General features: G+C 63.0%; 217 protein-coding genes and 1 riboswitch (1 of these 218 running past the window's edge). Of the genes, 99 read left to right on the top strand and 118 right to left on the bottom strand.

Annotated elements, in window-relative coordinates:
- The 4 genes from DC522_RS01070 to DC522_RS01055 all read left to right on the top strand — a co-directional run.
- Window positions 1-468, top strand: the 3' portion of a protein-coding gene (locus DC522_RS01070; protein WP_116526837.1) for a VOC family protein. The gene continues 81 nt to the left of window position 1, outside the view; the window shows 468 of its 549 coding nt (coding positions 82-549); its start codon lies beyond the left edge, outside the window; it ends in the stop codon at window positions 466-468.
- A gap of 82 nt (window positions 469-550) precedes the next feature.
- The gene (locus DC522_RS01065; protein ID WP_116526836.1) at window positions 551-937 is read left to right on the top strand and encodes a hypothetical protein; all 387 of its coding nucleotides are present in this window, start codon (window positions 551-553) and stop codon (window positions 935-937) included.
- Between the two features lie 60 nt (window positions 938-997).
- Window positions 998-1,507, top strand: a complete 510-nt coding sequence (locus tag DC522_RS01060) for an RNA polymerase sigma factor (protein WP_116526835.1) — start codon at window positions 998-1,000, stop codon at window positions 1,505-1,507.
- A complete protein-coding gene (locus DC522_RS01055; RefSeq protein WP_116526834.1) occupies window positions 1,504-2,313 on the top strand; it encodes an anti-sigma factor in 810 nt (269 codons plus the stop codon). Before DC522_RS01060 ends, DC522_RS01055 begins: the two co-directional genes overlap by 4 nt.
- An 8-nt stretch (window positions 2,314-2,321) precedes the next feature.
- On the opposite strand, the gene DC522_RS01050 is transcribed toward DC522_RS01055, so the two are convergent.
- Window positions 2,322-3,149 (bottom strand): aldo/keto reductase, encoded by an 828-nt coding sequence (locus tag DC522_RS01050; RefSeq protein ID WP_116526833.1) that lies wholly within the window; start codon window positions 3,147-3,149, stop codon window positions 2,322-2,324.
- A gap of 160 nt (window positions 3,150-3,309) precedes the next feature.
- On the opposite strand from DC522_RS01050, the gene DC522_RS01045 reads away from it, so the two are divergent.
- Window positions 3,310-4,389 carry a flavodoxin family protein gene (locus DC522_RS01045; RefSeq protein WP_116526832.1) on the top strand — a complete coding sequence of 360 codons (1,080 nt, stop codon included), beginning with the start codon at window positions 3,310-3,312 and terminating at the stop codon, window positions 4,387-4,389.
- A gap of 167 nt (window positions 4,390-4,556) precedes the next feature.
- Window positions 4,557-5,606, top strand: a complete 1,050-nt coding sequence (locus DC522_RS01040) for a sensor histidine kinase (RefSeq protein ID WP_116526831.1) — start codon at window positions 4,557-4,559, stop codon at window positions 5,604-5,606.
- 204 nt (window positions 5,607-5,810) lie between these two features.
- On the opposite strand, the gene DC522_RS01035 is transcribed toward DC522_RS01040, so the two are convergent.
- From DC522_RS01035 to DC522_RS01025, 3 genes are all read right to left on the bottom strand, one after another.
- Window positions 5,811-6,596, bottom strand: coding sequence for a MetQ/NlpA family ABC transporter substrate-binding protein (locus DC522_RS01035; RefSeq protein WP_116526830.1), 786 nt, complete (start codon window positions 6,594-6,596; stop codon window positions 5,811-5,813).
- Window positions 6,597-6,741: 145 nt separating this feature from the next.
- Window positions 6,742-7,407 (bottom strand): methionine ABC transporter permease, encoded by a 666-nt coding sequence (locus DC522_RS01030; RefSeq protein WP_116526829.1) that lies wholly within the window; start codon window positions 7,405-7,407, stop codon window positions 6,742-6,744.
- The gene (locus DC522_RS01025; RefSeq protein WP_116526828.1) at window positions 7,397-8,491 is read right to left on the bottom strand and encodes a methionine ABC transporter ATP-binding protein; all 1,095 of its coding nucleotides are present in this window, start codon (window positions 8,489-8,491) and stop codon (window positions 7,397-7,399) included. Before DC522_RS01025 ends, DC522_RS01030 begins: the two co-directional genes overlap by 11 nt.
- Before the next feature lie 273 nt (window positions 8,492-8,764).
- Between DC522_RS01025 and DC522_RS01020 the strand changes: the two genes are divergently transcribed.
- Window positions 8,765-10,861 carry an ABC transporter ATP-binding protein/permease gene (locus tag DC522_RS01020; RefSeq protein WP_116526827.1) on the top strand — a complete coding sequence of 699 codons (2,097 nt, stop codon included), beginning with the start codon at window positions 8,765-8,767 and terminating at the stop codon, window positions 10,859-10,861.
- Between the two features lie 319 nt (window positions 10,862-11,180).
- On the opposite strand, the gene DC522_RS01015 is transcribed toward DC522_RS01020, so the two are convergent.
- The 7 genes from DC522_RS01015 to DC522_RS00985 form a co-directional block, all read right to left on the bottom strand.
- Window positions 11,181-11,672 (bottom strand): META domain-containing protein, encoded by a 492-nt coding sequence (locus DC522_RS01015; protein WP_116526826.1) that lies wholly within the window; start codon window positions 11,670-11,672, stop codon window positions 11,181-11,183.
- A 277-nt stretch (window positions 11,673-11,949) separates the two neighbouring features.
- Window positions 11,950-12,924 carry an ATP phosphoribosyltransferase gene (gene hisG, locus DC522_RS01010; RefSeq protein WP_116526825.1) on the bottom strand — a complete coding sequence of 325 codons (975 nt, stop codon included), beginning with the start codon at window positions 12,922-12,924 and terminating at the stop codon, window positions 11,950-11,952.
- Window positions 12,924-14,018, bottom strand: coding sequence for an ATP phosphoribosyltransferase regulatory subunit (locus DC522_RS01005; RefSeq protein ID WP_116526824.1), 1,095 nt, complete (start codon window positions 14,016-14,018; stop codon window positions 12,924-12,926). The genes hisG and DC522_RS01005 overlap by 1 nt, the downstream gene beginning before the upstream one ends.
- Before the next feature lie 336 nt (window positions 14,019-14,354).
- On the bottom strand, window positions 14,355-14,801 hold the full coding sequence (locus DC522_RS01000; RefSeq protein WP_116526823.1) for a hypothetical protein: 447 nt from the start codon (window positions 14,799-14,801) through the stop codon (window positions 14,355-14,357).
- Window positions 14,802-14,873: 72 nt separating this feature from the next.
- A complete protein-coding gene (gene hisS / locus DC522_RS00995) occupies window positions 14,874-16,358 on the bottom strand; it encodes a histidine--tRNA ligase (protein ID WP_116526822.1) in 1,485 nt (494 codons plus the stop codon).
- A 325-nt stretch (window positions 16,359-16,683) separates the two neighbouring features.
- Window positions 16,684-18,030, bottom strand: a complete 1,347-nt coding sequence (locus tag DC522_RS00990; protein WP_116526821.1) for an aspartate aminotransferase family protein — start codon at window positions 18,028-18,030, stop codon at window positions 16,684-16,686.
- A 103-nt stretch (window positions 18,031-18,133) separates the two neighbouring features.
- Entirely contained in the window at window positions 18,134-18,355 is a 222-nt protein-coding gene (locus tag DC522_RS00985; protein WP_116526820.1) for a heavy-metal-associated domain-containing protein, read from the bottom strand.
- A gap of 162 nt (window positions 18,356-18,517) precedes the next feature.
- On the opposite strand from DC522_RS00985, the gene DC522_RS00980 reads away from it, so the two are divergent.
- From DC522_RS00980 to DC522_RS00970, 3 genes are all read left to right on the top strand, one after another.
- Window positions 18,518-19,882 (top strand): EAL domain-containing protein, encoded by a 1,365-nt coding sequence (locus DC522_RS00980; RefSeq protein ID WP_133239200.1) that lies wholly within the window; start codon window positions 18,518-18,520, stop codon window positions 19,880-19,882.
- A gap of 65 nt (window positions 19,883-19,947) precedes the next feature.
- Window positions 19,948-20,829 (top strand): TIGR01459 family HAD-type hydrolase, encoded by an 882-nt coding sequence (locus DC522_RS00975; protein WP_116526818.1) that lies wholly within the window; start codon window positions 19,948-19,950, stop codon window positions 20,827-20,829.
- A 46-nt stretch (window positions 20,830-20,875) separates the two neighbouring features.
- Entirely contained in the window at window positions 20,876-21,847 is a 972-nt protein-coding gene (locus tag DC522_RS00970; protein ID WP_116526817.1) for a bifunctional riboflavin kinase/FAD synthetase, read from the top strand.
- On the opposite strand, the gene DC522_RS00965 is transcribed toward DC522_RS00970, so the two are convergent.
- The 3 genes from DC522_RS00965 to msrB are packed head-to-tail and all read right to left on the bottom strand — an operon-like array spanning window position 21,844 to window position 23,743.
- Window positions 21,844-22,023, bottom strand: coding sequence for a hypothetical protein (locus tag DC522_RS00965; RefSeq protein ID WP_116526816.1), 180 nt, complete (start codon window positions 22,021-22,023; stop codon window positions 21,844-21,846). The two genes, DC522_RS00970 and DC522_RS00965, sit on opposite strands and share 4 nt — an antisense overlap.
- 41 nt (window positions 22,024-22,064) lie before the next feature.
- A complete protein-coding gene (locus DC522_RS00960) occupies window positions 22,065-23,231 on the bottom strand; it encodes a DUF3095 domain-containing protein (RefSeq protein ID WP_116526815.1) in 1,167 nt (388 codons plus the stop codon).
- A gap of 8 nt (window positions 23,232-23,239) precedes the next feature.
- Entirely contained in the window at window positions 23,240-23,743 is a 504-nt protein-coding gene (msrB, locus tag DC522_RS00955; RefSeq protein WP_116526814.1) for a peptide-methionine (R)-S-oxide reductase MsrB, read from the bottom strand.
- Between the two features lie 274 nt (window positions 23,744-24,017).
- On the opposite strand from msrB, the gene ileS reads away from it, so the two are divergent.
- The 7 genes from ileS to mutL all read left to right on the top strand — a co-directional run bounded on the left by ileS (window position 24,018) and on the right by mutL (window position 34,836).
- Window positions 24,018-26,966 carry an isoleucine--tRNA ligase gene (ileS, locus tag DC522_RS00950; RefSeq protein ID WP_116526813.1) on the top strand — a complete coding sequence of 983 codons (2,949 nt, stop codon included), beginning with the start codon at window positions 24,018-24,020 and terminating at the stop codon, window positions 26,964-26,966.
- 137 nt (window positions 26,967-27,103) lie between these two features.
- Window positions 27,104-27,580 (top strand): signal peptidase II, encoded by a 477-nt coding sequence (gene lspA, locus DC522_RS00945; protein WP_116526944.1) that lies wholly within the window; start codon window positions 27,104-27,106, stop codon window positions 27,578-27,580.
- An 88-nt stretch (window positions 27,581-27,668) separates the two neighbouring features.
- Window positions 27,669-28,307, top strand: coding sequence for a hypothetical protein (locus tag DC522_RS00940; RefSeq protein WP_133239199.1), 639 nt, complete (start codon window positions 27,669-27,671; stop codon window positions 28,305-28,307).
- A gap of 217 nt (window positions 28,308-28,524) precedes the next feature.
- Entirely contained in the window at window positions 28,525-29,856 is a 1,332-nt protein-coding gene (locus tag DC522_RS00935) for a pitrilysin family protein (RefSeq protein ID WP_116526811.1), read from the top strand.
- Between the two features lie 26 nt (window positions 29,857-29,882).
- A complete protein-coding gene (locus DC522_RS00930) occupies window positions 29,883-31,160 on the top strand; it encodes a pitrilysin family protein (RefSeq protein ID WP_116526810.1) in 1,278 nt (425 codons plus the stop codon).
- 290 nt (window positions 31,161-31,450) lie between these two features.
- Entirely contained in the window at window positions 31,451-32,767 is a 1,317-nt protein-coding gene (locus DC522_RS00925) for a glucose-6-phosphate isomerase (RefSeq protein WP_116526809.1), read from the top strand.
- Window positions 32,768-32,985: 218 nt separating this feature from the next.
- Window positions 32,986-34,836: a DNA mismatch repair endonuclease MutL gene (gene mutL, locus DC522_RS00920; protein ID WP_116526943.1), complete on the top strand. Its 1,851-nt coding sequence runs from the start codon at window positions 32,986-32,988 to the stop codon at window positions 34,834-34,836.
- Between the two features lie 454 nt (window positions 34,837-35,290).
- On the opposite strand, the gene DC522_RS37145 is transcribed toward mutL, so the two are convergent.
- Window positions 35,291-35,704 carry a PilZ domain-containing protein gene (locus DC522_RS37145; protein WP_116526808.1) on the bottom strand — a complete coding sequence of 138 codons (414 nt, stop codon included), beginning with the start codon at window positions 35,702-35,704 and terminating at the stop codon, window positions 35,291-35,293.
- Window positions 35,705-35,873: 169 nt separating this feature from the next.
- On the opposite strand from DC522_RS37145, the gene DC522_RS00910 reads away from it, so the two are divergent.
- On the top strand, window positions 35,874-36,284 hold the full coding sequence (locus tag DC522_RS00910) for an OsmC family protein (RefSeq protein WP_116526807.1): 411 nt from the start codon (window positions 35,874-35,876) through the stop codon (window positions 36,282-36,284).
- A 94-nt stretch (window positions 36,285-36,378) separates the two neighbouring features.
- On the opposite strand, the gene mgrA is transcribed toward DC522_RS00910, so the two are convergent.
- Entirely contained in the window at window positions 36,379-37,428 is a 1,050-nt protein-coding gene (mgrA, locus tag DC522_RS00905; protein ID WP_116526806.1) for an L-glyceraldehyde 3-phosphate reductase, read from the bottom strand.
- A gap of 178 nt (window positions 37,429-37,606) precedes the next feature.
- On the opposite strand from mgrA, the gene DC522_RS00900 reads away from it, so the two are divergent.
- Window positions 37,607-38,071 (top strand): hypothetical protein, encoded by a 465-nt coding sequence (locus tag DC522_RS00900; RefSeq protein ID WP_116526805.1) that lies wholly within the window; start codon window positions 37,607-37,609, stop codon window positions 38,069-38,071.
- Window positions 38,072-38,275: 204 nt separating this feature from the next.
- Here DC522_RS00900 and DC522_RS00895 read toward each other — a convergent pair whose 3' ends face one another.
- From DC522_RS00895 to DC522_RS00880, 4 genes are all read right to left on the bottom strand, one after another.
- Window positions 38,276-39,316, bottom strand: coding sequence for a zinc-dependent alcohol dehydrogenase family protein (locus DC522_RS00895; RefSeq protein WP_116526804.1), 1,041 nt, complete (start codon window positions 39,314-39,316; stop codon window positions 38,276-38,278).
- Window positions 39,317-39,466: 150 nt separating this feature from the next.
- Complete coding sequence (locus DC522_RS00890; protein WP_116526803.1) at window positions 39,467-40,282, bottom strand: hypothetical protein; 816 nt, start codon at window positions 40,280-40,282, stop codon at window positions 39,467-39,469.
- 90 nt (window positions 40,283-40,372) lie between these two features.
- Window positions 40,373-40,930 (bottom strand): 16S rRNA (guanine(966)-N(2))-methyltransferase RsmD, encoded by a 558-nt coding sequence (rsmD, locus tag DC522_RS00885; RefSeq protein ID WP_116526802.1) that lies wholly within the window; start codon window positions 40,928-40,930, stop codon window positions 40,373-40,375.
- Window positions 40,931-40,943: 13 nt separating this feature from the next.
- Entirely contained in the window at window positions 40,944-42,932 is a 1,989-nt protein-coding gene (locus tag DC522_RS00880; protein WP_245443877.1) for a pseudouridine synthase, read from the bottom strand.
- 55 nt (window positions 42,933-42,987) lie between these two features.
- Here DC522_RS00880 and DC522_RS00875 point away from each other — a divergent pair, with 55 nt between their 5' ends.
- A complete protein-coding gene (locus DC522_RS00875) occupies window positions 42,988-43,416 on the top strand; it encodes a nucleoside deaminase (protein WP_205769462.1) in 429 nt (142 codons plus the stop codon).
- A gap of 244 nt (window positions 43,417-43,660) precedes the next feature.
- Here DC522_RS00875 and DC522_RS00870 read toward each other — a convergent pair whose 3' ends face one another.
- Window positions 43,661-44,569, bottom strand: coding sequence for an alpha/beta fold hydrolase (locus DC522_RS00870; protein WP_116526800.1), 909 nt, complete (start codon window positions 44,567-44,569; stop codon window positions 43,661-43,663).
- Between the two features lie 64 nt (window positions 44,570-44,633).
- Window positions 44,634-45,911, bottom strand: a complete 1,278-nt coding sequence (purD, locus tag DC522_RS00865) for a phosphoribosylamine--glycine ligase (protein WP_116526799.1) — start codon at window positions 45,909-45,911, stop codon at window positions 44,634-44,636.
- 370 nt (window positions 45,912-46,281) lie between these two features.
- On the opposite strand from purD, the gene xseA reads away from it, so the two are divergent.
- The 3 genes from xseA (at window position 46,282) to DC522_RS00850 (ending at window position 49,888) form a co-directional block, all read left to right on the top strand.
- Window positions 46,282-47,856, top strand: a complete 1,575-nt coding sequence (xseA, locus tag DC522_RS00860) for an exodeoxyribonuclease VII large subunit (protein WP_116526798.1) — start codon at window positions 46,282-46,284, stop codon at window positions 47,854-47,856.
- A 9-nt stretch (window positions 47,857-47,865) separates the two neighbouring features.
- Window positions 47,866-49,524 (top strand): hypothetical protein, encoded by a 1,659-nt coding sequence (locus tag DC522_RS00855; RefSeq protein WP_116526797.1) that lies wholly within the window; start codon window positions 47,866-47,868, stop codon window positions 49,522-49,524.
- Window positions 49,525-49,675: 151 nt separating this feature from the next.
- Window positions 49,676-49,888 (top strand): DUF2093 domain-containing protein, encoded by a 213-nt coding sequence (locus tag DC522_RS00850; RefSeq protein ID WP_116526796.1) that lies wholly within the window; start codon window positions 49,676-49,678, stop codon window positions 49,886-49,888.
- 22 nt (window positions 49,889-49,910) lie between these two features.
- On the opposite strand, the gene lpxK is transcribed toward DC522_RS00850, so the two are convergent.
- From lpxK to DC522_RS00815, 7 genes are all read right to left on the bottom strand, one after another.
- Entirely contained in the window at window positions 49,911-50,924 is a 1,014-nt protein-coding gene (lpxK, locus tag DC522_RS00845) for a tetraacyldisaccharide 4'-kinase (RefSeq protein ID WP_116526795.1), read from the bottom strand.
- Entirely contained in the window at window positions 50,924-52,213 is a 1,290-nt protein-coding gene (locus tag DC522_RS00840; RefSeq protein ID WP_116526794.1) for a 3-deoxy-D-manno-octulosonic acid transferase, read from the bottom strand. Before DC522_RS00840 ends, lpxK begins: the two co-directional genes overlap by 1 nt.
- A complete protein-coding gene (locus tag DC522_RS00835) occupies window positions 52,210-52,950 on the bottom strand; it encodes a lysophospholipid acyltransferase family protein (RefSeq protein ID WP_116526793.1) in 741 nt (246 codons plus the stop codon). The genes DC522_RS00840 and DC522_RS00835 overlap by 4 nt, the downstream gene beginning before the upstream one ends.
- Window positions 52,951-52,966: 16 nt before the next feature.
- Window positions 52,967-53,197: a DUF4170 domain-containing protein gene (locus DC522_RS00830; protein WP_116526792.1), complete on the bottom strand. Its 231-nt coding sequence runs from the start codon at window positions 53,195-53,197 to the stop codon at window positions 52,967-52,969.
- A 60-nt stretch (window positions 53,198-53,257) separates the two neighbouring features.
- Window positions 53,258-54,076, bottom strand: coding sequence for an inositol monophosphatase (locus tag DC522_RS00825; protein ID WP_116526791.1), 819 nt, complete (start codon window positions 54,074-54,076; stop codon window positions 53,258-53,260).
- Between the two features lie 322 nt (window positions 54,077-54,398).
- Window positions 54,399-55,328, bottom strand: coding sequence for a 4-hydroxybenzoate octaprenyltransferase (gene ubiA, locus DC522_RS00820; protein ID WP_116526790.1), 930 nt, complete (start codon window positions 55,326-55,328; stop codon window positions 54,399-54,401).
- Window positions 55,329-55,343: 15 nt separating this feature from the next.
- Window positions 55,344-55,817, bottom strand: coding sequence for a hypothetical protein (locus DC522_RS00815; protein ID WP_116526789.1), 474 nt, complete (start codon window positions 55,815-55,817; stop codon window positions 55,344-55,346).
- Window positions 55,818-56,026: 209 nt separating this feature from the next.
- Between DC522_RS00815 and DC522_RS00810 the strand changes: the two genes are divergently transcribed.
- The 3 genes from DC522_RS00810 to DC522_RS00800 all read left to right on the top strand — a co-directional run bounded on the left by DC522_RS00810 (window position 56,027) and on the right by DC522_RS00800 (window position 59,690).
- Window positions 56,027-56,773, top strand: coding sequence for a 16S rRNA (uracil(1498)-N(3))-methyltransferase (locus tag DC522_RS00810; RefSeq protein ID WP_116526788.1), 747 nt, complete (start codon window positions 56,027-56,029; stop codon window positions 56,771-56,773).
- Between the two features lie 169 nt (window positions 56,774-56,942).
- The gene (locus DC522_RS00805) at window positions 56,943-58,085 is read left to right on the top strand and encodes a carboxylate-amine ligase (RefSeq protein WP_116526787.1); all 1,143 of its coding nucleotides are present in this window, start codon (window positions 56,943-56,945) and stop codon (window positions 58,083-58,085) included.
- 234 nt (window positions 58,086-58,319) lie between these two features.
- Window positions 58,320-59,690: a glutamate--cysteine ligase gene (locus tag DC522_RS00800; protein WP_116526786.1), complete on the top strand. Its 1,371-nt coding sequence runs from the start codon at window positions 58,320-58,322 to the stop codon at window positions 59,688-59,690.
- A 336-nt stretch (window positions 59,691-60,026) separates the two neighbouring features.
- Here the strand turns inward: DC522_RS00800 and sugE are convergent, their stop codons facing one another.
- From sugE to ilvD (DC522_RS00775), 5 genes are all read right to left on the bottom strand, one after another.
- Window positions 60,027-60,344, bottom strand: a complete 318-nt coding sequence (gene sugE, locus DC522_RS00795; RefSeq protein ID WP_116526785.1) for a quaternary ammonium compound efflux SMR transporter SugE — start codon at window positions 60,342-60,344, stop codon at window positions 60,027-60,029.
- A gap of 152 nt (window positions 60,345-60,496) precedes the next feature.
- Window positions 60,497-60,799, bottom strand: coding sequence for a hypothetical protein (locus tag DC522_RS00790; protein ID WP_116526784.1), 303 nt, complete (start codon window positions 60,797-60,799; stop codon window positions 60,497-60,499).
- A gap of 192 nt (window positions 60,800-60,991) precedes the next feature.
- Complete coding sequence (locus tag DC522_RS37060) at window positions 60,992-63,268, bottom strand: cadherin domain-containing protein (RefSeq protein ID WP_305777703.1); 2,277 nt, start codon at window positions 63,266-63,268, stop codon at window positions 60,992-60,994.
- Between the two features lie 220 nt (window positions 63,269-63,488).
- On the bottom strand, window positions 63,489-65,336 hold the full coding sequence (locus DC522_RS00780; RefSeq protein WP_116526782.1) for a hypothetical protein: 1,848 nt from the start codon (window positions 65,334-65,336) through the stop codon (window positions 63,489-63,491).
- A gap of 222 nt (window positions 65,337-65,558) precedes the next feature.
- On the bottom strand, window positions 65,559-67,388 hold the full coding sequence (gene ilvD / locus DC522_RS00775; RefSeq protein WP_116526781.1) for a dihydroxy-acid dehydratase: 1,830 nt from the start codon (window positions 67,386-67,388) through the stop codon (window positions 65,559-65,561).
- Between the two features lie 232 nt (window positions 67,389-67,620).
- On the opposite strand from ilvD (DC522_RS00775), the gene DC522_RS00770 reads away from it, so the two are divergent.
- The gene (locus DC522_RS00770) at window positions 67,621-67,854 is read left to right on the top strand and encodes a hypothetical protein (protein WP_116526780.1); all 234 of its coding nucleotides are present in this window, start codon (window positions 67,621-67,623) and stop codon (window positions 67,852-67,854) included.
- A gap of 45 nt (window positions 67,855-67,899) precedes the next feature.
- On the opposite strand, the gene ilvD (DC522_RS00765) is transcribed toward DC522_RS00770, so the two are convergent.
- Window positions 67,900-69,573: a dihydroxy-acid dehydratase gene (gene ilvD / locus DC522_RS00765; RefSeq protein WP_116526779.1), complete on the bottom strand. Its 1,674-nt coding sequence runs from the start codon at window positions 69,571-69,573 to the stop codon at window positions 67,900-67,902.
- Window positions 69,574-69,783: 210 nt separating this feature from the next.
- Window positions 69,784-70,221 (bottom strand): YqaA family protein, encoded by a 438-nt coding sequence (locus DC522_RS00760; RefSeq protein WP_116526778.1) that lies wholly within the window; start codon window positions 70,219-70,221, stop codon window positions 69,784-69,786.
- Between the two features lie 310 nt (window positions 70,222-70,531).
- On the opposite strand from DC522_RS00760, the gene DC522_RS00755 reads away from it, so the two are divergent.
- Both DC522_RS00755 and DC522_RS00750 read left to right on the top strand, forming a co-directional pair.
- The gene (locus DC522_RS00755; RefSeq protein WP_116526941.1) at window positions 70,532-71,710 is read left to right on the top strand and encodes an NAD(P)/FAD-dependent oxidoreductase; all 1,179 of its coding nucleotides are present in this window, start codon (window positions 70,532-70,534) and stop codon (window positions 71,708-71,710) included.
- 366 nt (window positions 71,711-72,076) lie between these two features.
- Entirely contained in the window at window positions 72,077-73,057 is a 981-nt protein-coding gene (locus DC522_RS00750; RefSeq protein WP_116526777.1) for an aldo/keto reductase, read from the top strand.
- Between the two features lie 8 nt (window positions 73,058-73,065).
- Here DC522_RS00750 and DC522_RS00745 read toward each other — a convergent pair whose 3' ends face one another.
- Both DC522_RS00745 and kynA read right to left on the bottom strand, forming a co-directional pair.
- Entirely contained in the window at window positions 73,066-74,244 is a 1,179-nt protein-coding gene (locus DC522_RS00745) for an aminotransferase class V-fold PLP-dependent enzyme (RefSeq protein WP_116526776.1), read from the bottom strand.
- A gap of 18 nt (window positions 74,245-74,262) precedes the next feature.
- Window positions 74,263-75,087, bottom strand: a complete 825-nt coding sequence (kynA, locus tag DC522_RS00740) for a tryptophan 2,3-dioxygenase (RefSeq protein ID WP_116526775.1) — start codon at window positions 75,085-75,087, stop codon at window positions 74,263-74,265.
- A 175-nt stretch (window positions 75,088-75,262) separates the two neighbouring features.
- Here kynA and DC522_RS00735 point away from each other — a divergent pair, with 175 nt between their 5' ends.
- The 3 genes from DC522_RS00735 to DC522_RS00725 all read left to right on the top strand — a co-directional run bounded on the left by DC522_RS00735 (window position 75,263) and on the right by DC522_RS00725 (window position 76,723).
- A complete protein-coding gene (locus DC522_RS00735; protein ID WP_116526774.1) occupies window positions 75,263-75,505 on the top strand; it encodes a DUF3297 family protein in 243 nt (80 codons plus the stop codon).
- A 235-nt stretch (window positions 75,506-75,740) separates the two neighbouring features.
- A complete protein-coding gene (locus tag DC522_RS00730) occupies window positions 75,741-76,034 on the top strand; it encodes a hypothetical protein (RefSeq protein ID WP_116526773.1) in 294 nt (97 codons plus the stop codon).
- Window positions 76,035-76,129: 95 nt separating this feature from the next.
- Complete coding sequence (locus tag DC522_RS00725; protein WP_245443873.1) at window positions 76,130-76,723, top strand: hypothetical protein; 594 nt, start codon at window positions 76,130-76,132, stop codon at window positions 76,721-76,723.
- Between the two features lie 4 nt (window positions 76,724-76,727).
- Here the strand turns inward: DC522_RS00725 and DC522_RS00720 are convergent, their stop codons facing one another.
- On the bottom strand, window positions 76,728-77,726 hold the full coding sequence (locus DC522_RS00720; RefSeq protein WP_116526940.1) for a threo-3-hydroxy-L-aspartate ammonia-lyase: 999 nt from the start codon (window positions 77,724-77,726) through the stop codon (window positions 76,728-76,730).
- Window positions 77,727-77,895: 169 nt separating this feature from the next.
- Here DC522_RS00720 and DC522_RS00715 point away from each other — a divergent pair, with 169 nt between their 5' ends.
- Both DC522_RS00715 and DC522_RS00710 read left to right on the top strand, forming a co-directional pair.
- Window positions 77,896-78,936: a hemerythrin domain-containing protein gene (locus DC522_RS00715; RefSeq protein WP_116526771.1), complete on the top strand. Its 1,041-nt coding sequence runs from the start codon at window positions 77,896-77,898 to the stop codon at window positions 78,934-78,936.
- Between the two features lie 227 nt (window positions 78,937-79,163).
- Window positions 79,164-80,096, top strand: coding sequence for a DUF5996 family protein (locus tag DC522_RS00710; protein WP_116526770.1), 933 nt, complete (start codon window positions 79,164-79,166; stop codon window positions 80,094-80,096).
- Window positions 80,097-80,099: 3 nt separating this feature from the next.
- Here the strand turns inward: DC522_RS00710 and DC522_RS00705 are convergent, their stop codons facing one another.
- From DC522_RS00705 to DC522_RS00695, 3 genes are read right to left on the bottom strand one after another with little or no spacing between them, the layout of a single operon-like run.
- Window positions 80,100-80,885: an ABC transporter ATP-binding protein gene (locus DC522_RS00705; RefSeq protein ID WP_116526769.1), complete on the bottom strand. Its 786-nt coding sequence runs from the start codon at window positions 80,883-80,885 to the stop codon at window positions 80,100-80,102.
- Complete coding sequence (locus DC522_RS00700) at window positions 80,879-81,943, bottom strand: iron ABC transporter permease (protein ID WP_116526768.1); 1,065 nt, start codon at window positions 81,941-81,943, stop codon at window positions 80,879-80,881. Before DC522_RS00700 ends, DC522_RS00705 begins: the two co-directional genes overlap by 7 nt.
- Window positions 81,944-81,947: 4 nt before the next feature.
- Window positions 81,948-83,054 carry an ABC transporter substrate-binding protein gene (locus DC522_RS00695; RefSeq protein ID WP_205769461.1) on the bottom strand — a complete coding sequence of 369 codons (1,107 nt, stop codon included), beginning with the start codon at window positions 83,052-83,054 and terminating at the stop codon, window positions 81,948-81,950.
- A 241-nt stretch (window positions 83,055-83,295) separates the two neighbouring features.
- Here DC522_RS00695 and DC522_RS00690 point away from each other — a divergent pair, with 241 nt between their 5' ends.
- From DC522_RS00690 to DC522_RS35700, 3 genes are all read left to right on the top strand, one after another.
- Window positions 83,296-84,087, top strand: coding sequence for a class I SAM-dependent methyltransferase (locus tag DC522_RS00690; protein WP_116526767.1), 792 nt, complete (start codon window positions 83,296-83,298; stop codon window positions 84,085-84,087).
- Between the two features lie 315 nt (window positions 84,088-84,402).
- A complete protein-coding gene (locus tag DC522_RS00685; RefSeq protein WP_116526766.1) occupies window positions 84,403-84,960 on the top strand; it encodes a PRC-barrel domain-containing protein in 558 nt (185 codons plus the stop codon).
- Between the two features lie 116 nt (window positions 84,961-85,076).
- Entirely contained in the window at window positions 85,077-85,763 is a 687-nt protein-coding gene (locus tag DC522_RS35700) for a helix-hairpin-helix domain-containing protein (RefSeq protein WP_245443871.1), read from the top strand.
- Between the two features lie 427 nt (window positions 85,764-86,190).
- On the opposite strand, the gene DC522_RS00675 is transcribed toward DC522_RS35700, so the two are convergent.
- The gene (locus DC522_RS00675; protein WP_116526765.1) at window positions 86,191-86,757 is read right to left on the bottom strand and encodes a helix-turn-helix domain-containing protein; all 567 of its coding nucleotides are present in this window, start codon (window positions 86,755-86,757) and stop codon (window positions 86,191-86,193) included.
- 490 nt (window positions 86,758-87,247) lie between these two features.
- Window positions 87,248-87,622 (bottom strand): phasin family protein, encoded by a 375-nt coding sequence (locus DC522_RS00670; protein ID WP_116526764.1) that lies wholly within the window; start codon window positions 87,620-87,622, stop codon window positions 87,248-87,250.
- A gap of 278 nt (window positions 87,623-87,900) precedes the next feature.
- Here DC522_RS00670 and DC522_RS00665 point away from each other — a divergent pair, with 278 nt between their 5' ends.
- Complete coding sequence (locus DC522_RS00665) at window positions 87,901-88,830, top strand: DMT family transporter (protein WP_116526763.1); 930 nt, start codon at window positions 87,901-87,903, stop codon at window positions 88,828-88,830.
- Window positions 88,831-88,849: 19 nt separating this feature from the next.
- On the opposite strand, the gene DC522_RS00660 is transcribed toward DC522_RS00665, so the two are convergent.
- Window positions 88,850-89,740, bottom strand: a complete 891-nt coding sequence (locus DC522_RS00660; protein WP_116526762.1) for a LysR substrate-binding domain-containing protein — start codon at window positions 89,738-89,740, stop codon at window positions 88,850-88,852.
- A 254-nt stretch (window positions 89,741-89,994) separates the two neighbouring features.
- On the opposite strand from DC522_RS00660, the gene DC522_RS00655 reads away from it, so the two are divergent.
- Window positions 89,995-90,306, top strand: coding sequence for a DUF1127 domain-containing protein (locus tag DC522_RS00655; RefSeq protein WP_116526761.1), 312 nt, complete (start codon window positions 89,995-89,997; stop codon window positions 90,304-90,306).
- On the opposite strand, the gene DC522_RS00650 is transcribed toward DC522_RS00655, so the two are convergent.
- Genes DC522_RS00650 through DC522_RS00640 form a run of 3 tightly spaced genes read right to left on the bottom strand, consistent with a single transcriptional unit; the run spans window position 90,303 to window position 94,298 of the window.
- Window positions 90,303-91,043: a DUF937 domain-containing protein gene (locus tag DC522_RS00650; RefSeq protein ID WP_116526760.1), complete on the bottom strand. Its 741-nt coding sequence runs from the start codon at window positions 91,041-91,043 to the stop codon at window positions 90,303-90,305. The genes DC522_RS00655 and DC522_RS00650 overlap by 4 nt on opposite strands.
- A 25-nt stretch (window positions 91,044-91,068) precedes the next feature.
- The gene (locus DC522_RS00645; RefSeq protein WP_116526759.1) at window positions 91,069-92,448 is read right to left on the bottom strand and encodes an MATE family efflux transporter; all 1,380 of its coding nucleotides are present in this window, start codon (window positions 92,446-92,448) and stop codon (window positions 91,069-91,071) included.
- Entirely contained in the window at window positions 92,448-94,298 is a 1,851-nt protein-coding gene (locus DC522_RS00640) for a monovalent cation:proton antiporter-2 (CPA2) family protein (RefSeq protein ID WP_116526758.1), read from the bottom strand. The genes DC522_RS00645 and DC522_RS00640 overlap by 1 nt, the downstream gene beginning before the upstream one ends.
- 143 nt (window positions 94,299-94,441) lie before the next feature.
- Here DC522_RS00640 and ispH point away from each other — a divergent pair, with 143 nt between their 5' ends.
- Genes ispH through rnhA form a run of 3 tightly spaced genes read left to right on the top strand, consistent with a single transcriptional unit; the run spans window position 94,442 to window position 96,822 of the window.
- On the top strand, window positions 94,442-95,401 hold the full coding sequence (ispH, locus tag DC522_RS00635) for a 4-hydroxy-3-methylbut-2-enyl diphosphate reductase (RefSeq protein ID WP_116526757.1): 960 nt from the start codon (window positions 94,442-94,444) through the stop codon (window positions 95,399-95,401).
- Window positions 95,402-95,404: 3 nt separating this feature from the next.
- Window positions 95,405-96,370 carry a homoserine kinase gene (locus DC522_RS00630; RefSeq protein WP_116526756.1) on the top strand — a complete coding sequence of 322 codons (966 nt, stop codon included), beginning with the start codon at window positions 95,405-95,407 and terminating at the stop codon, window positions 96,368-96,370.
- On the top strand, window positions 96,367-96,822 hold the full coding sequence (gene rnhA / locus DC522_RS00625; protein WP_116526755.1) for a ribonuclease HI: 456 nt from the start codon (window positions 96,367-96,369) through the stop codon (window positions 96,820-96,822). Before DC522_RS00630 ends, rnhA begins: the two co-directional genes overlap by 4 nt.
- A gap of 60 nt (window positions 96,823-96,882) precedes the next feature.
- Here the strand turns inward: rnhA and DC522_RS00620 are convergent, their stop codons facing one another.
- Both DC522_RS00620 and DC522_RS00615 read right to left on the bottom strand, forming a co-directional pair.
- Window positions 96,883-97,365 carry a peroxiredoxin gene (locus DC522_RS00620; protein ID WP_116526754.1) on the bottom strand — a complete coding sequence of 161 codons (483 nt, stop codon included), beginning with the start codon at window positions 97,363-97,365 and terminating at the stop codon, window positions 96,883-96,885.
- Between the two features lie 40 nt (window positions 97,366-97,405).
- Window positions 97,406-98,236, bottom strand: coding sequence for a protein-disulfide reductase DsbD domain-containing protein (locus tag DC522_RS00615; RefSeq protein WP_165820002.1), 831 nt, complete (start codon window positions 98,234-98,236; stop codon window positions 97,406-97,408).
- Between the two features lie 106 nt (window positions 98,237-98,342).
- Here DC522_RS00615 and DC522_RS00610 point away from each other — a divergent pair, with 106 nt between their 5' ends.
- Window positions 98,343-98,954, top strand: coding sequence for a YqgE/AlgH family protein (locus DC522_RS00610; RefSeq protein ID WP_116526752.1), 612 nt, complete (start codon window positions 98,343-98,345; stop codon window positions 98,952-98,954).
- A gap of 4 nt (window positions 98,955-98,958) precedes the next feature.
- Here the strand turns inward: DC522_RS00610 and DC522_RS00605 are convergent, their stop codons facing one another.
- The 11 genes from DC522_RS00605 to coxB all read right to left on the bottom strand — a co-directional run bounded on the left by DC522_RS00605 (window position 98,959) and on the right by coxB (window position 111,417).
- Window positions 98,959-101,841, bottom strand: coding sequence for an EAL domain-containing protein (locus tag DC522_RS00605; protein ID WP_116526751.1), 2,883 nt, complete (start codon window positions 101,839-101,841; stop codon window positions 98,959-98,961).
- 197 nt (window positions 101,842-102,038) lie between these two features.
- Window positions 102,039-103,322 carry a pitrilysin family protein gene (locus DC522_RS00600; protein WP_116526750.1) on the bottom strand — a complete coding sequence of 428 codons (1,284 nt, stop codon included), beginning with the start codon at window positions 103,320-103,322 and terminating at the stop codon, window positions 102,039-102,041.
- Window positions 103,319-104,734: a threonine synthase gene (gene thrC, locus DC522_RS00595; RefSeq protein WP_116526749.1), complete on the bottom strand. Its 1,416-nt coding sequence runs from the start codon at window positions 104,732-104,734 to the stop codon at window positions 103,319-103,321. Before thrC ends, DC522_RS00600 begins: the two co-directional genes overlap by 4 nt.
- A 186-nt stretch (window positions 104,735-104,920) precedes the next feature.
- On the bottom strand, window positions 104,921-105,667 hold the full coding sequence (locus tag DC522_RS00590) for an SURF1 family protein (RefSeq protein ID WP_116526748.1): 747 nt from the start codon (window positions 105,665-105,667) through the stop codon (window positions 104,921-104,923).
- Window positions 105,664-106,035, bottom strand: coding sequence for a DUF983 domain-containing protein (locus tag DC522_RS00585; RefSeq protein WP_116526747.1), 372 nt, complete (start codon window positions 106,033-106,035; stop codon window positions 105,664-105,666). The genes DC522_RS00590 and DC522_RS00585 overlap by 4 nt, the downstream gene beginning before the upstream one ends.
- 100 nt (window positions 106,036-106,135) lie before the next feature.
- Entirely contained in the window at window positions 106,136-106,993 is an 858-nt protein-coding gene (locus tag DC522_RS00580; protein ID WP_116526746.1) for a cytochrome c oxidase subunit 3, read from the bottom strand.
- Window positions 106,994-107,060: 67 nt separating this feature from the next.
- Complete coding sequence (locus DC522_RS00575; protein WP_116526745.1) at window positions 107,061-107,651, bottom strand: cytochrome c oxidase assembly protein; 591 nt, start codon at window positions 107,649-107,651, stop codon at window positions 107,061-107,063.
- Window positions 107,652-107,658: 7 nt separating this feature from the next.
- Window positions 107,659-107,820, bottom strand: coding sequence for a hypothetical protein (locus DC522_RS34535; protein ID WP_165820001.1), 162 nt, complete (start codon window positions 107,818-107,820; stop codon window positions 107,659-107,661).
- A gap of 5 nt (window positions 107,821-107,825) precedes the next feature.
- Window positions 107,826-108,782: a heme o synthase gene (locus DC522_RS00570; RefSeq protein WP_116526744.1), complete on the bottom strand. Its 957-nt coding sequence runs from the start codon at window positions 108,780-108,782 to the stop codon at window positions 107,826-107,828.
- 132 nt (window positions 108,783-108,914) lie between these two features.
- A complete protein-coding gene (gene ctaD / locus DC522_RS00565) occupies window positions 108,915-110,531 on the bottom strand; it encodes a cytochrome c oxidase subunit I (protein WP_116526743.1) in 1,617 nt (538 codons plus the stop codon).
- A gap of 31 nt (window positions 110,532-110,562) precedes the next feature.
- A complete protein-coding gene (gene coxB, locus DC522_RS00560) occupies window positions 110,563-111,417 on the bottom strand; it encodes a cytochrome c oxidase subunit II (protein WP_116526742.1) in 855 nt (284 codons plus the stop codon).
- 312 nt (window positions 111,418-111,729) lie between these two features.
- Here coxB and DC522_RS00555 point away from each other — a divergent pair, with 312 nt between their 5' ends.
- Together DC522_RS00555 and DC522_RS00550 are read left to right on the top strand one after the other, a co-directional pair.
- A complete protein-coding gene (locus DC522_RS00555; RefSeq protein ID WP_116526741.1) occupies window positions 111,730-112,242 on the top strand; it encodes an invasion associated locus B family protein in 513 nt (170 codons plus the stop codon).
- A 30-nt stretch (window positions 112,243-112,272) separates the two neighbouring features.
- Window positions 112,273-112,851: a hypothetical protein gene (locus DC522_RS00550; protein ID WP_133239198.1), complete on the top strand. Its 579-nt coding sequence runs from the start codon at window positions 112,273-112,275 to the stop codon at window positions 112,849-112,851.
- A 198-nt stretch (window positions 112,852-113,049) separates the two neighbouring features.
- Here the strand turns inward: DC522_RS00550 and DC522_RS00545 are convergent, their stop codons facing one another.
- Entirely contained in the window at window positions 113,050-114,354 is a 1,305-nt protein-coding gene (locus DC522_RS00545) for a hemolysin family protein (protein WP_116526739.1), read from the bottom strand.
- A gap of 169 nt (window positions 114,355-114,523) precedes the next feature.
- Window positions 114,524-114,612, top strand: a riboswitch (glycine riboswitch).
- A gap of 159 nt (window positions 114,613-114,771) precedes the next feature.
- Between DC522_RS00545 and gcvT the strand changes: the two genes are divergently transcribed.
- From gcvT to gcvPB, 5 genes are read left to right on the top strand one after another with little or no spacing between them, the layout of a single operon-like run.
- Window positions 114,772-115,920, top strand: coding sequence for a glycine cleavage system aminomethyltransferase GcvT (gene gcvT / locus DC522_RS00540; RefSeq protein WP_116526738.1), 1,149 nt, complete (start codon window positions 114,772-114,774; stop codon window positions 115,918-115,920).
- 19 nt (window positions 115,921-115,939) lie between these two features.
- Window positions 115,940-116,314 (top strand): glycine cleavage system protein GcvH, encoded by a 375-nt coding sequence (gcvH, locus tag DC522_RS00535; protein WP_116526737.1) that lies wholly within the window; start codon window positions 115,940-115,942, stop codon window positions 116,312-116,314.
- A 13-nt stretch (window positions 116,315-116,327) separates the two neighbouring features.
- On the top strand, window positions 116,328-116,804 hold the full coding sequence (locus DC522_RS00530) for an OsmC family protein (protein WP_116526736.1): 477 nt from the start codon (window positions 116,328-116,330) through the stop codon (window positions 116,802-116,804).
- Between the two features lie 15 nt (window positions 116,805-116,819).
- Window positions 116,820-118,160 carry an aminomethyl-transferring glycine dehydrogenase subunit GcvPA gene (gene gcvPA / locus DC522_RS00525; protein ID WP_116526735.1) on the top strand — a complete coding sequence of 447 codons (1,341 nt, stop codon included), beginning with the start codon at window positions 116,820-116,822 and terminating at the stop codon, window positions 118,158-118,160.
- Window positions 118,160-119,728 carry an aminomethyl-transferring glycine dehydrogenase subunit GcvPB gene (gene gcvPB, locus DC522_RS00520; protein WP_116526734.1) on the top strand — a complete coding sequence of 523 codons (1,569 nt, stop codon included), beginning with the start codon at window positions 118,160-118,162 and terminating at the stop codon, window positions 119,726-119,728. The genes gcvPA and gcvPB overlap by 1 nt, the downstream gene beginning before the upstream one ends.
- Before the next feature lie 306 nt (window positions 119,729-120,034).
- On the opposite strand, the gene DC522_RS00515 is transcribed toward gcvPB, so the two are convergent.
- The 9 genes from DC522_RS00515 to DC522_RS00475 all read right to left on the bottom strand — a co-directional run bounded on the left by DC522_RS00515 (window position 120,035) and on the right by DC522_RS00475 (window position 128,426).
- Window positions 120,035-120,685, bottom strand: coding sequence for an HAD family phosphatase (locus DC522_RS00515; protein ID WP_116526733.1), 651 nt, complete (start codon window positions 120,683-120,685; stop codon window positions 120,035-120,037).
- A 67-nt stretch (window positions 120,686-120,752) separates the two neighbouring features.
- Window positions 120,753-121,235: an ATP F0F1 synthase subunit B gene (locus DC522_RS00510; protein WP_205769456.1), complete on the bottom strand. Its 483-nt coding sequence runs from the start codon at window positions 121,233-121,235 to the stop codon at window positions 120,753-120,755.
- A gap of 22 nt (window positions 121,236-121,257) precedes the next feature.
- The gene (locus tag DC522_RS00505) at window positions 121,258-121,809 is read right to left on the bottom strand and encodes a F0F1 ATP synthase subunit B' (RefSeq protein ID WP_116526731.1); all 552 of its coding nucleotides are present in this window, start codon (window positions 121,807-121,809) and stop codon (window positions 121,258-121,260) included.
- A gap of 108 nt (window positions 121,810-121,917) precedes the next feature.
- Window positions 121,918-122,142: a F0F1 ATP synthase subunit C gene (locus DC522_RS00500; protein ID WP_116526730.1), complete on the bottom strand. Its 225-nt coding sequence runs from the start codon at window positions 122,140-122,142 to the stop codon at window positions 121,918-121,920.
- Window positions 122,143-122,198: 56 nt separating this feature from the next.
- Window positions 122,199-122,927 (bottom strand): F0F1 ATP synthase subunit A, encoded by a 729-nt coding sequence (locus tag DC522_RS00495; protein WP_116526729.1) that lies wholly within the window; start codon window positions 122,925-122,927, stop codon window positions 122,199-122,201.
- A 60-nt stretch (window positions 122,928-122,987) separates the two neighbouring features.
- Entirely contained in the window at window positions 122,988-123,359 is a 372-nt protein-coding gene (locus tag DC522_RS00490) for an AtpZ/AtpI family protein (RefSeq protein ID WP_116526728.1), read from the bottom strand.
- 206 nt (window positions 123,360-123,565) lie between these two features.
- Window positions 123,566-127,024 (bottom strand): chromosome segregation protein SMC, encoded by a 3,459-nt coding sequence (gene smc, locus DC522_RS00485; RefSeq protein WP_116526727.1) that lies wholly within the window; start codon window positions 127,022-127,024, stop codon window positions 123,566-123,568.
- A gap of 180 nt (window positions 127,025-127,204) precedes the next feature.
- Window positions 127,205-127,843 carry a DsbA family protein gene (locus DC522_RS00480; protein WP_116526937.1) on the bottom strand — a complete coding sequence of 213 codons (639 nt, stop codon included), beginning with the start codon at window positions 127,841-127,843 and terminating at the stop codon, window positions 127,205-127,207.
- A 73-nt stretch (window positions 127,844-127,916) separates the two neighbouring features.
- Entirely contained in the window at window positions 127,917-128,426 is a 510-nt protein-coding gene (locus tag DC522_RS00475; protein WP_116526726.1) for a DUF721 domain-containing protein, read from the bottom strand.
- Window positions 128,427-128,483: 57 nt separating this feature from the next.
- On the opposite strand from DC522_RS00475, the gene mutY reads away from it, so the two are divergent.
- Window positions 128,484-129,611: an A/G-specific adenine glycosylase gene (gene mutY, locus DC522_RS00470; RefSeq protein ID WP_116526725.1), complete on the top strand. Its 1,128-nt coding sequence runs from the start codon at window positions 128,484-128,486 to the stop codon at window positions 129,609-129,611.
- 187 nt (window positions 129,612-129,798) lie between these two features.
- Here the strand turns inward: mutY and DC522_RS00465 are convergent, their stop codons facing one another.
- Entirely contained in the window at window positions 129,799-130,695 is an 897-nt protein-coding gene (locus DC522_RS00465) for a LysR family transcriptional regulator (RefSeq protein WP_116526724.1), read from the bottom strand.
- Window positions 130,696-130,769: 74 nt separating this feature from the next.
- On the opposite strand from DC522_RS00465, the gene DC522_RS34530 reads away from it, so the two are divergent.
- Window positions 130,770-130,934, top strand: coding sequence for a hypothetical protein (locus DC522_RS34530; RefSeq protein WP_165820000.1), 165 nt, complete (start codon window positions 130,770-130,772; stop codon window positions 130,932-130,934).
- Here the strand turns inward: DC522_RS34530 and DC522_RS00460 are convergent.
- Entirely contained in the window at window positions 130,927-132,777 is a 1,851-nt protein-coding gene (locus DC522_RS00460) for an iron ABC transporter permease (RefSeq protein WP_205769452.1), read from the bottom strand. The two genes, DC522_RS34530 and DC522_RS00460, sit on opposite strands and share 8 nt — an antisense overlap.
- Window positions 132,774-133,751, bottom strand: coding sequence for an ABC transporter substrate-binding protein (locus DC522_RS00455; protein ID WP_116526723.1), 978 nt, complete (start codon window positions 133,749-133,751; stop codon window positions 132,774-132,776). The genes DC522_RS00460 and DC522_RS00455 overlap by 4 nt, the downstream gene beginning before the upstream one ends.
- A 62-nt stretch (window positions 133,752-133,813) precedes the next feature.
- Here DC522_RS00455 and DC522_RS34525 point away from each other — a divergent pair, with 62 nt between their 5' ends.
- The gene (locus DC522_RS34525) at window positions 133,814-133,951 is read left to right on the top strand and encodes a hypothetical protein (protein ID WP_165819999.1); all 138 of its coding nucleotides are present in this window, start codon (window positions 133,814-133,816) and stop codon (window positions 133,949-133,951) included.
- Window positions 133,952-133,964: 13 nt separating this feature from the next.
- Here DC522_RS34525 and DC522_RS00450 read toward each other — a convergent pair whose 3' ends face one another.
- The 3 genes from DC522_RS00450 to DC522_RS00440 all read right to left on the bottom strand — a co-directional run bounded on the left by DC522_RS00450 (window position 133,965) and on the right by DC522_RS00440 (window position 137,311).
- Complete coding sequence (locus DC522_RS00450; RefSeq protein ID WP_116526722.1) at window positions 133,965-135,161, bottom strand: site-specific DNA-methyltransferase; 1,197 nt, start codon at window positions 135,159-135,161, stop codon at window positions 133,965-133,967.
- A 159-nt stretch (window positions 135,162-135,320) separates the two neighbouring features.
- Window positions 135,321-135,962, bottom strand: coding sequence for a ribonuclease HII (locus DC522_RS00445; protein WP_116526721.1), 642 nt, complete (start codon window positions 135,960-135,962; stop codon window positions 135,321-135,323).
- A gap of 176 nt (window positions 135,963-136,138) precedes the next feature.
- Window positions 136,139-137,311, bottom strand: a complete 1,173-nt coding sequence (locus DC522_RS00440) for a PA0069 family radical SAM protein (RefSeq protein WP_116526720.1) — start codon at window positions 137,309-137,311, stop codon at window positions 136,139-136,141.
- A 122-nt stretch (window positions 137,312-137,433) separates the two neighbouring features.
- On the opposite strand from DC522_RS00440, the gene DC522_RS00435 reads away from it, so the two are divergent.
- The gene (locus DC522_RS00435) at window positions 137,434-137,925 is read left to right on the top strand and encodes a hypothetical protein (protein WP_116526719.1); all 492 of its coding nucleotides are present in this window, start codon (window positions 137,434-137,436) and stop codon (window positions 137,923-137,925) included.
- Between the two features lie 160 nt (window positions 137,926-138,085).
- On the opposite strand, the gene moaB is transcribed toward DC522_RS00435, so the two are convergent.
- The 3 genes from moaB to DC522_RS00420 all read right to left on the bottom strand — a co-directional run bounded on the left by moaB (window position 138,086) and on the right by DC522_RS00420 (window position 140,624).
- Window positions 138,086-138,640, bottom strand: a complete 555-nt coding sequence (gene moaB, locus DC522_RS00430; protein WP_116526718.1) for a molybdenum cofactor biosynthesis protein B — start codon at window positions 138,638-138,640, stop codon at window positions 138,086-138,088.
- A gap of 177 nt (window positions 138,641-138,817) precedes the next feature.
- Window positions 138,818-139,681 carry a neutral zinc metallopeptidase gene (locus tag DC522_RS00425; RefSeq protein WP_116526717.1) on the bottom strand — a complete coding sequence of 288 codons (864 nt, stop codon included), beginning with the start codon at window positions 139,679-139,681 and terminating at the stop codon, window positions 138,818-138,820.
- 100 nt (window positions 139,682-139,781) lie between these two features.
- Window positions 139,782-140,624, bottom strand: coding sequence for a uracil-DNA glycosylase family protein (locus tag DC522_RS00420; protein ID WP_116526716.1), 843 nt, complete (start codon window positions 140,622-140,624; stop codon window positions 139,782-139,784).
- 280 nt (window positions 140,625-140,904) lie between these two features.
- On the opposite strand from DC522_RS00420, the gene DC522_RS00415 reads away from it, so the two are divergent.
- The 3 genes from DC522_RS00415 (at window position 140,905) to DC522_RS00405 (ending at window position 145,659) form a co-directional block, all read left to right on the top strand.
- Window positions 140,905-142,569, top strand: coding sequence for an electron transfer flavoprotein-ubiquinone oxidoreductase (locus DC522_RS00415; RefSeq protein WP_116526715.1), 1,665 nt, complete (start codon window positions 140,905-140,907; stop codon window positions 142,567-142,569).
- 283 nt (window positions 142,570-142,852) lie between these two features.
- The gene (locus DC522_RS00410) at window positions 142,853-144,649 is read left to right on the top strand and encodes a tetratricopeptide repeat protein (protein ID WP_245443869.1); all 1,797 of its coding nucleotides are present in this window, start codon (window positions 142,853-142,855) and stop codon (window positions 144,647-144,649) included.
- Window positions 144,650-144,786: 137 nt separating this feature from the next.
- Entirely contained in the window at window positions 144,787-145,659 is an 873-nt protein-coding gene (locus DC522_RS00405) for a 4-(cytidine 5'-diphospho)-2-C-methyl-D-erythritol kinase (RefSeq protein WP_116526714.1), read from the top strand.
- Window positions 145,660-145,808: 149 nt separating this feature from the next.
- Here the strand turns inward: DC522_RS00405 and DC522_RS00400 are convergent, their stop codons facing one another.
- Together DC522_RS00400 and DC522_RS00395 are read right to left on the bottom strand one after the other, a co-directional pair.
- Entirely contained in the window at window positions 145,809-146,618 is an 810-nt protein-coding gene (locus DC522_RS00400; protein ID WP_116526713.1) for a MetQ/NlpA family ABC transporter substrate-binding protein, read from the bottom strand.
- 354 nt (window positions 146,619-146,972) lie between these two features.
- Window positions 146,973-147,992 (bottom strand): polyprenyl synthetase family protein, encoded by a 1,020-nt coding sequence (locus tag DC522_RS00395; RefSeq protein WP_116526712.1) that lies wholly within the window; start codon window positions 147,990-147,992, stop codon window positions 146,973-146,975.
- A gap of 112 nt (window positions 147,993-148,104) precedes the next feature.
- Here DC522_RS00395 and DC522_RS00390 point away from each other — a divergent pair, with 112 nt between their 5' ends.
- Together DC522_RS00390 and DC522_RS00385 are read left to right on the top strand one after the other, a co-directional pair.
- Window positions 148,105-148,329: a DUF2007 domain-containing protein gene (locus tag DC522_RS00390; RefSeq protein WP_116526711.1), complete on the top strand. Its 225-nt coding sequence runs from the start codon at window positions 148,105-148,107 to the stop codon at window positions 148,327-148,329.
- Window positions 148,322-149,062 (top strand): tRNA1(Val) (adenine(37)-N6)-methyltransferase, encoded by a 741-nt coding sequence (locus DC522_RS00385; RefSeq protein WP_116526710.1) that lies wholly within the window; start codon window positions 148,322-148,324, stop codon window positions 149,060-149,062. The genes DC522_RS00390 and DC522_RS00385 overlap by 8 nt, the downstream gene beginning before the upstream one ends.
- Before the next feature lie 32 nt (window positions 149,063-149,094).
- On the opposite strand, the gene DC522_RS00380 is transcribed toward DC522_RS00385, so the two are convergent.
- A complete protein-coding gene (locus DC522_RS00380; RefSeq protein ID WP_116526709.1) occupies window positions 149,095-149,430 on the bottom strand; it encodes a hypothetical protein in 336 nt (111 codons plus the stop codon).
- Window positions 149,431-149,594: 164 nt separating this feature from the next.
- Between DC522_RS00380 and DC522_RS00375 the strand changes: the two genes are divergently transcribed.
- From DC522_RS00375 to DC522_RS00340, 8 genes are all read left to right on the top strand, one after another.
- Complete coding sequence (locus tag DC522_RS00375; protein WP_165819998.1) at window positions 149,595-150,479, top strand: S49 family peptidase; 885 nt, start codon at window positions 149,595-149,597, stop codon at window positions 150,477-150,479.
- 208 nt (window positions 150,480-150,687) lie between these two features.
- Complete coding sequence (locus DC522_RS00370) at window positions 150,688-151,629, top strand: glycine--tRNA ligase subunit alpha (protein ID WP_116526708.1); 942 nt, start codon at window positions 150,688-150,690, stop codon at window positions 151,627-151,629.
- Between the two features lie 146 nt (window positions 151,630-151,775).
- Window positions 151,776-152,237, top strand: a complete 462-nt coding sequence (locus tag DC522_RS00365) for an endonuclease domain-containing protein (protein ID WP_245443867.1) — start codon at window positions 151,776-151,778, stop codon at window positions 152,235-152,237.
- Window positions 152,238-152,250: 13 nt separating this feature from the next.
- Window positions 152,251-154,506: a glycine--tRNA ligase subunit beta gene (glyS, locus tag DC522_RS00360; protein WP_116526707.1), complete on the top strand. Its 2,256-nt coding sequence runs from the start codon at window positions 152,251-152,253 to the stop codon at window positions 154,504-154,506.
- A gap of 98 nt (window positions 154,507-154,604) precedes the next feature.
- Window positions 154,605-155,252: a L,D-transpeptidase gene (locus DC522_RS00355; protein ID WP_116526706.1), complete on the top strand. Its 648-nt coding sequence runs from the start codon at window positions 154,605-154,607 to the stop codon at window positions 155,250-155,252.
- A gap of 205 nt (window positions 155,253-155,457) precedes the next feature.
- The gene (gene ppdK / locus DC522_RS00350; RefSeq protein ID WP_116526705.1) at window positions 155,458-158,136 is read left to right on the top strand and encodes a pyruvate, phosphate dikinase; all 2,679 of its coding nucleotides are present in this window, start codon (window positions 155,458-155,460) and stop codon (window positions 158,134-158,136) included.
- The gene (locus tag DC522_RS00345) at window positions 158,137-158,400 is read left to right on the top strand and encodes a hypothetical protein (protein WP_116526704.1); all 264 of its coding nucleotides are present in this window, start codon (window positions 158,137-158,139) and stop codon (window positions 158,398-158,400) included. It abuts the gene before it with no gap.
- Window positions 158,401-158,418: 18 nt separating this feature from the next.
- Window positions 158,419-158,769 (top strand): GFA family protein, encoded by a 351-nt coding sequence (locus DC522_RS00340; RefSeq protein ID WP_116526703.1) that lies wholly within the window; start codon window positions 158,419-158,421, stop codon window positions 158,767-158,769.
- Window positions 158,770-158,917: 148 nt separating this feature from the next.
- Here the strand turns inward: DC522_RS00340 and DC522_RS00335 are convergent, their stop codons facing one another.
- On the bottom strand, window positions 158,918-159,319 hold the full coding sequence (locus tag DC522_RS00335) for a hypothetical protein (RefSeq protein ID WP_116526702.1): 402 nt from the start codon (window positions 159,317-159,319) through the stop codon (window positions 158,918-158,920).
- Window positions 159,320-159,442: 123 nt separating this feature from the next.
- On the opposite strand from DC522_RS00335, the gene DC522_RS00330 reads away from it, so the two are divergent.
- The 5 genes from DC522_RS00330 to DC522_RS00310 all read left to right on the top strand — a co-directional run bounded on the left by DC522_RS00330 (window position 159,443) and on the right by DC522_RS00310 (window position 165,966).
- Entirely contained in the window at window positions 159,443-160,282 is an 840-nt protein-coding gene (locus tag DC522_RS00330; protein ID WP_205769451.1) for a helix-turn-helix domain-containing protein, read from the top strand.
- Between the two features lie 198 nt (window positions 160,283-160,480).
- On the top strand, window positions 160,481-161,710 hold the full coding sequence (locus tag DC522_RS00325) for a cell wall hydrolase (protein WP_245443865.1): 1,230 nt from the start codon (window positions 160,481-160,483) through the stop codon (window positions 161,708-161,710).
- A 158-nt stretch (window positions 161,711-161,868) separates the two neighbouring features.
- On the top strand, window positions 161,869-163,335 hold the full coding sequence (locus DC522_RS37055; RefSeq protein ID WP_116526699.1) for a M10 family metallopeptidase C-terminal domain-containing protein: 1,467 nt from the start codon (window positions 161,869-161,871) through the stop codon (window positions 163,333-163,335).
- A gap of 164 nt (window positions 163,336-163,499) precedes the next feature.
- The gene (locus DC522_RS00315) at window positions 163,500-164,741 is read left to right on the top strand and encodes an MFS transporter (RefSeq protein WP_116526698.1); all 1,242 of its coding nucleotides are present in this window, start codon (window positions 163,500-163,502) and stop codon (window positions 164,739-164,741) included.
- 238 nt (window positions 164,742-164,979) lie between these two features.
- On the top strand, window positions 164,980-165,966 hold the full coding sequence (locus DC522_RS00310) for an MDR family oxidoreductase (RefSeq protein ID WP_116526933.1): 987 nt from the start codon (window positions 164,980-164,982) through the stop codon (window positions 165,964-165,966).
- Here DC522_RS00310 and DC522_RS00305 read toward each other — a convergent pair.
- On the bottom strand, window positions 165,930-166,895 hold the full coding sequence (locus DC522_RS00305) for a LysR family transcriptional regulator (protein ID WP_116526697.1): 966 nt from the start codon (window positions 166,893-166,895) through the stop codon (window positions 165,930-165,932). The genes DC522_RS00310 and DC522_RS00305 overlap by 37 nt on opposite strands.
- Before the next feature lie 171 nt (window positions 166,896-167,066).
- On the opposite strand from DC522_RS00305, the gene wrbA reads away from it, so the two are divergent.
- A complete protein-coding gene (gene wrbA, locus DC522_RS00300) occupies window positions 167,067-167,669 on the top strand; it encodes an NAD(P)H:quinone oxidoreductase (protein WP_116526696.1) in 603 nt (200 codons plus the stop codon).
- A gap of 132 nt (window positions 167,670-167,801) precedes the next feature.
- Here wrbA and DC522_RS00295 read toward each other — a convergent pair whose 3' ends face one another.
- Window positions 167,802-168,791, bottom strand: coding sequence for an L-threonylcarbamoyladenylate synthase (locus tag DC522_RS00295; protein WP_116526695.1), 990 nt, complete (start codon window positions 168,789-168,791; stop codon window positions 167,802-167,804).
- Between the two features lie 104 nt (window positions 168,792-168,895).
- On the opposite strand from DC522_RS00295, the gene DC522_RS00290 reads away from it, so the two are divergent.
- The 4 genes from DC522_RS00290 (at window position 168,896) to DC522_RS00275 (ending at window position 173,648) form a co-directional block, all read left to right on the top strand.
- Complete coding sequence (locus DC522_RS00290) at window positions 168,896-170,674, top strand: acyl-CoA dehydrogenase (protein ID WP_116526694.1); 1,779 nt, start codon at window positions 168,896-168,898, stop codon at window positions 170,672-170,674.
- 4 nt (window positions 170,675-170,678) lie between these two features.
- Window positions 170,679-171,527 carry an NAD(P)-dependent oxidoreductase gene (locus DC522_RS00285; protein ID WP_116526932.1) on the top strand — a complete coding sequence of 283 codons (849 nt, stop codon included), beginning with the start codon at window positions 170,679-170,681 and terminating at the stop codon, window positions 171,525-171,527.
- A 211-nt stretch (window positions 171,528-171,738) separates the two neighbouring features.
- The gene (locus DC522_RS00280; RefSeq protein WP_116526693.1) at window positions 171,739-172,734 is read left to right on the top strand and encodes a magnesium transporter CorA family protein; all 996 of its coding nucleotides are present in this window, start codon (window positions 171,739-171,741) and stop codon (window positions 172,732-172,734) included.
- A 164-nt stretch (window positions 172,735-172,898) separates the two neighbouring features.
- The gene (locus DC522_RS00275) at window positions 172,899-173,648 is read left to right on the top strand and encodes an SOS response-associated peptidase (protein WP_116526692.1); all 750 of its coding nucleotides are present in this window, start codon (window positions 172,899-172,901) and stop codon (window positions 173,646-173,648) included.
- Between the two features lie 152 nt (window positions 173,649-173,800).
- Here DC522_RS00275 and DC522_RS00270 read toward each other — a convergent pair whose 3' ends face one another.
- Window positions 173,801-175,051: a class I SAM-dependent RNA methyltransferase gene (locus tag DC522_RS00270; RefSeq protein ID WP_245443863.1), complete on the bottom strand. Its 1,251-nt coding sequence runs from the start codon at window positions 175,049-175,051 to the stop codon at window positions 173,801-173,803.
- Window positions 175,044-175,772: a TlyA family RNA methyltransferase gene (locus DC522_RS00265; protein ID WP_116526691.1), complete on the bottom strand. Its 729-nt coding sequence runs from the start codon at window positions 175,770-175,772 to the stop codon at window positions 175,044-175,046. The genes DC522_RS00270 and DC522_RS00265 overlap by 8 nt, the downstream gene beginning before the upstream one ends.
- Window positions 175,773-175,876: 104 nt before the next feature.
- Between DC522_RS00265 and DC522_RS00260 the strand changes: the two genes are divergently transcribed.
- Window positions 175,877-176,590, top strand: coding sequence for a superoxide dismutase (locus tag DC522_RS00260; protein ID WP_116526690.1), 714 nt, complete (start codon window positions 175,877-175,879; stop codon window positions 176,588-176,590).
- Window positions 176,591-176,803: 213 nt separating this feature from the next.
- On the opposite strand, the gene dxs is transcribed toward DC522_RS00260, so the two are convergent.
- The 10 genes from dxs to DC522_RS00210 all read right to left on the bottom strand — a co-directional run bounded on the left by dxs (window position 176,804) and on the right by DC522_RS00210 (window position 187,785).
- Entirely contained in the window at window positions 176,804-178,711 is a 1,908-nt protein-coding gene (gene dxs / locus DC522_RS00255; RefSeq protein ID WP_205769449.1) for a 1-deoxy-D-xylulose-5-phosphate synthase, read from the bottom strand.
- A gap of 106 nt (window positions 178,712-178,817) precedes the next feature.
- The gene (locus DC522_RS00250; protein WP_116526688.1) at window positions 178,818-179,066 is read right to left on the bottom strand and encodes an exodeoxyribonuclease VII small subunit; all 249 of its coding nucleotides are present in this window, start codon (window positions 179,064-179,066) and stop codon (window positions 178,818-178,820) included.
- Between the two features lie 38 nt (window positions 179,067-179,104).
- Window positions 179,105-181,810, bottom strand: a complete 2,706-nt coding sequence (locus tag DC522_RS00245; RefSeq protein ID WP_116526687.1) for a DUF2339 domain-containing protein — start codon at window positions 181,808-181,810, stop codon at window positions 179,105-179,107.
- A gap of 55 nt (window positions 181,811-181,865) precedes the next feature.
- On the bottom strand, window positions 181,866-182,384 hold the full coding sequence (locus DC522_RS00240; RefSeq protein WP_116526686.1) for a tyrosine phosphatase family protein: 519 nt from the start codon (window positions 182,382-182,384) through the stop codon (window positions 181,866-181,868).
- An 8-nt stretch (window positions 182,385-182,392) separates the two neighbouring features.
- The gene (locus tag DC522_RS00235) at window positions 182,393-182,983 is read right to left on the bottom strand and encodes an HD domain-containing protein (RefSeq protein ID WP_116526685.1); all 591 of its coding nucleotides are present in this window, start codon (window positions 182,981-182,983) and stop codon (window positions 182,393-182,395) included.
- Window positions 182,984-183,592, bottom strand: a complete 609-nt coding sequence (locus DC522_RS00230) for a DNA-3-methyladenine glycosylase I (RefSeq protein WP_116526684.1) — start codon at window positions 183,590-183,592, stop codon at window positions 182,984-182,986. It lies immediately after the preceding gene.
- 56 nt (window positions 183,593-183,648) lie between these two features.
- A complete protein-coding gene (aac(6'), locus tag DC522_RS00225) occupies window positions 183,649-184,101 on the bottom strand; it encodes an aminoglycoside 6'-N-acetyltransferase (RefSeq protein WP_116526683.1) in 453 nt (150 codons plus the stop codon).
- The gene (locus DC522_RS00220) at window positions 184,101-184,736 is read right to left on the bottom strand and encodes an FMN-binding negative transcriptional regulator (RefSeq protein ID WP_116526682.1); all 636 of its coding nucleotides are present in this window, start codon (window positions 184,734-184,736) and stop codon (window positions 184,101-184,103) included. The genes aac(6') and DC522_RS00220 overlap by 1 nt, the downstream gene beginning before the upstream one ends.
- Before the next feature lie 100 nt (window positions 184,737-184,836).
- Complete coding sequence (locus DC522_RS00215) at window positions 184,837-186,786, bottom strand: PAS domain-containing sensor histidine kinase (RefSeq protein ID WP_116526930.1); 1,950 nt, start codon at window positions 186,784-186,786, stop codon at window positions 184,837-184,839.
- A gap of 105 nt (window positions 186,787-186,891) precedes the next feature.
- On the bottom strand, window positions 186,892-187,785 hold the full coding sequence (locus DC522_RS00210; RefSeq protein ID WP_245443861.1) for a folate-binding protein YgfZ: 894 nt from the start codon (window positions 187,783-187,785) through the stop codon (window positions 186,892-186,894).
- A 189-nt stretch (window positions 187,786-187,974) separates the two neighbouring features.
- On the opposite strand from DC522_RS00210, the gene DC522_RS00205 reads away from it, so the two are divergent.
- Window positions 187,975-189,309 (top strand): dihydroorotase, encoded by a 1,335-nt coding sequence (locus DC522_RS00205; RefSeq protein WP_116526680.1) that lies wholly within the window; start codon window positions 187,975-187,977, stop codon window positions 189,307-189,309.
- Window positions 189,310-189,536: 227 nt separating this feature from the next.
- Here DC522_RS00205 and DC522_RS00200 read toward each other — a convergent pair whose 3' ends face one another.
- The 6 genes from DC522_RS00200 to pdxH form a co-directional block, all read right to left on the bottom strand.
- Entirely contained in the window at window positions 189,537-189,776 is a 240-nt protein-coding gene (locus DC522_RS00200; RefSeq protein ID WP_371678511.1) for a GIY-YIG nuclease family protein, read from the bottom strand.
- A gap of 148 nt (window positions 189,777-189,924) precedes the next feature.
- Window positions 189,925-190,188 (bottom strand): hypothetical protein, encoded by a 264-nt coding sequence (locus DC522_RS00195; RefSeq protein ID WP_116526679.1) that lies wholly within the window; start codon window positions 190,186-190,188, stop codon window positions 189,925-189,927.
- A gap of 172 nt (window positions 190,189-190,360) precedes the next feature.
- Entirely contained in the window at window positions 190,361-190,972 is a 612-nt protein-coding gene (locus tag DC522_RS00190; protein WP_245443859.1) for a TIGR02301 family protein, read from the bottom strand.
- A complete protein-coding gene (locus DC522_RS00185; protein ID WP_116526678.1) occupies window positions 190,969-191,418 on the bottom strand; it encodes an NUDIX hydrolase in 450 nt (149 codons plus the stop codon). Before DC522_RS00185 ends, DC522_RS00190 begins: the two co-directional genes overlap by 4 nt.
- 30 nt (window positions 191,419-191,448) lie before the next feature.
- Window positions 191,449-192,171 carry an SDR family NAD(P)-dependent oxidoreductase gene (locus DC522_RS00180; protein WP_116526928.1) on the bottom strand — a complete coding sequence of 241 codons (723 nt, stop codon included), beginning with the start codon at window positions 192,169-192,171 and terminating at the stop codon, window positions 191,449-191,451.
- Window positions 192,172-192,258: 87 nt separating this feature from the next.
- Window positions 192,259-192,873, bottom strand: coding sequence for a pyridoxamine 5'-phosphate oxidase (gene pdxH, locus DC522_RS00175; protein WP_116526927.1), 615 nt, complete (start codon window positions 192,871-192,873; stop codon window positions 192,259-192,261).
- A 40-nt stretch (window positions 192,874-192,913) separates the two neighbouring features.
- Between pdxH and DC522_RS00170 the strand changes: the two genes are divergently transcribed.
- From DC522_RS00170 to DC522_RS00155, 4 genes are all read left to right on the top strand, one after another.
- Window positions 192,914-193,447, top strand: a complete 534-nt coding sequence (locus DC522_RS00170) for an RT0821/Lpp0805 family surface protein (RefSeq protein WP_245443855.1) — start codon at window positions 192,914-192,916, stop codon at window positions 193,445-193,447.
- A 104-nt stretch (window positions 193,448-193,551) separates the two neighbouring features.
- Window positions 193,552-194,499, top strand: a complete 948-nt coding sequence (locus DC522_RS00165) for a DnaJ C-terminal domain-containing protein (protein WP_116526677.1) — start codon at window positions 193,552-193,554, stop codon at window positions 194,497-194,499.
- Window positions 194,500-194,671: 172 nt separating this feature from the next.
- The gene (fabI, locus tag DC522_RS00160; RefSeq protein ID WP_116526676.1) at window positions 194,672-195,496 is read left to right on the top strand and encodes an enoyl-ACP reductase FabI; all 825 of its coding nucleotides are present in this window, start codon (window positions 194,672-194,674) and stop codon (window positions 195,494-195,496) included.
- Between the two features lie 11 nt (window positions 195,497-195,507).
- Window positions 195,508-196,101 (top strand): histidine phosphatase family protein, encoded by a 594-nt coding sequence (locus DC522_RS00155; protein ID WP_116526675.1) that lies wholly within the window; start codon window positions 195,508-195,510, stop codon window positions 196,099-196,101.
- A 23-nt stretch (window positions 196,102-196,124) separates the two neighbouring features.
- Here DC522_RS00155 and DC522_RS00150 read toward each other — a convergent pair whose 3' ends face one another.
- Window positions 196,125-196,427, bottom strand: coding sequence for an antibiotic biosynthesis monooxygenase (locus DC522_RS00150; protein ID WP_116526674.1), 303 nt, complete (start codon window positions 196,425-196,427; stop codon window positions 196,125-196,127).
- A gap of 95 nt (window positions 196,428-196,522) precedes the next feature.
- On the opposite strand from DC522_RS00150, the gene DC522_RS00145 reads away from it, so the two are divergent.
- From DC522_RS00145 to ribB, 3 genes are all read left to right on the top strand, one after another.
- Entirely contained in the window at window positions 196,523-197,404 is an 882-nt protein-coding gene (locus tag DC522_RS00145) for a LysR family transcriptional regulator (RefSeq protein ID WP_205769447.1), read from the top strand.
- Between the two features lie 48 nt (window positions 197,405-197,452).
- Window positions 197,453-198,568: a chorismate synthase gene (gene aroC, locus DC522_RS00140; protein ID WP_116526673.1), complete on the top strand. Its 1,116-nt coding sequence runs from the start codon at window positions 197,453-197,455 to the stop codon at window positions 198,566-198,568.
- A 203-nt stretch (window positions 198,569-198,771) separates the two neighbouring features.
- On the top strand, window positions 198,772-200,061 hold the full coding sequence (ribB, locus tag DC522_RS00135; RefSeq protein WP_116526672.1) for a 3,4-dihydroxy-2-butanone-4-phosphate synthase: 1,290 nt from the start codon (window positions 198,772-198,774) through the stop codon (window positions 200,059-200,061).
- Window positions 200,062-200,178: 117 nt separating this feature from the next.
- On the opposite strand, the gene DC522_RS00130 is transcribed toward ribB, so the two are convergent.
- Entirely contained in the window at window positions 200,179-201,120 is a 942-nt protein-coding gene (locus DC522_RS00130) for a histone deacetylase family protein (RefSeq protein WP_116526671.1), read from the bottom strand.
- A gap of 204 nt (window positions 201,121-201,324) precedes the next feature.
- On the opposite strand from DC522_RS00130, the gene DC522_RS00125 reads away from it, so the two are divergent.
- Window positions 201,325-201,912 (top strand): L,D-transpeptidase, encoded by a 588-nt coding sequence (locus tag DC522_RS00125; RefSeq protein ID WP_116526670.1) that lies wholly within the window; start codon window positions 201,325-201,327, stop codon window positions 201,910-201,912.
- Window positions 201,913-201,960: 48 nt separating this feature from the next.
- Here DC522_RS00125 and DC522_RS00120 read toward each other — a convergent pair whose 3' ends face one another.
- The 3 genes from DC522_RS00120 to DC522_RS00110 form a co-directional block, all read right to left on the bottom strand.
- On the bottom strand, window positions 201,961-202,149 hold the full coding sequence (locus tag DC522_RS00120) for a hypothetical protein (protein WP_116526669.1): 189 nt from the start codon (window positions 202,147-202,149) through the stop codon (window positions 201,961-201,963).
- A 145-nt stretch (window positions 202,150-202,294) separates the two neighbouring features.
- On the bottom strand, window positions 202,295-203,140 hold the full coding sequence (locus DC522_RS00115; RefSeq protein ID WP_116526668.1) for a patatin-like phospholipase family protein: 846 nt from the start codon (window positions 203,138-203,140) through the stop codon (window positions 202,295-202,297).
- Window positions 203,141-203,146: 6 nt separating this feature from the next.
- Window positions 203,147-203,635 (bottom strand): MarR family winged helix-turn-helix transcriptional regulator, encoded by a 489-nt coding sequence (locus tag DC522_RS00110; RefSeq protein WP_116526667.1) that lies wholly within the window; start codon window positions 203,633-203,635, stop codon window positions 203,147-203,149.
- 200 nt (window positions 203,636-203,835) lie between these two features.
- Here DC522_RS00110 and DC522_RS00105 point away from each other — a divergent pair, with 200 nt between their 5' ends.
- Genes DC522_RS00105 through DC522_RS00095 form a run of 3 tightly spaced genes read left to right on the top strand, consistent with a single transcriptional unit; the run spans window position 203,836 to window position 206,944 of the window.
- Window positions 203,836-205,062, top strand: coding sequence for a DUF898 family protein (locus DC522_RS00105; RefSeq protein ID WP_165819997.1), 1,227 nt, complete (start codon window positions 203,836-203,838; stop codon window positions 205,060-205,062).
- 8 nt (window positions 205,063-205,070) lie between these two features.
- Window positions 205,071-206,165, top strand: coding sequence for a M48 family metallopeptidase (locus tag DC522_RS00100; RefSeq protein WP_116526665.1), 1,095 nt, complete (start codon window positions 205,071-205,073; stop codon window positions 206,163-206,165).
- Window positions 206,165-206,944, top strand: coding sequence for a DUF1499 domain-containing protein (locus DC522_RS00095; protein ID WP_116526664.1), 780 nt, complete (start codon window positions 206,165-206,167; stop codon window positions 206,942-206,944). The genes DC522_RS00100 and DC522_RS00095 overlap by 1 nt, the downstream gene beginning before the upstream one ends.
- A gap of 211 nt (window positions 206,945-207,155) precedes the next feature.
- Here the strand turns inward: DC522_RS00095 and DC522_RS00090 are convergent, their stop codons facing one another.
- Window positions 207,156-208,103: an MBL fold metallo-hydrolase gene (locus tag DC522_RS00090; RefSeq protein WP_371678501.1), complete on the bottom strand. Its 948-nt coding sequence runs from the start codon at window positions 208,101-208,103 to the stop codon at window positions 207,156-207,158.
- Between the two features lie 94 nt (window positions 208,104-208,197).
- Here DC522_RS00090 and DC522_RS00085 point away from each other — a divergent pair, with 94 nt between their 5' ends.
- Window positions 208,198-208,809 carry a biotin transporter BioY gene (locus DC522_RS00085; RefSeq protein WP_116526662.1) on the top strand — a complete coding sequence of 204 codons (612 nt, stop codon included), beginning with the start codon at window positions 208,198-208,200 and terminating at the stop codon, window positions 208,807-208,809.
- Window positions 208,810-209,015: 206 nt separating this feature from the next.
- Here the strand turns inward: DC522_RS00085 and DC522_RS00080 are convergent, their stop codons facing one another.
- On the bottom strand, window positions 209,016-209,306 hold the full coding sequence (locus DC522_RS00080) for a hypothetical protein (RefSeq protein WP_116526924.1): 291 nt from the start codon (window positions 209,304-209,306) through the stop codon (window positions 209,016-209,018).
- Window positions 209,307-209,496: 190 nt separating this feature from the next.
- Between DC522_RS00080 and DC522_RS00075 the strand changes: the two genes are divergently transcribed.
- A complete protein-coding gene (locus DC522_RS00075) occupies window positions 209,497-210,189 on the top strand; it encodes a hypothetical protein (RefSeq protein WP_116526661.1) in 693 nt (230 codons plus the stop codon).
- Window positions 210,190-210,248: 59 nt separating this feature from the next.
- Here DC522_RS00075 and DC522_RS00070 read toward each other — a convergent pair whose 3' ends face one another.
- Window positions 210,249-210,644 (bottom strand): DoxX family protein, encoded by a 396-nt coding sequence (locus DC522_RS00070; RefSeq protein ID WP_116526660.1) that lies wholly within the window; start codon window positions 210,642-210,644, stop codon window positions 210,249-210,251.
- Between the two features lie 578 nt (window positions 210,645-211,222).
- Between DC522_RS00070 and DC522_RS00065 the strand changes: the two genes are divergently transcribed.
- The 3 genes from DC522_RS00065 (at window position 211,223) to DC522_RS00050 (ending at window position 214,526) form a co-directional block, all read left to right on the top strand.
- Window positions 211,223-211,546 (top strand): hypothetical protein, encoded by a 324-nt coding sequence (locus DC522_RS00065; RefSeq protein ID WP_116526659.1) that lies wholly within the window; start codon window positions 211,223-211,225, stop codon window positions 211,544-211,546.
- A gap of 884 nt (window positions 211,547-212,430) precedes the next feature.
- Complete coding sequence (locus DC522_RS00055; protein WP_116526657.1) at window positions 212,431-213,738, top strand: nucleotide sugar dehydrogenase; 1,308 nt, start codon at window positions 212,431-212,433, stop codon at window positions 213,736-213,738.
- 179 nt (window positions 213,739-213,917) lie between these two features.
- Window positions 213,918-214,526 (top strand): peptidoglycan-binding protein, encoded by a 609-nt coding sequence (locus DC522_RS00050; protein WP_116526656.1) that lies wholly within the window; start codon window positions 213,918-213,920, stop codon window positions 214,524-214,526.
- Window positions 214,527-215,172: 646 nt separating this feature from the next.
- Here DC522_RS00050 and DC522_RS34520 read toward each other — a convergent pair.
- A complete protein-coding gene (locus tag DC522_RS34520) occupies window positions 215,173-215,319 on the bottom strand; it encodes a hypothetical protein (protein WP_165819996.1) in 147 nt (48 codons plus the stop codon).
- Between the two features lie 888 nt (window positions 215,320-216,207).
- Here DC522_RS34520 and DC522_RS00045 point away from each other — a divergent pair.
- Window positions 216,208-216,486, top strand: coding sequence for a hypothetical protein (locus DC522_RS00045; protein WP_116526655.1), 279 nt, complete (start codon window positions 216,208-216,210; stop codon window positions 216,484-216,486).
- A gap of 204 nt (window positions 216,487-216,690) precedes the next feature.
- Here the strand turns inward: DC522_RS00045 and DC522_RS00040 are convergent, their stop codons facing one another.
- The 5 genes from DC522_RS00040 to DC522_RS00020 form a co-directional block, all read right to left on the bottom strand.
- Window positions 216,691-217,080, bottom strand: coding sequence for a hypothetical protein (locus tag DC522_RS00040; protein ID WP_116526654.1), 390 nt, complete (start codon window positions 217,078-217,080; stop codon window positions 216,691-216,693).
- Between the two features lie 956 nt (window positions 217,081-218,036).
- Window positions 218,037-218,258, bottom strand: coding sequence for a hypothetical protein (locus tag DC522_RS00030; protein WP_116526652.1), 222 nt, complete (start codon window positions 218,256-218,258; stop codon window positions 218,037-218,039).
- A gap of 146 nt (window positions 218,259-218,404) precedes the next feature.
- Window positions 218,405-218,668 carry a M10 family metallopeptidase C-terminal domain-containing protein gene (locus tag DC522_RS37140; protein WP_116526651.1) on the bottom strand — a complete coding sequence of 88 codons (264 nt, stop codon included), beginning with the start codon at window positions 218,666-218,668 and terminating at the stop codon, window positions 218,405-218,407.
- A complete protein-coding gene (locus tag DC522_RS34515; protein ID WP_165819995.1) occupies window positions 218,665-218,838 on the bottom strand; it encodes a hypothetical protein in 174 nt (57 codons plus the stop codon). The genes DC522_RS37140 and DC522_RS34515 overlap by 4 nt, the downstream gene beginning before the upstream one ends.
- A 997-nt stretch (window positions 218,839-219,835) precedes the next feature.
- Window positions 219,836-220,945 carry an acyltransferase gene (locus tag DC522_RS00020; protein WP_116526650.1) on the bottom strand — a complete coding sequence of 370 codons (1,110 nt, stop codon included), beginning with the start codon at window positions 220,943-220,945 and terminating at the stop codon, window positions 219,836-219,838.
- Between the two features lie 465 nt (window positions 220,946-221,410).
- Here DC522_RS00020 and DC522_RS00010 point away from each other — a divergent pair, with 465 nt between their 5' ends.
- The 3 genes from DC522_RS00010 to DC522_RS00005 all read left to right on the top strand — a co-directional run bounded on the left by DC522_RS00010 (window position 221,411) and on the right by DC522_RS00005 (window position 222,415).
- Window positions 221,411-221,884 (top strand): glycoside hydrolase family 108 protein, encoded by a 474-nt coding sequence (locus DC522_RS00010; RefSeq protein WP_116526648.1) that lies wholly within the window; start codon window positions 221,411-221,413, stop codon window positions 221,882-221,884.
- The gene (locus DC522_RS36775; RefSeq protein WP_256369824.1) at window positions 221,881-222,012 is read left to right on the top strand and encodes a hypothetical protein; all 132 of its coding nucleotides are present in this window, start codon (window positions 221,881-221,883) and stop codon (window positions 222,010-222,012) included. The genes DC522_RS00010 and DC522_RS36775 overlap by 4 nt, the downstream gene beginning before the upstream one ends.
- A gap of 118 nt (window positions 222,013-222,130) precedes the next feature.
- Entirely contained in the window at window positions 222,131-222,415 is a 285-nt protein-coding gene (locus tag DC522_RS00005; protein WP_116526647.1) for a hypothetical protein, read from the top strand.
- Window positions 222,416-222,818 lie beyond the last annotated feature (403 nt).

Raw genomic sequence — 222,818 nt, 5'->3', positions numbered from 1 at the left:
ATCCTTGCCGAATTGCCTTTTGCCTGGGCGCAGTCGGCTTCGACCTCGCGTTCCAGCTCCACCTCCATCCGGACGCCAGACTTTGAAGAGAGCCTACGCTGGTATGAGAACATGCTCGGCTTCCGGTTGATCACAAGCCAGAACTTCGTACAGGGGCGAACGGCCGTTCTGGAGCGAAGCGGCTTTCTGTTGGAAGTCACTGAGGTCGATCACCTGCTGCCGCAGGGTCAGGATCCTCATGCCACAGGGGGTGTCGAGGTGACGCGCGTGCCCGTCGTCTCTTTCCTCGTGCCTGATGTCGACGAGGAGATCGAACGGTTGCGAAAGGCGGGCGTGGAGGTGCTCCAGGACCCGGCGGATGAGCTCGATGGCCGCTATCGCACGGCGCAGATCCGCGACAACGGCCGCCACAGGATCGAGCTGCGGGAGCCCGTCGACGAGAATGGCTTCAACGCGGTGGGACGTTGAAGAAAATTCTGTCGTACCTGGAATATTGCCTGGTGAGGCGTGTCTTTAAGGCGTGGTCATCACGACCGTCAGGAGGACACCCATGAAGCTGCTTTTCAGTTCTGCCCTTTTCGCCGGCGTTCTCATCGCCGCCACAGGTGTGCTTGCTCAAGCGGCTGCTCCCGCGAAAGTGGCTGATACGAGCAAGGGCAAGGCCCTTGTCGATGCCAAGGGCATGACGCTCTACACATTCGACCGCGACGCGGCCGGCAAGTCCAACTGCAATGGCCAATGCGCCCAGAACTGGCCGCCGCTCATGGCTGCGGCAGGTGCCTCCGCCTCCGGCGACTGGAGCGTGGTCACCCGCGACGACGGCTCCAAGCAATGGGCCTACAAGGGCAAGCCGCTTTACCTTTGGGTGAAGGACACCAAGCCCGGCGAGGTCACGGGCGATGGCGTCAACAATGTCTGGCATGTGGCGCAACCATAGACCTTGCCGGAAAGAGCAGGCATCCTCTTTGATGATGCAGGGCCTTACGAGAGTTTGACCGTGGACGAGATCGCCTCTCTTCTCGAGCCGCAGATCCCAGGCTTGCGCCGCTATGCCTGGGCGCTTCTGCGCGACGATGAAGCAGCTGACGATCTCGTTCAGGACACGCTGGAGCGGGCGATCCGCCACTGGAGCCAGCGCCGCCGCGACGGGGATCTGAAGGCGTGGCTCTTCGCGATCGAACGCAACCTGTTTCTCAACTCTGTACGCCAGCGCAAGAGCCATGGCGTTCAAGTTGGCGTCGAGGCGCTTGAGCATGCACCGGCGTCGACGGAATCGCCGGAGAGCCACGTGGGCTTTCGCGATGTTCTGGCGGGTCTTGACGCTTTGCCGGAGGAACAGCGGTCGGTGCTTCTGCTCGTGGGTGTCGAGGATCTTTCCTACGAGCAGGCCGCACAGGCTCTGGGCGTTCCACTTGGCACAGTGATGTCGCGCCTGAGCCGGGCGCGCGGACGCTTGAGGGAGTTCATGGAAAACGGACGCAATGCCGTTTTGAGGAGAGTGAAGTGACGGGTGAGCGACCCATCGGTGAGGACGACCTGCAGGCTTTCGTCGATGGAAGGCTCGAGCCTTCACGGTATGAGACGGTCAAAGCCTATCTGGCATCCGACCCGGCAAGGGCCGAACAGGTTCAGCGTGAGATCGAGCAGCGCGATGTTTTGCGCGCGCGCCTTGCCTTCAAGGTGCAGGAGCCGATCCCTGCGCGGTTGCGCGTCGCCAATATTATCGCCGCGCAACGTCAGCCGAAAATCGCCCGCTTTCAGAGAATAGCTGCAGCTCTTGTCTGGCTTGCGCTCGGCGGAGTGCTTGGCGCAGCCGGTGGAGTGTGGTGGACAGAGCGCTCCTCGCAACCTGCCGCGCAGATGGCTGTAGCCCATAGCGCCATCGCCGCTCACAGCCTTTATGTGACCGAGCGGCTTCATCCCGTCGAAGTCGCGGGCGATCAGGAAGCGCACCTCGTGCAATGGCTGTCGCGTCGTGTCGGGAAGCCATTGAAAGCACCGGATCTCAATACCCAAGGCTATCGCCTCATCGGCGGCAGGCTTTTGCCGTCAGGCAACGAGGCCGCGGCGCTCTTCATGTACGAGAACGGAAGCGGCAATCGCCTCACGCTTTATGTGCGCTCCAGTGTCGGAGAGGGGGAGACTGCATTCCGCTTCGAGACGCGGGATGGCGTCTCGGCGTTCTTGTGGATCGATGACGGCCTCTCCTATGTGGTCTCTGCGAAAGCCGATCGAGCACAGCTTTTGCCGATTGCAGAGGCGATCTATCATCAGTTCGAAGCAACAGGCGACCCCGCGAGGGGCCGCCTGTAATGGCCTGATCAGCCGAAGACCGCGGGGTCCGGGCCGACGCGGCCGTTTCTGTCGTCCATGGCTTCGATGATGCGCATATCCTCTGCGTCGAGACTGAAGTCGAACACATCGATGTTCTCGCGAATGCGCGACGGCGTGACCGATTTCGGGATCACGATGAAACCGTTTTCGAGATGCCAGCGCAGGATCACCTGGGCGGGCGTCTTGCCGTATTTGCGTCCGATGGCAGCGAGCTTTTCGTCGGTCACGAGGCTGCCCTGTCCGAGAGGGCCCCAGGACTCGGTGGCGATGTCGTGTTGCGTATGGAAGGCGCGCAGCTCCTTCTGCTGGAAGCGCGGATGCAGCTCGATCTGGTTCACGGTAGGAGCGATGCCGGTCTCATCGATCAGCTTTTGCAGGTGCTTTGCCTGGAAATTCGACACGCCGATCGATTTCACACGTCCTTCCTCCTTCAACCGGATCAGGGCGCGCCAGGCATCGAGAAAGCCTTCTCCGCTGACGCCCGGCCAGTGGATGAGATAGAGATCGAGAAAATCGAGCTTGAGGCGCTTGAGGCTCTCGTCGAAAGCGGTCAGCGCCGCATCGTAGTTGCGCTTGTCGTTCCACAGCTTGGTGGTGATGAAGAGCTCGTCGCGCGATACATCGGAGGCGGCAATCGCCTGGCCGACACCTTCCTCGTTCTCGTAGATAGCGGCGGTGTCGATGGAGCGGTAGCCGGCCTTGATGGCATCGGTCACGCAGGCGACGGCATCCTCGTTCGAGACGCGCCAGACTCCATAGCCGAGCTGAGGCATCGCGTTTCCGTCGTTCAGGCGAAGGGGTGGGGTGGTCGGCATCGACTGCTCCTGGAAGGGGATGAAAGGGTGCGAGACAAAGGTAGGGTCTCACGTTCGATAAACAAACCGTGACCGGCCATTCAGCGCCAAGAGGAACCAGCGCAGGTGAGCCTGCGTTCCGAAGCTTAGCGCTGATCCGATCTAAAAATGGGAGTGCCCTTTGTCCATCCCAGAAGCAAGAACCGGCACACCCGACCCCACGCTCGATGAAGGCGAGTTCCGCAGGCGTTTCCTTCAGACCTTCCAGGACCCTGCATTCGAGCCCTTGACCCAAGAACTGCAGCGCATCGCCGATGCAGCCTGGGATGCCTACAGCCATCATCGCAAGAGCCCGAGGACGCGCAAGGCCGGCCCTGGCTTTACCGATCCCGATTATGATCTTGCGGTCGATTGGATCGCAGCAAAGGAGGCGATTGATCGTGCGCAGCAGCGACATGAGGCTCCCAACGGTCCGGCGCGCTTTCTCCTGATCTCCTCGGCCTCGCGCAGCGAGCACACCTGTCCGGGTGAAATGTCGAAGACCTACCGGCTCGTCGAGATCGCGCGGCAGGTGATCGCAAGCGCGGAGAAAGTGGAGGTCGACATCCTCGATCTCAGCCGCCTGGCCTCCGAATACGGCCGCCACATCCACCCTTGCAAAACCTGCTTCTCGACATCAGCCGCGCTCTGCCACTGGCCGTGCTCCTGCTATCCCAATTATTCCCTCGGGCAGACGCAGGATTGGATGAACGAGATCTACCCGAAATGGGTGGAGGCGCACGGGATCATGATCGTCACGCCTGTGAACTGGTATCAGGTCTCCTCTCCACTGAAGCTGATGATGGATCGACTTGTCTGCGCCGATGGCGGCAATCCTGACCCGACGTCGACACACGGCAAGAAGGTGAAGGAGGCGAAGGAGCTGGAGCTGAAAGGCTGGGATTATCCCAGGCACCTCTCCGACCGCTTGTTCTCCGTGATCGTGCATGGAGACGCGGAAGGAACCGAAGGCGTGCGCCGCAGCCTGTCGGATTGGCTGCGCGCGATGAATCTTGAACCTGCCGGCAACCTTGCCGAACTCGATCGCTATATCGGTTATTGGAAGCCTTATGCCACCAGCCATGAGGAGCTGGATCGCGATCTCGATGTGCAGGCGGAAATACGCAACGCTGCGTGGACTCTTCTCGATGCCGTCAGATCGAAGAGAGCAGGGCACTGGGCAGAGGCCGGCAAGCGTTTGCAAGAGCCACGCCAGAAGTAGGCGGATATCGAGCAGGGTTCAGAAGTAAACTGTTCTCTTCTGAAGAAGCTCTACCTCGAAATAATTCTGGCAGGATATCGATGTTAGGATAATCTATTTCCCGCGTGCTGTGGCGAAGCGTTCAACTTGCGCAGCATCAAAGAGACCGTGATCTGGGGGAGCGGCTCATGCAGAATGCTTTCGAGCGGGGCCACCAGAAGCCCGGTACTATTCTTGCACATCCGAGCGATCGGAATTATCGCGCGCTGATCGAGCTCTGCCCCGATGCTCTTATGGTGCATGACGGCGAGGTCGTCATCGTCGCCAATCGTGCCATGGCTGATCTTGTTGGCCTGTCGTCCCCTGAACAGATCGTAGGTTCCCTCGTCCGGGATTTCGTGGCCGGCTCATCCCGGGCATTCGTGCAGGAGCGCATGCGCCATGTGGACGAAGTATCCTCGACGCCTTTAGTCGATCAGATCTGGAGGCGGATGGACGGTTCGGAGATCAAGGTGGAGGTTGCGGCAAGGCGCGTTCCCTGGGTGGCGCCGCAAGCCGCCATGGTGATCGCGCGGGATGTCACCGAGCGGCGTCGTCTGGAGGACCAACGCGAGAGGCTCCTCGCTGAGAAAGAGCTGCTGATACGCGAAGCTCATCATCGGGTCGCCAACAGCCTGCAGCTCGTTCAAGGCCTGTTGAAGCTCCAGGCGCGCACAGCGGAGAATGACGCTGCGCGCCACCAGTTGCGGGAAGCCTCCGCCCGGATCGGGACGATCAGCACGCTTCACTCCCGCCTGCAAATGGAAAGCTCCGCGGTCGAGGGCGATGCGCGGGCCTATATGGAAGGTGTGATTGCCGACTTACGCATAGCCTTGGGAGAGGCGTCGGATCGTCAAATCGTGCTCAATGCCTGCGATCTTGGTTCAATGATCTTGAAGGCAGACCTTCTCGTTGCACTTGGTCTTATTGCTGCCGAAGCCGTTACCAACTCCATCAAGCATGGAGCCGGGCATATCAGGGTTCATCTCGCGAAAGACGATGCAGGTTTGGAAATTGCCATCGACGACGATGGTGACGGATTCCCGAACGGCTTCGATCCCATGCGAGATGGCACGGGCCTCGGCATGCGCATGATCGCATCCCTCATCCAGGCTCGCGGCGGCAAGATCGTGATTGGCGAAAGCAGTGCAGGAGTGAGCGTTGCACCAAGCCGGATTGCTGCAATGCTCCCGCTCTAGCGCATCGTGCGGAACAGTGGACCCGGTTTTCCGCGCCCAACGATACGCTACTCTAGAGAATGAGCATCGGATGAGTCCCAAAAGTGCAAATCCACTTTTCACGTCCGATGCTGTAGAGCATTGTCCGGCGACGAGAGCCTGTTGCGCAAACATGAAAAAGGCCGGGCAATAGCCCGGCCTGATCATTCAGGACAAGGAATCGGCTTACCAGCTCGTGAGAACGGCGCCCTTGAACTTCTCTTCGACGAACTTCTTCACCTCGGGCGAACGATAGGCTTCGACGAGAGTCTTCACCCAGGGCTTGTCCTTGTCCTCAGCGCGCACGGCGATGATGTTCACGTAAGGACCCTTCGGATTCTCGCGGGTCAGCGCGTCCTTCACCGGATCGAGACCAGCCTGCGTGGCGTAGTTGGTGTTGATGACGGCGGCATCCACATCATCGAGCACGCGCGGAGCCTGCGCGGCGTCGATCTCGGTGAACTTCAGGTTCTTCTTGTTCTCGGTGATATCGAGGATCGTCGGCTTGAAGCCGACACCTTCCTTCAGCTTGAGCAGTCCCTTGTCCTGCAGCAGCAGGAGGGCGCGGCCGCCATTGGTCGGATCGTTCGGGATCGCAATGCTCGCGCCGCTCGGCAGCGCGTCGAAGGCCTTGTGCTTCCTGGAGTAGATGCCGATCGGGAAGTTCACGGTCTGCGCGACGGTCTCGATCTTGTAGCCGCGGGTTTCCTTCTGGTTATCCAGGTAGGGCTGGTGCTGGAAGGAGTTGGCCTCCAGCTCACCCGAGGAGAGAGCCTCGTTCGGCACCACGTAATCGGAGAACTCGACGATCTTGATGTCGAGGCCCTTCTGCGCCGCAATCGGCTTCACGGCTTCGAGGATCTGCGCATGTGGGCCGGGCGTGGCGCCGATGCGCAGCGTCTGCGTCTGTGCTGCTGCCGGAAGAGCTGCGAGGGAGAGGAGGGCGACGAGGCCCAGTTTCTTCAGGGACATGAGGGTACTCCTTGTGCGTGTCCTGAGAGCATCGGACCCAAAAGTGGATTTGCACTGTTGGGGCCCATCCGATGCTTCCTTCTTTGATGAGCGCATCGTTGAGAGCGGAAAACCGGGTCCACTTTTCCGCACGATGCGCTAAAGATCAGCTGTGGCGGATGCGCTTGTTGAGGCGTCGGGCGAGGCGGTCACCGATGCTCTGCACGGCCTGCACGAGCACGATGAGAACCACGACGACGGCGAGCATCATTTCCGGCATGAAGCGTTGATAGCCGTAGCGGATGCCGAGATCGCCAAGACCACCGCCGCCGACGGCACCCACCATCGCCGAGAAGCCCAAGAGCGAGACGATGGCGAGCGTGAGTCCCAGCACGATGCCGGGCAGGGCTTCGGGGATCAGAACCTTCAGCACGATCTGCAGCGGCGTTGCGCCGAAGGCGCGCGCGGCTTCCACGAGCCCCTGATCCACCTCGCGGATGGCGCCCTCGATGAGACGCGCGATGAAAGGCGTTGCGGCAATCGTCAGCGGCACGATGGCCGCATTGGTGCCGATGGAAGTACCCGCAATCAGGCGGGTGAAGGGGATGATCGCAACGACGAGAATGATGAAGGGCGTCGAGCGCGTGGCGTTGACGATGACCCCGAGAATACGGTTCACCCAGGGAGCCGCGAACAGCTCACCCTTGCCGCTGGTGGCGAGATACACGCCGAGCGGCAGGCCGAACAGCGTGGCGATCAGCGCCGAGACGCCGACCATGTAGAGGGTTTCGCCGGTGGAATTGGCGATGAGGCGGATCATCTCAGGCGACATGGCCGAGCACCTCCGTATCGAGACCGTGCTGTTTCAGGAAATCGAGCGTCTTTAGCGAAGCGGCTGCCGGCACGCTGACCACGAGAGTGCCGAACGGGCGGCCAGCAATCTCGTCCACAGCACCGGAAAGGATGTTGGCTTCAATGCCCTCCTCGCGTGCGAGACGCGCCAGAACGGGATCGGTCGCATGCGGGCCGCGGAAGCCGATGCGGATGACAGTCTGGCTGTCCGGCGTCGCCTCCTTCTGCAGGCGCTTCTGCACATAAGGCGGCAGTGCGCGGCCGGCTTCGTCGCCGAGGAAGGAGCGCGTGACTTCATGCTGCGGACGCGTGAACACCTCGAACACGTCACCCTGCTCGACGATGCGTCCGCCCTCGATCACCGCCACCTCGCGGGCGATGTTGCGGATCACCGCCATCTCATGGGTGATGAGCAGAATGGTGAGGCCGAGCTCCGCGTTGATGCGCGCGAGCAGATCCAGAATGGAGCGGGTGGTTTCCGGATCGAGCGCGGAGGTGGCCTCGTCCGAGAGCAGAACTTTCGGCTTCGTGGCAAGCGCACGGGCAATACCCACACGCTGCTTCTGGCCGCCTGACAGTTCGGACGGATAACGGTTGCGCTTGTCCGAGAGGCCGACGAGGGCCAGAAGCTCTTCCACCCGCGCCTTGATCTTAGCCTTGTCATAGCCCGCCACCTCGAGAGGCAGCGCGATGTTCTCCGCCGCCGTGCGGGAGGAGAGCAGGTTGAAGTGCTGGAAGATCATGCCGATGGAACGGCGGGCATGGCGAAGCTCGGATTCGGGCAGCGCGGCAATGTTCGCGCCGTCCACGATCACCTTGCCGGAGCTGGGCTTCTCCAGCCCGTTCACCAGGCGGATCAGGGTGGACTTGCCGGCACCGGAGCGGCCGATCACCCCGAGGATCGAACCTTTAGGTACGGCGAGGTCGATCTCGCGCAGGGCCGTGACGGGCTGGCCGTCGCGGCCGGGAAAGGTCTTCGAGATCTTCTCGAGGCGCACGATAGGCTCCGCCGGGATCAGGCGTTGCGACGGCTGGTCGCCGAGATATCCGAGAGGGGCGTTCATAGGGTCGCTTTACGGTCGTCTCATGAGTGGATACGACACATGGGATATGGCGTTCTCTATGTCAACTGAATTGTTCGTTAAACAGGATCATCTGTTCTGAAGAACGTCCTTGGCGGTGCAAAAGCGCCCCTTTATCCTCCAGCCGCGACATCACAAACCGGGGATCGCCGCTTTGAGGCGGACATTTCTCCTTGCTTTCGCCATGAGCGCGGTTGATCGGGCTCCCCTATGTTCCTATGGAGCCGAAGAGCGATTCCCCGTCAGGAGAAAAGAATGATCAAGGCGAGCATTGCGCTGGCACTCGTGGGTTTGGGCGTCTTGGGCGCTTCCGTGTCCGGAGCGGTCCAGGTTCCGTTCTATCTGCCGCTGTCCACCCTGGCCTTGGCCGGGATTCTGATGGTCGGCCGCGACATCCCGAAATTCCTGCGCATCTTCCTGGTGATGATCGCCGCGACGCATCTCGTGCTCGTCCTGCTCATTCTCGGGGCCACGCTCGGAGCGATCACGGGTGATTACACGGGCTATGTCCCGCCGCCTTCCGCCGCTCTGGGCGCCACGGCGTTCGGAGCTCTCATATACGGCTTGTCCTATGTGCGTGTGGTCCAGACCGTCTGCCGCATTGCCGATCGTTATCTCGACTCCCAGGCCGACAGCATCATCCGTATTCCTTTCATCGGTCTCGTGCGGGCCCGCGAGGGAACAATCGGCACGTGGATGATCGCCATTCTCATCGCGATCAATCTCGCCCAGGTCGCACTCAATGTCCGCCTCAGCTTCTTCTCGCGCGACATGTTCAATGCGCTCGAGGCCAAGGATGCCGCAGCCTTCTGGTATCAGCTCTTCATCATCTTCACGCCGCTGGCCGCCGTCTTCGTCGCCATCGCGCTGACAGAAGTGCTGCTGCAGAACGTGCTCACCATCCGCTGGCGCGCGTTCCTCAACACTTACTATGTCGGCGAGTGGCTGGGTGATGGCGCACATTACCGGATGCAAATCATGGGACGCGGCGCGGACAACCCGGACCAGCGCATCTCGGAAGATCTGCGCAAGTTCGTGGAAAGCACCTATTCCTTGTCCGTGGGCCTCATGAACCAGGCGGCGACGCTCGTGTCCTTCGTCGCGATCCTGTGGACGATCTCGGCGGGCTTCACCTTCCCCGGCACCAATGTCGAAGTGCCCGGTCTGCTGGTCTGGGTCTGCGCGGGCTATGCCATTCTCGGCACCTGGGTCACGCATCTCATCGGCCGTCCCCTGATCGCCCTCAACTTCGAGCAGGAGCGGGTGGAGGCGAACTACCGCTTCTCCCTTGCGCGTCTGCGCGAATACACGGAGCAGGTAGCGCTCCTTTCCGGCGAGCCTGCGGAGCAGGAGGGGCTTGGCAGGCGCTTCGGCCAGATCGTCGACAACTACATGCGGATCGTGATCCGCCTCATCAAGCTCAACACCTTCACGTCGGCCTACTTCCAGGCCAACGTGGTGGTGCCCTACATCCTCACCGCGCCTTACTACTTCATCGGCAAGATTTCGCTCGGCCAGATGCAGCAGGTGGTCGGTGCCTTCTCGCGCGTGGAATCGGCGCTCACCTACTTCATCCAGATCTATACCACGCTGGCCGACTACAAGGCGGTGCTCGATCGTCTCACCACCTTCGAAGGGGCCATTGCATCGGCGCAGCGTATCGGCGGCGAGAGCAAGCTTGCGGTCACGCCTGCGGCAAACCGTGAGCTGCGCCTCAAGAATCTCAATGTGCGCCTGCCCGACGGCCGCGCTCTGATGCACGCGGATGGTCTCGCTTTCCGTCCCGGCGAGCGCACGCTGATGACGGGGCCGTCCGGCTCCGGCAAATCGACTCTGTTCCGCGCCATCGCCGGAATCTGGCCCTTCGGCGAGGGCGAGGTGCTGGTGCCGCAGGGCCAGAGCATGATGCTGCTGCCGCAGCGGCCTTACATTCCCATCGGCACCCTGCGCGAAGCGGTGACCTATCCCTCGCACGGGCAGGCCTACCCCGATGCCGCAATCGCCGATGCCCTGCGCGCCGCAAAACTCCCGCAGATCGCGGACAGGCTCGACGAAGAGCGCGCCTGGGGTCAGACCCTCTCGCTCGGCGAGCAGCAGCGTCTCGCGGTCGCCCGCGCCCTTCTCGCCAAGCCCGATTGGCTGCTCCTCGACGAAGCCACGGCGGCGCTCGACGAGCCGACGGAGGCCGAGATCTATCAGGTGATCAAGGAGAAGCTGCCGCAGACGACGGTGGTCTCCATCGGCCACCGCTCGACGCTTGCGGCCTATCACGACAGACGCATCGACCTGAAACGGGCGGAGAATGGTCTCTCGACCCCTGTGGACCTGATGCAGCCTCAGCCGGCTGAGTAGATCTTTCACGTCATGGCCGTCCCTGGACTTGATCCGGGGCTCAGTCCCGGCCATCCCGATCAGAAAGGTACGGCGTCCCGATCAATCGAGATCACCGGTACAAGGCCGGTGATGACATCTGAGGACTACAGCCTCGGACGTGAAAAGTGGATTTGCACTTTTGGGACCCATCCGATGCTTTCTCCTTGAATGAGAGCATCGTTGAGAGCGGAACCGGAGGTCCGCGTCAGCGAAAACCGGGTCCACTTTTCCGCACGATGCTCTAAAAGAAAAAGGCCGGCATCGCTGCCGGCCTTTTGCATGAGAAGTCGTGCTCTTCCTACAGCGCGCGCTCGAAGCGCAGCTCGCCGGTCTGGCTGCGGATGATCAGGGTAGGGCCCTGAATGTCCCACTTGCCGGAGCTGCGCAGCGCCATCAGGAAAGCGTTCTCGATGGCCATGGCTCCCTTGTCGCAGCTCCGCTTCGACAAGGCGAAGGGGGCGACTGCCAGTCCCTGCTCGCGCAGAGGATAGGCGGTGGTCGAGTAGGTGTTGCAGCCGGAAAAGCCCGTCGCGCGAAGCTGGTCGTCGAGCTTGAAGGTCGGACGCTCCCCGGAGAAGGGCTTGTTGTTCAGGCTCACGGCAATCCAGGACGAGTTCAGAGGGAAGGTCTTGCCCTGAGCGCCCGGCTGCGGAACCTTGGGATCCACTTGACGGGTCGGGCCTGCTGGCCGGCCGAGAGTCGCGGCCGTCTGGGCATCGGCGACTGAAACTTGAGCCGCGGAGACAGTGGCGAGAGCCGCCAGAAGTGCTGCCAATCGAAGGGCGTTCATCGGAACCTCTTCATCGTAAAAACGCCGGCACCATAAGAGGCCTTGACCGTAGAGGCAACGCCTTGAGCGATATTGTCCTAGAGCATCGGTTCCAAAAGTGGAATGCACTTTTGGGATTGCCCCGATGCTCTCTTCTTTGATGAGCGCATCGTTTTCAGCGGAAAACCGGGGCCACTTTTCGCTGACGCGGCCCTTCGGGTCCGCACGATGCGCTATAGCGGTTGTTGCCACAGGCAAGCTGAAGCCTCGCTTAAAGAGGTCTCAACTTGAAGAACTGTCAGCCGATCCGCTGCAAAAGCCGCTCGGTGAGAGCATTGGTGGGACGGAACAGGTAGTCGAAGGTGCGGACCGTGATGTCATGCGCCCCGATCCCCTGAAGAGCCGCCACGATATCGAACATCGCCGATGCCGGGCAATGGAGCACCACCTCCCGGCCCAGGGCATTGCCATAAGGCTGCGTAGCGCCGAAATCCCGCGCGAGCGCGGAGAAAGCGTGGGCCTTGGCCGGATCGAGGGCCGCCCGGATCTCGCGGCTTTCCCGTGCCTCTTCCTCGGCCGCGATGCGCGTCAGAACGGCGGTCGCAGCCGCGCGGGCCTTGGTCGTCCAAGGCGCACGAACCGAGGCGACGAGATTGGCCTCGGAACGCAGCATCACGCCGTCGTCGAGGATCTTGAGGGCATTGGCAGCGAGTGTCGCGCCGGTCGTGGTGATGTCCACGATCAGCTCCGCCGAGCCCGCGCCAGGCGCACCCTCCGTCGCGCCCAGGCTCTCGACGATCCGGTAATCGGCGATGCCCTTCTCGGCGAAGAAGCGGCGGGTGAGGTTCACGTATTTCGTGGCCACCCGCATCTTGCGGCCATGGTGGGCGCGAAGGTCCGCTGCGACCTCATCGAGATCGGCCATGGTTCGCACGTCGATCCAGGCCTGCGGCACGGCCACCACCACATTGGCATGGCCGAAGCCGAGCGGAGTAAGCAACTCGACAGCCTGGTCCGCATCCGCGATCTGCTCGCGGATCAGGTCCTCGCCGGTGATGCCGAGATGCACGGAGCCGGTGGCGAGCTGCGTCACGATCTCGGAGGCCGAGAGGAACGCCACCTCCACGTCCGGCACCCCTTTGAGCGTGCCGCGATAATCGCGCGCGCCGCGCGACTGGGAGAAGACGAGGCCGGAACGGGCGAAGAATGCAGCCGCGTTTTCCTGCAGGCGGCCCTTGGAGGGCACCGCTAGAATGAGAGGGGAATCGGTCATCAGGGCCTCCCCACGATACGGTCGAGCCAGAAGGAGCAGCCGACTGCCGGGATCGGGCCCTCAGATCCGAGATGCTCCAGCAGCCGGTCATAGCGACCGCCGCCCACGATGGGCTTGCCGTCACTGCGGCGCGGGTCCTGCACCTCGAAGATGAAGCCCGTGTAGTAGTCGAGATTACGGGCGAAAGTGGCGGTGAACGAGAAGGCGCTCACATCGAGCCCGCGCGCGGCCATGAAGCCGGTGCGCTCCTCGAAGAGGCCAATGGCCGGGTCGAGATCGAGCCCCGCATCCCTGGCGAGGAGCCGGACGGCATCCGCCGCCTGGTCCGGGTCGCCGGAGATGGTGAGGTAGCGCTCCAGAACCTGCCGGGCCTCGTTCGACAGAACGGTGCGGTTGGCCGCGCGGGCCAGGAAGCGCTCGGCGATCTCGCCCGCGCTGCGGCCGCCGACGGTGGCGATGCCGGCAATCGAGAGAATGTCCTCCACAAAGGCCTTGGCCGCCTGAGGCGCTTGGCCTTCGATGGCGGCGAGAAGGCCTGCATGCTCCTGCTGGCCCGGGCCGTCCGTCTCGGAAAGGCTCGCCAGCCCCTGGCCGGACACGATGGCGCGGATCACGCGGCGCTTCGCGGCAGGAGCGATGCCGAGCGCATCGATGAGGGCATGGAGCAGGCCCATGTCGCCGAGCTTCACGATGGGAACAGGGCTGCCGATGAGTCCCAAGCCGTCCAAGGCAAGGCCGAGGATTTCCGCGTCGACCGCGGCGATATCTGTCCGACCAATGGACTCGATGCCGGCCTGCAGGAACTCGCCGCTCTCGTTAGGGCGCATGCGGAAGACGGGGCCGCCGTAGGAATAGCCGGAGGGCTCGGTTCCGCGATGGGAGAGATGCTGGAGGCAGACGGGAATGGTGTATTCGGGCCTGAGGCACAGCTCTGCGCCCGAGGCGTCCTGCGTCACGAACATGCGCCGCCGGATGTCCTCGCCCGAGAGGTCGATGAACACGTCCGCCGGCTGCAGAACCGGCGGCTCGACACGCGCATAGCCCTCGCGCTCGAAAAGCGCGATCAGCGCAACAATGGCATCCGTCTCCGTCACTGGCGTCGCTCAAATCCTTTGATCCGGCATGCTCTCTAGCAATGCCGGGCCAGGAAGGCGACCGTTTTCAGCCGGAAGGGTGAACGGAAGGGCAGGGTGGTGTCATCCCGGGGCCGCGGAGCGGGGCCCGGGACGTGTCCAGAACGGGATACGGGCTTCCCCTGTGCCTGACACCCCTCGTCATGGCCGGGCATGTCCCGGCCATCCCGGTAAAGAAAAGCGCCGTGCCTCAATAATCGGGATCACCGGCACAAGGCCGGTGATGACACGGAGCTTAATTCTGAGAGCAATCCCGGATCTCCGCCGCGCTCCGTCTGGGATGACGTGGGCGAAGGATCACTCCTCGTGGGCGGTGTCGCTCTTGGCTTTCGAGGTCTTGCGCTTGCTGTGATCGCTGGAGCGGTGGACGTACTTGACCTTCTTAGTCTCGCCCGTGCCTGTATCTCCTCCTTCACCCGTGATGCTGGCGGGGAGGAATTGACGGGCTGCTTCCGTCACGACGCTCGCGACCGCGCCTGCCGCGGTCTGGGTCATGTCGGCGGCTTGCGAGCCTGCATCTGCAACCGCCGCCCCTGCCTGCCTTGCCGGGCGGGTTTTGGTCAGGACCGCAGCCGCGGCCCCGGCGGCGGCAATCAGGGCATCGGCCAGGATTTCGCGGCCCAGATCCGAGTTGATCAGATCCGTCAGGCCCGATTTCTTGGCGGTTTTTTGCAGAGACTTGGAGAGCTGCGTACCCGTGCTCTTTGATTTCCCGGATTTCTTTTTGTTCTTGGCCTTCGCCATTGGTGTCTCCTGATAGTCAAGCTTCAGGAGACAACCCGGAGGAAAGGGCGGGGGTTCCAGGCGGCTTCAGGCTTATCCGAAATGCCGCGCCAGAACCTCGCGGACGGCGTCCACGATCTTGTCCTCGGATACCGAGAACTGCGCCGGGCGCGCGGCCTTCCATTCGGCGTTGGAGGCAATGGCCTCGGCCGCCTTGGCGCCCTCGATCAGGTCCTTGATCTCCACCTCGCCGCGCTCGCGCTCGTTGGAGCCCTGGATGATCACGCAGGGGCTCTGCCGGCGGTCGGCATATTTCATCTGCGCCTTCATGCCCGAGGAGCCGAGATAGAGCTCGGAGCGGATGCCGGCCTGGCGAAGGGTCGAGACCATGCGCTGGTAGGCGGCGATCTGGTCCTTGTCCATGACGAGCACCACCACCGGGCCGGGCTTCTCTACACCGGAAACGATGGGGCTCTTGATCATCTGAAGCGCCGAGAGCAGGCGCGACACGCCGATGGAGAAGCCGGTCGCCGGAACGGGCTCGGAGCGGAAGCGGCCCACGAGGCCGTCATAGCGTCCGCCGCCGCCGACGGAGCCGAAGCGCACGGGGCGGCCGTCCTCGTCCTGCACCTGGAAGGTGAGTTCCGCCTCGTAGACGGGGCCGGTGTAGTATTCGAGGCCGCGCACGACGGAAGGATCGATCGTCACGCGGTCTTCGTAATCCGAGGAGGCGACCAGCGTGGCAATCTCCGCCAGTTCGTCGACACCCTCGACGCCACGGGTCGAGGAGCCCACGACCCCGCGAAGGTTCTCGACCGTCGCCGCATTGTCCGCGCCCTTGGCGGCGGTGAAGGCCAGCACGCGCTCGATGGCATCGGGAGAAAGCTCCGCGCCCTTGGTGAAATCGCCGCTCTCGTCCTTGCGGCCTGGGCCGAGCAGCTGACGCACGCCTTCAGGACCCAGGCGGTCGAGCTTGTCGATGGCGCGCAGCACGATCAGGCGCTGGTGGGCATGCTCGTCGCCGCCGAGGCCGATGGCCTCCAGCACGCCGTCGAGAACCTTCCGGTTGTTGACCTTGATCAGGTAGTCGCCGCGCCTGAGGCCGAGCTTCTCCAGCGTGTCGGCGGCCATCATGCAGATTTCCGCATCCGCCGCGACGGAGGCGGCACCCACCGTGTCGGCGTCGAACTGCATGAACTGGCGGAAGCGGCCTGGGCCCGGCTTCTCATTGCGGAACACCCAACCCACGCGATAGCTGCGATAGGGCTTAGGCAAAGCATCGAAGTTCTCGGCCACATAGCGGGCGAGCGGCGCCGTCAGGTCATAGCGAAGCGACAGCCATTGCTCGTCATCGTCCTGGAAGGAGAACACGCCCTCGTTCGGGCGGTCCTGATCGGGAAGGAACTTGCCGAGCGCGTCTGTGTACTCGACGAAGGGCGTCTCGACGCCCTCGAAGCCGTAAAGCTCATAGGACTCGCGGATCGCCGCCAGCATGCGCTCGGTGGCGGAAAGATCGGCGGGAATGCGGTCGGCAAAGCCGCGCGGCGCGCGGGCCTTGATCTTGTCGGCCTTGGACATGGTTCAAACAGCAGCCGTTTAGTTAAGAAAAACGTGCTGCGTCCTAACCCGTGCGCGCCAGAGGGGCAAGGGTTCGGTTTGCTCCTTCGTGTCATCCCCGGCGAGCCAAAGGCGAGGGAAGGGGATCCAAAAGATCGCGCTCGATCATGGATTCCCTTCCCCTCCGCTGATGCTCCGGCCGGGAATGACATCCTCTTCGTCATCACCGGCCCTGTGCCGGTGATCCCGATGATGAGAGGCGCGGTGCCTTTCAAAAGCGAGATGGCCGGGACAAGCCCGGCCATGACGATAAAGTTAAGAGTATGGCGCTGAAGGCCGTTCGGCCTTACGCCACCGCCTTGATCACCTTGGTGAGCTTGTCGACGATCTCGCCGATCTGCTCCTCGGTGATGATGAGTGGCGGCGACAGGGCGATGGTGTCGCCCGTGATGCGCATCATCAGGTTGTATTCGGTGAAGCCGCGGTCCATGGCCTCGAAGGCACGGGCTCCGACGGCGTCCGGGCGCGAGGCGAGGTCGATGGCGCCGACGAGGCCGATGGTGCGGATGTCGAGCACGTTCGGCAGGGCTTTGAGCGAGTGGATCGCATCGGCCCAGACCGGCTCCAGCTGCTTTGCACGCTCGAACAGCTTCTCGTCCCGGTAGATGTCCTGGGTGGCAAGCGCCGCGGCGCAGGCAAGCGGGTGGCCGGAATAGGTATAGCCGTGGAACAGCTCGATCATGTGCTCCGGGCCCTGCATGAAGGTGTTGTAGAGCCCATCACGTACGATCACGCCGCCCATGGGAACGGTGCCGGAATTCACGCCCTTGGCGAAGGTGATCATGTCCGGGATCACGCCGTAGCGCTCGGCCGCGAAGGCGGTGCCGAGGCGGCCGAAGCCCGAGATCACCTCGTCGAAGATCAGCAGGATGCCGTACTTGTCGCAGATCTGGCGCAGGCGCTGCAGATAGCCCTTCGGAGGCGGCAGCACGCCGGTCGAGCCGGCCATCGGCTCCACGATCACGGCAGCGATGGTGGAAGCATCGTGCAGGGCGACGATGCGCTCGAGCTCGTCCGCGAGATGCGCCCCCCATTCGGGCTCGCCGCGGGAGAAGGCCTGCTCGGCGCGGTTGTAGGTGTGGGGCAGGTGGTCGACGCCTGCGAGCAGGGTGCCGAAGAACTGGCGGTTCTTCACGATGCCGCCCACCGAGATGCCGCCGAAGCCGACGCCGTGATAGCCGCGCTCGCGCCCGATCAGGCGCGTCTTGCTGCCCTGGCCGCGCACGTTCCAATAGGCGAGGGCGACCTTGAGAGCGGTGTCCACCGCCTCGGAGCCCGAGTTGCAGAAGAAGACGTGGTTCAGGTCGCCCGGAGCGAGCTGGGCGATGCGGGAAGCGGCGGCAAAGCCCTTCGAATGGCCGAACTGGAAGGCGGGAGAGTAATCGAGCTCCGCAGCCTGAGCCTGGATGGCGGCAGTGATCTCGTCGCGGTTGTGGCCGGCATTGCAGCACCAGAGGCCGGCCGCGCCGTCGATCACCTCACGTCCGTCGGGCGTGTAGTAGTACATGCCCTTGGCACGGGCGATCATGCGGGGCCGCTGCTTGAAAGATCGGTTGGCCGTGAACGGGAGCCACCAGGCGTCCAGATCGTTAGGCGAAGAAACGTCGTTAGCGGCCCGAGACTGAGCGGTCATTGTATTCCCCGAGGATGACTTGGCCGGGGGAGCCTATCAGCCGTTCTCAAAAGCCGCAAAAGGAACTTTGGGAGCGGTCCATGAGCGTGACGCAAGCCACGCATCAGCCCGTCATGGCATGAGCTTCGTAGCCCGCCGCATCGAGCGCGCGGGCCACCTCGACGCTTTGAGCCTTGGTGATCACATGCACGCGGCCATGTTCCAGATCCACATCGACCCTGGCGTCGGGGTCCAGGCGCTGGATCGCCTTGGTGACCGCATTGACGCAGCCCTGGCAGGTCATTCCTTCCACCTGCATCAGCAGATCCTTGCGGGGTTCTTCCATTCGAGTGTCCCATTCAAAGTTGTGCACTTCCGGCAACAGAAGGGCGGTAAAGTTATCGATTTCGGTACAGTAGCGTTTGTGGCGTGAAACTCAGGCTGTACAACAACGTTACATTACCGATTCGCTTCGTTCTGCCGAACCAGGGGAGCGGGGGCACCCGTGGTGACCGATAACGTTCACATCGATAAGGAGCTGAGGGCGAAATTGTTCGCTCTTGCGCTCGCAAGCCTTGCCATGACGGGCGCAGCCGTCGGCTTCCTGCCGGCTGCCGCTGTCGTGCCGTTTGTCGCCTTCTTGGGAATTGCGGCTTCCGCCGGCCTCGTTCTGGTGTGGAAAAAGGCCGAGGAGGCGTCGATGATCGCGCAGCTCGCGAGGGAGGACCTGGCCGTTGTGAACGAGCGGCTGGCCAAGCTCGAGCAGCTCCTGCAGACGAATCCTGCGGCTCCTCCTGAACTTCGCACGACCATGGCGGAGGTCACCGGCACGGTAGGCCTTCTCGGCGGCGTGGTGCGTGAGCTTGCCAAGAACGTCGCCGCCCAGAACCGCGATGTGGCCGAGCTGAAGGGAAGCCTTAAAGGCGCTCCGAAGGCGGAGGAACCGCAGCAGGAGCGGGTTGCGCCCGTTCTTCTGCCCCAGACCGCGATCCCGACGCCTGCCGCCGCGAGCTCGCCCGCCCCGCAGCCTGCGCCCCGCAAGGCGGCAGACGAAGAGCTGCGTCGCATGCGCCTGATCACCCAGGCCTTCGAGACCGACAGCATCGAGCTGCATCTGCAGCCGATCGTGTCTCTGCCTCAGCGCAGGATCCGTTTCTACGAAGCCCTGGCGCGCCTGCGTCTGGCTGACGGCACGCTGCTCGGCCCCTCTGAATTTCTCGGCGCTCTCGAGCGCCTGGGCCGCGCGCCGGAATTCGACCGCCGGGTCCTGAGCCGCGCCATGGCCGTGGCCTACCACCTCATCACCAAAGGCAGCGAGGCCATCGTCAGCGTGAACCTGACGCCGTACTCGGTCCGAGAGCCGGGCTTTCTCTGGTCGCTCACCGGGCTGGTCGATGCGGCGCCCGAGACGCTCGGCAAGGTGGTGCTCGAACTCCCGCAGGAATGCTGGCGCGAACTCGATACCGACCGGAAGGCAGCCTTGGGGATCCTGCGTGACAAAGGCGTGCCGCTCTCCCTCGACGCGGCCACCGATCTCCGCTTCGACGCGCGAGAGCTTGCCGATCTCGGCGTGCGCTTCGTGAAGCTTCCGGCCGAGCTTCTGGTCGCCGCCGAGCAGGACGAGCACCATCGCTTGAGCCCGGAGCTCGGCGTGCGCGACTTCGCCTCGGCCTTGCGCCGCGAGGGCATCCGGCTCGTGGCCGAGCATGTGGAGCGCGAGGAGATGGTGCCGGTGCTTGCCGAGATCGGCGTGCCGCTGGCTCAAGGCTTCGTCTTTGCCGCACCGCGCGCGATCAAGGCCGAGGTGCTGGGCGCAGCCGCTCCGCAGGCATCCTCAGAGAGCACACAACGGCTTTTGCGACGCGCCGGTTGAACCGGGCTGGTTGACTTAAGGGCCGCAAGGGCCTACCCGCCCGGGTTCATCACCAGCGAGATCCTATGACAGCCTCTTCCCGTCCCGCTCTCGTCGAGGGCCTGAAATCTCTTGCCGACGGCTACGACCTCATTCTCTGCGATGTCTGGGGCGTCCTGCACAACGGCGTGAAGGCCTATGAGGCCGCAGGCGATGCCCTGACGCGTTTTCGCCAAAAGGGCGGACGCGTCGTCCTCGTCTCCAACGCGCCGCGGCCCGGTTCTGCGGTGGGCACGCAGCTCGACGGCTTCAAGGTCCCGCGCACGGCTTACGATGCGATCGTGACCTCCGGCGACCTGACGCGGCTTGCCATCGAAGAGCGCCTCGACAAGGTGGTGAATCACATAGGCCCCCCGCGCGACATGCCGCTCTACAACGGCCTCGACGTGCGCTTCGGCTCGATCGAGGAGGCGGATTACGTGGTCTGCTCCGGTTTCGATGACGATGAGCGCGAGACGGTCGAGAACTACCGCGCGCGGCTTGAGGCCATGCATCGCCGTGACCTGTTGATGGTCTGCGCCAATCCCGATCTCATCGTGGAGCGCGGCCACATGATCCTGCCCTGCGCAGGCACTATTGCGCTCGCCTATGAGGAGATGGGCGGCACGGTGTTCTATGCGGGTAAGCCCCACGCGCCGGTCTATGAGAAGGCGCTCGCCATCGCCTCCGGCTTGAGCCATCGCTCCATTCCGAAGGAGCGGGTGCTGGCTGTGGGCGACGCGATCCGCACCGACATCGCGGGGGCTTCCGGGTTCGGCATCGACTCCCTGCTGATCGCGCGCGGCATTCACGCGGAGGAGCTTGGCCTGCATAGGGGCGATCTCGTGTCCGATCACGTGCAGGATTGGGTCGACCGCCAGCCCGTCACGCCGACCGCCATCATGGACGTGCTCGCCTGGGGGGCTTGAAACCCCTCCCTTGACCCAGCTATCGGTTGAGGTAGAGACCCGCTCCATGCCCTCCGACAAGCCTCTTCCTCCGGTCCCGTCCTCCTTCGCGGTCTGCCGCGATGGCGAGCCTGTGCCTGAGAGGCTGAAAGGAGCTGTGGCCGCCATCGGCAATTTCGACGGAGTGCATCGCGGGCATCGCTCTCTGCTGGACATGGCCCTGCGCTCCGGCAAGCCCGCCGCTGCTCTCACCTTCGAGCCGCATCCCCGCAGCTTCTTCCAGCCGGACAAGCCGCTGTTTCGCATCACGCCCGAGGCTGTGAAACTGGAGATCTTCGGGCGCCTTGGTCTTGCTGGCGCCTTCGTGCGGCGCTTCGATCACGCGCTCGCTGCTCTCAGCGCGGAAGAGTTCGTGAGTCTGCTGGCGCGGGACCTCGAACTCTCAGGTGTCGTCATCGGTCACGACTTTCATTTCGGACGCGGGCGCGAGGGCAACCCCGAGCGCATGCGCGAGCTGTGTCGAAAGTTCGGGCTCGATTGCTTCATTGCTCCGGCCGTCGTGGAAGGTTCAGAGCCGGTTTCCTCCAGCGCCGTTCGCACGGCCTTGGAGGCGGGCGATATTGCCAAGGCCAACAAGCTGCTGGGTTATCGCTGGTTCGTTCGCGCCGAGGTGCGGCACGGCGACAAGCGGGGTCGGGAACTCGGTTATCCCACGGCCAATATGCGTCTGCCCGACGATTGCCGGCTGCGGCACGGCATCTATGCGGTGCGCGCCTCGGTGAACGGCAAGCCGGTCGATGGCGTCGCCAGCTTCGGCCGCCGCCCGACCTTCGACAACGGCGCGCCGTTGCTCGAAACGCATCTCTTCGACTTCAAGGGCGATCTCTACGGGAAGGCGCTCGATGTGGAGTTCATCGGCTGGATCCGCGGCGAGGAGCGCTTCGACGGGATCGAGGCGCTGATCGCGCAGATGGACCGGGATTCGGAGGAGGCCAAGCGGATGCTTGCCGGGGATCGAACCCTGTCGATGATCGACTAACCCCAAGCCGTCATCCCGGACAGAGCGCAGCGACGATCCGGGATCGTATGACAGACACTCTCCTCGTCATGGCCGGGCTTGTCCCGGCCATCCCGAACTGAAAAGAGCTGCGCTTCTCCAATCGAGATCACCGGCACAGGGCCGGTGATGACATCGAGCTTTGTTTTGAAAACCACCCCGGGTTCTGCTGCGCAGCCCCGGGATGACTGCAGGAAAGTTACACGACAGGCTTCAGCGCCCGCGCCGCCATGGCATAGCCGCCCATCGCGCCATCGACGAAATGAACGTGATCGCTCCGGGTGGGCGAGGGCACGAAGCAGGTCATGAGCGCGGCCTGTTGCCGGTGCAGGCCATAGCGCGCGATCCCGTTCTCTTGAGCCCGTGCGAGCAGGCTTTCGAGCCGATCCGCAAGGGTGGGCGTGCAATCCAGCGTCATGCGCAGTCCATCGTCGAACTTGCGGAAATCCGTGTTCTCGACGAGCTGGTCCTTATAAAGCACCGGGTCGAAGCCGCCGATGGGCTGCCCGGCCTTGAAGATCAGGAACGCTATCAGGCGCTTGGCCGCCAGTTGCGCCTTGGCGGCGAGGCTGCCCTGCTTCACGGTCTTGGCTTCGATCCCGAAGCCTTTGAACGGTCCGGCAAGCGGCGGACCGCCATCAGGAATGGGTTTGCGGGCTTCGCGCGGGTTATCGGCCAGGGTGAGAATCTCGGTGATGAGCCTCCCAAACGTGGCTTGGTCGCCGCCTGGAGCCGGGATCACGATGAGAGAGAGGATAACGCCGCGCTCGGAGCGCAACTCGTCGAAGCGGCAGGAGAGGCCCGTCAGATCCGGCAATGCGCCAGGCGGGGCGGACGGCACCGCAAAGGCTCCTTCCTTCATCCGCCGCTCGGCATAGGCCAACCCGCCACCGGAGAACATGGCGTAAGTGACATCGGGCGAGGCGGCAAATCGCGCGATCCGCACATCGTAGCCTTCCGCCCTGATGGTCGAGACCGGCACGAGGGCCACGCGCAACTCGAAGCCGAAGGCGTCCCGTGCCCAGGTCGCCACGGCAGCCAGCACCTCGCGGGCGAGGGATGCCTGCTCGGGCGACACGGCAAAGCTCGCGCCATCGCCACCGAACACGAAGGGAAAATCGTGGCCGCCCAACCTGTTGGAGATGGCTGCGATGACGGAGGCCGCCGCCGTGTTGACCTCCTTGTATCGCCCCGCCGCTATGGCGGCGGTGGAGTTCACGATATCGCTGAGGCCCAGGACCCAGCCATCCGGCAGGGGCATGTAGATGGCGGGGTCGGTCAGTTGAGAGAACGTTCTGAAAACGGGCAGACAGGCGTAGAAGCTCGCATCGTCCGGCGTATCGGTATCCCGTCCGCCCGTATCCATGGTGCGCCCTAACCTACGACTTCGCCCTCAGGGGCGCCCCGGCCGAGCTCGTCCGGAAGCGGGTCGCCTTCGGCCACGAAGCGCATGGAGACCGAGTTCATGCAATAGCGCTCGCCGGTCGGGGGAGGGCCGTCCGGGAAGACGTGGCCGAGATGACCCTCGCAGCGGGCGCAGCGGATCTCGGTGCGGATCATGCCATAGCTCGTATCCCGCACGAAGGCGATGTGGGCGCGGTCGATGGGATCGAAGAAGCTCGGCCAGCCGGTGCCGGATTCGAACTTGGTACCCGACTTGAAGAGGGGCAGACCGCAGAGGCGGCAGCAATAGGTGCCCTTTTCCTTGGCCTCGTTGAAGATGCCGCAGAAGGGGCGCTCGGTCCCGTGCTCCAGGAGGACGCTGCGCTCCTCGTCATCGAGATTGTCCACGAGCAGGCGGAACTGCTCGGGAGAGGGGGGCGTCAGGTCGAAGCCGGCGCTGGAGCGCTTGCCTTGCGTGGTGGTCATGTCGGCCATGGGTCGGTCCTAACCTTCTGGGCTGGGGTCGGTTCTGGTCACATACATAGGGAGCGGTTGCTCAAATCACCACGCTTTATTATCCAGCCCGGCACTGCTAAAAGGCTCCCATGCCCATGGTTTTTCAGGCTCACCTCACGGCCCGCATCCAGCCTACGCGAATTATCGGCCCGGCCCTCGCGTAACCCGCGAAGGTCCGGGATTTAGCTGTTCGCCTCAAACAAAGCCTGAATTGAGCCCCAGGATCAGGGGCCGCTTGGATCGATTGACCGTCATGACCGATAAGCCTGAGAGCGCCGCGCGCGACTATTCTGAAACCCTGTTCCTGCCGCAGACCGAGTTCCCCATGCGGGCGGGACTGCCACAGCGCGAGCCGCTCTTCCTGGAACGCTGGAACGAGATGAAGCTCTATGAGCGCCTGCGCGAAGCCCAGAAGGGCCGTCCGCGCTTCGTGCTGCACGACGGCCCTCCCTATGCCAACGGCAACATTCATATCGGCCACGCCCTCAACAAGATCCTCAAGGACCTGATCGTCCGCTCTCAAGGCATGCTGGGCTTCGACTCCAACTATGTGCCGGGCTGGGACTGCCACGGCCTTCCCATCGAGTGGAAGATCGAGGAGGAGTATCGCGCCAAGGGAAAGAACAAGGACGAGGTTCCGATCGTCGAGTTCCGCCGCGAGTGCCGCGCCTTTGCCGAGAAGTGGATCGACGTGCAGCGCGAGGAGTTCAAGCGCCTCGGCGTCGGCGGCGACTGGTCGAACCCGTATCTGACCATGTCCTATGACGCGGAAGCGCAGATCGCCCGCGAGATCATCAAGTTCGCGACGAGCGACCAGCTCTATCGCGGCTCGAAGCCGGTCATGTGGTCCTCCGTCGAGAAGACCGCGCTCGCCGAGGCCGAGGTCGAGTATCACGAGAAGACCTCCACCACGATCTGGGTGAAGTTCAAGATCACCAATACGCTCGACGGCGACCTCGAAGGCGCGTCGGTGGTGATCTGGACGACGACTCCCTGGACGATCCCGGCGAACCGCGCCATCGCTTTCGGCTCCGACATAGCCTACGGCCTCTACAGGGTCACGGAAGCCGCCGACGACAACTGGGCGAAGGCGGGTGATCGTCTGATCCTCGCCGACAAGCTTGCGGCTGATGTGTTCGCCGCTGCGCGCGTCGCCGGTTACGAGCGTGTGAAGGACGTGCTGCCGGTGATGATCGAGCGCTGCGCGCATCCGTTCCGCGGCCTTGAAGGCGCGAACGGCTACTGGGATTATCCGGTGCCGACGCTGCCTGCCGATTACGTCACCGATGATGCCGGTACGGGTTTCGTGCACACGGCTCCCGGCCATGGCGCGGATGACTACAATACTTACGTGAAGCATCGCGACGTATTCGTCGCTTGCGGCACCCGGGAAGTGCCCCACACGGTATCGCCGGATTCATCCTACTTCCCTCATATCCCGTTCTTCGCGGGCGAGCGCATCTATGACGACAAGGGCAAGGATGCGGGCGCGAACGAAGCGGTGATCAAGAAGCTCGTGGAAGCAGGCGCGTTGATCGCACGCGGTCGCCTGAAGCACCAGTATCCCCATTCCTGGCGCTCGAAGGGCCCGCTCATCTTCCGCAACACGCCGCAATGGTTCATCTCGATGGACAAGCCGCTCGACGATAAGGGCGACACGCTCCGTCAGCGTGCGCTGCGCGGCATCGAAAGCGTGCAGTGGGTGCCGGAATCCGGCGAGAACCGCATCAACGGCATGATCGCCAACCGTCCCGACTGGGTGGTCTCGCGCCAGCGCGCCTGGGGCGTGCCGATCGCTGTCTTCGTGAAGAAGGGCACCAACGAGATCCTCAAGGACAGCCAAGTCAACGAGGCCATCGCAGAAGCCTTCGAGAAGGAAGGTGCGGATGCGTGGTATGCGGATGACGGTTCGCGCTTCCTGAAAGCCGGCGGCTACGACCTGAACGAATTCGAGAAGGTGAACGACATTCTCGACGTGTGGTTCGATTCCGGCTGTACGCATGCCTTCGCGCTGGAGAAGCGCCCGGATTTGCACGTTCGCCGCAAGGTCGATGGCGGTCCCGATCAGGTCATGTATCTCGAAGGCTCGGACCAGCATCGCGGCTGGTTCCACTCGTCTCTGCTCGAGAGCTGCGGCACGCGCGGCCGCGCGCCTTACGACATCGTCGTCACGCACGGCTTCACGCTCGACGAGCAGGGCCGCAAGATGTCGAAGTCGCTCGGCAACACGGTCGCGCCGCAGGCCGTCATCAAGGAATACGGCGCGGATATCCTGCGTCTCTGGACGGCCTCGGTCGATTACTGGGACGATCAGCGTATCGGTCCCGAGATCATCAAGACCACCGCCGAGACCTACCGCAAGCTGCGCAACACGATCCGTTGGATGCTGGGCTCGCTCGCGCATTTCCGCGAAGCGGACAGGGTCGAGTTCGGCGCGATGCCGGAGCTGGAACGCTTCGTGCTGCATCGCCTCGTCGAACTCGATGGCGAAATGCGCGATGCCTATGCGGCTTATGACTTCAAGCGCGTGGTCGCGCTCCTGAACTCGTTCATGACCACGGACCTCTCGGCATTCTATTTCGACATCCGCAAGGATACGCTCTACTGCGATCCGATCTCGAGCCTCGCCCGCAAGAGCGCTCTCACCGTGATCGACCACACCTTCCGCTGCGTAGTGACATGGATCGCGCCGATCCTCTCCTTCACGGCGGAGGAGGCGTGGCTCGCGCGCTTCCCGAATGCGGAGTCGGTGCATCTCGAAGCCTTCCCGCAGGTTCCGGCCGAATGGCGCAACGAGGCGCTGGCCGAGCGCTGGACCAAGGTGCGCCGCGTGCGCCGCGTCGTCACCGGCGCGCTGGAGATCGAGCGCGCGCAGAAGCGCATCGGCGCGAGCCTCGAGGCCGCTCCCGTGGTCCACATTGCCGACGAAGGCCTCTTCCAGGCTGTCCAGGGCCTCGACATGGCCGACATCTGCATCACCTCCGCTATCCAGGTGGTGCAGGGCGAAGGCCCTGCGGACGCCTTCCGTCTCGAAGACGTGAAGGGCGTTGCCGTGGTGCCGGAACTGGCCAAGGGCCGTAAATGCGCTCGCTCCTGGAAGGTCACGCCGGATGTGGGCAGCGATCCGGATTATCCGGATGTGACGCCGCGCGATGCGGCGGCCCTGCGCGAGTGGGATCGGCTGAAGGCGGCTGCGGAATGATCAAAGGCGAAGGCTCCCGGGCGCCGACCTCCGGCGCGAGTGCCTCCGAGGCCGCTCCGCAGCGCCCCCGCGCTGCGGCCAGGCCCCGCTCACCCAAGGGCGGGGCTAAGGGCCGCGCCGCTCAAGCCGGGCTCTCGATGGCCGCGATCCTGGGCTTTTCGGCGGCCCTGATCACCCTGATCCTCGATCAGGCCACGAAGCTCTACACCCTCTTCGTCTACGACCTGCCCCTGAAGGAACCGGTGGAATTCGCGCCCTTCATCAACCTGATCGTGGTCTGGAACCGGGGCATCTCCTACGGCCTGTTCCAGCAGGACGGTGACATGGGACGCTGGATCCTGATCGTCGTTTCGATTCTCGCCTCCATCGGCCTGTCCTTCTGGATCCGCCGCACCAAGGCCAGGCTCCTGGCCGTCTCCCTCGGGCTTATCGTGGGCGGAGCTATCGGGAACGTGATCGACCGGCTGGCCTATGGTGCCGTGTTCGATTTCATCCAATTCCAGGTCGGCAACTGGTCCTGGTACGTGTTCAACGTGGCGGATGCGGCCATCGTTGCGGGGGTGATTGGATTGCTTTATGACTCCTTCGTCCTGGAACCGAGGCGCGGGCGATAGCCCCTAAGGGTCTGACAAGCTGCCTTATGTTCGCCCCAAAGAGCGATCAGGCGTTCCAGGCATAAAGAGAAACAATGGTGGGTGTGCCATGAAGGGAATGAAAGTCTTTGGCCTCGTGGGCGCTTTGGCGCTTGCAGTCGCGGCATCCTCGGCCTCGGCGGAGGAAGGCGAGGCTGTGAAGAGCATCCTCGGCAGCATCGGCATCATCCCCAAGGAAAAAGAGCCGATCATCTATAACGAGCGCGCGCCTCTCGTGTTGCCGCCGAAGATGGATCTGCCGGCTCCGGCTCCGTCCAATGGCGCCGAGGCAAACAACGCCAATTGGCCCAAGGACCCCGATGTGGCTGCCCGCCGCAAGGCTGCCAAAGAAGCCAAGACGCCTTACACGGAAACCGAGTTCTACAAGCTCAGCGAGGGCAAGCGGCTTTCCATCGATGAGATCCGCGCGGGCCGCAACCCGAACAACCGCGTCACCAGCCCGCCGCCCCTGGTCGGCGGACAGGCCGAGAATACCCGCATGACGCCGGACGAGTTGCGTGCTTTCTCGCAGGAAAAGAAGGCCGAGCTTCAGGGCGATGGTTTGGAGCGCCGCTACTTGAGCGATCCTCCGCAGAATCTTCTGAAGGCTGCCGGCGGTGCGCCTCTCAAGGCTTCCCGCGATCCAATCCCGTCGGGTGATCCGGATAGCCCTCAGGCCTATCTTCAGCAGCAGCAGAAAAGACAATAACACGCTGCCATTCTTCTTTTTCTTCAGGCGAACGGGGCCCCCCGCTTCGCCTGAAGACGTTCTAGGGGCCTTGCAAAGCCAAGCCTGTTGAAGCCTTCGGGCGCTGACCATGTCGCACCTTGAAGATATCCTGCCTCGCTTGCTTGCTTCCCCGATTGGACTATTCCCGTAGGGATTACCCTACGAAACGATTTGATGCGTTTAAGGTTGAACCGATATGAAGACTGCCTCCAAGCCCATCCTCAGAGCCGACGCCTCGTCCTTCGGGCGCACGGAAGGCAGCGGCCCCAATCTGTCGTCCTTCACGCTCGATAACGGTCTCGATGTCGTGGTGATCCCCGATCATCGTGCTCCCGTCGTCACGCACATGGTGTGGTATCGCAACGGTTCGGCTGACGATCCGCTCGGCCAGTCGGGCATTGCGCATTTCCTCGAACACCTGATGTTCAAGGGCACCGAGAAGCATCCGGCCGGCGAGTTCTCGAAAGTGGTATCGGGCCTCGGCGGTCAGGAGAATGCCTTCACCTCCTTCGACTACACGGCTTATTTCCAGCGCGTGGCGCGCGAGAACCTGAAGGTCATGATGGAGTTCGAGTCTGACCGCATGACCAACCTCCTGCTCGAGGAGTCCGTGATCGGGCCTGAGCGCGACGTGGTGCTGGAAGAGCGCCGCATGCGCGTGGAGACCGATCCTTCCGCTCAGCTCTCGGAAGCTATGGCGGCTGCGCTCTTCGTGCATCATCCTTACGGCATTCCGATTATCGGCTGGATGCACGAGATCGAGACGCTCAACCGTGAGCATGCGCTCGATTACTACAGGCGTTTCTACACGCCTGAGAACGGCATTCTGGTCGTGGCTGGCGATGTGACGGCAGACGAGGTGCGCCGCCTGGCGGACGCCACCTATGGCCGCATTACGCCTCAAGGCAAGCGCCCGGTCCGCATGCGTCCGCGCGAGCCCGAGCCTGTGGCTGCGCGCCACATCACGGTGGCCGATCCGAAGGTCGAGCAGCCGACGATGCAGCGGCTTTACCTCGTGCCGTCCTGCCGCACGGCCGCGCAGCGTGATTGCTATGCGCTCGAGCTGCTCGCCGAGGTGATCGGCGGCGGCCCGACCTCGTATCTCTATCGCAAGCTCGTGCTGGAGCGCGGCATCGCCGTGAATGCCGGCGCCTGGTACATGTCTTCCGCGATGGAAGACACGCGCTTCTGCGTCTATGCGGTTCCGGCCGAGGGCGTTTCGCTTTCTGCGCTCGAAGAGGCGGTGGATCAGGTGCTCAAGACCATTCCCGCCGAGGCTCTCGATTCCGACGCCATCGAGCGCGCCAAGACGCGTCTCGTGGCCGAGACGATCTACTCCACCGACAGCCAGTCGTCGCTTGCGCGCATCTATGGCTCCGCTCTCGCCATCGGCGAGACGATCGAGGACGTGCGCCGCTGGCCGGTGGAGATCGAGACCGTGCTCAAGGAGGATCTTGCATCCGTCGCCGAGCGCTATCTCGTCGCCCGCCGTTCCGTGACGGGCTATCTGCAGAAGTCGGCGTCTTGACCGCCTGCACAAGACTTGAGGTAAAGATGACCGCTTCCGTCGAAACCCTATCCTTGTCACCCACCAATGTGAAGGCGCTGACCTCCGCGGGCGGTGTCGAGGCGTGGCATGTTGAATCCGATGTGGTGCCGCTGATCGCCGTGTCCTTCATCTTCGAAGGCGGATCGGCGCATGATCCTGAGACCAAGCCGGGCGTCGCGCAGATGCTGGCGCGTCTGCTTGATGAAGGTGCGGGCGAGTACGATTCCGACGCCTTCCAGGAGCGCCTGGCCGCGCGCGCTATCGAGCTCTCCTTCAACGCCGGCAACGATGCCATCGGCGGCTCGCTGAAGACGCTCGTGAAGCATGCCGATGAAGCCTTCGAGCTGCTGCGTCTCGCGCTCGTTGAGCCGCGCTTCGATTCTGACGCCATCGAGCGCGTGCGTGCCCAGACCATCGCGGGCCTGCGCTATCAGCAGAACGATCCGGGCGTCATGGCCACGCGCCGCTTCTTCGAGGAAGGCTTTGCAGGCCATCCTTACGGCCGCCCCACCTCCGGCACGCCGGAGAGCGTTGCCGCCATCACCCGCGACGATCTCGTTGCCATGCACCGCGCCATGATCGCGCGCGGTCGCGTGAAGGTTGCCGTTGTTGGTGCCATTTCCTCCGACAATCTGTCGATCCTGCTCGACGAGGTCTTTGGTTCTCTTCCCGAAGCCAAGGCGCTGAGCGTGATCGAGCCTGCACCCCTAAAGAAGATCGGCTCGCGCGTCGTTGTCGATCTCGAGGTCCCGCAATCGGTGATCCGCTTCGGCACGCCCGGCATCGCGTGGCGTGATCCCGGTTTCATTCCGGCCTATGTGCTCAACCACATTTTCGGCGGCGGCTCCTTCACCTCGCGCCTCTTCCAGGAGGTGCGCGAGAAGCGCGGCCTCGCCTACAGCGTCGGCACCTCTCTCGTGAGCTACCGCGCGGCCGCCATGACCTGGGGCTACACCGCCACGAAGAACGAGCGCGTGGTCGAAGCCTTGGAGGTGATCGCCGGCGAAATGGCGCGCCTTAAGGCGGAAGGCCCCTCTGACGAAGAGCTCCAGAAGGCGAAGGATTACCTCATCGGCTCCTATGCGCTGGGCTTCGACACCTCGACGAAGATCGCCCACACTCTGGCGCAGATCGCCTTCGAGGGGCTCGGCATCGACTACATCGGCCGCCGCAACGCGCTGGTCGCCGCCGTGACGCAGGCCGATATCCGCAAGGCCGCGGAACGCATCTTCGGCGATGGCAAGATGCTGACCGTCATCGCAGGGCGGCCGACCGGGCTGTAAGTCTCTTCAGTCCTTAAACTAAAAGGGGAGCCGATCGGCTCCCCTTTTCGTATGAACGCTGAAAGGAGCAGGGTGCGTCTTTCACCGTCCCCTAGAGCATCGGACCCAAAAGTGGGGCGCACCTTCGGGATCCATCCGATGCTCTCTTTTATAAGCAGCGCATCGTCGGATGCGACCCGAAGGGCCGCGCTAGCGAATAACCGAGTCCACTTTTCCGCACGATGCGCTAGCCGCCGTCCCATCTCTGCCCTAAAGTTTCGCTTCCCTAACGAACGAGTCGGAGTATCGGCATGGCCTTGCAGCAATCGATTGATCTTGCCCTGGAAGCCGGTATCGGGGAAGGCGGTCTTTCGCAGGCGGCGTTCGAAGCGGCCCTCGAGGCTGTCGATCAGGCAATGGGCCGGCTTGCCGACGACGATGCGTCAGGCCGCTTGCCGCTGCTGCACATGCCGCGCACGACCGACGATCTCGCCGCCGTGCGCGAGGCGGCTTCCTGGCTGCGCCGGGATGCGACGGATGTGGTGTTCCTCGGCACCGGAGGCTCGAGCCTGGGCGGGCAGGCCCTGGCCCAATTGAAGGATTATGCCGTGCCAGGGGCTGGCCGCTTCACCGAGAGCCCCCGGGTCCACTTCCTCGACAACCTCGACCCGATCACCTTCGATCATGTGCTGCACAAGCTGCCGCTCTCGTCCACGCGCTTCGTGTCGATCTCGAAGTCCGGCGGCACGGGCGAGACCCTGATGCAGACGATTGCGGTGCTCTCCGCCCTCGACAAGGCTGGCCTGAAGGCCCTGCCGAAGGATACGTTCCTCGGCCTCTCGGAGCCGCGCAAGGACGGCGGCAGGAACGCCCTGCGCGACCTCCTGGAGCCCGAGGGCGTGCGCTTCCTGGAACACCATACGGGCATCGGTGGGCGCTATTCCGTGCTGACCAATGTGGGCCTTCTGCCCGCAGCCGTGCTCGGCCTCGATATCGCGGCCATCCGCCAGGGCGCGGCTGAGGCCTATGAGCCGTTCCGCGACGGCAGTGCCGCCGAGGATGCGCCCGCGGCTCTCGGTGCTGCGCTCAACGTGGCGGCAGCGCGCGAGGGCAAGGGAATTGCCGTCACCATGGCCTATGCGGATCGCCTGGAGCGCTTCACGCGTTGGTGGGTGCAGCTCTGGGCCGAGAGCATCGGCAAGGACGGCAACGGCACGCAGCCCGTAGCGGCCATCGGCCCGGTCGACCAGCACAGCCAGCTCCAGCTCTACCTTGCGGGTCCCAACGACAAGCTCTTCACCGTCATGACCACGGGTGTGGCAGGGCAGGGGCCGCTCATGGACGAGAAGCTCGCCAAGCGTGCGGGCGAGCCGGGCTTCGGCGGCAAGCGCATCGGCGATCTCGTGGCGGCTCAGGGCCGGGCAACGGCCGATACGCTCGCCCGGAACAGCCGTCCGACCCGGCGCATCCACATCGAGCAGCTCGATGAACGTGCTGTGGGCGAGCTGCTCATGCACTTCATGCTGGAGACGATCCTCACCGGCTATGCGCTGGGCGTCGATCCGTTCGATCAGCCCGCCGTGGAAGAGGGCAAGATCCTCGCCAAGCAGTATCTGGCGCAGGCCTAAAGGCATCACTGCCGTCATCCCCGGACTTGTTCCGGGGATCCACGCCTTCAACGCACAGCGTTTCCTAAGACGTGGGTGGCCGGGTCAAGCCCGGCCATGACGAAGAGTGCCATGTTTTCATTCTATAAATGGGCAGGGGAATAACGTCGCGGCCGCTGGTCTCCGCGGCGCCCGATCCCTATCTTCTCTCTTCCGAATCCCTCGTGCAGAAGCGCCTCATGCTCGTCCGCCGCCTCGATCCCATTCTCGTCGACCGCATCGCTGCGGGCGAGGTTGTCGAGCGTCCGGCGGCGGCCGTGAAGGAGCTTGTCGAGAACGCCGTCGATGCGGGCGCCAGCTCCATCGAGATCACGGTGGAAGCGGGCGGCCGCCGCCTGATCCGCATCGTCGATGACGGGCAGGGCATGAATCCGGAGGACCTGGAACTCGCCGTCGAGCGCCATGCCACCTCCAAGCTGCCGGACGGCGATCTCTTTTCCATCAATACGCTCGGCTTCCGTGGTGAGGCTCTGCCCTCCATCGGTGCGGTGGCGCGCCTTGCGATTACCACCCGCACGGCGGATGCCGGGACCGGCTCCATGATCGTGGTGGAGGCCGGGGTGAAAGGGCCCGTGCGGCCTGCCTCCGCGCCCAAAGGCACCCGCGTCGAGGTGACGGATCTGTTCGCGGCAACACCCGCGCGCCTGAAGTTCCTGAAGAGCGACCGCTCCGAGGCGCAGGCCGTGGCGGAGATCGTGAAGCGTCTCGCCATCGCGCATCCGACCGTGCGTTTCACGTTGTCGGGTGAACACATCACGTCCTTCACCTATCCGCCGGAGGAACCCGGCGAGCATGGCTTTCTGCGCCGTCTCTCGCGCGTGCTCGGCTCCGACTTCAACGAGAATGCCATGTCGATCGGCGTCGAGCGCGAGGGCGTGCGGCTCACGGGATTCGCGAGCCTGCCGACCTATCATCGCGGCACATCCACCGCGATCCATTTCGTGGTCAATGGACGCCCTGTCCGAGACAAGCTTCTGCTCGGCGCGGTGCGTGGTGCTTACGCCGATGTGATGGCCTCAGACAGGCATCCGGTTCTCGCCCTGATGATCGAACTCGATCCGCGTGCGGTGGACGTGAACGTGCATCCGGCGAAAACCGAAGTGCGTTTCCGTGACCCCGCTTTCGTGCGCGGCTTCGTGGTGGCGGCGATCAAGGAGGCCATCAGTCGCTTCGGTACGCGCGCCTCCTCGACCGTCGGCACGCGCACATTGGAAAGCCTGCGTCCGCAAGGGACGCTGCCTTCACGGCCCGCTTACGCGCATCGTCCTTCGTTGATCCGGCCTTCGAGCGGTTTCGCCAATTGGCAGGCTCCCCTCGATCCCGCTCCGCAGACTTATGCACCGGCATCCGGTTTGGCGGAGGCGCAGGCCACCTTGCCGGATCTCGCTGCGCCGTCTGCCGATGGTCGCGCGACGCTTGCCGAAATCGAACCTGAACTGGAAGCGGCGCCACTGGGTGCCGCACGCGCGCAGCTGCACGGCACCTACATCGTCGCGCAGACGCAGGACGGCATCGTCATCGTCGATCAGCACGCAGCCCATGAGCGTCTCGTCTATGAGCGGCTGAAGCGCGAGCGCGCCTCGTCCGGCATCGCGCGCCAATTGCTGCTGATCCCCGAGGTGGTCGATCTCGATCCTGTCGATGCCGATCGCGTGCTCGCGGAAGCCTCGATGCTGGAGGGCCTCGGTCTCGTGGTCGAGCCTTTCGGCCACGGCGCGCTTCTCGTGCGCGAAGTGCCTTCTGCTCTGGCAGGTGGGCGCATCAAGGCGCTGGTGCAGGATGTGGCGGATGCATTGGCCGAGTGGGGACAGGGTGCCGCCAATCCGCTGGAAGAGCGGCTCGATGCCGTTCTCTCGCGCATGTCCTGCCACGGCTCTATCCGCGCCGGTCGCCGCATGCGGCCGGAGGAGATGAATGCATTGCTGCGTGAGATGGAGGCGACGCCTCTCTCCGGCCAGTGCAATCACGGGCGGCCCACTTACGTAGAATTGAAGCTTACAGATATCGAGCGCCTGTTCGGACGCCGCTGAAAGACTTTGACGGGAAGGATTCGTCGTTACGCCAGGATCTGGCAGGCAAAGACGCCTGCGACGCCTATTCCCATCAAAAAGATGGGAAACCACTTGGGGCAGGCGGTTAGTTCATCGAGATTCATTCTCTGTCGTTCTCCCATTCGCTCACGGTCATGGAGGGGATGGGCTCCAGTGCATCCGTGCAGCCCATCCCCTGTTTGCCCCCACAGGCAGGACCTAGACGCCTTACATGACGCGGCAATGACATTGTGCGATTGGGCGCCCTGACCGAGGGATTTTGTCCCAGGGCCAGGGCGTATGCTGAATGTGAGAGACCACGACAGCAACTCGATGGTATTCCGCCCGAAAGGAGCGTCAACGATGCTGCGGTTCAGGATGCCTCGTCGCTGTTCATTTGGTGAGCAAAGATTGGACATTCTGTCGATCCGCTGCGCAGGAGCCGACAGTTCCGTCATTTCCTAAGATGCGAAGATGCTCGTTCGCGGGCAGGTCTGTCACGCTCCATTTCGACCAACACTCTCTCGGACACGGCCTCCGGTAAGCTGTGCTGCTGCGCAGTGTGGCGCACGAGGAATGACGTGTTCTCCGGTCGCTCCGTGGAGAGAGTGAAGGACACACCGGCGGAGTCGCCGTGGCGCCAGCACAGATGCGCACGATGAACCTGGAGATCATGAGCCGCGATGAAGAGATCGAAGTCTTCAGGCAATGGAATGTCCTGCCTGAGTAATATCCTCGCGCCGTCGGTCGAGATGTCCTCGACCGTACATGAGATCATTGCATCTGGGCCCAGCACGATCTTTGCAAGGTGCTGGGCGCGAAAACGTCTGGCGTGTCTGCGGTTATCGATTTGGCTGCGAGAGCCCATGATCCCGATCCACTCGATGCGACAAGGCTGTGCTTCGAGTTAATCCGATGTCCGTTGGTCTCTCAAACGATCTGGCTGGGTACTCAGAAATAGCCCATGCGCGGCCATAGGGTTCGGCACTGGCGAAGCATGAAGGACCCAGGCACATTCAGGCAGCAGGAGGTGCCCTATGACAGCCATGACAGTCAGGTTGCGCGGTATTCCGGGAACGGAGGCCTCCATCGGGTGGGCTGGCGTCCACTCCGTCGTCGTCGACCGCCCGGAGGGCAAAGCCGGCGGCCAGGGGCTCGGCTTCAATGGCGGTCAATTGCTGGGATTGGCGATCGGCGGATGCTTCTGCAACGATCTCTATTACGTCGCCCACGAGATGGGCATAACGCTGACGGCTGTTGCCGTGGACGTGACCGTGACATTCGACGGTACTCCGCTTCGTGCAACAGCCGCTGCTGTCGACATTGGTGTCGAAGCAGCCGATGAAGACGCTGACTTGGAGGCTCTTATCCAGAAAGCGCAGGAAACCTCCACCGTGAGCAATTCCATCTCGCGCGGCATTCCCGTCAGCGTCTCAGCTCGTTACTAGAGCTGTCTCCATTGGCATGGAATCAGCTCTCTTGTTTGCCGGGCCGCATTTTTTGACGGTGAACCGGAGCCACTTCACCGAAAAAGGCTCTGATCTACTTCCCGCGTGAAGGCCCTTCTCGCTCGGCCGATGCAGCCCAGATATTGAGGCCGCCGTCCATGGCATAGCGGTCGATCTCCGCCAGTTCCTCCGGCGCGAAGGACAGGTTCTTCAGCGCCCCCACGCAGTCCACCACCTGCTCAGGCCGGCTCGCGCCGATGAGCGCAGATGTGACGCGTCCGCCGCGCAGCACCCAGGCGAGCGCCATTTGTGCGAGCGTCTGCCCGCGCCTTTGTGCGATGTCATTGAGGCTGCGGATACGGGAGAGATTGTCTTCGGTGAGGAAGCTCGTTCGCAGCGATTTGCCTGCGGCGGCGCGGCTGCTCTCAGGGATGCCGTTGATATATTTCGTCGTCAGCATGCCCTGTGCCAGCGGCGAGAACACGATGGAGCCCATGCCGAGGTCATCGAGCGTGTCGAGCAACCCATCTTCCTCGATCCAGCGATTGAGCATGGAATAGCTCGGCTGGTGGATGATGCAGGGTGTCTTGAGTTCGCGCAGGATGGCAAGTGCCTCGCGGGTGCGCTTCCTGTTGTAGGAGGAGAGGCCGACATACAGCGCCTTGCCCTGACGCACGGCGGAATCGAGCGCCATCATGGTTTCTTCCAGCGGCGTCTCGGGATCGAAGCGGTGCGAGTAGAAGATGTCGACATAGTCGAGCCCCATGCGCTTGAGGCTCTGGTCGAGGCTGGAGAGCAGATATTTGCGGCTGCCCCATTCGCCGTACGGTCCCGGCCACATGCGATAGCCCGCCTTGGTGGAGATCACCAACTCGTCGCGCAAGCCATGAAATTCGCTGCGCAGGATCTCGCCGAACAGCGTCTCCGCTGAGCCGGGAGGAGGGCCGTAATTGTTGGCGAGATCGAAATGCGTGATGCCCAGATCGAAGGCCGTGCGGCAGATCTCCCTTGCGGTGGCCGCCGACTTGTCCTCACCGAAATTGTGCCAAAGCCCCAGCGAGATCGCGGGAAGCTTCAAGCCGCTCCGCCCGCAGCGATTGTAGATCATCTCGTCATAGCGAGTCGTGGCGGGCTGATAGGCCATGGCTTCCTCCAGGAGTTCTTTGCGCGGCAGGCTGGCACAGGGAGCATAGCTGTGTCGAGAGAGGTGAGAATCCAAGTCCACAGGCAGCTTTGCTTTAGCAAGAAGCCCTTTGCTGCGGCGAACTATTCCTATGGGCCAGAGTTACCGGGTTGCCCGATGCTGCGATCGGAGGACCCTCATGAACAAATTGTCGTGGAGCCCTGTTCTGCTGGGAACAGGCATTCTCACCGCACTGATGGGGTTGGCATTGGGTGGTGGTGGGATCTGGCTGATCCTCCTGGGAGGTTCCTGGTACTATCTCCTCGCAGGCCTCGGCTTTCTCCTGACGGCTTATCTGCTTGTGACGGCGCGGCCTGCTGCTCTGTGGGTCTTTGCCCTTGTTGTGGCCGGCACCCTGATCTGGTCCCTGTGGGAGGTCGGCCTCGACTGGTGGCCGCTCGGCGCGCGAGGAGGCGTGGTCTTTCTCCTCGGTCTCTTCCTGCTGACTCCATGGGTACGGCGCGCCCTGAGAACGGGACCAACCGATGCTGCCGCTCGCGACGTCCCCACACGCGTCTCTGCCTTTCGCGGCGCAGGCTTGCCCCTGAGTGCAATCCTCGGTCTGTCGCTCGTGGTTGCGGTCATCTCGTGGTTCACAGAATGACGCACGACTGAGGGTACCGCGCCTGAAGTGCGCGTGCAGGTTCCGCCTGACGTTGGGCGTTCCCGCTGATGAGTGGCATGTCTAAGCCCGCATCGTTTATGGACGGCAATATCTGCTCGTCGTCGCCGGTGGTCATGGTTCGCTCGGCACGAAGGCAGGCGATTACGTGATTGCCTATGCGCTGCCGAAATTGCGCTTAAGCAATCAGAACTGCGTGATCACGCTGATGCCGAGCCCTTCGAACTTGTCCATGTTCATGAGAGCGGCAGGCGCTTCCTCGAGGCTGATCCTCTTGCCGACGAGTTTTTGCGGCGCGAGCTTGCCCGTCTCGATCATGTTCATCATGGCCTGGTAGCGGAAAGCCTGCATGCCGTGGCTGCCGAGAATTTCGAGCTCCCAGCCGATCACACGATCCATGGGAATCTGCGGCCTTGAGTGGTCTCCCAGCATGAGTCCGACCTGAACGTGGCGTCCCCGACGGCGCAGATTGGCAATCGAGTTGAAGCAGGTCGTCGGGTGCCCCAGCGCATCGATGGACACATGCGCGCCGCCTCTCGTGATCTCTCGCACCGCCTCGACGACATTGCCGACGTCGCGCGCATTGATTGTCGCCACGGCACCCATCTGCCTTGCGAAATCGAGCTTCTCCTGCGTGAGATCGATGGCGACCACGTTCGCGCCCATGGCGCTGGCGATCATGATGGCCGACAATCCGACGCCGCCGCAGCCATGCACAGCCACCCAGTCTCCGGGCCCCACGCGCCCCTGGTCGACGATGGCGCGGAAGGACGTGACAAAGCGGCAGCCGAGGCTCGCAGCCGTCTCGAAATCGAGGTTTTCGGGCAGCGCCACGAGGTTCGTATCGGCGTAATCCACCGCCACGTATTCCGCGAAGGATCCCCAGGCCGTGAAGCCCGGCTGGAACTGATGCTCGCAGACCTGATGGTTGCCGGAATTGCACTCGAAGCAATGACCGCATCCGCCGACGAACGGCACCGTGACGCGATCACCCTTCTTCCAGCGCGTCACTTGGCTCCCGGTGGCGAGAACCGTGCCCGCCAGTTCATGCCCCGGCACATGCGGCAGCACCACATCGGGGTCGTGCCCCATCCATCCGTGCCAGTCGCTCCGGCACAACCCCGTCGCCTCCACCTTGATCACGACGCCTTCGTCCGAGGGGGTCGGATCAGGCACGTTTTGTACGCGGGGCGGCTGACCGAATTGCTCGAAGAGAACGGCTTTCATAGGATGCCTCTCATGCGCGTGGGAATTGATAGGCGCGGTATAGCGGACGGATTCCGCGGGAGCAAATGCAGCAACTGCAACACGGGGGCACCCTGACGAGCAAGGGAAGACCTTCACCTCTGCGAGTTGCCGGTCATTGCGGCAGGCAACCTAAAACTTGATGGCTGGCAGAGAGCTGACAAAGTTTAGCTGAAGTTTGCAGTCCGGTTCGCTCATGCCGATCACGCCGCTTGCGAGATCTTCTTCCGAGATGGGCATAAACTGCGATCTTCGGTAGGACCAGTTGTACCAATCAAAACCACTGTCGCTCTGGATCACAAGAACAGAGTGAAAGCTGAAATGCAGATGGTCTTTAGAAGGAGCCTGCATGGCCAGGCCGCTGAGATCGAACAGGCTGCCAACCTGCCTGTAACCGCCGAAGCGATTGCGGGAAACTTGGAGACAATAAGGTCGCTCAGCAGCGATCTTTTCAGCATTCCAGGCAACGAGACCTATATTCGCGCACGACCAGGTCAGAAGTGCGATAACAAGGCATCCATTAGAGATGAGGATGCTTTTTCTGTAGAACTGAATTGTGCTGAAATCTTCCACTATCCAAGGGCCTAGTCCTACAAGCGTCAAGTCGACAAAAATGCCGATGATAGCGAGTATCAACCAATCAATTTTCTCGAGTCCGGTCGCTATATTAAGCACAAGTACGAGAAGGAAGGTCAAAACAGCATGTAGAAGGATAGCGTGGCGGACCTTGGTATAGATCTCAGTGGGGTTTCTCGATCGAGGGAGCGCCGACCACACGAATGTGCTCACAGGCGCGAAGAACAGGAGACCAATGGCCCCTGACTTATTTGCGGCTCCCCAAGAATCGACTGAATGGATGAACCAAACAAGTTGATACATGGCGAAGGCGCATAAACCGCATCCCAGGAGCATCCGGGCGCGTGCAAGCCAGTTCGAGATCAAGCTCATCGAGAAGATTGGGCAATACCTTCGTTCTGACCCCACCTTGCCATATTGTTATTTTATAGCAAGTAAAATCCTGGATCTTAGTCCTGGATTTCAGCTAACAAACCTACCGAACACCACCTTTGTCTCTCCGTAATCGCGCCGCTCGATTTCCTCGAAGCCTTCGGGCAGCGTGACGTCGACGCCTTGCGCTTCTTCCACGATGACGAGCGCATCGGGCGTGAGCCAACCGCCGTCTGCGCAGGAGCGCAGCGCTTTCGGCGCGAGGTCCTTGCCGTAGGGCGGATCGCAGAACACGACGGAGAAGGGCGCGTTGGGCGCGGCGTCGCCCATGCGCGTGGCATCGCGGCGGAAGAGGCGGGTCGCGCCACCGGCGCCGAGCGCTTCCACATTCTCGCGGATGATGCCGCGCGCCTGCGCGCCGTCGTCCACGAAGAGCGCGAAGGATGCGCCGCGCGAGAGCGCCTCGAGGCCCATGGCGCCGGTGCCCGCGAACAGGTCGAGCACGCGCGCGCCCTCGATGGGGTCGTCGTAGCCATGTTGCAGAATGTTGAAGATCGTCTCGCGCAGGCGATCCGAGGTCGGGCGAATGGAGTCCGAGCTCGGTCCCTTGAGCGAGCGGCCGCGCCAGCGCCCGCCCACAATTCTCATGATCTAGACCTCATCAGCGGCGACCGCGCGGGCCGCCTTTCGAACCGCCCTTCGAGCCACCTTTGAAGCCGCCCTTGGATGCGCCTCGCGGGCCTCCCTTGAAGCCACCGCCGCCACCACGGGGGCCACCACGCGAAGGTCCTTCGCCCCGCGGAGGGCCACGGCGCGGACGCTCGTCGCCTCCCTCACCACGAGCGCGGAACGGACGATCACCTTGGCGCGCGCGCGGACGATCCTCGCCACCCTCGCGAGAGCGGAAGGGACGCTCGCCTCCCGCACGACGCGGACGTTCACCCTCATCACGGCGGGGGCGGCCTGCACCGGCGTCACGGCCACGACGGGCGGGCGCCGCATCGCGGTCGTCGCGACGACGGGGACGGTCCTCGCCGCGGGCTGCGCCACGGCCCTTGCGCGGTGCGGGAGCCTCTTCTTCCTGCGGCTGGCGCACGAGGCGCTCGACGACGACCTTGCGGCCCTCGGGCGAGGCGATGGCACCGACGCGCTCACGCGGACGTTCCGCGCTGGCGGCGCGCGCCTCACGCGGATCGGCGCCACGGCGCGGTGCTTTCTTACGCGGAGCATCCTCGTCGGACTCGCCGGCGCGCCAGACGCTCGTCTTCACATCGAGACGGGAAGGACGCTTCTTCGGCTCTTCCTCCTCGCGCTCGTAACGGTCTGCGCCACGGCTGCGGAAAGGCTTCTCGTCATCGCCCCGGCGGCGCGGGCGCTCGTCCCCGTCACGACCGAAGCGGGCAGGGCGCTCCTCCCGCTCCTCGCGGCCTTGACGTTCTTTCTTCGACGAGCCGAAGGGCGCGATGGGCTCGCGCACAGGGCTTTCGAAATCGACGCCGGCTTCGGCGGCAAGCGCCGCGCCGAGCTGGTCCTTCAGAACCTTCGTCTTCACTTCCTCGACGAGACCCTGCTCGAGATCGCCGAGCTGGAACGGGCCGAAGGACATGCGGATCAGGCGGTTCACCTGCAGGCCGAGATGTTCGAGGATGCGCTTGATCTCGCGGTTCTTGCCTTCGCGCAGGCCCATCGTGATCCACACGTTGTCGCCCTGCACCCGGTCGAGCCGCGCCTCGACGGGACCGTACTCGATGCCGTCTATGGTGATACCGTCGCGGAGCTGATCGAGATCGGCCTGCGTGATGTCGCCGTGGGCACGCACCTTGTAGCGGCGCAGCCAGCCGGTATCGGGATGGGCGATGACGCGGGCGAGACCGCCATCATTGGTGAGCAGCAGCAGGCCTTCGGTGTTGATGTCGAGGCGGCCCACCGCCACCACGCGGGGCAGATCCTCGGGCAGGTTCTCGAACACGGTCGGGCGGCCTTCCGGGTCGCGGGCCGTGGTCACGAGGCCGCGCGGCTTGTGGTAGAGCCACAGGCGCGTGCGCTCCTTGGTGGGCAGGGGCTCCCCATCCACGGTAATCTTGTCGGCAGCCGTCACGTTGACGGCGGGGCTCTCCAGAACCTTGCCGTTGAGGGTCACGCGGCCTTCCGCGATCATGGCCTCCACATCGCGGCGGGAGGCGATGCCCGCACGGGCGATCACCTTGGCGATGCGCTCCTCGGCAGGCTCCTGAAAGGCCTCGGCTTGAACCTCAGGACGCTCCTCGTGCTTGCGGCGAGGGCGATCCTCTGCCGAGCGGTCGAAGCGGCGCGGGCGATCATCGCCGCCACGGCCACGGAAGGGGCGGTCCCCGTCCTCACGGCGGGCGCGGAAGGGCCTGTCGCCCTCAGGCCTGGGACGGCGGGGGCGCTCGTCGTTGTCGCGGCTGCGGAACGGCTTGTCGCCGCCTGTGCGGGGCTTGCGGGGGCGATCGTCCTCGCCCCGGGCGCGGAAGGGGCGCTCGCCGCCCTCGCGGGATTTGCGGAAAGGCCGGTCACCGGAGGTGCGGCCGCGGTCGGAACGTCCCGAGGAACGGCCCTTGCGATTATCGTCGTTGCTGTCGGTCATATGAGCCTGATAGCAGAGGAAGGGAACAGAAGCGAGCGACATGAACAACGCCGATCACAACCCGCCCGATCCCAAGGGAGACCCCAAGGGAGATCCGATGAGCGTGGCCTTTGCAGAGGCCCGCGCCGCCGCCGCGCGCGGGGAGGTGCCGGTGGGGGCCGCCATCGTCAGGGACGGCCGGGTCGTCGCCTCGGCAGGCAACCGCCCCCGTGGGATGCGGGACCCCTCCGCCCACGCGGAAATGCTGGCCATTCGCCTAGCCTGCGAGGCCTTGGACGACGAGCGGCTTTCCGGCTGCGATCTTTATGTCACCCTCGAACCCTGCACCATGTGCGCGGGCGCGATCTCCTTCGCCCGGATCAGGCGGGTCTATTACGCGGCCCACGATCCGAAGGGTGGGGCCGTGGACAACGGCGTGCGCTTCTTCGATCAGCCCACCTGCCATCACGCGCCGGAAGTCTATGGCGGCATCCGCGAAAGCGAGGCGGCAGCTTTGCTGAAGGAGTTCTTCGAGGGGAGGCGATAGAGGTTTTCCTTGTCATAGCCGGGCTTGTCCCGGCTATCTCGGCCTGGAAGAGCGTTGCGCTTTCGCAATCGGGATCACCGGCACTAGCGCATCGTGCGGAACCGAAGGGCCGCGTCAGCGAAAAGTGGACCCGGTTTTCCGCTCCGAACGATGCGCTCCTCAGAGAATGAGCATCGGATGCGTCCCAAAAGTGCAGGTCCACTTTTCACGTCCGATGCTATAGGCCGGTGATGACAGTGGAGGTTCAGGATTGCAGAAAAGCCTGCAGCGCCTCCAGCGTCGCGCTGGGGTTCTCCTCCGCCACGAAATGCCCCGAGGTCACGCCCATCCCGTGCGCGTTCGGTGCGAAGCTCCTTTGCCAGATCTCCAGCGGATGTTGAGCGTGGCCGACGGGGCCGCTGACGAGATAGAAGTCGCTCCAGATCAGATAGGTCGGACACTGGATCCTTTTGCCTGCCGCGAGATCCGCTTCGTCAGCCTCGATGTCGCGTGTCGCGCCGGCCCTGTAATCCTCGCAGAAGGCGTGGATGCGCGTGGGTTCGTTGCAGCTCTGCCAATAGGATTCGATCGCGCGTGGATCGAACGCATCGAGATCGCCGGCTGCCGACCAGGCCTTCATCAATCCCTCGAAGTAGGGAATCGGATCGCGCGTGATTTCCTCTTCCGGCTTCGGATAGGGTTGCGAGAGATAGCCCCAATGCGCTTCGGGAATCTTGCCCGCCTTCATCTGCTCCCACACGTGATAGGTCGGCAGGATATCGAGAAGAGCCAAGCGCTCCACGCGGCCGGGATGATCGAGCGCCAAGCGGTAGCCGACGCGCGCTCCGCGATCATGGCCCGCAACAGCGAAACGCACATGGCCCAAGGCTTCCATGACCCGGATGACATCCTGGCCCATGGCGCGCTTCGAATAGGTTTCGTGCTTCGCATCACCCTTCGGTGCCACGGACCAGCCGTAGCCGCGCAGGTCCATGCACACGACCTTGTGCGTCTCGGCGAGCGCTGGCGCGAGGTGATGCCACATGACATGCGTTTGCGGAAAGCCGTGCAGCAGCACCACCGGAGGGCCGTCGCCCTTCGAGCGCGCGAAAATGCGCCCGATATCCGTGTCGATCCAGTGGCTCTCGAATCCGGGGAAGAGTTCGTTGCTCATGGAAAGGCCGCTCGCGGGTTGTGGAGATGAGGCCTTCCTGAACTTAGGGGAGGCGAGCCGATTGTCAGCCCCGCTCACGCTCCACGGCGCGCCAGCCGATATCGCGTCGGCAGAAACCCTCCGGCCAGTCGATCCTGGAGACGGCCTCGTAGGCCTTCGCCTGCGCATCGGTGATCGTCTCACCGAGAGCGGTCACGTTCAGCACGCGTCCGCCATTGGCGACGATCCTGTCGCCATCCTGCTTGGTGCCGGCGTGAAAGACGATAACGTCGTCCAGCATTTCAGCTGCGTCGATGCCGCGGATCTCGGAGCCTTTTTCCACGGATCCCGGATACCCTTTTGCCGCCATCACGACCGTGAGAGCAGCCTTGTCGGACCATGTCAGGGAAACGCTGTTCAGCGTGCCGTCGCATGCCGCGAGAAACGCCTCGACGAGATCGGAGTTGAGGCGCGGCAGAAGCACCTGAGTCTCGGGATCACCGAGGCGGGCGTTGTATTCGATCAGCTGCGGCCCATCCTTCGTGAGCATGAGGCCGGCATAGAGAATGCCCTTGTAGGGCATGCCGCGCGCCGCCATGCCCTTGAGCGTTGGCTCGATGATCTCGGCGATAACCCGCGCCTGCAGCTCGGGGGTGAGAATGGCGGCAGGCGAATAGGCGCCCATGCCGCCGGTATTCGGCCCCTTGTCGCCATCGAACACGCGCTTGTGGTCCTGCGCCGTGCCGAAGGGGATGGCCGTCGTTCCGTCGCAGAGCGCGAAGAAGCTCGCCTCCTCGCCCTCGAGAAAGGCCTCGATCACCACTTCGGCTCCGGCAGCCCCGAGCCCGCCGCCGATCATCATGTCGATGGCGCTTTCCGCGTCCTCGAAGGACAGGGCGACGACCACGCCCTTGCCGGCCGCAAGTCCATCCGCCTTCACGACGATGGGCACGCCGTAATTGCGCACATAGGTCTTGGCGGTCTCGGCATCGGTGAAGCGCCGGTAGGCGGCGGTGGGAATGTTGAACTCGGCGCAGAGATCCTTGGTGAAGGCCTTCGAGCCCTCGAGCTGGGCGGCGGCCTTGCTGGGGCCGAAGGCCTTGATGCCGGCAGCCGTCAGGTCGTCCACGAGGCCCGCCACCAGGGGCGCTTCAGGCCCCACCACGACGAAGCCGATGGCCATCACGCGGCAGAATTCGATCACGGCCTGGTGGTCGGACACGTCCAGGGAAACATTGGTGCCGTGTTGCGCCGTGCCCGGATTTCCGGGGGCGATAAAGAGCTTGCTGCAATGGGCGCTGACCGACAGGGAGCGCGCCAGGGCATGCTCGCGCCCGCCGGAACCGATGAGAAGAATGTTCATGCCTTCAAGCCCTCCGTGGAGACGCCTGCGCTCTTAGCGCATCGTGCGGAAAAGTGGATCCGGTTTTTCGCTCTAGACGATGCGCTCTTCTAGAAAGGAAGCATCGGATCGATCCCAAAAGTGGATTCCACTTTTGGGTTCGATTCTCTAGCGGCTGAAAGGCCTTTCGCCTACCCCGAAAAGCACAGGCCGGAACCGTCGTTTCGATTTCCCCGCAGCCGTCCTGCGGAGAGGAGGCGGCTCATCCCCGGGGCTGATTTCCGCCTGCGTCGTTCCGGCAGTGGACAAGCAGAGCTTCGCTGCGGATTGAGCCCGTTCATCGGCCCTCCTGGCCTTGGCAGACCCGGGGCGGAGCGATTAGGTTCTCCTCATGTTCGCAGAAAAAGTTCCCTCCAACGCCCACGAATGGTCGGTCTCGGACCTCGCGGGCGCTCTCAAGCGCACCCTTGAGGATGCCTTCGGTTTCGTGCGCCTGCGGGGCGAGGTGTCGGGCTACCGCGGGCCCCATTCCTCGGGCCATGCCTATTTCTGCCTGAAGGACCAGAATGCCCGCATCGATGCGGTGATCTGGAAGGGCTCCTTCGCCAAGCTCAAGATCCGCCCCGAGGAGGGGATGGAGGTCATCGCCACCGGGCGCATCACCACCTTCCCGGGCTCGTCCAAATATCAGATCGTCGTCGACACGCTGGAGCCCGCCGGCATCGGTGCCCTCATGGCACTGCTCGAGGAGCGCCGCCGCAAGCTGACGGCCGAAGGGCTGTTCGCGGCCGAGCGCAAGAGGCGGCTGCCGTTCCTGCCCAAGGTGATCGGCGTCGTCACTTCGCCGACGGGCGCGGTGATCCGCGACATCCTCCACCGGCTGGAGGATCGCTTCCCGCGCCATGTTTTGGTCTGGCCCGTGCGCGTGCAGGGCGACACCTGTGCTGCGGAAGTGGCCGCCGCCATTCGCGGCTTCAACGCCCTTCGGCCCGGCGGCAGGGTTCCGCGTCCCGACGTGCTCATCGTCGCGCGCGGCGGCGGCTCCATCGAAGACCTGTGGGGTTTCAACGAAGAGATCGTGGTGCGCGCGGCTGCCGAGAGCGAGATTCCGCTCGTCTCCGCGGTCGGGCATGAGACCGACACGACGCTCATCGATTATGCCGCCGATATGCGGGCGCCGACGCCGACGGGCGCTGCCGAGATGGTGGTGCCGGTGCGTGTCGAGCTCATGGCCAGTGTCAACGATCTCTCCCGTCGCCATACGGAGACGATGCTGCGTGTGATCGAGCGCCGGCGTTCCGATCTGCGTGCCACGGCACGCGCGCTGCCGACGCCGGAGGCGTTGTTCTCGCCCAAGCGCCAGCGGCTCGATCTCGCGGCGACGAAGCTCTATCCCGCGCTCTCGCGCAATGCGCGCGGACACGAGGAGCGGTTGCTCAAAGTCGCGCGCCAGCTCGCCCATGTGTCACCGGTCGCGAATGTGGCGCGCATGCGCGCCAGGCTCGATGCGGTCGGCTCGCGTCCCTACAACGCGGTCTGCCGTCTGGTGACGTTGCGCGAGGAAACCCTCAGGCAGATCGGGCGCCGTCTCGTCGTCTCGCGCGAGGCGCTGCTGCGGGCGGAGCGTACACGCATCGCGCAATCGACCGAACTCACGCAGCGCGTGGCCGAGCGTCTGGTGCCGGCTCTGAAGGGGCAGATCGCGCGCAAGGCCGACAGACTTGAGGCGGTGTCGAAGCTCTTCGACAGCCTGAACTACAAGTCGGTGCTCAAACGCGGTTTCGCACTCGTACGCGATGCGGAAGGCCAGCCCTTGCGCTCGGCGGATGCGGTGCTCGACGGGCAGGCGCTCGTGCTCGAATTCGCTGACGGCAAGGTCGATGCCACGGGCGGCCGCATCGGATCACGGCCCAAACCTGCCAAGCCGAAGCTCGTTGCGACGGAAGAGCAGGGCGCTCTGTTCTAACGGGCTGCAATGTCTCAGGGCCTGTCACCTTCTCTGAAGAAGTTCGGTCTTCGGACCTCGCAGGCCTTTGTCGCTGGTGTGAGCGCTCTTCTTTTCGTCGTCCTGGTCGGACAGCTCATCATGGCGCTCTCCGGCCCACTGACTTTCGACGACGCCTACATGTTCTACCGCTACGCTCTCAACCTTGGAGAGGGCAGAGGGTTGTCGTGGAACCCTGACGGGGTGCCGACATACGGGCTGACCAGCCGGCCTTGGGCGCTCGTCATTCTTCCGTTCACATGGCTGCCTCTGCAGGCCGGCGCTGCTCTGCAGATCGCCTCCTGGATGACGGGAATGGCTGGTTTGGCGCTTGTTGCATTCACGGCTCTGCGTCACAAAGATCAGCATGAATGGAACAGGAAAGCCGTCGCACTGAGCGTCCTGTTCCTCGCGGTCAATCCTGCTTTTGCCTTCCAGCTCACGACCGGCATGGATACCATGCTGTCTTTCCTGGCCAATGCAGCCTTGATGCTCGCGCTGCTCGGGTATCTCGCACGCCCGCGCCTCCGGCAGGCTTTGGCAGTCGGGCTCGTTGCCTTCACGGCCGTTCTGATCCGCCCGGACAACGCCCTTTGCGCCCTGGGGGCTCCGCTCATGGCCTGGGCGCTCAAGTCCGGAGGCGAGCGCAGGCTCGACTTGCTCGGACTCATTTGTGTGCCGGCTCTCTTGATCGGCTTGGATCTTGTCGTCTCCCGCTGGTACTTTGGCGTGCCTCTGCCGCTTGGCTTCTATGCGAAATCCGCCCGAGGCTATGTTGGGTTCCAGAACCATGAGAACCCGATCCGCTATATGCTCGCGGCTGCCCCTTGCACCGTGCCGTTCCTGGCGCTCGCCATCGCGGGCCTCTCGTCCAGGCAGCGGTATCTGCTCGCGGCTTGTCTCATCCCTCTTGCTGCGACAGTGACGTACCTGTTCACGGTGCGGCAGGTCATGGGGATGGCAGGTCGATACTACATCCCCTTTCTTCCCTATCTCGCCGCGCCTGCCCTCCTTTCAGCCGGCGCTGCCTGGGCTCGAGATGGCAAGACAGCATACCGGACCTTCATGAAAGCGCTGACGGCCGGTCTCCTGCTGTTTGCTGCTTTGATTGCCGCTTCAGGAATGCTCGAGAAAGCGTATCTCAAGAGGACACTGCCGCGTCCCGTTTCTATGCCGGCACTTCCCGTGACGGCGAGCGAGCCTTTGCCATCCGTGCCGTGGTTCGAGGCGATCACCCGGCTTGCAGAGGATGTCGCCGCCGACCTTCCGTCAGATGCAATTCTCGCAGCATCAGAGGTCGGCTATCTCGGCGCCTCTGCCCCACACGTAACCCTGATCGATCTTGTCGGCCTCAACGACACCGTCATTGGCCGCAACGGCTTCTCCTTCGATGATCTTCTCGCTCGCGCACCGGATCTCATCTGGCTTCCCCATTGGGACTACACGGGCTTGCGAGCAGCTATTCTGGCGGATCCGCGCTTCCACGATCGGTATCAGGTCATCGTCGGCGCTTTCAATTATGGTCTCGCCATACGGCGTGACAGCCCCCATCGCGTGCAGATCGAGAGCAATATTGCGCAGGCATGGACGAAGCTCTATCCCGCATACGGGATGAAGGATTTTGTCGTCCATACCCCTTCCGGTTTCTAACCGTCGCGTTTGGTCGCCTCATAGTCCAAGTCCTAAACTTGGCCGTTCTTTGGCCGCCGGACAGCCAGGAAGCGATCTCTGATTGAACGCAGCCCTACGTTTGCCTATCTGGAGAACAAGAAGCGGCTTTCGGAATGGATGGCACCCTGACATGAACAGGCATGAGCGCAGCGGCGGTGAGGCCGTCGTACAATATCTCGACAGCAACCTTCGGGTGATCAAACCTGGGGCTTTCGTCCGCTGCGCCGTGACCGGCGAGGCCATCCCGCTCGATGAGCTGAAGTATTGGAGCGTGGAACTGCAGGAAGCCTATGCCTCGCCGGAAGCGGTGATGATGCGCATCACGGGACAAAAAGCCCCATAACGGCGAAGGCCATTGATCGTTTTCAGGAACGGCGCAGACGTCGGTCGCTGATCTTGCGCAGCACGAAATTGCGCAAGGCCGCTTCGTCTTGAAGCTGAAGGCGCACCGGCAGAACCATCAGGCCTTCCCAGGCGCCCGAGCCGTTCAGGCCTGTGATCCGCACGAAGTCCTTCTCCGTCGTGACCGCCAGAAGGCCTCGCTCTTCAGCCTCTCTGCGAAGGCTGTCGAGATCGCTCCTGTTGTAGGGGTGGTGATCGGGGAAGGCGCGGGGCTCTTCCACAATCGCCCCACAGGCGCGCAAGGTATCAAAGAATTTTTCCGGTCGTCCGATGCCTGCGAAGGCCAGAACCTTCTGGCCATTCAGCTTCTCGGCCAGCTTCCGATCGGGCACGAGACTGCCTTTGAAAACGCGCCTGCTCAGGACAGCCGCCTGACACGCCACGGCTTCGCCGGGCTCACCTTCCCCGATCACGAGAACCGCATCGACCGCAGGCCATTGCGCCTCCATCGGCGCACGCAAGGGGCCTGCAGGCAAGGGCAGTCCGTTGCCGATGCCGGTTGCTCCATCGACGATGGCAATCGCACAGTCTTTCTGGAGAGACGGGTTCTGCAGCCCGTCATCCATGATCAGCACGGTGGCGCCGATCTCATGAGCCAGGCGCGCGCCTGCCGGACGATCCGCGGACACGACAGCGGGGGCCATGGCCGCGAGAAGAATGGGTTCATCGCCGACTTCGAGCGCCTTGTGGTGCAGCTGCACCTGCACAGGACCTTTGAGCCTGCCCCCATAGCCGCGCGACAGGAAGGCAGGGCTCTCGCCAGCCGCGTCCAGAAACTCCGCAATAGCCAGGGCTGTGGGAGTCTTGCCGGCACCACCTGCGGTGAAATTGCCGATGCAGACGACCGGAAGATCCGCACGCTCGCCTTGCCTCTTCATCCGGCTTCCGGCGACTGCGCCGTAAACGAGACTTGCCGGACGTAAGATGTTCGCGAGAAGCGAGGACCTCCTCTGCCACCAGAAGGAGGGGGCGCGCATCAGCGTCGCGCCCCGAGCTTCGCCTGCACGATGAACGGCTCGATGGATTGCATCGTGCGTTCCACTGCGCCACCGAGAGCCTGCACGGACTCTCCGGCGGCGCGGGCCATGTCGCGGGTGAGTGCCGTATTGGTCAGAAGTTCGCTGACGGCTCGCGCAAGCGCGGTGCTGTCCTTCACCATCAAGGCGCCGCGCGCGAGATCAATCGTGTGATAGACGTCCTCGAAGTTGTGAACGTGAGGGCCGTGCAGGATCGCTGCCCCGAGCTTCGCAGGCTCGATGGGATTTTGCCCGCCATGAGCAACCAGCGATCCACCCATCACCACGATGGGAGAGAGGCGATAGAACAATCCCATCTCGCCCACCGTATCCGCCACATAGACATCGGTTGCACGGTCAGGGTGAATGCCCTCCGAGCGGCGGCCGGCACGCAAGCCTGCCTGTGCGGCGATGGCCGCAACCTCCGGTCCACGATGGGGGTGGCGGGGTGCGATGATGGTGAGCAGGTGCGGGTGCCTCTTGGCGAGCGCCCGGTGCACGGCGACGATCACGCCTTCCTCTCCCGCATGGGTGCTGGCGGCAAGCCACACAGGACGGCCTGCAATGAGGCCGGAGAGATGCGCCACGACGCGCGGATCGGCCGGAGGAGGAGCCGCATCGAACTTGAGATTGCCCGTCATGACGACGCGAGGCGCGCCGAGGCGGGCGAGCCGCTCCGCATCGTCCTGGGTCTGGGCCAGGCACAGGGCAAAGCGCTCGAGCAGGCTCCGGATGATGCCCGGAAGTTTCTGCCAGCGCTGGAACGAGCGGTCCGACATGCGTCCGTTGACCATCACGAGAGGAATATGCCGCTCGTCGAGGGCCATGACGGTGTTGGGCCAGATCTCGGATTCCGCAATGAGGGCAAGATCCGGCTGCCAGTGATCGAGGAAGCGCCGGATATAGCGCGGCACGTCGAGGGGCATGAACTGATGCACCGCGCCAGGGGGCAGGCGCCGGGCGATCAGGGAGGCCGAAGTGCGGGTGCCGGAGGTCACGAGGACCGCGAGGCCGCGCTGGGTCAGGCGCTCGACCACGGGCAGCAGGGACAGGGTTTCGCCGATGCTGGCGCCGTGCACCCAGATCAGGTGGCCCTTCGGCCTCTGGCGGCTGGGATAGCCCTGGCGCTCGCCGAGACGCGTACGATCCTCGCGCCCTTTCCGCTGGCGCCACAGAAGAAGCCCGAGAACGGCGGGCTCCATCAGGGCGGTGGCAGTGCGATAGGCCTTGAAGAGGACCGGGGTGCTCATGCGCGCGAGCCTCCTGCAAGGGCCGGAGCCGCTTTCGCGCCAGGATCTTTTGAGCCCACAAGGGCATAGGCCCGCTCATGCACGGCATCAAGCTCCCGCTCCACCTGCTGGCGGAAGGCTTCGAGCGCATCGGCATCCGCATCGCGGGGCACATGCACCGGCTCGCCCAGCACCATGGCGCCGCGCCCGAAGGGCAGGCCGATGCTCGCCTTGTCCCAGCTGTTGAAATCGATGCGGCGGCTCGTGACCACGGCCACCGGCACGATGGGGCGGCCTGACATCTGCGCCAGAGTGACGATGCCCTGGCCGCAGACCCGCGAGATCTTCGGGATGTCGGCCGTCATCACCACCATCTCCCCGCTCGCCAAGGCTTTGAGCATGCCGCGCATGGCCTGGACGCCGCCCTTTTTACGGATGTCGCGCCCCCGCGCGCCCGAACCCCGGATGGCCCGGATGCCGAGATGGCCCAGGGCAATGGCGTTGAACTCTCCGTCGCCGGAGCGGGAGACGAGACTCGCCGCGCGGTCCTGGGGGCGCTTGGCGAAGTGGATCATGAAATGCTGCCCGTGCCACATGGCGGCGATCACGGGCATCCGAGGGCCGATCCGGTCATAGGCATCCGCCGGCTCCATGACGAACCGGTTCGTGCGCTGCACGAGCTTGAGATAGCTCGCGACCAGGAAACCCAAGGTCTCCTGGACCGGCCGCGAGCGCGCGATGCGTTTGACGAGACCCATCGTGGCCTTGAAGGCTTTAAGCCTGCGGCTCCAGCAGGCGGTGCAAGTGCACGATGAAGTAGCGCATCTGCGCATTGTCCACGGTGGCCTGGGCCTTGGCCTTCCAGGCAGCGTGAGCCGCGGCGTAGTTCGGGAAGATTCCGACGATGTCGAGCTTGGAGAGATCCTTGAAATCAACGGATTCAAGGTTGGTGAGCTCGCCGCCGAAAACCAGGTGAAGGAGCTGCTTGCCAGACGTGTCGGTCATAGGTTCAGAACTCTTCTGAAGGAGTGCAGGAATGGGATGTTGCTGTGAGGCAAACTTCGTTCAGGTCCTCATGGCTCCAATAGCACGAGGATGCAACCGTGACGCAACGGCAATCATCTCATCATGATGCGGTCGAGGCTTATTGTAAGTGGGTGAAAGGCCTGCAAAATCCGTCAGCCGGCCACCTGCCTCCCGCAGGATGAGATCGGCGGCGGCAATGTCCCAGTCCTGTGAATTGTGGGAAACAAGCCCGACATCGATGGAGCCATCCGCCACGCGGGCGAGCCGCAGGGCCAGAGAGGGCACCTTGGGCAGGCGCTCTACGGGGCCGGTATTGCGCTCGAACCGGTCCACCAGCGGCTTCGGGCCTGCCACGCGGGCTGGAGCCGGGAGCTCCATCTGGGACAGCTGAAGCCTTTGCCCATTGCGCCAGGACCCACTGCCGAGAAGGGCCTCGTAGGTCTGGTCATGAATGGGGGCGTGGAGAACGCCCAGCACCGGCATGCCATCCTGCACAAGGGCGATGGAGATCGCCCAATCGGGATGGCCTGACGCGAAGGCGCGCGTGCCGTCGATGGGGTCGACTACCCACACATGGCTGCGCCCCAGGCGGACGGGGTCGTCCGCCGTTTCCTCGGACAGCCAGCCGGCCTCGGGGAAAAGGCCGGTCAGGTGCTCCTTCAGAAACGTATCGAGAGCGATGTCCGCTTCCGTCACCGGAGAGCTCTGGCCCAGGGAACTCTGACCTTTGTACCAGAGCCGTGCCGCCGTCTGTTCGCCCGCGCGGAAATAGGGCAGGGCCAAAGCGCCAGCTTGGCGCGCCGCATCGCGTACGGCCTCAGCGAGGTGGACAAGGGAAACGGCGGAAGAAGAAAGCATCGGGTTCAAGATGGGACGGATCGGCGGCGGATGCTAGCGCATCGTGCGGAAAAGTGGATCCGGTTTTCCGCTCAAAACGATGCGCTCCTCTCAAGGCTGAGCATCGGATCGATCCCAAAAGTGCAAGTCCACTTTTCACGTCCGATGCTCTAGGGACGGAGGGAGGAAACCTGACACCTTCCCGTCATAGCCGGGCTCGTCCCGGCTATCTCGATTGGAAGAGCGCCGCGCCTCACCGAAGCGGGATCACCGGCACAAGGCCGGTGATGACGGGGTGGGGTGGGATGGACAAGGCATAGTGCTCTGACCGTCCGACCTCCGTCTAGAGCAGGGCATCGACGATCATGGCGGCGAAGAGGATCAGTCCGGCGTCACGGTTCGAGCGGAAGAGGCGTAAAGCCCCTGCACCGTCGGAGCGGTCGATGCGGGCCACCTGCCAGCCGAGATGCAGGGCGAAGAGGCCAAGGCCGGTATAGGATGGGAGCCCGACATCCGCCGCGACGAAGGCCGCGATCATGAGCGCAATCGTCAGGGCATAGCAGATGCCCACACCCATCCTCACGCGCTCGCCGAAGAAGCGGGCGGAGGACTTGATCCCGGCGATCTCGTCGTCCTCGATATCCTGCAAGGCATAGATCGTGTCGTAGCCGACCACCCAGGCGACGCTGGCGAAGTAGAGCAGGACCGGGGCGAGGCTCAAAGATCCGAAGGCGGCCGCCCAGCCCATCAGCGCGCCCCAGGAGAAGGCCAGGCCCAGCACGATCTGCGGCATCCAGAAGAACCGCTTCATGAAGGGATAGAGCGCCACGACCCCGAGCGAGCCGAAGCCCACCGCGATGGCGAAGCTGTTGAACTGGAGAAGCACGAGAAGCCCGACCAGAGCCTGGAGCCCGAGGAAGGCCAGCGCGCCCTTGAGGCTTACTTGCCCGGAGGGCAGCGGGCGCTGCCGGGTGCGCTCCACCCGGATATCGAGGTCCCGGTCGACGATATCGTTATAGGTGCAGCCTGCGCCGCGCATGGCGACCGCGCCGATCAGGAAGAACAGGCAATGGAGCGGGTCGGGCCAGGGCTGCCCCTTCACGATGGCGGCCAGCCCCGCCGACCACCAGCAGGGGAGCAGCAGCAGCCACCAGCCGATGGGGCGCTCGATCCGTGCCAGACGCAAATAGGGGCGTAAGCCCACCGGAGCCCACCGGTCGGCCCAATGGCCGCGCACGGCATCGGGAAGGGAGGACGCCCCGGGGCGCTCCATGGTGATAAACCTTGTTTAGAGAGCACCCTTCGGCACGCTGAGCGTCCCGGTCAGGCCGCCGCCCATGCGGGGACCACCCTGTTGCTGCTGCTGCTGGGCCTGCTGCTTGGCGCGCTTCTCCATCTCGGCCATCTTCGCGGCGGCTCCGCAAGCCTGGCCCTTGAAGGTCTGGGCGCGCTTGTGGTCCTGCTCGAAGTTCTGGAGCACCTGATCGGGAACCTGGCACCAATCCTTATTGGTGGTCATCCACTTCAGGCCGGCATCGCCGTTGGTCACGAGCTTGCCGAACACCGTGCAGGCGGCACGAGGATCGACCTGCTTCTTCTTGCCCCCGCCGGTGAGCGTGGAGACCTGCTTGATGATCTCCTGGCGTTCGAGGAGAATCTTCTGCCCATCCTGGCATCCACTCGCCTGCGCAAAGGCAGGAGCGGATGCGAAAATGCCAACGGCGGCAAGCGCGGCCATCAAGGTCGAACGGATGTGCGTCATGGCAAAAACCCTTCAAAAAGCCCGCGACGTCTCGCGCGCCTGTGCCCTGTTAACAGGTTCCCGGCCCCAAGGCCAAGGGGCGATTGGTCGCCTGATCCGTCAAGCTGTGCCATGGCGCACCTGAATTCGAGATGAGCACGGTCTCTCTTTCTCTCCCCATATCCTTAGGAAATTGATAAAGCTCGGGAGCTCATACCCCCAAGGTTCCCATGGCCGAGTACGATTTCAACGCGCCCCGCCTCTTCGTCGATTCGCCGCTTCAGAAGGATGCGAGGATCGCCCTCGACCGGGCGCAGGCCAATTACCTGCTGAACGTCTTACGCCTCAAAGCCGGCGAGAGCGTGCTGATTTTCAACGGACAGGATGGGGAATGGCGGGCGGAAGTGTCGGTGGAAGGGCGCAAATCCGCCGACCTGATCTGCATGAAAAGGGTCCGCGAGCAGACGGCGCAGCCCGATCTCATCTATGCCTTTGCGCCCCTCAAGCACGCGCGCCTCGACTACATGGTCCAGAAAGCCGTGGAGATGGGCGCAGGTATCCTTCAACCCGTCATCACCCGCCGCACCCAGAGCACGCGCGTGAACCTCGAGCGCATGCGCGCGAACGCCATCGAGGCGGCGGAGCAATGCGGGATTCTGACGATCCCGGAGGTGCGTGAAGAGGAGAATTTGGAGCGTTTTCTCAAGGGTTTGGATAAAGATCACGTTCTTGTGTTCTGCGATGAGGGCGCAGCCGTCGCCAACCCGGTCGAAGCCCTGGCCAAGCTTGGGAACAATCCATCAGGCGTTGCCGTTATCGTGGGCCCCGAAGGGGGTTTTACCGATCAGGAGAGAGCGCTTGTCGCCGCCCACGAAAGATGTGTTCGCGTATCGTTGGGACCGCGCATCCTGCGAGCCGATACTGCCGCAGTGGCAGCCCTCGCGATCGTTCAATCCGTGCTCGGCGACTGGAACTGACGCGCCCATCCGGCGATGGGCCACGCCAATTCGCCTCTAGCATCAGAAGCTTAGCAGTTTAACGCCGATTCGCCCCACTCACGCCCCATTCGGCCTGAGTTTGGTGCGGTGTCAGGCCTGCCTGCGCGTACAAGGTCATTCCTGAAAAACAAATAGAGGAAACCGGGAAATGAGCTGGGATTTCAAGTTCGGCATCGAAGAAGAGTACTTTGTGAACGATGCCACGAAGCGGGACGTGGCCAAGAGCAGAATCAAGGAGTTCTTCGACTCCTGCAGGGCACAGCTCTCGGATGACATCCAGCCCGAGATGCTCGAGCCTCAGATCGAGATCTCCACCAAGCCGATGATCGATTTCGCTGAGGCCCGCTCGCAGCTTTCCGGCTTGCGCTCGTCCGTGGGTACGATTGCCCGCGACTACAATCTGTCCATCATGGCCTCCGGCACGCATCCGCTCGCCGTCTGGTCGCGCGTGCGCGCCAACAATGCCCAACCTCGCTACGGCAAGGTCATGCACGACCTGCAGATGCTCGGCAGCCGCACGATTCTGTGCGGCATGCATGTGCATGTGGAGGTGCCGGATCTGGCCGCGCGCGTGGATATCATGAACCGCATCCAGCCTTATCTTCCGCTGCTGCTTGCGCTTTCCACTTCGTCGCCCTTCTGGCAGGCGCAGCGTACGGGACTTCTGGGCTATCGATTGGCGGCCTATCGCGAGCTGCCGCGCACCGGCTTGCCGGATCTGTTCGAGGGGGCCGAGGATTACCAGCGCTACATCGACACGCTGGTGGCCGCCCGCGCCATCGAGAATTCGAGCTATGTGTGGTGGGTGATCCGCCCCTCGCTCAAGCATCCGACGCTTGAGCTGCGCGTCGCCGACAGCTGCACGCGCGTGGACGATACCATCGCCATTGCCGCCCTCTATCGCTGCCTCGTGCGCCGCTTGAGCCTCGACCTCAAGCTCAATGCCGGCCAGACTGGCGCCTCTCGTGCCATCAACGACGAGAACAGCTGGCGCGCGATGCGCTATGGCATCCATGGCAGCTTCGTCGACGAGAAGACACGCAGCGCCAAGCCTGTCCGTGAGATGCTCGACGACGTCCTCAACATGATCGCGGACGATGCCAGGGAACTCGGCTGCGAGCGCGAGGTGGACCTCGCCCGCTGGATCGTCGCCCGGGGCACCAGCGCCGACCGTCAGCTGACCCTCTATACGGAAGCCCTCGGTCGTGGCCTGTCGAGCCGGGATGCCTTGGCCGGTGTCGTCGACTGGCTCTCCGCCGAGACCACGGGGGATCTGGTCGTCCGCCATTGAGGCTCTAGGGCCTCGGACCCAGAAGTGGACCTGCACTTTTGGGATCGATCCGATGCTCATTCTTTGAGAGGAGCCATCGTTTATGCGGAAAGCCGGGTCCACTTTTCCGCACGATGCGCTAGATGGCCCTGCACTTTGTGGGGCCGCCCCTCATTGCAGCTTGGCCTTAACCCGCCTATCTAGTCTCGACCTGAGTCGGCGCGCCTTGAACGCGCTTTTTGGATGAGGTGATGTATGGCGCGGGACGTATCCGATACGACCCCCATCGGCGCGCGCTCCGAGCTCGTCGAGTGGATCGCTGAAGGTGAAAAGCCGCGCGAGACGTGGCGGTTGGGCACCGAGCACGAGAAGGTTCCCTTCTACAAGGCCGACGCCTCCCCCGTTCCGTATGACGGCGGCGAAGGCATTCGAGCGCTGCTCGAAGGCCTGCAGGAGCGCACGGGCTGGGGGCCCATCATGGAAGGCGACCATCCCATCGGCCTGTTCGATGAGGTCGGGGGCGCCGCCATCTCGCTGGAGCCGGGCGGACAATTCGAGCTCTCCGGCGCGCCGCTGAAGACGCTTCATGAGACGGCGCAGGAAACCGCAAGACATCTCGATGATGTGAAGGCCATCGGCGACAGGCTCGGTATCGGCTTTCTGACGCTCGGCATGAGCCCACTGTGGACGCGCGCGGAAACGCCCGTGATGCCGAAGAAGCGCTATCGCATCATGACGAATTACATGCCGAAGGTCGGCTCGCTCGGCCTCGACATGATGTACCGCACGTCCACCGTGCAGGTGAACATGGATTATGCGTCGGAAGCCGACATGGTGAAGAAGCTGCGCGTCTCGCTTGCGCTGCAGCCCGTCGCGACGGCAATCTTCGCCAACTCGCCGTTCACCGAGGGTAAGCCCAACGGTTTTCTTTCCATGCGCTCGCAGATCTGGCGCGATACGGACAACGACCGCACGGGCATGTTGGCCTTCGCTTTCGAGGATGGCTTCGGATACGAGCGTTATGTCGATTGGGCGCTCGACGTGCCGATGTATTTCGTCAAGCGCGATGCGACTTACCATGACGTTGCCGGCGCTTCGTTCCGCGATCTGCTCGCGGGCAAGCTCGCGCAATTGCCGGGCGAGCGCGCAACGCGCTCCGATTGGGCGAACCACGTCTCCACGCTGTTTCCGGAGGTGCGCCTGAAGCGCTACATGGAAATGCGTGGCGCTGATGTCGGCAATGCTCAGCACATCGTTGCGCTCTCCGCCTTCTGGGCGGGATTGCTCTATGACGAGACGGCGCTCGATGGAGGCTGGGAACTCGTGAAGAGCTGGAAGCCTGAGCAGCGCGAGCAACTGCGCGCCAACGTGCCGAAGCTCGCGTTGAAAGCGGAGATCGCCGGACGTTCGGTGCAGGACATCGCGCGCGATGCTCTGGCGCTCTCTCGCGAGGGCCTCAGGCGCCGCGCCTGTCTCGACGGGGCCGGGCAGGACGAGACGAAGCATCTCGTTTATGCCGAAGAAATCGTCTCCTCGGGCCGCACACAGGCCGAGCGGCTTCTGGAGCGTTACCATGGTGAATGGGGCGGCTCGGTCCTGCCTGCCTTTAGAGAATGCGTTTTTTGAGCCGCATTTCCATGCCAGATTCCATAAGCGGAGAGGGCTTCGGCTTCCTCTCCGCCTACAGCCTCGGACGTGAAAAGTGGATTTGCACTTTTGGGACCCATCCGATGCTTTCTCCGTCAATGAGAGCATCGTGCGGAAAACCGGATCCACTTTTCGCTGACGCGGCCCTTCGGTTCCGCACGATGCTCTAGAGCACCGGACGAGAAAAGTGAGCTCCACTTTTGGGACTAATCCGATGCTCCCTTCTATAAAAGCGCATCCTGAAAATGGAAAACCGGGTTCGTTTTCAACGATGCGCTAAGCAGCCCGTGCGAGTGCGACGCGACTGAACCGGTCTTACGCCGAAGCGAGTTTGAGGCCGAGGATGCCGGCTACGATCAGCCCGATGCAGGCAAGGCGGAGTGCGGTGGCAGGCTCTCCCAGAAGGACGATACCCAGCAGGGCGGTGCCCACCGTGCCGATGCCGGTCCAGACGGCGTATCCGGTCCCGACCGGCAGCGTCTTAAGGGCCACACCCAGCAGCAGGACGCTTATCACCATGCTGCCCGCGGTCAGGATCGTGGGTATCAGCCGGGAGAAGCCATCCGTGTATTTGAGGCCGATGGCCCAGCCAATCTCGAACAGGCCCGCCAGTGTCAGATAAATCCACGCCATTCCAGACCTCGCGTCACCGGCCGGTGATACCCCACTCTCGGAGATGATAACGCGAGGCCCCCTTTGCGCCCCTTCAGGTATACAGGGCGGGCGCAGCCGGCTCAATAGAGGCCAAGATTGCAAGAAATGCCTACAGGCTTGGCATAGGAGCCTCAGTTTTCCGGATTGTCGGAGGGACGGGCCGAGGGCTTCAAGGAGGCATAAGGATCGAAGGGAGCATAGATCTGATGCTTCCACGAATCCCCGCAATTGATGCAGATCGAGCGGATCATGTGGTTGCTGCTCTGCTCCATGCGCTTGAGCAGCTTTTCCTGCCGCCGCTGAGCCTCGTTCTGCTCCGCCTCATAACCGGAGGGACGCACCGTGAGCTTCATGCCCTGGCCCTCGGATGCTCCTTGAGCAAAGGCCGGTCCTGACAGGCCGGCGAGAATGGCCGCGAGAACATAATGGCGCATCGGACTCCCCCTCGGCCGATCTGAAACATCCCTGACTGGATGTCACGCAATGCTATTCCGTCAAGAGCAAACAGGAAGATTGGGACCATTGGAAGCAGGCTCTGTGGAGGAAAGGCGTAACAAACGTCATTCTTCTCCGTGAGCGGCGGCGCAGGTCTCGTGGCCCACGCCGTCGTTCTCGTCTCGAGTTTCTCAGATCACGGTGAACTCGGAGTAGACGAGAGCGGCCTTGTTGGTGAACTGCCCGATCAGCACCTGCGCGGCTGCCCCCGAGCCGTCCGGGTCGTAGTACAGGTTGCCCATGCCTTTGTCGTAGATCAGGTGGTCGTCGGCATCGAGAGCCTTGGTGCCGAGCACGAACTTCGAGTTGCTCAGGCGGCCCACCCCGCCCAGCTTCGGCATGTACCGGTTGTCGAGATAGACGCTGTCATAAGCCTTGTTGTAGTCGGCGATCTTGTCCACGTTGCCGGTCTTGCTCAGCCGGTCCTTGAACACGAAGGTGTCCCGGCCCGAGCCGCCCGAGAGGATGTCGTTGCCATAGCCGCCATTGAGCGTGTCGTTGCCCAAGCCGCCGGAGAGCCGGTCGGCGCCTGCACCGCCCACGAAGCGGTCGTTCGCAGAGGAACCGCTGGTGACTTCCGTGGCCCAGTCGCCCACGGTGATCGTCAGACTCCGCGTGACGGTGGCGCCTGCCCCGTCCTTAGCCTCAACCACAATGGTGTGGGATGTAGCTTGCTCCCGGTCGAGCGCATATCCGTTGGCCACCACGATAGACTTCCCGTCTGCGCCGAGCGCGAAGCGCCCGTTCGCGTTTCCGATCAGCCGGTAGGTGAAGGTATCGCCTGGGTTTGGATCGTCTGTTGCAAGCATGCCGACGGGCGTGCCGTTGGCAGAGAGCTCCCGCACCGTCGATTGGCTCAGGCCGATCTGTTCCGGCGGAGCATTGGTGTGCGTGCCTGCGCTGTCCTGAATGGTTTTGACGCCTTGACGGAAGAGCTGGGCGGACTCGGGCGCCGTGAACGCAGCTCCCTCAAGAACGACCGTCACGTCCTTGCCCAGCAGAGCGTTCACGAGAAGAGCCGTGGTGCTGTTCGAGAAGGTCAGGGTGCCGTTGTCCAGGATCGTGATCGTCTCGATACCCGCAATGGTCTTGCCGCGCAGGTCGTAATTGCCTCCCATCAGACGCAGCTCGTCCACGCTCGCACCACCCTGAATGCTCGTAAACCCGGAAAGAGACGCAGCATCGGCGAAGATGAGATCCTCATCGCGGGTCGCGCGCAGGATCTGGATGTTGGCGAGACTTCCGAACTTGGTCAGATCGCTGAAGCCATCTTCCGACAGCTGCAGAGTATTCGTGCCGCCGCCGCCGTCGAGGGCATCGCCTGCGGTAATGGTCTCCTCGGGAGCCAGGAACACCTCGTCGGTTCCGTCGCCGGCAAGATTGTCAGTCCCGGAGGTCAGGATGTGTGTATTGGCAGGGCCAACGCCAACCTTAACAGTCGAATAGCTTGACCGGTTCCCCGCGTCTCTAAGTAAAATCTGAACCTCGTACTGAGCTGCGGGACTTTCCGCAGAGAGAGTGTTTTTGAAGGCCAGCGCCCGGATCAGCTTTTCTACAAGTGCCGGAGTCGCTGCGTCGTCAAAATAAACTTTTAAGGACCACGTTTCATCCAATGTGGACGTGGAGATCGATCCGATGTTCACACCGTCGACGGATATGAGGCTTTGATCATGCACCCCGTTGCTGAGCGTCACTCCGGTTCCCTGCGTATGAATATCGAGCGACAGATTGATATTACTGGGGCCGGAGAAGGTTACGTTCATGAACTTGAGGTCGGTGTCCTGGACTCCCAATGCCGCGGCCGTGCCAACATCGAGGCGAAGGCTTGAGCCAAAGGGCACAAAGATCTGATCTCCGTCGAGGTTCTGAAGCTGCGGCGGAGCATCGCTTGTCATTCGACCAGCCGCGTCGGTGATCTTATCGATGCCGCGCGCGAAGAATGCCTGGCGCTGTTCATCGCTCAGCACGTCGCTCGTGATGATGAGATGGTCGTTGTACGAGTAATAAGCCTCGATAAGCTGCGCGGTCGCCAGGTTGTCGACCGTCACCTGCGCTGAACCGTTAAAGAGTTCGATCTTCTCGAAGCCTGTGATCGTCTTGCCCGTCAGGTCGAAATTTCCGCCATCATACAAGACCAGGGAGTCCGTACCAGCGCCGCCATCGATGATCATGACGTCGGTTGTCTGGTAAGCGAACATCCAAAATTTCTGCGACTGCTCCGAGCCGAGAATGATCTCGATGCCAGAAATCCCTGCCGTCCATAAGTTGTACTGGCCGGCGTCAGTCAGTTTGAGCGTATCGACACCCCATTCACCATCGATGAAGTCGCCGCTGTTGATGGTGCCCGAGGCCGCAACGAAGATTTCGTTGGCCCGGGTGCCATCGATAGAGTCGCGTCCCGATGTCAAAGAGATCTCCGTAGCCGAAGCTAGGAGGATGGGTGATAGGGCTGCCGACAGTTTCAGCATGATCGAGGCCTTGAGAAGGGGTGGATCTTAGCCTTATACGCTTATGTTTTGTTATAATAAAGCATAAACGTCTCGCTCATCCAGGACTGGAGCACTGCATGACGGGCCTTCAATCCTGGATGCGCATGCTGATATTCTGGCTTTCGAGGCTCCGGGCCCCTCAGATCACGGTGAACTCCGAATAGACGAGAGCGGCCTTGTTGGTGAACTGCCCGATCAGCACCTGCGCGGCTGCCCCCGAGCCGTCCGGGTCGTAGTGCAGGTTGCCCGTGCCTTTGTCGTAGATCAGGTGGTCGTTGGCATCGAGAGCCTTGGTGCCGAGCACGAACTTCGAGCTGCTCAGGCGGCCCACCCCGCCCAGCTTCGGCATGTACCGGTTGTCGAGGTAGATGCTGTCGTAAGCCTTGCTGTAGTCGGTGATCTTGTCGAAGTGGGTGCTTCCCGGCCGCTCCTTGAATGCGAAGATGTCGTTGCCCGTGCCGCCCGTCAGCACGTCCCGGCCGGTGCCGCCACCCAGCGTGTCGTTGCCGGCGCCGCCGGAGAGCCGGTCGCTGCCGGACACGCCGTAGATCTTGTTGTTGCCCGCGTTGCCGACAATCGTGTTGGCGCTGGCGTTACCCTTCAGCGTCAGGGCAGAGGTGCCGGTGGCATAAAGCTGCTCCACATAAGAGGCCAGCGTGTAGCTGATGGGGGTGTAGACCCTGTCGGCGGTGCCGCCCGTGGAGCTTTCTTTCACCTGGTCGCCCACGGCATCCACATAATAGGTGTCGTTGCCGGTTCCTCCATTGAGGATGTCGTTTCCTTTGCCGCCCCAGAGCTTGTCATTGCCGCCCCCGCCGTTGAGCGTGTCGTTATGGTAGCCGCCGTCGAGTTTGTCGGCGCTCGCCGTGCCGTTCCAGACAAGGCCGGTCGTGTGAGCAGGGGCGGAATAATGCGTGGTGATCGTTTCGTTGGCGGGCTTGTGCTGCGTGGTGTAATCCGTCCACGAGACGCCGCGTTCTTCCATCGGGTTTTCGAAGGAGTAGTAGCTCCAGATGAAGGATCCTGCGAGCCATTGGCCGCCGTAGTTCTCCATCACCTTGAAAAGCGCCGTATAGGCGTCGACCTGCTCCTGGAAGTCGGGGGGAGCGTCCTGCGATCCGCCGAACACGCCGGGATCGGTGGTCGTCCCGTCGAGGCTGCGATAGCCGACCTCGGTGAAGATCACCTTCTTGCCGTACTGTTCCGACAGCGCCTTGTAGTATTCGACGACCGATTTGCCTCCCAGGAGGGTGTCGCGCACCCAGGGATTGAAGTGTGGCTGCGTCCAGGCGGCGACCATCTCGTCGACAGTGGGATTGTACGGCGAGGTGTCGTCCGGCGCGTGCTTCGGGGCGAGCGGGTAATAGGCGTCGACCCCGATATAATCGACCTTGTCCCAGAACCCGACATCCTTCACCGTCCAGTAGGTGGCCGCATAGGTGACCTTGCCCGAGTACACGGCGCGCACGGCGTCGATGATCTCCGCCCATTTCTCGGTGTAGGTCTTGCCGTCGCTGCAGACCTTGGTCGGATCGATCATGCTGTCCATCTCGGTGCCGACGCAGATCATCGCCGCGCCGGCCTCCTGCGCCACCTTGGCGTATTCGACCATCATGGCCTTGTAGCTGTCGAACCATGCCTTTGGATCGGTGGGAGCGAGTTCCGCGCGCCAGACACGATTTTCGGTTTCGAGATGAGGCTTGAGCACCACGTTGAGGCCGCGTGCCTTGGCCTCGAGAATGGATTGCTTGACCTGCTCGAAGGTATCGCTCTCGTTGTCCCAGGGATTGTTCGGATCGCCGAGCCTCAACCCTACCGAATTGCTGTATTTGTCGGTCTGAAAGAAATTGGGGACGAGCGTGACGGTGCTGGCGCCGGTAGCGACGATCTGATCCATGGCCTTGAGGCCAGTGGGAGCGAGGATTTGTCCGCCCCAGTAGGAAGGCTGGGTAATGCTTTCCCACTCGAAGATCTGCCCTGTCCCCATGATCGTGCCCCCTGATCCAATTTGCCGTCACGGCCGCAATACAGCCTGGCTATTAAATATAAATATATAACATATCAATAAAAGGCTGTCGTTAAGCCGGATGGCCTAGGCGGCTCCATGACGCAGCCGCGGGAAAGGCGCGCCAAAGCAAAAAGGCTGGCGCAGGCTGCGCCAGCCTCCTTGGCTGGTTCCGTTACGTGAGGATGGGGCCGGATCAGAAAATCAGATCTGCCGGACGGCACCCTTGGCGGCGCTGGTGGCGAGCATCGCATAGGCCTTGAGGGCCGCCGACACCTTGCGCTTGCGCGGCTGAGCCGGCTGCCAGCCCTTGGCCTCCTGCTCCGCGCGGCGGCGCTCCAGCTCGGCATCGTTCACGGCCAAGTGGATGCGGCGGTTCGGGATGTCGATCTCGATGATGTCGCCATCGCGCACGAGGCCGATGGTGCCGCCTTCCGCGGCTTCCGGGGAGACGTGACCGATGGAGAGGCCCGAGGTGCCGCCGGAGAAGCGACCGTCGGTGACGAGCGCGCAAGCCTTTCCGAGGCCTTTCGACTTCAGGTAGCTCGTGGGATAGAGCATCTCCTGCATGCCCGGTCCGCCGCGCGGACCCTCGTAGCGGATGATGACGACCTCGCCGGCCGAGACCTTGCCGTTGAGAATGCCGCTGACGGCATCGTCCTGGCTCTCGAAGATGCGGGCCGGGCCGGAGAACTTCAGGATGCTCTCGTCCACGCCCGCGGTCTTCACGATGCAGCCGTCGAGCGCGAGATTGCCGAAGAGCACCGCGAGGCCGCCATCCTTCGAGAAGGCGTGCTCCGCATCGCGGATGACGCCGCCGGCGCGGTCCACGTCCAGGCTGTCGTAGCGACTTTCCTGGCTGAAGGCCGTCTGCGTGGGCACGCCGCCGGGCGCGGCGCGGTAGAAGTCATGCACGGCATGGCTGTTGGTGCGGCGCACGTCCCAGCGGTCGAGGGCAGACTTCATGGTCTCGGAGTGAACCGTCGGCAGGGAGGTATCGAGCAGGCCCGCGCGATCGAGCTCCCCTAAGATACCCATGATGCCGCCGGCGCGGTGCACGTCTTCCATGTGCACGTTGGACACGGCAGGCGCGACCTTGCACAGCACCGGCACGCGGCGCGACAGGCGGTCGATATCGGCCATGGTGAAGGGCACTTCGGCCTCATAGGCGGCAGCCAGCAGGTGCAGCACCGTGTTGCTCGAACCGCCCATGGCGATGTCGAGCGTCATGGCGTTCTCGAAAGCCGCAAATGAAGCGATCGAGCGCGGCAGCACGCTTGCATCGTCCTGCTCGTAATAGCGGCGGGCGAGATCGACGATGAGGTGGCCGGCCTCCACGAAGAGGCGGCGGCGGTCGGCATGCGTGGCGAGCGTCGAGCCGTTGCCCGGCAGCGAAAGGCCGAGCGCCTCGGTCAGGCAGTTCATGGAATTGGCCGTGAACATGCCCGAGCACGAGCCGCAGGTGGGGCAGGCGGAACGCTCGATGACCTTGATGTCTTCCTCCGCCACCTTCTCGTCGGCGGCGGCGACCATGGCGTCCACGAGGTCGAGCTTCTTGGTCACGCCATTGAGCACGACCTTGCCCGCTTCCATCGGCCCACCGGAGACGAAGACCGTCGGAATGTTGAGGCGTAAGGAAGCCATCAGCATGCCGGGGGTGATCTTGTCGCAGTTCGAGATGCAGACCATGGCGTCCGCGCAATGGGCGTTGACCATGTATTCCACGGAATCGGCGATCAGCTCCCGCGAGGGCAGGGAGTAGAGCATGCCGTCATGGCCCATGGCGATGCCGTCATCCACCGCGATGGTGTTGAATTCCTTGGCGACGCCGCCCGCCTTCTCGATCTCCCGCGCGACCAGCTGGCCCAGATCCTTCAGGTGGACGTGGCCCGGCACGAACTGGGTGAAGGAGTTGACGACGGCAATGATCGGCTTGCCGAAGTCGGAATCCTTCATGCCCGTGGCCCGCCAAAGGCCGCGGGCGCCCGCCATGTTGCGGCCGTGGGTGGTAGTGCGAGAACGATAGGTCGGCATAGGTTTCCTCGTAAACTTTGGGCCTTGTTCAACTGAAATTGCGCAACTTGCAACAAAAATTGCCATTCCTTGTGGGGAAGGGTGCTTTGCCGCAAGGTAATTGCCGGGCTGCTTTGCCTCTCCCGCGGACAGGAGGTCTGGAAAGCCGATTGGGACGGACCTGGGCTTGAAACGTCTGAGCCGTGAACGGCGTTGTTCTGCTTAAGCCGTGATGAAACGGGCAGGAGGCACCATGCTCACGAAGGATGATCTCGATTCCCCGGCCCATCTGCAATACGAGCCGATTGCCGGCCAGCAAGGGCACCCGAGCGACGTGACGGAGTTCGCTTCTCTCCGCGAGGCCGTTCACTGGGCCATGACCAACGAAGCCCCTGCCGGAACCCATGCGGTGATACGGGCCGCCTCGGGCGCGGTGCTCGGGCCTCGTCACCTGGAGGAGATCTGGTCGAGCCTGCAGGGGCCTTGAAGAATGCATGCTCCTGCTGGTTTCCGCGCATCGAAGACAGGTTTTCTATCCTGTGACCGCTCCTTCATTGGCTGGTTTGGCCAGCTGAGCGAACTTCGCCAGAACGCCGCGCGTGTAGCGCGGTGCCGGTTGACGCCAGGTGGCGCGCCGCCGGGCAAGCTCCTCGTCATCGACCTCGAGCTGCAATGACAGCTTGTGGGCATCGATGGTGATGATGTCCCCTTCCTGGACCAGGGCGATGGTGCCGCCTTCGTAGGCCTCCGGAGCGACATGTCCCACGACCATGCCCCAGGTGCCGCCGGAGAAGCGGCCATCGGTAATCAGGCCGACGCTTTCTCCGAGACCGCGGCCGATGATGGCAGATGTGGGCGACAGCATTTCCGGCATGCCTGGACCGCCCTTCGGTCCGAGATAACGCAGAACGAGGATGTCGCCCGGCTTGATCCTGTCGGAGAGGATTGCGTCCATCGCCGATTGCTCATCGTCGAACACGCGTGCCGGACCGGTGATCACCGGGCTCTTGAGACCTGTGATCTTCGCGACGGCTCCGGCCTCGGCGAGGTTGCCCTTGAGAATGGCAAGATGTCCTTCTGCATAGAGTGCTTTCTCGATGGGGCAGATGACATCCTGATCCGCACGAGGTGCGTCCGGCACGCCTGCCAGTTCCTCGGCCATCGTCTGCCCGGTGATCGTGAGACAATTTCCATGCAGAAGCCCCGCATTGAGCAGGATCTTCAGTACCTGCGGCACGCCGCCTGCCTGGTGCAGATCGACCGCCATGTACTTCCCTGAAGGTTTGAGGTCGCAGATCACGGGCACCTTGCGGCGCATGCGCTCGAAATCGTCGAGCGTCCATTCCACCTCCGCCGCATGCGCGATGGCCAGATAATGCAGCACCGCATTGGTCGAGCCTCCCGTTGCCATGATCAGCGCGACGGCATTCTCGATGGATCTGCGGGTGATGATGTCGCGCGGCTTGATGTTTTTCTTCACCGCCTCGACCAGGACACGAGCCGATTGCGCCGCGCTGTCGATTTTTTCCTGATCCGGGTTGGCCATGTTGGAGGAATAGAGCAGCGACATGCCGAGCGCTTCGAAGGACGAGCTCATGGTGTTGGCCGTGTACATGCCGCCGCAGGAGCCCGTGGTTGGACAGGCGTGACGCTCGATGCCGTCAAAGTCCTCCTCGCTCATCTGCCCTGCCATGAACGCACCGACCGCCTCGAAGGCCGAGACGATGGACAGATCCTGGCCCTTCCAATGGCCCGGCTTGATGGTGCCGCCATAGACATAGATCGCCGGAACGTCGGCGCGGATGATGCCGATCATGCCGCCCGGCATGTTCTTGTCGCAGCCGCCAATGACGAGAACCCCGTCCATCCACTGGCCCTGCACGCAGGTCTCGACGCAATCGGCAATCACCTCGCGTGAGATGAGGGAGTACTTCATGCCCTCGGTGCCCATGGACATGCCATCGGAGATGGTGGGCGTGCCGAAGATCTGCGGATTGGCTCCCGCCTCCCTGATGGCCGCGACGGCGGCATCCGCGAGAGGCTGAAGACCCGCATTGCAAGGCGTGATGGTCGAATGCCCGTTGGCAATGCCGATCATCGGCTTGTCGAAATCGGCCTTCTCGTAGCCCAGAGCGTAATACATGGCCCGGTTCGGCGAGCGCGCCACGCCCTGAGTGATGTGCTTCGATCGTTCATTGAAGGGCATGACATCCTCCCTGGAGCCGCCAGTCCATCTTAACGCATGGGTGAATGATAGGGCTCCCGGGGTTGAGCACGAAATATATTATTCTTAAGCTATTAAGCCATAACGCATATTAATTCGGGCCATGGACCTTCGCCGGCTTCGCGAGAAGCAGAACAACCAGATGCAGGCGCTCCATCATTTCATTGCTGTCGCCAAGGATCTGGCGCGAGGCTAGATCCAGCCCAGACTCAGGGCTCCGACTGCGAGATACCGTCCTGTCTTGGCGAGGGCGACGAGAAGGATGAAGACGGGCAGCGGCTCGCGCAATACGCCCGCCACGATGGTGAGCGGGTCGCCGATGACCGGCATCCAGCTGAGCAGCAGGGTCCAGCGGCCATAGCGGTGATACCATCTTTCGGCTTTCACCATCTGTTCGCGCTTGACCGGAAACCACCGCCGGTCTTCGAAGTGGCTGAAGAAGCGCCCCAGAAACCAGTTCACGATCGAGCCGAGAATATTGCCTATGCTGGCTACGAGGATGAGCAGCCACCAGGGGTAATGCTCCGCCACCAGCATGCCGAAGAGCACCGCCTCGGACTGGAACGGAAAGATGGTGGCCGAGAGGAATGCAGCGGCAAAGAGAGCGCTGTATTCGGCAAGGTGCGGCATGGGGAATACGGAAAAGCTGTTGCGGGGCCCCGGCCTTACCACGCTTGCCCAGCCTTCCCAATCCCGGTCCGGCGCTGAACGGATGCGTGTCGTGACCCATCCTTCCGTCGTGGCCGGGCTTGTCCCGGCCATCTCGATCGGAAGAGCGCCGCGTCTCACTCATCGGGATCACCGGCACAAGGCCGGTGATGACGAAGAGGGGACGACGGGAAGAGCGGCCGTGGTCCGCTCCCGCTTGCACGGCATGGAGGAAGTCACTACCAACGCCGCTCGCTTGGCTTTTCGTGAAAGCTCTCTGGGGAAGCGTCTCTTGGAACAGTTCGATGTTGTGGTGATCGGCGCTGGCGCCGCCGGCATGATGTGCGCCGCCGAAGCGGGAAAGCGCGGCCGCTCCGTGCTGATCCTCGACCATGCCGCCAAGCCCGGCGAGAAGATCCGCATCTCCGGGGGAGGGCGGTGCAACTTCACCAATCTCAACGCTTCACCCGCCAATTACATCTCGCAGAATCCGAGCTTCTGCATCTCGGCTTTGCGGCGCTACACGCAACGTGACTTCATCGCTCTCGTGGAACGCTATGGCATCGCCTATCACGAAAAGACACTCGGCCAGTTGTTCTGCGATGGCTCCTCGCGACAGATCGTGGATCTTCTGCTCACCGAGATGAAGCAGGCGGGTGTGGAGCTGCGCCTGCAGACATCCGTCACGCAGGTGGAGAAGACAGACGGAGGTTTCCACCTCCAGCTCTCGAATGGAGCTGCGCAGTGCCGGTCTCTCGTGGTGGCGACCGGCGGCAAGTCGATCCCGAAGATGGGGGCCACCGGCTTCGGCTATGATCTGGCGCGGCAGTTCGGATTGAACATTGTCGAGACGCGCCCTGCGCTCGTTCCACTCACGCTCGAGCCGATGATGCTGGAGCGGCTCAGCTCTCTCGCAGGCGTTTCCGTCGATGTGGTGGTTGCCTGCGGGAAGACGAAGTTTTCCGAGGCGATGCTCTTTACGCATCGTGGCTTGAGCGGTCCGTCGATCCTGCAGATCTCGTCCTATTGGCGCGAGGGTTCCGAGATCGTCGTTTCCATGCTGCCGGGCACTGATCTGTTCGAGGAGCTGCGCTCGGTTCGTACGCAGAACGGCAGGCAGGCGCTTCAGACGGCACTTTCCGCATTCCTGCCCAAGCGCCTCGCGCAGCTGGTCGCCGAGACGGAGAAGGGACCCGCGAACCTCGCCGATTATTCCGACAAGCATTTGCGACGCATCGACGAGGCGGTGAACCAATGGCGCTTCAAGCCTGCTGGCTCCGAAGGCTATCGCACTGCCGAGGTGACCTTGGGCGGTGTCGATACGCGCGAGCTCGACTCGAAGACCATGGAAGTGAAATCCATGCCTGGCCTCTACATGATCGGCGAGGTGGTGGATGTGACCGGTTGGCTCGGCGGCTACAATTTCCAATGGGCCTGGTCGTCCGGCTGGTGCGCAGGGCAGGCGGTCTAAAGCATCGGACGTGAAAAGTGGAACTGCACTTTTGGGGTTGATCCTTTTCCCTTCGTCATGGCCGGGCTTGTCCCGGCCATCCCGATGCAAAGGGCGCAGCGCTCCAAAGGATCGGGATCACCGGCACGAGGCCGGTGATGACGGGGGAGGTCCGCGTCAGCGAAAACCGGGGCCACTTTTCACTGGCGTGGCCCTTCGGGTCGCTGACGCGGCCCTTCGGGTCCGCACGATGCGCTAACGGGCGACCCCCGCGCATACGAGCCATGCCGGAATGATCTCTCGGAACATCGGGTTCGGGCTCTAGTTCATGGGAAGCGAGCCGTCTCAGGCGCGTGCGATCATCCACGCCGGACCAGGAGATTTCCCATGCAACAACGCCAACTCGGACAATTGACGGTCTCTGCCATCGGCCTCGGCTGCATGGGCATGTCGGAATTCTACGGCGGGCATGACGAGGATGAGTCCATTGCCACGATTCACCGGGCCATCGAACTCGGCGTCACCTTCCTCGATACCGCCGACATGTACGGTGTCGGACACAACGAGGAACTCGTTGGCCGCGCCATCCAGGATCGGCGCGACAAGGTGGTGCTCGCGACCAAATTCGGCAATGTGCGCGGACCCAACGGCGAGCGCCTCGGCATCAACGGAAAGCCCGATTACGTGCGCCAGGCCTGCGAGGCGAGCCTCAAGCGGCTGAAGGTCGATGTGATCGATCTGTACTACCAGCACAGGGTCGATCCTGAGACGCCGATCGAGGACACGGTCGGCGCGATGGCCGATCTCGTGCGGCAGGGCAAGGTGCGCTATTTGGGACTGTCAGAGGCCGCACCCCAGACCATTCGCCGCGCGCACGCGGTTCACCCCATCACCGCGCTGCAGACGGAATATTCCCTCTGGAGCCGCGATCCGGAGGATGAGATCCTCGATACGGTCCGCGAACTCGGCATCGGCTTCGTGCCTTACTCGCCGCTCGGTCGTGGCTTCCTCACGGGCCAGATCAAGAGCATCGACGACCTCGGGCCGGACGATTTCCGCCGATCCTCACCGCGCTTCGAGGGCGGGAATTTCCAGAAGAACCTCGACCTCGTGCGCGAGATCGACGCGATGGCGCAGGAGAAGGGTTGCACGCCTGCGCAGCTCGCGCTCGCCTGGGTACTGGCGCAGGGCGACGACATCGTTCCGATCCCCGGCACGAAGCGCCGCAAGTATCTGGAACAGAATGTCGGCGCTCTCGACGTCACATTGACGAAGGAAGATCTCGAGCGCATCGACCGCATCATTCCGCCAGGTGCCGCCGCCGGAACGCGCTATGCCGCCGCGGGCATGCAGACGGTGGGGCGGTAAGAACCGGCTCAGGCCGCCGAAGACGGTTCAAGAGCGCCCGCCTCGTAAAGGCGGCGGGTGAACTCGTCGACTTCTTCCTCCGTCTGATAGAGGCCGAAGCCGAAGCGCAGGCGCTGGCCTCGCACGTCCGTGATCACGCGCAGTTCCTGGAGATCACGGTAGATCGCTTGTGCCTGCGGTGTTTCGAAGGTGAGGAAGTTCCCGCGCCGCATCTCGTCCTGCGGCACGACGAGCTTCGCCTGCCCCAAGAGGGGGCAATCCGTGATGCGTTGGAGAAACTGTTGCTGCAGCGCCTTTGCTTGCGCATGAATGATCGCAGGCGTGATGCTCTCATCCGCGAGCCAGCGCATCACCGCATTGAAGCGATACAGGCCTGACGGGTCGAAGGTGGCGCCCATGAAGCGCCAGCCGTCGGTACTGTATCCCACCTGTCCGCTCTGCGCGTTGGTGAGATTGCCGAACGCGGCGTACCAGCCGGTGTCCCGCGGGCGCAATCCCCAACCGGGCGGGCAATGCATGAAGCAGGCGCCTTCGCCTGCCATGGCATATTTGTAGCCGCCGGCGATGTAGAAGGCGCGGTCCCCGATGCTGCTCAGATCCGTCGGTCGGGCCATGAAACCGTGATATCCGTCGATGACGACCATGGCCTTGTCGCCGGCGACTTCCGCAAGTCTGCGTGCATCTGCCGCAAAGCCCGAGTTGAAGAAAACCTGGCTGACGAAGACGAGGTCGAAATCATCCCCGGCCGCTGAAGCGAAGCGATCCTCGAAGCTCGTGAAAGGCTCTGTCGGCACACGCGTGACGGCAACGGCCCTGTCCTCCTCCAACCGTGCGATCTGGCGGCTGAAGGAGTGAAATTCGCCATCCGAGGTCAGGATGCGGACGGGCTTTTCAGTCGGAAAGCAGGAGAGAATGCGCCTGAGGAACTCATGTGTATTGGGCGCAACGGCGATGGTGCCTGGATCGGGCAGGTTGAGATGTCCTGCCACATGGGCGCGGAACTCATCGAGGACGGGACCGAGCACATGTTCCCATTTGTCGTCGATGAGGCGTGCCGCATCGTCCCATGCCTGCAGATGCGCTTCGCGTGTCACATTCGGCCAGGGATGGTGGCTATGGGCCGCGAAATGCAGGCGTTCCGGCTCGGCATTGAGAAAACGGGAGAAGTGAGAGCGCAGATCGAGCATGGCGATGCCTCGATGAGATCAGAGCTTGCCGCGGACGGACCAAAGCTCGGGAAAGAAATACCGCTCCAGCGCCTTGCGCAGGTACGCGACACCCGAGCTGCCGCCGGTGCCGCGCCGCATGCCGATGATCCGCTCGACCGTCTTCATGTGGCGGAAGCGCCATTGCTGGAAGGCATCCTCCAGATCGACCAGCTCTTCCGCGAGCTCGTAGAGATCGAAATGCTCGTTCGAGTGGCGGTAGATGTCTTCCCACACCGCTTCCACGCCGGCATGAGCTTCGTAGGGCTGCGTCACATCGCGGGTGAGCACTTCCTCAGGCACAGGATAGCCGCGTCGTGCCAATAGGCGCAGCGTCTCGTCATAGAGGCCGGGGTTTCGATAGGCTGCTTCCATCTGTGCCGCCAGATCGGCGCGATGCCGGTGCGGCGCCATTTTCACTTCGTCCTTTGCGCCGAGCTTGAACTCCACGAGGCGGTATTGCCAGGACTGGAAGCCGGAGGAGCGGCCCAGCGCCGGCCGGAAGCTGAGATAATCGGCGGGCGTCATGGTGGAGAGCACTGTCCAGGCCTGGATCAGCTGCTCCTGAATGCGGTTGATGCGCGCCGTGCATTTGAAAGCGGGCTGCAGCTGGTCGGCGCGGATGTGGTCGATGGCGGTGTCGAGCTCGCGGTTGAGCAGCTTGAGCCAGAGCTCCATTACCTGGTGAATGGTGATGAAGAGAAGCTCGTCGTGCTCGGCCGTCAGGGGCTTCTGCGCCGAGAGCAGGGTGTCGAGCTGGAGATAATCCCCATAGCTCATGCCCTCCGTGAAATCCGTATGAATTCCCTCCGTTGCGGCTGACATACTCTCCCCTCCACGCAAGTCTGCCTGCCCCCAAACCTCTGATGGTCCAGGGGGTGATAGAGGGAAATAGGGCAGGGGCGAACAATGTCGCGAGGCAGGGAGGTTCGGAATTGGCATCCCTGCCTCGAGAGGGTAGGTTGCGGCCCGATTTGATCTCGAACGGAGAATCCTGCCTATGGCCGACGCGCTTCCCGACCGCCTGTCCACCAACCCGAACAGCCCCTATTACAACGAGGAGCTTCTGGCCAAGGGCGTGGGCATCCGCTTCAACGGGGCCGAGAAGACCAACGTGGACGAGTATTGCGTCAGCGAGGGCTGGGTCCGCGTGATCGCCGGCAACGCCAAGGACCGCTTCGGCAATCCCATGACCATCAAGCTCAAGGGCAAGGTCGAGCCTTATCTGCAGGAGAAGGCATAACCCGCCCGAGACGGGCTATGGGCTGTTGCCGCCGATCCCGGCCGGGGCGGGGCCTTGCCGCACGCGCCGGGCCGGTTCTCTGAGGGGCATCCTCCGCAGGCTTGGCCTCATGTTCGGGCGTAGCGGCAAAAATCCGCAGCGAATCCGCACCGACGGCTGGACGCAGGGCTGGCCCGCCCAAGCTTAAGACAAGCCTGTCAGCCGGGGCTCACCCCCATGGAAAGGCTTGTCCTGCATGGCCTCACGAAGGGCATGGATTGTTGCTGCCGTTGCGGCCCTTCTCGCCGGCTCAGAGGTGCTCGCCCATGGCTGGTACCCGGTCTGGTGCTGCAGTGATCGGGATTGCCGGGAACTCACCTCCGCGAAGGGCGAGACTGTCGTCGAGACGGAGGATGGCTATCGCCTCTGGGACGGGCGCTTCATCGGGCGCGAGTACACGAAGGCTTCGCCGGACGCGAAATTCCACATGTGCGAAGAGCAGAGGACGAGAGCCATCGTCTGCTTCTTCGTGCCTCAGGGCCAGTCGTGAGGGGCCGCAGCATCGCGGTCCTCTGCGCTGCGCTGCTGGGCGCGGTCTCAACGTGGGCTGAACTGTCCTGGTCTCAGACGCCGCCAGATCCCAGCATGGAGATCGCGGAGCCGCAAGGCCTCCCGGCTATCGGCAAGTGGATGCTCACCGGACAGGGTCTGCCATCCGACTGGCTCGGGGAAACCTACCAAGGCAAGGTTCTGCGTGAGCCGATCAACATCATTATCATCGATGAGGCCGCCATCAGCCGGGAGGATGCGATCGCCCGATTGCTCGCAGCGGCAGCGCAGGCGGGCTACCCTGTCCGCCTCGGGCACTCCACGGGTTACCAAGCCATCATCGAAAGACAGCTTTATTCGCAGCTGCCGAAGGGCTGGGACGATGCTTTCTCCAACGAGGTGTTCGAGCTCAGCAACGATCACGGGCGGATCTTCGGCCCGCACCGGCTGGAGCAGTCATATCTCTTTACGGGGGCTTTCAGCCGCGAGCGGGTCGATCCCTTCCGTTGGCCGGGGCATCGCTACGCATCCTTCAATCAGGCGCGTGACAATTTCGCACAAAGGCTGGACCGGGACACGGTCTACAAGACGGCCGGGACCGTCCAGCTCGACAATGACTTGCCGGACGATCCCAAACTCACGACTGGCGATCACGATGGCAGGGCCATCGTCCTGCGCGCAAGCCGATAGATTGTCAGGTTGGCAAGCCGGCGAGAAAGCCCGCAAAGGCTTTCGGATCCACGTTGCCGCCGCTGACGATGATGCCCACGCGCTTGCCCTTGCACGGCACGATGCCGTGAAGGGCCGCCGCCGCCGCAAGGCATCCGGTGGGCTCGACGACAATCTTCATGCGCTCGGCGAAGAAGCGCATGGTGTCCACGAGCATCTCGTCCGTCACCGTCACCATGTCGCTCACCAGCGCGCGGATGATCGGAAAGGTCTTCTGGCCGATATACGTGGTCTGCGCGCCGTCAGCGATGGTCACGGGCACGGGAATGCGCACGATGGAGCCTGAGCGGAAGGATTGCTGCGCATCATTGCCGGCTTCCGGCTCCACGCCATAGACACGGCAGCCGGGCGAGAGCGCATGCGCCGCAAGGGCCGAACCTGCGATAAGCCCTCCGCCGCCGACGCAGACGAGCAGCATGTCGAGCGGCCCGACCTCCTCGATCAGCTCCTTCGCGGCCGTGCCCTGGCCCGCAATCACGTCCTCATGGTCGTAAGGCGGAATGAGCGTGAGGCCGCGCTCCGCCGAGAGCCTGCGCCCGATCTCCTCGCGATCCTCGGTATATCGGTCGTAAGAAACCACCTCGCCGCCATAGCCCTTGGTGGCCGCGACCTTCATGGCGGGCGCGTCCTTCGGCATGATGATCACGGTCGGCACGTTCTGGAGCTGGCCCGCATAGGCGATGGCCTGCGCGTGATTGCCGGAGGAGAAGGCCACCACGCCCCGCTTCCTCGCATCCTCCGGGAGACGCGCGATGGCGTTGTAGGCCCCACGGAACTTGAAGGCGCCGCCCCGCTGCAGGTTCTCTGCCTTGAAGAACAGCTTTCCGCCCGTACGCTCGTTGGCGGTGCGGGAGGTGAGCACCGGGGTGCGATGGGCCACGCCCGCGATGCGCCACGCTGCCGTGATCACGTCGTCATAGGTGGGAAGAGACGAGGAGGGTTGAGTCTGGGTCTGCGCGCTCATGATCGGGGTGCTGCCGGGGAAGAGATTCTCTTCCATACCAAGGTCGGCAGCGATTTGTCACGCATCAGGCTTAACCCCTCCGGAAACGGCCACGGCCAAGGTTTTCTTCCCGGAACGCACTCCCTCCCAATCCGTTCTCCGCTGAAGCAATCTCAAGAGGAGGAGCGCCATGGATCTGTGGCGGATGATCTTGTCGGAACACGCGAATATCGAGCAGCTCTGCCAGGAGGTGCTGGAGGCCACTCCTCACGGCCCCAACAGCCGCGCTGAATTGTTTGCCGATCTCGAAGACGAGCTGGACCGTCATATCGCGGCCAAGCAGAATGTGCTCTACCCCGCGCTGGCTCGGGATGGGCGCACGGAAACCTACCTGCACGAGCTTGACGACGAGCACCGGGACATTCGCCGCAGGCTCGATAGGCTCTCCGCTCATCCGGACAAGAACAGCCGGGAATGGGCTCTCGATTTCAAGGAGCTCGTCGGCGTGATCCGCCATGCCTTCAGCCTTGAGGAGAACGGAGCGCTGGTCGCAGCGCACGGTGTCATCTCTTCACAGGAGGCCAATGCGTTGAGGCGCGCCTATGAGCGCGAGAAGATCGCGTCCTACGAAGCCTCTCGCTGGCATATGCCGCAGGCGATGATGCCGAGCCGCTATGGGATGCCCACGGGCATGACCTTCGGCATTCTGGCAGGCGCACTCGCCATCGGCGGCGCAGCTTTGGCCTGGAGCATGTCTCAGCGTGGGCAGACACGCGCGAACCGTCCCCTGCGCCCGGCGCCGCGCCGCCCGCAGCCGCCATTCCCGCTCGAAAGCGGTGTGGTCGACCGCTCCTTGAGCCGCCGCGGCATGGAAGGCCGCGCATCCTCCGGCTCCATGGGCAGCTCAATGGGCATGTCGGGCGGCATGGACTCGTCCCGAGGGATGGGGGCTTCACGCTCGATGGGCTCATCCGGCTCTACGGCAGCGGGCATGGAGCGGTCAGGGTCCGCCGAGGCTGCATCTTACAGCGCAGGCAGCGAAAGCGGTGCGGATGAGCAGTGGTTCTCCTCCGCCAATCCGCCCCGTGCGCCATCCGGTGTCTCGACCCCCCTGCAGCCGAGCGGAACGATCCCTGGCGGCAGCCCGGCCTCGTCGGTCGGTTCGGTCGGGACCGGCGGCGGTCAGACCGAGAACCGTGATACGGGCTCCATGAAAGGGGAAGGGCGGTAGAGCCTCGGACGAGAAAAGTGGATTCCACTTTTGGGATTGATCCGATGCTCCCTTTTTCAAGCGGCGCATCGTGCGGAAAACCGGATCCCCTTTTCGCTGACGCGGCCCTTCGGGTCGCTGACGCGGACCCTCGGTTCCGCACGAGGCGCTAGCGCCGCCTACCCGTGACAGCGGGATAGGCTGAACTATATCCAGGGTTTCACAGCCGGTTGCACGGGAGAAGCCCGATGGATGTCGTTTGGCCTGAACTGTCCTATCCGCAATGGCGCGATACGGCTGCCACGTTGCAGCTTTGGACGCAGATCGTCGGCAAGATCAGGTTGTCCCTGACGCCGTGGCTCAATCACGGCTGGCATGTTCCGCTCTATGTGAGCGCGCGAGGGCTCACGACGTCGTCCATGCCCACGGGCCGCGAAATCGCGGAGATCGAATTCGATTTCATCGCGCATCGGCTGCTCGTGCGGACCAGTCGCGGCGATGAAGGCATCCTGGCGCTGGAGCCACGCAGCGTCGCTGATTTTTATGAAGAGCTTCTCGATCTGATGCGCGGCATCGGCGTGCATGTCGCCATCAACGAGATGCCGAACGAGGTGCCTTACCCGATCCGCTTCTCCGAGGATCTGCTGCACGCGAGCTACGATGCGGATGCGGCGTATCGCTTCTGGCGCGTGCTCGTACAGGCGGACCGCGTCTTCAAGCTCTTCCGCAGCTCATTTCTCGGCAAATCCTCGCCTTCGCATTTCTTCTGGGGCAGTTTCGATCTTGCCGTCACGCGCTTTTCAGGCCGCAAGGCACCGCTCCACCCAGGCGGCGTGCCGGGGCTGCCGGATACGGTCACGCGCGAAGCCTATTCGCATGAGGTGAGCAGTGCAGGCTTCTGGCCCGGCAACGATACTTTTCCGCAAGCCGCGTTCTACTCATATGCCTATCCCGAGCCGCCGGGTTTTCGCGATGCGCATGTCGCACCAGGTGCTGCCTTCGACACCACCTTGGGCGAGTTCATCCTGCCCTATGACACGCTGCGCAAGGCGGACGACCCCGATGCGCTGCTCCTCGATTTTCTCACGACGACCTATGCCGCAGCTGCGGACGCTGCGGGTTGGGATCGCGCAAGTCTCGAGTGCGAGATGGGCGTGCCTAAGCGGGTGAGAGCGGTCTGAACCCTATTCCGCAGCCATCGGGCGTTCGATCGGTCCGTCGATGATCACCTGCGGACACAAGCGGGAGCAGCGTTCGATGCGCCCGTCGACCTTGTAGATGCTGCGCAACAGATCGGGCGTGATCACGGTGTCCACGGAGCCGCACTGTGCCATTGTGCCGCCATCGATCACCATCACACGGTCCGCCACGCGCATGACCTGGTTCAGGTCGTGCACCGCGATGATGACGCAGATGTTCTGCTCGCGTGCGAGGGTGCGCACCAGCGTCAGAACCTCGACCTGGCGATGCAGGTCGAGCGCACTCGTCGGCTCATCGAGGAGCAGGATCTTCGGTTCGCGCACAAGGGTCTGAGCGAACGAGACCAGCTGGCGCTGTCCGCCGCTGAGCTCGCACAATCCTTTGAAAGCGATCGCTTCGATCCGCAGCGCGGCAACGATGCGATCAATCGTTTGGAGGTCCTCGTCGCTCACATGGCGGCTGACGCTGCCCTGCTTGCGCGCCAGCAGGATCGATTCGTACACGGTCAGCACTGTGTTGACGGAGGTATCCTGCGGCATGTAGCAGATATCGCCCGATGCAGTCTCGTGCGAGGCCCCGTCCACATGGATATGGCCGGGTCCATCGAGCAGACCGGCAATGCGCCTGAAGAGGCTCGATTTGCCGGCGGCGTTGGGGCCGATCACCGCCGTCACTTCACCGCCTCTCAGAAGAGGCGTGGTGATGCCGGAAAGAACCTCTTTCTTGCCGTATCGAACGCCGACATTGTCGAGCTGAAGGGTCGCTACCATGCGCGCCTCCTTGTGGTCATGATGAGGCTGAAGAGGAAGGGAACGCCCACCAGGGCGGTGATGATGCCGATGGGAAAAATCGTGCCCGGCACGATGGTTTTGCTGATGACGGAGGTCAGCGAGAGAATGGCCGCGCCCGAGAGAACCGACGCCGGCAGGAAATAGCGCTGATCTTCGCCCACCAGCATGCGTGCGATATGCGGACCGACGAGTCCGATGAAGCCGATCGTGCCGACGAACGCGACAGGCACGGCCGCGAGCAGGCTGATGATCATCATCGTCTCCAACCTCAGCCAGCGCACATTGACGCCAAAGCTCGCAGCCTTGTCTTCGCCAAGGCGCAGAGCCGTGAGTGCCCAGGCCCGGCGCATGAAGAGCGGCAGCGAGAGCGCGAGCACGATTGTCGTGATGGCGAGCTTCGGCCAGGTGGCGCGCGTCAGACTGCCCATGGTCCAGAACACCACGGCTGCCAGCGCCTGCTCCGAGGCGAGATACTGAACGAGAGCGAGCAGGGCGTTGAAGGTGAAGACCAGAGTGATGCCGAGCAGCACGATGGTTTCCACTGTCACGCCGCGCTTCTGGCTCATGAAATGGATGAAGAGCGCTGCCGCCATCGCCATGGCGAGCGCATTGATCGACACGACATAGTCGATGGCCCAAGGCAGAAGACCGACGCCGAAGACGAGGGCGATGGAGGCGCCGAAGCTCGCTGCCGCCGAGATGCCCAGGGTGAAGGGGCTCGCGAGCGGATTGTTGAGGATCGTCTGCATCTGGGCCCCCGCCGACGAGAGCGCCGCTCCCACCACGACGGCCATGAGCGCCACGGGCATGCGGATATCCCAGATCACGACGCTGATCTGTTGCGAGATCTTAGGGGAACCCGCGAGCGCGAGCACGACCTCGCGCATGGTGTAGCGGGCAGGGCCGAGGCCGAGATCGGCAATGACCGAAAGGACCAGAATGGCGCTCAGCGCAAGCAGCACGAGCTGCTTGCGCCTGACGAGGGCGCGATAGACACCGCGCCCCTCATGGAGAGAAATGGCGGGGGAGTGAGCCAAGGGCCTAGTCCTTGTCCTTCAATGAGACCCAGTAACCCGTCTTGTAGGGAACCGGCAGGAAGCGCTCGTAGAGCGTCTTCATGGTCTGCTCAGGATCGACATCCTTGAACAGCTCGGGATGCAGCCACTTCGCCATCGCCTGGATGGCGACGAACTGGTAGGGGCTGTTGTAGAACTGGTGCCAGATGGCGTGCACCTGGTTATCGCGCACGGCCTTCACGCCGGTGAAGGCGGGCCGCTTCATGAGAAGGCTGAGCTTCTCGCGCGCCTTCGCCTTGTCGGCGCCCGAGCCGACGCCGACCCATGCGCCGCCGGGCACATAGAGTTCCCAGTTCGAGCCGGTGACGATCACATGGTCGGGATTGGCGGCGATGATCTGCTCCGGGTTCACCACGCCGAAGGTGCCGGGGATGATCTTGCCCGCGAGATTCTGTCCGCCCGCGATCTCGACGAACTTGCCGAAGTTCTCGTTGCCGAAGGACATGCAGCAATCGTCCGAATAGCCGCCCGCGCGCTCCACCATGACGACGGGCTTTGCAGGATTGGCCTTGGCGAGGCGCTCGGTCACGAGATTGATCTGCTGGTTGCGGAAGGCGATGAATTCTTCCGCGCGGGCTTCCTTGCCGAACAGCTTGCCGATCAGGCGCATGCTGGGATCGGTGTTCTCGAAGGGCTTCTCGCGGAAGTCCACGAAAACGACCGGAATATTGATCTTCGCGAGCTTCTCGATGAGCTTGGCATCGTCCGTCGCGGTCTTCGCCTCGATGTTGAGGAGAATCACGTCGGGCTTGAGCGACACGGCTTGCTCGACGTCGAACGTGCCTTCCTTGAACCCGCCGAACTTCGGCAGTTTGGCGATCTGCGGATACTTGGCGAGGTAATCGCGATAGCCGTCGAGATCGGCTTTCTCGAAATCGTCGCGCCAGCCCACCACGCGCCCGAACGGATCGTCCGTGTCGAGGGCGGCGACGAAATACGTTTGGCGGCCTTCGCCGAGGATCACCTTCTCCACCGGCGCCTTCACCTGAACCTGACGGCCCGTGATGTCCGTGACGGTGATCGTGTCGGCAGCCTTGGTGGGCAAGGGCAGAAGCGCCGTCAGCGCCAGCATGGCGCCAAGGGCGAGCTTGTTCAGGTTCATGGTGACCTCGCATCGGAAATGAAAGCGCGGCTCCATTATGGCGATTGCTTAAGTCATGCAAGAAATATCTTTTAGAATTACTTCAATGAAAGGGAGTATATCGGTAGTTTAAAATGTTTCTATTCTGCAGTTTATAGTCATTATAGTTTGACTGTTCCGGAAAGAGTTACTAGGTCTGCGCGCCGTTGAACGGCTTGAGTCGAGTGCTGCCATGACAGATGCATCCGTGATGTCGAATTATTCGCTGCGTGATGAGATCCGCGAGTATTGGTCCGCCCGCGCGGCGACCTTCGACACGCAGGTGGGGCACGAGATCTTCTCGGAGGAGGAGCGGCAGGCCTGGCACACGCTTTTCCTGCGCCATCTCGGCCCGGGCGCTGGCTGCAGGGCGCTCGATCTTGCGAGCGGCACGGGTGTGATCTCCCACCTGCTGCATGACCTGGGCTTCGACGTCACGGGCCTTGACTGGTCGGAGGCGATGCTCAACCAGGCGCGCGCGAAGGCGGAAAAGCGTGGCGCCAGCATCCGCTTCGTCATGGGCGACGCGGAGCGCACGTTGGAGAAGCCGGAGAGCTACGACGTGCTCGTGACGCGCCATCTGGTCTGGACCCTCGTCGATCCCAAGGCGGCGTTCCGCGAATGGCACAATCTGCTGAAACCCGGCGGCCGCCTCCTCATCGTCGATGGCGATTTCGTCTCGGACACCTTCGCCAAGCGTCTCATTCGCGTCATCGAACGTCTGTTGCCGGGAGCGGGTGGAGCCTCGCATGCTCCTAACGCGATGCGCGAAACGCACGAGCGTATTCTAAGCCAGGTCTATTTCTCGAGAGGCGCGCGGGCAGAGGAAGTTGCGGCGCTGCTGCGCGAGGCAGGTTTTGCGCATGTTGCCATCGACCACGACCTCAAGGCCATTCATCGCCAGCAGGCCAAGAATCTGCCATGGCTGAAAGGCTTCGAGCGCGCCACGCAGCATCGTTATGCGGTGGTAGCGCGCAAGGGGTGAGGCTCACGCCTCCCTCACGTTCGTGCCCCAGCGGCGGTGCAGAAAGCCCTCCCAGGGTGAGAACATGAGTCGATCAGCTCATTTGATCCCTAAGGTAACCCCTTTGAGTAATAGATTGCCTTCAAATTAATCTCATGACGATCCTGAAACAATTGGATCTGCTTCTTCTATCCTTTGACTTACTTCAACATCAGCAGCAGCAAAGACGCTGCGAGCCTGCCGCATCGCACGATAAAGAACCCTCAAGTTCTTGCGTTGTGGCCGGAATTGTGAGGAAATCAAAAGTGGGGCGCCCTGTGAAAAAGGGAGGCCGTCATGAGAAACTATTATGTGTTCCAGTCCAAGGACACGCCTGCACTGCGCGGTTTCACCGATGAGCCGCGCGCATCAATACTCCCAGCCGAATATGGGCCATGGGCCCTGGTCCAGGAGATCGGACCGGACGAGGAATGGAATCTCGATGTCAGCCGGGCCGTCGTTGCCGCCGGCATCATCGAGAACGGCTATTACCTCCTGGGCCCGCTGAAGCAAGCCGCACCGAGACCCATCATCGAAAGTGACCGCGTCGAGGGAACGGCCGTCTATGACCGCAACAACGCGCAGATCGGCACCATCAAGCGGCTGATCATCGAGAAGGTGAGCGGACGCGTCCTCTATGTGGACGTGACGTTCGGCGGTCTCTTCGGTGTGGGCGTCCATCATCACACCATTCCGTGGGACAAGCTCACCTACGACCCTGAGCTCGAAGGCTATCATACCGACATCACGGAAGAGCAGCTGCGCGCCGCGCCAGTCTTCACGGTAGAGCACAGAGGCAAACTCGATAAAAGCCGCGAACGGGAGATGCAGAATTACTGGCTCAATCTGACATGAGATCTGAAAACTCAACGCTATAACCTGAGTTTTGTTTGCCACTTATCTGCCATATCGCGCCAATACCAATGGGTTGCCTTCGTTGCTCACGAGTGAAACAGCGTGCGAGTATTACCATGCAGATAGGCAATCTCCCTCTCTCGTCCCGCCGGTCACAGGGCGTCGCTGGATTTCAGCTGCTGCGCGCTGTCCTTGTGGTCGGGCTTGCAGCCGCAGGCGCTTTTGCGGTGTCCCTGTCGGTAGAGGATCCAGGCTCTTCACTGCAAGCCGTTGCCGCCGACCGGCAACCTGACAGCACAGGCACACCGCATTCCGCCGACGAACCTCAGCAGACCGCATCCCTGCAGGTCGCGACGGCAGATTCAAGCGCACCTGATCTGACCTCCGGCAGCGCCGTGTCTTCCGTGGTTCCGGACGAGCCTGCTCGGGAAGACGCCCATGCCGGCATGCCGGTCGACTCGAGCAGCGACCATGCGGTCACTCAGCCTGTCAGCCCCAGCGGCGATACGCCAGTGCTGGAGACAGAGCACGCCAGCGCCACTGAGCCTTCGTCTCCCGCAGCACCGGAAATGACAGGCGCGGTGAACGTCGCGAGCATCGCAAGCAATCCGGTGCAAGGAGCCGGGCGCGTCGATCTCAACACCGCATCCATCGCGCAGCTCAACTCTTTACGCAACGCAGGTCCGCTCGGCCGCGCCATCATCAAAGGCCGCCCCTACGCCTCGGTCGAGGATCTGGTGAAGCGCAAGGTGATCCGCCGCTCGGTCTACGAGAAGATCAAGGATCAGGTGACGGTGCGGTGAGTGTTTCCGGCGAGAGAGACTGACCGGACAGGCGAGCCTCAAAGCCTCACCCTCCTGATCATGGCCGTCCCCGGACTTGTCCGGGGATCTGGCTCGGCCATCCCGGTTTCAGGAACCACTGTCCTCCTCCTTCGAGACGGTCACTGCGCGACCTCCTCAGGATGAGGACGGCGGCAAGGGCAAAGCGAGATCACCGGCCCAAGGCCGGTGATGACGCAAGAGGAGTGCGTGCAAGAAAATGTGTTATCCCTGACGAAGCGTCGTTCTCCCTTTGCCATGGCCGGGCTCGTCCCGGCCATCTCGATAAGGAGAGGCACCGCGTCTCTCACAATCGGGATCACCGGCCCAAGGCCGGTGATGACGGTGGACGAGAGGGGTAAAGGGTGGAGGCGCATGCTCACTGGCGGGCGGAAGGACAGGCCGTGCTTCAGATCCCCGCCCCATCCTCGAACCACCAGCTCGGCTCGTCCCAGCCAAAGCCTTCCTCCTCCTGGATGCGCCAGAGATGCGCTTCGAGCTCATCGCGCAGTTCGTTGAGGCTGCGAGGGGGTGGTTCTTCCGGGTCGAGGACGGCTTCGTGGCGGACGGGGGCAGGGGGCGGCTTGAGCTTGTCGATGTCGCCCAGCACGCGGGTGAGGCGGGCCAGCGGCTGGAGGGAGCGTTGGGCGAGCTCGATGGGCTGGTCTTCAAGAGCTTTCGCGTGGCGTTCGGTGAGCTTCCAGAGCTTTTGGGCCACCCGCTCTCGGCGGCTGCCGATGCGGGCCGGAACCGCAGCGCCGGGCGGACGCTGCCAGCCTTGTTGCACCACATAGCGCGAGACGGTGGCGGCAGACACGCCGACCTCCTCGGCGATGCGCTTGTAGGACCAGCGCGTGCCCTCCACGAGCGCGCGCATGGCGGCAACGCGGGCAAGATCGAGCTTTTCGCGGAAACCACCCGACGTTGGGGCCGGGACGGTGGGTGCAGCGGCGGACGATGACGAATGGGACAGCATGGCAATCGATGGTTAGAACAAAACACGAACAATATAGCGTCCGCGGGAAAACAGTCAAGGTTGCGCCGAGGCAGGCTTCCCGCGATGCCTGCGTCATCCCGGACGAAGTGCAGCGAGAATCCGGGATCGCTCAACGAGAATGACGCCCTATTCTGCACGCGGTCCTGGGTTCCGCGTTGCGGCCCCGGGATGACTCAAGAGGAAAGGTCGGCATGTGGGTTTGCGGCGCAGGAGCATCATTCCGCGAGGCGAGGCATTCCCCATGCGCTTTAGAGTATCGTGCGGAACCGAAGGGCCACGCCCGTGCCCGAAGGGCCGCGTCAGCGAAAGGGGATCCGGTTTTCCGGATCCAACGATGCGCTCTCTCTAGAAGGGAGCATCGGATCAATCCCAAAAGTGCAAGTCCACTTTTCACGTCCGAGGCTCTAGAGCGGCCCGGCATAGATCGGTGCCCATCGGTGTCGTGACAAAGGCTTGTAAACCGATGGCTTCAGTGCAGGATCGAGGACCGGACCGCGCGATGCTTCGTGCAGATGCCGAGGATTTTCGACATCTCGACCGTATAATCCTGCATGGTCTGCTGGAGCCAGCGCGCCTGGACCGTGAAAGCCTCGGTCGGATCCTTCGCCGTCAAGGCATCACGCACGGCTTCTCTGTCCTTCTCCAAACGCTCGGCGACGAAACTGGCCATCTCGTGCTGGCACTCCGTCACGATGGAGCACCATGCCTCGAAGCCTGGTAAGGACGGCCCATCGGTTGGCACAGGCAGCTTTGCCGTCGTGGTTTGGGAGAATGGGTCCGGCGGTGTTGCGTCTTGGAGGAGTTCTTCTGTCTTCGATGATGCGGGACCTTTGGGCGGAGTCATGGCAAATCTCCTACGCTTCCCTCTGGGAGCGACAGGCGGATAGTGACCGCAATTCCGAAAATCCGCATTCACCTAGATCACATTGGTCAGAGGCATCATCTGCGAAAGGCGGAAAGGCTTTGCGCCGTTTCAAGGGATTCCTACGGATTCCAGCCGCGTTGCAGCGCGTTCCATGAAACGTTTCATCACCGTTCCAAGGGCAATCGATGACATTTCATCATTTGTGCTGATGGCTCAATCGGCGTAATCGGAGCGTCTCGAAAACTCGGGACGCTTCCATGACCCAAGCTGCCGCCATGATGTCCGCGCCGGACGCCAAGCGCTTAGACGGAACCACCTTCGGACTTTATGCGGCCACCGTCTTCCTGTGGGGCGTGAGCTGGATCGGCATCCGCGCGCAGCTCGGGGTCGTGGCGCCGGAGATGTCGGTGCTGTGGCGCTTCCTGCTCTCGGCCGCGCTCATGTGGGGATGGGTGCTTGCCACCCGGCATCCGGTGCGCTTCCCGCTCGCCGATCACCTGCGGTTTGCGGCGGTGGGGTGCTGCCTGTTCTCGTTCAACTTCATCTCGTTCTATTACGGCGGGTTGAGCGTGCCGTCGGGCCTGCTCTCCGTGGTGTTCTCGCTCGCTTCGGTGTTCAACTTAGGTATGAGCTTCGTCATCTTCCGGCAGAAGGTGGAGCCGCGCGTGGCGCTCGGCGGCGTGATCGGGGTTGCGGGCATCGGGCTTCTGTTCTGGCCGGAGATCACGGGCGCGGGCTTCAACGCGGCGGCGCTGAAAGGTCTCGGGCTTTGCGTGATGGGCACGCTGTTCTTCTGCTCGGGCAACATGATCTCGACTTTGGTGCAGCGCCGCGGCGCGCCGCTTCTTTCCGCCACCGCCTGGGGCATGACCTATGGCTGCGTGGTGCTGCTGACGCTGAACCTGGTGCGCGGCAACGCCTTCATCATCGAGCCCACGGCGAAGTATATCGGCTCGCTGCTCTATCTCTCCATCGGCGCGTCGGTGCTGGCCTTCATGTCGTATCTCACGCTGCTGCGCCGCCTCGGCGCGGCGCGCGCGGGCTATGCGACGGTGCTGTTCCCCATCGTGGCGCTCACGGTCTCGACGCTGATCGAGGGCTACGTCTGGACGCCGCTCGCGGGTGTCGGCGTCGTGCTGGCGCTGTGCGGCAACGTGCTGGTGCTGCGCAAGCCCGCCGCGAAGTAGCGCTTACTCCGCAGCGACTTTACTCGGCCGCGACTTGAAAAACCGGACGCGTGGAGCCCAGGTTGTCGAGCGACTGCTTGATGTGAAAGCCCAACGCGTCCGCAAGCGGGTTCTCCTCGCCGCGCGCGCGGATCAGGCCGATCTTGCACGAGGGCAGGGCCGGGAAGCCGTCAGAGGGCCCGAGGATCCGCATGCCGGGACGCACGGCGCTTTCCGGCAGAACCGAGACCGCAAGTCCCGCGAGAACCGCCGCGCCCACGGCGGTGGAATGATAGCTCACATAAGCGACGCGGAAGGCGCGGTCCGCGCTCTCCAGGGCCTCCGTCGCAGAGTGGCGCCAGTCGCAATTGGGGCGGCCGAGCGCCAGCGGAATCGGGTTCTCCTCATGCACGCCGTGGCGGGCGGAGGTGACCCAGAGCAACTGCTCGATGCGCACGATCTCGGAGGGGCCGCGCCGGTCCACATGGGTGATGATGGCCAGATCCAGATCGCCGTGCTGCACCCGCTCGATCAGGTTGTGCGTGGGCTCGCACATCACCGTCACCTCGGCCTTCGGGTTGGAGCGCGAGAAGCGCGCCAGGATCTCCGGCAGGTAACGGTCGGCGTAATCGTCAGGCAGGCCTAAGCGCACGCGTCCCGTCAGCTCGTGCTCGTTGAAGGAGGCCATGCATTCCGCATTCAGCCGCACGATCCGGCGCGCGTAATCGAGAAGCCGCTCGCCCTCGTCGGTCAGCTTGGAGAGGCGGCCGTCGCGCTCGAAGATCGGCCTGCCGACCCGGTCCTCCAGCCGCTTCATCTGCATGGACACCGCGCTCTGCGTCTTGTGCACGATCTCCGCCGCGCGGGTGAACGAACCCGTATCCGCGATCGCCACGAAGGTCCGGAGCTGGTCGATGTCGAGCAAATGCATAGCGTGAGTCCTCCCCATCAATTTCAATGATGATACATATCTCAAACAATCGTTTCAAGTGATGAAACATTCCATGCTATCTATTCCAGCAGGAAAGAAATTTCACTGCAAAATCAAAGCCTTGTGGCGGCGATCTTGCGGCGTATCTGACATATCTTTGGAATGTTTTCTGAAAGGCCTCTGGCATTTCTTGGAACGTTCACAGCCGATTTCTGAGGCAATCGAGCAGTAGCAAGAGCGAAAGGAGACCCGATATGACCCGGTCTGCAGCATCCGTTATGACTTTCCCTGGAGCCAATATCCTAGGCCAGTTCGCGCGTTCGCTCGTCTCCCTCACGAAGGCTTTCAAGGATCGCCGAGAAGTCATGAACCTCGCCGAATTCGATGAGCGCATGCTCAAGGATATCGGCCTCACGCGAGGCGACGTGGTGAGCGCTCTAGCGGAGCCCATCCATCATCGTCCATCATGGGTGTTGGTTCGATGTGTCGGGCGCTCCGCGCACGCTTTCAGACCTGCCGCCGCTCGAAACCTGCGGCCGGTGGTTCCGCTCGTGAGCCGAATTTAAGGCTTCTTGGAGCCTGTTCCCCAGGCATCATCGAGGATCGATTGAAGGGACGTGAGATATTGCATCTGCATCTCGCGTCCCTTTTCCATCATCTCTCCCCATGAGGGCGAAGGCGAGGGGGCTGGTGCCTGCGGCTTTTCGGGAGCCGGCATCTGCATGAAACCTGCCATCATGTCCAGGAATGGATTGGCGACCGGCGTCTTCTCGGGCTCAGGGGCCTTCATCCACCCGGTCCATAGATCAGCCCAGGGATTGGTTGTTTCCTGCTTCGGCTTCTCCGCCGTGCCTGATGACGTGAAGGTTTGGACGGCCTGAGACTGTGCCGCCATCCATTGAGACAATCCGCCTGCGAGAATGCCGGCATAGATGGGCAGGATCTGCTGCATGGTCTCGACACCGATGCCGGCGAAATCAGCGGCCTGATGCGCAACGCGCCGGCTTGCCTCGTCCGAGCCGAAGAGCTGGTCAAGCAGCTTTCTACCCTCCAGCTGTGCCTGCGCAGAGAAGGTACGCCCTGCCATCTGCCAGAAATTCTGATACCCGCCGCTCATCAGGGATTGAAGGAGGCGGTTGGGATCGTTGCTGGTCATGGCGTGCTGCAGCCCCATGACGAAGGCCGGCATGAGGGCGGCCATGGCTCGTTGCTGCTGATCGCCTGAGAGCTGGAACTGCCGCGCCAAAGCCTCGAAGCCTGCTTGGGTTTGCGCCTGTCGCATCAGATCGAACCAGTTGAACATGGCAGGCTCCTTGAACGCTTTCGACCTATGGTGTCGGAACAGCTTGCCTCTCCAAACGCCGGATTGTCCAGAAGGCAGTGATGATGGCTGCGATCCCGAACACGATCGATCCCGCGCCAATGCCGATCAGGGCGCCCTTTGGACCGCCCATTTGTGCCCCGAAATAGGCAAACGGGATCATGCCCAGGGTCGCTCGTCCCCAGTTGAAGAACGTGGAGAGCAGGGGATAGCCGAGATTGTTGAACGAAGCATTGGCTACGAAGACGAGGCTGATGAAAAACCAGATGAAGCCGCTGAGCTGGCAGAAGAACTGCACCAGCTCGGCCGTGAGCGGCGGCGCATTGAAGGCGATGACGACAGGCACCTGCAGCAGGAAGAGCAGGAGCCACACGCTCAACACATAAACGATCATGAAGGTGAGGGAATCCTTCAATGTCTGCTTCATACGGTCATAACGCCCGGCACCCCAGTTCTGTCCCAGAACGGGACCGATGGCGCCAGCCAGCGCGAACACCCCGGCAAAGGAGACGGGCGTCACGCGGTCGATGATGGCAGAGGCTGCGATTGCCTGATCGCCGAACTGCGCCATGATGCCGGTGAAGAAGGCGTTCGCCGCGGGAGCGGCGAGGTTGGTAAGGATCGCGGGAATGGCGATGGCGAAGAAGGGCCTGGCATCGCGGATCACCGATTGCAGAGTGGGGCGTGTGAGCAGGCGGTGAGTGCGGGTGAGATAAAGATAGCCGACAGAGAGATAGGCCACACGCGCAAGATTGATCGTCCAAGCGGCACCGTCGGCTTTGAGATCGAGAGCAAAAATCAGAAGAGGGTCGAGAAAGACCGTAACGATGGCGACAGACAGCGTGGCGTACATGCTGCGTTTGGCATCCCCTGCCGCACGCAAGATCGTGGAGAAGGCCATGCCTAAAGCCATCAAAGCATTCGTCGGCAAGGCAATCCAAAGGAAGCTCTGCGCCACCTGGAATGCTTGGCCGCTTGCGCCCATTGCTCTCAGAATCGGAGGCAGGAATGGCAGCACGATCAGGCTGACGGCAGCGCCGATGACTGCCATGAGAATACTGCCGGAGGTCGCGAGCCGCCTTGCATCCTCAGGCTGGCGTGCGCCGAGTGCGCGCGAGACCAATGCGCCGATGGGTATCATCAGTCCCACATTGATGGAGACCGTGAAGAACATCACGACGGTCGCCAGGCCGACGCCTGCCGTCATGCTCGGATCGTTCAGCCAGGAGATGTAGAGCAGCGAAACCAAGTCGACGATGAAGATGGCAATCAGGCCTGCGGCTCCCGTTCCCGTCATCACGAGAACATGGCGCATAGTCGAGCCCTGCACGAAGACCGGTGTCTCGGTGCGTGCCTCCGCTACGCGATCAGCGGGGTTCGCATCCATCAGAGGGCTCCCTCGCCAAGAATATCGCGCGTCTCAGGGCTCAACGCCTTGGCCCTGCCTGTCGGGGAGGTGAGAGGTTCAGGCGCAATTTTGGCACCCACCACAAGCTCCGCGCCACCCATTGCGCCGATCTCCTTCTGCAGGAACAGGCGCGCGATGTCGCGCTTGCGCACATCCTGGGCTGCGCTGGCAGCGAGCTCGGCTTCGATCCCAAGTTCTTCGAGCGCCGAGCGGCCGAAGACAATGGCCGATTCGAAGGTTTCGCGAAGCTGATAATCGATGCCGATTTGCAGCAGCCTCACCGCATGGATGCGGTCGAAGGCGCGCACGAAGCTGCGAGCGTTCGGAAAGTTCCCATGAATGATCTCCGCAATCTTCTCTATCGTTTCCGGCTCATCCGTGCAGACGCAGATCATCTCCGCCTTCTCGGCACCGGCCGCGCGCAGCACGTCGAGGCGTGTTCCATCGCCGTAATAGATTTTGAGTCCGAATCGGGCCGCATCGCGTACGCGTTCTACGTTCTTGTCGATAACGGTGGCATTGATGTTCTGTGACATCAGAACCTGGTTTACGATCTGTCCGAAGCGGCCGAAGCCGATCACCAGGACACGGCTCGAAAGTTCACTCTCTTGGCTCAGCAGTTCGTCCAGGGCGGCATGATCCGCGATGTCCGGGCGAGCCTGCAGAGCCTTTTCGACAAGGCTCGAGAAGATCGGGCCGAGCAGCATCGTGATCGCCGCAAGCGCCGTGACCGGTTGAGCTTCACCTGGCGACATCAATCCGACGGACGTGGCAACAGGCAGGAGCACGAACGCGAACTCACCGGCGGTGCAGAGCAGCGTGCCCGACCTCAATCCTTCGCGCCACGTAGCGCCGAACAGCCGCGAGAGGATGGTGATGAGCACGGTCTTTCCGAGGATCACGACCGGAGCCGCAAGGACCAGCAGCACCCATTGCTGCCGCACCAGGGCAAGATCGATGGACATGCCCACGCTCATGAAGAAGAGGCCGAGGAGCATGCCGCGAAACGGCTCGATATCGGCTTCGAGCTGATGGCGAAAATTCGATTCAGCCAGCAGCAGTCCTGCGAGGAACGCGCCCATGGCCATGGAGAGGCCGACTTCCTGCATGAGCAGAGCCGCGCCCAGCACCACGAGAAGCGCCGAAGCGGTCATGACCTCGCGGGAGCCTGTGCGCGCCAGGATGCGGAAGAAAGGGTTCAGGCCGTATCGACCGACCAGGACAACAGCGGCGATGGCAGCGATGGTTTCTCCTACGGCGATCAGTTGATCGAGCGGGGAAGTCTGGTCCATCGCTGTGCCGGAGGCCAGCAGGGGCAGGATGGCCAGGATGGGAACAACCGAGAGATCCTGGAACAGCAGGATCGCGAAGGAGCGCTGCCCGTAAGGGGTTTGAAGGTCGTTGCGCTCTCCCAACATCTGAAGGGCAATGGCCGTGGCCGAGAGCGCGACCGCAACCCCCATGACGAAGGCGGCCTTGGGGTCAAAGCCGATGGCCGATGCTGCTCCGCCAAGGCAGAGCGCCGTCACGGCCAATTGGGCGAATCCTAAGCCGAAGATGTCCCGCTTCATGGACCAGAGGTGGGACAGCTTCAGTTCCAGCCCGATGATGAAGAGCAGCAGAACCACACCGAGTTCTGCAACCGTGGCAATGGTCTGCGGATCACCCACGAGCCTGAGACCCGAGGGGCCGATAACAACACCAGCTGCCAGATAACCGAGCACGGCGCTCAAGCCGATAAACCGGAAGACAGGCACGGCAATCACTGCCGCCCCGCAAAAGGTCAGGACAGGTGGGAGAAAACTGGCGTGAGAGGCGACACTGGCCATCGTGCAAATCGGATTCGGTGAGGGGCCTCCCTTTCTAGGGAGTCTTTTTCCCGAGGGCGAGCCTTTCTTGGCAGAAGCTTGGCCGCGAATTACCGTCGCTCCCGCTTGACAGGAGGGGCCTCGTCTCGCCACATCGCGGGATCATGACGAAGTCACCCCTCGACATCCTGCTTTGCGCCCCGCGCGGCTTCTGCGCTGGGGTCGTCCGCGCCATCGACGCCGTCGAAAAGGCGCTGGCGATCCATGGAGCGCCGGTCTACGTGCGCCACGAGATCGTGCACAACAAATACGTCGTGGAAAACCTGAAGCGGAAGGGGGCCGTCTTCGTGCGGGAACTCGATGAGATCCCGGACACCAAGGCTCCGGTCATCTTCTCGGCCCACGGGGTCCCGAAGTCGGTTCCCGAGGCTGCCCAGGCCCGCAACTTCTTCGCCATCGACGCCACGTGCCCCCTGGTGACCAAGGTTCACCGGGAAGCGCAGGTCCATCACAAGAGGGGCCGCCACATCATCCTGATCGGCCATGCGGGCCATCCGGAGGTGATCGGCACCATGGGCCAGTTGCCGGAAGGGGCGGCGACCCTGGTCGAGACCGTGGACGACATCGCCCGGCTTCAGCCGGCCGACCCGGAGAATCTTGCTTTCGTGACGCAGACGACCCTATCCGTCGACGATACCCAGGACATGGTGGATGCCCTGAAGGAGCGGTTCCCCTCCATCGTCGGCCCGCACAAGGAAGACATCTGCTACGCCACCACGAACCGCCAGGGCGCGGTCAAGCGCGTGGCGCCGCAGGTCGATGCCATGATCGTGGTGGGCTCGCCCAATTCCTCCAATTCCCAGCGCCTGCGCGAAGTGGCCGAGCGGGAAGGCTGCCCTGTGGTGCGCCTGATCCTGCGCGCCGAGGATATCGACTGGTCGGTGTTCGGGAACATCCGGCGCCTTGGCATCACGGCCGGTGCCTCGGCACCGGAGATCCTGGTGGAGGAGATCATCGACGCCTTTGCCGAGCGCTATGAGGTGTCGGTCGAAAGCGTGTCGACGGCGGACGAGAGCGTGTTCTTTCCTTTGCCGCGCGAGTTGCGTGAGCAGGCGGCGGAGTAAGCGGTGGCAGTCTATACGGAAGTCAGCGACGAGGAGCTCGCAAGCTTTCTCGATACCTACGATATCGGCACGGTTCTCTCCTACAAGGGCATCGCCGAGGGGGTCGAGAACACGAACTACTTTCTTCACACAACCAAGGGCTCCTACATCCTGACGCTTTACGAGAAGCGGGTGAGGGAGGCGGACCTGCCCTTCTTCCTCGGGCTCATGCAGCACCTGGCCAACAAGGGCCTGACCTGTCCTCTGCCGGTCAATAACCGCCAGGGTCAGGCTCTCGGCCGGATCGCCGGGCGGCCTGCCGTGATCATCACCTTCCTCGACGGCATTGCCGTGCGCCGTCCCACGGCGAAGCATTGCGGGGCGCTGGGCGGGGCGCTGGCGAAGCTCCATCTGGCCGGCCAGGATTTCGCGATGAATCGGCCCAATGCCTTGTCGCTCGATGCCTGGGCACCGCTCTTCGCTCAGGCCGGGGCGCAGGCCGATACGGTTTCAGGCGGTCTGGCGGAGCGCACAAGGCGCGAACTCGCCTATCTGCAGGAGACATGGCCCAAGGGCCTGCCGACGGGCATCATCCATGCCGATCTCTTCACGGACAACGTGTTCTTCATCGGCTCCGAGGTGTCGGGACTGATCGACTTCTACTTCGCCTGCACGGATGCCTTCGCCTATGACGTGGCCATCTGCCTGAATGCCTGGTGCTTCGAGCAGGACGGGTCGTTCAATCTCACCAAGGGCCAGGCCATGCTGGCAGGCTATCAGGCCGTTCGCGCGCTGACGCCGCAGGAGATCGAGGCCCTGCCGGTTCTCTGCCGGGGGGCTGCGATGCGCTTCATGCTCACCCGCCTCGTGGACTGGCTCAACGTGCCGCCGGGCGCGCTCGTGAAGCCAAAGGATCCGCTGGAATACGACCGCAAGCTCCACTTCCACACCCATGTGAAGCACGCCCGCGAATATGGGCTTGAGGCATGAGCGGCTCTGAACGCGTCATGATCTACACGGACGGCGCCTGCTCGGGGAATCCCGGCCCGGGCGGCTGGGCCGCAATCCTGTTCTTCAAAGGCAGCGAGAAGGAGATTTCCGGCGGGGAGGCTCACACCACCAACAACCGCATGGAGATCCGGGCTGCCATCGAAGGACTGAATGCACTCAAGCGTCCCTGCGCGGTCGATCTCTTCACGGATTCTCAATATGTGCGCCAGGGCATCACGCAGTGGATGCACAATTGGAAGCGTCGCGGCTGGCGGACCGCCGACAACAAGCCGGTGAAGAACGAGGAGCTGTGGCGGGAGCTCGATGAAGCGGCATCCCGGCACGATGTGGCCTGGCACTGGGTGAAGGGCCACGCGGACGATCCCACCAACATTCGCGTCGACGAACTCGCGGTGGCCGCCATGCAGCCCTTCAAGAAGGGCGCAAGATAAAGGAAAAAGCCCTTGGCGCCTTCGAGCGAGCAAGGGCTTCATTCGGACGGATCGAAAGGATCAAAGATCCTTCAGGATGTTCTCCGCGCCCGAGATCTGAGCCTTGGACGGCGCGTCTTCCACATTGATCGCCTTCACCACGCCGTCTTCGACCACCATCGAATAGCGCTGGGAGCGCAGGCCGAGGCCGAAGCCGGAGCCGTCCATCGTCAGCCTGATCGCCTTGGCGAAATCGCCATTGCCGTCCGACAGGAACTCGATGCCGTCCGCTCCAGCAGCCTTGGCCCAAGCGTCCATGACGAAGACGTCGTTGACGGCGGTCACCAGGATGGAATCCACACCCTTCGATTTGATCTCCTCTGCACGCTGCACATAGCCGGGCAGGTGGTTGCGGTGGCAAGTGGGGGTGAAAGCGCCCGGAACCGCCACGAGCACAACTTTACGACCCTTGAAAAGGTCGTCCGTCGTCTTGGCGACCGGCCCGTCCGGGGTCATGACGCGGAAGGTGATCTGGGGAAGGCGTTCTCCAACCTGAATGGCCATGCACAATGCTCCGAAGCTGTTTCGTCAGGATCGTTCATCACTAGCGCGGCTGTCCGCTGCCGTCGAGGCTCACCTGCGTCTCGACGGCCTTGTCCCCGGCAACCAGCGTCAGGGTCAAAGGAACCGGGCCGGGCGCGTCCTTGGGCCTTTCCTCGACTGATACGGTAAAGCGGTTATCTGCGTCTGGCGTCGAGGTTGAGACATACCAGCCGTCCGGCGCTTCCGCGAAGAGAACGGGCTTTGTGCCTGATGGCGCGCGAACGGCGACATTCAGGGTGGGCTTATCACCGCCAGCCGATTGGACGGACAGCACCGCGAGATCGCCCTTGGCTCCTAACGGCTGCTGAGGAGGCACCTTGGCCATCGCCTCTTCGATGGCCTCTCGGTCCTCAGGGCCGACGTCCGAGAGCGATACGTTCAGTTCTGCATGGGTCGGGATGCAGATATCCTTGCAGATGCCGTAATCGACGGTCAGCGCGAGCTTGACCGGCTTGTCCGCTGCTGCTGGCTTGACCAGAACCGGCAAAACGACCTTGTGGCTGTAGACATAGGCGACGCCGGCCGCATCTTCATAGCGCGTGGGGGCGGGCCAGCGGACTTCGATGCCGGCGACGTTCTCCGAGGCCGACCAATCGAAGCTCGGCGGCAAGCCGGATTCGCCGGGATTGCGCCAATAGGTCTTGAAGCCCTGATCCAGGGCGATCTCGATGCCGGCGAGCCATGTCTCGCCCTGCTTGCCCCCGGACAACAGGCGCACCTGCGAGTGGAACCCCTGCGATGATGGCGCGGAGGGGAGGGGCTGTCCAAACGCGGAGAAAAAGGACAGAATCACAAAAATGGCTGATGCGGCGATACGGAATGTGGTTGTCATGGAACTGACGCCTCCCTGAGGCGCTTCCTTTATGCGTTTTTTCTTCGGGTCTGCCATCCACGATCCCGTGATCGGGTTGTCGGCCCAGCAAGGCAGATTTCGAGACATGAGCTTTCAGCAAACCTCATATGGCACCGGCTCCCCGTATCTCGACGGGCAGGTGCTCGTGGCGATGCCCGGCATGGCGGACGAACGCTTCGCCCGCGCGGTGATTTATATCTGCGCCCATTCGCCAGAGGGCGCGATGGGCATCATTCTCAATCGTCCTGCCGCAAACGTTACCATGCCGGATCTCCTGATCCAGCTCGAGATCGTGCCGGAACTGGAGCGAATCCATCTGCCGGAGCAGGTGGGGCGCATGCAGGTTCTGATGGGCGGACCGGTGGAGACGAGCCGCGGCTTCGTGCTGCATTCGCCCGATTTCCACATCGCCCAGTCCACGCTGCCCATTGACGACAGCGTGTGCCTGACCGCCACCATCGATATCCTGCGGGCGATCGCTCAGGGACGCGGCCCAAAGAACGCCGTGCTCGCCCTGGGCTATGCGGGCTGGGGGGCGGGCCAGCTCGAACTCGAGATGCAAGCCAACGGCTGGCTGAACTGCCCGGCCGATGCCGAGCTCATCTTCAGCACGCCTGCCGACATTCGCTATGAAATGGCCCTGCGCCGGATCGGCATCGAGCCTGCCATGCTCTCGATGCAAGCTGGCCACGCCTGAAAATCTAAGCGGCTTCGGTGGTTGCCGCGCCCACGAGCTGGCGGGCCTGCACGACCGACATCGGCTCGCCGAAAACAGGGCCCTGCGCATATTCGCAGCCGAGCTGATAGAGCTCGATGGCTTCCGACTCGCTCTCCGCACCTTCCGCGACGATCTCCATGCCAAGCTCATGCGCCATCTTGACGATGGAGCGCAGGATGACCGGGTTGCCGGACGCCATCTGGCGCACGAAGGATTCATCGACCTTGATCGTGTCGAACGGGAAGCGGAGCAGGTAGGAGAGGGCGGAATAGCCCGTGCCGAAGTCATCGAGCGAGAGGCCTGCTCCGAGATCCCGCAGGCGCGCGAGCATTTGCGCTGAGTATTCCGGATTCTCCATGACGAGGCTCTCCGTCATCTCGATCTTGAGAGAGCCGGGAAGCACGCGGGTGCGGGCGATCACGGTTTTCACTTCCTGCAGCAGATCGTGGCGCAGAAGGTGATGGCTCGACATGTTGACGCTGGCGAATATCGGCGGCTCGACTTCGAGAGCATTCTGCCAGACGGCGAGCTCCCGCGCCGTCTGCTCCAGCAAAAAAACGCTGAGCTTGACGATGAGGCCCGTCTCCTCCGCAATCGACATGAAGTCGTCGGGAGCGATGCGGCCCAGGCGCGGGTGATCCCAGCGCAGCATGGATTCGAAGCCTGCAATGGTTCGATCCTCGAGCCGAACGATGGGCTTGAAGAGAACCTTCATCTCGTTGCGGTCGAGCGCGTGGCGAAGGTCGCTTTCCATCGTGAAATGGTCGCTGCGATCCGAGCGCATGGTGGGACGGAACACCTCGATCCGGTCGCCGCCGTAACGCCGGGCATGAGCCATGGCGATCTCTGCATTGCGCAGAACTTCTTCGCGCCGCGCAGCGATCTGGGGGTCGTGCAGGGCAATACCGATAGAGGCGGTGAGGAAGATTTCGCGTTCGGCATAAGTCACCGGCGTGGTGACGATGCGCCGGACCATGTCGGCAAAAGCGATGATGCGGTCGGGCTCGCGCTCCGAGAGCAGGATAATCGCAAACTCGTCGCCGGCAATCCGCGCCAGCGTATCCTGCGGCTTGAGCAGACGGCTCAGGCGACGCGAGAGCGTGAGCAGAATCGAGTCACCGGCCGTGTAGCCCGACTGGTCGTTCGCATCCTTGAACTTGTCGATGTCGATGACGAGCACGGTCGGACGTAAGGAATCGTCCTGGCTCGCAAATGTCAGAGCAGCCTCAAGCCGATCATAGAAGAGCTGGCGGTTCGGCAGACTCGTCAGGTTGTCGTGCACGGCATCGAGGAGCAGCCTTTCCTCGGCTGTCTTGCTGCTGGTCACGTCCGACAGCGTCCCGACGATGCGGATCACCTCGCCGTCAGAGCCGATCACCGGACGCGCCTTGAGGCGGAACCAGTGATGCGCGTTAGAGGAGGAGCGCAGACGGAAATCCTGCACAAGGCGTCCGCGACGCTGCTCGATCACCGTGTCGAGCGCGAGCCGGTAGCGGTCCTTGTCGAAGGGATGGATCAGGTCGAGCCACGCCGAGGCAGGGCCTTCGAGAGCGCCGCGCTTCAGGCCCAACTGGTGCTCGATCTCGGGACTGACGAAGATGTTGTCGGACACCACGTCCCAATCGAACACGATGTCGCCGGCTCCCGCGAGCGCCAGCGCACGGCGCTCCGTGTCGTTGACGAAGCCGCGTGCGAATCCGCCGCCAGCGAAAGCGTGCTGCATCACCGTGAAGCCAATGAGCATGACGATCAGCACCAGGCCGCCGATCAGGGCTGGCGGCACGAGATCGGAGGTGAGCTGACCCAGAACCGTGAAGCTCGCGGCCACCGTCCAGGCGATCAGCAGAAGCCAGGTGGGCACGAGCATGATGGCGCGGTCATAGCCGTGCGTCGCGAGATGGATCACGAGCACGAAGCCGATACCGGCGACTGCCGCAATCGACATGCGCGCGACGCCGGACGCCACGGAGGCATCGACGATGGCCAGCAGCAGCAGCGCGCCGAGGAAGGCGAGCCAGAAGGCCGTCACGTGGCTGTAGCGCACATGCCAGCGGTTCAGGTTGAGATAGGCGAAGAGGAACACGAGCAGGGTGGCCGCCAGCACGGCCTCGGCACCCGCGCGATAGATCTGCTCCGTGACCTCGGAGATCGGGAACACGCGCTGGAAGAAGCCGAAATCGATGCTGGCATAGGCCAGAACCGCCCAAGCCAGCGCAGCAGCGGCCGGGAAAATCAGCGCACCCTTCACCACGAACACGATGGTGAGGAACAGGGCAAGCAGACCGGCAATGCCGATGATGATGCCCTTGTAGAGCGTCAGGCCGTTGACGCGCTCCTTGTAGGCGTCCGCATCCCACAGATGGAGCTGAGGCAGGTTATCGGTACGAAGCTCGGCCACGAAGGTGACGGTGGTGCCGGGGTCGAGCGTCATGAGGAAGACGTCCGCATCCGGGCTGTCGGCCCGCTCGGGCCGGATGCCCTGGCTGGCAGTCACTGCGGCGATGCGCGATGCGCCGAGATCAGGCCAGATCACGCCGGAGCCGGTGAGCCGGAAATGCGGCGCTACGAGCAAGCGGTCGATCTGCTCGTCGGTATCGTTGGTGAGCGCGAAGACGATCCAGTCGGGCCGGGTTCCCGCCTCGCGTGCCTTCACGGCGATGCGGCGCACGATGCCGTCGCGGCCCGGAGCCGTGGAAATGCGGATCTCGTCGCCATCCGACTTATACCGCTCGATAGCAGGGGTCAGGTCGATGGCCTTCATCTTCGGGTCGACGCGCACGGATTCCACCGCCCAGCCGGCTGTCGGCCAGGCGAGCCCCATGAATGCCGCCAAAAGGAAGGCTATGGCGAAAGATACGATCCGCACTGCTTCGGTTCTTTCGTCCGGTCCAAGAGTCGAAGGCGAATTGGTACCGGTCAAGGAGCTTGAGGGCAAGCCGAGGCCTTCCAAGGCCCCCACTTGTCCGCATGACTCGTTAGTTATCGTTAACCACGCGCATGGAGCCAGTTTGCGGCGGGATTGAGGAGAATCGGATATGACGTAGCGGCAGGTAGCGGAGGAAATTAGCCGCGCATGCCCGCCGTAATGGCCTCGAGAGAGGGCAGGCCCTTGATGGGGCCGATGGCCGCCACGGTCGGGTTGCCCTTCAAAAGACGACGACCCGCCTCACGGACATGCTCCTGATCGAGAGCATCCACTTTCTTCACGATCTCGTCGCTTCCCACGATCCGTCCCCAGGAGAGGAGCTGGCGCGCCATGCGCTCGATCCGCCCGCCAGGCGTCTCGAGGGCCGTCAGCAAGGCCACCTTCATCTGCGCCTTGGCGCGGACCATCTCGATCTCGCTGATGTCCTCCGTCGCGTGGCGCATGCAATCGAGCGTGACCTTGGTGAGTTCGCTCACATCCGCCCCGGCCGTGCCCGCCCCGATGCCGAAGAGGCCGCAATCGGAGAAGGGCCAGTGGAAGGAGTCGATGGAATAGGCGAGGCCCCGGGTCTCGCGCACCTCGTGCCAGAGACGGGAGGTCAGGCCTCCCCCGAGGATGTGGGCGAAAAGATGCGTAGCATAATAGCCGGGATCCTTGAACGAGAGACCCGGCAGACCGAGCACGATGTTGGCCTGTTCGAGCTTGCGCGCAATGCGTCGTTCGCCGCCTGTGTAATGTCCTGTTTCCGGCGCACGAGCCTCGGTCGCAGGCATCGCGCCGAAGAGGCGCTCGGCTGCATCCACGATTTGTGCGTGATCGACGTTGCCCGCGGCCGCGAGCACCATCTTCGCAGGAATGTACTCCCGGGCGAGAAAGGTGCGGATGGTCTGCGCGTCGAAGCTCTTGATCGTGTCGGGGGTGCCGAGGATCGGGCGGCCCACGGGCTGGCCCGCAAAGGCCGTCTCCATGAAGGCGTCGTAGATCAGATCGTCCGGTGTATCCTCGACGGCGGCGTATTCCTGCAGGATCACGCCTTTCTCGCGCACCAGCTCTGCTGCATCGAACACGGAGTTGATGAGGATGTCACCGAGCACATCGAGAGCGACGTCCACGTTGTCGCCGAGAACGCGCGCCGTGTAGCTCGTGTATTCGACGCTCGTCGCGGCGTTGATGTCGCCGCCCACGTTTTCGATGTCTTCCGCAATCTGCCGCGCGGAGCGGCGTGCCGTGCCCTTGAAGGCCATGTGCTCGATGAGATGCGACAGGCCATGCTCATGCGCCTGCTCGTGCCGCGAGCCGGTGCCGACCCACACGCCGAGCGTAGCGGTGGCAATCTCCGGCATGCGCTCGGTCGCGACCGTCAGCCCATTGGGCAGCCACGTGATGTCGACGCGCTTCTCGCGGACGAAGTGCTCGTTCATGCAGCCGCGCCTTTAACCGCCCGGGCGCGCTCGCGAATGAAGCGCTCCACCGCAGCCTGTTCGTTCGGGAGAACCGAGAAGCTCTCCTTGCGCTCCATCAGATCAGCCATGTGTGGCGGAAGTGCGGGGCGAACGCCCGTGGCGCGCTCGACCGCATCGGGGAACTTGGCCGGATGTGCGGTGGACAGCGCCACCACCGGCACTTCAGCCTTGTCTTTCAAGAGCGCGCGGCCGGCGCGCGTGCCGACGGCGCTGTGCGGATCGAGCACATAGCCGGTGGTGCGATAGGTATTGGCCATCTCGTCCACGACCTTCGCCTCGTTCACGGCCTCGGCCGAAAACTCCTCGCGGATCCGGGCCAGGGGACCTGCTTCGATCATGAAGGAGCGCGACTGATTGAGGCTTGCCATCAGGCGGCGGATTGCTTCGCCGTTGCGATCGTAGGATTCGAACAGAAGACGCTCGAAGTTCGAGGAGATCTGGATATCCATCGACGGCGAGGTCGTGGGCTCAACGCCCTTGATCTCGTAAGCGCCGGAGTGAAGCGTGCGCGCCAGGATGTCGTTGGCATTGGTGCCGATCATCAGGCGGTCGATGGGCAAGCCCATGCGCTTGGCGACCCAGCCCGCGAGAATGTCGCCGAAGTTGCCGGTGGGCACGGAGAAGGAGACCGGGCGGTGCGGTCCGCCGAGCGCCACGGCTGCAGTGAAGTAATACACGGCCTGCGCCGCCACGCGCGCCCAATTGATGGAGTTCACGCCCGAAAGCTGCAGCTCGTCACGGAAGCGGGCATTGTTGAACATGCCCTTCACCATGTTCTGACAATCGTCGAAAGTGCCTTCGACGGCGAGCGCATGCACGTTCGGCGAAGCCACCGTCGTCATCTGACGGCGCTGCACGTCCGACACGCGGCCATGCGGGTAAAGGATGAAGATATCGACCTGATCGAGGCCCTTGAAAGCCTCGACCGCGGCGCTGCCCGTATCGCCGGAGGTCGCGCCGACGATGGTGGCCCGCGCCCCGCGCGCCTTCAGCACGTGGTCCATAAGACGACCGAGCAGCTGCATTGCCACGTCCTTGAAGGCGAGGGTCGGACCATGGAAGAGCTCGAGCACGAAAAGGTTGTCGCCAAGCTGTGTCAGCGGGCACACGGCGGCATGACGGAACAAGGCATAGGCCTGGTCGATCATCCGGCTGAGATCGGCCTCGGGGATATCGCCATCCACCAGCGGGCCGAGCACGGCCTTGGCGACCTCGGCGTAGGGTTTCCCGGCAAAGCCCTTGATCGTGTCCGCCGTCAGGCTCGGCCATTGTTCCGGCATATAGAGGCCGCCGTCCCTGGCAAGGCCGGTCAGAAGCGCGTCGGAAAAGCCAAGCGCGGGAGCTTCCCCGCGGGTCGAGACATGGAGCACGGTCAATCTCCTGGAAATGCGGCGGGACAATAGGAGGAGCGGCCGATTGCGGCAAGCCGGTTCTATGGCATCGGACCCAAAAGTGGATCCCACTTTTGGGATCAATCCGATGCCGTATCTTTTCATCCGCGCATCGTTCGGGCGGAAAACCGGACCCACTTTTCCGCACGATGCGCCAGGGCGGCATCATCCCTTGATGCGCTTCCAGGCGAAAGCCACGAAGACGCCGACGAGGGTGAGCGCGATGCCGTACCAGGTGAGCGCGTATTGCAGGTGGTTGTTGGGGAGCGACAGCTGGGTCTGCCCGCCGCGCGGCCAGCCGCCTGGATTGGGCGTGGCATCCGCATCGATCAGGAAAGGGGCCACACGCTCGAGCTTGCGGGCATCGGCAATGGCCTGTGGATCGCGGACGAACCAGAGATTCTTCTGTGGCTCATCCTTCGGCGTGAAGGCGTTGCGCGCCTCTCGCGCCCGGACGAGGCCGGTGATGGTCACGTCACCTTGCGGCTGACCCTGCGGGCGGGTGGCGGGATCCTTCAGGTCTGCGGGCACGAAGCCGCGATTGACGACGACGATGGCGCCCGTGGTGAGCTTGAGCGGCGTGAGGATGTAATAGCCCTGGATGGGCGCGCCCTGCCGCGCTCCGGGAGCGAGGCCATAGACCGGCGCTTCGAGGTCGTGCAGGAAGGTGCCCGTGACCCGAACCTTCCGGAACTCATCCTGGTCCGCGCGCCAGGTGGCCCATTCCGTTTCAGGGACAATTGAGCCCGGCTCGCCATAGGCGCGGGTCTCGATCTGCTCGATCAGGCTCTCCTTCCAGGCCTTGCGCTGGAGCTGCCAGGTGCCGAGGCCGATGAGGATCGCAAGGGCAATAAGGGTCGCAAGAGCAGGCAGAAGGAGAGAGCGGCCCTTGTGCGGGCTGGGGGCGGTCACTTCTGGATACGCCCTTCCTCAGCCTTGTGATGATACTGCAGCGCCACCAGCACGCCTTTGGAAGGCCGGACGAGCGCAAGACTCAAGATGATGCTCAGGGCCGACCACAGGACGAGGTGGAGCCAGATCGGCGGGGCGTAAGCGAACTCGGCCCAGAGGGCGAGCGCCACCACCACGATGCCGACGATGGACATGACGAAGAAGGCGGGGCCGTCGCCCGCATCGGCAAAGGCGAAATCGAGACCGCAGACCTCGCATTTCGGACGGACCTTCAGGAAGCCTTGAAACAGGTGGCCCTTGCCGCAACGGGGGCACAAGCCCTTGAGACCGGTGACGACAGGCGAGGGAGCGGATTGATCTTGGGCCACGATGGTTCTCCGTGAGCAAACCTCTCGTCAGATGGGGAGGAGAGGCCGAAAAGCGAAGGGCGGCTCGAAAGCCGCCCTCGTAAAACTCGGTGTGGGCGGTCTAGTGCCCGGCCGCGCTTCCGCCGAAGCCCCACACGTAGATGGAAGCGAAGAGGAAGAGCCACACCACGTCCACGAAATGCCAGTACCAGGCGGCGAACTCGAAGCCGAGGTGCTGCTTGGGCGTGAAGTCTCCGCGGTAGGCACGCAGCAGGCAGACGGCCAGGAAGATCGTGCCGATGATCACGTGCGCGCCATGGAAGCCCGTCGCCATGAAGAAGGTGGCGCCGTAGATGTTGCCGCTGAAGCCGAAGGCAGCGTGGCTGTACTCGTAGGCCTGCACGCAGGTGAAGATCAGTCCGAGGATGACCGTGAGCCACAGGCCAGTCTTGAGCCCCTGGCGGTCATTCTCGAGCAGGGCATGGTGCGCCCAGGTCACCGTGGTGCCGGAGGTCAGCAGGATCAGGGTGTTGAGCAGTGGCAGGTGCCAGGGATCGAAGGTCTCGATGCCCTTCGGGGGCCACACGCCGCCGAGAGCCTCGACGCGCGAGTAGAGCTGCGGATCTCCGGCATAGAGAGCCGCGTCGAAATAGGCCCAGAACCAAGCAGCAAAGAACATCACCTCGGAGGCGATGAACATGATCATGCCGTAGCGGTGATGGAGCTGAACCACGCGGGTGTGGGAGCCGGTATTGGCCTCGCGCACCACGTCGCTCCACCAGCTGATCATGGTGTAGAGCACGCCGATGATGCCTGCGCCGAAGACGAAGGCGCCGATATCCATGCCGGCGATGTTGATGTCCTTCCACCAGGTCACGAACCCGGAGGCCATCAGGAAGGCGCTGACCGAGCCGATCAGCGGCCACGGGCTCGGTTCAAGAATGTGGTAGTCGTGGTTCTTGGCGTGAGCCTCGGCCATTTTAGTCGTCTCCGTGCCTCGATTGTGACTTCGCTTTAAGACGTTTCTGTCCAGCTTGTCACGTTCCTTATTGAACGGTTGGTTGGGTTGATGATGTCGCCTCCGCCACCGGCTTGCCCGCCTTGGACGGGAAGTAGGTGTAGGAGAGGGTGATGGAAGCGAGGTCCTTCACGTCGGAATCCTGCGCCAGACGCGGATCGACATAGAACACGACCGCCGATTCCAGGCTTTCGCCCGGCTGCAGGGTCTGCTCGGTGAAGCAGAAGCATTCGAGCTTCGAGAAGTAGGTGCCTGCGAGATCCGGCTGAACGTTGTAGGTCGCAATGCCGGTGGCGGGCTTGTCGCCCGTGTTGGTGACCTTGTAGTAGACGGTCGTGGTCTCGCCGAGCTTCACCGAGATCTCCGGCTTCTCGGGCGAGAAACGCCAATTCAGGCCAGGAGCCACATTGGCGTCGAAGCGCACGGAAATCGTGCGGTCCAGAACGTCCGAATTGTTGCTGTCGCGGGCAATGGGTGTGCCGTCGAAGCCCGTCACCTTGCAGAAGAGGTCGTAAAGCGGCACCGACGCATAGGCGAGCCCGACCATGCCGACGGCAATGCCGGCACAGGCGAGAGCCGTGCGATGCAACCTGCGCTGAATGTGCGGTGCTTCAGCCATGCTTAACTCACAGGGGCCGGTTCAGGACCTGAGGGCCCAGCTTCGCAATCGTGATTGCGAAAAGCAGGATGCAGAGGATGCCGAGCGTGAGGCCCAAAGCAATCGAACGCCGCCTGCGGCGCTGCTGTTCCTCAGGCGTGAGATGATAGGAGGAGTTTTGGTCCGCCATGTGCTTCACCCCATAACTGGACGGAAGAAGCCGAAGCCATGCTCCGCAAGAAGCGTGGCGAACAGCAGGAAGAGATAGAGGATCGAGAAGGCGAACAGCTGCTGGGCCACGCGCATGGCGGGCTCACCCTGACGCAGGCGATAGACCTGAATCGCAAGGGCCAGCATGCCGAGGCCGCCGACAAGCGAGATGATCGCATAAGCGAGGCCGCCGAAGCCGAAGAAGACGGGCGCCATGCCGAGCGGGGCCAGAAGCACCGTGTAGGCGAGAATCTGAAAGCGGGTGGAATCAGGGCCGGCGACATTCGGCATCATGGGGATGCCGGCGCGCTCGTAGTCACCCGACTTCACCAGGGCGAGCGCCCAGAAATGGGGCGGCGTCCACATGAAGATGATGGCAAACAGAATGACGCTGTCCCACGCCACATGACCGGTCACGGCTGCCTGCGCCACGATCGGGGGGAGGGCGCCTGCCGCGCCGCCGATCACGATGTTCTGTGGTGTGGAGCGCTTCAGCCACATCGAGTAGATGACGACGTAGAAGAAGATGGTGAAGGCGAGCAGGCCAGCCGCCAACCAATTGCTGGCGAGACCTAGGATGAGCACCGAGCCTGCAGACAGGGTCAGGCCGAAGGCCAAAGCCTCGTTGGGCCGGATCTTGCCGGCGGGAATCGGGCGCTTGCGCGTGCGGGTCATGACGGCGTCGATATCCGCATCCCACCACATGTTGAGGCAGCCCGATGCGCCGCCGCCAACGGCGATCATCAGCAGGGACACGAAAGCGAGCAAGGGATTGACGTCCGAATGGCTGACGACCATGCCGACCAGCGCCGTGAATACGACGAGAAACATCACGCGCGGCTTCAGCAGGGCGAAGAAGTCGGACACGTCGCCTTGCGAGAGGCCGTTGGTGACAACGCTCTCGGCTTGGGTTTCGGGCAAACGGTTCGACAGGGTGTTCATATCTGATGATCTTCCGAAACGCTGAAAGATAAGGCTTGAAGCGCCTCGCGGTGTCAGCTCCTCGCCGGAAGGCTTCACTTGCCGAAGCCCTCGGGGGAGGAGCGGGCGGCGTTTGCCGCCCGGCTCAGCCGATCAGTGGCCCGTCTCGACGATGCGGGGCAGGGTCTCGAACTGGTGGAACGGAGGCGGGGAGGACAGGGTCCATTCCAGCGTCGTCGCGCCTTCGCCCCACGGATTGCCGGCAGCCTTCTCCTTGCGGACGAGGGCATAGATCACCCCGATCGTGAAGAAGATCACGCCCGCGAAGAAGATGTAGGCGCCGATCGAGGAGACGAGATTCCAGCCGGCGAAGGCATCCGGATAATCCGCATAGCGGCGCGGCATGCCGGAGAGGCCGAGGAAGTGCATCGGGAAGAACAGCACGTTGGCTCCGATGAAGGAGATCCAGAAATGCACCTTGCCGATCCACTCGGGCAGCACGTAGCCGGTGATCTTCGGGAACCAGTAGTAGACGGCTGCGAAGATCACGAACACGGCGCCGAGCGACAGCACGTAGTGGAAGTGAGCCACCACGTAGTACGTGTCGTGCATGTAGCGGTCGACGGGAGCGTTCGCGAGCACGACGCCGGTAACGCCGCCCACCGTGAACAGGAACACGAAGCCGATCGCCCACTGCATGGCCGCCGTGAAGCGGATGGAGCCGCCCCACATGGTGGCGATCCACGAGAAGATCTTCACGCCGGTCGGAACCGCGATCACCATCGTGGCGAACACGAAGTAGGCCTGGGTCTGCAGCGAGAGGCCGACCGTGTACATGTGGTGAGCCCACACGACGAAGCCGACGACGCCGATCGCCACCATGGCGTAGGCCATGCCGAGATAGCCGAAGATCGGCTTCTTGGAGAAGGTGGAGATGATGTGCGACACGATGCCGAAGGCCGGCAGGATCATGATGTACACTTCGGGATGGCCGAAGAACCAGAACAGGTGCTGGTAGAGCACCGGATCGCCGCCGCCGGCCGGATCGAAGAAGGTGGTGCCGAAGTTGCGGTCGGTCAGCAGCATCGTGATCGCGCCAGCGAGAACCGGCAGCGCGAGAAGCAGCAGGAACGCGGTCACCAGCATGGCCCAGGCGAAGAGCGGCATCTTGTGCAGCGTCATGCCCGGAGCGCGCATGTTGAGGATCGTGGTGATGAAGTTGATCGCACCCAGGATCGAGGCCGCACCGGCAAGGTGCAGGGCCAGGATGCCGAAGTCGAGCGCAGGCCCAGGGTGACCAGCCGTCGAGAGCGGAGGATACACCGTCCAGCCGCCGCCGAAGCCGAGCGAGCCCGGAGCACCCTCGACGAAGAGCGAGCAGAGCATCAGGCCGAAGGCCGCAACAGTGAGCCAGAACGAGATGTTGTTCATCCGCGGGAAGGCCATGTCCGGCGCGCCGATCATGAGCGGGATGAACCAGTTGCCGAAGCCGCCGATGAGGGTGGGCATCACCAGGAAGAACACCATGATGAGGCCGTGGCCCGTCACGAAGACATTGAACGCCTGCGGGTTGGCGAACCATTGCATCCCCGGCTCCTGGAGCTCGAGGCGCATGCCGATCGACAGAAGACCGCCGATGATGCCGGCCGTGAAGCCGAAGAGAAGGTAGAGAGTGCCGATATCCTTGTGGTTCGTGGAATAGAACCAGCGGCGCCAAAAGCCGGGAAGATCGTGGTGATCCGCGTGAGCGGCATCAGCTGCATGTGCCATGATGAGACCTCTATGGTCCTTGCTTTTTAAATTACTGAGCGTTCGCGAACTTGAGCGGAGCGGATTCCTCGGTGGAAGCATAACGCTGCTTCGCCTCGGCCAGCCAAGCGGCATATTGCTGCTCGCTCACGACACGGATTTCGATCGGCATGTAGGGATGGCCGTTGCCGCAGAGTTCCGAGCACTGGCCGTAATAGACGCCTTCCTTGTCGGCCTTGAACCAGGTTTCGTTCAGGCGGCCCGGAACGGCATCGACCTTCACGCCGAAGGACGGCAACGCAAAGGCGTGGATCACGTCCGCCGAGGTGACCTGCACGCGAACGACCTTGCCCACCGGCACGACCATGGCGTTGTCCACGCCGAGCAGACGCGGCTGGTCAGGCTTCAGGGCGCTGGTCTCGGTGACCATGTTCGAGTCGAACTTGAAGCCGCCCTGATCGGCCGGATACTCGTAGCCCCAGTACCAGGAAAAACCGGTGGCCTTCACCACCACGTCGGCCTGCGGCGGCACCAGCTGCTGGCGCAGGAGGCGGAAGGAAGGAATGGCAATGGCCACGAGGATCAGCACCGGAACGATGGTCCATGCCACCTCGAGGAGGGTGTTGTGCGTGGTCCTGGACGGAACCGGGTTCTTCCGCTCGTTGAAGCGGGCGATGATCACCAGGAGCAGCGCCAGCACGAAAAGGCAGATCGCGGTGATCAGCCAAACCAGATAGGTGTGGAAGTTGGACATGCTCTGTCCCAACTCGGTCACCATCTCCTGCATGCCGGTTTCCCAAGGGGAGGGGCGGCCTGCGGCAGCCCATGCCTCACTTATGCCCAACACAAGTGCGACCGCTGCCGTGGAGAGGGCGGTCACCGATCGACGTCCAGTCTCGATCCGCATCGGCGTTCCAAAGCTCCTAAAGATATGGTGGCCGGGCGGCCACGAAAGCATAAAGGAATGGTACGGGCGTGCGAATAGCGGCGCCCGGCTTGCGCCATCACCTTTGATCCGTGTCAAAGACCACAGGACGCGCTGAAGCGCAACGGTGCTAAGGTCGCAATTCGTGCGTCATAACCGCCAAAAGCGTTTGTGATCCCCACTTATCCCCCTCTCGCTTGACATCATGGCCCCTACCATGGTCCCAACGGGCCAAAGATTGGGATCGAAGCGGCCGCGCCGCTGCCCTTGAAAAGTTTCGAGAAGGAGAAACCGATGGGCGTATCACGATGGGTCCGGTATGGGGCGGCAGTATTGTTGGGTCTCTCGACCTTCGCCGCCGCAGCGAGCGCGAATGCCCAGGGCATGGTGAAGAATACCCATGGCGACTGGCAGATGCGCTGCGAGACTCCTGCTGGAGCCACGGCGGAGCAATGCGCTCTCGTGCAGAATGTCGTAGCGGAAGACCGCCCGAACGTCACGCTCGTCATTATTGTGTTGAAAACCGCCGACGGCAAAAGCAGGCTTCTTCGCGTCGTTGCGCCCCTTGGTATCCTCCTGCCGTCGGGCTTAGGACTCAAGATCGACCAGACCGATATCGGCCGGGCCGGATTCGTGCGCTGCCTGGCCACGGGTTGCGTCGCCGAGGTTGTCATGGAAGATAATCTCATCAATCAGATGAAGACCGGGCAGTCCGCCACCTTCATCGTGTTCCAGACGCCTGAGGAGGGCATCGGCATTCCCGTATCGCTGAATGGGTTCGCGACGGGATTCGATGCGCTGCCGTAAGATTGGTTAGAAGCAAGCCGGGGGATCTCCATGAGTAAGGGTTTGGGTGCAAAGGCCGGTCTGGCGCTTGCTGTGCTGGGCGTCTCTGTTCTGGCTGGATGCGCTGGTTCAGGTGAGAGCGGCGGCATGGGCCTTGGCGAGATGCTGTTGACCGGCGGCGCCACCCAGGCCCCGGTCCAGGCCCGGCCGATGGATGACGTCTATTGCCCGCCGGTCAATATCGCCGAAGGCGGCTCCGCCATTCAGGCCTATTCCGCTGGCCGCGCCGGTGAATCATCGGCCCTGCGCAGCCAGGTTTCCATCAGCAATCTCGCCCGCGAATGCCTGGGTCAGCCCGATGGCTCCACTCTCGTGAAGGTGGGTGTCGAGGCCCGCGCTCTTCTGGGCGTCGGCGGTGCCGCAGGCCGCTACAACGTTCCGGTGCAGATCGTGGTGAAGGATGGCTCGACCGTGATCGCCAGTCGCAGCCGCGGTGCCGTGGCGGCCATTCCGGCCGGTGGCACGCAGGCGAGCGTGACCGTGGTCGAAGACAACATCGTGGTTCCCGCGGCACGCGCCAACACCTTCGAGATCGAAGTCGCTCTCGGCGGCCGGGGCCGGCGCGGTTAATTCGCGCCGCTCTTCATCGCCTGGAGCATCGGACCCAAAAGTGGATTTGCACTTTTGGGATCAATCCGATGCTCCCTTCATAGAGCAGCGCATCGCCGGGGGCGGAAAACCGGGTCCACTTTTCGCTGACGCGGCCCTTCGGGTCACGGGCGTGGTCCTTCAGGTCGCCGACGCGGACCGCCGGTTCCGCACGATGCGCTAATAGAGAACGGAGGAGCCGGCCCTCTGATTCAGAGGGATGGCGAGCACCTTGTCGACCCGGCGCTCGTCCAAGTCGATCACCTCGAAGCGCCATCCCAGCATTTCCACATGCTCGCCCGTTGCAGGCAGGTGCTGCAATTCGCTGATCACCAACCCGCCGACCGTATGATAGCTGCGGGATTCCGGCAGGGTGACGCCCAGGATATCCGCCATTTCGTCGACCGGCATGGAGCCCGCGAGCAGCCAGGAGCCATCCTCGCGGCGGACGGCATCGGGCTCAGGCGCCTCGCCATCCGAGCGGAAGGCGCCGACGATGGCCTCCAGGGCATCCGCCGGAGTCACGATTCCTTCGAAATGCCCGTACTCGTCATGAACGAGAGCCATGGGCACTTCCGAGTCGCGTAAGGTGGCGAGTGCATCCAGGGCATAGAGCGTATCGGGAATGACGGGGGCCTGTTGGATCTGAGCGCGGATGTCGAGTGGCTGGCCCGACAGGAGAGCCGCCAGAAGAGCCCGTGACTGCACGACGCCGATGATGTTGTCCGGCGAGCCTTCGCTCACGGGGAGGCGGGAGTGAGGGGTTTCCATCAGCAGGGAGCGGATGGTTTCCTCATCGTCATCGAGGTCGATCCAGTCCACATCCGTTCGCGGCGTCATGAGGCCGCGCACCGTCCGGTCGCCGAGGCGCAGGACGCCGGAGATCATGCGCCGCTCTTCCTCCTCGATCACGCCCGCGCTCTCGGCCTCGCCGACGAGCATCTTGATCTCTTCTTCCGTCACCGTCGTCTCATCCCCGGATGACGAGCCGAACAGGCTGAAGATCAGGCGGGTCGAGGCGTTCAAGAACCAGACGGCAGGGGCGGCGGCCTTGGAGACCACCAGCATCATGGGCGCCATGGTGCAGGCGATGCCTTCCGGATGGCGTAAGGCGAGCTGCTTCGGCACGAGCTCGCCGATGACGATGGAGAGATATGTGATGAAGCCGATGACCAAGCCGAAACCGAGCGGCTCCGCCGCGCCTTCCGGCATGCCTTGCGCCATGAGAAACTGGGTCAGCCTGTCGCCCAAGGCCGCGCCCGAGAACGCACCGGCCAGGATGCCGACGAGGGTGATGCCGATCTGGACCGTGGAGAGGAAGCGACCCGAATCCTCCATGAGCGTCAGGGCCGTATTGGCTCCGGAGCGACCCTGCTCGGCCATGGCCTTGAGGCGGGCCCGGCGGGCGGACACGATGGCGAGTTCTGAAAGCGCGAAGACGCCGTTCAGGGCGACAAGAGCAAGAGCGATGACCAGTTCGAGCAACGGTGCCAGGAGCTGCCGACCGGATCAGGCCGCGCTTTCCCCCTTCTGTGAATGACGGCCCAACATGAGGGCTCGGAGGCCTGCCGTCAATTAAAGCGGGGAGATGCTCATTGCGGCACCCTGCTTTGTTGACAGGACCGCTTTTCCTCTTCAGAGCTAAAGCAAGCTGATGATCCCCGCGGAAGAGACCGGGCTTTGCCCGGCGCCGAAGGCGCAACCGCCCCGGAAACGCTCAGGCCAAAGGACCGCGCGGGAGCTGGCACTCTGGAAAGTGGCGACGCTTGGAAAAGCATCGCCCACCGACGGGCGTAACCTGCCGCGCGAGCGGTTGGGGAAATCTCTCAGGTCTCGGGACAGAGGGGGCGCAAAGCAACGGGCCGCAAGGCTCGAAGAAACGCGCACCTTTGAGGGAACCCGATGGCCGAGCCAGCGCATAGCGACCAGCCGCTTCTGAAAACACCGCTTCATGCCGAGCACGTGGCGCTTGGCGCCCGCATGGTGCCTTTCGCCGGCTACGACATGCCGGTGCAGTACCCCACCGGCATCCTGACGGAGCACAACTGGACCCGCGAGCATGCGGGCCTGTTCGATGTCTCCCATATGGGCCAGGCTTTCCTCATTGCCGAGGACGAGAGCCATGAGACGGCTGCTAAAGCTCTCGAAGCGCTGATCCCCGCCGACGTGCTGAACCTGAAGCCAAACCAGCAGCGCTATTCGCAGCTTCTGGCCGACGATGGCGGCATCCTCGACGACCTCATGGTCACCCGCGTTGGTGCGCCGGGTCACGAGGGCTGGCTCTACCTTGTCGTGAACGCTTCCATGAAGGAGGCCGATTACGCGCATATCCAGGCGCGTCTGCCGAAGGGCGTGAGCCTCACTCGCAAGGACGAACTCGCGCTCATGGCGCTGCAGGGCCCGTCCGCGGCTGCGGTGCTCGCCAAGCTCGCACCCGAAATCGGTGATCTGCCCTTCATGATGTCCGCCGACGTGCAGATCGACGGCATATGGTGCCACGTGTCCCGCTCCGGCTACACGGGCGAGGACGGCTTCGAGATTTCCTGCAAGGCTGAAGATGCCGCGAAGCTCTGGAACAAGCTCCTCGCCGACCCCGAGGTGAAGCCCGTCGGCCTCGGCGCTCGCGACTCGCTGCGCCTCGAAGCGGGCCTCTGCCTCTACGGGCACGACATCGACACCACCACCTCGCCCATCGAGGCAGGCCTCATCTGGTCGATCCAGAAGCGCCGCCGCGAGGAGGGGGGCTTCCCGGGCGCTGCGCGTGTTCAGCGCGAGATCAAGGAAGGTCCTTCCCGCGTGCGCGTCGGCATCAAGCCTGAAGGCCGCGCTCCGGCTCGCGAGGGCACCGTCATCACCACGCCCGACAGGCGCGAGGTCGGCATCGTCACCTCCGGCGGCTTCGGCCCCACCGTCAATGGCCCGGTCGCCATGGGCTATGTGTCGAAGGACGTGTCCGCCGTGGGCACGGATCTTCATCTCGTCGTTCGCGGCAAGCCGCTGCCCGCCAAGGTCGCGGCCATGCCGTTCGCACCGCATCGTTACAAGCGCTAATCCCAGGGGGAGTTCAATCATGACCACGCGTTACACCAAGGATCACGAATACATCCGCGTCGAGGGCGACGCCGGTATCGTCGGCATTTCCGATTACGCGCAGAGCCAGCTCGGCGATGTCGTCTTCGTGGAGCTGCCGAGCGTCGGCAAGACACTCTCGAAAGGTGACGAGGCCGCCGTCGTCGAGAGCGTGAAGGCTGCGAGCGAAGTCTACGCCCCGGTCTCCGGCGAGGTCGTCGAGGTCAACAGCGATCTCGAGGCTTCTCCCGGCACCGTGAACGAAGATCCGGCCGGCCGCGGCTGGTTCCTGAAGATCCGCCTCACCAATCCGAGCGAGCTCGATGGTCTCATGACCGAAGAGCAGTACCAGGAATTCGTGAAGTCGATCTCTTAAAAGAGCTGAACCGATGTCGCACGAATACACGGCCATTGTGCGTTGGACGCGCCGGGAGGGCGAGGCCTTCTCCGACAGCCGTTACAGCCGCGGACATTCCTGGTCGTTTGACGGCGGCATCACCGTTCCGGGATCGGCATCGCCATCGGTGGTGCCGCTGCCTCTGTCCCGCGAAGATGCGGTCGATCCCGAGGAAGCCTTCGTGGCGGCTTTGTCGAGCTGCCACATGCTCACCTTCCTGTCGATTGCCGCCAAGAAACGCTTCGTCATCGACCGATACGAGGACACGGCACTCGGCGTCATGACGCCCAACGAGAAGGGCAAGCTCTTCGTCTCCAAAGTGACGCTCGATCCGGTGATCGAATTTTCGGGCGACAAACGCCCGACGCCCGAGCAGATCGCCGACATGCATCACCTCGCTCACAAGGAATGCTTCATCGCCAATTCCGTGCTCACGGAGATCGTGGTGGCGGGCATTCCCTCGCACTAACAAGGTTTTTAACTGATGCGTTATTTGCCTCTCTCCGACACCGACCGCAGCGAGATGCTCGCGCGCATCGGTGTCAAATCGGTGGACGAGTTGTTCGCCGATGTGCCGAAGAACCTGCTCCTCAGGGAGCCGGTGGATCTGCCGCGCCGCAAGGGCGAACTGGAGGTGGAGCGCATCCTCTCCCGCATGTCCGCCAAGAACGTGACGGCGTCTTCCGTGCCGTTCTTCGTGGGCGCCGGTGCTTACAGGCACCATGTGCCGGCAACCGTCGATCACCTGATCCAGCGCTCCGAGTTCCTGACGAGCTACACGCCGTATCAGCCGGAGATCGCTCAGGGCACGCTGCAATATCTCTTCGAGTTCCAGACTCAAGTGGCCGCGCTCACCGGCATGGAGGTGGCGAACGCCTCCATGTATGACGGCTCCACCGGCACGGGCGAGGCGGTGCTCATGGCGCATCGCGTCACCAAGCGCCGCAAGGCCGTGCTCTCCGGCGGCCTCCATCCGCATTACGCGGAAGTGGTGCGCACCCTCTCCGACATGGCGAGCGACAGCGTCGTCACCATGCAGCCGGATGTGGCCGGCGATGAGGACATTCTCTCGCAGATCGATGACACGACATCTTGCGTCGTCGTGCAGTCGCCGGACGTGTTCGGCAATGTGCGCGATCTGAAGCCCATCGCCGAGAAGGCGCACAAGCACGGAGCGCTGCTGATCGCCGTGTTCACGGAAGCCGTATCGCTCGGCCTCGTGGCTTCGCCCGGCAGCCAGGGCGCCGACATCGTGGTGGGCGAGGGCCAGTCCATCGGCAATGCGCTGAACTTCGGCGGTCCTTATGTCGGCCTCTTCGCCACGCAGTCGACGTTCATCCGTCAGATGCCGGGCCGCCTCTGCGGCGAGACAGTGGATGCGGACGGCAATCGCGGTTTCGTGCTCACCCTTTCGACCCGCGAGCAGCACATCCGCCGCGACAAGGCGACCTCGAACATCTGCACCAATTCGGGCCTCTGCGCGCTCGCCTTCACCATTCACATGACGCTGCTTGGAGAGGCTGGCCTCACGCGCCTCGCTCGCGTCAATCATGCGAATGCGATCAAGCTCGCCGACCTTTTGGCTGGTGCGAAGGGCGTCGAGGTTCTCAACAAGACGTTCTTCAACGAGTTCACCGTGAAGCTCGCAAAGCCTGCGGCGGAAGTGGTCGAACTCTTGGCCAAGAAGGGCGTGCTCGCTGGCGTGCCCGTGTCGCGCCTGCTGCCGGGTGCAGGCCTCGACAATCTGTTGCTCGTCGCTTCCACCGAAGTGAACACCGATGATGACCGCGCGGCTCTTGCCGCCGCTTTGAAGGAGGTTCTGTGATGTTGAACCGCCAGGGACGTCCCTCTTCCGCCGGTGAGGCCGGCACCAATGCGCATCCGACCTTCACCGGCAACAAGGCGCTGGCACAGATCGAGCCGCTGCTGTTCGAGATTGGCCGCTACGACACCACCGGCGTCGACATCGACGAGCCGGAGGCCTTCACACCGCGCCTCGGCGGGCTGGAGCGCAAGGAGGCGATCGGCCTGCCGGGTCTCTCCGAGCCCGAGACCATGCGCCACTATGTGCGCCTGTCTCAGATGAACTACGGCATCGACACGGGCCTCTTCCCGCTGGGCTCGTGCACGATGAAGCACAATGCGCGCCTGAACGAGCGCATGGCCCGCCTGCCGGGCTTCTCCGACGTGCATCCGCTGCAGCCGGTTTCCACCGTCCAAGGCGCGCTGGAGCTGATGAACGAGCTCGGCCGCTATCTCGTCACGCTCACCAACATGACCGCCGTGGCGCTCTCGCCGAAGGCCGGCGCGCATGGCGAGCTCTGCGGCATGATGGCGATCAAGGCCGCCATCGAGGCACGCGGCGAGGGCAAGACGCGTAACGTGGTGCTCGTGCCCGATTCCGCGCATGGCACGAATCCGGCGACGGCCGCCCTCATCGGCTTCGTCGTGAAGCCGGTGCCTGCCCGCGAGGATGGCTGGGTGCATGTGGAGGACGTGAAGGAGCGTCTCGGTCCGGATGTGGCCGCGATCATGCTCACGAACCCCAACACCTGCGGTCTCTTCGAGCCGCAGGTGGCTGAGATCGCGAAGGCGATCCACGATGCAGGCGCGTACTTCTACTGCGATGGCGCGAACTTCAACGCCATCGTCGGCAAGGCGAAGCCGGGCGATCTCGGCGTCGATGCCATGCACATCAACCTGCACAAGACCTTCTCGACGCCTCATGGCGGCGGCGGGCCGGGCTCCGGTCCCGTGGTGCTCTCCGAGCGTCTCGCGCCCTACGCGCCCGTTCCTTTCGTGCGCGTCGGTACGAATGGCTTCGAGCTGGTGGAGCAGGCCTCCGACGCGGCTGAGAAGCCGTTCGGCCGCATGACAGCGTTCCACGGCCAGATGGGCATGTACGTGCGTGCCTTGTCCTACATGCTCTCGCATGGTTCGGACGGCATGAAGCAGGCGTCCGAAGACGCCGTGCTCAACGCCAACTACATCCGCGCCGGTCTGTCGGATCTCCTCTCGCTGCCCTTCGGCAACAAGCCATGCATGCACGAGGTTCTGTTCGACGATGCATGGCTGAAGGACACGGGCGTGACCACGCTCGATGTGGCGAAGGCCATGATCGACGAGGGCTATCACCCGATGACCATGTACTTCCCGCTGGTGGTGCACGGCGCGATGCTGATCGAGCCGACGGAGTCCGAATCGAAGTCGTCCCTCGACCTCTTCATCGCGACCCTGCGCGATCTCGCTTTTGCCGCGAAGAACGGCGACAAGGAACGCTTCACCGGCGCTCCCTACCACGCCCCGCGCCGCCGTCTCGACGAGACCCGCGCCGCCCGCAATCCGGTTCTCAAGTGGACGCCGCCGTCACCGGTGGCCGAGGCTGCGGAGTAAGGCTCTCCCATCGATGCAAATGCCCGGCTTCGTGCCGGGCATTTTTGATTCGGAGGTATTCGTCGTCTCTGGTCTGCGGCACAGAACCCGGGATCATTTGACACCTTCTCCACGTCATGGCCGGGATCGTCCCGGCCATTCACGTCTTGAACCGCGACGCATCAAAGGCATGGATCCCCGGACCAGGTCCGGGGATGACGATGGAGTCCCGTTCTGGTTATGGATCCCGGCCTTCGCCGGGATGACAGTGCCTTGTTCTGAAAACGATCCGGATCTCCGCTGCGCTCCGTCCGGGATGACGCCTCGTTACGCGGAGGCCAGCACAGCGTCCTTCAGCTCTGCCATCCGCTCGATGATGATAGAAGCACCCGCCTGCCGCAGTGTTTCAGCATGTTCCGGCCCGCAATGGCCACCGCCGGTAAAACCGATCACGCGCATGTCGGCAGCGAGCGCAGCCTGAACGCCGGCAGGCGAGTCTTCGACCACCAAGCATTCTTCCGGGCTGACGCCCATCTGACCTGCTGCATGAAGAAACAGGTCTGGTGCAGGCTTCCCGCGCCGGACCTGTGTCGCGCTGAAGACGTTGTCGAACAGATCCGCGAGGTCTGTGACACGCAGCGACAGGGCGATTCGCTCAGGCACGGAGGAGGAGGCGACGCAGCGCGGATAAGGCAGGGAGAGAATCGCATCCCGGACACCCGCGATAGGCTTCAGATCCGTCTCGAAGCGCGCGAAGAGAGCGCGGTTGATCTGCTCCGCGAAATCGTCGGGCAGCGTGCACGCGTGATCGGCTTCGATCCGGGCGATCATGTCCTTCATGCTCTTGCCGACGAATTGCCGTGCGATGTCGTCGGCCGTGTAGGGCAGGCCGAGATCCGTCAGGATGTCCGCATCGACCTTGCACGCGAGAGGCTCGGAATCGACCAGAACGCCGTCGCAATCGAAAATCAGCAGCATGGTGCCTCCAGCAAAAAGGCCGCCTTTGAGGGGCGGCCTTTGAAAACGTTGGCGATGCGCGAGAGGCTTACTGAAGCTTCGAGCGCACGTCGTTGAGGCCCTGAGACACCAGCGAGGCCGCGGTGTTGCCGGTGATCTCCTGGCGCAGGACGCGCTCGGAGGCCTTGACGGCGGCATCAATGGCAGCGGCCCGGACCTCGGCGGCAGCCTGGGCCTCGGCCTGGGCGATCTTCGCCTCGGCGGAAGCGGTGCGGCGCGTCACGAAGTCGGCCATCTTCTCCTGAGCCTCGCGGGCCATCCGCTCGGCCTCTTCCTTGGCGGAGGAGACGATCTCGGCAGCTTCACGTTCGGCGGCGGCGCGCTTGGCTTCGAATTCCTTCAGGAGCTTCTCGGCATCCTGGCGCAGGCGCTGGGCCTCGGCGAGTTCGTCGGCGATGCGCTTGCCGCGGGAATCGAGCTGATTCATGACATTGCCGGGCACGCCGTAATAGAAGAGCAGCCCGAAGAAGATGACGAAGGCGACGCCGACCCAGAAGGTGGGATTGGCCAGAAGGGCGGACATGGGGCTCTCCTTACGCCTGGGTTTGATCGAGGGCGGCTTCGACCGCCTGCGGGGCAGGGGCCTTGCCGGTGAGCCGTTCGACGATGGCCGTGGCCGTCTCGGCGGCAATGCCGCGAACATGGCTCATGGCTTCTGTCTTCTTGGCCGTGATGGTGGCCTCGGATTCAGCCAGACGCTTGTTGAGGTCGGCTTCCAGGCTTTTACGCTTGGCATCGCTTTCGGCGGCGAGCTTGGCGCGGGTTTCCTGGGCGAGAGCCTGAGCGCGGCCCTTGGCCTCGGCCAGAGCCTTCTCGTAGGCGGTGCCTGCCTCTTCCGCGCGGGTCTTCATGGCGGCGGCTTCGTCGAGATCCCTCGCAATCAGCGTGCGGCGGTTCTCGATGATGCCGGTCAGACGCGGCAGAACGAGCTTCGAGAGAAGGGTGTAGAGCAACACGAAGGTGATCGCGAGCCAGATGAGCTGACCTGCGAAGGTTTCCGTCGCGAAGGGCGGGAAGGTGGCATCCGCCGCATGGGCGCCGCCGTGAGCTTCCGTACCAGCCTGGGTGGTCTGAGCCTGAGCCATGGAAATGGTCCTGGAATGTGGAAATGACGGCGGGGTCTGCCGCCGTCACTGTCTCAAGCAAGGCACAGATTGAAGCGCCTTGCTCTCCCGATCACCGAAAGAAATGAATTAGGTGAACAGCAGGAGGAGGGCGACGACGAGGCAGAAGATGCCGAGACCTTCCGCGAGCGCCGCACCGATGAACGCGCGAGCGAACTGGCTGTCAGCGGCCGACGGGTTGCGCAGAGCGCCCGAGAGGAAGTTGCCGAAGATGTTGCCGACGCCCAGAGCGGCGAGGCCCATGCCGAAGCAGGCGAGGCCCGCGCCGAGGAACTTGAAAGCGATAGGATCCATCGTGTGATCTCCTAGGGGTGATGATCGGGAGAGGAGGGAAGGGACGACGCCGAGCCTTAGTGTCCCGGATGCAGGGCGTCGTTGAGGTAGATGCAGGTCAACACCGTGAAGACGTAGGCCTGCAGAGCGGCGACGAGGAACTCGAGCGCCGTAAGACCAACCGCCATGAGAAGCGGGAGGGGGGAGAGGAGTGCGATGCCGATGCCGGCGGTGCCGAGCGACACCACGAAGCCGCCGAAGACCTTGAGGGCGATGTGGCCCGCGAGCATGTTGGCGAAGAGACGGAGGCTGAGCGAGATCGGACGAGACAGGAAGGAGATGATCTCGATGACGGAGATGAAGGGCAGAAGCCAGCCCGGCACGCCCGACGGCACGAAGAGATGCAGGAAGTGCATGCCGTGAGCGACGAAGCCGTAGATAACGACCGTGCCGATCACCAGAAGCGCGAGCGCGAAGGTCACGACGATCTGGCTGGTGACAGTGAAGAATCCCGGGATCATGCCCAGCAGATTGGCCGTCAGCACGAACATGAAGAGCGAGAACACGAAGGGGAAGAACTTCATGCCTTCCCGGCCCGTGGTGTCGGTGAGCGTGGTGGCCACGAAATCATGCAGGATTTCGGCAACCGACTGGGCGCGTCCGGGGACGAGCGCCTTCTTGCGCGTCGCGTAAAGCAGGCCGCCGACGATGACGGCGGCTGCGCCGATCATGAACAGCGATGAATTGGTGAAGTTGACGACCGGAATAATGGGCTTGACCTGGAATTGCTCGATCGGGCTCGCCATGATCCGCTCTCAAATCCTGCTGTTGCGCTGCTGTTTAAAAAGAATCGAAACCGAGGCTTCTCACTGTTTGTCGTCATGCCGGGCCGGCTTCACCATGCCGGCTGCCCGAAGAAGATTGAGCATGCCGGCGCAGAAGCCGAGGAGAAGACAAATGATGAGACCCCAAGGCGAAACACCGAAAAAGTGATCGACAAGCCAACCCACGATGCCGCCTGCGATCACCCCTGACACGAACTCGGCCGAATACCTGAAGGCTTGGCCGATCGCACTGGAATCCTGCTTTGGGCGTTCGCGAGGTTCAGCCTCAGCCCGCTGTACGGATGCCTGAGAGATCCGTGCATCGAGAGATTTCAGCCTCGCCGAAAGGTTGGCATCGTCGGCACCATCCGGTTTCCGCTCATTTTCGCCGTTCCGCCCGGTAGGGTCCGCCATTGCGATCTCCTAAAAAGCGTTGCGGGAAAATGCTTGGAAGCCTGGCCCCGAAAGCCGGGCGCAACATATGAGCGGGGGTCCCCCCTGTCAAGGACCGTCTGAAAAGATCTAAGTGTCTGAAATTTCGACGATAAGTGCGTTTTCGGGCGCGCTTGGCCTAAAAGCGCACACGTTTTTAAGGCCGAAGCATGGCGGGGCTAAAAGCCTTAGGCCACCTCAAGAATGCGCTCGGCGCTCTGCAGATCGACCGACACCAGCTGCGAGACGCCGCGTTCAGCCATGGTGACGCCGAAGAGTCGGTCCATGCGGGCCATGGTGATCGGGTTGTGGGTGATGACCACGAAACGGGTTTCCGTCTGGCGGGCCATCTCCTCCAGGAGATCGCAATAGCGCTCCACGTTCGCGTCATCGAGCGGGGCGTCCACCTCGTCCAGCACGCAGATCGGCGAGGGATTCGTGAGGAACACCGCGAAGATGAGGGCGGTGGCCGTCAGCGCCTGCTCGCCGCCTGAGAGCAGGGTCATGCTCTGAGGCTTCTTGCCGGGCGGGCGGGCCAGGATCTCGAGGCCGGCTTCGAGCGGATCGTCCGAATCGACCAGGGTCAGCTCCGCCGTGCCACCGCCGAAGAGGGTGGTGAAGAGGCGCTTGAAATGGGCGTTCACCACGTCGAAGGCAGCAAGCAGACGCTCGCGACCCTCGCGGTTGAGGCTGCCGATGGCCTGACGCAGGCGTTTGATCGCTTCCACCAGGTCGTCGCGCTCGGTGGCGATGCCCGTGTACTTGGTCTCGAGCTCGGTCAGCTCCTCGTCGGCGCGCAGGTTCACGGCGCCGAGGCGCTCGCGGTCGGCCTTCAGAGAATGGAGCTTCGATTCGATCTCGGAGTGGGAAGGCAGCTCGGTCGCCTCTCGCAAGCCTGCCATCTCGATGAGGACTGCCGGGGTCGTCTCGAGATTCTCCGCAATGGCGCGGGTGATCTCGGCGAGACGCTGTACGGCGGCCTCATGGCGGGCCTGGGAGCCGGCGCGGGCCTCGCGCGCGGCGGCCAGAGCTTCGAGAGCTGCGCGGGCGGCGCGGTCCGTCTCGGCAAGGCCTGTTTCGGCATCGGCGAGCCGGTCGGCGGCCTCCTTGCGCTTGGCCTCGGCCTGTTCGACCTCGGCAATGAGGGCGCGGCGGCGCTGGAGATAGGTGTCGGGAGCCTCCAGCAGGCGCTGGTGCTCGTCCTGGGCGCGCTCCAGGCGCTCGCCCAAATCCTCATGGGCCTTGGCGGCGCGGGCGGCGCGCTCGGTCCAGAGGCGGATATCGGCGGCGATCGAATCCTGACGGCGGCGGCGAAGCTCGGCTTCGTGCATCAGGGACTGTACGGCGGCGCGCGCCTCGGAGGCGGCGGCCCGGCGCTCGGCCACACGGGTGCGCTCTTCGAGCAGGCGGCTTTCGAGATCGGGCGCGGGGGCGAGTTCCTGCAGGGCGCCTTCCGCATCCTGCACGCGCTCCAGGGCCTCGGCCTCGCTCTCGGAGAAGCGTGTCAGGCCCTCCTGCAGGGCCGAGCGGCGCTGGCCGAGTTCGGCTTCCTTGCGCTCGGCGACGGAGAGGCGGGTCCGGGCGGCGTCCAGGGTCTGACGGGCCTGGCGCGCAGCCTCGATGGCCTGCATTTCGCGGGAAGCGGCCTGGCGAACCGCTTCCAGCGCGGCTTCGGCCTCATGGCGCAGCTGCTCGGCCTGCTCGCGGGCCTCCGCGGCCTCGCGTTCCAAGTCGCCCAGGCGGTTCTTCTCAGCCAATCGGCGGGCCGCCGGCGAGGGGGCTTCCGCCGCCGTGGTGAAGCCGTCCCAGCGCCACAGGTCGCCTTCCTGCGAAACGAGGCGCTGACCGGGCTTCAGAAGGCCGCGCAGGCGCAGGCCATCGGCTTTGCTCACCACGCCGATCTGCTTGAGACGACGTTGCAGCTCCACGGGGGCCTTGGAGAGATCGGCAAGAGAGCGAACGCCCTCCGGCAGGGAAGGATCGCCCTCGCCGGTGCCGGTCATTTCCCAATGATGCGGGGCAGACGGATTGGTGGAGGCTTCGAGATCATCGCCGAGGGCCGCGCCGAGCGCCGCTTCATAGCCCTTCTCGACCGTGATCTGGTCGAGGGCCGGAGGCCAGAGATCGCCGGTCGCGGAGGTGACGAGCTTGGCGAGGGTGAGCACCTCGGTTTCGAGCCGCTGGGCCTTGCGCTCGGCCTCGTTGAGGGGCTGGCGCAGCCGGCTTTCCGCCTCGCGGGCGGCAGCCAGAGCCTCGCGGGCCTCGATCACGGCCTCTTCGGACGCTTGAGCGGTTACCTCGGCCAGCGCCGTTTCCTCGCGCAGGTCGTCGATGGGCGGACCGTCCTCGTGAGAGGCGGAAAGTGCCTCGATCTCGCGCTCCAGCCGCTCCTTCTCGGAGCGGAAGCGCGCGGCGCGCTCCATCTCCTCGCGTACAGAGCGCTCGAGCGCGGCGCGGCGGGCATTGAGGTCGGAAGTCTGGGCTTGAAGGGCACTCAGTGCCGCTTCTGCCTCCGCCAAGGCAGCTTCGGCCGCCTGGAGGCGCTCCTCGTTCTCGGCCCGGACATCGTCGGCTCCGTCCGTGGTCTGGGCGATCTCGGCGGCCTCGACCTGCAGGCGCTCGATGGTGGCTTCCGCATCGGCGCGCTGGGCGGCCTCGCGGGCGATGTCCCGGTTGAGGTCGCCGATATGGCGCTCCAGCTCGACCACGCGTTCCTTGGAGCGGCGCTCTTCCGATTCGAGCTCGTTGCGGGCATGGGTCAGGCGCTGCAGGGCCGCAGCGGCCTCGGCCTCGGCCTGGCGCAGGGCGGGGATGCCGTGGGCCGCGACGGCCTGGGCGGTGGCTGTCCGGGTCTGCTCCTCGGTGAGGTCCGCGACCGCCTTGAGGTCTTCGGCCACTTGGCGCTCGGCGGTGGCCGCCTGCTCGCGCGCATCGGCATAGCTGATGGCGTACATCAGTGCCTCGAGACGGCGGATTTCGGCCGAAAGGTTCTTATAACGGGAGGCCTGGCGACCCTGGCGCTTCAGGCTTTCGATCTGGCTCTCGAGCTCCCGGATCACGTCCTCGACGCGGACCAGGTTGTCCTCGGCGGCCTTGAGGCGCAACTCCGCCTCATGGCGGCGGGCATGGAGGCCGGCGATGCCGGCGGCGTCTTCCAGGATGCGGCGGCGGGCCTGGGGCTTGGCCGAAATGATCTCGCTGATCTGGCCCTGACGGACGAGGGCGGGCGAGCGCGCGCCGGTGGCGGCGTCCGCAAACAGGATCTGCACGTCGCGGGCGCGCACTTCCTTGCCGTTCACCCGATAGGTGGAGCCTTCCTCACGCTCGATCTTGCGCGAGATCTCAAGAAGATCGGTATCGTTGAAGGCGGCCGGCGCCGTGCGCTCCATGTTGTCGATGGTGAGCATCACCTCGGCCCAGTTGCGGGCTGGGCGCCCGCCGGAGCCGGAGAAGATGACGTCATCCATCCCCGTGGCACGCATGTTCTTATGGGAGTTCTCGCCCATCACCCAGCGCAAGGCTTCCACGAGGTTGGACTTGCCGCAGCCGTTCGGCCCGACCACGCCGGTGAGACCCGGCTCGATCAGGAAGTCGGTCGGCTCGACGAAGGTCTTGAACCCTGCAATGCGAAGGCGCGTCAGCTTCATGGACGCACTCCAGCCATCGGTGCTAGAGCGCCACAGAACCCTCTCCCCCCTTGTGGGGGAGAGTCGGAGAGGGGGGTGTTTCCGCAGGAATGAAACCAGTGTGGAGCCAGCACCCCCACCCTAGCCCTCCCCACAAGGGGGAGGGGACGAGCCTCAGCGCTCCCGGAAACGAGAGTGACTTTATTCGCCCAGCAGAGGTTTGACGACCTTTTCAATCTCATCGATCGACAGGCTTCCCGGATGACGCTGACCATTGATGAAGAAAGTCGGCGTGGAGTCTACGTTGAATTGCTCCATACCCCGGTTCTTCACCGCGTTGACTGCGTCATAAAGTTTCTGGTCCTTGAGGCAAGCGTCAAATTTTTCCTGTGAAAAACCCGCCTGGCGCATGAGCTGGCGCAGGGCGTCCAAGGGCTTATCCACAAAAGCCCAGTTCCGCTGCTGCTCGAAGAGCATGTCGGTGATGGGGTAATATTTGTCATTCCCGTCGCAGCGGGCGAGCATGAAGCCGGCGGTCGCCAGAGGATCGAGGGGGAATTCGCGCAAAGTGAAGCGGACCTTACCCGTGTCGATGTAGCGCTTCTTCAGCTCAGGCCAGGTGTTCTTGTGGAAATTGGCGCAGTGGGAGCAGGTGAGGGAAGCGTACTCGACGATCGTCACCTTGGCGTTTTCCGGACCCAGGGCCACGTCCCCGAGGGGCCCCTGCACTGCGAGATCCTGAACGGACACGTTCTGGGCCATGGCCGGAAGGCTCGTGGCGAGGAAGGCCGTAACGGCTGCGGTTCCGAGAAGCTGAAGCGTCTGACGCCGGGTGATCATGATCGGGAGAACTCCTGAAGAGGTTTCGTTCTGCGGTAGAATGCCTTGGGCAGCGAGGCAAGCGCCTGCCATCTCACGCTTTCGTGCGTGAACCGGAGCTGACGATGGCCTGGCCCAGCCGGTCGAGGGCAGCTTTCAAGCCATCTTCCTCAATGTCGTGAAGAGCGGAGCTGACCTTCGCCTTGTTCTCTGGTGTGAGAACCGGAGCGGGAGGCTTCTTCTTCTCGACCCGCCGCACGGGGCCTTGCTTCAGCACGATTTTCCCGATGCAGCGCCAGCCGTAATAGGTGTTCACCCGGTCGATGACGGTCGGGGCCATGTGCTGGAGTTCGAGCGCGAAGGCGCTTTCTACCCGGATCACGAGAGTGGCCGGCTCCGGCCGCGCCTCCGGGTCGGCATGGGGTGGCTTTCGCTTCCATTCGATCTTGAGCGGCTGGGTGAAGGCGGCGAGCCGATCGCCCACGATATCGGGCCAGGCCATGAGGATATCGGAGGTCGCAAAGCCTTGCGCCGCCAGGCTCGGGGAGAGACAGGCGTCGAGAAACTCGGCAAGGGGGCGGGCGAGAGGCCTCGGCTGTCTCATGTTGAATGTCCAAAAGCCGCGTTGGAATATTCGGTGTAGATCGCTATTCCAAATCTCATGTTAACGCCCGCCTTGAGCGCGACCAAGCCCGATCCGCAGGACCTGCTTGCCTGGTACGACCGTCACCGGCGCGATCTGCCGTGGCGCTCCAAACCCGGCGAGACGGCAAACCCTTACCGCGTCTGGCTCTCAGAGATCATGCTGCAGCAGACGACGGTGGTGGCGGTCAAACCCTTTTACCTGAATTTCCTGGAGCGGTTCCCCAATGTGGAGGCTCTCGCCGAAGCTCCATCGGATTCGGTCATGCAGGCTTGGGCGGGGCTCGGCTACTATTCCCGCGCCCGCAATCTCCATGCCTGCGCCAAGGCGGTTGTGGAAAACCATGGCGGGCGGTTTCCCTCGACCGAGTCTGAACTTCTGACGCTTCCCGGCATCGGTGCCTATACGGCAGCGGCCGTCGCGGCGATTGCCTTCAACCAGAAGGCCGCTGCGGTGGACGGCAATGTGGAGCGGGTCATGTCCCGCCTCTTCATGGTCGAGGAGCCTCTGCCCAAGGCGAAGCCGCTGATCCGCTCGCTGACCGAGGAACTCGTGCCCGAGGACCGGCCTGGCGATTTTGCGCAGGCCGTGATGGATCTCGGCGCCACCATCTGCTCGCCCAAGCGACCGGCCTGCGCGCTGTGCCCCTGGATGAAGCCCTGCCAGGCCCGCGCCGCCGGCCTGCAGGAAACCTTCCCGAAGAAGCAGAAGAAGGAGACAGGACAGTTGCGCAAGGGCGCGGCCTTCGTGGTGCTGCGCGCCGACGACACCATCCTGCTGCGCACCCGCCCGCCGACAGGCTTGCTCGGCGGCATGGCCGAGCCGCCGACCAGCGAGTGGGAGCCGAATTACGAAGCGTCCCGCGCGGTGCTCGACGCACCCATCGAGGCGCGCTGGCAGCGCCTCCCCGGCACGGTTCGTCACGTCTTCACCCATTTCCCGCTGGAACTGACGGTGCTCTTCGCGAAGGTGCCGAAGGGCACGCCCGCGCCCAACGACATGCGCTGGACACCGCGCCTCCAACTGCAGGAGGAGGCGCTTCCCGGTGCCATGAAGAAGGTGCTGGTGCATGCGCTGGGCGATCTGCCGGGAGCGAAGAAGGCTTCGGGTAAGAAGTCGGGTAAGAAGCAAGCGAAGAGCGCTTAGACAGAGCCACGATAATCCCCATAGCCTCACCCTGAGGAGCGAGCTTGCTCGCGTCTCGAAGCCTCATTCTGAGGAGAACCGTGAGGTTCGTCTCGAAGGACGAGGCGTCTCCAGAGCGCTACGGATCCTCCTTCGAGACGCCGCTTGCAGCGGCTCCTCAGGATGAGGTCTGTAATTTGTGAGGGAATCAGCCGCCCACGAGCGCCTTCTGACTGCGCTTGAACAAGGCCGCTAAAGCATTCGCCACGCGCGCCACGTTCGGCCTGTTGCGGCTGCGGCGATGCATGACGAGGAAGACGTCCTCGATCAAATCGCCTTCGGGCTTTACCACCTGCTTGAGATCGGGATCGGAATCGCCGAGCCAGCAGGGAAGGAAGGCTGCTCCGAGACCCGCTTTCGCCGCCTGATAGCGGATCGGCATGTCGCCGATTCGCGCCGCGATGGTGCGGCCTTGCGCGAACTCGGCGACATAAGCGGCCTGCCGCGACAACGTCGGATCCTCCGGCGGCGCGATGACGGCGTCCGGGTTTTCCGTGGTGGCGTAGATGGCGAATGCGATCTGTCCGATCTTTCGCACGACGAGATCGTCCGTGCCCTCGGGCAGGGTTCGCATGCGTAAGCCAATGTCGGCCTCGCCCGAGGCGAGATCGAGCCTGCGGCGGGTCGGGATATAGGCGATCTCCACGGGCTCGGCAGCCTTGTGCAACTCCGCCGAATGCAGCGACAGGAACATGGCGACCGACGATGTCGCCGTGACCCGGACGGGCGCATCGGGATCGGGCCTGTAGGCCGCAGCCGTGCGCGACACCACGCTTGCCGCCTCGCCCATGGGGGAGGCGGCGTCAAGGATCGCCCGGCCTGCCTCCGTCAATTCGAGATTGTTGGGACCGCGCTGAAAGAGATCGAGCCCAAGGGTTTCCTCCAGTGCCTTGATGCGCCGGGCAATCGTCGGCTGGCTTTGGCCCAAGGCTTTCGCCGCCCCGTTCATCGATCCATGAGCCACCACGGCCAGGAAGATCCGCAGGTCGTCCCAGGACGGTTCCGTGAAGGCAAGGTGAAAGGGGTCGTGAGGAGCATGAGCCATGACAGGATGCTAAAACGTTGGGCCGGGATCGGCATAGGGGAATGTTCCGGGCTTGAGGACAAGCCCACCATCGCGTGAAGACCCTTTGCCCGCAGCCCTTCAGCCGCGTGAGAGCATTCTACACTTCTGACGAGGTCATGGGGCTTCACAAGCCGAAAGACTCGGGCGAGAAGCGCTTCAAGAGCTGGTACGATCCCAACTTCGATGCCGGCCCGATCATCTCGTGGCACCCTATGTGACGTGGGATCCGTATTGCGGCTGCTCCCGTGATCTGACCATCCGTGTTTTCGAAAAGAGCGTCCACACACCGCCAATGGAAGAAAGCCAGCTCTTCGATGCGGAATTGCTGCAATGGCTTTCTGACTCATCGGAAAGCTGCCAGGGCAGCGCATGTTCCGGCAGATAAGAGCCAAGTGCATCGAGCAGCAGCATGGCGACAGCAACCACGGCGATAGTTGCGATCGCGACAGCGGAGGCTTGGCTCGCAAGGCCGGCCTCCTCGAGATTGTAGAGCACGACACCGATCGTCTCGGTGCCCGCGGACCAGAGCAGGGCGGAGACGGTGAGCTCGCTGAAGGCCAGCAGAAATGCCATGAGCCCTCCCGCTGCTGCTGCAGGCAGGAGAGAGGGTAAAATCAGGTCGAGAAGCCGGCGCATCAATCCTGCGCCGTCGAGCGCTGCTGCTTCTTCTTGAACAGGATCGACTTGCTCCATCCCGGCCAAGACAGGTTTGAGCACGACCGGTAGGAAGCGGGCCAGATAGGCGAAGACGATGATCCAAGGCGTGGCGTAAAGGGAAATCCCAATCAGCGGAAGCGGCTTCAGGAAAAGCAGGATGCAGGCAATGGCGAGCACCACGCCGGGAAGCACATAGGAGATTTCGAGGACAGCCTGAACGGCTCCCCTGGATGATGCCATGCGACGGACCAGGACATAGGCAAGCGGCAGCGAGAGCGTCGCGAGAAGACAGGCCGCGCCTCCGGCGAAGAGAAACGAATTCCGGAATGCGCGCTTCGTCACATCCTGCCGCACGAGGACCTCGACGAAATTGTCGAGCGTCATCGTGGATAAGGACAACGACATTCCATAAGACGGGACTAGGGATGTCGTGAGCAGCGACAGAACCGGCAGCCCCAGCGTCAGGACGAGCGTGCCGATCACCAGGCCCTGAGCAACGATGCGCAGGCGGCCGAGCCGCCAGAAGGGTTGGAGCGGCGCATCTTCCTCAAGCTGCACCGCGTCGCTGCGCATCAGCAATTGGCTGACCAGCACGCATAGAGCGGCCACGAGGGCCATCAACAGACCCAAGGCTGCCACATCGCTGATGACGCCCGGGCCGAAGCTCGACAGGCGCCTGTAGATGAGAACGGGTAAGGTGAGATAGTTCACCGGCGCGCCGAGAAGAGCGGGAATGCCGAAATTGCCTGCCCCCGCGACGAAGGCCAGCAGTGCGGCTCCCACGAGATGAGGACGGAGGAGAGGAAGCAGAATATCGATGACGATGCGCCAAGGCCGGGCGCCATCCACCCGCGCTGCTTCGACAATGGCGCACGGAACGCGCTTCAGCCCCGCCAGCAGGATCACGAAGACGAGGGGCGCATGATGCAGTCCGAGAACCAGAACGATGCCATTGCGCCCCAGCATCGGGTTGGCGCTGCCCGGCGCAGGAGCAAGCCCGAGAGTGCCCAGCAGCGGTGAGGCGGGGCCTGCCAGATGCAGGAATGCGAGAGCCACCACCTGCGGCGAGATCATCATCGACAGGAAGAACAGGAAGGACGCAGGTTTGCGGCCGCGCAGATCCGTGACGCTGAGAAGAAGGGCCATCACCCCGCCGACGAGCAATGAGAGGAGGCTGGAGGCGAATGCGGTCTCCATCGTCGCGAGCATGGCGCGGGTGGCCGACCGGCTTGCCACGATCTCAAATGCCCTTCCCGGATCGAAGAGACCGCCGGGAGTGACCGCAGCAAGCAAGAGGCGTGCCGCCGGCAGGAGATCGAGCAGCAGAACGAGCAAAGCAGGAAGAGCGAGGAGGCTGAGGCCTCCTCGCTCCAGGAACGATGGAATGGATTTCTGACGTCTCACTGCCCGAAGATATCGGCGAAGGCCGCCTTGTTCTTCGTCTCGTCGGCCAATGCCTTGGCAGCGTCGAACGACATGACCTTGATCTGGTCGCGCGCAGGATAGCCTTCCGGCAGAGGAACTGCGGGATGAGCGGCGATGTAGCCCTGCTTCAGGGCGAGCTCCTGGCCTTCCTTCGAGAGCAGGAAGTCAATGAAGGCGCGCGCGGCTTCGGGGTTTTTCGTGGTCTTGAGGATGGCGACCGGCTCGGACACGGCCGAGACGCCTTCCTTCGGGAACACGAACTCGACGGGGGCGCCCTTCGCCTTCTCGCGGATCGGCATGTAGTCGACGATGACACCATAGAGCTTCTGTCCGCCGGCGACCTGCTTCAGCACGTCGCCGTTGCCGCCGCCCGCCATGGCGTCGTTCTGCTTCAGCGCTTCATAATACTTCCAGCCGCCTTCGATATTGCCGGTCAGGGTCGCTGCATGAATGAGCGCGGCGCCCGAGGTGAGGGGGCTTGGCATCACCAGCTGGCCCTTGACCTCCGGCTTCGTCAGATCGAGCCAGGAGGTCGGCTTGAACGAAGCCTTCGTGTTGTAGGCAATGCCGGTGGTGATCAGCTTCGTGGCGAACCAGAACTTCTGCGGATCGTGGGTGCCGGCCGGATAGGCGGATAGGTCGGCTTTCCCGTGAGCGAGCAGCCGATTCTCCTTTTTCAGGCCCTCCATCGTCACGCTGTCTGCGATCAGAAGGACATCGGCCTGGGGTTGCCCGGCCTCGAACTCGGCGCGCAGCTTGGCGAGGATCTTGGGCGTACCGTCGCGCACGAACGTGATGTTCACGCCCGGATGCTTCGCCTTGAAGGCGTCGATCGTCTGCTGCGCGTCGGTATTCGGCTGACTCGTATACAGCACGAGATTGCCGGAGAGCGCTTGAGCGTGAGCGAAAGCCGGAGCAAGGGCGAGAAGGGCGGAAAGAACGAGGCGCTTCATCAGTTGATCTCACTGTGATTGAATGCCACGCGCTAACAGCGCTTGGTGAAGGTGATGTGACGGTGCGAGCCATCACACCGCTCGACGTCATCACCGGCCTTGTGCCGGTGATCCCGATGTTGGGGTTCGGTGCTCCTCTGAAACGGGATGGCCGGGACAAGCCCGGCCATGACGAAGAGCTAAAGATGACGAAGAGCTAAATTGGTGTGAGCTTCACGCCGCCAATTCCGCCCGCACCTTCGTTCGGAACTCGTCGATCGAGACGAGCTTGCCGTTCCGCTCGACGTGCCAGAAGGTCCAGCCGTTGCAGGAGGGGAAGCCCTGCGTCAGCGCCCCGATCTTGTGGATCGAGCCGACGATGGGCCCGAGGGCCAGCGTGCCGTCGGCACGCACCACGGCCTTGTGGCGGCGGCGTTCGTCGACCAGCGTTTCGCCGGCCTTCACGTAGCCGCCCTCGATGAGCGAGAGGAACGGCACGCGCACTTCCGTGCGCTTTTCCGGCGGAGCGGCAATCGACACGTCATCGAGCGGCTGAACCGCATCGATGCGTTTGCGCGCGGCTTTCGCATAAGTCGGATCGCGTTCGAGGCCGATGAAGTTCCGGCCGAGCATTTTTGCGACGGCACCGGTGGTGCCGGAACCGAAGAAGGGATCGAGCACCACGTCGCCCGGATTGGACGAGGAGAGCAGCACGCGGGCGAGCAGCGCCTCGGGCTTCTGCGTGGGATGGACTTTACGTCCTTGCTCGTCCTTCAGGCGCTCGTCGCCGGTGCAGATCGGGATGAACCAGTCCGAGCGCATCTGCACGTCTTCATTGCCGGCTTTCAGCGCATCGTAATGGAAGGTGTAGCCCTTCGAATCCGCGCTCTTCGAGGCCCAGATCATGGTCTCGTGCGCATTGGTGAAGCGGCGGCCCTTGAAGTTCGGCATCGGATTGGCCTTGCGCCACACGATGTCGTTGAGGATCCAGAAGTCGAGATCCTGCAGGGCAGCGCCCACGCGGAAGATGTTGTGATAGGAGCCGATCACCCACAATGTCGCGTTCTTCTTCATCACGCGGCGCACGGCGGAAAGCCACGCACGGGTAAAGCCATCGTAATCGGCAAAGCTCGCGAACTTGTCCCAGTCGTCGTCGACGGCATCGACGAGGCTCTGGTCCGGACGCGTGAGCGCCTGTTCGAGCTGGAGATTGTAAGGCGGGTCCGCGAAGACCACATCCACGCTCTCAGGGGGGAGCTTCTCGAGATTGGCGATGCAATCACCGAGAAGGATCTCATTGAGAGGAAGAGGCTTCGGCAGGACGGAGAGGGAGGCTTTACGCCCCGTCCGAGGAGCCGGCGCAGACCGCCCGGTACGCGAGACACTGATCCGGGAGGCGGCGCCGGCAGCCCCGGTACGCAAGGTACCCATGGGTGATCACCGGTTACGCAACTGACACTCAGGATCATCGTCCGTTAGGGTAAAGATCAGGTTTCCAGCTTGAAAAAATCGCGTCTTATTTTGGGTCGGCAAATCTTGCCGACTTATTGAAAAGATTGAGCTTTTCGGGTTAACGCGCGTTAGGTTTGGTTACAGGTCCAGTAACCCTTGCCGCAAGGGCGCAAAACTTAAGCGATGGAAGGGGCAGGGGCCGTCCGTGGCGAGCACCTGAAGATGCGTTTTCGTGCTGTAGCCCGCGTTGCTGGCGAAACCATAGGCCGGGTACGTCTCGCTGAGGCGCGCCATCATCCGGTCGCGCACCACTTTCGCGACAATGGAGGCGGCGGCAATGGAAGCGATGCTGGAATCGCCCTTGATGACCGCTTCCGTCGCGCAGGGCAGGCGCGGCGGATCGTTGCCGTCGACGAAAGCCATATCCGGCGTGCAGGGGAGGGCAGCCAGGGCCCGGCACATGGCGAGGAGCGAAGCCTGGCGGATATTGATGGCGTCGATCTCGGCGTGGGACACCGACGCAATGCCCACCTTCGACGTCGCGAGAATTTCGGTAAACAGCGCCTCGCGCTTCTGCGCGGTCAGCGCCTTCGAATCCGCCAGACCCAGAGGCACGTAGTCGAGATCGAGCACGACCGCCGCCGAGACGACCGGCCCCGCCAGCGGCCCGCGTCCAACCTCGTCGAGGCCTGCGATGCAGCTATAGCCCAGCGCGCGGGCGGAAAGCTCGCGCTCGAGGCCGAGGCCGGTTTTCTTCAGTGAGCGAATCGGTGCGGTCATGGGATGGGATCAAAGCGGCAGGAAGCCGCCTTGTCATCCGCGCTTAATGCCGCCGTCGTGAATACCCTCTTCGCCATCGCCGGTTTTGGGCCGGGGATCCGCGTCTTCAAACCACAGTGGTTTCTAAGACGTGGATGGCCGCAACGAGTGCGGCCATGACGAGAGGAGCCTTACGCTTAGAACAAACTGAGCTGCCCCGTCTCCTTGGCGGGAGCCTTGAACAGGTCCTTGCGCAGGGACAGGTTGCGCTTGTTCAGCCCGAGCCGCTCGGCGGCGGTCTCGAAGCGGCGGCCGATCATCCAGGCATAGGGGCCGACGCCGGATTGGCGGGTGCTCCAGCCGGAATCGTAATCCTTGCCGCCGCGCGCCTCCTGCAGCAGCGAGAACACGTGCTTGAGCTTGTCGGGGTAATGCTCCACCAGCCAGTCGCGCATCAGGTCCTTCAGGTCGTGCGGCAGGCGAAGAAGCACATAGCCTGCCTCCTGCGCGCCGGCGATCTGAGACTCTCTGAGAATGTTCTCGATCTCGTGGTCGTTGATGGCCGGAATGATGGGGGCCACCAGAACGCTCACCGGAATGCCGGCCTCCGAGAGCTTGCGCACGGTCTCCAGGCGCTTGGCGGGAGTGGCGGCGCGAGGCTCCATCTTGCGCGCGAGCTTCGGATCGAGGGTCGTGATCGAGATCGCGACTTTGACCAGATGCTTGTCCGCCATCTGGCTCAAGATATCGATGTCACGGGTGACGAGCGCCGATTTCGTCACGATGCCGACGGGATGGTTGGCGCGGTTCAGCACCTCCAGGATCGAGCGCGTGATGCGGAATTTCCGCTCCACCGGCTGGTAGGGATCCGTGTTGGCGCCGAGCGCAATCGTGGTCGGCTGGTAGCTCGGTGCGCGCAGCTCCTTCTCCAGGAGCTCAGGCGCGTTCGTCTTGACGAAGATCTTGGTCTCGAAATCGAGCCCGGAGGACAGACCCTGATAGGCGTGCGTGGGGCGTGCGAAGCAATAGGAACAGCCGTGCTCGCAGCCGCGATAAGGGTTGATCGACTTTTCGAAGAGGATGTCGGGCGAATCGTTCTTCGTGATGATCGTGCGCGGCTTCTCGATGATCACCTCGGTCGGCAGGGGAGGCAGTTCCTCCTCGATGTCCCAGCCGTCGTTGAAGCTCTCGCGCTGCGCGGGCTCGTAGCGTCCGGTCGGGTTCGACACGGCACCCCGGCCCCGGCGGCGGTCCATCTCAACCCGGTAGGCCGGATCGTCCATGCGACGGCGCGCAGCCTCCGCCGCCTCGATCGGCGAACGCTTCGCAGGCCTCAATGGAGCGGGCTGATCCTTGAAACGGATGGACATGACGGCCTCGGGCGAATCTCGAAAGAACGGAATAAGAACAGAACAAATAAGGAACAAAATCAAGTGGCCTTGACCGTTATCTTGCGGGCGACGTCTTCATCCGAAGGGGCTATAAGAGGCGCATGATCACCGTTCTCGTCCGTGTCACCCATGGGCCCGAGGCCCTGGCCGCCACTTTGAGCGCTCTCGTGCCTGCTGTTGCGGCAGGCCTCGTGGGCGATGCCGTGATTCTGTCGGCTCGGCAGGATGAGATGCTGGCGAAAGTGGCTGATGCGGCGGGGGCCAACCTGATCGTGGCGGAAGAGGTTTCCTGGAAGGACGGCGCGCACGCTGCCCGGCGCGAGTGGCTGCTCTGCCTCGATGATGGCGATATCCCGCAGGAGGGCTGGGTTCGGGTTCTCGACCGCTTCGTGAGCCTCGGCTCACCTGAGCGGGGACTTGCCCGCTTTCGCCGTCACGGCAACGGCCTTGCAGGTCTGCTCCGGCGTGTGTTCTTCCGCTCAAAGGTTCACGCAGGCGATCTCGTGCATCGCCGTGTGCTGCTCAACGAAGTGAAGGCCCGAACGCCAGTGCGCCTCCCGGCCCGAATCGAGCGCGATCCGGTTTTCGGCTGATTTAAAGCACCTCACAAAACCGCCCTGAGCCTCACCCTGAGGAGGGTTGCGCCAGCAATCCATCTCGAAGGACGAGGCGTCTCCAGCGCTCTCTGGACTCTCCTTCGAGACGCAGCCTACGGCTGCTCCTCAGGATGAGGGCGGGTTTTGTTAGGTACTCTTAGCCTTTCAGCTTGCCCCGCTTCAGGTGCTCGTCGAGGCGCGGCATGATCTCCACGAAATTGCAGGGGCGGTAGCGGTAATCGAGCTGGGTTGCCAGAATGCCATCCCATGCATCCTTGCAGGCGCCGGGAGAGCCCGGCAGAACGAAGATGAAGGTGGCATTCGCCACGCCTGCTGTTGCGCGCGACTGGATCGTCGAAGTGCCGATCTTGTCGTAGGAGATGCGGTGGAAAATGGCGGAGAAGCCGTCCATGCGCTTCTCGAACAACGGCTCGATCGCTTCCGGCGTCACGTCGCGCCCGGTAAATCCCGTGCCGCCCGTGGTGATGATCACGTCGATGGCGGGATCGGTGATCCAGCCTTTCACCTTTTCGCGGATCGCCTCGACGTCGTCCGGCACGATGGCGCGATCGCTTAAGCGGTGGCCTGCCTTCGTGACGCGCTCGGCAAGCGTCGCGCCCGACTTGTCGTCTTCGAGGACACGTGTGTCGGACACGGTCAGCACCGCGATGGACAAAGGAATGAAGGTGAGCGTTTCATCGATACCGGGCATGAAAGAACTCTCGGGTGATCGACCGACATCTAACGCAGAGGCGTTCATGCTTCCAATAGTGTCATCCCGGACGAAGCGCAGCGAAGATCCGGGATCGCTCAACGAGAATGATGCCTTATTCTGCACGCGGTCCCGGATCGGCTTTCGCCGTCCGGGATGACACCTTTTGGTTGGGTCTTAAAGCCTTGCCGCCCTGAACGTATCGCAGGACTGGACCTGACCGCTCTTCAGGCCGGTCGTGAGCCAGCGCATGCGCTGCTCCGACGAGCCGTGGGTGAAGGAATCGGGCACCACGCGGCCTTGGGTCTGCTTCTGCAGACGGTCGTCGCCGATGGCTTCGGCCGCGCGGATCGCTTCCTCGATGTCGCCCTGCTCGAGCGATTTCCAGCGCTGGTCGGAGTGATGCGCCCAGACACCTGCCAGGCAATCCGCCATGAGCTCGACGCGGACGGAGAGCTGGTTGCGCTCCGTCGTGCCGACCTCCTGCTGGCGCTCCTGGACGCGCGGGAGAATGCCGAGCAGATTCTCGACATGGTGTCCGACCTCGTGCGCGAGCACATAGGCATAGGCAAAGTCGCCGCCTGCACGGAAGCGGCGCTGCATTTCCTCGAAGAAGGACAGGTCGATGTAAACGGTCTGGTCGAGCGGGCAGTAGAAGGGGCCCATGGCCGATTGCGCACCGCCGCAGCCGGAGCGCGTCGCGCCGGAGAACAGCACGAGCTTCGGCTCGCGATATTGCCGGTTCACCTGCTGGGGCAGCACCGTCTTCCACACGTCTTCCGTGTTGCCGAGGATCGCGGCGGCAAAGCGTCCGGCCTCGTCCTGCGGCGTGCCCTGACGGCCCTGTTGTTGCTGGTAGCCCGAACCGCCGCCTGCGATCATCTCCGCGCCGCCGATCAGGATACGCGGGTCGATGCCGAGCGCCCAGCTGATCAGGCCGAGCACCACGATGGTGCCGATGCCGAGACCGCCCGCGCCGCCAATGCCCATGCCGCGACGGTCTTCCACATTGGACGAGGTTCGAAAGTCTTCCCAGCGCATGTTCCACCTACAAGCAGCAGCCTGATTTGCCGCATGAGCTTAAGGCGCAAATGTATGAACGAGTTCCGAACGCCCTTAGGCGAGGGCTATTGCGGAAGGGCTATTCCTTGGCGTCGAGGGCGCGCCGCAGAGCCATGAAGTCTCGCCAGCCGAGGCGCTTCTGGAGGGGCTGGCGCAGCAGATAGGCCGGATGCAGCGTCGGCAGCGCCCGGATCTCGCGGCCGTCCTCGGTCTTGTAGGTGAACCAGCGCCCGCGGGTGCGCAGGATTCCGTCCTTCAGGCCGAGCAGGTTCTGGGCCGCCGGGCCGCCGAGGCAGATCAGGAACTCAGGAGATGCCAGCTCGATCTGGCGCGCGATGAACGGCTTGCAGATCGCGATTTCCTGCGGGGTCGGCGTGCGGTTGCCCGGCGGACGCCAGGGCACGATGTTGGCGACGTAAACCTGGGAACGGTCGAGGCCGATGGTGGCGAGCATCCGGTCGAGGAGCTGGCCGGAGCGGCCCATGAAGGGCTTGCCGATCCGGTCCTCGTCCGCGCCGGGGGCTTCGCCCACCAGCATCACGCGGCCTTCCGGATTGCCGTCGGCAAAGGCCAGGTTCTTGGCGGAAAACTTCAGGGCGCAGCCCTCGAAGCCCGCGAGAATCGTCTCAAGCTCCTCCAGCGACTGCGCATGGCGTGCCTGCTCGCGGGCAAGGCCGGCCACCTCATCCGGCGCACCGGCAGCAGCCTTGGGCAACGCGCGGGGCGGGGGAGACGAGGCCGGAGAGGATGAGGCTAGCGCCTGCTGCCCCTGTGGGGCAGTGCCCCTCGCCTGAGCGGGCTCGGGCTTCGGTTCGGCAAAGCGGTTATGCGGGGTCTCGTCGAGCGCAAGATCAACCCCCGCCTCGACATGGAAGTCGAGGAGTGCCTTCAAAGCATCTCGGTCGGCGGGCAAATCCTGCATGGAGCGTATGTAAGCATCCCGGAGGAGGGGGACAACTCAGGATGTTCTGCCCAGATACATTTATCGTCTTGTTTTTCTTGAGATCGGCCCGCCGGCATCAAGATAGAGGGTGATGATCGGCTTTCGGCATAACCTTATGATGAAAGGGAACTTTCAGCCGAAGCCCAATGAAGCTAGGAACATTCCTCAACGAAGGCCGTACTTGAGAAGGCGAGCCGGATTGTTCATATGTAAACCGTCTGGCTTTTGATGCTTCGAAGCTGCGTACAGGAGAACACTCATGTCCGATCTGCCCGCCCGTGAATCGATGGAGTTCGACGTCGTCATCGTCGGCGCCGGCCCTGCGGGTCTCAGCACGGCCATCCGCCTCAAGCAGCAGGCCGCCCAAGCCGGCGCCGACATCTCCGTCGTGGTGGTGGAGAAGGGCTCCGAGGTCGGCGCCCATATCCTCTCCGGCGCGGTGATCGATCCGATCGGCCTCGATGCCCTCCTGCCGGACTGGCGCAACGATCCGGATCGTCCGCTCAAGACGGAAGTCACCGCCGACGAGTTCATGTATCTGGGCCACGCGGGCGGCATCCGGCTGCCCAACGTGTTCATGCCCAAGCTCATGGACAACCACGGCAACTTCGTCGGCTCGCTCGGCAACGTCGCGCGCTATCTCGGCCGCAAGGCGGAGGAGCTGGGGGTCGAGATCTATCCCGGCTTCCCGGCGGCGGAAGTGCTGATCGAGGACGGCAGGGTGGTGGGCGTCGCCACCGGCGATATGGGCATCGGCCGCAACGGCGAGCCCAATGCCAATTTCACCCGCGGCATGGAGCTGCGCGCCAAGTACACGATCCTCGGCGAGGGCGCGCGCGGCTCGCTCACCAAGCAGATGGTCGAGCGCTACGGCCTGAACCAGGGCCGCGACCACCAGAAATACGGCATCGGCATCAAGGAGCTCTGGCAGGTCAAGCCGGAGAAGTTCCGGCCCGGCCTCGTGCGCCACTCCATGGGCTGGCCGCTGCCGAACCATGCCGGCGGCGGCTCCTGGCTCTACCATTTCGACGACAATCTCGTGTCCGTCGGCTTCGTGGTGCACCTCAACTACAAGAACCCGACCCTGTCGCCCTTCGACGAGTTCCAGCGCTTCAAGACCCATCCGATGGTGCGCGACGTGTTCGAGGGCGGAAAGCGCATCGGCTACGGCGCGCGCGCCATCATGGAAGGCGGCTGGCAATCGGTGCCGCGCCTGAGCTTCCCGGGCGGCTGCCTGGTCGGCGACAGCGCCGGCTTCGTGAACGTGCCGCGCATCAAGGGCAGCCACAACGCGGTGCTGTCCGGCATGCTCTGCGCCGATCACGTCTTCGCGGCGCTGCAGGCGGGCCGCGCCAATGACGAGGTTGCATCCTACGAGGACGCGTGGCGCTCCTCGCCGATCGGCTACGATCTGAAGCGCGTGCGCAACGTGAAGCCGCTCTGGTCGAGGTTCGGCACCTTCGCCGGCGTGGCGCTCGGCGGCCTCGACATGTGGATGACGGAGCTGCTCGGCTGGTCGTTCTTCGGCACCATGAAGCACGGCAAGCCCGACCATGAGTGCCTGCTGCCGCTCTCGCAGGTGACGCCGATCAAGTACGACAAGCCCGACGGGGTGCTCACCTTCGACAAGCTCTCCTCGGTGTTTTTGTCCAACACCAACCACGAGGAGGATCAGCCGATCCACCTCAAGGTGAAGGACATGAGCCTGCAGAAGGCATCCGAGCACGATGTCTATGGCGGTCCGTCTCAGCGCTACTGCCCAGCCGGCGTGTATGAATGGGTCGAGGATCAAGGGGGCGTGCGCTTCCAGATCAACGCCCAGAACTGCGTCCACTGCAAGACATGCGATATCAAGGACCCGAACCAGAACATCAACTGGGTCACGCCCGAAGGCGGCGGCGGGCCGAACTACATCGATATGTAAGATTGCCTTCACAGGTGGTCATCCCGGCCGAGCAAAGCGAGAGCCGGGATCGCCATCAGAATAAGGCGCCCTTCTCGTCACGCGATCCCGGGTTCTGCTCCGCAGCCCCGGGATGACGCATCTTGGAGCCCTCTGTTTTTCCCTCCCTCACGAGGCTTTTACGCGAGGAGCGTCAATCTTCCCCTTGCGACCGCTACAGGGAAACGCCATTCTCCGGCCTGATTTGGCGCACATCTCCCCATATCCTCACCTTGAGATGTTGCGATGATTGGAGCCGCGCTTCGTGCCCACGTTCAAATTGCCTTTGGCCCGCAAGGGCTTGCCTGCTTTTGTGTTGATGGCGGCTGGCCTCCTGGCTTCGCCGGCCTTGGCGGTCAATCCGGACCCGAATGAGGTTCTGAGGCCTGCGCAGAGTCTCGAAGGCAACTTCCTTTCCGCTTATGTGGCCGGTTCCGCCCGCGACACGGAGGCTGCGTCGCTCTATTTCCGTGAGGCGATTCAAGAGGATCCGAGCAATCAGGAGCTTCTGGAACGAGGCTTCGTGGCTTTCCTTGCCAGCGGCTCCATGCAGGAGGCGTACCGGGCCGCCGAGCGCCTGTCGGCGCGTGATTCGTCCAATAACCTGGCCCAGTTCGCGCTCGCTGTCCGCGCCCTGAAGGCGCAGAAATTTGCCGATGCCCGCGCAAGGCTCGCCAAGGGAGCGCGGGGACGGCAGGCAGATCTGACGGCCACGCTTCTGACAGCTTGGGCCTATGCGGGCGCCAAGGACGGCAAGCAGGCCCTGGCGACGGTCGACAAGCTCAAGAGCGAGCGCGCCTTCAACCAGTTCCGGGAATACCACGCGGCCCTGATCGCCGATGTGGTGGGCAATGCCGCCGAGGCCGAGAAGCGCTTCAAGGCAGCCTACGAGGGCGAGCGCAACACGCTTCAGGTGGTGGACGCCTATGGCCGCTTCCTGGCCAAGCGCGGCAAGAAGGACGAGGCGATGGCCGTCTATAAGGCCTTCGACGAGCTGGCTCCGCGCCATCCCATCGTCAAGGCGGCCATGAAGGCGCTGGAAGAGAACAAGCCCCTCACGCCGCTCGTCACCAATGCGCAGGACGGCGCGGCCGAGCTGCTCTACGGCCTCGGCGTGGTGGGCAACACTCAAGGAGACGAGCTGACGGCGATCATCTACCTGCAGCTCGGTCTCGATCTGAAGCCGGACCATCCCCTGGCTCTCATCACTCTCGGTGACGTCTATGAGCGCCTGAAGCAGTTCGAGCAGGCCAACGCGATCTTCGACCGCGTGCCGAAGGACTCAGCCGTGCGCACGAGCGCCGATATCGCCATCGGTCAGAACTACGAGCAGATGGGTCGCGGCGAGGATGCCATGGCCTATCTCGACAAGCTCATGAAGGAGCGCCCGGACGATGTCGAGGTCGTCATGGCCCTCGGCAATGTGCAGCGTTCGCGCAAGAAGTTCGCGGAGGCGGCCGAGACCTACGCCAAGGCCATCGAGCTCGTCGGCACGCCGCAGCGCGGCCACTGGATTCTCTTCTTCTATCGCGGCACGTCCTATGAGCGCGCGAAGCAGTGGGACAAGGCCGAAGCCGATCTGAAGAAGGCGCTGGAGCTGGTGCCCGACGGCCTCCCGGCCGGCAAGGCACAGGTGATGAACTATCTCGCCTATTCCTGGGTCGACCGGAATGAAAACATCGACGAAGCCTTCAAGATGCTCACGAAGGCGGTCGAACTCGCGCCCCGCGACGGCATGATCATCGACTCCCTCGGCTGGGCTTATTACCGCCTCGGTCGCTACGAGGACGCCGTGCGCGAACTCGAAAAGGCCGTGGAGCTGAAGGCCGGCGACCCGACGATCAACGATCACCTGGGCGATGCCTATTGGAAGGTCGGTCGCAAGCTCGAGGCGAAGTTCCAGTGGGACCACGCCAAGAGCGCGAACCCCGAACACGAGGACCTCGTGAAGATCCTCCGCAAGATCGATCACGGCCTCGACGAGGTGGAGAAGAACCCGACGGCAGCCGAGAGCGCGCCTGCTCCGGCGGCACCTGCTCCCACGCCGCAAAGCGGCGGCTAACACGGGATGCTCTTTTTGAAATGGCCGGGTTCTCCCGGCCATTTTGCTTTTCGACCGTCATCCCCGCGGCCCGGGATGCCAGTAGAGCCTTACAATCCGCTCTTCCCATCCCTCCTTCTCTCGGGCATGGAAGGGGCATGTCGCTGCCCCTCACCACCCGCGCTCCCGCCAAGATCAATCTGACGCTCCACGTTCTCGGGCGACGGGCGGATGGCTACCATGAGCTCGAAAGCCTCGTGGCCTTCGCGGAGGCGGGGGACGATCTGCAACTCGTGCCGGGCCCTGGTCTCTCGCTTCACGTCAGCGGCCCGACAGCGGCACTGGCGGGTAGCGGCGCAGATAATCTCGTCTTGAAAGCAGCCAGGTTACTCGCGGAGCGTGTCGAAGGGCTTAAAGCAGGAGCCTTCCACCTGATGAAGCGTCTGCCCGTTGCTGCCGGGATCGGTGGAGGATCGTCTGATGCGGCCGCAGCCTTGAGGCTGCTGGCCGAGTTCAATGACCTGCTGCCGTCACATCCGGCTGTGCGCGAAGCAGCCCGTTTAACAGGTGCCGATGTGCCGGTCTGCCTCGAGCCCAAAGCACGCATGATGCGTGGGGTCGGGGAGGAGCTTGGGCCCGTTCTGACGCTGCCGCCTCTCTTTGCCGTTTTGGTCAATCCCCGTGTGCTGGTCGAAACGCCCGCCGTGTTCAAGGCGCTCGGATTGCAGCCGGGACAATCCCTGGGCAGAGCGCGGCATCCCGTTCTGGAGATGACTTCTATCCATTCCCTGCTCGAAAGTCTGAGAGCCGCGCGCAACGATCTCGAGCCGCCTGCTCTTGATGTGCAGCCAGTGATCGGGGAGGCGCTTGCGCTCGTCGCCCGGACTGAGGGTTGCCGCCTTGCGCGCATGTCAGGCTCCGGCGCGACGGTCTTCGGGTTGTATGAGGATTCTCAAAGCGCGGCGGATGCGGCTCGCTTCGTTCTCGACAGGAGACCGGAATGGTGGGTGGAGGCGACGAGCCTCCGATAGATTTTTAGCGTAATCCGATCTGCTTCCGTCATCACCGGCCTTGTGCCGGTGATCCCGATCCGAAGCCCACTGAGCCTCGTAAAAATGGGATGGCCGGGACGAGCCCGGCCATGACGTTCAGAGATTGTCGTTGACGTCGTAACAGCCGCTTACCACGCCGGGATGATGGCTCCCTTGAAGCGCTCTTCCAGGAACTTCGCGACTTCGGGGGACTGGTAGGATTCCACGAAGGTCTTGATCTCCGGGCGGTTCTCGTCGCCTTGGCGGGCGGCGACGAAGTTTGCGTAAGGATTGCCCTCGCGCGTCTCGACCGCGATCGTGTCCTTGCGGATGTCGAGGCCGGCATTGAGCGCGTGGTCGGTGTTGATCACGGCCGCGTCGAGGTCGGGCAGGGCGCGGGGCAGCTGCGCGGCGTCGAGTTCAGAGAATTGTACGTTCTTCGGATTCTCGGCGATGTCGAGCAGGCTCGGCGACAGGCCCCTGCCTTCCTTCAGCTTGATCACTCCTTCAGCGGCAAGGAGGTTGAGCGCGCGGCCGCCGTTGCTCGGATCGTTCGGAATGCCGACCTTCGCGCCCTTCGGCAGGTCGGCGACGGACTTCACCTTCTTGGAATAGAGGCCGATCGGCTGCACGAAGGTGAAGCCCACGGGCACGATCTTGTAGCCGCGAGCCGCGATCTGCGCATCCAGATAAGGCTTGTGCTGAAAGGCGTTGGCATCGAGGTCCTTGCGATCAAGCGCCTCGTTCACAAGGGCATAGTCGGAGAAAGGCACGAGTTCGACATTCAGGCTCTTGGAGGCGGCCACCTTCTTGACGACCTGCGCCACTTCTTCCTCGGCACCGGACATGACGCCAACCTTGATGCTCTTCTGCTGAGCGGCTGCAGGCAGGGCGGCAGCGAGAACGGCGCCGAGCGCGAAGGTCGCGGACAGGATCGTGCGACGGGTGAAAACGGACATAGGAGTACCTTTCAGGCAAAATGCGTCTGGGCTTCAACAGGAAGCCGGACATGTGGTTCGGGATGGGGAGAGAAAGATCAGGCTTTGAGGCGACAGCACCACCCGGCCTGTGGAGGCTGTTGGTGCGGCATGAATGCCATTGTGGAGACAAGTCGCGTCATAACCATCAATCCTCGTGAACCACGAGGCGGAGGCCGCTCGTGGCGCTTTAGCCTTTGATCACGCGGGGCAAGCTGCTCGTCTCAAATCACCGCGGCCTTGAGGGGGAGTACCGCCTCAGGACAGAAATGGTTTTATAGCGGTTGATTTTTATGTCAACCGAATTGTTCTGTATAAAGAACAGTCCTGCTATGCTCAATACGCGCGGGCGATACAGAAATCGACGGCTTCGAGGAGCGCCTGCTTCATGGGGCTTGCCGGGAAGAGAGCGAGCGCATCGCGGGCCATGGAACCGTAGTGGCGGGCACGCTCGACGGTATCCTCCAGCGCCTTGTGGCGACGCATGATGGCAATCGCCTGCTCGAGGTCGCCGTCCTGGATCTCGCCCTGTTCGAGCACGCGCTTCCAGAAGGCGCGCTCCTCTGCCGAGCCGCGGCGGAAGGAGAGGACGACCGGGAGCGTGATCTTACCCTCGCGGAAATCGTCACCCACGTTCTTGCCGAGCGTCGCAGCCTTGCCGCCGTAATCGAGCGCATCGTCCACGAGCTGGAAGGCGATGCCGAGATTCATGCCGTAGGAGCGGCAGGCCGCCTGCTCGGCTCTGGGGCGATTGGCGATGACGGGTCCGACCTCGCAGGCGGCGGCAAAAAGCTCTGCCGTCTTGCCACGGATCACGGCGAGGTATTCGTCTTCCGTGGTCTCGGTGTTCTTGGCGGCAGCGAGCTGCATCACCTCGCCCTCCGCGATCACGGTCGCGGCGGCGGAGAGAATGTCGAGGGCGCGAAGCGAGCCCACTTCCACCATCATGCGGAAGGCCTGGCCCAGCAGGAAATCACCCACGAGGACGCTCGCCTCGTTGCCCCACTTGATGCGGGCGGCGATCTTGCCCCGGCGCATGTCGCTTTCGTCCACCACGTCGTCGTGGAGGAGGGTGGCCGTGTGCATGAACTCGACGGAGGCCGCGAGCTTCACATGTCCGTCGCCCTGGTAGTCGGAGAGACCGGCCGTCGCGAGGGTGAGCATGGGGCGAAGGCGCTTCCCGCCCGACGAGATGAGGTGGTTTGCCACTTCCGGGATCATGGTGACCTCGGAGCCCGTGCGCGACAGAATCATCGCATTGACCCGCTCCATATCGGCGGCCACAAGGGAGACGAGCTTCTCGATGCCCGCATTCTTTTCAGGATGCTTATCTTCGAAAGGAACGACGACGCCCACGTCTCAAACCCGGGTTGCCGGCCGTCATGGCCGGTAGGAATATCAGTCACCGTGGCATGGCACTTTCCATGCTGCAATGCAAACGCTTGCCGCAGGGGAAGGATCGCCGCCGATGGTCGAAATCGTCCGCACCAACGATCTCGTTCTGGTCGGCTTCCTACAATCCTTATTGGAGAACGCCAACATCCCTGTTCTGGTCGCGGACATGCATATGAGTGCCCTGGAGGGCATGATCGGCGCCTTCCCCCGCCGGCTTCTGGTGCCGGACGACCAGGCGGAACAGGCCCGCCGCCTGATCCGCGAGGCGGGTCTCGGGAACGAGCTGCGCCATGAGTGAGATCACGGAAGATTGCTTGCTGGGCGGGCGCGTGCACCTGGCTCAGCCCGTCAAAGGGCACCGGGCCGGCACGGATGCCGTGCTTCTGGCAGCCTCCGCACCCGTGAAAGCTGGAGACAGGGTCCTGGACGTGGGCGCAGCCACGGGCGCGGTCGGCCTCATGGTCGCGGTGCGGGAAAGAGACGCGCGCCTCGCCTTCGTGGAGCGAGACCCCTCTCTTGCCGAACTCTGCCGCCGGAACTGCCGGGAAAACCATGTCGAGGCCGAGGTTTTCGTCGTGGATCTCCTGAACAAGGCTTCCCGTCACGAAGCGGGCCTTCGTCCAGAAACCGCCGATCTGGTGCTGACCAACCCGCCCTTCCTGGAGGAAGGGCAGGCGCGAATCTCCCCCAACCAGGGGAGGGCGGTGGCTCATGCACTTCCCTCGGGAGGATTGGAGGCTTGGCTCAAGGTGTGCCTGAGCTTGCTCAAGCCAAAGGGGCATTTCGTCCTGATTCACCGGGCCGACCGGGTCGCCGAGTGCCTGGATGGCTTGAACGGTCCTTTGGGGGGAATCGCGCTCCGCTTCGTGCACCCGAGCGCCGAGAAGCCTGCCATCCGTGTCCTGATCTCAGGTATCAAGGGCAGCCGCGCTCCCTTGCAGATCCTGCCGCCGCTCATTCTCAACAGGCCGGATGGACGCTTCACGCCTCAGGCCCAGGCGCTGCATCGGGGAGAGGCCGATCTCTTATGAAAAAGGGCGCCGGAGGGCGCCCTTTCCCAAGACTACCAACGATAGCCGGGCCGGCGAACCGTGCGGCAGACTTCGACCGGACGGCGAACCCAGCGGTAGCCGTTCCAGACCCGCTGGCGCTCGACCCAGCAGCGGCGAACCACACGGACCGGGCGATAGGCCGGGTAGGGGCGGTAGTACCGGCGGCGGTAATGAGGACGGCCATATTCATGGCGGACGACCACAGGGCCCGCGCGGTATTCCACCGCCGGGGCCCGGTAGCCGTAACCGTAGCCGCCGTAATAAGGCTGAGCCTCCGCCTGCGGGGCCGACAGGGTGCCGAAGCCAAGGGTGGCAAGTCCAAGAAGGCCGAAAAGCAGCTTGCGCATGTCACTCTCTCTCCTGAGCCGCTTGCGGTCTTGCCTGAAGCGGCGACTGAGCTGGATGTTGTCCATGCTCAATCTTTAAGCGTTCCTAGCTGAACGAAACCCGAAATATTCCCTAACGGAATGTTCATCTTGGGAAGCTCCGCAGCACGCACTACATGAAGGCCATGGCTCAGACATCTCTTTCCTCCATGCTTCCGGCTCGTCTCCAGTTCCTTCTTCCACGTCGATACCGCAGCTATCGCACTCCCATCGTGCCGGTCCTGCGTTTTTCGGGCGCGATCGGAGCTGTCATGCCGTTCCGCTCAGGGCTCGCCATGTCGAACGTGGCCTCCATGCTGGAGCGGGCGTTTTCCGTGTCCGGCGCGACGGCCGTCGCCATCGTCATCAATTCGCCCGGCGGATCGGCGGCCCAGTCGCACCTGATCTACAAGCGCATCCGAGCCTATGCGGAGGAGAAGAAGATCCCGGTTCTCGCCTTCGTGGAGGATGCGGCGGCCTCCGGCGGCTATATGATCGCCTGCGCGGCGGATGAGATTTATGCCGATCCGGCCTCCATCGTGGGCTCCATCGGCGTGGTGTCCGCAAGCTTCGGCTTCCAGGACCTGATCGCCCGCATCGGAGTGGAGCGGCGCGTGCATACGGCGGGCCAGAACAAAGCCATGCTCGACCCATTCCGGCCGGAAAACCCCGAGGATGTGGCGCGTCTGAAAGGTCTTCAGCGCAAGATTCACGAGGTCTTCGTGGAGCTCGTTCGCAGCCGCCGTGGCGCGAAACTCAACGATTCTTACGAGGATCTCTTCTCCGGCGCCTTCTGGGTGGGGGCGGAGGCCGTCGATCTCGGCCTCATCGATGGCCTGGGCGATATCCGTTCCATTATTCGCCAGCGCTTTGGCGAGGATGCGCAGTTGCGCATGATCGAGCCCGCCCGTCCACCGCTGCTGGGCCGCCTGTTCGGCCGCCGGGCCGTAACCGGGGGCAGCCTCATCGATCCCGCCGAGGTGGTGGGGGCGCTGGAGGAGAGAGCTGCCTGGGCGAGGCTGGGGTTGTGACTGAACTCGACATATCCGACGGTGCAGCGGATTCTCCTCCCCCTTGTGGGGAGGAGGGGGTGTCAGCGCGAGACCTCATTGGCTATCGCTCACACCCCCACCCCTGGCCCCTCCCCACAAGGGGGAGTGGAATTGCGGGCGGTGCTTGACTTGAGCCGCCCATCATCCCAAGGGTTCGCCTGACATTTTCAAAGACTGGACGCTATTGATGACGAGCGAACCCGCGCACATGAATCCCGCGCGCTCTTTCCAGGGCCTGATCCTCACGCTTCAGCGCTATTGGGCGGAGCAGGGCTGCGTCATTCTCCAGCCCTACGACATGGAAGTCGGCGCAGGCACCTTCCACCCGGCCACGACCTTGAGGGCTCTGGGTCCCAGGCCCTGGCGCGCGGCCTATGTGCAACCCTCCCGCCGCCCGAAGGACGGCCGCTATGGCGACAATCCGAACCGCCTTCAGCATTATTACCAGTTCCAGGTGATCCTGAAGCCGAACCCGCCGAACCTGCAGGAGCTCTATCTCGGTTCGCTCCAGGCTATCGGTATCGACACTGCGGTCCACGACGTCCGTTTCGTGGAGGACGACTGGGAAAGCCCGACGCTCGGCGCCTGGGGCCTCGGCTGGGAATGCTGGTGCGACGGCATGGAAGTGTCGCAATTCACCTATTTCCAGCAGGTGGCGGGCTTCGAGTGCTCGCCGGTTGCGGGCGAGCTGACCTACGGTCTCGAGCGCCTCGCCATGTATCTGCAGGGCGTGGAGTCGATCTACGACCTCAACTTCAACGGCCTCGAAGGCGACCAGAAGGTCACCTATGGCGATGTGTTCCTGCAGGCCGAGCAGGAATATTCGCGTCACAATTTCGAGTACGCCGACACGGAAATGCTCTTCCGCCATTTCCGCGACGCGGAGGCCGCCTGCCGCAAGTACCTGGAGGCGGGCGAACCCGAGGAAGGCTCCAACGACAGCCGCCATCTCATGGCGCTGCCGGCCTATGACCAGTGCATCAAGGCCAGCCACGTGTTCAACCTGCTCGATGCGCGCGGCGTGATCTCCGTCACCGAGCGCCAGAGCTACATCCTGCGCGTCCGCGACCTGGCGAAAGCCTGCGGCGCGGCATGGCTGAAGACCGAGGGCGGGGGCGTGGCTGCTTGAACACAAGCGAGTCTCGCTCGTACCCCTCCCCCTTGTGGGGAGGGGCTAGGGGTGGGGGTGTTGGCGCCAGACCTGCATAGGCTATCGCTCACACCCCCACCTCCATCTCCTCCCCACAAGGGGGAGGAGGGTTCGGGTAGCGGTTCATGCGACAGAATGGATACCGGAACGAATTCGAGATGCCTTCGACCCGCAAAATCGGCACGTCTCAATCTCGCGCATTGCGTCGCAACGCAACTGAGGCCGAGAAGTCGCTCTGGCGTGCCCTGAAGAAAATCCCGGTTTACGGAAGCCACTTCAGGCGGCAGGTGCCGATCGGTCCTTATATTGCGGATTTCGCCTGCTTGAAGGCGCGCCTCCTCATCGAGCTCGACGGCGGCCACCACTCCCAGGATAACGTCGCAGCCTACGACGAACGCCGAACTCGATGGCTCGAAAGCGAAGGCTATCGTGTCATCCGCTTTTGGAATGCCGAGTTGATCGAGAACATGCCCGGCGTTCTCGACACCATTTACGCGGGCCTGTATGGCTCGCCCCAATCCGAAGCCGTTGCGCTTCCCACCCCACCCCGGCCTGACGGCCGACCCTCCCCCTCAAGGGGAGGGTAGAGAACGCACCGCCATGCCCGATCTTCTCCTTGAACTCTTTTCCGAAGAAATCCCCGCCCGCATGCAGCGCCGCGCGGCGGAGGATTTGAAGAAGCTCGTGACGGATGCGCTCGTGGAGCGCGGCTTCCTCTATGAGGGAGCGCAGGCCTTTTCCACACCGCGCCGCCTTGCACTCACCATCATGGGCCTACCCGTGAAGGGCAAGGACGTGCGCGAGGAGCGCAAAGGTCCGCGCGTCGGCTCGCCCGATGCAGCGATCCAGGGCTTCCTGAAGGGAGCGGGCCTCGCCTCGCTCGACCAGGCGAAGATCGAGAGCGATCCGAAGAAGGGCGAGTTCTACGTCGCCGTCATCGAAAAGCCGGGCCGCGCGACGACGGATGTGCTGGCCGAGATCCTGCCGCAGATCATCAAGAGCTTCCCCTGGCCGAAATCGATGCGCTGGGGCGCGGCGTCCGCCGAGGCCGGTTCGCTCCGCTGGGTGCGTCCGCTGCAATCGATCCTCTGCACCTTCGGTCCCGAGACTGAAGATCCGGAAGTCGTGCGCTTCGAGGTCGATGGAACCGTTTCAGGTGACGTCACTTACGGCCACCGCTTCCTTGCCCCTGGCTCGATCCGCGTGAGGCGTTTTGACGATTACGTGCCTGCGCTGGAGCGTGCGAAGGTCGTGCTCGATGCGGATCGCCGCAAGGACATGATCCTGCACGACGCGAAGGACCTCGCCTTCGCGCAGGGCCTCGAGCTCGTCGAGGACGAAGGCTTGCTCGAAGAGGTCGCCGGGCTTGTCGAATGGCCTGTGGTGCTCATGGGCTCGTTCGACGAAGCCTTCCTCGACATTCCGCCGGAGGTGATCCGCACCACCATCCGCGCGAACCAGAAATGCTTCGTGCTGCGCGATCCGCGCACCGGCAGGCTCGCGAACCGTTTCCTTCTCACCTCGAATCTCATTGCAACGGATGGCGGCAAGACGATCATCGGCGGCAACGAGCGCGTGGTGCGCGCGCGTCTGTCAGACGCCAAGTTCTTCTGGGAGACGGACCAGAAGGTGAAGCTCGAAGATCGTCTCGAGAAGCTCAAAACCATCGTGTTCCACGAAAAGCTCGGCACGCAATATGAGCGTGTGGAGCGCATTGCCGCGCTGGCAAAAGAGCTCGCGCCCATCGTCGGTGCCGATGAGGCTCTCGCCGAGCGCGCTGCGCGCCTCGCCAAGGCCGATCTCGTCACCGAGATGGTCGGCGAATTTCCCGAGTTGCAGGGCCTCATGGGCCGCTATTATGCGACGCTCCAGGGCGAGGACCCGTCCGTCGCCGCAGCCATCGAAGAACACTATAAGCCGCTCGGCCCGTCCGATCGCGTGCCGACCGATCCCGTGTCGGTGTCCGTGGCGCTCGCCGACAAGATCGATACGCTCGTGGGTTTCTGGGCGATTGATGAAAAGCCGACAGGATCGAAGGATCCTTATGCGCTGCGTCGCGCGGCGCTCGGCGTGATCAGGCTCGTGCTCGAGAACAACATCAAGCTGCCTCTGATCTCCCTGCTTGCGAAGCCGTTCGCTCGCGATGCGAAGGATGTGCTCTTCGAGGAATTCCTGCAGATCAAGAAGCTCGTCGAGGCCATCGAGGACAGCGCCTTTGCGTCGCTCGTGTCTCATCCGGCGCTTCCGGATATCGAAGCCATCTTCCGCCAGCGGCAGCTGGGAAATGCAGAGAGCCTCGCGCGCATCATGTATATGCGCGCGCTCGATCTCCTCTCCTTCTTCGCAGACCGCCTGAAGGTCTATCTGCGCGATCAGGGTGCGCGTCACGATCTCATCGATGCGGTGTTCTCGCTCGAAGGCCAGGACGATCTGCTCATGATCGTCCGCCGCGTCGAAGCGCTCGGCCGCTTCCTCGACACGGAGGATGGTGCCAATCTGCTCGCCGGCTATCGCCGCGCGGCGAACATCCTGCGCATCGAGGAGAAGAAGGACGGTCGCGCCTATGACGAGGCCCCCGATCTCCAAATCGTGAACGATCAGGGCCAGATCGAGGAGAAGGCTCTCGCCGTCGTTCTCCACGGCGCAAAGGAAGAGGCCAGGAAAGCAGTCAAATCGGAAGATTTCGAAGGCGCGATGCGTGCTTTGTCCCGTCTGCGGCAGCCCGTGGACGCGTTCTTCGACAAGGTCACCGTGAACGCGGAGGATGCAGGCCTTCGCGCGAACCGCCTGCGTCTCCTCAACAGCATCCGCGAGGCGACCCGTACGGTGGCGGATTTCTCCCGGATTGAAGGGTAATAGAGTTAGTTCCCGTTAAGGTGTTGCAGGAGGGGCACAGCCAAAGGCCCCTCATGGCCCTAGGTAGTCGGCAACACCTTAACGGTAGACTTGAACCCATGATCCGACGTCTGATTCTCGGCGCTTTGCTGAGCGCTTCTCTGTCCGCCTGCCAAACCGCTCAGCGGCCCGCGCCTGTCGAGGCCGCGGCCATTGAGGACGCCGCTTGGTATATCGGCTCCATGCCTGACAAGCCGTTCGACGTGCCGCTCGTCGACCGCAGCCGCATGGACCCGAAATATGCCCGCCGGACGGTGGAGTATAACGGCCCCGAGAAGCCGGGCTCCATCGTGGTCGATATCGACGAGCGCATGCTCTATCTCGTGCAGCCCGACAGGAAGGCGATTCGCTACGGCGTCGGTGTGGGCAAGCAGGGCTTCTCCTGGAAGGGTATGGCTTCCGTCGGGCGCAAGGGTGTGTGGCCGTCCTGGCGTCCCACCAAGACCATGAAGAGCATCAAGCCGGATCTACCGGAGCATCGCGAGGCTGGACTCGACAACCCGCTCGGCGCCCGCGCCCTCTATCTCTATCAGGACGGCCGGGACATTCTCTTCCGCATCCACGGCACCAACGAGCCCTGGAGCATCGGCGAGCAGGTTTCCTCCGGCTGCGTGCGCATGCTCAACGAGGATGTCGTGGACCTCTACGAGCGCGTTCCCGTCGGCGCCACGGTCTATGTGAAGCGCAACGGGCGCTACCGGGTCTAGGATCAGAAGCGGCCTTCGGGCCGCTTTTTTGTTGTCCGGCCAAGGCGCAGATCAGGAGCGGGGAGGGTCCCGTCCGAATTGACTAGCCCCCTGCGTTGATTTGTAACGAAGGAACCTTGGCTGTTCAGCTTGCGTTTCGGTTCCATATGTTCCAAGCCAACACCTGCGCTGCAGCAGGGCGTATGATGAGCCAAGGGGTCTAGCGATGACGCAGTGGGTATACACCTTCGGAGATGGCAAGGCCGAAGGCCAGGCGGGGATGAAGAACCTGCTTGGCGGCAAGGGGGCGAACCTCGCCGAAATGTCCAATCTGGGGCTGCCGGTTCCTCCGGGCTTCACCATCACCACGGAAGTCTGCACCTATTACTATGACCATGGCCGCTCCTATCCGCAGGAGCTGAAGAGCCAGGTCGAGAACGCCCTGAATTACGTGGGTCGTCTCACGGGCCGCACCTTCGGCGATGCCCAGAACCCGCTGCTCGTCTCCGTCCGCTCCGGCGCGCGGGCCTCTATGCCGGGCATGATGGACACGGTGCTCAATCTCGGCCTCAACGACGTCACCGTCGAGGCCCTGGCCAAGGGCGCGGGCGACGAGCGCTTCGCCTACGATTCCTATCGCCGCTTCATCACCATGTATTCCAACGTGGTGCTCGACATCGGCCACCACCACTTCGAGGAAGTGCTCGACGAGTACAAGGACCGCAAGGGCTACACCCTCGACACGGACCTCTCCGCCGCCGACTGGAAGGCCCTGATCCCGCGCTACAAGGATCTGGTCGAGAAGGAGCTCGGCAAGCCCTTCCCGCAGGATCCGCAGGAACAGCTCTGGGGTGCCATCGGTGCCGTGTTCGGCTCCTGGATGAACAGCCGCGCCATCAAGTACCGCGAGCTGCACGGTATTCCGGCGAGCTGGGGCACGGCGGTGAACGTGCAGGCCATGGTGTTCGGCAACATGGGCGAGACCTCCGCCACCGGCGTGGCGTTTACCCGCAACCCCTCGACCGGCGAGAAGGAGCTCTACGGCGAGTTCCTGATCAATGCGCAGGGCGAGGACGTGGTGGCGGGCATCCGCACGCCACAGGACATCACGGAAGCCGCGCGCATTGCCTCCGGCTCCGACAAGCCCTCGATGGAAAAGGCGATGCCGCAGGCCTATGCCGAGCTGGTACGCATCTACGGCATTCTCGAGAAGCACTACCGCGACATGCAGGACATGGAATTCACGGTGGAGACGGGCAAGCTCTGGATGCTCCAGACCCGCAACGGCAAGCGCACCGCGAAGGCAGCGCTCCGCATCGCGGTGGAGCTGGCGTCCGAGGGTCTGATCACGCAGGAGGAGGCGATCACCCGCGTCGAGCCCGCAGCGCTCGACCAGCTTCTGCACCCGACCATCGACCCGAAGGCCGAGCGCAGGATTCTCGCGAGCGGCCTGCCGGCCTCGCCGGGCGCGGCCTCGGGCGAGATCGTGTTCAACTCGGATGATGCGGAGACCGCGAAGAAGGCAGGCCGCAAGGTCATTCTCGTGCGCGTCGAAACCTCGCCGGAAGACATCCACGGCATGCACGCGGCCGAAGGCATTCTCACCACGCGCGGCGGCATGACCTCGCACGCGGCGGTGGTGGCGCGCGGAATGGGCAAGCCCTGCGTTTCCGGCGCGGGCTCGATCCGTGTCGATTACGCTGCCCAGACCATGACGGTGGCAGGCCAGACGCTCAAGAAGGGCGACATCCTCACCATCGACGGCTCGAACGGCCAAGTGCTGCTCGGCCAAGTGAAGATGCTGCAGCCCGAACTCTCCGGCGAGTTCGCAACGCTCATGGGCTGGGCCGACAAGGTGCGCCGCATGAAGGTGCGCGCCAATGCGGAAACGCCGCTCGACGCCAACACGGCCCGCACCTTCGGGGCGGAAGGCATCGGCCTGTGCCGGACCGAGCACATGTTCTTCGAAGGCGACCGCATCGTGGCGGTGCGCGAGATGATCCTCTCCGACGACGAGGCAGGTCGCCGCGCGGCGCTTAGCAAACTGCTGCCGATGCAGCGCAAGGACTTCGTCGAGCTGTTCACGATCATGAGCGGTCTGCCGGTCACGATCCGCCTGCTCGATCCGCCGCTGCACGAGTTCCTGCCGCACTCGGAAGAGGAGATGGAGGAAGTGGCGAAGGCCATGAACGCTTCCGTCGACAAGCTGAAGCACCGCGCCCGCGAGCTGCACGAGTTCAACCCGATGCTCGGCTTCCGTGGCTGCCGTCTGGCGGTGGCCTATCCGGAGATCGCCGAGATGCAGGCGCGCGCGATCTTCGAGGCGGCCGTCGAGGCGGGCCGCACGACGGGCCAGCCCGTGGTGCCGGAGGTGATGGTGCCGCTCGTGATGACGAAGGCGGAGCTCGACCTCGTGAAGGATCGCATCGTCGCCATGGCGGAGGCGGTCGCGAAGGAATCGGGCGTGACGGTCGAGTACCAGGTCGGCACGATGATAGAGCTGCCGCGCGCGGCCCTGCGCGCCGGCGAGATCGCGGAATCGGCGGAGTTCTTCTCGTTCGGCACCAACGACCTCACGCAGACGACGCTCGGCATCTCGCGCGATGACGCGGCCTCGTTCCTCGGTCCCTACACGCAAAAAGGGCTGCTGCCCGCCGATCCGTTCGTGACCATCGATCAGGAAGGCGTGGGCGAGCTGGTGAAGCTCGCAACTGAGCGCGGCAGGAAGACGAGGAGCAACATCAAGCTCGGCATCTGCGGCGAGCATGGCGGTGATCCGGCGTCGATCCATTTCTGCCAATCGGTCGGGCTCGACTACGTGTCCTGCTCGCCCTATCGCGTGCCGATCGCGCGGCTTGCGGCAGCGCAGGCGGCGCTCGGCAACAAGGCCGCGAGCCAAGCGTAAATGGCGCTGTCTCGGATTCGTCTTCTCTATATCGGGGCGGTGCTGGTCTCCGGCATCGCCATCGGTTTTCTCGTCCGGCAAAACCCTGAATGGCAGCAGATGGCCGTACCGCCGGCCGCATGGCCGTTCGCCGTGTCTCTGGTAATCGATCTCATCATCGGCCAGATGGCGGCTCAAGGCAGGACGGAACCGCTCACGATGACCGACCGGTTCATTGCCGTGATTGGCGCCGGCGTGATCGTCACGCTGATGACAGCTGTGTGACATCGAAAGGAGAACGCAATGGCGCTTCACAAAGGCTCCTGCCATTGCGGCGAGGTGGCGTTCGAGGTTGAGACCGATCTCAGCCAAGTGATCGAGTGCAACTGCTCCATCTGCCGCAGGAAGGGCTACATGCTCGCCTTCGTGCCGCGCAGCCTGTTGAAGGTGCTTCGCGGCGAGGGGAAGCTTTCCACCTATACATTCAACACCCACACCATCCGCCATCGATTCTGCCGTGAATGCGGCTGCGCGACTTTCGGTGAAGGCCAGCAGCCGGGTGGTGAACCGATGGCTGCGATCAACGTGCGTTGCCTGGAGACGGTGGAGCTCTCGGACATCAGGCCGGCCCCGTTCAACGGGCGCGATAGGTAGCTCCGTACATTTCACAATGCTTCCAAGCTCACTGTCCTCATCCTGAGGAGGTCGCGGAGCGACCGTCTCGAAGGAGAGGGCGGAGTAAGATTGAAAACGAGATCACCGGCACAAGGCCGGTGATGACGCGGTATCTGGTGCCGGTGCTTCAGGCCGTTGCGAGGTTCGACCGGCGCAGGCCCATGATCTGAAACTCGGCATACATCAGCACGACGAGAGCCTGCATGATCACGAAGGCGTAGCCTGCACCTGTGGGCGACACCCATCCGCTGACGAGGAGCAGCAGGCTGTCGGCAGCCCACAGGATGTTGCCGAGGATGACGGCCCACACGAGGCCCTTGTGCATCTCGTCGCGCAGGCTGAGCCAGGCGAGTAAGGCGACGTAAGGCAGCAGGACCGCACCAGCACCGCGCAGAAGCACCTCCGGCAATCCGAGCAGATGCCCCAACGGTCCGGCGGCGAGCAGCATCAGCAGACCGAATGCGCCGCTCGTGGTGGCATCGGCCAGCAGGGTCTGGCGAAGAAGCGGGGAGGGATGAATCGTCGTCATGGCATGTTCCTTTCAGATCCGTCGGGCGTTCCGACTGGCCTTGAGGATTGCGCAGGCAGGGAAGTCGGTCGATTACCTCGGAGGTCATGGAGTTGAGCGCTGCACCACGCTATGGTCCCACCCATGAAACCAGCGAAGACCCCGGCACCTGCCACCCAGCATTTCGGTGATTACCTGCGCGAATGGCGCCAGCGCCGCCGCATGAGCCAGCTCGATCTCGCGCTCGAAGCCGAGATCTCCACGCGGCACCTGAGCTTTCTCGAAACCGGCCGCTCGCAGCCGAGCCGCGAGATGGTGCAGCTGCTTTCAGAAAAGCTCGACATGCCCCTGCGCGAACGCAATGTGATGCTCGCCTCTGCCGGGTTCGCGCCGGTCTATTCCGAACGCTCTCTCGATGATCCGGCGCTGCAGAGCATGCGCGAGGCCATCGATCTCGTGCTCAAAGGTCACGATCCTTATCCCGCACTCGCCGTCGACAGGCACTGGTCGCTGATCGCTGCCAACGAGGCGCTGTTCTCCCTCGTGCAGGGCGTCGATCCTGCGCTGCTGAAACCGCCTGTGAACGTGCTGCGCTTGAGCGTTCACCCCGCGGGTCTTGCCCGGCGCATCGCGAATTTTTCCGAGTGGCGTGACCATCTGATCGCGCGCCTGCATCATCAGGTGAATGTGACGGGCGATGCGGTGCTCTCCGCCCTCATCGAGGAGCTGCGCGCCTATCCGATCCCGGATGCCGCTAGGCGCATGTCTCATCCCAGACCGCATCATGCCGATATCGTCGTGCCGCTCCAGCTGATGACGGAGGAGGGCATGCTCACCTTCTTCAGCACGACGACGGTTTTCGGCACACCTGTCGACGTGACCCTTTCGGAACTCGCGATCGAAGCCTTTTTTCCCGCCGACGCGGAGACGGCTGATGCTTTAAGGCGCGTGGCCGAGAAGCGTCAGGCTGCCGCAGGAGCCTAGAGCCGTTTCCACTTGCGTGGAATCGGCTCCCTTCCTCGTTCTGCCGCATTGTCTGATGGCGAACCGGATCCACTTCGCCGGAAAATGCTCTAACGCCCTTCAAGTCCCGTCTTAACCAGCCGTCAACCTTAACCCCGGATAACCATAAGGAACGGAAGCCTTTTGTCCGATGCTTCCCTGGTTTGAGTGGGTGTTCGCGTGCGTCATCGGAATCGTCGCTCTCGGGTGAGATGGATTTGCGCCACGACGGCGCCCTGGGCGCTGGCGACCGGCCTCCTGATCTCGTTCACGGCCTCTGCGAGCAACGACCCGCAGACGGGCGTGAGTTTCGCGCCCCGCGGGCCGCTGGCGCGCCTGATGCAGACCGATCTCGTTCCTCCGATTACCACCTCGATTGCGGGCGGCCGTCTCGATCTCGGGCGCGATGTGTTGCGCTTCATTCCGCGTTACGACCTGCCCGATCACATGGTCAATGCCCTGCCGCCCAAGGCCGAGCGTAAGGCGGATGCCGGCGCTGATCCGGAAGTCGACCGCTCTGCCAAGGGCGACCCTCTCGTTGCGCCGCATGTCACCCTGTCTCTGAGGGCCAAGCAGTTGCGTCCGGATCTCGCGCAGGTGAGCGGCTCGCGCCTTCTCTTCGGGCAGGACGAGCGCCTTCTGCCGCCCACAATCCTCATGGAAGGGCAGCTGGAGGCTCCCGAGATGGAGCAGGCTTTCGAGCCTTCGGAGATGCCTGAATTCACCACCACGCGCCAGGCCGTCTCGGTGCAGTCGCCGAGTGCGGCCGCTGCCGGTTCGACAGGTGCTGCGGCGAGCCTCACCACGCCCATCGTGAAGCGCGCGGTGGCTCTCTCCTCGACGACGCCCGCGCCGATGGAGGCAACGCCCATCGAGATCGCGGCTGCGCCCGTCTCTCTGCAATCGCCGCGTCTCGACAAAGGCGGTTATGGCACGAGCCTCGTGCCGAAGTCGGATGACGTCACGCCTCCGCGCTACGCGGACCTGATCGATCCCGACAACATGAGCAAGGAACAGCGCTGCCTGGCCGAGGCCGTCTATTTCGAAGCCCGCAGCGAACCGGAAGAAGGTCAGGCCGCCGTCGCGCAGGTGGTGCTCAACCGCGTGAAGAGCGGCCTCTACCCATCCTCGATCTGCGGCGTCGTCTACCAGAACCGCCACCGCCATCTCGCGTGCCAGTTCACCTTTGCGTGCGAGGGCAAGGCCCTGCGTGTCACCGACACGGTCTCCTGGGAGCGGGCCAAGCGGGTGGCAAGCGCCGTGCTCGAAGGCAAGACCTACCTTGCCGATGTGGGCGGAGCCACGCATTACCATGCGAATTACGTGCGCCCTTATTGGGCCCGCCGCCTCAAGAAGATGGACGTGATCGGCCGTCACATCTTCTACAAGCTCAAGCCGGGCCAGACTTAAGCTGGGTTGCGGCTGCCTCTGGCCCGCCTCCGCGCCTTTCTCTAGCGCCTCGTGCGGAACCGGTAGAGCTTTGCGTCTTGTGCGGCGGCACACCGTCGAAATACAATAACCTTGCTAAAAGGGCTGGCACAAATTCAGCTAGGCAAGGGGCATTCAAAATGGCAACGACCAAAAGCGTAGACGGTCAACTCAGTGGAAACGTCTACATCGATTCTCTCATTTGGGGCGGCCGGGTCTGGGATCAGACTGTGCCTATCAAGGTGTGGTTGGGCGACCCGGACGAGTACAATTCCGCCCTGGCAGGCGGCGGGCGAAACTTTTACGAGGGTTATTTCGGAATAGAACCTGGGGCCCAAGCGCCGACATTGAATGTCAATACCCTGACATTCTGGCAGACCCAGGCCGAGGTCAATGCATTCATATATGCGCTCTCTCTTTACGAGAGCGTCTGCGATCTGCAATTCGATATCGAGAGCGAGTATACCATAGAGCAGGCCGATATCGTCTGGTGGAGGGTCGATTCCAATGACATCGGTGCGCTCGCAATCCACGAAAACCTGGCTTCGATCCCGAACACCGTTGGTCAGGTCTGGGGCTACTTCAACTATGCGGCGACGGAGTCGTGGAGCCAGCTTAGCCTTGGCGGCGATGGTCTGAGCACCATCGTTCACGAGATTGGACATGGCTTGGGTCTTGCTCATCCTCATGACGGGGGACGTCAGGACGATAAGAACACGTTCCCGGGGGTTGTGGATGGAAGTACCGGCACATTTGGCCTGAACCAGTCCGTCTACACGGCCATGTCCTATAATTCAGGCCTGGCAGGTACGCCGAGAACTTTCGTCTACGGTAACCAAGCCGGACTTGGCGCGTTCGACATCGCCGCCCTGCAATGGATCTACGGCGCGAACACGACGACCAAGACGGGCGACGATATCTACGCCCTTCCGACGAGCAATGCGGTCGGCACGGGCTGGTCGTGCATCTGGGATGCGGGCGGCGACGACACGATCAGCGGCATGGATGCAACCAGCAGCGTCACGATCGATCTTCGTCCGGCGACCCTTGCCGAGCATGATCCGCATGCTGGCGGTTTCATCTCTGCGCAGGTTGGGATAGGCGGCGGCTTCACGATCGCCAGCAACGTGACCATCGAAAACGCCTATGGCGGCCGCTATGCAGACAAGCTCTACGGTAACGGGGCCGGCAACCGGATGCTTGGAAATTCCGGTACTGATAGCCTCTATGGCTTTGACGGCGATGACATCCTCATCGGTGGAACAGGCAACGACAAGCTCTACGGTGGAACAGGCAAAGACGTCTTCGTGTTCAACACATCCCTGAGCGCCACTGGCAACAAGGACACGATCGGGGACTGGAATGGTCTTTACGATATGATCGAGTTGGATAGCGACGTCTTCACGAAGCTGACCAGGACGGGCGTGCTCAACAAGGCCAACTTCGTCATCGGTTCGGCGAAGGACAGTAACGACTACATCGGCTACGACAGGGGGACGGGGAATCTGTGGTACGACCGAAACGGCAGCGCTGCGGGCGGTCAGGTGGTGTTCGCCAATATCGGCAAGAACAAGGCCATTGGCTTCGCCGACTTCGTCGTCATCTGAGCCAGGAACCGCTGGCCGCCTGATGGCGGGCAGCGGGCCAAAAGGGTTGCGGGAGGGATGATTCATCACAATCCCTCATGCCTTTCCCCATAAAGTTTCGATATGGAAGCCTTGCGCCTTCCGCTAGGATCCGCCCTCCGATTTGCCGCTCGAGGGCTGTGCCGATGTCCGCACCCACCGCTCAATCCCGCGTTTCCCCGGAACTCATTGTCCTCTCCGGCTGCCTGATCGCGCTGATCACCTTTGGCCCGCGCGCTTCGGTCGGGTTGTTTCAGATCCCGATGACGACGGAGTTCGGCTGGGGGCGCGATACGTTCAGCCTGGCCATCGCCTTCCAGAACCTCCTCTGGGGCCTCGGCCAGCCCTTCGCTGGCGCGGTGGCGGATCGATTCGGAGCTTTCAAGGTGCTCTGCGCCGGTGCCTTGCTCTATGCGCTCGGCCTCGTGGTGATGGCCTATGCGTCGACGCCCGGCGTTCTGCATCTGGGCGCGGGTGTGCTCATCGGCTTCGGTCTGTCGGGCTGCTCGTTCAATCTCGTGCTCGGCGCCTTCGGCAAGCTCCTGCCGGAGAAGTGGCGCCCCATGGCCTTCGGTGCGGGCACGGCGGCGGGCTCCTTCGGCCAATTCCTGTTCCCGCCCATCGGTAACGTCCTCATTGATTCCTTCGGCTGGCATCAGGCGCTCGTGATCTTCGCAGCCTCCGTGCTGCTCGTCATGCCCTTGGCGCTCGCCCTTGCGACGCGTCCAACGGCAGGTACGGCAACGACCGGCGCTGCCAATGTCCCGAACCAATCGATCAAGCAGGCGCTGACGGAAGCTTTCCAGCATCGCTCCTATGTGCTGCTGGTGCTCGGCTTCTTCACCTGCGGCTTCCAGCTCGCCTTCATCACCGCGCATCTACCGGCTTATCTGAAGGATGCTGGCCTCTCGGCTGCCGTCGGCGGTTGGACGCTTGCCGTCATTGGTCTCGCCAATGCCTTCGGCTCTCTCGGCTCGGGCTGGCTGTCCACCCGCATGTCGAAGCGCTGGCTGTTGGCCTGGATCTATTTCGGCCGCTCGGTGGCGATCGCGGCCTTCATTCTGCTGCCGGCGTCGCCCGTCACCTCGATCGCATTCGGTATCTCCATCGGCCTCCTGTGGCTCTCCACCGTGCCGCCCACGTCCTCTCTCGTGATGCTGATGTTCGGCACGCGCTACATGGCCATGCTCTACGGCTTTGCCTTCTTCTCGCACCAGGTCGGCGGCTTCCTCGGCGTCTGGCTCGGTGGCGAGCTGTATGAGATCTATGGCAGCTACACCGTGGTCTGGTGGCTCTCGATCGCTCTCGGCATCGCCTCGGCACTGATCAACCTGCCCATCAAGGAACGTCCGGTCGAGCGTGGCCCGACCCTGCAGCCGGCCGAGTAAGAGCTCTGACGAAAACCAACCTGAGCCTCATCCTGAGGAGGACCTTTAGGTTCGTCTCGAAGGACGAGGCGTCTCCAGCGCGCACTGGATCCTCCTTCGAGACGGTCACTTCGTGACCTCCTCAGGATGAGGGAATATGAGGTACTAAGGTGTTCTGTCTCGTCCGAAGGGATGAGGCTCTTGGCCTTGCTCTGATCCTCCCTCGTGCCAACAATCGGCGCGGGGAGGATTGATGCTCATGGCACCATTCAAAGCGCTCGTCATCGACAAGACCGAGGCAGGCCAGACGGTCGACTTTCGTGAGTTCAACGAGGCCGATCTCATGGACGGCGATGTCACCGTCCGCGTGTCTCACTCGACGCTGAATTACAAGGACGGCTTGGCGCTCACCGGCAAGGCGCCGGTCGTGCGGCGCTTTCCGATGATCCCCGGTGTCGACCTCGTCGGCACGGTCGAGACTTCGTCCCATCCCGAATTCAAACCGGGCGATGCGGTGATCCTGAACGGTTGGGGCTTGGGCGAGACGCATCTCGGTGCTTATGCGGAAAAGGTGCGCGTGAAAGGCGATTGGCTGATTCCGCTTCCCGCAGGTCTCACCCCTCATCAGGCCATGGCCATCGGCACGGCGGGCTACACTGCGATGCTCTGCCTGATGGCGCTTGAGAAGCACGGGCTGAAGCCTGAGCGCGGTCCCGCTATCGTCACTGGCGCCGTTGGTGGTGTCGGCTCCGTCGCCGTCGCATTGCTTGCGCGGGCAGGCTGGCATGTGATCGCCTCGACGGGGCGGCCCGAGGAAGCCGATTATCTGAAAGGCCTCGGAGCTGTCGAGATCCTGGATCGGAGCGAACTCACTGTTCCGGTGCGGCCTCTCGGCAAGGAGCGTTGGGCTGCGGGCGTCGATACGGTCGGCTCCGTTCCGCTCGCCAATGTTTTGTCAATGACGAAATACAGCGGTGCGATTGCGGCTTGCGGCTTGGCGGCCGGCATGGATCTGCCTGCAACGGTCGCGCCCTTCATCCTGCGCAACGTGGCTTTGCTCGGCGTCGACTCTGTGATGGCGCCCAAAGCGCTTCGCCTGGAAGCATGGAACCGGCTGGCGCACGAACTCGACCATGACAAGCTCGCCGCCATGACCTCCACCATTCCTCTCGACGAGGTGATGGAGGCGGGGCGCCGGATCGTTGCCGGTCAGATAAAGGGGCGCGTCGTGGTGGAGATCGCCTGATCGACGGGCTTCTTGCCGTTGCCTTCGATCCAGCGGCGCTGCTTGCCGATCTCGGTCGCCATGAAGTCCATGAAGGCGCGCACGCGCGCCGACTGGCGAAGGTCCGGATGGGTGAGCAGCCACAGGCCTGCCGAGAAGTCCGGATTCACATCCGACAGGCGCACGAGATTCGGGCTCGCATCCGCGATGAAGCAGGGAAGGGGCCCGATGCCGATACCGGCCTCAACCGCTTCCGCGAGGCCCAACACCGTGTTCACCTTGTAGACGATGTTCTCTGGGGCCACGCGGTCGCGCACGAAGCGGGCCGCTTTCAGCGCCGCAAGATTGTCGCCAAGCGCGACCCAGGAGCGGTTATAGAGTTCCGGCCCGTTGAAATCGACCGGCTGATGCAGGTCGGGGAAATCCTCCAGTCGCCCGTAGATCGCCCAGGCGATGGTGGCGACGCGCCGTCCGACGAGGGTTTCCGGCGGATCGTCCGTGGCGCGAATCGCCACGTCCGCGTCGCGCTTCGAAAGATTCAGCGCCTGGTTCGCGAGCACCACGTCGAGCCGCATCTCGGGGCATGCCTTCACGAAACGCGAGAAGATATGCGTCAGCAGGTGGACGAGAAGCGTGTCGTTCGTCGTCACGCGCAATTCACCGGCAGGGGCCACCGCCTGGCCTGCGAGCTTGCGGGTGAACGAGGTGACGTTCTCCTCCATCTGCTCGGCAAGCGCGGCCATCTCCTCGCCAGCGGGCGTCAGCACATAGCCGGTACGGTGCCGCTCGAAGAGCTTGACGCCAAGGTTCTCCTCCATCTGGCCAAGCCTGCGGAAAACCGTGGAGTGATTGACGCCTAAACGCTCTGCCGCACCGGCAAGGCCGCTGGCCTCGGCGATGATCTTCACGAGCTTGAAATCGTCCCAGTCGAGCTGCTCTTGCTTGGCCATGCTGTCTTGCATCGATGCAATAGAAACCCTGCATATCTAACACTGGTTTTGCACGCTGGAAAGCTTATCCTTCATGCGTCACACAATTGCAGAGCGGCCCACCCCAGGCTGGCCCCAAGCTAGCCTGGAATCCTGTCCGCCTGCTCTCATTCCTTCGTATTGGAGATCCGAATGGCCAAGGTTCTTGTGCTGTATTATTCGTCCTGGGGACATATCGAGCAGATGGCTTATGCCGCCGCTGAAGGCGCGCGCGAGGCCGGGGCCGAGGTGGTGGTGAAGCGCGTGCCCGAGCTCGTGCCCGCCGAGATCGCTCAGGCTGCCCATTACAAGATCGATCAGAAGGCTCCTATCGCCACCGTCGAGGAGCTGCCGGAATACGATGCCATCATCTTCGGCACGCCGACCCGCTACGGCACGATGGCTGCGCAGATGAAGAACTTCCTCGACCAGACCGGCGGTCTGTGGGCTCAAGGAAAGCTCATCGGCAAGGTGGGTTCGGTCTTCACCTCGACCGCCACCCAGCACGGCGGTCAGGAAGCCACCATCCTCACCACGATCCCGGTGCTCATGCACCACGGCATGGTGGTCGTCGGCCTGCCTTACTCCTATCAGGGTCAGATGGGCGTCGATCAGATCCGCGGCGGCTCGCCATACGGCGCCTCGACCATCGCCGCCGGCGACGGCTCCCGCCAGCCGAGCGAGATCGATCTCGACGGCGCCCGCTTCCAGGGCAAGCACGTCGCCCAGATCGCAGCCAAGCTCGCCGCGAAGTAAGCCGCATCTTCGTGATGGCCGGGCTTGTCCCGGCCATCTCGATGCATAAAGGTGCTGCGCTTCACCGACGCGGGATCACCGGCACAAGGCCGGTGATGACATGCGGAGGTTTGATGATCGGGGCTGAGCGGGTCACCGCTCCGCAGCAGCGCGCCGGAGGCGGTCGTTGATGGCCTCGCCCAGACCCGTCTCCGGAATCGGCGCGACAGCGATGGTCCGAGCGCCGGAGGCATCGAGCTGCCTCAGATACGAGAACAGATGAGCGGCGGCCTCCTTGAGGTCGCCGTTTTTGCTGAGGTTCAGCTGAGCCTTCGCCTGCTCGTTGCCCTGCAGCGGGGTCGGGCCGAACAGCAAGGCAGCCTCGCCCGGCCGAATCTCCGCCGCATTCAGGCGCACCTGTGCGCGCGGCGCGTAGTGGGACGCGAGCATGCCGGGCGCGAGCGGGCTCTTTCCACCTTCAGAGCCAGTGTCGAGGCGCTGCCTGATGAGAGCTTCAATCGCCTCGCGCGGCACGCCGCCGGGACGCAGCAGGCGCGGGGTGCCGCCAAGGCACGCGACGATGGTGGACTCCACGCCCACATCCGATGCGCCCCCATCGACGACCGCATCGATGCGCCCGTCGAGATCGCTCAAGACATGATCTGGATCCGTCGGGCTCACACGGCCCGAGCGGTTGGCCGAGGGAGCCGCTACGGGACGGCCAGTCGCTGCCAGGAGGTCATGGGCGAGGGGATGAGCCGGCACCCGCAAACCCACGCTGTCGAGACCGGCGCGGGCGAGGTCGGAAACGGTGCAGGTGGGGGCCACCGGAACCACGAGGGTGAGGGGTCCAGGCCAGAAGGCCTCGGCCAGCTTCCGGGCGGTCTCATCGAAGATGCCTTGGATCTTCGCGGCTTTGAGGCTCTCCACATGCGAGATGAGCGGGTTGAAGCTCGGACGATCCTTGGCGGCATAGATGCCGGCCACCGCCTCCGCATTGGTGGCGTCCGCTCCCAGGCCGTAGACCGTCTCCGTCGGGAAGGCCACGAGGCCGCCGCGCTTCAGGATGGTGGCGGCTTCGGCAAGACCTGCCTCATCGGCTGTCAGACGCGCCGTCCGTAGCATTGACCCGCGATCGTTCACGTCTAAACTATTCCTTGCTCGGGGAGTGGATCATACCTTGGGCGGGTTTAATGGCGCGGGGGAACGCGTCAATATCAAAAGCCGATTGCTTGAGAGGAAATGCCATGAGCTACCGCGCTCCCGTGCCGGATATCGTCTTCACCATGCGCCATGTGGCGGGGTTCGATCGCGCCGTCGCCGATGGTCTCTATGGCGACCTCTCTGCTGATCTGGCCCAGACGATTCTGGAGGAGGCCAGCCGCTTCGCCAATGACGTGATCGCGCCTCTCAACCGTGAGGGCGACAGGCACGGTGCGACTGTGAGGGACGGCGCCGTCACCACCGCTCCCGGCTGGAAGGAGGCCTACAGGGCTTGGACGGAAGCCGGATGGAACGCGCTTCCCGGCCCTGTGGAATATGGCGGACAGGGTCTGCCGACGCTGTTGAACTCGGCCTGCGTCGAGATGTGGAACTCCGCCTCCATGGCATTCGGCATCGGCCCGGTGCTGACGCACGGCGCCATCGAGGCGCTGGAGGCTCATGCCTCGGACGACCTGAAGAGCCGCTATCTCGAAAAGCTCGTCTCCGGCGAATGGACGGCGACGATGAATCTCACCGAGCCGCAGGCGGGCTCCGATCTCGCGGCCCTGCGATCCCGCGCCGAGCCCGTTGGCGACGGCACCTATCGCATCACGGGCCAAAAGATCTTCATCACCTACGGCGAGCACGACCTCACCGACAACATCATCCATCTCGTGCTGGCGCGTTTACCCGACGCGCCTCAAGGGACGCGCGGCATCTCGCTCTTCCTCGTTCCGAAGTTCCTGCCCGATGGAACGCGCAACGACGTTCGCTGCCATAGCCTCGAACACAAGCTCGGCATCCATGCCTCGCCCACCTGCACCATGATTTTCGGTGACAAGGGCGGCGCCATCGGCTGGCTCGTGGGTGAGGAGAATCGCGGCCTCAACTGCATGTTCACGATGATGAACAATGCGCGCCTCGCGGTCGGCCTGCAGGGCGTCGCCATTGCCGAGCGCGCCTATCAGCAGGCTCTCGCCTATGCCAACGAGCGTCGCCAAGGCCGCGCCATCGGCGCTGCCGAGGGGATGAGCCCCATCATCGTGCACCCCGACATTCAGCGCAATCTTCTCACCATGAAGGCGCTCACCGCCGCCGCGCGCGCCATCTGCTACATGACGGCGGAAGCCATCGACCGCGCGCATCTGGAGCAGGATGCGGCGAGCCGCAAGAAAGCGCATGAGCGCGCGTCTCTGCTCACGCCGGTGGCGAAAGCCTTCTCCACCGATATCGGCATGGAGGTCGCGTCCCTCGGCGTGCAGGTCCACGGCGGCATGGGATTCATCGAGGAGACGGGGGCCGCGCAGCATTACCGCGATGCGCGCATCGCGCCGATTTACGAGGGCACCAACGGCATTCAGGCCATCGATCTCGTCACGCGCAAACTGCCGCTCTCCGGCGGCGAGACGGTGCATGCGCAGATCGCGTCCATGCGCGCCGTCGTCACGCGCATCATGAAGGAGGGAACACCTGCTTTCGGCGCGACGGCGCCGCGTCTGCGCGATGCCGTCGAAAGCCTGGATCGCGCGACGAGCTATATGCTCCAGGCCATCTCCTCGAACGCACAGGGCGAGGCGCTGGCAGGCGCGACGCCTTATCTGCGTCTCTTCGGGCTCGCGCAGGGCGGCGTGGCTCTCGCGGAGGCAGCGCTTGCGGCAAGTGCCTTGATGGCCGGTGGCGACCAGGACCCTGCCCATGCAGGCCGCATCGCGCTTGGCCGCTTCTTCGCGGAGAACATCGCCGTCGGCGCGAAAGGTCTGGAAGATACTGTCTTGAGCGGCGCAGGCTTCCTGCAGGATGCGACCGTGGCGCTGGCGAGCTGATCCCATGACACTCAAAGGAAAAACCCTTTTCATCACCGGCGCCTCACGCGGCATCGGTCTCGCCATCGGCCTTCGTGCAGCGCAGGATGGCGCGAATGTGGTGATCGCGGCGAAGACCGCCGAGCCGCACCCCAAGCTTCCTGGTACGATCTACACGGCGGCGGAGGAGATCGAGAAGGCGGGCGGCAAGGCCTTGCCTCTCGTGGTCGACGTGCGCGACGAGGAAGCGGTCAAAGGCGCCATTCAAAATGCGGTCGAGACCTTCGGTGGCCTCGACATCGTGGTGAACAACGCCAGCGCCATCAGCCTCACGCCGACGCCGCTGACGGACATGAAACGCTTCGATCTGATGCACCAGATCAACACGCGCGGCACCTACATGGTCTCGAAATACGCGATCCCGCATCTGGAGAAGGCGCAGAACCCGCATATCCTCATGCTGTCGCCGCCGCTCGACATGAAGGAGAAGTGGTTTGCGCCGCATCTCGCCTATTCACTGGCGAAATACGGCATGAGCCTGTGCGTGCTGGGGCTCGCCGGCGAGTTGAGACCGAAGGGCATTGCCGTCAACGCTCTCTGGCCGCGCACGACCATTGCCACGAGCGCGGTGAAGAACCTGCTCGGCGGCGACGAGATCGTGCAGGCGAGCCGCACGCCGGAAATCCTGGCGGATGCGGCCCATGCCATCTTCCAGAAGCCTTCGAAGAGCTTTACCGGCCACTTCCTGATTGACGACGTGTTCTTAAGCGAGGAGGGCGTGACGGATTTCGAGAAGTACCGGGTCGACCCCACGAAACCGTTGATGCCGGATTTCTTCGTGCCGGAGGATACCCCTCCGCTGTCATTGCCCTGACACACGCCCTCGTCATCACCGGCCTCGTGCCGGTGATCCCGATCGAGAGGCGTAATGCCTTTCAAATCGAGATGGCCGAGACTGATCCCCCGGATCAAGTCCGGGGACGGCCATGACGGTGCTGGTGCCATCCATTCTGCTATGCTACGGCCGGGAATGACAGAAGTGCGCTGAGATGAAACAATAAAAACTCTTATCGGCGGAGGCGGGTATGATTGTAGTCCACAGGCCGGCACAGGTGACGACTGCGATGGGGGAATCCCTCGATCGTTCCGTGCTGCCTCCGGGAGAGCTGGTTCCGGAGGACGCCCTCTGGATCGACCTGATCGACCCGACCCGCGAGGAGGACCGCCTCGTCGAGAGGCATCTGAATATCGAGATCCCGACTCGCGAGGAGATGGCGGATATCGAGCCGTCGGAAATTCTCTACCACGAGAACAACGCGCGCTACATGACGGCGCGCGTGCTGTGCCATTCGGAGTCTGACACGCCGAAACTCATCGACGTTTCCTTCATTCTCACGGAGCGGGCGCTCGTGACCGTCCGCTATGGCGAGCCGCGCTCTTTCAGCATGTTCATGACGCGCTCGAGCAAGCCGGGCGGTTGCCGTCACCAGCCGGAGGCCGTGCTGGATGGCTTGATCGAGACGATCATTGACCGCGCTGCCGAGATCCTTGGTACTGTTGGCCAGCGTATCGATCGCCTGTCGCAATCGATCTTCGAGAACGAGAAGAAGGGCACGCGCCGCACCGCATCCTTCCGCGCCGCACTGAAGTCCATCGGCCGGAAAGGCGACATCATCTCGAATGTGCGGGAGAGCATGGTCTCGGTAGAACGCCTCCTTCTGTTCCTGTCTGCCAGCATGCCACGCCCGCAGAAGTCACGCGGCTATCAATCTGAATGGCGCACGGCCTTGCGCGACGTGCAATCCATCGAGGAACACGCGACCTTCCTCTCCAACAAGGTCCAGTTTCTGCTCGATGCCACGCTCGGCCTCGTCACCATCGAGCAGAACGACGTCATCAAGATCTTCTCGGTGATGTCCGTGATCTTCCTGCCGCCGACCCTCGTGTCGTCGCTCTACGGCATGAACTTCAAATTCATGCCGGAGCTGGAATGGGATCTCGGTTATCCCTGGGCCATTACCCTCATGGTGCTGGCGGCCGTGCTGCCCTATCTCTTCTTCCGCTGGAAGCGGTGGCTTTAACCTATGCGTGTCATCCCCGCGAAGGCGGGGATCCATAAACACGGCGTTTCAAAATAGAATTGCCGGCATTGCACTTTTTTCTGAAATGCTGGCGTTTATGGATTCCGGGCTCTCGCTCCGCTCGCCCCGGAATGACGATTGGGCGAATGAGAAGGGGAAAGAACATGTGCGGGCGTTATGCCATCACGCTGCCTCCCGAAACCTACCGGGAGTTCTACGGCTATCCGGAACAGCCGAACTTTCCTGCGCGCTACAACGTGGCTCCCACCCAGCCCGTGCCCATCGTGCTGGAAGATCGCGGCGAGCGGCACTTCATGCTGGTGCGCTGGGGCTTCCTGCCGTCCTGGGTGAAGGACCCGAAGGACTTTCCGCTCGTCATCAACGCGCGCGGCGAGACGCTTGAAACGAAGCCCACCTTCAAGGCTGCGCTGAAGCGCCGACGCTGCATCTTCCTGGCCGACGGTTTCTACGAGTGGCAGCGCCATGGGCGCGAGAAGACGCCGTTTCTCATCCGTCCGCGCAGCCGTAAACCCCTGCCGATGGCGGGTCTATGGGAAACCTACTCAAGCCCCGATGGAGCTGAGATCGACACTGCGGCCATCGTCACGACGGACGCCAACGGCACGATGTCCGCCGTGCACGACCGGATGCCCGTGATCCTCTCCGACGAAAACATGGCCGCCTGGCTCGACATACGCGACGAGCGTGCGAACGTCATGCACCTCGTGCGTCCGTGCCCGGATGACTGGCTCGAGGTGGTGCCGGTCTCAAGCCGCGTGAACAAGGTCGAGAACGACGATCCCGGCTTGATCGAGCCGTTGTCACAGCCTGAATCAGCGCCGGTGAAGGAAACCAAGCGCAAGGCGAAGAAGCCGCTCTCCAGCGACGAAGACGATCAGGGCAGCTTGTTTTAGGCGCAGTACCTGCTGTCATCCCCGCGAAGGCGGGGTCCAGAACCGCGACGTTACGCCACTCGAGGCCGACGGTGTTTATGGATTTCCACGCCTCCGGCGCGGCCCTTCGGGTCGGGCTCGGCTACGCCGCCCCGGAATGACAGTGGAGATTGCTACCGCCTCTTCTTCGCCACGTCGCGGCGCAGGATGCCGACGACTTCGAGATGCGGCGAGTGCTTGAACTGGTCGACCGGGATCACGCGTTCCAGGCGGTAGCCGCTGCTCATGAGAATGGCGGCATCGCGCGCGAAGGTGGCAGCATCGCAGGAGACGCTCACGACGAGCGGCACCTTCGATACAGCCAATTGTTTTGCCTGCGCCTCGGCGCCTGCACGCGGCGGGTCGAGCACGGCGGCGTCGAAAGCATTGAGCTCGGGCGTGAGAAGCGGACGGCGGAAGAGATCGCGCGCCTCGGTGGTGATACGGCGCAGGCCGGGCGTTGCGCGAAATGCCTTGTCAAGGGCCGTCATCGAGCCCTGGTCGTATTCGACCGCGTGAACCTCGGACTTCTCCGCAAGGCGCAGAGCGAAGGGGCCGGAGCCTGAAAAGAGATCGGCCACGCGCTTTGCGCGCTCGCAGGCTTGCGTGACGAAACGGGCGAGCGTTTCCTCGCCCAAACGCGTCGCCTGCAGGAATGAGCCGGCAGGCGGCACGACGGCAGCGCGGCCCATGAGGATGGCAGGCGGGCGGCGCTCCACGATCACGTCGCCATGGATCGACAGGCGCGAGAGGTCGAGCTTCGCGGCGAGATCGATAAGGCTGAGGCGGTCGGGATCCTTCACCGGCCCGTGCCCGCGCACATCGACATCGAAGCCGGTCTGCGTGTTCGTGATCTGGATATCGAGTGGTTTGCGGGCAGCTTTCAAATGCTCGCCGATGGCGCGGGCGATGCCGGGTGCCTGCTCCTTCAGCACAGGCTCGGCGATGGGGCAGAAGGCGATCTCGACGATTTGATGGCTGCGCGCCGCCATGTAGCCCACATGCATGGCGCGACCGGGAAAGCGTACATGCAGAGTCACGCGACGGCGGCCGTCGCCATGGGCATCAATCAATGGTTCGATGGGAGCCTCGATGCGCGCCTGGCGCAGGGTATGCGCGAGCGTCTCCTGCTTCCAAGCCTGATAGAAGCCGTGCTTCATGTGCTGCGTCGCGCAGCCGCCGCATTCGTCGAAGTAGGGGCAGAACGGCGTCTCGCGCTCGGGCGAGGCCGCATCGATGCTGATGAGGTCGGCACGCGAGCCTTCGCGCTCGATGGTGACGGTCTCCCCCGGCAGCACCTTCGGCACGAAGACGGGACCGGAAGAGGTCTCCGCAATGCCATCCGCTTTTGCGCCGAGGCGCTTGATCGTAACCTGCTCAGCCACGGTGGGCTCCCAACAAGAACTCGCGATTGCCGTCACCACCCTCGATGGGCGAGGGGGCAATGCCATCGACAGTAAACCCAAGCGAGGTGATGAAGGCGCTGATATCCTCGCACACAGTGCGATGCACGGCCTCATCGCGCACGATGCCCTTCTTCACGTGATTGCGTCCGGCCTCGAATTGCGGCTTCACCAGAACGGCGAGCTTCGCGCGCGGCTTCAGGAGCGTGACAGCGGCGGGCAGTACGAGCTTCAACGAGATGAAGCTCACATCGGACACGAGAAGATCGGCAGGCTCAGGGATGAGATCGGTGTTCAGCGACCGCGCATCCGTGCCTTCGAGATTGGTCACGCGCGGATCATTTGCCACCTTGGGGTGAAGCTGTCCGTGGCCCACATCCACCGCATATACATGCTTGGCATCGCGCATCAGCAGCACTTCGGTGAAGCCGCCGGTGGAGGCACCGATGTCGAGGCAGACGCAACCTTTGGGGTCGACATTGAAGAAATCGAGCGCAGCCGCCAGCTTCACGCCGCCGCGCGAGACGTAAGGATGCGGCTGCACGGCGGTAATCACGGCATTGTCCGGCACCGTCTCGGAAGCTTTACGGACGGCCATTCCATTCATGGTGACGAGACCGGCGGCAATCGCCTCCTGCGCCCGCGCGCGGCTTGTGAAAAAGCCGCGCTCGACGAGCACCAGATCGGCACGTTTGCGGGTCATGGAAGCCTCAACTTCATGGGAGTTCACAATCCTTTCAGACCTCGGAACCAGTCCCGGCGGGAAGGCGTCTCCGTTCAGCTTTCCAGCAGATCAACGGAGATCCCATGCTCAGCCGTCGCCATCTCCTGACCGGTGCAACATCGCTTGCTGCCAGCGCTGCCATTCCTCGGGCCTGGGCGCAAGCGCCTTCCGGCCCCTTCAAGCTCGATCCCCTGCCATATGTCCCTTCCAAGAACGAGCCTCATATCGACGCCCAGACCATGGAACTGCACCATGGAAAGCACCATGCGGCCTACGTCAACAATCTCAACGCCGCTTTGAGCCAGAATGGTGATTGGGCCAAGATGCCCCTTCACGAAATGCTGGCGAAGCTCGGCGACATGCCGGAATCCGTCAGAACCGCCATCCGCAACAATGGCGGCGGCCATGCCAACCATACGATGTTCTGGCAGATCATGGGCGGATCGGGCGGCGAGCCCTCCGGTGAGCTGAAAAGCGTCATCGACCGGGATCTCGGCGGCTTCCAGAAGTTCCAGGCTGATTTCAACACGGCCGGAGAGAGGCAGTTCGGCTCCGGCTGGGTGTTCGTGACGGTGAGCCGCGAGGGCAAACTCGCCATCGTGACGAAGCCCAACCAGGACACCCCGCTCATGGACGGGCAGCGGGTCCTCATGGGCAATGACGTCTGGGAGCACGCCTATTATCTCAAATACCAGAACCGTCGTCCTGACTATCTGAAAGCCTGGTGGAACGTGCTCGACTGGAACAGGATCGGCGAACGCTACGCCTCCGCGAAGGCGGGAACGCTGACGATTTGATGCACCGTCATGCCTGGCCTTGTGCCGGGTTCCCACTTTCGGACCCACTACCCTCATCCTGAGGAGGCGCGAAGCGCCGTCTCGAAGGAGGATCCAGTGCACTCTGGATCCTCCTTCGAGACGCAGCCTGATGGCTGCTCCTCAGGATGAGGGCGGAGAGAAGTTGAAAGGGAGATCACCGGCACAAGGCCGGTGATGACGATAATAGAGCTCTCAAGCCCGCGCCTTGCGGGTCTCTTCCTGGCCGAGAGCCTCGAACACCTTGGTCACGATGCCGGCCGCATCGAGTCCTGCCTTGGCATACATGCGCTCCGGCTTGTCGTGATCCTGATAGATATCGGGCAGCACCATGGAGCGAACTTTCAGCGTGCCGCGATCGAGCGCGCCCTTGTCGGAGAGAAGCTGCATCACGTAGGAGCCGAACCCGCCGATGGAGCCTTCCTCCACGGTGATGAGAACCTCATGCTCGCGCGCGAGCTTCAGGATCATCTCCTCGTCGAGCGGCTTGGCGAAGCGGGCATCGGCCACGGTGGTGGAGAGGCCGCGAGCATCGAGCTCTTCCGCGGCCTTCAGCGCTTCGGCGAGGCGCGTGCCGAGCGACAGAATGGCGATGCGGCTGCCTTCCTTCACGATACGGCCCTTGCCGATAGCCAGCGGAACGCCGTGCTCCGGCATGTCGACGCCGACGCCCTCGCCACGCGGATAGCGGAAGGCGATGGGGCCATTGTCGTAAGCGGCAGCGGTGGCGACCATGTGCACCAGTTCCGCCTCATCGCTTGCTGCCATGATCACCATGTTCGGGATGCAGCCGAGATAGGCGACATCGAAGGAACCTGCATGCGTCGGCCCGTCCGCGCCGACGAGGCCCGCGCGGTCCAGCGCGAAGCGCACCGGCAGATTCTGGATCGCCACATCGTGCACGACCTGATCGTAGGCACGCTGCAGGAAGGTGGAATAGATCGCGCAGAAGGGCTTGTAGCCTTCCGTCGCCATGCCGGCGGCAAACGTCACCGCATGCTGCTCGGCGATGCCCACATCGAAGGTGCGGGTGGGAAATTCCTTGCCGAAGAGATCGACGCCCGTGCCGGTCGGCATCGCCGCCGTGACGGCGACGATCTTGCCGTCCTTCCGCGCTTCCTTGATCAGGCTATCGCCGAACACCTTGGTGTAGGAGGGCGCATTGGCCTTGGGCTTGGCCTGCGCACCCGTCACCACGTCGAAGGTGACGACGCCGTGATACTTGTCGGCGGCGGCTTCAGCCGGCGCGTAGCCCTTGCCCTTCTGCGTCACCACGTGAACGAGGATCGGACCGGTCTCCGAGTCACGCACATTCTTCAGGATCGGCAGCAGATGATCGATATTATGCCCGTCGATGGGACCGACATAGTAGAAGCCGAGCTCCTCGAACATCGTCCCGCCGGTCCAGAAGCCACGGGCGAATTCCTCGGCCTTGGCGGCCTTGTCGTAAAAGAACTTCGGCAGCCTCTTCGCCAGCTGCTTCGCCGTCTCGCGGATGCCGCGATAGGTGCCGCCGGAAACGAGGCGGGCGAGATAGGACGACATGGCGCCGGTGGGCGGCGCAATTGACATGTCGTTGTCGTTGAGGATCACGATCAGGCGCGAATGCATGGCGCCCGCGTTGTTCATGGCTTCATAGGCCATGCCCGCCGACATGGCGCCGTCGCCGATCACGGCGATCACATTGTTCGGCTTGCCCTCAAGATCCCGCGCCACGGCCATGCCGAGGCCAGCCGAGATCGAGGTGGAGGAATGGGCCGCGCCGAAGGGGTCGTATTCGCTCTCCGAGCGCTTGGTGAAGCCGGACAGGCCCCCTGCCTGGCGGAGCGTTCGAATGCGGTCGCGCCGGCCGGTGAGGATCTTGTGCGGATAGGCCTGATGTCCTACGTCCCAGATCAGCCGATCGCGGGGCGTGTCGAACACATAGTGGAGCGCCACGGTCAGCTCGACCACTCCAAGGCCCGCGCCCAGGTGTCCGCCGGTAACAGAGACGGCGCTGATCGTCTCCGTGCGCAACTCGTCCGCAACCTGCTTCAGCTGGTTCTCGGGGAGCTGGCGGAGATCTTCCGGGGTCTTGATGGTGTCGAGGAGAGGTGTGGACAAGGTTACTCTCACCAGGGGTTAGCCGAAGGCCGATGGATCTTGGGAGATAGGGATTGCAGGGGGCAGGGTCAAACTGGAGTTCGACCTTTTGCCGTCAACTTTTGCCTTATTCCGCCACATCCAGCGGGGCCGCGCCGGAGGCCGCCCCATCCGGACCGATGGTGATCTTCTCGATCCGGGCCTCGGCTTTCTTCAGAAGCTGCTCGCAATGCTTCTTCAGGGCCTCGCCGCGCTCGTAGATGGCAATCGAATCCTCGAGTGGCACATCGCCGCGCTCGAGACGCCGCACGATCTCCTCCAGCTCGGCCAGGGCCTTTTCGAAGGGGAGGGTCTTGATGGAAGTGGTGTCGGTCATGCAGCTATCCGTCAAAAATCGTTGTTGGGCCGCTTTCCTCACGAGATTGCGGCATTGCCCGGCCGGCGGACGAGGAATCTCTGATAAACGAGACCGATGCCGATGAGAACAAGCCCGAGGCCAATAAATGACAGGGCCCGCATCACGCCTTCCAAGTTTGACAGGTCGATGATGAACACCTTCAGAACGGCGAGCACAAGATAAACCGCCGAGGCAATGCGCGCAAAGCGGTTGTCGCGGACGATTCCATAGCCCAGCAGCGCGATGCCGATGACGAGAAGGGCGACCGAGTAGCTCCACTGCTCGCCCTGGGTGAAACCGCGCCAGAAAAAGCCCAGGTTCGGGCCCTGGAAGACCCGCCGGATTTCCAAGGCCACATAAGCCCATTGCAGAAGGAGGCTTAAGGTAGCGGAGGCGACGACGTAGTAGCGGGGGCGGGCATTCCGCTCCGCATAGGCCAGCCCGCCTGCCAGGATCGAGGGCAGGAGATAGGCCAGGATCAGGCTGTTGAAGAGGATGCCGCCCGTGATCTCGTCATTGGTCAGAAGTGGGTTTTCGATCGCGAGCAGTCCGATGCCGGACAGGGCGAAGGAGACGACCTTGAAGATCAGGGAGCCCCATCGGTAGACCGGGTCGGCCCTCCGGATGTCCAAGCGCGTCAGCAGGATCGCGAAAGTGAGGCTTTCCGTCGCAATCAAACCAGCCTCCAGGAGCCTGAAATCGGCCGCCAGCGGGTCGCCCGCGTGAAGGGCATGCCGGATCTCGAAGAAGACCAGGAAAGCCGCAAACACGATGCTCAGGCTCTCGGTGAGTTGGACGATACGGTCGCGTCCGGTCCGCTCCAGCAGGCGGCCCGCCAGCCAGAACGCCACGGCGGGAACGCCATAGCCCCACAGAAGCCAGTTGACGATGACCGGCCCCGGGTCGCCGCCCACGATGGTGGGATCCCAGATCAGGCGACCCAGAACGATGAGGCCGATGGCGCCCACCGCATAGCGCAGGGCCGGGATGGCGATGCGGTTCGCGACCCAGGCCGTCCCGAGAGCCGTCAGCGCGAAGGCCACCGTCAGCATGCCCTTCTCCAGGGCGAAGGTCAGGCCGAGCACCACGGCCCCGAGCGCAGCCGAGGCGGCAGCCCCGAGGCCGAGGCGGATGGCGGAATCCTCTTCCGCTCTCCCGCCTCGCATGAGCCATTGCGAGGCCAGCACGAAGGCGAGCGCCAGAACGCCCGCAACGAGAGCGAAGGAGAGGCTGCGCTCGAACGCGGTGACGCGCCAGTACGCGGCGACCAAGGCGAGCAGCGGCCCTACGCTCGCCGCCACCGCATACCAGGCGGCGACCGACAGGCGCAGGCCCTGAGAGCGCGCCAGCCGCAGCAGGGACGCACCGGCGATCACGGCCGGCAGCAGAGCGCCCAGAACAAGATAAGTGTCGAGGGCATAGGGACGAACCGCGAAAATATCGCCGCTCTGGTAGAACAGGTTTTCAGGCTCGCCGCCGATCTCCGTGGCGAGCGGCCAGATCAGCAGGGCACCCGCTGCCAGCAGCGCCGCACTGGTGGCGGCTGTCGAGACGGGGGCAATGCGTATGCCTGCTGCCAGCAGGACAAGCGCCATGGCGGTCACGAAGAAAGGTCGCCCGTCGCCTGTATGGATCGAGCTCGTCACGACGATCCCGGCAAGGGCGAAGGTCAGGAACACCGCGCTCGCGGCCTGGTCGATGAGCGCCTCGGTATCGGGAACGTGGCGATAGGGATCGATTGCGAGGAAGAAGGCTGCAAGGCCCGCCTGGAGCACCAGATGCACCATGGCCGGCAGCACATTCGATCCGCCGATGAAGAAGATCGGCGCTGCCCAGAGCAGCACGCCCACCGAGCCTGCCAGAGCCAGCCAGCGCCAGAGCCGCAATCGCGCGACGCCATAGGCGGGCAGCACCACGAAGGCGAGATAGACCACGAGCGCCCAGGGCTGCGGCCTGTCCGACGAGACGAGGAGCGGGCTTCCCATGGCGCCGAGAAGGCCGAGAGCCGCCAGCATCGGGCCGTGGAGCGTCGAGGCGATCATGGCCAGCACGGCGATGAGCCCGAGGGTGACGAAAGTCGTCCCAGGTCCGATCAGGCCATAGAGGGCGTAAGCGGCGTAGGCCGAGGCGAAGGCCGTGCAGGTGCCGGCGGCGGTGAGAATGCTCGGCACATTGGCGCTGGGGATGCCGAGAAGGCCGAAGCTGCTGGCGCGGCGGCGCATCCATTCGCCTGCGCCGATGAGGGCGAGCGCGAACAGGATGCCAAGGGCGATGCGGGTCTGCGGGGTGAGCAGGTTCTGCTCGATGGAATAGCGCACGAGGAAGATGCCGCCGAGCGCCAGCGCCACGCCGCCGACCCACACGGCCCAGCGGGAGCCGAGCTTTTCCTCGAAGCCCGGGCGGGACGGGACAGGCTGAGGTGCTGCTGCCGGGATGGGCGGAACGGAGATGGGCCGGTGCGCCTCGGGCTGGGGCGGTGCAGCTTCCGCAGGTTGTGCCCGGATAGGCTCCGGAGCGGGCGCGGGTGCTTGCTCCGCCGCCAGATCGCTTGGCCTTGGGGCCGTGCGCATTTCCGCTTCCAGCCGGTCCAGACGAAGCTGGATGCGGTGAAGGTCCCGACGGGCCTGCACGGCGAAGATCAGGCCGAGGAGTGCGGCGACGGGGGTGCCGATCCCGATGAGTACAGCCAGAAGGATGGCAAAACCGAACAGCGCATCGTCCACGAAAGAGCCCCCTCGAATTCAGCATCGGGGCAGCCCTCGCACAGGCGGAATCGCGCTAGCCCCTGTTAAGCTGTAACATGAAGGGCGTGCCCTCCATAGCCTCCGCCCCCCGACCGATGGCGCGGATGGCTTCCACCATGCGGCCCTGTCGAGCGAGAAGTTCGTCGGCGAGAGCGACGAAGCGTGCGTTCGGCGTGGCCGAGGGAGCGGCTTCCCTCAAGGTGCGGGCGAGTTCGGTTTCGTTCCGGTCTGGAGCGAGGGCGCAGGCGGCGATATAGGCCGCCGCCGTCGAGCGACTGATCCCGGCCCAGCAATGAAAGAGCAGGGGGCTTGTCCGGTCCCAGGCCCGGATGAAGGCGAGCAGTTGCTCCATGTGCTCCGACCCCGCCAGCACATGACCCTCCATCGGCTCCACGATGTCGCTCACGCCGATGAGGAGGTGACGGTCCGGCGCGATGGAGGCGGGCCGCTCCACTCTCGCGCCCACGCCGATGAGGCTCACGACATGGCTCGGATTGATCGCGGCAATCGTGCCGTGCAGGCGGGAGAGGGGGCAGACGTGGAGTGTCGGCATGGGCCTTCTCACGCGATGACGGCGAGAACGCGTTCGCGAAAGCGCTCCTCGGCTTCGGAGACGGGCCACGGCTCAAGAAGTGCGTGAACGCTGCGGGGCAGAGGTTCGGGGCGTCCGAAGAACTTGATCGCTTCCTCTCGACCGAAACCTGCGAGATGCGTCGCTTCGAGAAAGGCCGCCTGCCGGTCCGCCTGCTTGATGAAGCGCTTCAGCGCAGCGCTCGGCGCTGCAGGCAATCCGAAGTGGAGATGGATCGCGCCGAGCAATCCCGCTTCGATGGCCTTGTACGCATCGCCGATCACCGCCTTGAACGGCGAGATGATATCGCCGATCACGTATTCGGGTGCATCGTGCAGCAGCACCGCTAGGCGCGTGGTGCGCGGCATCTCGGGGTCGCGATGATCGGCAATCGCCTCGACGAGAAGAGAGTGCTGAGCCACCGAGAAGATGTGGCCGCCAATCGTCTGCCCGTTCCAGCGCGCGACGCGCGCAAGGCCATGCGCAATATCATCCAACTCCACATCGAGAGGCGAGGGATCGAGCAGGTTGAGACGGCGGCCCGAGAGCATCCGCTGCCAGACGCGGGGTTCCTTCGCCATTTAGAGTTTCTCGGCTAGGCTTGCACATTCCGCATGGCGGTAGCAGCCGACGAGGTGGTCATTCACCATGCCCACCGCCTGCATGAAGGCATAGACGATGGTGGGGCCGACGAAGTTGAAGCCTTCCGCACGCAGCGCCTTCGAGATGCGCTTCGACACATCGGTTTCCGCCTGCACGTCGCTTCGGCTCTTCAGGTTGTTCTGGACCGGACGGCCGTCGATGAAATTCCAGAGGAAGTTCGAGAAGCCGCCGCGCTCCTGAAGGCTGAGCCAGGCGCGGGCGCCCGCAATCGTCGCCTCGATCTTTGCGCGGTTGCGCACGATGCCTTGATCGAGCATCAGCGCCTCGACCTTTGCCTGATCGAAGCGGGCGATCTTCTCGGGCTCGAACCCCGCGAAAGCCGTCCGAAAGTTCTCGCGCTTGCGCAGGATCGTGATCCAGGACAGGCCTGCCTGGAAGCCGTCGAGAATGAGCTTCTCGAAGAGAGCCCGGTCGTCGAATTCGGGCACGCCCCATTCATTGTCATGATAGGCGACATAGAACGGGTCCGTGCCGGGCCACCAGCAGCGGTGCTTGTTGTCGGGGTGAAGGATCAGTCCATCAGTCATGGGGCAAGGTGTAGCGGTCCCAAGCGAAAACGGGAAGATCTCCGCAATCTGAATTGTCAACGAGAGCGGAGGAGCTTTCTGTAATAGACGACCCGCTCGGTCTCCTCGAAGCCGACGGCGACATGCATGCCCTGAGAAATCTCGTTGTGGATCTCCACGTCGGAGGCAAGCTCCTGGCAGCCGAGGCCGGCGGCCCAATCCTCCACAGCCCTGCAAAGGAGGCGGGCAATGCCCTGTTTCCGGTATGCCGGACGGACGTAAATCCCTTCCAGGAAAGCGACCGGAGACGTGGTGCAGCCATTCACATAATCATGGCGCAGCGCCGCCTCGGCGAAGGCAATTGCACCGACCTGTCCATCATAAGCCAGGAAGGCAACGGCCTGCTGCGGCTTCCGGAGGATGGCTTCGGCCTCCAGGGTATGCTCGGCCAAGTCCGTATCCGGCCATAGCTCCTGCCGAAGGGCTGCCCATGCATCGAGGGATTGGAGATCGCAGGAGGCAATCCGCATTATGCCCCTCGCTCGTCGACCAGATCCGCCATCTGGCGCGCGTCCTCATCACCCAGGATGCGCAGTCCCATGGCAACACTTCTGCGGTCGGCCTCGCTGCGATTTTGGCTCACCTTCCACTTGCCTTCGATACGCGTGATCTCGATCTCCACGCCCACGATACCCTTCAGCTGCGCGGCCACGAAATCGGCGGGTGCATCGCTCACGGCCCAGGGTTCGGCTCGTGTCGATTCCTGAGCCGAGGTCATGGCTGTGATTTGTTTCTGGAGCCAGTCGGAATCATCCGTGACCCGCATGCGCCCGTAAGCCTGCACGATGGCGTAGTTCCAGGTCGGCACGACCTTGCCGTGCTCGCGCTTGGCCTCATACCAGGACGGCGTGATGTAGGTTTCCGTGCCATGGAAGACCACGAGCGCCTCCTGGTCAGGATCGAAGTCGCGCCATTGCGGATTGGCGCGGGAGAGGTGAGCCCGCAGGGTGCCATGGGGCGAGGCGGTTGCATCCAGCACGAAGGGAATGGGATTGGCGATCAGGCCCGTGCCGCCATGGGTCACGAGCAGTCCAAGCGGATGCGCCCTGATGAGCGCGTGCTGGACCTCAAGGCGATCTTCACGAAAATGCGGCGGCTGATACATGGCATTCCCATCCTGGTGTGACGGGAATGCTAGACACAAAGTCGAAGGCAGGACCAATCAATAATCCCGATCCAGCCCATCAACGTGATGGATCAATGGCTCAGGTGCCGGTGCGCAGCGAGCGCAGCTTGTCGGCCAGTTCCGTCCAGCGATAGGGCTTGCTGATGAAGGAGACCTCATCATCGAATCCTCCCGCCGGCAGCGCCGACATGGGATAGCCGGAGGCAAGCAGGACCTTGATGCGGGGTCGCATCTCGCGGGCCTTACGGGAGAGTTCAAAACCGTCCATTCCATTGGGCATCACCACGTCGCTGAACAGCACGTCGACGGAGACGTCGGTTTCCAGCACTGCGATCGCGCCGGGAGCGTCCCTCGCCGTGAGCACGTCGTAACCCAAGCTGTCGAAGATCTCCGTCGCCACTTCCAGAACGGCAGGCTCGTCCTCGACGATCAGCACGGTTCCTGCGCTGTCACGGGCAGGGCGCACGGTCTCGGCTTGATCTTCGTCACCCGTTTCCTGTCCCTCGCCGTGAGCAGGCAGCAGCATGGTGATCGTCGTTCCCTGGCCAGGCGTGCTGTCCACCTCGATATGGCCGCCTGATTGGGTGATGAAGCCATAGACCTGACTCAACCCCAGGCCTGTGCCCTTGCCGACTTCCTTCGTGGTGAAGAAGGGCTCGAAGACACGCGAGGCAATATCCGGCGTCATGCCCATGCCGGTATCCTCAACATTGACGACCACGTAATTGCCTGCGGGAATGCTCCGGATCGCAGCGCGATCCTCGATCAGATTGGTTTCACCAATGGCAATCGTCAGAGCGCCGCCATCCGGCATGGCATCGCGAGCATTGACCACAAGGTTGAGAAGCGCGGCCTCGAACTGCGCGCCATCAACATTGATCGTGCTCACCCGTGAGGGCAGGGAGAGCTGCAAGTTCACTGTCTCGCCGCAGGCGCGGCGCAGCACTGTCTCGAAGCCTTCGATCAGCCTGATGGGATCGTGCAGCGCCGGCTGCAATGGCTGACGGCGCGAGAAGGCGAGCAGTTGTTGGGTCAGCTGCGCACCTCGCTCGGCGGCGCGCTGCGCGCCCTCGATGAGGCGGGTCTCGCGGGGGCCCGTCACGTTGCGGGTCAGCAGGTCCAGATTGTTGACGATGATCGTCAGCAGGTTGTTGAAGTCATGCGCGATGCCGCCCGTGAGCTGGCCGACGGTTTCCATCTTCTGCGACTGGAAGAGCGCCGCTTGAGCCTGCGCCAGGGCTTCCTGCGCGTTGCGGCGCTCGGTGATGTCGCGCGTGATCTTGGCGAAGCCGATCAGCCTCTTCTGGTCGTTGTAAATCGGATCGATGACGACGCTGGCCCAGAACCGCGTGCCGTCCTTGCGCACGCGCCAGCCTTCCGCTTCGAACTTGCCTTCGCGGCGGGCGGTCTCGAGCGCGCGCTGCGGCAGGCCGGTGGCACGATCTTCGTCCGTATAGAAGCGCGAGAAATGCTGTCCGCGGATCTCGTCTTCGCTGTAGCCCTTGATGCGTTGCGCGCCGGGGTTCCAGTTCGATACGTAACCCTCGGGATCCAGCATGTAGATGGCGTAATCCGTGACGCCCTGCACCAGAAGCCTGAAGCGCTGCTCGCTTTCGCGGAGCGCCTCTTCGGTCTTGCGGCGCTCGGTGAGATCGCGGGTGATTTTGGCAAAGCCCAGAAGGTTGCCATTGGGGTCCCGAATCGGGTCGATGACCACATGGGCCCAGAAATACGTGCCGTCCTTGCGGACGCGCCAGCCCTCGGCCTCGAACTTGCCCTCCCGCGCGGCCGTATCGAGGGCGCGCTGGGGCAGGCCGGTGGCGCGGTCCTCGTCCGTATAGAAGCGGGAGAAATGCTCCCCGAGGATTTCGCTTTCGATATAACCTTTAAAGCGCTGGGCTCCCGAATTCCAACTGACGATGATGCCGGTGGGATCGAGCATGTAGATGGCGTAGTCCGTCACGGAGTCGACCAGGAGCTGGAAACGTTCCTTGTCGTGCGCCGTTGCATGCGCTTGAACAGCAATCATTGAAAAACCCTTGCGCAGACTCTCTTCGCGCATGACTTCTGGCGCGTAAAAGGTCCGTTCGCGGCTAACGCAATCTTGACCGATCCGGTTCCTCGGAATGTGATCCTAGGCTGGCTCTGCTCCCGATTGAGTAGCACCTTCCCCAGGGTAAGAAAAGTTCACCCAGTAGGGCTTTTCCAATTGCACGGGGATGCCGCCCGCCAGGATGGGTTCGCCCGCAGCCAGGGCATCGGCAGCGCGGTCGAGGCGGATCATGATGAGGCCCCGCCCTTCAGCGCCGGTGCCGGTTTTGCCAAGAACCTTCTCGCCCGCCGTCACCTCGACGCCCATATCGGCGGCAAAGCCGCCTTCGTAGGCGGCGGGCACGATGCGCGTGCGGGCCGTGCCCCGGTGCTGCATGCGCGAGACGACCTCCTGGCCCACATAGCAGCCCTTGTCGAAATCGACTCCGTGCAACTGGTCCATGAGAGCCTCATGCGGGAAGGCGTCCCCGAACAGGAAGTCGCGCCCACCCTCCGGCACGCCGAGCGCGATGCGGTGGACGTGATAGGCCTCGGCCGGTGCCTTCGCGAATTCGGCCGCATCCTGCGCGGCGATGATGGCCCGCCAGCCGAGCTCGGGCAGGCGAGGGTCCTCAGCCACGAGGCCGACTTCGTCGTCGGGCCTCTGTTCGTCCCAGCCTGCAACGACGGCCATGGCGTCGGACAGGTCTTCGATGACCACCTTGGCCCGGAGCTTATAGAACGTCAGCCGCTTGGTGAGATCGGTCGCGAAGAGCTTGAGGGTGTCGAGGTAATAGCCGCCGCCGATCTCCTCGGGCGCCTGAAACACGATGAAGTCGAACAGGACTTTTCCCTGCGGCGACAGCAGGGCGCCAAGCCGGGCGGCTTCGGGGGAGACCCGGTCCAGGTCGCAGGTGATGAGGCCATCGAGAAAACTCTTGGCGTCCTCGCCCGAAACCCTTACCACGCCACGGTCGGCTAAATGGACTGACGGCATATTCCGCTCCAGTTGCTCCTGCTCGAGCATCGGACGTGAAAAGTGGACTTGCACTTTTGGGATCCATCCGATGCTCCCTTCTCTAGAGAGCGCATCGTCCGGAGCGGAAACCGGGTCCACTTTTCCGCACGATGCGCTACAAGCGTGACATATGCCCCCTTTGCTCGAGCCTCAAGGGATGAGATCGCCATGCCCCAAACCTTCGACCTGATCCTCAAAGGCGGGATCGTCGTGAACCACGACGGACGCGTCGAGCGCGATATCGGCATCCGGGCCGGCACCATCGCCGCCATCGGCGATCTCTCCCGGGCCTCCGCAGGCCGGGAGATCGATTGCCGCGGCCTGCATATCCTGCCCGGCGTCATCGACACGCAGGTGCATTTCCGTGAACCGGGCCTCGACCATAAGGAAGACCTGGAATCGGGCTCCCGCGCCGCCGTCATGGGCGGCGTGACCGCAGTCTTCGAGATGCCGAACACGGACCCACAGACCACCACGCCCGAGACGCTCGCCGACAAGGTGAAGCGCGGGCATCACCGCATGCATTGCGACTTCGCCTTCTGGGTTGGGGGCACGCATGAGAACACGAAGGATGTCGCGGAGCTCGAGCGTCTTCCGGGCGCCGCCGGCATCAAGGTGTTCATGGGCTCGTCCACCGGTTCCCTGCTGGTGGAGGACGACGAGGGTATTGCCAATATCCTGCGCAACACACGCCGCCGCGCTGCCTTCCATTCGGAGGACGAGGCGATGCTGCGTGCGCGAAAGGACCTGCGCGTCGAGAACGATCCGCGCTCCCATCCCGTCTGGCGTTCGGCGGAAGTCGCACTCGCCTGCACGCAGCGTCTCGTGCGCATCTCGCAACAAACCGGCGCGCGCATTCACGTGCTCCACGTCACCACGGCGGAGGAGATGGCGCTGTTGAAGGAGCACAAGGATCTCGTTTCCGTCGAGGTCACGCCGCATCACCTGACGCTTGTGGGACCGGAGGATTACGAGCGCCTCGGCACCTACATCCAGATGAACCCGCCCGTGCGCGACGAAGTTCATCGCGCCGCGATCTGGCATGGGCTTGATGAAGGCATCGCCGATATTCTCGGCTCCGATCACGCGCCGCATACCCGCGAGGAGAAGGACAAGGCTTATCCCAACACGCCTTCCGGCATGACCGGCGTGCAGACGCTCGTTCCCATCATGCTCGACCACGTGAACGCGAGCAGGCTCACGCTGGAGCGCTTCGTCGACATGACGAGCGCAGGCCCCAAGCGCCTCTTCGGCGTCGCCCGAAAAGGCCGCATCGCCGTGGGCTATGACGCGGATTTCACCGTAGTCGACCTGAAGCGCACCGAGACCATCACGCACGACTGGATTGCCTCGAAGTCACGCTGGACACCTTACGACGGACGGAAAGTCACAGGCTGGCCCATCGGCACTGTCGTGCGCGGCAATGTGGTCATGTGGGATGGCACGCTCGAGACACCGTCGCAGGGCGAGGTGGTGAAGTTCGAGGAGACGATGGCTAGGTGAGATGCAGATCCCGGCTTCAGGTTGGGATTCCATAATAGCAGCGCCGCCACAGCCTCATCCTGAGGAGCAGACGAGGTCTGCGTCTCGAGGGAGATTCCAGCGCACACTGGACCCTCCTTCGAGACGGTCGCTGCGCGACCTCCTCAGGATGAGGGAGGAGATTTACGATGATTGAGTAGAAGCGTGCCGCTTGGATAAAGCCTGGAGCAGGCCGAAATCGCCACAGATCAAAGCTTTTTCTTGGCACGCGACCAACCTTTGACCTGACGCTCATAGGCAACGGCATCAGCGATGCGCTCGAAATGAGCGGAATAGACAAGAGCCACGGGGCAGCGCTTGGCTGTGTAGCCACCGAACAAGCCCTGGTTATGCTGGCTGACACGGGTCTCCAAATCCTCATGCCGGCACGAGCCGACATAATAACTGCCATCAGCACAACGCAGAATGTAGAACCAGCAGCCATCCATTTTTCGCACCTACATGGCAACAACACAGCCTCATCCTGAGGAGGACCATCAGGTCCGTCTCGAAGGACGAGGCGTCTCCAGCGGGTACTGGACCATCCTTCGAGAGGATCGGTGCGCGATCTCCTCAGGATGCGGTTACTTGAGCAGCTTAATGCTTCAGCGAACCCAGCATCGAGAACGCACCGCTGCGGATCTTGTCCGCGAGAGACGAGGCGTATTGGGCCACGGCGTCCTCGCCGTAAGTGGCGACGAGTTCGGTGAAGGCTGCGAAGAGCGCGGCTTGTGCCATGCAATCGGCGTCGAGCCCGTCGAGCTCGGCCTCGGCGAAAGCCTCGGTCACATAGCTCAGGGCAGCCTGCTTGATGGCGCTGAGTTCGGGCAGTTCGGTGAGAGGGACGTCGTTATCGTTCATAAATCCAGGCCCCTTTGAGGGGTCGGCGCGCGGGTTCGGTTGATTCGACTATTAAGACATCGCGCCGTCCCACCGCCAGCATCACCTTGCAAAGAGGTTAACGCGAGAGGGGAGGGCTCTAATAAATGTGGATAAAACCCTTTGCCCGCCAAGGATTACGCTGTGACAGTCCCTAGCCCCCATAGCGCCCGGTGATGTTGCGGGCGATCTGCTCGCCCTCCCGGATGAACCGGCCCGAGGCTTCCTGGGCCGAAGGCGTGCAGACGCGGTAGGTGAGGGCATAGGCTTGGTAGCCCTTGTTGTAGGCTCCGGCCAGACGTTCGCGGCGGCCTGGCGTCGTGCCCTCCGTATCAAGCAGGATCTGCATGCGCCGGCCCCACTCCTGGGCATCGGGTGCGGTGCAGAGCGGGCGCAGCATGGCAAGCGCGCCCATGATCTCGGCGAGCCGCAGAAGCTCCTTTTCGTAAGGAGCAGGCGGCGGCTCGACCGCGGGAGCGGGTTCGGCCTGCTGCTGCTCCGGCGGCGGTTGCTGCGCTCCCGGACGCGGCTGAGGATTGCTCTGTTGCTGCGGACGCCGCTGTTGTGGCTGAGGCTGGGGTTGAGGGCGATATTGAGGCTGCGGCCTGTATTGCGGCGGATACGGCTGCTGCGGGTAAGGCTGCTGGGGCACGTTCGGATTGCGCGGAGGGCCGAACAGGCGCTCGAAGAAACCCTGCGCCGCCACAGGCTGGAAGGATGCCGGTCCCATTGCCAGAACCGTAAGCAGCACGAGGGCGCGCTTCATGAGCGGGTATCCTCGCGGGCTAGCCTGAAGGCCTGCTGCAGAATTCCCGTGAGCCCCGCTGTCATGGGCAGATCGGCAATGTCCCGTTCCGTGACCCAACGGATATCCTTTGCTTCCGGTCCTGTCTGGGGTTCGCCGGAGACCCAGCGGGCGGCATGGGCGGCGATGACGACATGATGCTTTATATGTCCCGTCTCGTCCCTTTCAATGAACTCCACGGGAGCGATCAGCCCGATGATCTCGGCCTCGACCCCAACTTCTTCGCGCAGTTCCCTTAAAGCCGCCTCGCTTAAAAGTTCTCCGGTTTCGACCATGCCCCCTGGCAGCGAATAAAGCCCTTCGCTCGGCGGTTTGCCTCGTGCCGCGAGCAGGATTCGCCCATCCCGGATCACTGCCACCGAGGCTGCGAGGATGGGACGTGAGGGATAGAAGCGCTCGCTCGTCATGGGATGACGCTCTCCCGCACGGCGCAGGGCTTAAACGTGCTGGCCGCCGTTGATGTGCAGTTCCGCGCCGTTCACGTAGGAGCTCGCATCGGTGCAGAGGAAGTAGATGGCTTTGGCGACCTCGTCCGGCGTGCCGAGACGGCGCATGGGGATCTGCTCGACGATCTTCTCCGTGCCGGGGGAGAGGATCGAAGTGTCGATTTCCCCGGGCGAAATGGCGTTCACGCGAACGCCGAGAGGGCCGAAATCGGCGGCCATCTCGCGGGTCAGCGCCGCGAGCGCCGCCTTGGAGGTGGCGTAGGCCGCACCGGCGAAGGGGTGGACGCGCGAACCTGCGATGGAGGTGACATTCACCACCGAGCCCTTGGCGCGGGTCAGCTCATCCTGCAGGCCACGGGCCAGCATGATCGAGGCGAAGAAGTTCACCTGGAACACCCGCAGCCAATCCTCATAGGCCGTGTGGATGGCGTTCAGCCGCGAGCCGCCGGGGCCTTTGGGCGAGATGCCCGCATTGTTGACGAGCGCGTGCAGGCAACCGCCCTCGGCCTCCAGGCGCGCCTTCACCTCGGCGATGGCGCGGCGGGTGTCGTCGGCATCCGCGAGATCCACCTGCAGGTGGTCCTCCGGCCCCATCTCCCACGGACAGTTCTCGGGAAAGCCGTGGCGCGAGCAGGTGATCACCCGCCAGCCGGCGGCGGAGAAGCGCTTCACCGTTGCATGCCCGATCCCGCGGCTGGCGCCGGTGAGCAGCATGATGCGGCGGGAGGTGTTGGACGAGGAGGACATTTCAAAATCTCTGTGAGGGTGAGGTCACCCTTATCTGATCTGTGAGGTTGAGTCTTATGGATAAAGCCGTATCTTGCGCCAGCCGTCTCCCTCGCGGGTGAAGATCACGCGGTCGTGGAGGCGAAAAGGTTTGTCCTGCCAGAACTCGATCGAGACGGGCGCGATGCGGAAACCCGTCCAGTAGGGCGGGCGCGGCACTTCGCCTAAAGCGTACTTCGCAGCGTTCAGGGCGACAGCCTTTTCCAGCGCGAAGCGGCTTTCCAGCGGGCGCGATTGCTGGCTCGCCCAGGCGCCGATGCGGCTGTCGCGAGGGCGGCTCTGGAAATAGGCGTCGGCTTCCTCGTCGCTCACCACGGTCACCGGGCCACGGGCACGCACCTGACGGCGCAGGCTCTTCCAGTGCAGGACGAGTGCCGCCTTCTTCTGCCCCAGAAGCTCGCGACCCTTGTTGGATTCCGTGTTGGTGTAGAACACGAAGCCGTTCTCATCGAAGCCTTTGAGCAGCACCATGCGCACGTTGGGCAGCCCCGTCTCGTCGACGGTCGCGAGCGCCATGGCGTTGGGATCGTTCGGCTCGGAGGCTTCGGCCTCCTTCAGCCAGGACTGAAACAGGTCAAAGGGCTCTTCCGCTTCAGTGAAGTCACCGGTTGTTAACGGGTTCAATGGGATATCTCTTACGTGTGACTTTTCGATCTGGGGGATCCGACGCGTGCCGTGGACCAATCCGCGCCGTTATAGATCAGATGCTTTCCTGCGCGAAGCCGGGAAAATTCTGGCTGCGGGGTTGATCGCCCTGTCGACGTCGGCGTGCACGCTCTCCCTCGGCATGGCGGGATTGGACGATGAGCCAAAGACCACGGGCGCCATCACCCAGGCTGCCGTCACTCCCGCTGAGCCGGTTCTGCTTTCACCTGATCTGAACGAGGAAGACTGGCGCCGGGCCAAGGCGGCTCTTGCTGTCGCCCTCGATCCGCAAGGGACCGGGACGCAGGTCTCCTGGGATAATCCCGAGACCTCGATGAAGGGCACCTTCACGCCGACCGGCGTGCCCTTCGTGAAGGACGACGAGATCTGCCGCACCTTCACGGCCCAGCTCAGCGGCCCCAAGAGCGCCAATCTGCATGGCACCGCCTGCCGGCCTTCGGGCGAGGAATGGGCGCTCAAGGAGGTCAGGCCGGCGGCTCCCGTGACGAAGCCGGAGAAGGCTCCGGCCAAACCGACGAAAAAGATCGCGAAAGCTTAAGCTGCTGCCAGCTTCTTGTTGCCAAGCAGCAACACTTTTCCCATATGAACCTCAGTCCCGTGGGGCAGTCCTGCCCTCATCTGAAGGTTCATGGATTTTCCACGATGCGAAACCCTTACGACGTTCTAGGCGTGTCCCGCTCCGCCAGTGAAGCGGAGATCAAGAAGGCGTTCCGCAAGCTGGCCAAGACCTATCATCCGGACAGCAACAAGAACGACCCGAAGTCCAAGGACAAGTTCGCCGAGGTCAATGCCGCCTATGAGATTCTGGGCGATGCGGAGAAGCGCGCCCAGTTCGACCGGGGCGAGATCGATGCCGAGGGCAAGCCGCGCTTCCAGGGCTTTGAGGGCTTCGGCGGCGGCCGGGGCGCGGGCGCCCAGGGCTTCGAAGGTTTCGGTGGCGGCAGCCCGTTCGGACGGCGCGGCGCGCGCGGCTTTTCGGGCGGGGATACCAGTGATTTCTTCTCCGAGCTCTTCGGCGAGGCGTTCCGCTCGGCCGGGGCCGAGGGCATGCGCCAGCAGCAGAGCCGCGCCCGTCCCCAGAAGGGGGAGGACGTGTCGGCCACCCTCACCGTGACCCTGGAGGAGGTGGCCGCGGAGGCGAAGAAGCGTATCCGGCTGCCGACGGGCCGCGACCTGGATGTGGTCATCCCCAAGGGCGTCAGCGACGGGCAGGTGATCCGCCTGCGCGGCCAGGGGCAGGGCGCTCCGGGCGTGAATCCGGGCGATGCGCTCCTCACCATCAAGATCGCGCCTCATGAGCGTTTCATCATGGAGGGCGCGAACCTGCGCTCGCGCCTGCCGATCCAGATCGAGGAGGCCATCCTCGGCGGCACGGTGCGCATCCCGACCCTGACCGGCGCGGTGAGCATGAACATCCCGCCCATGACCGATTCCGGCCGCACCTTCCGCCTGCGCGGCAAGGGCCTGCCCATGAAGGGCGGGGAGCATGGCGACCTCCTGGTTACCGTGGAGATCAAGCTGCCCGAAATCGTGGACGAGGAACTGATGGATTATGCCCGCAAGCGGCGTTCCGCGAAGGCCGAACGATAAAATTCACGATAAGATCCTTGGATGCGCCTGCAGAAGCCTGGAGCAGTGCACCGTTGACTGCGGAAAACCGGGGCCACTTTTCCGCACGATGCGCTAAGAGGGCTTCCACACTCTTGCCGGGTCGGCTAAAGAAGCCGCTCTTTTTGCTGTCCAGCGACGATTTAGGTGAATCATGGCGGAGACAAAGGCCACCGGCATCCTGGCCGGTAAGCGTGGCTTGGTGATGGGCGTGGCGAACAACCGTTCGATCGCCTGGGGCATTGCGCAGGCTGCTCGCCAGCAGGGTGCTGAGCTTGCCTTCACCTACCAGGGCGATGCTCTCAAGAAGCGTGTCGAGCCCCTGGCGAAGGAGCTCGATGCCCATGTGGTCGGCCATTGCGACGTAACGGACGGCGCCACGATCGACGCCGTGTTCGAGGAAGTGAAGCGCCTCTGGGGCTCCATCGACTTCGTGATCCACTGCATCGCCTTCTCCGACAAGGACGAGTTGACCGGCCGCTACGTGGACACCACCGAGGGCAACTTCAACAAGTCGCTCCTCATCTCCTGCTATTCGTTCACGGCCATCGCCCAGCGCGCCGAGAAGCTGATGAACGACGGCGGTTCGCTGGTCACGCTGACCTACTACGGCGCCGAGAAGTGGATGCCCCATTACAATGTCATGGGCGTCGCCAAGGCCGCTCTCGAGGCGTCCGTGCGTTATCTCGCCGCCGATCTCGGCCCAAAGAATATCCGCGTCAACGCCATCTCGGCTGGCCCCATCAAGACGCTCGCTGCCTCCGGCATCGGCGACTTCCGCTATATTCTCAAGTGGAACGAGTACAACTCGCCGCTCCGCCGCACGGTCACCATCGAGGAAGTCGGCGAGACCGCCGCCTATCTCGTGTCCGACATGGCGCGCGGCATGACCGGCGAGATCCTGCACGTGGATGCCGGCTATCACGTCGTCGGCATGAAGAACCCGGAAGCTCCCGATCTCTCCCTCGACAAAGAGTAATCTCAACCGTCATGATTCCGTCTCGCCCGACGATCTATTTCATCCGCCACGGCGAGACGGATTGGAATCTTGAGGGCCGACTCCAGGGCCAGAAGGATATTCCGCTCAACGATCTCGGCCGCGTCCAGGCCGAAGAGGCGGGCCGTCGGCTTAAGGACATCGCTCCGCATTACGAGGACCTCGCCTATGTGGCGAGCCCCATGCGGCGCACCCGCGAAACCATGGAACTCCTGCGGGCGGCCATCGGCCTCCATCCCCAGAGCTACAGGCTGGACGAACGCCTCGTCGAGCTGACCTTCGGCTCCTGGGAAGGCATGACCTGGAAGGAAGTCCGCAGGGCCGAGCCGCAGCTTGCTGCTCTCCGTGAGCGCGACAAGTGGAACTACGTTCCGCCGGGCGGGGGCGAGAGCTACGCCATGCTCAAAGACCGCATTGGGCCCGTCCTCGACGATCTTACCCGTGATACGGTCATCGTCGCCCATGGTGGCGTCGCCCGCGCTTTTCTGGCCCTCTGCTGCGGCGTCTCCAGCCGGCAGGCCGCCAGCATGGACATCTGGCAGGGCAGGGTGCTCGTGATCGAGGGACGCAATCACCGCTGGGTGTGAAGACAGCAGGTCAGTCCCTGCCATCACTCGCGAGCAAAGCGACCTTCGCGGGTAAGGCTGCAGATCTGCACTTTGTATTCCGAATAGAACTCTTTGCGCCCAAGCCTTTTCGCCGCCACATGGCGTGGGTCGCGAGCCCAGGCTCTGACTGCTGCCTCCGATTCGTACTCTACGATTGTCACTCGCTCGCCATCATCAGCCGTGAAAGATTTGTGAGAGATATAGCCCGGCATTTCCCTGGCTATGACGGACATGGCTTGAGCCTCATCCTTGTAAGCTTTTTCAATTCCCTCTCTGAGGCGGTTGCGAAACACGACAACAATCATGATCAATCTCCTGCTTGAACCTGGGAGAGGAGAGTTGTCCAAAGCATATAATCTCGTAAAATGAATATTTAAGATTATATCATTCTGCCATAGAGATGATGGAAATTTCAGATCTGCGCATCTTCCAAGCCGTTGTTCAGAGTGGTGGCATCACGCCTGCGGCCAAGCTGTTGAACCGCGTTCAGTCAAACGTCACCACTCGAATTCAAAACCTGGAGGAAAATCTTGGCGTTCTACTCTTCATTCGTGAGGGGAAAAGACTGAATTTGACGTCAGCGGGCAGAATTCTTCTGAATTATGCAGAGCAGATCCTCGCCCTGGCCGAGCAGGCGCGAAGCGCCGTCCATGAAGCCAAGCCCTTTGGTGTGTTTCGCCTTGGAACTATGGAAAGCACTGCCGCAGTGCGTCTTCCTCGGCCATTATGCGAGTACCACGAACGCTATCCCAACGTGTCTATCGAGCTTCAGACGGGATCGCCGAGAGAGCAAATCGCCCTCGTTCTTGCTGGTGAATTAGATGCGGCTCTCATCGCAGGGCCTGTGAATGATGAACGCCTTAACACACTCCCTATTTTTGAGGAGATGTTGGTCCTCGTTGGTAGCGCAAAGCATCCGCTGATGGCCTCGCCACGCGATGCTCGACCTCGCACGGCTCTAGTCTTTCACCCAGGATGTCCCTATCGGACGCGCCTCGAAGGTTGGTTTGCGCGAGCTGGCGTTCCTATCGAGCGGGTGGTCGAGCTAACCTCGTATCATGCCATGCTGGGTTGTGTGGCAGCTGGAATGGGAGTGGCTCTGATGCCCTTGAGTGTGCTTGAGACTTACTCCGAGCGATCACGCCTCAGCATCCACCCCATTCCCGACCCTGATTTCAATAAAGCAAGAACGCTTCTCGTTTGGCGCAAGAGCATGCAAAATCCTGCAGTCACACGCTTCGCCGAACTCCTCCTGGCCTACTCCAATGCAGCCGGGGCGTGACACCCGCCCGCTTTGGTCTTAAGACGCCTTGAACCTCGAAGAAGCGCCATGTCCCACAATACGTTCGGTCATCTTTTCCGCGTCACCACCTTCGGCGAGAGCCATGGCCCGGCCCTCGGCTGCGTCATCGACGGCTGCCCGCCCATGATCCCGCTGGAGGCCTCCGAGATCCAGGCGGAACTCGACCGCCGCCGTCCGGGTCAGTCGCGCTTCACCACCCAGCGCCAAGAGCCGGACCAGGTGAAGATCCTCTCCGGCGTGTTCATGGACGAGCGCACGGGCCAGCAGGTCACCACCGGCACGCCCATCGCGCTGATGATCGAGAATGTGGACCAGCGCTCGAAGGATTATTCGGAGATCAAGAACTCCTATCGGCCGGGGCACGCGGATTTCACCTATGACGTGAAATACGGCATCCGCGACTATCGCGGCGGCGGACGCTCCTCGGCGCGCGAGACGGCGGCCCGCGTGGCGGCGGGCGCGGTGGCCCGCAAGGTTCTCCCCGGCGTCACCATTCGCGGCGCGCTCGTGCAGATGGGGCCCCATGCCGTCGATCGCGGCAACTGGGATTGGGACGAGGTGTCCCGCAACCCGTTCTTCTGCCCGGATGCGAAGGCGGCGGCCTTCTATGAGGACTATCTCGATGGCCTGCGCAAGTCCGGCTCCTCCATCGGCGCGGTGCTCGAGATCGTGGCCGAGGGCGTGCCTGCGGGCCTCGGTGCGCCGATCTACGGCAAGCTCGATTCCGATCTCGCTTCGGCTCTCATGTCGATCAATGCCGTGAAAGGCGTCGAGATCGGCGACGGCTTCGCGGCTGCGGCCCTGCGCGGCGAGGAGAACGCAGACGAGATGCGCCCCGGCAATCAGGGCGCGCCGACCTTCCTGTCGAACCATGCGGGCGGCATTCTCGGCGGCATTTCCACCGGCCAGCCGGTCGTGTGCCGCTTCGCCGTGAAGCCCACCTCGTCGATCCTCACTCCCCGCTCCAGCGTGACCCGCACCGGAGCCGAGGCCGAGGTGATGACCAAGGGGCGGCACGATCCCTGCGTCGGTATCCGCGCGGTGCCGGTGGGCGAGGCCATGGTGGCCTGCGTTCTGGCCGACCACTTCCTGCGCCATCGGGGGCAGGTGGGCGAGGGACCCTCCTGGCCGTTCAAGGCTTAAGGCCCCAAACAAGTCCCCCGCAGCCTCACCCTGAGGAGGACCGCAGGTCCGTCCCGAAGGGCGAGGCATCTCCAGAGAGCACTGGATCGTCCTTCGAGACGCAGACTTCGTCTGCTCCTCAGGATAAGGGCAGAGCTTTTCTGCAAGCCTCAGTCGGCAAATTTTAGTTTTACTAAAATCGCGGCATCGGCTAAGTCGGCGGCATGAAGCTGGCTGAATGGTTGTCCCGCAATGGCATGTCGCGCGTGGAATTCGCGCGGCGGATCGGCGTCACCCCTGGCGCCATCACCCAGATGTGCAACTCCGACCATGCCTGGCTTTCGCGCGACACCGCGGAATTGATCGCCCGTGAGACGCGCGGGGCCGTCACGCCCAATGATTTTCTGCCCCCATCCGCCCAGGAGGCCCTGATGCCCAAATCCGTCACCGATGCCATCGAGGCTTTCGCTCGTGGTGAAATCGTCATCGTCACGGATGACGATGATCGCGAGAACGAGGGCGATCTCATCGTCGCGGCCTCCCTCTGCACGCCCGAGAAGATGGCCTTCATCATCCGCAACACCTGCGGCATCGTCTGCGCGCCGCTCACCGCATCCGAAGCCCGCCGCCTGCGGCTCGATCCGATGGTGGCCTCGAACGATGCGCCGCTGGGCACCGCCTTCACGGTGAGTGTCGACGTGAAGCATGGGCTGACCACCGGAATCTCCGCCGAGCAGCGTTCGAACACCGTGCGGGCACTCGCCAACAACAACATGGGCGCGGCCGATTTCGTGCGCCCCGGCCACGTCTTCCCGCTGATCGCGAAGGATGGCGGCGTGCTCATGCGCTCAGGTCACACGGAGGCTGCCGTCGATCTCTGCAAGCTCGCTGGCCTCCCGCCGGTGGGCGTGATCTGCGAACTCGCCAACGATGACGGCACGGTGATGAAGGGCCAGCAGATCGATGCCTTCGCCGAGAAGCACAATCTCAAGCGCATCTCGGTCGCCGATCTCATCGCCTATCGCCAGTCGCGCGAAAAGCTCGTCGAGCGCATCGCAACCTTCCCGGTCGAGACGCCCTGGGGCTCGTTCACGGGCTATGCCTATTCGACGCCCTTCGAAAGTGTGCAGCACATGGCGCTCGTCCATGGCCGCATCGGCGACGGCACGAACATTCCCGTGCGCCTGCACCGCGCCAATGCGCTCACCGACGTGTTCGAGGGCGGCAAGACGGTGGCTGCCGCCATGCAGCGTTTCGTGAAGGAGGGCAGGGGCGTTCTCGTCTATCTGCGCGACGGAACGGCGGGCGTGCCGACCACGAGCTTCACGGAGAGCGGGGAAACCGCATCGGAAGCCGCCCGCTCCAGCCAGTGGCGCGAGATCGGATTGGGCGCGCAGATCCTGAAGGATCTCGGCGTCACCTCCATCCGCAATCTCGCGACCTCGAGCCGGTCCTACGTGGGCCTCAGCGGCTTCGGCATCGAGCTTCTGGGCCAGGAGCCGATCGAGTGCTGAACGGCTCCTTCGTCATGCCCGGCCTTGTGCCGGGTATCCACGCCTTTTAATGCGCTGCCCCTCTCAGGACGTGGATGGCCGGGTCAAGCCCGGCCATGACGAGGATGTTGGCTGAACTCAAGTGTGCATTTCTCGGCCCATCAGGGCGTCGAGATGGAAGGCGGTTGATTTCGCCAATCCTTCGAGATCGTAGCCACCCTCCAGCACCGACACGATCCGCCGGCCGCAATGCCGGTCGGCGAGATCCATCAGCTTCTGCGTCGCCCAGGCGAAGTCCGTCTCGGTGAGGTTGAGGCTGGCGAGCGGGTCGCGCCAATGTGCATCGAAGCCAGCGGAAATGATGATGAGATCCGGCGCGAATGCATCGATACGCGGCAGGATCGCTGTTTCCACGGCTTCACGGAAGGCCTCCGTGCCATCGCCGGCATGGAGCGGCGCGTTGACGATATTGTTGTGCTCGCCGGTTTCCGAGATCGCGCCGGTTCCTGGATAGAGCGGCGCCTCGTGCGTCGAGCAATAGAGCACGCTGGCATCGCTCCAGAAGATGTCCTGAGTGCCGTTGCCGTGGTGGACATCCCAATCGAAGATCGCAATGCGCTCGGCACCGTGCTTTGTCTGCGCATGGCGCGCGGCAATCGCCGCGTTGTTGAAGAAGCAGAAGCCCATGGCTCTCACCCGCTCGGCATGATGCCCCGGCGGGCGCATCGCCACGAAGGCATTCGCGACATGGCCGCCCATCACCTCATCCACAGCCTTTACGGCGCCGCCGGCGCCGCGCAGGGCCGCCTCATAGGTGCCGGGCGACATCACGGTGTCCTCATCGATCCGGACCAGACCCTCCCGCGGGGATACATCCCGCAGCCGAACGACGTAACTCCCGGGATGGGCGAGGGTGAGGCTTTCCATCTCCGCCATGGGCGCTTGATCACGGATCAGGGCGGTGAAGCGCTCCTTCTCCAGGGCTCGCTCGATGGCGCGGATGCGATCCGGCCTCTCCGGATGGCCGAGAGGCGTCTGATGATCGAGGCTGGCTGGATGGCTGATATAGAGCGTGGACATTCAAGCACTTGACTAGGAGGTGGAAAACAGTGTCGCAGCGGTGCAAGCGATTGTCTATGTTGTTGCGATGCAACACACCTTGCAATTCAACCATGGCATTGTTCGGGTGATTCGCTCATTGACCGAGGGCCGTTCAACCCAAGCTTGATAGCGTTACCTTTCACCCCTGCTGTCCTCGCGACAGCAAAGCAGAGCTTTGTTCCGATGCGCCTCTCGAGCCTCTTCTTCCTTGTGGCAACCATGACGGTCCTGGCCGGCTGCACCTACAAGGGTGTCCCGGAGCCTCAGGTCTCCGCCCGCGATACGGAGTGGCTGGCGCAGGTTCCCACGGCGCAGGAAGAGCCGCGCTATGGCCGCTACCTCATCGAAGACCCGACAGGCGAGGCTCCTGGAACCATTGTCGTCGATACCAAGCAGCGCTTCCTCTACTACGTGCTCGATAACAAGAAGGCGATCCGCTACGGCGTGGCCGTCGGCGACGAGGCCTATGGCTGGACCGGCACCTCGCGCATTGCCCGCAAGGCGGAATGGCCGGATTGGCATCCGCCCGCCGAGATGAAGGCCCGCTGGCCGCATGTGCAGTTCACGAAGGGCGGCCCCAACAACCCGCTCGGCGCGCGTGCGCTCTACCTCTACGAGGGCAACCGCGACACGCTCTATCGAATCCATGGCACCAACGAGCCGGAGAAGATCGGTCTGGCCGTTTCCTCGGGCTGCATCCGGATGCGCAACATCGACGTGATCGATCTCTACAACCGCGCGGCGCTGAATACGAAAGTCGTCGTCCGCTAAAAAGAAAAGCGCCCCTCGGGGCGCTTTTCCGTTTCAAGGCTAGGCGGCTTAGCGGCCGAGCACCGCTTCCTTGCGCAGGATGGCGGGAAGCTCGGGCTTCTTGGCTTTCGTCGGCCGGGTCTTTGCGGAGCGCATCGCGGCGGCCAGAGCGGGAAGGGCAACAGGCTTGAAGGCCGGGATGGCCTGAGCAGGTTTGGAGCCCGGTTGCTGATCGTGCTTCGAAGCAGGCAAGGTCATGGGGTTTCCTCCTTTTTATGGCTGGCTTTTTCGTGCCTGCCCTCATGATCAGGGAAAGCATGGCCTCTTTGAGGCATGTCCTCGATCATGATTTGGCTACTCAACCCATGTTGCAATCAGCCTGAATCCACGATTAATGCATCCCTCACGGATGCTGCCGCCTCATGCGACGGGCAAAGTCCTCACCGTCCCTCAGGCCTATTTCATAGGCTTTGCGGATGCCGGAAGGATTGGTGATGTCGAACTGTCCAATGGGCACGGGCTTGGATGGCTGGATATAGGTGCGACCCTTTGCTTCAGGAAAGGCGCGGTAGAGGCGGGACAGAATGACGAGGGTCTTGCCGCCCTGCGCCTCCACCGGCAGCAGCGGTTCCGTCGGCACGTTGTCCACGAGGCCGCCGTCGAGCGCCGCCATGCCGCCGATGCGACCCACGGGCATGAAGGGCGGCACGCTGGCGCTGGCCATGAGTGCTGCTGACAGGTCGGCAGGCGATTCCAGATCCTGCACGCGCACGAATTCGGGGCTGAAGCCGAGGGCTCGCCCGCCTCGCGGGTGCACGGGAGAGCGCCATTTCTTCTCGATCTGATAGGTTGCGATGCCGAGCGGAACGGCGAGGGCCAGAGGCAGGCGGCGGGGCTTGCGCGCAAGGCCGATCAGGATCTCCGGGCCCTGCTTGAGGCGCGCCAGGGCAGACTCGTCGATGATCGTCTCGATCAGGCTGCGATACATGAGGGAGACGGGCCAGGGTGAGCCCTCGCTGCGCCACGCCCTCCATTCGAAATTGCGGCGGCCCTGGCTGCAGCCTTCCGCTACCATCTCGTTGACCTTCCGGCCGAGCCCCAAAAGGCTGTAGCATGCGGACCACGCGCCCGCGCTCACGCCGACGACCATGGATGGCTTCAGCCCGAGAAGCGGAGCGGCCGCCTCCCAGAAGCCGCCCTGCCAATAGCAGCGATTGCCGCCGCCTGCGAATGCCACCGCGTCGAACATGAACGATTACCGCTGATGTTTCGCGAGCGTTGCGTCCTCCTCGGCGCGGGCGCGCTCGCGCCAGGCGAGCACGATGCGCTCGAGATCGACGAGATCCTGCTCCGGAAGGGAGCCCAGCGTGCGCTGCACGTAGGTGCGCTGCGCGGCGATGCCTTTCTCCGCGAGGTCGCGCCCCCTTTTCGTGAGATAGAGCGCATTGGAGCGCCGGTCGCCGGGAATGGGGCGGCGTTCGACGAGGTCTGCTTCCACCATCCGGTCGAGGAGACCGGAGACATTGCCCTTGGTCACATAGAGCCGCTCCGCCAGTTCCTGCTGGCTCAATCCTTCGCGCTCCGTCAGTGTGGACAGAAGATCGAATTGCGGGATCGACAGGCCGAGAGCCTTCAGCTCGCTGGCGACGGTGTTGACCGCGCGGCGGTGAAGACGAATGACGCGAAACCAGATGCGCAGCGGATCGGCGCCAAGGTTGGCAGGGGCGGGAGAAGGGGACGTCAAAGATGATGGCTCCTGATGAAGGCGGACAGTTTATAGCGGAACGATCTCTCCCGTCATCCCTGTACAGTGGCTTCTCGATCGCAGATGGACGGGCCTGCCGTTGCAATAACCGTGAATAAAAGCGGTAATCCTTGAAGAGTAATGTTCTAAAGTATCATATGCATGCTAAGAGCGCCCTATCTTCCTTGAAGGTTAGGACCATGACTGCTTCTGTCTCTTCGAATATTCCACTAACTCCGCCGCAGGCTTCCCCGATGTCCTTCTCCGGACGCGGGGGCGAGTTCCTGAAGATGCTCGTGACGGGAAGCCTCTACCAGATCCCGACCTTCGGTTTTTACCGCTTCTGGCTCATCACGAAGCTGCGTCGCCACCTCTGGGCTAACACGCAGATCGAGGGTGAGTCCTTCGAGTATACCGGCACGGCGAAGGAGCTGCTGATCGGCTTCCTGATTGCGCTCGCCATTCTGGTTCCGCTTTATGTCGCGTACTTCATCATCGCTTTCGCGCTTGAAGAGCAGGCTGCTTTCGCCAGCCTTCCGCTCATTTTGCTCATGTATGTGCTGTTCCACTTCGGCAGCTATCGTGCCCGCAAGTACCGCGCGACGCGAACCGTGTTCCGTGGCGTGCGCTTCTGGATGAAGGGCTCGGGCTGGGCTTATGCTTTCCGTGCTGTGCTGTGGGACGTTGCGACGCTGTTCACTCTCGGCATCGCACTTCCCTGGGCAATGGCATCGCTTGAGCGCTACCGGATGCGTCATACCTATTTCGGCAGCATACAAGGTGATTTCGCAGGAACGGGCTGGTCGCTCTTCAAGCGCGCTTGGTGGGTTTGGGTCTTGGGGATTGCGGTGATCGCCGGCGTTGTGGCGACGAGTGCAGCAGTCCTTAGTTATAGCGAGGGCGACGAGGAACTGGCGATACAGTTTGTTCCAACGTTGCTCATCTTGGTGCTCCTCGCGCTTTCTCCGGTCGCAATGGCCATCTTCACCCGCTGGCAGATCAACGGCTTGCGCTTTGGCGAGGTGACTGCTGAAAGCCATCTTCGCACTGGCACGTTCTACAGCCTTTTCTTCAAAGTGTTATTCTCCTCTATCGGCATTCTGATCGTCTTTGCCATCATCATCGGCCTTGCCGCCGTGTTTTTGGGTACGGTCCTTCAGGAGGCTGTTGTGGCCATGCAGCTGGGTGAGTTCACCTGGACAGCGATCAGCCTCATCGTGTTCAGCGCTTTGGTCTACTTGGCCTTTTTCCTGAGCATGGGTGTGATTCAGCGCTACTTCTATGGACGCGGTCTGTGGGCAGCCGTCGTCACGACGACAGCCGTGTCGAACCTGCGCTCTCTCGATGCCGCCGTAGCCGCCGGCAAGGCTTCGGGCGTGGTGGGCGAGGGCCTCGCGGACGCGCTCGACTTCAACGTCGGGATATGAGGTAAGCCATGACGGATGCGGTGTTCTATGACGGAGTGAGTGCCCAACGCAGGGCGGTCACTCTGAACATCACCGCATCCAGTCTCGATATTCACGAAGGAGGCGAGTGGATCGCCTCCTGGCCTGTTGCGGAAGTCCGGCGGAAGGATGCACCTGACAGCATCTTGCGTTTGACGCGCGAGGGCGGACCGGATCTGGCACGCCTCGACGTGACGGATCCCGCCGATCGGGCATCCATCCGGCTGCATTGCCATCGTCTCGACAACCGCGACCAGCGGGAGCGCACGGCGCGGATCGTCTTCTGGTCCGCCGCGGCCTCCATCTCCATCATCCTGTGCGTGCTGTTCCTGATCCCGCTTCTGGCGGAAAAGCTCACGCCGCTCATTCCTGTCGAATACGAGCAGCGCATCGGCAAGGCGGTGGATAATCAGGTGCGCGCCATCTTCCGCGGCAAGATCTGCGAAGCGCCGGAAGGTGTCGCGGCCCTTCAGGCGCTCACGGAACGATTGCGCAAGGCGAGAGGCATTGACGTCCCTCTCGAGGTGGCGGTGCTGGAATCCAAAGTACCGAACGCCATTGCCCTTCCCGGAGGCCGGATCTACTTTTTCAAGGCGCTCCTCGACGAAGCCGAATCCGTCGATGAGGTCGCGGGCGTGCTGGCGCACGAGATCGGGCACGTGGTCAGCAGGGACGGCCTTCGCAAGCTCGTCCAGTCCTCCGGCACGTCCTATCTCTTCGGTCTCCTCTTCGGCGATGTGACAGGCGGTGGCGCCATCGTGCTCGCGAGCCGCTATCTTGTCGACAGCGCTTATTCCCGCGAGGCGGAGGCTGCTGCGGACGATTTCGCCGGAAAGACCATGATCTCACTGGGGCGGCCCGCACATCCCATGGCGCTGTTGCTCAAACGCATCGAAGCGGATGAAGATGACGATGAGGATGAGGGAGGGGGGAACGAAAGGGGCATTCCTGCTTTTCTGTCTACCCATCCGATCACCGATCAACGCCTGAAAGCTTTGGAAAAACAGGTGCCCTCCCAGACTGGCGAGCCTCTCCTGACACAAGGGGAGTGGCGCGCGCTCAAAGAGATTTGTAAGACCTCCTGATGCGTCGTCTCATCATCGAAGAACCGTATTCCCGGCCGGCCAAATGGTCGCCCATGCTGGCTTGGTTCGCGCTCGTCGTGACGGTTCTATCCGCGCTGATGATCCGCTTCGGCCGCATCGACTATCAGGCCGGTTTCGTTGCCCTTGGTCTTGGCCTTGCCATTGCCGTCATCGCGGTGGGACTCTCCCTCGTCGCCTTCGTCCGCATCTGGCAGGAGGGTCGCCGGGGCTTGGGAAGCGCGATCAAGGGGCTGGTGCTGGCTGCTCTCGTGCTCGGCTACCCGGCCTTCCTGGGCCTCAGGGCCGTGACGTTGCCGGCGATCAACGATATCAGCACCGACACCGAGGACCCGCCTGCCTTCTCGCGTTCCCGCGCTGCGCTCGATGCTCGCCAGGGGCGCGTGCCGCCCGAAGTTCCGCCTCAGGAGCGCGAATTGCAGCGTGAGGCCTATGTGCAGATCGCGCCGCTCACCCTCGACATTCCGCCCGAGGATGCGTTCCCTCTGGTGCGCAAGGCTGCAGAAGATCTCGGATGGCAGATCATCGAGGCCGTGCCGCCCGGCGGACGGACAGGGATCGGAAGATTGGAGGCGGTGGATCGGACGCTCCTGTTGAAGCTGCCCGACGATATCACGATCCGCATCCGACCCCGCGCCGACGGCACGCGCATCGACATCCGCTCCGCGTCCCGCATCGGCCATCACGATCTCGGCACGAATGCCGCGCGCATCCGCGCCTTCCTCGAAGAGGCCTCCAATCTGGCGCTGGCGGTGAAGTAATCCGGATGGCTCCCCGTCATCACCGGCCTTGTGCCGGTGATCCCGCTTCGGCGGAGCGCCGCGCTTTTCTTGATCGGGATGGCCGGGACACGCCCGGCCATGACCCTGGAGGGCTGTCGTGCGCTCTCTGGATCAGGTGCGGCGCTCCGACTTTCCCGACCCCCACCCTCACTCCCTCCCCGTAAAGGGGGCTCCTTTATGAGCCAGACACTCAGACCGGGCGATACTCGCCGTCAAGGCTGGGGACGCCATCCGTGGCCGCCTGTTCCTTGGCGACCAGATCTTCCAGATGCGCAAAGACCGAAAGGCCTGCGGCGTTCAGGAGGGCAGGGTTCAGGCCCTGATAGATCGCGGCGACGATTTCGGGGATCGTCCTGTCGCCTGCATTCAATCGATTGAGGATTGAGGCCTCCCGCAGGCGCCGGTGATGGATCAGAGCGCGCACGAAGCGCTGGGGATCCTGTACCGGGCCGCCATGGCCGGGCCAATAGACTGATTCCTCACGACCTTTGAGCTTGTCGAGGGAGGCCATGAACTCGCTCATGGAGCCGTCAGGCGGCGCGACAACGGTCGTGGACCAGGCCATCACATGGTCTCCGGAGAACAGGGCCTTCTCTTCGGGAAGGGCGAAGGCGAGGTGATTGGCCATGTGCCCGGGCGTCGCCACGGCTTCCAGTGTCCAGCCGGGGCCTTGCACCACATCGCCCTCGACGAGTTCTCTGTCGGGGGCATAATCCTTGTCGGAGCTCGCTTCGAGAAAATTCACCTCGCCGCTGAACAGAGGGCGGGCGCTCCGGTGCGGGCTGCAGCCCACGATCAGCGCGCCTGTCGCTGCCTGAATGGCGCGAGCGGCAGGGGAGTGGTCGCGATGGGTGTGGGTGACGAGAATGTGGGTCACAGTCTCACGGCGCACGGCGTCGAGCAGAGACTCGATATGACCGGGGTTGTCGGGACCGGGATCGATGATGGCGACCTTGCCGGAACCCACGATGTAGGTGCAGGTCCCGGTGAAGGTGATGGGCCCGGGATTGTTGGCGACGATTCGGCGGACCAGGGGGCTCACCTGCAGGCATTCGCCCGATTGGGCCGGGGGGCGAACATCGAAAGTGAGGTCGTCTGCCATGGGGGATCCTTGGAAATCTCTACCTGTCCGGGACATCTAAGCCGTTCGGCTGCTTGAGACGCCGGCCAGACCCACCTATAAGGCGTCTTGAGCCGCCTGCGAATGGCGGAATGTTCTGGAGATTTATTTCATGTCGACTGGCGCTACCTCGCTGTCTTCTCCGTCGACCCTCGTCGGCCTCATCTGGCCGTCCCGGGACGATGCCCGCTTTGCCGCGCTGCGCGCCATCGTCCTGATGGCCGTGGGTACGGCGCTTCTCACCCTGTCCGCCAAGGTCCAGGTGCCGCTGCCTTACGTTCCCATGACGCTGCAGACCCTGGTCGTGCTCATCATCGGCGCGTCCTATGGTTGGCGTCTCGGCGGCGCAACCGTCGGCCTTTACCTCCTGCAAGGCGCGATGGGCATCCCCGTCTTCGCCGGCCCGACGGCCGGCATCGGCTATCTGATGGGCCCGACCGGCGGCTTCCTCTTCGGCTTCCTGGCCGCAGCCATCGTCATGGGCTTCATGGCTGAGCGTGGCTGGGACCGCTCGCTCCTGCGCGTCATCGTGATGATGAGCCTCGGCCATGCGCTGGTCTTCGTGTTCGGCCTTGCCCAACTCACGCTGGTGATGCCCTTCGCCAAGGCCTGGACCGTGGGCGCTGCTCCGTTCATCGCCGCCACGGTGGTGAAGACCGCTCTGGCCGTAGCCCTGATGCAGGCAGCTTGGGCGGTGACTCGCCGCGGTCACAACGCTCCCTAAGAGCCTCCCGCATAGAGATAAAAAGAAGCCGCCTTCGGGCGGCTTCTTTCGTTTGAGAATGGCTTGGCGCATCGTGCGGAACCGATGGTCCGCGTCAGCGAAAAGTGGATCCGGTTTTCCGCTCGAATGATGCGCTCTCTCTAGAAGGGAGCATCGGATGAGTCCCAAAAGTGCGAGTTCACTCTTGGGTCCGAGGCTCTAGTCGCTTAGCCTGCCGAATGCACGAGCCGGAGATTGGGCTTCGACTTGATGCTGCCGTGACGGAAGGTGATGTCGACCCAGTCCTCATCGCCGCCGGCTTCAATGACGCGGTAGCCCATTTGCTTGGCGATGGCTTCCACTTGGCTCAGATTGGCGCGGGAAATCCAGCGCGAGAACTCAGGGATTTCCTGATCCATGAGAACCGCAAGCATGCCGATCTCGACGCCCTGGTCGAAATCTTCGCTGCGGCCGGGAAACCGTAAACGCAAGCCGTCGTCAAGATGGATGTGTCGCATGGTGGGAGCCCCCAAATCGCCGTGTGCGGCATTCTTTTGCTGAACTGTAGCAACATTCCGTCAGGACAGAAAGGCGGCATGGGCGCGCATCTCCGCAACAAGACTTGGCTGTGACGCAAGAAAGACCGGAACTGTGCCTGAGACCGCTCATTAGCCTTCCGAGTTCGGATGAGAAACTTGGAGGCGACCCATGGCTGAGCGCAGAATCACGGCCTTTTTCAACACCTATGACGAGGCGGCCAAGGCCGTGCGGCGGCTGGAGGCGGCGCACATCCCGGATTTCGAGATCAGCCTGGTCTCCAACAACGCCGACGACACCGTATCGCACCACGCGACACGCTCTTTCGATGAGGAGAAACCGTCCCACGAATTCGCCGGCGCGGGGGCCGCAGCGGGCTCGATTGCGGGCGGCGGCGCCGGGCTCCTGGCCGGCCTCGGTACGGTCGCGGTCCCGGGGCTCGGGCCGGTGATCGCAGCCGGGTGGCTGGTTTCGACTCTGGTCGGCGCCGGGGCAGGGGCCGCTCTCGGTGGCCTTGTGGGAGCGCTGGCCGATACCGGTCTCAGTGAAGACGAGGCCAAGGCTTATGTGGATGGCGTCCGACAGGGCGGGACGCTCGTGACCGTTCGCGTGGACGAAGGCGACATTGACCGCGTGGTGGATATTCTTGATGACGAAGGGCGAATCGAGCCCGGCAAACAGGAGCGGGATTGGCGCTCCGAGGCTGCTGCCCCGCCGATTGGCGCCGCAGCCTCCACTACCACGGGTCTCACGACGGACCTTCTGCCCAATCCTCTCGACGAGGAGGATGATCATACGCTGCATGTCGAACTCGAGGATGAGCGCATCAGGCGCATGACAGGCTCGGGCGACGACCAGACCTGATGCAAAAAGCAAGAGGTTCGTTCGACCTCTCGTTTTCTTCCTTGCGAATGTGTCGAAGCTCAGCGGTTCCTGCCAAGGAGGCTGTCCAGGCTCCAGACACCGCCGCCAGCTGCCACGAAGTAGAGGAACACGAAGCAGTAGAGGATAGCTGCGTCGCCGCCGTTCAGCACAGGGAAGAAGCTCTTCGGCGCATGGGCGATCCAATAAGCGGCTGCCATCATGCCTGAGAGCACGAACGCGACAGGGCGGACGAAAAGCCCCAGAACGAGAAGAGCGCCCCCGAACAGCTCGAGCACACCTGCGATCCACGACAGGCTGAACATCTCCGGCGAGGCACCTGCCGGGAAGCCGAGGATCTTCTGCGTGCCGTGCGCCATGAAAATGAGGGCTGCAACGATGCGCAGAATGCTGAGAAGGCGCGGCGACCAAACGGTCTCGAGCGAAGTGGTCTTCATCGAATGTGTCTCCGGTGAATGGAATAACGGCGCGGGTAGAGCATGCGCCGGTGGCGAGGACATCGGTTAGCGGTCTCGCTTCTTCATTTCCAGGTGCGAAAGCACACGTCTCAGTAACGAATTGCTTACCACGTTCGCAGGACAGTTTGACCGTTCTCGGCGTTCAGGCGTTTCCCCCATGCCAACAGCACAGGAGGCTGCCATGACCATCCTCGATCCTCTGACCGGCCAGCTCGTCACGATCGATCTCACGCCACGTCCGCGTCGCTGAGAAGGAGCGCATTCTCTTCTGCCGGTAAGCTGCGTTCCCATTTTCTTGATTGTTTCTCTCCCGCACGGACGACTTCGGCGCTCATCGCATTCTTTTGAACTCGAGTGGGTTTGTGCGGCATATCACCTTCCAACAATGCGACGCTTGGTTCCGGCGAACGGGCCGGAACTCGAAAGCCGAACCTGCATTGGCCTTGTAACAGCAAGGCCCGGTTGAGCGTTATGGCCGAGTTTTGGTCGGCCCACGCCCGGTAACCGCAGCTTTGAGGCGCAATCGTTGCAGAACACCAGAGAGTTGGGAGAGTTGAATGGCTCTGACAGGACGCTTTAATCTCCGCAAGACCTTCACGGGCCGGATCGTCTTGCAGGTCGAGGAGGAGGTGCAGGGCTTCTGGGCACGTATGACGGGCCGTCCCAAGCTGCATCGCCGTTGGCGCGATGCCAATGTGCTCGATCTCGCTGCGCCCGAACTGCGCTCCCTGGTCGATCTGCGCTTCCGTCCCCGCTACATGCCTCAAGGCCAGGAGCCCCCTCAGGACTGGCCCAAGGCTCCGCGCCAGCTGGAGGCCATGCCGGCCCAGACCCTTCACTATGAGACCTATGACGAGAACGGCCGCTTCTCGACCCATTGAGGGAGAGATAGGCCCGGGCAGGGCGCAGCTGCTCCGTCGGGAGGGCCGGTGAAGGATTGGCGTCCGCTCTTCGAGAATTGTCGGCAACATTAGTTGCGGACGCTTGGGCGGTCAGGCGGAAGTTTCAGGTGCTCGCTCAGGACTTGCACGATGTCGGCGACCTCAGCTCGGGAAACGGCAAATCCAACCGCACCAAAGGCCGGGTGGTTGAAGGCAATCAGGGAGCCATCGATCTTTGCAACCTGAATGTAACACCTTGGAGTATACACAGTCTCCACGTCTTGCCCCTCTAGGGGCGGCACCGGCACCCCCTCGAGCATCTGCCGTCTGGTCCGACCCAGAAGGCTGATCAGGGTGCTCAACTGCTTATAATCCAGCTCAATTGGGGTCGACGGTTAGCCCACTTCAGCGATTTGGAAAGAAACAGAGTTTCCGTTCTCGATATCTGAATTCCAACTTTAATCTCCGCCATGATCGTCACTCCCTTCCGCGGTGCAGAGCGATAGTCTATGGCCGTAAACGAACCCTCACAAAACCAATAAATGCCCAGTCCAGGCAGGCTTCGTCGCATTGGTGGCGGGGTGTGCAGCGCGGATCGCCTCGGGAGCCAGTTTCGGAGCCGGCGGGATTGGGATGATCCTGGCCTCGCGTGCGACCGGCTGGTGGAGGGGACTCCTGGGTGCTCGCCAAAGAAGAGCTCAGCGGTGCGGCCGCTACGGGCCGACGGAGTATTGCAGCCGAATTGTGGCGATCGTTCATCTGGAGTAATGGGAGGGCCGCGGTGCTCCTTCTTGGCGGGCACCTTTGGGTGTCCGGAGCTGTGCAATCCGGTACACGGCATGCCCAGAAACTCCGCTCAACGGGATTGCAGCCGAGGATTGCGAATGCACAAATATGCTCTGCTTCAGAAACTGAACGGCAAATCGGCTGCCATCGGGATTGTTGGGCTCGGATACGTTGGGTTGCCGCTCTCGATCCGCTATGCTGAGGCGGACTACGCGGTCGTTGGCTTTGATATCGACCCCGCAAAGGTCGATCTGCTCAACAACGGAAAGACTTATATTGCGCATATTGTTGCGCAAGGGATTGCGAATGCGATCGAGAACGGCTTCGAGCCCACATCGGATTTTTCGAAGGCTCGCGATGTCGACGCCTTGATCATCTGTGTCCCGACGCCGCTGTCGAAGCACAGGGAGCCTGACCTGAGCTTTGTCCTGAACACGGTCGAGACGCTTTTGCCGCATCTGAGGGCTGGTCAGGTGATGGCCCTGGAGAGTACCACGTATCCCGGCACCACCGAGGAGGAGCTGAGGCCCCGGATCGAGAAGGCCGGGTTCAAGGTGGGAGAGGACGTCTTCCTGGTGTTTTCGCCGGAGCGCGAGGATCCGGGCAACCCGAAATTCAGCACCCGCACGATCCCGAAAGTCTGTGGTGGCACGACGTCCGCTTGCCTCGAGGTCGGTCTCGCCCTGTACAGTCAGGTGATCGACACGGTCGTCCCGGTCAGCTCGACCCAGGCGGCGGAGCTGACCAAGTTGCTTGAGAACGTTCACCGCGCTGTCAACATCGGTCTGGTCAACGAGATGAAGATCATCGCCGACCGGATGGGCATCGACATCCACGAGGTGATCCGTGCGGCCGCGACCAAGCCGTTTGGGTTCGTGCCGTATTATCCCGGCCCTGGATTGGGCGGGCACTGCATTCCCATCGACCCGTTCTATCTCACTTGGAAGGCGCGCGAATACGGCCTGCACACGCGCTTCATCGAACTTGCGGGTGAGGTCAACAGCACCATGCCGGAGTGGGTGGTCGCGAAGATCGCCGATGCCTTGAATGAGCGCGAGCAGTCAATCCGTGGCAGCAAGATTCTCGTTCTCGGCATTGCCTACAAGAAGAACGTCGATGACATGCGGGAGTCTCCCTCGGTGGAACTGATGAGCCTGCTGCAGGCCAAGGGGGCTCGGATCGCCTACAGCGATCCCCACGTGCCGAAGTTCCCAAGAATGCGCCGCTACTCGTTCGACCTTACAAGTGTCGATCTAACGCCGGAGGTGCTGGTCAGCTATGATCTGGTGCTGCTGGCGACCGATCATGACGCATTCGACTACGAGATCATCGAACGGCATGCCAGGCTGATCGTGGACACCCGCGGGCGCTACCCTGGCCCCCGGCGCAATGTGGTGAAGGCTTGAAGCAGGCTTAGCCGCGATATGCGCAGGCCATCGTTGCTTGGCCAGACAAGGCCGCGGGAAAAGGCCGCTGGCGACACCAGGATGCTGGCCGGGGCGCTCTTGACCGAGACCCGTCGGAACCGTAGTGGTTTGCCGAGTGAGTGTCCGATACGAGCCCTATCGCCGGCACGGATCATGCAATGAATGCCAACACTAGCACTGCAGCACCCAGGCGGCATCCGAGTGGTGTTCTCGCCATCGTTGCTGCTGTGGGGTGGGGCGCATTCGTGTGGTCCTTGATAGCCGGTGACCCAGAGGTGCAATCAGCTCAGGCCAAGGTTGAACGGGTCCAGAGCGCCCCGGATCGGGTCACCGTCGAGCGCGATCAGCTGGCGGTCGAACACAACCGATTAGTGACCCAGGTGCGGGACCTGCAAGATGCCGAGAGACGCGTGGCGCGGGCTCAGGAGGAAGTCGCCAACCTCGAGCGCATGCGCGTGCGGCTGACTCAGGCTGTGGATCAGGTTCGGGCGCAATTGGGTGGGGGGCAACCTTCGGTGGCGGCAAGTCCATCTCCTACGCAACCTCTAACCCCTGCAATGAGGCTCTCGGGACAACAGATCCGCGCTGCTCAAGAAGCCCTCGCTGCCCTCGGTTATGGGCCCGTGCAGGCCGACGGCGTGGTTGGGGCCGGGACGCGGACCGCCATCAAAGCCTTTGAACGGTCCAGCGGACTGGCCATTACCGGGGAACTGACCGCTGCGACGGTTAAAGCGCTGGAGGCGGCGGCCGGAGTGTCCCTGCAATAACGGCTTGTTGGCCTCAGCCGGAGGCTTTCAGGAGCCGAGTCCTGCACAGTGAGTTCGAGGCCTTAAGTGATTACTTGCGGGAGAGTAGTCGCTTGCGCCTTGCGACGCGCCGCTTCGGAAGAGACGCCCAGCTTGGTGCCCAGCGTTGCTCGGATCGCGTCTTGCCTTTGCGGTGAGGATGGTGCGGCTTGTTTCGCAAAGCGACGTGAGCTGATGTGCCGACCGTCAACATTGCGGCAAGGAGGTACGAAAACCAGGCTGATAATGGTGCGCCTACCCACAATAAGGGCTTATCATGAGCCTACGTGCAAGAGTTAGAATGCTGTGCTCCCGTCGCTCATCATAAGCCTTGTCAGGGCACTTGGGGGAACTGTCCCGGGGCGGCAGCCGACCGTCGAAAATTCTTGTCCAATCCGGAGGCCAGGCCCATAACGCGGCCTGCCAGAATGATCTTGGGCCAATCAGCCACCGCGACCCGTCACTCGAACATGGCCCCCTGCTGGCCGTCGTTCGATTACGGTTAAGCCTCGCCGGCCGAGGGGTCTATTTCTCTGGAAGTGTGAGGACACTCGTCAAAGATACCGGAAGGTGTGTTCATCTTTTCCTCTCTTCCCAGCGAAGGGAGGAACAGCCTGAGTGCGGGGCCTCAATTCTGGTTGGGTAGGAGCGACTGTGCACTGATTTCGACGAGTGTGGGAGCCACCTTCTCAATAAGAAGCCCAAGGCCCAGACCAATGAGTGGTCCGAGAATGATGACCACCGCCAGTTCATGCCACCTTTGGGACTGTCTCATGAAATGCTTCCTGCTCTCAGATGGGGACTCAGGGCGTACGCTATCCTCTGGGCCAGAGCAAGGCAGGGTTTAGGCGGACGGCATTGCAGGGTACGCGCAGCTGTTCGCCAGCGGGGGAACTCCAACGCGACATGAACAACCCTCGTCGAGCATCGTGAGGCCCCCGTTTCCACCGACTCCCTAGGCGTGAATTTTGGGATCGGGCTGAGCCTTTGAGACTGATCGCATGGTGGCAGGTTGGGATCGAAATGGTTCCCGGAGCCAGCACGTTGCCTGAAGCGGGGACACCGAAGGTACGGCATCAAAATGCGGGACGAGTTGAGGGCGATCAGGCGGATGCTGTCGCCTAGGGGAAATAGGTGAGCACGAACCAGAACAGACCGCCGATCGCCAGACCGGGCAGACGAGCCCTGGCAGTTCGATAAAGTTCAGGGCCTCAAAGCGGCGCTTGAGGCTGTGAGCCCATCTCGCCATGCACGGCCTCCTGGGTATGCAAGACTATGCGTTGATAGGCTCACCGGTTCCAGCGTGCGACGCGGCTTCTGAGGCCCTGCCTCCGCGAGCCAGCGCTCATCTCTCGCAGGCTATCAGACAGGCTTTCGCTGCTCATCGTAAAGCTGAGCTCCGGGACATTCGCTCGGCGCGATATCTTGAACATGGGCTGGCGGGCCTCTCGCACACCAGCTTAATCGTGAAGCAAATGCGGGAATGGTGCGATGGCGGGGAAACGACAACCAGCCAGTCTTGTTCTTCATGCACGCCAGAACCCGCTGTTTCAAATCCCATATTTGGTCATCTCGCCTGATCCCGCTTCATGACAGCCCAGTGTTCGCCCTGAACTGGGACAACCATGGGCGTTCTTTCAAGCGGTCAGGAGGAGGAGAGGTCATGCTTCCGCAATTGCAATACTTTCAGCTCGGTAAGAACGGGCTGTATTACGGCAACTATGGCGGACTCGATTATTCTGCAGGCGCTGAGGACGAAACGATCACAGGAACTTCGGCGGATCCGGCCCCAGTCGATGCTTACGATCAGCTGTTTTATGAGCATGATCTGGCTCTCCAGCAAGCCTCCAACCCGGGAATTCGCCTCGAAGCCCATGTTCAGGTGGTTGAGGGGGTATATAGGTTGCTATCTGACGCGGCCGCAGCCTGGAACATCTTTTAACGGTGCAACAACGAACTCTCGATGGGGCCCTTCCCCGGACAGCACAGTTCTGATTCGGGTTTTATCTTCGTCGTGTAAGCTCGCTCAGAAAGATCCGTCTGGCATACGCCTCAGCCGGAGCGGCTCGCTCAGCCCATTTGGCACTTCTTAAGACTGTCTCGCGCCTCGAGAAAAGGACTCTTCTGAGACTTGGGACAAACTAGCCTAATGCTTTTTTGCGGACGGCGTCGGCTGAACAATAAACCGATCTGTCAGGAAACTGATGATATTGGCGATCTGATCCCGGGGCAGGGTCAATCCAACCGGGCCGAATTTTGGGTGGTGAAAGGCAAAGAGAGCCCCGGCCGGTGGAGACGCCTGGATACACCACTTCGTGTTGGCGGCCGTGCTGATAATCACTCCCTCACCTTGAAGGTCAGGTTGTGGTTGCCAAGCAACCATTTGGCTTCTGGCGTCTCCGAGCTCGCTGATCAGTCGATCGAGCTCATCAAGCCCAAGTGTGAACTGTTGGGGCGATTGCCCAAGCGTTGCAATCCCTATTGTGACGGCCCTCTTGTCCTGATTGACTTGGATACTCATTCGCACTTCAGGCATGGCCCAGTCCCCTCATCCGAGTTGTCATCATTCTAGTTGTGGCCCGGAAGGGGAACAAGCAGAAGCCGTAGGCATGGACCGACGGCTTTCGGTTTCCTCTGGTACAAAAGCCTGGCGGTCCTTTCTCACGTCCCTTTCTGCTCATCTGCCATCCCCCCGCCCGAGTCTATTTTTGAGAATTTCGGACCTGCCTTCTTCGGGCGACCTGGCGGATCGGCTCAACAGACGGGGATCATGGAGGCTGTGGCGAAATCCATCATCGCTCAGCAGGAGCTGTCTAAGCATGGCAGGTGATCCATTCCTGCGCTCTTGGAAACGTCAAGCAAAGTAATGCGTCGGCCCGAAGTTGCCATGGGCATGGAGACGGAACGATGACGAAGGGATCTTGGCTAATGACGTCAGCATTGGTTGGCTTATGCGTCGTTGCTTCAGCACCTTCATCTGCTCAAGTCCAATTTGGTATTGGACCCGCTGGCCCGAGTGTCCGGGTTGGTCCTGATGAATGCCGCTACATTGAACGCCGTCATGTTTCCGATGACGATGAGCCAGCGACAGGAAGCGTACGTCACTGCCGGACGGTGGTCATTCGAAAAGAGGATGGCGACATAGTCACGCGCCGAGTACGCCGCTGCTGGCAACTGCTGGCTCAGTCCAAAACCCAAGATTGGATTTTTGCCCCAAAGCGGTCCGAGGGGTGGTGGTTCGCGCTTCAGACCTTCCTATTGGCGCTGCCCAACTGCTCTCGCCAACTGCTTTGCTCCGCTTTCTGGCCTCAGGCAAACTGAGAGGCTCAACAACCGTGGATCACGATGACTGCTGCGGGAAGTAGGTTCAACAGCGGCTTTCTTAAGCGATTTTTGGCTGGGGCAGATCGGTAGCCCTTCAGGATGCTCGGAGAATGCAGAATGAGCGTAGGGAACCAGAGCCTCACGCTCTGGTGGGGTGAACGAACAAGTTCAGATCTGCGGCTTGGGGATGGGATTTGAGCGCCGGGGTTCCGGCGCCTCGATCAACCGGAAACAAGCCGGCGGTGATTTCCAGTCGAAGGGCAGCTGGAGTGGGACGGTGCAGGTCGTCAACAGACTCTGTCCCTCCTTGTTCTTCACCTCAAACACGAAGCCGGGCCGCTCCATCTGGGCACAGTCGTGCCACTGGTCGAAATTGATCCAATCACTCATCGGAGCTCCCTTATCTGGATTGATCAGAGATAAAGATCCGTCAGTGCCAGCATCGACACGTTCGCGACTTTCATAGGGAAGTCACCAATCTTGTCGTCGTTCACATCGCCCGACAATACATTACAGATAAAATTTAATTGCCCCGCCTAACCTGTGAACGACATAGCGCCGATGAATGGGACAGCCTGATCTCCAGTCGCCCCAATGTTGGCATCGATGCTGTGAAGGTCGATATGATCAACGCTCCATACGAAGTCTTCGCTTGTGTCCCGCGCTCCCGGGAGAGAATCCCTCACGGAGTTGACGTCTAAGATATCCGCTCCGGTTCCATCGAAGAACGTATAAGCTCCGGTGCCGCCGTCCAGCGTGTCATCTCCACTCAGCCCAGACAACCTGTCTGTCGATGTCACTTCTGCTCAGCACGACAATCGTTGCAATCCACGATGGTGACAGCGTTGCGCGCTTTGCTGGCTGCAAGGAAGTTCACGCCCCGCAGGCTGAACATTCGGGGCAGGCGGAGCCCGCTAAGGGGCTCGGGTATCGGGATACAGAAGCGATGAACCGCGATGGCCTTGCTCATTCGCTACTCCGCCCTTGGCGGGGCCCGGAAGGCTCTCCGACGCTTCGCGACGGAGCGGAAGGGAAGCCAGCGACAAGTTCCACTGCCTCGAGAAAGTGGTTGTGATGGCCTCTCCTCGCTTTGCCATTGCTGCAAGCGTGTCACGGCTTGCAGTGGTGCGGAACGTTCACCGGAGGGCGTAGCTCTACAAGAGAGCGCCCCAGCCGTGGGGACCGAATGGACCTCTGGACTGGGGCGCCGCAGCCCACAGTTTCAGCAAGGGGCTACTGCATCGAAGTTAACCTATGTCTCCCACGCTTCAACGCCTCTTTCGGAGAGACGCAGTCCGACTGCTATGCGCCGAAGAGGTAACCAGAAAGGCACTAATGCGAACTCACTCCTGTGCCCGTCAAAGGTCGCCTGAATGCCTGCAGCCACGGCTGTTGCGCAGTGCCGGTTGAACGCGGCGCAATCAGATCTCGATATCGCGCCCTAACCGAGGGGACTTACAGACCTCCGGTTTAGGGCGCGATAAGCCCTCACTGAGGAAATCGGGTTGAGCCTCAGCTAGGGCAAGTGTGGCCCAAGGGGGTAGGAGGGCCGCACGAGCAACCTTAGCCGCTCAACCGTGGCCATATTATGGATGCCTGAATGCCCTCAGCCGGACAGCTCATAGACCGCATTACGTTGCACGCCCACTCTGTCGTGGATGGATAGTTACGGCAATGAGTTTCCGGCCTCTGGACAGATCAGTTCACGGTTGCCGCTCGTGTGCGCTTCGCCGCTGCAACGCTTACCCTGCCGGACTACACCGACTACATCTTCATCGCCGGGGCGACGGCGATTACCTCATCATCTCATGGGCTAGGCGCACGGTCACGTTCTGCTCAAACGGGGCGACGACGTTCACGGATGGCGGTAACTTGCGTCTGGCTGGCAACGCCGCTCTCGGCCACCTAAGCACAATCACGCTGGTCTGTGACGGGACAGATTGGTATGAAGTGGCACGTTCCGTGAACTAAGTCTTTATCAAGCCATATGCCGCTACAACCGCGAATACAGCAAGGTAGATTGAGACGAGCCCAACTCTGAGTGCTGGGTTTGTACTATCGCTCCAACGCCGTAGTACGCGATAGACTTTGACATCGGCCACCCCGAGCATAATGCCAATGAGAAGCGCTGCAGTCACAGCAGCACACCACATCGCCCATGCCGGTAACGTGGTTGCCGTGGCCTTGTAGGTCCAGAGGATCACCGGAGCATGGCAAAGATAGATGGCGTAGCTGTAATCTCCGAGCTTACTCATCGCGAGCCCAATAGGACCAGGCGTTTTATTCTCGACTTGGGCCGTGATCAGGCCAACGATGTAAACACCAACTATACCTGCTGCTGCGCGGCTGATAGCAACATCGAATGTCCCGATCATTAGGGTTAGGAACAACATCAGCACCGCGACGGCGGGAAGGAAGGCCCCACGCTTTGTCAGCCACGGAATGAGCAACCCACCTGCGAATGCGACGTTGGCGGTCTGGAATGGCAGTTGAGCAAGTGTGGGAATGCTCACTGAACCAGAGGGGAACGCGAACCCCGCCCCTAAAGAGAGGCAGAGCCATACTAGGGCGACAACTTCTAGATAGCGCGTGAATTTGAATGCCGCGATCAGAAACATGAGCACATAAAATGCAATCTCGAAAAGCAGCGTCCATTCCACCCACAGGACGTATCGTGGCCCTTGGCCAACTGGGACGAGGCTTAAGGCGATGAGATCAATTGGGAGCACAGTGCCAACGAAGTGGCTGACAGCTACGACCGTGAGACTTGCCGCAATGAAAATCGGGTAAATACGGATAATTCGGTGCGACAGGAAAGTCCACTTGTCGGTGGAGTGGACTAAATGGGCCATTAAGTAACCAGAGATGGCGAAAAAGATAGCCACTCCGAGTATCCCCCACCGCCCGTCAAATATCTGATAGAACGTCGGATCTTTGTATCCGCGGTTCAGGTGAATTGAAGCGTGAAACAGCAGGACTGTGATCGCGGCGCAGGCGCGAAGCCATTGAATTCCGACCGAGTGCCTTTGGGCGGATGTTTTCAGCCCGTGTGCGGATAACAGTAGGCGATTAGACATTCTTGTGCTGCTCGTAGCGGCGCGGACTGCAAACGCGGTCAGGCGTGGGAAAGCGTTGAGGTCCGACCGCTACCACGACGTACGGGCCCTTCGCAACTGCGTGACCTGCTGGGCCGTTCCACGTTCCATGAGGTTCCTAATGACCACCGAGACATCCGGGCGGGCGTTTTCGCTCGGGCACTGCATGGCAGGAAAATGCCCCGTCGGGATCTGGCTGGACGGGGCTGAGTCAGCGGAGGCGGAGCCAAGGGGTTGGCTATGGGGTTGCGGGAAAGGCCTCCGCATTGAGTCAATCCTGCTTCTTCAATTTGGTTCCAAGTAAATCCTGATAAGTAGCTGAACTATGGTGGTTTTCTTGGTTTTTGTCGTGGGGTTCACGGCCGCCAGTGAACTTTGGGCAAGCGCTCCCGCTCGGCTGGTCAGCCTCTGACCCCCTTCTAAGTCTCACAACTGAAAGGTCTCTCTATGGCTGTCGAGAATTTCCACAGGGCGCTTTCGCTTGTCCTGAAGCATGAAGGTGGCTGGGCGAACCACCCGCTGGATCCTGGCGGAGCCACCATGAAGGACGTCACCCAGCGGGTCTACAGCGATTGGCGCAGGGCACAGGGCAAGCCGGATCAGTCCGTCCGCGACATCTCGGATGCCGAGCTCAAGGTGATCTATCGCGCGAACTACTGGAACGTCGTGCGGGGAGATGATTTGCCGTCAGGACTAGATTACCCAACCTTCGACAGCGGGGTGGACTCGGGGCGATTCCGCGGGGCCAAGTGGTTACAAGGGGCTCTCGGCGTGACGGCGGACGGCATCGTTGGGGTCGCCACTCTGCAGGCTGCCAAATCAGCAAAGGACAAGGCAGCGGTGGCGCGCAAGGCCTGCGAGCTGCGCCGGTCGTTCCTGCGGGCCTCAAGACCTTCTCGACCTTCGGCAAGGGCTGGATGAGGCGCGTTGCCGAAGTTGAAGCCCACTCGGTCGCTCTGGCACTCGCTGCTGCTGGCATCACGGGCCAAGCAGCGGCCGATAGGCTGAAGGACTACAGCGGCGAGAACGAAGCCAAATCCGAAGACTGAGGCTGGCAAGGCCGGCGCTTCCGGAGCTGGTGCTGCGGGTGCCGGCACGGCGACGGCGCAGCCTGATCTCTCTGGGCTCGATACCAATGGCCTTATCGTCCTCGGTCTCGTCGCTGCCGTGCTGCTCGTCACCGTCTTCATCTACTGGCGCAACTCTCGAGCCGAGCGCAAGGTCGCCAAGGCCTACGCCGCCAAGGCGCATGAGAAGATCGCGCTCCTGCAGGCCTCGGTAAACACGTACCAAGTCACACAGGCTGAGCGCCTCGTGTCTCGCGAAGTCCTGCGGGAAGTTGAGGAGCGGCTATCGGGTTCGATCAACCAGCTTGGGGAGCGGTTTGAAAAGCTCGGCGAGAAGCTGGATGGCTTTGTGGAGGAACAGATCAGCCATCGGACGGGAGGATAGGGGCCAGCCAAAAAGAAGCGCCCCTCGCAGGCGGGCGCTGAGTGACCGATCCCTAGGGGCAAACCTGGACCGGGAATATTAAAACCGCTCGCCGCTCCAATTGTTCGGCTATGACCCTCGCTCTCCAGAGGTGAGCTGATCCGAATTTGATCGTCCAACGTGGCTTGCCGCCGAGTTGACTGACTCTATCTCGCCCCTTCCCAGGAGATGCGGCACATCACTTGGACACGACATGCCCCGCTGGCTTCGGCCGGCGGGGCTTCTTCGTGAATGGCTTCGATGCCGTCCCGCGGTCCGGTCTTATGGCTCAGGTAGGCCGTTTGGCCTAGAGCAACGGCAGTTCTGACGGAATCGTTGGGGCTATGCGGTGTGGCGGCTTCGTGATTCACTCATCTTGGCTCTC

Source organism: Microvirga sp. KLBC 81 (assembly GCF_003075415.1).
Taxonomy (GTDB): Bacteria; Pseudomonadota; Alphaproteobacteria; order Rhizobiales; family Beijerinckiaceae; genus Microvirga.
The sequence above is the reverse complement of the archived record's forward strand: the minus strand, read 5'-3'. Positions and strand labels throughout refer to the sequence as shown.

What these genes read in the sequence shown, in the direction of transcription:
- DC522_RS00875 (WP_205769462.1), top strand. Translation starts at nt 42,988, where the DNA reads ATGAGCGTGGCCTTTGCAGAGGCCCGCGCCGCCGCCGCGCGCGGGGAG.
- aroC (WP_116526673.1), top strand. Translation starts at nt 197,453, where the DNA reads ATGTCCCACAATACGTTCGGTCATCTTTTCCGCGTCACCACCTTCGGC.
- ilvD (WP_116526779.1), bottom strand. Translation starts at nt 69,573, where the DNA reads ATGCCCTTCAATGAACGATCGAAGCACATCACTCAGGGCGTGGCGCGC.
- DC522_RS00710 (WP_116526770.1), top strand. Translation starts at nt 79,164, where the DNA reads ATGGATGTCGTTTGGCCTGAACTGTCCTATCCGCAATGGCGCGATACG.
- moaB (WP_116526718.1), bottom strand. Translation starts at nt 138,640, where the DNA reads ATGCCCGGTATCGATGAAACGCTCACCTTCATTCCTTTGTCCATCGCG.
- DC522_RS00810 (WP_116526788.1), top strand. Translation starts at nt 56,027, where the DNA reads ATGGCCGAGTACGATTTCAACGCGCCCCGCCTCTTCGTCGATTCGCCG.
- DC522_RS00145 (WP_205769447.1), top strand. Translation starts at nt 196,523, where the DNA reads ATGATGGAAATTTCAGATCTGCGCATCTTCCAAGCCGTTGTTCAGAGT.
- DC522_RS00030 (WP_116526652.1), bottom strand. Translation starts at nt 218,258, where the DNA reads ATGAGTGATTGGATCAATTTCGACCAGTGGCACGACTGTGCCCAGATG.
- DC522_RS00910 (WP_116526807.1), top strand. Translation starts at nt 35,874, where the DNA reads ATGACAGCCATGACAGTCAGGTTGCGCGGTATTCCGGGAACGGAGGCC.
- DC522_RS00675 (WP_116526765.1), bottom strand. Translation starts at nt 86,757, where the DNA reads ATGCTGTCCCATTCGTCATCGTCCGCCGCTGCACCCACCGTCCCGGCC.
- DC522_RS36775 (WP_256369824.1), top strand. Translation starts at nt 221,881, where the DNA reads ATGAGGCGCGTTGCCGAAGTTGAAGCCCACTCGGTCGCTCTGGCACTC.
- DC522_RS00080 (WP_116526924.1), bottom strand. Translation starts at nt 209,306, where the DNA reads ATGCGACACATCCATCTTGACGACGGCTTGCGTTTACGGTTTCCCGGC.
- DC522_RS00750 (WP_116526777.1), top strand. Translation starts at nt 72,077, where the DNA reads ATGCAACAACGCCAACTCGGACAATTGACGGTCTCTGCCATCGGCCTC.
- DC522_RS00925 (WP_116526809.1), top strand. Translation starts at nt 31,451, where the DNA reads ATGGCCTTGCAGCAATCGATTGATCTTGCCCTGGAAGCCGGTATCGGG.
- DC522_RS00500 (WP_116526730.1), bottom strand. Translation starts at nt 122,142, where the DNA reads ATGGATCCTATCGCTTTCAAGTTCCTCGGCGCGGGCCTCGCCTGCTTC.
- DC522_RS00265 (WP_116526691.1), bottom strand. Translation starts at nt 175,772, where the DNA reads ATGACCCGCAAACGTGCCGATCTGGTGCTCGTCGAGCGCGGCTTTTTC.
- DC522_RS00290 (WP_116526694.1), top strand. Translation starts at nt 168,896, where the DNA reads ATGAGCTACCGCGCTCCCGTGCCGGATATCGTCTTCACCATGCGCCAT.
- DC522_RS00730 (WP_116526773.1), top strand. Translation starts at nt 75,741, where the DNA reads ATGGCCTCACGAAGGGCATGGATTGTTGCTGCCGTTGCGGCCCTTCTC.
- DC522_RS00375 (WP_165819998.1), top strand. Translation starts at nt 149,595, where the DNA reads ATGGCTCAGACATCTCTTTCCTCCATGCTTCCGGCTCGTCTCCAGTTC.
- DC522_RS00495 (WP_116526729.1), bottom strand. Translation starts at nt 122,927, where the DNA reads ATGGCGAGCCCGATCGAGCAATTCCAGGTCAAGCCCATTATTCCGGTC.
- DC522_RS00205 (WP_116526680.1), top strand. Translation starts at nt 187,975, where the DNA reads ATGCCCCAAACCTTCGACCTGATCCTCAAAGGCGGGATCGTCGTGAAC.
- DC522_RS00830 (WP_116526792.1), bottom strand. Translation starts at nt 53,197, where the DNA reads ATGACCGACACGTCTGGCAAGCAGCTCCTTCACCTGGTTTTCGGCGGC.
- DC522_RS00150 (WP_116526674.1), bottom strand. Translation starts at nt 196,427, where the DNA reads ATGATTGTTGTCGTGTTTCGCAACCGCCTCAGAGAGGGAATTGAAAAA.
- DC522_RS00390 (WP_116526711.1), top strand. Translation starts at nt 148,105, where the DNA reads ATGGTCGAAATCGTCCGCACCAACGATCTCGTTCTGGTCGGCTTCCTA.
- DC522_RS00930 (WP_116526810.1), top strand. Translation starts at nt 29,883, where the DNA reads ATGACCGCTTCCGTCGAAACCCTATCCTTGTCACCCACCAATGTGAAG.
- gcvT (WP_116526738.1), top strand. Translation starts at nt 114,772, where the DNA reads ATGGCCGAGCCAGCGCATAGCGACCAGCCGCTTCTGAAAACACCGCTT.
- DC522_RS00805 (WP_116526787.1), top strand. Translation starts at nt 56,943, where the DNA reads ATGAGCTGGGATTTCAAGTTCGGCATCGAAGAAGAGTACTTTGTGAAC.
- DC522_RS00825 (WP_116526791.1), bottom strand. Translation starts at nt 54,076, where the DNA reads ATGCTTTCTTCTTCCGCCGTTTCCCTTGTCCACCTCGCTGAGGCCGTA.
- DC522_RS00345 (WP_116526704.1), top strand. Translation starts at nt 158,137, where the DNA reads ATGGCGCTGTCTCGGATTCGTCTTCTCTATATCGGGGCGGTGCTGGTC.
- DC522_RS00385 (WP_116526710.1), top strand. Translation starts at nt 148,322, where the DNA reads ATGAGTGAGATCACGGAAGATTGCTTGCTGGGCGGGCGCGTGCACCTG.
- DC522_RS00665 (WP_116526763.1), top strand. Translation starts at nt 87,901, where the DNA reads ATGACCCAAGCTGCCGCCATGATGTCCGCGCCGGACGCCAAGCGCTTA.
- DC522_RS00640 (WP_116526758.1), bottom strand. Translation starts at nt 94,298, where the DNA reads ATGGCCAGTGTCGCCTCTCACGCCAGTTTTCTCCCACCTGTCCTGACC.
- DC522_RS00555 (WP_116526741.1), top strand. Translation starts at nt 111,730, where the DNA reads ATGGGCGTATCACGATGGGTCCGGTATGGGGCGGCAGTATTGTTGGGT.
- DC522_RS00185 (WP_116526678.1), bottom strand. Translation starts at nt 191,418, where the DNA reads ATGACGAGCGAGCGCTTCTATCCCTCACGTCCCATCCTCGCAGCCTCG.
- DC522_RS01020 (WP_116526827.1), top strand. Translation starts at nt 8,765, where the DNA reads ATGATCAAGGCGAGCATTGCGCTGGCACTCGTGGGTTTGGGCGTCTTG.
- DC522_RS00465 (WP_116526724.1), bottom strand. Translation starts at nt 130,695, where the DNA reads ATGGCTCATGCTCCTCACGACCCCTTTCACCTTGCCTTCACGGAACCG.
- DC522_RS00230 (WP_116526684.1), bottom strand. Translation starts at nt 183,592, where the DNA reads ATGACTGATGGACTGATCCTTCACCCCGACAACAAGCACCGCTGCTGG.
- DC522_RS00155 (WP_116526675.1), top strand. Translation starts at nt 195,508, where the DNA reads ATGATTCCGTCTCGCCCGACGATCTATTTCATCCGCCACGGCGAGACG.
- DC522_RS00400 (WP_116526713.1), bottom strand. Translation starts at nt 146,618, where the DNA reads ATGTCCGTTTTCACCCGTCGCACGATCCTGTCCGCGACCTTCGCGCTC.
- DC522_RS00850 (WP_116526796.1), top strand. Translation starts at nt 49,676, where the DNA reads ATGAACAGGCATGAGCGCAGCGGCGGTGAGGCCGTCGTACAATATCTC.
- DC522_RS00735 (WP_116526774.1), top strand. Translation starts at nt 75,263, where the DNA reads ATGGCCGACGCGCTTCCCGACCGCCTGTCCACCAACCCGAACAGCCCC.
- DC522_RS00960 (WP_116526815.1), bottom strand. Translation starts at nt 23,231, where the DNA reads ATGGATACGGGCGGACGGGATACCGATACGCCGGACGATGCGAGCTTC.
- DC522_RS00355 (WP_116526706.1), top strand. Translation starts at nt 154,605, where the DNA reads ATGATCCGACGTCTGATTCTCGGCGCTTTGCTGAGCGCTTCTCTGTCC.
- ribB (WP_116526672.1), top strand. Translation starts at nt 198,772, where the DNA reads ATGAAGCTGGCTGAATGGTTGTCCCGCAATGGCATGTCGCGCGTGGAA.
- DC522_RS00340 (WP_116526703.1), top strand. Translation starts at nt 158,419, where the DNA reads ATGGCGCTTCACAAAGGCTCCTGCCATTGCGGCGAGGTGGCGTTCGAG.
- DC522_RS00650 (WP_116526760.1), bottom strand. Translation starts at nt 91,043, where the DNA reads ATGTTCAACTGGTTCGATCTGATGCGACAGGCGCAAACCCAAGCAGGC.
- DC522_RS00335 (WP_116526702.1), bottom strand. Translation starts at nt 159,319, where the DNA reads ATGACGACGATTCATCCCTCCCCGCTTCTTCGCCAGACCCTGCTGGCC.
- msrB (WP_116526814.1), bottom strand. Translation starts at nt 23,743, where the DNA reads ATGGCCGACATGACCACCACGCAAGGCAAGCGCTCCAGCGCCGGCTTC.
- DC522_RS01015 (WP_116526826.1), bottom strand. Translation starts at nt 11,672, where the DNA reads ATGAACGCCCTTCGATTGGCAGCACTTCTGGCGGCTCTCGCCACTGTC.
- DC522_RS00020 (WP_116526650.1), bottom strand. Translation starts at nt 220,945, where the DNA reads ATGTCTAATCGCCTACTGTTATCCGCACACGGGCTGAAAACATCCGCC.
- DC522_RS00690 (WP_116526767.1), top strand. Translation starts at nt 83,296, where the DNA reads ATGACAGATGCATCCGTGATGTCGAATTATTCGCTGCGTGATGAGATC.
- DC522_RS00490 (WP_116526728.1), bottom strand. Translation starts at nt 123,359, where the DNA reads ATGGCGGACCCTACCGGGCGGAACGGCGAAAATGAGCGGAAACCGGAT.
- DC522_RS00450 (WP_116526722.1), bottom strand. Translation starts at nt 135,161, where the DNA reads ATGGGTACCTTGCGTACCGGGGCTGCCGGCGCCGCCTCCCGGATCAGT.
- ubiA (WP_116526790.1), bottom strand. Translation starts at nt 55,328, where the DNA reads ATGGAGCGCCCCGGGGCGTCCTCCCTTCCCGATGCCGTGCGCGGCCAT.
- DC522_RS00190 (WP_245443859.1), bottom strand. Translation starts at nt 190,972, where the DNA reads ATGAAGCGCGCCCTCGTGCTGCTTACGGTTCTGGCAATGGGACCGGCA.
- DC522_RS00515 (WP_116526733.1), bottom strand. Translation starts at nt 120,685, where the DNA reads ATGCTGCTGATTTTCGATTGCGACGGCGTTCTGGTCGATTCCGAGCCT.
- DC522_RS01000 (WP_116526823.1), bottom strand. Translation starts at nt 14,801, where the DNA reads ATGGCGAAGGCCAAGAACAAAAAGAAATCCGGGAAATCAAAGAGCACG.
- hisS (WP_116526822.1), bottom strand. Translation starts at nt 16,358, where the DNA reads ATGTCCAAGGCCGACAAGATCAAGGCCCGCGCGCCGCGCGGCTTTGCC.
- DC522_RS00745 (WP_116526776.1), bottom strand. Translation starts at nt 74,244, where the DNA reads ATGCTCGATCTGCGCTCTCACTTCTCCCGTTTTCTCAATGCCGAGCCG.
- DC522_RS00285 (WP_116526932.1), top strand. Translation starts at nt 170,679, where the DNA reads ATGACACTCAAAGGAAAAACCCTTTTCATCACCGGCGCCTCACGCGGC.
- DC522_RS00435 (WP_116526719.1), top strand. Translation starts at nt 137,434, where the DNA reads ATGATCACCGTTCTCGTCCGTGTCACCCATGGGCCCGAGGCCCTGGCC.
- DC522_RS00975 (WP_116526818.1), top strand. Translation starts at nt 19,948, where the DNA reads ATGACAGCCTCTTCCCGTCCCGCTCTCGTCGAGGGCCTGAAATCTCTT.
- DC522_RS00645 (WP_116526759.1), bottom strand. Translation starts at nt 92,448, where the DNA reads ATGGATGCGAACCCCGCTGATCGCGTAGCGGAGGCACGCACCGAGACA.
- DC522_RS00420 (WP_116526716.1), bottom strand. Translation starts at nt 140,624, where the DNA reads ATGCAGGATTTGCCCGCCGACCGAGATGCTTTGAAGGCACTCCTCGAC.
- DC522_RS00075 (WP_116526661.1), top strand. Translation starts at nt 209,497, where the DNA reads ATGGCTGAGCGCAGAATCACGGCCTTTTTCAACACCTATGACGAGGCG.
- DC522_RS00760 (WP_116526778.1), bottom strand. Translation starts at nt 70,221, where the DNA reads ATGCCGCACCTTGCCGAATACAGCGCTCTCTTTGCCGCTGCATTCCTC.
- DC522_RS00200 (WP_371678511.1), bottom strand. Translation starts at nt 189,776, where the DNA reads ATGGATGGCTGCTGGTTCTACATTCTGCGTTGTGCTGATGGCAGTTAT.
- DC522_RS00250 (WP_116526688.1), bottom strand. Translation starts at nt 179,066, where the DNA reads ATGACCGACACCACTTCCATCAAGACCCTCCCCTTCGAAAAGGCCCTG.
- rnhA (WP_116526755.1), top strand. Translation starts at nt 96,367, where the DNA reads ATGAGCGGCTCTGAACGCGTCATGATCTACACGGACGGCGCCTGCTCG.
- DC522_RS37145 (WP_116526808.1), bottom strand. Translation starts at nt 35,704, where the DNA reads ATGGGCTCTCGCAGCCAAATCGATAACCGCAGACACGCCAGACGTTTT.
- DC522_RS00800 (WP_116526786.1), top strand. Translation starts at nt 58,320, where the DNA reads ATGGCGCGGGACGTATCCGATACGACCCCCATCGGCGCGCGCTCCGAG.
- DC522_RS00620 (WP_116526754.1), bottom strand. Translation starts at nt 97,365, where the DNA reads ATGGCCATTCAGGTTGGAGAACGCCTTCCCCAGATCACCTTCCGCGTC.
- DC522_RS00195 (WP_116526679.1), bottom strand. Translation starts at nt 190,188, where the DNA reads ATGAACGATAACGACGTCCCTCTCACCGAACTGCCCGAACTCAGCGCC.
- hisG (WP_116526825.1), bottom strand. Translation starts at nt 12,924, where the DNA reads ATGACCGATTCCCCTCTCATTCTAGCGGTGCCCTCCAAGGGCCGCCTG.
- DC522_RS00065 (WP_116526659.1), top strand. Translation starts at nt 211,223, where the DNA reads ATGGCTCTGACAGGACGCTTTAATCTCCGCAAGACCTTCACGGGCCGG.
- DC522_RS00570 (WP_116526744.1), bottom strand. Translation starts at nt 108,782, where the DNA reads ATGAACACCCTGTCGAACCGTTTGCCCGAAACCCAAGCCGAGAGCGTT.
- DC522_RS00840 (WP_116526794.1), bottom strand. Translation starts at nt 52,213, where the DNA reads ATGAGCACCCCGGTCCTCTTCAAGGCCTATCGCACTGCCACCGCCCTG.
- kynA (WP_116526775.1), bottom strand. Translation starts at nt 75,087, where the DNA reads ATGTCAGCCGCAACGGAGGGAATTCATACGGATTTCACGGAGGGCATG.
- DC522_RS00855 (WP_116526797.1), top strand. Translation starts at nt 47,866, where the DNA reads ATGTCTCAGGGCCTGTCACCTTCTCTGAAGAAGTTCGGTCTTCGGACC.
- DC522_RS00670 (WP_116526764.1), bottom strand. Translation starts at nt 87,622, where the DNA reads ATGACTCCGCCCAAAGGTCCCGCATCATCGAAGACAGAAGAACTCCTC.
- DC522_RS00120 (WP_116526669.1), bottom strand. Translation starts at nt 202,149, where the DNA reads ATGACCTTGCCTGCTTCGAAGCACGATCAGCAACCGGGCTCCAAACCT.
- sugE (WP_116526785.1), bottom strand. Translation starts at nt 60,344, where the DNA reads ATGGCGTGGATTTATCTGACACTGGCGGGCCTGTTCGAGATTGGCTGG.
- DC522_RS00240 (WP_116526686.1), bottom strand. Translation starts at nt 182,384, where the DNA reads ATGCCGACACTCCACGTCTGCCCCCTCTCCCGCCTGCACGGCACGATT.
- DC522_RS37055 (WP_116526699.1), top strand. Translation starts at nt 161,869, where the DNA reads ATGGCAACGACCAAAAGCGTAGACGGTCAACTCAGTGGAAACGTCTAC.
- DC522_RS00940 (WP_133239199.1), top strand. Translation starts at nt 27,669, where the DNA reads ATGAAGGGAATGAAAGTCTTTGGCCTCGTGGGCGCTTTGGCGCTTGCA.
- DC522_RS34535 (WP_165820001.1), bottom strand. Translation starts at nt 107,820, where the DNA reads ATGGCGGACCAAAACTCCTCCTATCATCTCACGCCTGAGGAACAGCAG.
- DC522_RS00985 (WP_116526820.1), bottom strand. Translation starts at nt 18,355, where the DNA reads ATGGAAGAACCCCGCAAGGATCTGCTGATGCAGGTGGAAGGAATGACC.
- DC522_RS00880 (WP_245443877.1), bottom strand. Translation starts at nt 42,932, where the DNA reads ATGTCGCTCGCTTCTGTTCCCTTCCTCTGCTATCAGGCTCATATGACC.
- DC522_RS00455 (WP_116526723.1), bottom strand. Translation starts at nt 133,751, where the DNA reads ATGAAGCGCCTCGTTCTTTCCGCCCTTCTCGCCCTTGCTCCGGCTTTC.
- DC522_RS00505 (WP_116526731.1), bottom strand. Translation starts at nt 121,809, where the DNA reads ATGGCTCAGGCTCAGACCACCCAGGCTGGTACGGAAGCTCACGGCGGC.
- DC522_RS00070 (WP_116526660.1), bottom strand. Translation starts at nt 210,644, where the DNA reads ATGAAGACCACTTCGCTCGAGACCGTTTGGTCGCCGCGCCTTCTCAGC.
- ispH (WP_116526757.1), top strand. Translation starts at nt 94,442, where the DNA reads ATGACGAAGTCACCCCTCGACATCCTGCTTTGCGCCCCGCGCGGCTTC.
- DC522_RS00085 (WP_116526662.1), top strand. Translation starts at nt 208,198, where the DNA reads ATGTCGACTGGCGCTACCTCGCTGTCTTCTCCGTCGACCCTCGTCGGC.
- DC522_RS00530 (WP_116526736.1), top strand. Translation starts at nt 116,328, where the DNA reads ATGTCGCACGAATACACGGCCATTGTGCGTTGGACGCGCCGGGAGGGC.
- lpxK (WP_116526795.1), bottom strand. Translation starts at nt 50,924, where the DNA reads ATGCGCGCCCCCTCCTTCTGGTGGCAGAGGAGGTCCTCGCTTCTCGCG.
- DC522_RS00580 (WP_116526746.1), bottom strand. Translation starts at nt 106,993, where the DNA reads ATGGCCGAGGCTCACGCCAAGAACCACGACTACCACATTCTTGAACCG.
- DC522_RS00480 (WP_116526937.1), bottom strand. Translation starts at nt 127,843, where the DNA reads ATGATCACCCGGCGTCAGACGCTTCAGCTTCTCGGAACCGCAGCCGTT.
- DC522_RS01030 (WP_116526829.1), bottom strand. Translation starts at nt 7,407, where the DNA reads ATGTCGCCTGAGATGATCCGCCTCATCGCCAATTCCACCGGCGAAACC.
- DC522_RS00315 (WP_116526698.1), top strand. Translation starts at nt 163,500, where the DNA reads ATGTCCGCACCCACCGCTCAATCCCGCGTTTCCCCGGAACTCATTGTC.
- DC522_RS34520 (WP_165819996.1), bottom strand. Translation starts at nt 215,319, where the DNA reads ATGAGACAGTCCCAAAGGTGGCATGAACTGGCGGTGGTCATCATTCTC.
- DC522_RS00615 (WP_165820002.1), bottom strand. Translation starts at nt 98,236, where the DNA reads ATGACAACCACATTCCGTATCGCCGCATCAGCCATTTTTGTGATTCTG.
- DC522_RS00935 (WP_116526811.1), top strand. Translation starts at nt 28,525, where the DNA reads ATGAAGACTGCCTCCAAGCCCATCCTCAGAGCCGACGCCTCGTCCTTC.
- DC522_RS00770 (WP_116526780.1), top strand. Translation starts at nt 67,621, where the DNA reads ATGCTCACGAAGGATGATCTCGATTCCCCGGCCCATCTGCAATACGAG.
- DC522_RS00895 (WP_116526804.1), bottom strand. Translation starts at nt 39,316, where the DNA reads ATGAAAGCCGTTCTCTTCGAGCAATTCGGTCAGCCGCCCCGCGTACAA.
- DC522_RS00365 (WP_245443867.1), top strand. Translation starts at nt 151,776, where the DNA reads ATGCGACAGAATGGATACCGGAACGAATTCGAGATGCCTTCGACCCGC.
- DC522_RS00090 (WP_371678501.1), bottom strand. Translation starts at nt 208,103, where the DNA reads ATGTCCCGGACAGGTAGAGATTTCCAAGGATCCCCCATGGCAGACGAC.
- coxB (WP_116526742.1), bottom strand. Translation starts at nt 111,417, where the DNA reads ATGCGGATCGAGACTGGACGTCGATCGGTGACCGCCCTCTCCACGGCA.
- DC522_RS00260 (WP_116526690.1), top strand. Translation starts at nt 175,877, where the DNA reads ATGCTCAGCCGTCGCCATCTCCTGACCGGTGCAACATCGCTTGCTGCC.
- DC522_RS00050 (WP_116526656.1), top strand. Translation starts at nt 213,918, where the DNA reads ATGAATGCCAACACTAGCACTGCAGCACCCAGGCGGCATCCGAGTGGT.
- DC522_RS00870 (WP_116526800.1), bottom strand. Translation starts at nt 44,569, where the DNA reads ATGAGCAACGAACTCTTCCCCGGATTCGAGAGCCACTGGATCGACACG.
- DC522_RS00705 (WP_116526769.1), bottom strand. Translation starts at nt 80,885, where the DNA reads ATGGTAGCGACCCTTCAGCTCGACAATGTCGGCGTTCGATACGGCAAG.
- xseA (WP_116526798.1), top strand. Translation starts at nt 46,282, where the DNA reads ATGTTCGCAGAAAAAGTTCCCTCCAACGCCCACGAATGGTCGGTCTCG.
- DC522_RS00010 (WP_116526648.1), top strand. Translation starts at nt 221,411, where the DNA reads ATGGCTGTCGAGAATTTCCACAGGGCGCTTTCGCTTGTCCTGAAGCAT.
- DC522_RS00425 (WP_116526717.1), bottom strand. Translation starts at nt 139,681, where the DNA reads ATGCGCTGGGAAGACTTTCGAACCTCGTCCAATGTGGAAGACCGTCGC.
- DC522_RS00610 (WP_116526752.1), top strand. Translation starts at nt 98,343, where the DNA reads ATGAGCTTTCAGCAAACCTCATATGGCACCGGCTCCCCGTATCTCGAC.
- DC522_RS00180 (WP_116526928.1), bottom strand. Translation starts at nt 192,171, where the DNA reads ATGCTGCTCACCGGCGCCAGCCGCGGGATCGGGCATGCAACGGTGAAG.
- mutY (WP_116526725.1), top strand. Translation starts at nt 128,484, where the DNA reads ATGTTAACGCCCGCCTTGAGCGCGACCAAGCCCGATCCGCAGGACCTG.
- DC522_RS00220 (WP_116526682.1), bottom strand. Translation starts at nt 184,736, where the DNA reads ATGTATCAGCCGCCGCATTTTCGTGAAGATCGCCTTGAGGTCCAGCAC.
- DC522_RS00040 (WP_116526654.1), bottom strand. Translation starts at nt 217,080, where the DNA reads ATGCCTGAAGTGCGAATGAGTATCCAAGTCAATCAGGACAAGAGGGCC.
- wrbA (WP_116526696.1), top strand. Translation starts at nt 167,067, where the DNA reads ATGGCCAAGGTTCTTGTGCTGTATTATTCGTCCTGGGGACATATCGAG.
- DC522_RS00835 (WP_116526793.1), bottom strand. Translation starts at nt 52,950, where the DNA reads ATGGGTCTCGTCAAACGCATCGCGCGCTCGCGGCCGGTCCAGGAGACC.
- DC522_RS00130 (WP_116526671.1), bottom strand. Translation starts at nt 201,120, where the DNA reads ATGTCCACGCTCTATATCAGCCATCCAGCCAGCCTCGATCATCAGACG.
- DC522_RS01025 (WP_116526828.1), bottom strand. Translation starts at nt 8,491, where the DNA reads ATGAACGCCCCTCTCGGATATCTCGGCGACCAGCCGTCGCAACGCCTG.
- DC522_RS00715 (WP_116526771.1), top strand. Translation starts at nt 77,896, where the DNA reads ATGGATCTGTGGCGGATGATCTTGTCGGAACACGCGAATATCGAGCAG.
- mutL (WP_116526943.1), top strand. Translation starts at nt 32,986, where the DNA reads ATGCTCGTCCGCCGCCTCGATCCCATTCTCGTCGACCGCATCGCTGCG.
- DC522_RS00720 (WP_116526940.1), bottom strand. Translation starts at nt 77,726, where the DNA reads ATGAGCGCGCAGACCCAGACTCAACCCTCCTCGTCTCTTCCCACCTAT.
- DC522_RS00105 (WP_165819997.1), top strand. Translation starts at nt 203,836, where the DNA reads ATGACTGCTTCTGTCTCTTCGAATATTCCACTAACTCCGCCGCAGGCT.
- DC522_RS00165 (WP_116526677.1), top strand. Translation starts at nt 193,552, where the DNA reads ATGCGAAACCCTTACGACGTTCTAGGCGTGTCCCGCTCCGCCAGTGAA.
- glyS (WP_116526707.1), top strand. Translation starts at nt 152,251, where the DNA reads ATGCCCGATCTTCTCCTTGAACTCTTTTCCGAAGAAATCCCCGCCCGC.
- DC522_RS01035 (WP_116526830.1), bottom strand. Translation starts at nt 6,596, where the DNA reads ATGTCCCTGAAGAAACTGGGCCTCGTCGCCCTCCTCTCCCTCGCAGCT.
- DC522_RS00575 (WP_116526745.1), bottom strand. Translation starts at nt 107,651, where the DNA reads ATGGCTGAAGCACCGCACATTCAGCGCAGGTTGCATCGCACGGCTCTC.
- DC522_RS00095 (WP_116526664.1), top strand. Translation starts at nt 206,165, where the DNA reads ATGCGTCGTCTCATCATCGAAGAACCGTATTCCCGGCCGGCCAAATGG.
- DC522_RS00280 (WP_116526693.1), top strand. Translation starts at nt 171,739, where the DNA reads ATGATTGTAGTCCACAGGCCGGCACAGGTGACGACTGCGATGGGGGAA.
- smc (WP_116526727.1), bottom strand. Translation starts at nt 127,024, where the DNA reads ATGAAGCTGACGCGCCTTCGCATTGCAGGGTTCAAGACCTTCGTCGAG.
- DC522_RS00550 (WP_133239198.1), top strand. Translation starts at nt 112,273, where the DNA reads ATGAGTAAGGGTTTGGGTGCAAAGGCCGGTCTGGCGCTTGCTGTGCTG.
- DC522_RS00210 (WP_245443861.1), bottom strand. Translation starts at nt 187,785, where the DNA reads ATGCCGTCAGTCCATTTAGCCGACCGTGGCGTGGTAAGGGTTTCGGGC.
- DC522_RS00115 (WP_116526668.1), bottom strand. Translation starts at nt 203,140, where the DNA reads ATGTTCGACGCGGTGGCATTCGCAGGCGGCGGCAATCGCTGCTATTGG.
- ctaD (WP_116526743.1), bottom strand. Translation starts at nt 110,531, where the DNA reads ATGGCACATGCAGCTGATGCCGCTCACGCGGATCACCACGATCTTCCC.
- DC522_RS00655 (WP_116526761.1), top strand. Translation starts at nt 89,995, where the DNA reads ATGACCCGGTCTGCAGCATCCGTTATGACTTTCCCTGGAGCCAATATC.
- gcvPB (WP_116526734.1), top strand. Translation starts at nt 118,160, where the DNA reads ATGTTGAACCGCCAGGGACGTCCCTCTTCCGCCGGTGAGGCCGGCACC.
- DC522_RS00275 (WP_116526692.1), top strand. Translation starts at nt 172,899, where the DNA reads ATGTGCGGGCGTTATGCCATCACGCTGCCTCCCGAAACCTACCGGGAG.
- ppdK (WP_116526705.1), top strand. Translation starts at nt 155,458, where the DNA reads ATGACGCAGTGGGTATACACCTTCGGAGATGGCAAGGCCGAAGGCCAG.
- DC522_RS00380 (WP_116526709.1), bottom strand. Translation starts at nt 149,430, where the DNA reads ATGCGCAAGCTGCTTTTCGGCCTTCTTGGACTTGCCACCCTTGGCTTC.
- DC522_RS00970 (WP_116526817.1), top strand. Translation starts at nt 20,876, where the DNA reads ATGCCCTCCGACAAGCCTCTTCCTCCGGTCCCGTCCTCCTTCGCGGTC.
- DC522_RS00790 (WP_116526784.1), bottom strand. Translation starts at nt 60,799, where the DNA reads ATGCGCCATTATGTTCTCGCGGCCATTCTCGCCGGCCTGTCAGGACCG.
- DC522_RS00475 (WP_116526726.1), bottom strand. Translation starts at nt 128,426, where the DNA reads ATGAGACAGCCGAGGCCTCTCGCCCGCCCCCTTGCCGAGTTTCTCGAC.
- DC522_RS00685 (WP_116526766.1), top strand. Translation starts at nt 84,403, where the DNA reads ATGAGAAACTATTATGTGTTCCAGTCCAAGGACACGCCTGCACTGCGC.
- DC522_RS34515 (WP_165819995.1), bottom strand. Translation starts at nt 218,838, where the DNA reads ATGAGCAAGGCCATCGCGGTTCATCGCTTCTGTATCCCGATACCCGAG.
- rsmD (WP_116526802.1), bottom strand. Translation starts at nt 40,930, where the DNA reads ATGAGAATTGTGGGCGGGCGCTGGCGCGGCCGCTCGCTCAAGGGACCG.
- gcvPA (WP_116526735.1), top strand. Translation starts at nt 116,820, where the DNA reads ATGCGTTATTTGCCTCTCTCCGACACCGACCGCAGCGAGATGCTCGCG.
- DC522_RS00310 (WP_116526933.1), top strand. Translation starts at nt 164,980, where the DNA reads ATGGCACCATTCAAAGCGCTCGTCATCGACAAGACCGAGGCAGGCCAG.
- gcvH (WP_116526737.1), top strand. Translation starts at nt 115,940, where the DNA reads ATGACCACGCGTTACACCAAGGATCACGAATACATCCGCGTCGAGGGC.
- DC522_RS00440 (WP_116526720.1), bottom strand. Translation starts at nt 137,311, where the DNA reads ATGTCCATCCGTTTCAAGGATCAGCCCGCTCCATTGAGGCCTGCGAAG.
- DC522_RS00725 (WP_245443873.1), top strand. Translation starts at nt 76,130, where the DNA reads ATGGAGATCGCGGAGCCGCAAGGCCTCCCGGCTATCGGCAAGTGGATG.
- DC522_RS00415 (WP_116526715.1), top strand. Translation starts at nt 140,905, where the DNA reads ATGTCCGATCTGCCCGCCCGTGAATCGATGGAGTTCGACGTCGTCATC.
- DC522_RS00055 (WP_116526657.1), top strand. Translation starts at nt 212,431, where the DNA reads ATGCACAAATATGCTCTGCTTCAGAAACTGAACGGCAAATCGGCTGCC.
- purD (WP_116526799.1), bottom strand. Translation starts at nt 45,911, where the DNA reads ATGAACATTCTTCTCATCGGTTCCGGCGGGCGCGAGCATGCCCTGGCG.
- DC522_RS01050 (WP_116526833.1), bottom strand. Translation starts at nt 3,149, where the DNA reads ATGCCGACCACCCCACCCCTTCGCCTGAACGACGGAAACGCGATGCCT.
- DC522_RS00815 (WP_116526789.1), bottom strand. Translation starts at nt 55,817, where the DNA reads ATGACGCACATCCGTTCGACCTTGATGGCCGCGCTTGCCGCCGTTGGC.
- DC522_RS00100 (WP_116526665.1), top strand. Translation starts at nt 205,071, where the DNA reads ATGACGGATGCGGTGTTCTATGACGGAGTGAGTGCCCAACGCAGGGCG.
- DC522_RS00305 (WP_116526697.1), bottom strand. Translation starts at nt 166,895, where the DNA reads ATGGCCAAGCAAGAGCAGCTCGACTGGGACGATTTCAAGCTCGTGAAG.
- DC522_RS00125 (WP_116526670.1), top strand. Translation starts at nt 201,325, where the DNA reads ATGCGCCTCTCGAGCCTCTTCTTCCTTGTGGCAACCATGACGGTCCTG.
- DC522_RS00445 (WP_116526721.1), bottom strand. Translation starts at nt 135,962, where the DNA reads ATGACCGCACCGATTCGCTCACTGAAGAAAACCGGCCTCGGCCTCGAG.
- DC522_RS00330 (WP_205769451.1), top strand. Translation starts at nt 159,443, where the DNA reads ATGAAACCAGCGAAGACCCCGGCACCTGCCACCCAGCATTTCGGTGAT.
- DC522_RS00900 (WP_116526805.1), top strand. Translation starts at nt 37,607, where the DNA reads ATGAACAAATTGTCGTGGAGCCCTGTTCTGCTGGGAACAGGCATTCTC.
- DC522_RS00600 (WP_116526750.1), bottom strand. Translation starts at nt 103,322, where the DNA reads ATGAACGAGCACTTCGTCCGCGAGAAGCGCGTCGACATCACGTGGCTG.
- lspA (WP_116526944.1), top strand. Translation starts at nt 27,104, where the DNA reads ATGGCCGCGATCCTGGGCTTTTCGGCGGCCCTGATCACCCTGATCCTC.
- mgrA (WP_116526806.1), bottom strand. Translation starts at nt 37,428, where the DNA reads ATGGCCTATCAGCCCGCCACGACTCGCTATGACGAGATGATCTACAAT.
- DC522_RS00235 (WP_116526685.1), bottom strand. Translation starts at nt 182,983, where the DNA reads ATGGCGAAGGAACCCCGCGTCTGGCAGCGGATGCTCTCGGGCCGCCGT.
- DC522_RS00695 (WP_205769461.1), bottom strand. Translation starts at nt 83,054, where the DNA reads ATGCTGGCGCTGACGGCGCTTCTGCCCTTGCCCACCAAGGCTGCCGAC.
- DC522_RS00370 (WP_116526708.1), top strand. Translation starts at nt 150,688, where the DNA reads ATGACGAGCGAACCCGCGCACATGAATCCCGCGCGCTCTTTCCAGGGC.
- DC522_RS00890 (WP_116526803.1), bottom strand. Translation starts at nt 40,282, where the DNA reads ATGAGCTTGATCTCGAACTGGCTTGCACGCGCCCGGATGCTCCTGGGA.
- DC522_RS00780 (WP_116526782.1), bottom strand. Translation starts at nt 65,336, where the DNA reads ATGGGGACAGGGCAGATCTTCGAGTGGGAAAGCATTACCCAGCCTTCC.
- DC522_RS00045 (WP_116526655.1), top strand. Translation starts at nt 216,208, where the DNA reads ATGCTTCCGCAATTGCAATACTTTCAGCTCGGTAAGAACGGGCTGTAT.
- fabI (WP_116526676.1), top strand. Translation starts at nt 194,672, where the DNA reads ATGGCGGAGACAAAGGCCACCGGCATCCTGGCCGGTAAGCGTGGCTTG.
- DC522_RS00660 (WP_116526762.1), bottom strand. Translation starts at nt 89,740, where the DNA reads ATGCATTTGCTCGACATCGACCAGCTCCGGACCTTCGTGGCGATCGCG.
- ileS (WP_116526813.1), top strand. Translation starts at nt 24,018, where the DNA reads ATGACCGATAAGCCTGAGAGCGCCGCGCGCGACTATTCTGAAACCCTG.
- DC522_RS35700 (WP_245443871.1), top strand. Translation starts at nt 85,077, where the DNA reads ATGCAGATAGGCAATCTCCCTCTCTCGTCCCGCCGGTCACAGGGCGTC.
- DC522_RS00215 (WP_116526930.1), bottom strand. Translation starts at nt 186,786, where the DNA reads ATGATTGCTGTTCAAGCGCATGCAACGGCGCACGACAAGGAACGTTTC.
- DC522_RS01040 (WP_116526831.1), top strand. Translation starts at nt 4,557, where the DNA reads ATGCAGAATGCTTTCGAGCGGGGCCACCAGAAGCCCGGTACTATTCTT.
- DC522_RS00405 (WP_116526714.1), top strand. Translation starts at nt 144,787, where the DNA reads ATGTCGCTGCCCCTCACCACCCGCGCTCCCGCCAAGATCAATCTGACG.
- DC522_RS00990 (WP_116526821.1), bottom strand. Translation starts at nt 18,030, where the DNA reads ATGACCGCTCAGTCTCGGGCCGCTAACGACGTTTCTTCGCCTAACGAT.
- DC522_RS01065 (WP_116526836.1), top strand. Translation starts at nt 551, where the DNA reads ATGAAGCTGCTTTTCAGTTCTGCCCTTTTCGCCGGCGTTCTCATCGCC.
- ilvD (WP_116526781.1), bottom strand. Translation starts at nt 67,388, where the DNA reads ATGCCGACCTATCGTTCTCGCACTACCACCCACGGCCGCAACATGGCG.